Source organism: Bradyrhizobium genosp. SA-4 str. CB756 (assembly GCF_000473125.1).
Lineage (GTDB): Bacteria > Pseudomonadota > Alphaproteobacteria > Rhizobiales > Xanthobacteraceae > Bradyrhizobium > Bradyrhizobium arachidis.
The window spans coordinates 9325545-9553516 of record NZ_KI421499.1 but is presented as its reverse complement, the minus strand read 5'-3'; the positions used below and the strand labels follow the sequence as shown (position 1 = coordinate 9553516).

General features: G+C 62.1%; 211 protein-coding genes, 2 tRNA genes, 9 pseudogenes and 1 riboswitch (1 of these 223 only partly in view). Of the genes and pseudogenes, 121 read left to right on the top strand and 101 right to left on the bottom strand.

All coding sequences use genetic code 11. The annotated features are described in order from the left end of the window. The 3 genes from putA to BRAGE_RS0146275 all read left to right on the top strand — a co-directional run. Positions 1-1274, top strand: the end of a protein-coding gene (putA, locus tag BRAGE_RS0146285; RefSeq protein WP_027563827.1) for a bifunctional proline dehydrogenase/L-glutamate gamma-semialdehyde dehydrogenase PutA. Its footprint begins 1726 nt before the window's first position; the window shows 1274 of its 3000 coding nt (coding positions 1727-3000); the start codon falls outside the window, past its left edge; its stop codon occupies positions 1272-1274. Between the two features lie 256 nt (positions 1275-1530). After that, entirely contained in the window at positions 1531-2736 is a 1206-nt protein-coding gene (locus BRAGE_RS0146280; protein ID WP_027563826.1) for a CaiB/BaiF CoA transferase family protein, read from the top strand. 156 nt (positions 2737-2892) lie between these two features. Continuing rightward, on the top strand, positions 2893-3540 hold the full coding sequence (locus tag BRAGE_RS0146275) for a glutathione S-transferase family protein (protein ID WP_027563825.1): 648 nt from the start codon (positions 2893-2895) through the stop codon (positions 3538-3540). 198 nt (positions 3541-3738) lie between these two features. Here BRAGE_RS0146275 and BRAGE_RS56345 read toward each other — a convergent pair whose 3' ends face one another. The 3 genes from BRAGE_RS56345 to BRAGE_RS0146260 form a co-directional block, all read right to left on the bottom strand. After that, on the bottom strand, positions 3739-3903 hold the full coding sequence (locus BRAGE_RS56345) for a hypothetical protein (RefSeq protein ID WP_167336556.1): 165 nt from the start codon (positions 3901-3903) through the stop codon (positions 3739-3741). A 17-nt stretch (positions 3904-3920) separates the two neighbouring features. After that, positions 3921-5456, bottom strand: coding sequence for a hypothetical protein (locus BRAGE_RS0146265; RefSeq protein WP_027563824.1), 1536 nt, complete (start codon positions 5454-5456; stop codon positions 3921-3923). Positions 5457-5550: 94 nt separating this feature from the next. Next, positions 5551-6543: a hypothetical protein gene (locus BRAGE_RS0146260; RefSeq protein WP_027563823.1), complete on the bottom strand. Its 993-nt coding sequence runs from the start codon at positions 6541-6543 to the stop codon at positions 5551-5553. Positions 6544-6822: 279 nt separating this feature from the next. On the opposite strand from BRAGE_RS0146260, the gene BRAGE_RS0146255 reads away from it, so the two are divergent. Both BRAGE_RS0146255 and BRAGE_RS0146250 read left to right on the top strand, forming a co-directional pair. Then, entirely contained in the window at positions 6823-7194 is a 372-nt protein-coding gene (locus BRAGE_RS0146255; RefSeq protein WP_027563822.1) for a Crp/Fnr family transcriptional regulator, read from the top strand. Then, positions 7191-8003 carry an MBL fold metallo-hydrolase gene (locus BRAGE_RS0146250; RefSeq protein WP_027563821.1) on the top strand — a complete coding sequence of 271 codons (813 nt, stop codon included), beginning with the start codon at positions 7191-7193 and terminating at the stop codon, positions 8001-8003. The genes BRAGE_RS0146255 and BRAGE_RS0146250 overlap by 4 nt, the downstream gene beginning before the upstream one ends. Before the next feature lie 131 nt (positions 8004-8134). Here BRAGE_RS0146250 and BRAGE_RS0146245 read toward each other — a convergent pair whose 3' ends face one another. The 3 genes from BRAGE_RS0146245 to BRAGE_RS0146235 form a co-directional block, all read right to left on the bottom strand. Further along, positions 8135-8632, bottom strand: coding sequence for a TPM domain-containing protein (locus tag BRAGE_RS0146245; protein ID WP_027563820.1), 498 nt, complete (start codon positions 8630-8632; stop codon positions 8135-8137). Positions 8633-8635: 3 nt separating this feature from the next. Further along, positions 8636-9523: a TPM domain-containing protein gene (locus BRAGE_RS0146240; protein WP_027563819.1), complete on the bottom strand. Its 888-nt coding sequence runs from the start codon at positions 9521-9523 to the stop codon at positions 8636-8638. A 165-nt stretch (positions 9524-9688) separates the two neighbouring features. Beyond that, positions 9689-10291 (bottom strand): LemA family protein, encoded by a 603-nt coding sequence (locus BRAGE_RS0146235; protein ID WP_027563818.1) that lies wholly within the window; start codon positions 10289-10291, stop codon positions 9689-9691. Between the two features lie 145 nt (positions 10292-10436). Here BRAGE_RS0146235 and BRAGE_RS0146230 point away from each other — a divergent pair, with 145 nt between their 5' ends. Genes BRAGE_RS0146230 through BRAGE_RS0146220 form a run of 3 tightly spaced genes read left to right on the top strand, consistent with a single transcriptional unit; the run spans position 10437 to position 13644 of the window. Next, complete coding sequence (locus BRAGE_RS0146230; RefSeq protein WP_027563817.1) at positions 10437-11288, top strand: enoyl-CoA hydratase; 852 nt, start codon at positions 10437-10439, stop codon at positions 11286-11288. Positions 11289-11292: 4 nt separating this feature from the next. Beyond that, on the top strand, positions 11293-12432 hold the full coding sequence (locus BRAGE_RS0146225) for an acyl-CoA dehydrogenase family protein (RefSeq protein ID WP_027563816.1): 1140 nt from the start codon (positions 11293-11295) through the stop codon (positions 12430-12432). Positions 12433-12447: 15 nt separating this feature from the next. Continuing rightward, a complete protein-coding gene (locus tag BRAGE_RS0146220) occupies positions 12448-13644 on the top strand; it encodes an acyl-CoA dehydrogenase family protein (RefSeq protein WP_027563815.1) in 1197 nt (398 codons plus the stop codon). A gap of 202 nt (positions 13645-13846) precedes the next feature. Here the strand turns inward: BRAGE_RS0146220 and BRAGE_RS0146215 are convergent, their stop codons facing one another. From BRAGE_RS0146215 to BRAGE_RS0146205, 3 genes are all read right to left on the bottom strand, one after another. Continuing rightward, positions 13847-16168, bottom strand: a complete 2322-nt coding sequence (locus tag BRAGE_RS0146215; RefSeq protein WP_027563814.1) for a xanthine dehydrogenase family protein molybdopterin-binding subunit — start codon at positions 16166-16168, stop codon at positions 13847-13849. Between the two features lie 208 nt (positions 16169-16376). Beyond that, on the bottom strand, positions 16377-17252 hold the full coding sequence (locus BRAGE_RS0146210) for a dihydrodipicolinate synthase family protein (RefSeq protein ID WP_027563813.1): 876 nt from the start codon (positions 17250-17252) through the stop codon (positions 16377-16379). 61 nt (positions 17253-17313) lie between these two features. Next, entirely contained in the window at positions 17314-18279 is a 966-nt protein-coding gene (locus BRAGE_RS0146205; RefSeq protein ID WP_027563812.1) for a VOC family protein, read from the bottom strand. A gap of 233 nt (positions 18280-18512) precedes the next feature. Here BRAGE_RS0146205 and BRAGE_RS0146200 point away from each other — a divergent pair, with 233 nt between their 5' ends. Then, positions 18513-19379 carry a S1C family serine protease gene (locus BRAGE_RS0146200; RefSeq protein WP_027563811.1) on the top strand — a complete coding sequence of 289 codons (867 nt, stop codon included), beginning with the start codon at positions 18513-18515 and terminating at the stop codon, positions 19377-19379. Then, the gene (locus tag BRAGE_RS0146195; protein ID WP_027563810.1) at positions 19376-19747 is read left to right on the top strand and encodes a response regulator transcription factor; all 372 of its coding nucleotides are present in this window, start codon (positions 19376-19378) and stop codon (positions 19745-19747) included. The genes BRAGE_RS0146200 and BRAGE_RS0146195 overlap by 4 nt, the downstream gene beginning before the upstream one ends. On the opposite strand, the gene BRAGE_RS0146190 is transcribed toward BRAGE_RS0146195, so the two are convergent. From BRAGE_RS0146190 to BRAGE_RS0146175, 4 genes are all read right to left on the bottom strand, one after another. Beyond that, positions 19742-20809 carry a sensor histidine kinase gene (locus tag BRAGE_RS0146190; protein WP_027563809.1) on the bottom strand — a complete coding sequence of 356 codons (1068 nt, stop codon included), beginning with the start codon at positions 20807-20809 and terminating at the stop codon, positions 19742-19744. The genes BRAGE_RS0146195 and BRAGE_RS0146190 overlap by 6 nt on opposite strands. Further along, on the bottom strand, positions 20796-21488 hold the full coding sequence (locus BRAGE_RS0146185) for a response regulator transcription factor (protein ID WP_027563808.1): 693 nt from the start codon (positions 21486-21488) through the stop codon (positions 20796-20798). Before BRAGE_RS0146185 ends, BRAGE_RS0146190 begins: the two co-directional genes overlap by 14 nt. 100 nt (positions 21489-21588) lie before the next feature. Continuing rightward, the gene (locus BRAGE_RS0146180; RefSeq protein ID WP_027563807.1) at positions 21589-22125 is read right to left on the bottom strand and encodes a hypothetical protein; all 537 of its coding nucleotides are present in this window, start codon (positions 22123-22125) and stop codon (positions 21589-21591) included. A gap of 331 nt (positions 22126-22456) precedes the next feature. Next, on the bottom strand, positions 22457-24787 hold the full coding sequence (locus BRAGE_RS0146175; protein ID WP_027563806.1) for a Tex family protein: 2331 nt from the start codon (positions 24785-24787) through the stop codon (positions 22457-22459). A 416-nt stretch (positions 24788-25203) separates the two neighbouring features. Between BRAGE_RS0146175 and BRAGE_RS0146170 the strand changes: the two genes are divergently transcribed. Next, entirely contained in the window at positions 25204-26304 is a 1101-nt protein-coding gene (locus tag BRAGE_RS0146170; protein ID WP_027563805.1) for a ring-opening amidohydrolase, read from the top strand. Positions 26305-26415: 111 nt separating this feature from the next. Next, positions 26416-27885 (top strand): amidase, encoded by a 1470-nt coding sequence (locus BRAGE_RS0146165; RefSeq protein WP_027563804.1) that lies wholly within the window; start codon positions 26416-26418, stop codon positions 27883-27885. A 170-nt stretch (positions 27886-28055) separates the two neighbouring features. Here the strand turns inward: BRAGE_RS0146165 and BRAGE_RS56340 are convergent, their stop codons facing one another. After that, entirely contained in the window at positions 28056-28367 is a 312-nt protein-coding gene (locus BRAGE_RS56340) for a hypothetical protein (protein ID WP_027563803.1), read from the bottom strand. Between the two features lie 134 nt (positions 28368-28501). On the opposite strand from BRAGE_RS56340, the gene BRAGE_RS0146155 reads away from it, so the two are divergent. After that, entirely contained in the window at positions 28502-29410 is a 909-nt protein-coding gene (locus BRAGE_RS0146155; RefSeq protein WP_027563802.1) for a PaaI family thioesterase, read from the top strand. Positions 29411-29478: 68 nt separating this feature from the next. Beyond that, positions 29479-29844 carry a hypothetical protein gene (locus BRAGE_RS0146150; RefSeq protein ID WP_027563801.1) on the top strand — a complete coding sequence of 122 codons (366 nt, stop codon included), beginning with the start codon at positions 29479-29481 and terminating at the stop codon, positions 29842-29844. Here the strand turns inward: BRAGE_RS0146150 and poxB are convergent. From poxB to BRAGE_RS0146135, 3 genes are all read right to left on the bottom strand, one after another. After that, complete coding sequence (gene poxB / locus BRAGE_RS0146145) at positions 29841-31577, bottom strand: ubiquinone-dependent pyruvate dehydrogenase (RefSeq protein ID WP_027563800.1); 1737 nt, start codon at positions 31575-31577, stop codon at positions 29841-29843. The genes BRAGE_RS0146150 and poxB overlap by 4 nt on opposite strands. 80 nt (positions 31578-31657) lie before the next feature. Continuing rightward, positions 31658-32290, bottom strand: a complete 633-nt coding sequence (locus BRAGE_RS0146140; RefSeq protein ID WP_027563799.1) for a 2-dehydro-3-deoxy-6-phosphogalactonate aldolase — start codon at positions 32288-32290, stop codon at positions 31658-31660. Between the two features lie 13 nt (positions 32291-32303). Further along, entirely contained in the window at positions 32304-33218 is a 915-nt protein-coding gene (locus BRAGE_RS0146135) for a 2-dehydro-3-deoxygalactonokinase (protein ID WP_027563798.1), read from the bottom strand. A gap of 210 nt (positions 33219-33428) precedes the next feature. Between BRAGE_RS0146135 and BRAGE_RS0146130 the strand changes: the two genes are divergently transcribed. Further along, the gene (locus tag BRAGE_RS0146130; protein WP_027563797.1) at positions 33429-34526 is read left to right on the top strand and encodes an LLM class flavin-dependent oxidoreductase; all 1098 of its coding nucleotides are present in this window, start codon (positions 33429-33431) and stop codon (positions 34524-34526) included. Positions 34527-34583: 57 nt separating this feature from the next. Further along, entirely contained in the window at positions 34584-35138 is a 555-nt protein-coding gene (locus tag BRAGE_RS0146125; RefSeq protein ID WP_027563796.1) for a flavin reductase family protein, read from the top strand. A gap of 1 nt (position 35139) precedes the next feature. Here BRAGE_RS0146125 and BRAGE_RS51440 read toward each other — a convergent pair whose 3' ends face one another. From BRAGE_RS51440 to BRAGE_RS0146100, 5 genes are all read right to left on the bottom strand, one after another. Beyond that, positions 35140-36561 (bottom strand): FAD-binding protein, encoded by a 1422-nt coding sequence (locus BRAGE_RS51440; protein WP_084334920.1) that lies wholly within the window; start codon positions 36559-36561, stop codon positions 35140-35142. Positions 36562-36695: 134 nt separating this feature from the next. Continuing rightward, complete coding sequence (locus tag BRAGE_RS0146115) at positions 36696-37583, bottom strand: LysR family transcriptional regulator (RefSeq protein ID WP_027563795.1); 888 nt, start codon at positions 37581-37583, stop codon at positions 36696-36698. A gap of 124 nt (positions 37584-37707) precedes the next feature. Further along, positions 37708-39552 (bottom strand): sigma-54-dependent Fis family transcriptional regulator, encoded by a 1845-nt coding sequence (locus BRAGE_RS0146110; RefSeq protein ID WP_027563794.1) that lies wholly within the window; start codon positions 39550-39552, stop codon positions 37708-37710. A gap of 236 nt (positions 39553-39788) precedes the next feature. Next, complete coding sequence (locus tag BRAGE_RS0146105; RefSeq protein WP_027563793.1) at positions 39789-43091, bottom strand: acetyl-CoA carboxylase family protein; 3303 nt, start codon at positions 43089-43091, stop codon at positions 39789-39791. 190 nt (positions 43092-43281) lie between these two features. After that, positions 43282-44964, bottom strand: a complete 1683-nt coding sequence (locus tag BRAGE_RS0146100; RefSeq protein WP_027563792.1) for a methyl-accepting chemotaxis protein — start codon at positions 44962-44964, stop codon at positions 43282-43284. Between the two features lie 206 nt (positions 44965-45170). On the opposite strand from BRAGE_RS0146100, the gene BRAGE_RS51435 reads away from it, so the two are divergent. Both BRAGE_RS51435 and BRAGE_RS0146090 read left to right on the top strand, forming a co-directional pair. Beyond that, complete coding sequence (locus BRAGE_RS51435; protein WP_231164129.1) at positions 45171-45698, top strand: hypothetical protein; 528 nt, start codon at positions 45171-45173, stop codon at positions 45696-45698. A 10-nt stretch (positions 45699-45708) separates the two neighbouring features. Then, complete coding sequence (locus BRAGE_RS0146090) at positions 45709-46179, top strand: hypothetical protein (protein ID WP_027563791.1); 471 nt, start codon at positions 45709-45711, stop codon at positions 46177-46179. Between the two features lie 238 nt (positions 46180-46417). Here BRAGE_RS0146090 and BRAGE_RS0146085 read toward each other — a convergent pair whose 3' ends face one another. After that, positions 46418-47017 carry a TetR/AcrR family transcriptional regulator gene (locus BRAGE_RS0146085; protein ID WP_027563790.1) on the bottom strand — a complete coding sequence of 200 codons (600 nt, stop codon included), beginning with the start codon at positions 47015-47017 and terminating at the stop codon, positions 46418-46420. Positions 47018-47186: 169 nt separating this feature from the next. On the opposite strand from BRAGE_RS0146085, the gene BRAGE_RS0146080 reads away from it, so the two are divergent. Continuing rightward, the gene (locus tag BRAGE_RS0146080) at positions 47187-47564 is read left to right on the top strand and encodes a tautomerase family protein (protein WP_027563789.1); all 378 of its coding nucleotides are present in this window, start codon (positions 47187-47189) and stop codon (positions 47562-47564) included. Positions 47565-47577: 13 nt separating this feature from the next. Here the strand turns inward: BRAGE_RS0146080 and BRAGE_RS0146075 are convergent, their stop codons facing one another. The 4 genes from BRAGE_RS0146075 to BRAGE_RS0146055 all read right to left on the bottom strand — a co-directional run bounded on the left by BRAGE_RS0146075 (position 47578) and on the right by BRAGE_RS0146055 (position 51748). Then, on the bottom strand, positions 47578-48504 hold the full coding sequence (locus tag BRAGE_RS0146075) for a CobW family GTP-binding protein (RefSeq protein ID WP_027563788.1): 927 nt from the start codon (positions 48502-48504) through the stop codon (positions 47578-47580). A gap of 3 nt (positions 48505-48507) precedes the next feature. Further along, a complete protein-coding gene (locus tag BRAGE_RS0146070) occupies positions 48508-49998 on the bottom strand; it encodes an amidohydrolase family protein (RefSeq protein ID WP_027563787.1) in 1491 nt (496 codons plus the stop codon). A 238-nt stretch (positions 49999-50236) separates the two neighbouring features. Further along, positions 50237-50521 carry a hypothetical protein gene (locus BRAGE_RS0146065; protein ID WP_027563786.1) on the bottom strand — a complete coding sequence of 95 codons (285 nt, stop codon included), beginning with the start codon at positions 50519-50521 and terminating at the stop codon, positions 50237-50239. A gap of 1011 nt (positions 50522-51532) precedes the next feature. Further along, the gene (locus BRAGE_RS0146055; RefSeq protein WP_416207767.1) at positions 51533-51748 is read right to left on the bottom strand and encodes a hypothetical protein; all 216 of its coding nucleotides are present in this window, start codon (positions 51746-51748) and stop codon (positions 51533-51535) included. A gap of 237 nt (positions 51749-51985) precedes the next feature. Here BRAGE_RS0146055 and BRAGE_RS0146050 point away from each other — a divergent pair, with 237 nt between their 5' ends. The 3 genes from BRAGE_RS0146050 (at position 51986) to BRAGE_RS0146040 (ending at position 54280) form a co-directional block, all read left to right on the top strand. After that, entirely contained in the window at positions 51986-53011 is a 1026-nt protein-coding gene (locus BRAGE_RS0146050) for an alpha/beta hydrolase (protein WP_027563784.1), read from the top strand. 196 nt (positions 53012-53207) lie between these two features. After that, on the top strand, positions 53208-53678 hold the full coding sequence (locus tag BRAGE_RS0146045) for an aminoacyl-tRNA deacylase (RefSeq protein WP_027563783.1): 471 nt from the start codon (positions 53208-53210) through the stop codon (positions 53676-53678). A 182-nt stretch (positions 53679-53860) separates the two neighbouring features. Further along, a complete protein-coding gene (locus BRAGE_RS0146040) occupies positions 53861-54280 on the top strand; it encodes a CBS domain-containing protein (RefSeq protein WP_027563782.1) in 420 nt (139 codons plus the stop codon). 281 nt (positions 54281-54561) lie between these two features. On the opposite strand, the gene BRAGE_RS0146035 is transcribed toward BRAGE_RS0146040, so the two are convergent. Together BRAGE_RS0146035 and BRAGE_RS0146030 are read right to left on the bottom strand one after the other, a co-directional pair. Continuing rightward, positions 54562-54636 (bottom strand) — tRNA-Glu (locus BRAGE_RS0146035). Positions 54637-54693: 57 nt separating this feature from the next. After that, a complete protein-coding gene (locus BRAGE_RS0146030) occupies positions 54694-55038 on the bottom strand; it encodes a hypothetical protein (RefSeq protein ID WP_027563781.1) in 345 nt (114 codons plus the stop codon). Here BRAGE_RS0146030 and BRAGE_RS0146025 point away from each other — a divergent pair. Together BRAGE_RS0146025 and rpoH are read left to right on the top strand one after the other, a co-directional pair. Further along, on the top strand, positions 55037-56044 hold the full coding sequence (locus BRAGE_RS0146025; protein ID WP_027563780.1) for an RluA family pseudouridine synthase: 1008 nt from the start codon (positions 55037-55039) through the stop codon (positions 56042-56044). The genes BRAGE_RS0146030 and BRAGE_RS0146025 overlap by 2 nt on opposite strands. Positions 56045-56261: 217 nt before the next feature. Beyond that, complete coding sequence (rpoH, locus tag BRAGE_RS0146020; RefSeq protein WP_027563779.1) at positions 56262-57161, top strand: RNA polymerase sigma factor RpoH; 900 nt, start codon at positions 56262-56264, stop codon at positions 57159-57161. 139 nt (positions 57162-57300) lie between these two features. Here rpoH and BRAGE_RS0146015 read toward each other — a convergent pair whose 3' ends face one another. Further along, entirely contained in the window at positions 57301-57810 is a 510-nt protein-coding gene (locus BRAGE_RS0146015; protein ID WP_051378363.1) for a hypothetical protein, read from the bottom strand. Positions 57811-57913: 103 nt separating this feature from the next. On the opposite strand from BRAGE_RS0146015, the gene BRAGE_RS0146010 reads away from it, so the two are divergent. Continuing rightward, positions 57914-58255 (top strand): hypothetical protein, encoded by a 342-nt coding sequence (locus tag BRAGE_RS0146010; RefSeq protein ID WP_027563777.1) that lies wholly within the window; start codon positions 57914-57916, stop codon positions 58253-58255. A gap of 117 nt (positions 58256-58372) precedes the next feature. On the opposite strand, the gene BRAGE_RS0146005 is transcribed toward BRAGE_RS0146010, so the two are convergent. From BRAGE_RS0146005 to BRAGE_RS0145990, 4 genes are all read right to left on the bottom strand, one after another. Then, a complete protein-coding gene (locus BRAGE_RS0146005; protein ID WP_027563776.1) occupies positions 58373-58999 on the bottom strand; it encodes a peptidoglycan recognition protein family protein in 627 nt (208 codons plus the stop codon). A 34-nt stretch (positions 59000-59033) separates the two neighbouring features. Next, positions 59034-60236 (bottom strand): GGDEF domain-containing protein, encoded by a 1203-nt coding sequence (locus BRAGE_RS0146000; protein WP_027563775.1) that lies wholly within the window; start codon positions 60234-60236, stop codon positions 59034-59036. A 750-nt stretch (positions 60237-60986) separates the two neighbouring features. Further along, complete coding sequence (locus tag BRAGE_RS0145995; RefSeq protein ID WP_027563774.1) at positions 60987-61598, bottom strand: LysE family translocator; 612 nt, start codon at positions 61596-61598, stop codon at positions 60987-60989. 66 nt (positions 61599-61664) lie between these two features. Beyond that, positions 61665-62039 (bottom strand): response regulator, encoded by a 375-nt coding sequence (locus BRAGE_RS0145990; protein WP_027563773.1) that lies wholly within the window; start codon positions 62037-62039, stop codon positions 61665-61667. Between the two features lie 121 nt (positions 62040-62160). Here BRAGE_RS0145990 and BRAGE_RS0145985 point away from each other — a divergent pair, with 121 nt between their 5' ends. Beyond that, on the top strand, positions 62161-62991 hold the full coding sequence (locus BRAGE_RS0145985) for an SDR family NAD(P)-dependent oxidoreductase (protein ID WP_027563772.1): 831 nt from the start codon (positions 62161-62163) through the stop codon (positions 62989-62991). Between the two features lie 102 nt (positions 62992-63093). Here BRAGE_RS0145985 and BRAGE_RS0145980 read toward each other — a convergent pair whose 3' ends face one another. Further along, complete coding sequence (locus tag BRAGE_RS0145980; protein ID WP_027563771.1) at positions 63094-63900, bottom strand: lytic murein transglycosylase; 807 nt, start codon at positions 63898-63900, stop codon at positions 63094-63096. 151 nt (positions 63901-64051) lie between these two features. On the opposite strand from BRAGE_RS0145980, the gene BRAGE_RS0145975 reads away from it, so the two are divergent. The 3 genes and pseudogenes from BRAGE_RS0145975 (at position 64052) to BRAGE_RS0145965 (ending at position 66228) form a co-directional block, all read left to right on the top strand. Continuing rightward, positions 64052-64981, top strand: a complete 930-nt coding sequence (locus tag BRAGE_RS0145975; RefSeq protein WP_027563770.1) for an OmpA family protein — start codon at positions 64052-64054, stop codon at positions 64979-64981. Between the two features lie 171 nt (positions 64982-65152). Beyond that, positions 65153-65478: pseudogene (locus BRAGE_RS51430) on the top strand (hypothetical protein). 513 nt (positions 65479-65991) lie between these two features. Then, positions 65992-66228 (top strand): hypothetical protein, encoded by a 237-nt coding sequence (locus BRAGE_RS0145965; protein ID WP_027563769.1) that lies wholly within the window; start codon positions 65992-65994, stop codon positions 66226-66228. A gap of 106 nt (positions 66229-66334) precedes the next feature. On the opposite strand, the gene rpoD is transcribed toward BRAGE_RS0145965, so the two are convergent. After that, complete coding sequence (gene rpoD / locus BRAGE_RS0145960; protein WP_027563768.1) at positions 66335-68476, bottom strand: RNA polymerase sigma factor RpoD; 2142 nt, start codon at positions 68474-68476, stop codon at positions 66335-66337. A 376-nt stretch (positions 68477-68852) separates the two neighbouring features. Continuing rightward, positions 68853-70865, bottom strand: coding sequence for a DNA primase (dnaG, locus tag BRAGE_RS0145955; protein ID WP_027563767.1), 2013 nt, complete (start codon positions 70863-70865; stop codon positions 68853-68855). 248 nt (positions 70866-71113) lie between these two features. On the opposite strand from dnaG, the gene BRAGE_RS0145950 reads away from it, so the two are divergent. Beyond that, entirely contained in the window at positions 71114-71677 is a 564-nt protein-coding gene (locus BRAGE_RS0145950; RefSeq protein ID WP_027563766.1) for a chlorite dismutase family protein, read from the top strand. Positions 71678-71854: 177 nt separating this feature from the next. On the opposite strand, the gene BRAGE_RS0145945 is transcribed toward BRAGE_RS0145950, so the two are convergent. Continuing rightward, on the bottom strand, positions 71855-72253 hold the full coding sequence (locus tag BRAGE_RS0145945; protein ID WP_027563765.1) for a gamma-glutamylcyclotransferase family protein: 399 nt from the start codon (positions 72251-72253) through the stop codon (positions 71855-71857). Positions 72254-72454: 201 nt separating this feature from the next. Here BRAGE_RS0145945 and BRAGE_RS0145940 point away from each other — a divergent pair, with 201 nt between their 5' ends. Beyond that, positions 72455-73258, top strand: coding sequence for an N-formylglutamate amidohydrolase (locus BRAGE_RS0145940; RefSeq protein WP_027563764.1), 804 nt, complete (start codon positions 72455-72457; stop codon positions 73256-73258). A gap of 91 nt (positions 73259-73349) precedes the next feature. Here the strand turns inward: BRAGE_RS0145940 and BRAGE_RS0145935 are convergent, their stop codons facing one another. The 4 genes from BRAGE_RS0145935 to BRAGE_RS0145920 all read right to left on the bottom strand — a co-directional run bounded on the left by BRAGE_RS0145935 (position 73350) and on the right by BRAGE_RS0145920 (position 77222). Beyond that, positions 73350-74333 (bottom strand): DUF3592 domain-containing protein, encoded by a 984-nt coding sequence (locus BRAGE_RS0145935; protein WP_027563763.1) that lies wholly within the window; start codon positions 74331-74333, stop codon positions 73350-73352. 68 nt (positions 74334-74401) lie between these two features. Next, a complete protein-coding gene (locus tag BRAGE_RS0145930) occupies positions 74402-75022 on the bottom strand; it encodes a LysE family translocator (RefSeq protein ID WP_084334917.1) in 621 nt (206 codons plus the stop codon). Positions 75023-75240: 218 nt separating this feature from the next. Continuing rightward, positions 75241-75756: a hypothetical protein gene (locus BRAGE_RS0145925; RefSeq protein WP_231164130.1), complete on the bottom strand. Its 516-nt coding sequence runs from the start codon at positions 75754-75756 to the stop codon at positions 75241-75243. Positions 75757-75776: 20 nt separating this feature from the next. After that, positions 75777-77222, bottom strand: coding sequence for an LVIVD repeat-containing protein (locus BRAGE_RS0145920; RefSeq protein ID WP_027563760.1), 1446 nt, complete (start codon positions 77220-77222; stop codon positions 75777-75779). 227 nt (positions 77223-77449) lie between these two features. On the opposite strand from BRAGE_RS0145920, the gene BRAGE_RS0145915 reads away from it, so the two are divergent. Genes BRAGE_RS0145915 through BRAGE_RS0145900 form a run of 4 tightly spaced genes read left to right on the top strand, consistent with a single transcriptional unit; the run spans position 77450 to position 79200 of the window. Then, positions 77450-77764 carry an ArsR/SmtB family transcription factor gene (locus tag BRAGE_RS0145915; protein ID WP_027563759.1) on the top strand — a complete coding sequence of 105 codons (315 nt, stop codon included), beginning with the start codon at positions 77450-77452 and terminating at the stop codon, positions 77762-77764. Beyond that, complete coding sequence (locus tag BRAGE_RS0145910; protein WP_027563758.1) at positions 77757-78221, top strand: SRPBCC family protein; 465 nt, start codon at positions 77757-77759, stop codon at positions 78219-78221. Before BRAGE_RS0145915 ends, BRAGE_RS0145910 begins: the two co-directional genes overlap by 8 nt. Beyond that, positions 78221-78688, top strand: coding sequence for an SRPBCC family protein (locus BRAGE_RS0145905; protein ID WP_027563757.1), 468 nt, complete (start codon positions 78221-78223; stop codon positions 78686-78688). Before BRAGE_RS0145910 ends, BRAGE_RS0145905 begins: the two co-directional genes overlap by 1 nt. Continuing rightward, positions 78688-79200 carry an SRPBCC family protein gene (locus BRAGE_RS0145900; protein ID WP_027563756.1) on the top strand — a complete coding sequence of 171 codons (513 nt, stop codon included), beginning with the start codon at positions 78688-78690 and terminating at the stop codon, positions 79198-79200. The genes BRAGE_RS0145905 and BRAGE_RS0145900 overlap by 1 nt, the downstream gene beginning before the upstream one ends. Positions 79201-79333: 133 nt before the next feature. On the opposite strand, the gene BRAGE_RS0145895 is transcribed toward BRAGE_RS0145900, so the two are convergent. Further along, positions 79334-80110 carry a DUF2189 domain-containing protein gene (locus tag BRAGE_RS0145895; RefSeq protein WP_027563755.1) on the bottom strand — a complete coding sequence of 259 codons (777 nt, stop codon included), beginning with the start codon at positions 80108-80110 and terminating at the stop codon, positions 79334-79336. A 245-nt stretch (positions 80111-80355) separates the two neighbouring features. On the opposite strand from BRAGE_RS0145895, the gene BRAGE_RS0145890 reads away from it, so the two are divergent. Continuing rightward, positions 80356-82575, top strand: a complete 2220-nt coding sequence (locus BRAGE_RS0145890; RefSeq protein ID WP_027563754.1) for an ATP-binding protein — start codon at positions 80356-80358, stop codon at positions 82573-82575. A gap of 71 nt (positions 82576-82646) precedes the next feature. On the opposite strand, the gene BRAGE_RS0145885 is transcribed toward BRAGE_RS0145890, so the two are convergent. The 6 genes from BRAGE_RS0145885 to BRAGE_RS0145860 all read right to left on the bottom strand — a co-directional run bounded on the left by BRAGE_RS0145885 (position 82647) and on the right by BRAGE_RS0145860 (position 87591). After that, positions 82647-83087, bottom strand: coding sequence for a hypothetical protein (locus BRAGE_RS0145885; RefSeq protein WP_027563753.1), 441 nt, complete (start codon positions 83085-83087; stop codon positions 82647-82649). Between the two features lie 2 nt (positions 83088-83089). Further along, positions 83090-83458, bottom strand: a complete 369-nt coding sequence (locus BRAGE_RS0145880) for a YybH family protein (RefSeq protein ID WP_027563752.1) — start codon at positions 83456-83458, stop codon at positions 83090-83092. 79 nt (positions 83459-83537) lie between these two features. After that, positions 83538-84005 (bottom strand): MarR family transcriptional regulator, encoded by a 468-nt coding sequence (locus BRAGE_RS0145875; RefSeq protein ID WP_027563751.1) that lies wholly within the window; start codon positions 84003-84005, stop codon positions 83538-83540. 9 nt (positions 84006-84014) lie between these two features. Beyond that, complete coding sequence (locus tag BRAGE_RS0145870) at positions 84015-85625, bottom strand: acyl-CoA synthetase (protein ID WP_027563750.1); 1611 nt, start codon at positions 85623-85625, stop codon at positions 84015-84017. 246 nt (positions 85626-85871) lie between these two features. Next, complete coding sequence (locus tag BRAGE_RS0145865) at positions 85872-87011, bottom strand: epoxide hydrolase family protein (protein WP_027563749.1); 1140 nt, start codon at positions 87009-87011, stop codon at positions 85872-85874. A gap of 124 nt (positions 87012-87135) precedes the next feature. Beyond that, positions 87136-87591 carry a GatB/YqeY domain-containing protein gene (locus BRAGE_RS0145860; RefSeq protein ID WP_027563748.1) on the bottom strand — a complete coding sequence of 152 codons (456 nt, stop codon included), beginning with the start codon at positions 87589-87591 and terminating at the stop codon, positions 87136-87138. Positions 87592-87818: 227 nt separating this feature from the next. Here BRAGE_RS0145860 and carA point away from each other — a divergent pair, with 227 nt between their 5' ends. Together carA and BRAGE_RS0145850 are read left to right on the top strand one after the other, a co-directional pair. Beyond that, the gene (gene carA / locus BRAGE_RS0145855) at positions 87819-89009 is read left to right on the top strand and encodes a glutamine-hydrolyzing carbamoyl-phosphate synthase small subunit (protein ID WP_027563747.1); all 1191 of its coding nucleotides are present in this window, start codon (positions 87819-87821) and stop codon (positions 89007-89009) included. 120 nt (positions 89010-89129) lie between these two features. Further along, positions 89130-89651, top strand: a complete 522-nt coding sequence (locus BRAGE_RS0145850; protein WP_027563746.1) for a cupin domain-containing protein — start codon at positions 89130-89132, stop codon at positions 89649-89651. Between the two features lie 130 nt (positions 89652-89781). Here BRAGE_RS0145850 and BRAGE_RS0145845 read toward each other — a convergent pair whose 3' ends face one another. Then, on the bottom strand, positions 89782-90306 hold the full coding sequence (locus BRAGE_RS0145845; RefSeq protein ID WP_027563745.1) for a Dps family protein: 525 nt from the start codon (positions 90304-90306) through the stop codon (positions 89782-89784). A gap of 114 nt (positions 90307-90420) precedes the next feature. Here BRAGE_RS0145845 and BRAGE_RS0145840 point away from each other — a divergent pair, with 114 nt between their 5' ends. Beyond that, a complete protein-coding gene (locus BRAGE_RS0145840) occupies positions 90421-91122 on the top strand; it encodes a class I SAM-dependent methyltransferase (protein ID WP_027563744.1) in 702 nt (233 codons plus the stop codon). A 54-nt stretch (positions 91123-91176) separates the two neighbouring features. Beyond that, positions 91177-91252, top strand: a tRNA-OTHER gene (locus BRAGE_RS55605). Between the two features lie 132 nt (positions 91253-91384). On the opposite strand, the gene BRAGE_RS0145835 is transcribed toward BRAGE_RS55605, so the two are convergent. Further along, a complete protein-coding gene (locus BRAGE_RS0145835; protein ID WP_027563743.1) occupies positions 91385-91756 on the bottom strand; it encodes an ArsR/SmtB family transcription factor in 372 nt (123 codons plus the stop codon). Positions 91757-91869: 113 nt separating this feature from the next. On the opposite strand from BRAGE_RS0145835, the gene BRAGE_RS0145830 reads away from it, so the two are divergent. The 3 genes from BRAGE_RS0145830 (at position 91870) to greA (ending at position 97334) form a co-directional block, all read left to right on the top strand. Further along, positions 91870-93039 carry an MFS transporter gene (locus BRAGE_RS0145830; RefSeq protein ID WP_027563742.1) on the top strand — a complete coding sequence of 390 codons (1170 nt, stop codon included), beginning with the start codon at positions 91870-91872 and terminating at the stop codon, positions 93037-93039. A gap of 143 nt (positions 93040-93182) precedes the next feature. Continuing rightward, a complete protein-coding gene (carB, locus tag BRAGE_RS0145825) occupies positions 93183-96647 on the top strand; it encodes a carbamoyl-phosphate synthase large subunit (protein ID WP_027563741.1) in 3465 nt (1154 codons plus the stop codon). Positions 96648-96860: 213 nt separating this feature from the next. Beyond that, entirely contained in the window at positions 96861-97334 is a 474-nt protein-coding gene (gene greA, locus BRAGE_RS0145820) for a transcription elongation factor GreA (RefSeq protein WP_027563740.1), read from the top strand. Positions 97335-97712: 378 nt separating this feature from the next. On the opposite strand, the gene BRAGE_RS0145815 is transcribed toward greA, so the two are convergent. Continuing rightward, positions 97713-98192, bottom strand: coding sequence for an Lrp/AsnC family transcriptional regulator (locus tag BRAGE_RS0145815; protein ID WP_027563739.1), 480 nt, complete (start codon positions 98190-98192; stop codon positions 97713-97715). A 265-nt stretch (positions 98193-98457) separates the two neighbouring features. Here BRAGE_RS0145815 and trxB point away from each other — a divergent pair, with 265 nt between their 5' ends. From trxB to BRAGE_RS55600, 5 genes are all read left to right on the top strand, one after another. Beyond that, positions 98458-99423, top strand: coding sequence for a thioredoxin-disulfide reductase (trxB, locus tag BRAGE_RS0145810; protein ID WP_027563738.1), 966 nt, complete (start codon positions 98458-98460; stop codon positions 99421-99423). Positions 99424-99428: 5 nt separating this feature from the next. Further along, positions 99429-100352 (top strand): LysR family transcriptional regulator, encoded by a 924-nt coding sequence (locus BRAGE_RS0145805; protein WP_027563737.1) that lies wholly within the window; start codon positions 99429-99431, stop codon positions 100350-100352. Positions 100353-100797: 445 nt separating this feature from the next. After that, positions 100798-101706, top strand: coding sequence for a 4-hydroxy-tetrahydrodipicolinate synthase family protein (locus BRAGE_RS0145800; RefSeq protein WP_028146528.1), 909 nt, complete (start codon positions 100798-100800; stop codon positions 101704-101706). A 195-nt stretch (positions 101707-101901) separates the two neighbouring features. After that, positions 101902-102048, top strand: coding sequence for a hypothetical protein (locus BRAGE_RS56335; protein ID WP_167336555.1), 147 nt, complete (start codon positions 101902-101904; stop codon positions 102046-102048). Positions 102049-102183: 135 nt separating this feature from the next. Continuing rightward, positions 102184-102330 carry a hypothetical protein gene (locus BRAGE_RS55600; protein WP_167336554.1) on the top strand — a complete coding sequence of 49 codons (147 nt, stop codon included), beginning with the start codon at positions 102184-102186 and terminating at the stop codon, positions 102328-102330. Between the two features lie 120 nt (positions 102331-102450). Here BRAGE_RS55600 and BRAGE_RS0145785 read toward each other — a convergent pair whose 3' ends face one another. Together BRAGE_RS0145785 and BRAGE_RS0145780 are read right to left on the bottom strand one after the other, a co-directional pair. Next, positions 102451-103128, bottom strand: coding sequence for a ParA family protein (locus tag BRAGE_RS0145785; RefSeq protein WP_027563735.1), 678 nt, complete (start codon positions 103126-103128; stop codon positions 102451-102453). 480 nt (positions 103129-103608) lie between these two features. Continuing rightward, positions 103609-103977: a hypothetical protein gene (locus BRAGE_RS0145780; protein ID WP_027563734.1), complete on the bottom strand. Its 369-nt coding sequence runs from the start codon at positions 103975-103977 to the stop codon at positions 103609-103611. Positions 103978-104434: 457 nt separating this feature from the next. Between BRAGE_RS0145780 and BRAGE_RS0145775 the strand changes: the two genes are divergently transcribed. Further along, positions 104435-105379, top strand: coding sequence for an AEC family transporter (locus BRAGE_RS0145775; RefSeq protein WP_027563733.1), 945 nt, complete (start codon positions 104435-104437; stop codon positions 105377-105379). A 25-nt stretch (positions 105380-105404) separates the two neighbouring features. On the opposite strand, the gene tenA is transcribed toward BRAGE_RS0145775, so the two are convergent. Then, positions 105405-106079, bottom strand: a complete 675-nt coding sequence (gene tenA / locus BRAGE_RS0145770; RefSeq protein ID WP_027563732.1) for a thiaminase II — start codon at positions 106077-106079, stop codon at positions 105405-105407. 150 nt (positions 106080-106229) lie between these two features. On the opposite strand from tenA, the gene BRAGE_RS0145760 reads away from it, so the two are divergent. Together BRAGE_RS0145760 and BRAGE_RS0145755 are read left to right on the top strand one after the other, a co-directional pair. After that, positions 106230-106523 (top strand): AEC family transporter, encoded by a 294-nt coding sequence (locus tag BRAGE_RS0145760; RefSeq protein WP_231164131.1) that lies wholly within the window; start codon positions 106230-106232, stop codon positions 106521-106523. A 432-nt stretch (positions 106524-106955) separates the two neighbouring features. Then, positions 106956-108764: a heparin lyase I family protein gene (locus tag BRAGE_RS0145755; RefSeq protein WP_028146527.1), complete on the top strand. Its 1809-nt coding sequence runs from the start codon at positions 106956-106958 to the stop codon at positions 108762-108764. Positions 108765-109218: 454 nt separating this feature from the next. On the opposite strand, the gene BRAGE_RS51420 is transcribed toward BRAGE_RS0145755, so the two are convergent. After that, on the bottom strand, positions 109219-109497 hold the full coding sequence (locus BRAGE_RS51420; protein WP_051378361.1) for a ribbon-helix-helix domain-containing protein: 279 nt from the start codon (positions 109495-109497) through the stop codon (positions 109219-109221). A 928-nt stretch (positions 109498-110425) separates the two neighbouring features. On the opposite strand from BRAGE_RS51420, the gene BRAGE_RS51415 reads away from it, so the two are divergent. Continuing rightward, positions 110426-111718: a tyrosine-type recombinase/integrase gene (locus BRAGE_RS51415; RefSeq protein WP_084335040.1), complete on the top strand. Its 1293-nt coding sequence runs from the start codon at positions 110426-110428 to the stop codon at positions 111716-111718. A gap of 96 nt (positions 111719-111814) precedes the next feature. On the opposite strand, the pseudogene BRAGE_RS55595 reads toward BRAGE_RS51415, so the two are convergent. The 8 genes and pseudogenes from BRAGE_RS55595 to BRAGE_RS0145695 form a co-directional block, all read right to left on the bottom strand. Next, a pseudogene (locus BRAGE_RS55595) lies at positions 111815-112001 on the bottom strand (IS3 family transposase); the annotation flags it as partial. 352 nt (positions 112002-112353) lie between these two features. Continuing rightward, on the bottom strand, positions 112354-115893 hold the full coding sequence (uca, locus tag BRAGE_RS0145730) for an urea carboxylase (RefSeq protein WP_027564638.1): 3540 nt from the start codon (positions 115891-115893) through the stop codon (positions 112354-112356). A gap of 3 nt (positions 115894-115896) precedes the next feature. Continuing rightward, positions 115897-116535 carry an urea amidolyase associated protein UAAP2 gene (locus tag BRAGE_RS0145725; RefSeq protein WP_027564639.1) on the bottom strand — a complete coding sequence of 213 codons (639 nt, stop codon included), beginning with the start codon at positions 116533-116535 and terminating at the stop codon, positions 115897-115899. Further along, positions 116532-117377, bottom strand: coding sequence for an urea amidolyase associated protein UAAP1 (locus BRAGE_RS0145720; protein ID WP_027564640.1), 846 nt, complete (start codon positions 117375-117377; stop codon positions 116532-116534). The genes BRAGE_RS0145725 and BRAGE_RS0145720 overlap by 4 nt, the downstream gene beginning before the upstream one ends. Beyond that, on the bottom strand, positions 117374-118207 hold the full coding sequence (locus tag BRAGE_RS0145715; RefSeq protein ID WP_027564641.1) for an ATP-binding cassette domain-containing protein: 834 nt from the start codon (positions 118205-118207) through the stop codon (positions 117374-117376). The genes BRAGE_RS0145720 and BRAGE_RS0145715 overlap by 4 nt, the downstream gene beginning before the upstream one ends. Beyond that, the gene (locus BRAGE_RS0145710; RefSeq protein ID WP_027564642.1) at positions 118204-119016 is read right to left on the bottom strand and encodes an ABC transporter permease; all 813 of its coding nucleotides are present in this window, start codon (positions 119014-119016) and stop codon (positions 118204-118206) included. Before BRAGE_RS0145710 ends, BRAGE_RS0145715 begins: the two co-directional genes overlap by 4 nt. Before the next feature lie 40 nt (positions 119017-119056). Then, positions 119057-120130: a putative urea ABC transporter substrate-binding protein gene (locus BRAGE_RS0145705; protein WP_027564643.1), complete on the bottom strand. Its 1074-nt coding sequence runs from the start codon at positions 120128-120130 to the stop codon at positions 119057-119059. A gap of 76 nt (positions 120131-120206) precedes the next feature. Beyond that, a riboswitch (guanidine-I (ykkC/yxkD leader) is annotated at positions 120207-120318 on the bottom strand. 322 nt (positions 120319-120640) lie between these two features. Then, positions 120641-121081, bottom strand: coding sequence for an organic hydroperoxide resistance protein (locus BRAGE_RS0145695; protein WP_027564644.1), 441 nt, complete (start codon positions 121079-121081; stop codon positions 120641-120643). Between the two features lie 144 nt (positions 121082-121225). On the opposite strand from BRAGE_RS0145695, the gene BRAGE_RS56330 reads away from it, so the two are divergent. From BRAGE_RS56330 to BRAGE_RS55590, 3 genes are all read left to right on the top strand, one after another. Then, positions 121226-121390: a hypothetical protein gene (locus tag BRAGE_RS56330; protein WP_167336475.1), complete on the top strand. Its 165-nt coding sequence runs from the start codon at positions 121226-121228 to the stop codon at positions 121388-121390. After that, a complete protein-coding gene (locus BRAGE_RS0145685) occupies positions 121390-121953 on the top strand; it encodes an MOSC domain-containing protein (protein ID WP_027564645.1) in 564 nt (187 codons plus the stop codon). Before BRAGE_RS56330 ends, BRAGE_RS0145685 begins: the two co-directional genes overlap by 1 nt. A 1725-nt stretch (positions 121954-123678) precedes the next feature. Continuing rightward, positions 123679-123903, top strand: coding sequence for a hypothetical protein (locus tag BRAGE_RS55590; protein WP_028146525.1), 225 nt, complete (start codon positions 123679-123681; stop codon positions 123901-123903). Positions 123904-124686: 783 nt separating this feature from the next. Here BRAGE_RS55590 and BRAGE_RS55585 read toward each other — a convergent pair. After that, positions 124687-125552, bottom strand: a pseudogene (locus BRAGE_RS55585) (IS3 family transposase); the annotation flags it as partial. A gap of 450 nt (positions 125553-126002) precedes the next feature. Between BRAGE_RS55585 and BRAGE_RS52295 the strand changes: the two are divergent. After that, positions 126003-128021, top strand: a complete 2019-nt coding sequence (locus BRAGE_RS52295) for a carbohydrate-binding domain-containing protein (RefSeq protein WP_063631295.1) — start codon at positions 126003-126005, stop codon at positions 128019-128021. Positions 128022-128851: 830 nt separating this feature from the next. On the opposite strand, the gene BRAGE_RS0145630 is transcribed toward BRAGE_RS52295, so the two are convergent. Then, positions 128852-129979 carry a glycosyltransferase family 2 protein gene (locus BRAGE_RS0145630; RefSeq protein WP_245161743.1) on the bottom strand — a complete coding sequence of 376 codons (1128 nt, stop codon included), beginning with the start codon at positions 129977-129979 and terminating at the stop codon, positions 128852-128854. Continuing rightward, positions 129924-130994 (bottom strand): glycosyltransferase family 4 protein, encoded by a 1071-nt coding sequence (locus BRAGE_RS51400; protein WP_027564650.1) that lies wholly within the window; start codon positions 130992-130994, stop codon positions 129924-129926. The genes BRAGE_RS0145630 and BRAGE_RS51400 overlap by 56 nt, the downstream gene beginning before the upstream one ends. A 452-nt stretch (positions 130995-131446) precedes the next feature. Between BRAGE_RS51400 and BRAGE_RS0145620 the strand changes: the two genes are divergently transcribed. Then, positions 131447-131725, top strand: a complete 279-nt coding sequence (locus tag BRAGE_RS0145620) for a hypothetical protein (RefSeq protein WP_027564651.1) — start codon at positions 131447-131449, stop codon at positions 131723-131725. Between the two features lie 81 nt (positions 131726-131806). Here the strand turns inward: BRAGE_RS0145620 and BRAGE_RS0145615 are convergent, their stop codons facing one another. The 3 genes from BRAGE_RS0145615 to BRAGE_RS0145605 all read right to left on the bottom strand — a co-directional run bounded on the left by BRAGE_RS0145615 (position 131807) and on the right by BRAGE_RS0145605 (position 134734). Further along, on the bottom strand, positions 131807-132499 hold the full coding sequence (locus tag BRAGE_RS0145615) for a class I SAM-dependent methyltransferase (RefSeq protein WP_027564652.1): 693 nt from the start codon (positions 132497-132499) through the stop codon (positions 131807-131809). 80 nt (positions 132500-132579) lie between these two features. Continuing rightward, positions 132580-133800: a glycosyltransferase family 4 protein gene (locus BRAGE_RS52040; RefSeq protein ID WP_159073981.1), complete on the bottom strand. Its 1221-nt coding sequence runs from the start codon at positions 133798-133800 to the stop codon at positions 132580-132582. A gap of 97 nt (positions 133801-133897) precedes the next feature. Beyond that, positions 133898-134734 (bottom strand): FkbM family methyltransferase, encoded by an 837-nt coding sequence (locus tag BRAGE_RS0145605; protein WP_027564653.1) that lies wholly within the window; start codon positions 134732-134734, stop codon positions 133898-133900. 237 nt (positions 134735-134971) lie between these two features. On the opposite strand from BRAGE_RS0145605, the gene BRAGE_RS0145600 reads away from it, so the two are divergent. From BRAGE_RS0145600 to BRAGE_RS54060, 8 genes are all read left to right on the top strand, one after another. Further along, the gene (locus BRAGE_RS0145600) at positions 134972-136936 is read left to right on the top strand and encodes a hypothetical protein (RefSeq protein ID WP_035732120.1); all 1965 of its coding nucleotides are present in this window, start codon (positions 134972-134974) and stop codon (positions 136934-136936) included. A 120-nt stretch (positions 136937-137056) separates the two neighbouring features. Next, on the top strand, positions 137057-138463 hold the full coding sequence (locus BRAGE_RS0145595) for a hypothetical protein (RefSeq protein ID WP_027564655.1): 1407 nt from the start codon (positions 137057-137059) through the stop codon (positions 138461-138463). Then, positions 138460-140517, top strand: coding sequence for a glycosyltransferase (locus BRAGE_RS51390; RefSeq protein ID WP_063617241.1), 2058 nt, complete (start codon positions 138460-138462; stop codon positions 140515-140517). The genes BRAGE_RS0145595 and BRAGE_RS51390 overlap by 4 nt, the downstream gene beginning before the upstream one ends. Positions 140518-140632: 115 nt before the next feature. Continuing rightward, entirely contained in the window at positions 140633-142036 is a 1404-nt protein-coding gene (locus tag BRAGE_RS0145585) for a lipopolysaccharide biosynthesis protein (RefSeq protein WP_231164415.1), read from the top strand. A 170-nt stretch (positions 142037-142206) separates the two neighbouring features. Next, positions 142207-142953 (top strand): glycoside hydrolase family 16 protein, encoded by a 747-nt coding sequence (locus BRAGE_RS51385; protein WP_231164133.1) that lies wholly within the window; start codon positions 142207-142209, stop codon positions 142951-142953. Between the two features lie 61 nt (positions 142954-143014). Continuing rightward, positions 143015-144157, top strand: a complete 1143-nt coding sequence (locus BRAGE_RS0145575; RefSeq protein WP_028146522.1) for a glycosyltransferase — start codon at positions 143015-143017, stop codon at positions 144155-144157. 295 nt (positions 144158-144452) lie between these two features. Then, positions 144453-146672 (top strand): AAA family ATPase, encoded by a 2220-nt coding sequence (locus BRAGE_RS0145565; protein ID WP_027564658.1) that lies wholly within the window; start codon positions 144453-144455, stop codon positions 146670-146672. Between the two features lie 181 nt (positions 146673-146853). Then, positions 146854-147543, top strand: coding sequence for a sugar transferase (locus BRAGE_RS54060; RefSeq protein ID WP_084335048.1), 690 nt, complete (start codon positions 146854-146856; stop codon positions 147541-147543). A gap of 275 nt (positions 147544-147818) precedes the next feature. Here the strand turns inward: BRAGE_RS54060 and BRAGE_RS0145560 are convergent, their stop codons facing one another. Then, on the bottom strand, positions 147819-149141 hold the full coding sequence (locus BRAGE_RS0145560) for an NAD(P)-binding protein (protein ID WP_027564659.1): 1323 nt from the start codon (positions 149139-149141) through the stop codon (positions 147819-147821). A gap of 601 nt (positions 149142-149742) precedes the next feature. On the opposite strand from BRAGE_RS0145560, the gene BRAGE_RS0145550 reads away from it, so the two are divergent. After that, a complete protein-coding gene (locus BRAGE_RS0145550; protein WP_028146521.1) occupies positions 149743-150789 on the top strand; it encodes an acyltransferase family protein in 1047 nt (348 codons plus the stop codon). 509 nt (positions 150790-151298) lie between these two features. Here the strand turns inward: BRAGE_RS0145550 and BRAGE_RS51380 are convergent. Beyond that, positions 151299-152452: pseudogene (locus BRAGE_RS51380) on the bottom strand (IS3 family transposase). A gap of 243 nt (positions 152453-152695) precedes the next feature. Here BRAGE_RS51380 and BRAGE_RS54055 point away from each other — a divergent pair. The 5 genes from BRAGE_RS54055 to BRAGE_RS0145515 all read left to right on the top strand — a co-directional run bounded on the left by BRAGE_RS54055 (position 152696) and on the right by BRAGE_RS0145515 (position 154442). Continuing rightward, the gene (locus BRAGE_RS54055) at positions 152696-152896 is read left to right on the top strand and encodes a hypothetical protein (RefSeq protein WP_231164135.1); all 201 of its coding nucleotides are present in this window, start codon (positions 152696-152698) and stop codon (positions 152894-152896) included. Between the two features lie 170 nt (positions 152897-153066). Continuing rightward, complete coding sequence (locus tag BRAGE_RS57705) at positions 153067-153192, top strand: hypothetical protein (RefSeq protein ID WP_265441384.1); 126 nt, start codon at positions 153067-153069, stop codon at positions 153190-153192. Between the two features lie 521 nt (positions 153193-153713). Then, positions 153714-153965 carry a hypothetical protein gene (locus BRAGE_RS57520; RefSeq protein WP_231164136.1) on the top strand — a complete coding sequence of 84 codons (252 nt, stop codon included), beginning with the start codon at positions 153714-153716 and terminating at the stop codon, positions 153963-153965. Continuing rightward, a complete protein-coding gene (locus BRAGE_RS57515; RefSeq protein ID WP_231164137.1) occupies positions 153910-154173 on the top strand; it encodes a hypothetical protein in 264 nt (87 codons plus the stop codon). The genes BRAGE_RS57520 and BRAGE_RS57515 overlap by 56 nt, the downstream gene beginning before the upstream one ends. Next, complete coding sequence (locus BRAGE_RS0145515) at positions 154173-154442, top strand: hypothetical protein (RefSeq protein WP_028146520.1); 270 nt, start codon at positions 154173-154175, stop codon at positions 154440-154442. The genes BRAGE_RS57515 and BRAGE_RS0145515 overlap by 1 nt, the downstream gene beginning before the upstream one ends. A gap of 474 nt (positions 154443-154916) precedes the next feature. Here BRAGE_RS0145515 and BRAGE_RS0145510 read toward each other — a convergent pair whose 3' ends face one another. Next, on the bottom strand, positions 154917-155096 hold the full coding sequence (locus BRAGE_RS0145510) for a hypothetical protein (RefSeq protein ID WP_027564663.1): 180 nt from the start codon (positions 155094-155096) through the stop codon (positions 154917-154919). A 240-nt stretch (positions 155097-155336) separates the two neighbouring features. Beyond that, a complete protein-coding gene (locus BRAGE_RS55580) occupies positions 155337-155498 on the bottom strand; it encodes a hypothetical protein (RefSeq protein WP_156950912.1) in 162 nt (53 codons plus the stop codon). A gap of 1013 nt (positions 155499-156511) precedes the next feature. Between BRAGE_RS55580 and BRAGE_RS54050 the strand changes: the two genes are divergently transcribed. Both BRAGE_RS54050 and BRAGE_RS51365 read left to right on the top strand, forming a co-directional pair. After that, positions 156512-156733 (top strand): hypothetical protein, encoded by a 222-nt coding sequence (locus tag BRAGE_RS54050; protein WP_231164138.1) that lies wholly within the window; start codon positions 156512-156514, stop codon positions 156731-156733. 457 nt (positions 156734-157190) lie between these two features. Beyond that, on the top strand, positions 157191-157667 hold the full coding sequence (locus BRAGE_RS51365) for a DNA ligase (RefSeq protein ID WP_322596939.1): 477 nt from the start codon (positions 157191-157193) through the stop codon (positions 157665-157667). A gap of 167 nt (positions 157668-157834) precedes the next feature. On the opposite strand, the gene BRAGE_RS0145490 is transcribed toward BRAGE_RS51365, so the two are convergent. Beyond that, entirely contained in the window at positions 157835-158176 is a 342-nt protein-coding gene (locus BRAGE_RS0145490) for a nuclear transport factor 2 family protein (protein WP_027564665.1), read from the bottom strand. Positions 158177-158449: 273 nt separating this feature from the next. Between BRAGE_RS0145490 and BRAGE_RS0145485 the strand changes: the two genes are divergently transcribed. After that, entirely contained in the window at positions 158450-158740 is a 291-nt protein-coding gene (locus BRAGE_RS0145485; protein WP_027564666.1) for a DUF1330 domain-containing protein, read from the top strand. A 1159-nt stretch (positions 158741-159899) separates the two neighbouring features. Here the strand turns inward: BRAGE_RS0145485 and BRAGE_RS51360 are convergent. From BRAGE_RS51360 to BRAGE_RS0145460, 3 genes and pseudogenes are all read right to left on the bottom strand, one after another. After that, positions 159900-162280: pseudogene (locus BRAGE_RS51360) on the bottom strand (TonB-dependent receptor). Positions 162281-162379: 99 nt separating this feature from the next. Continuing rightward, positions 162380-162802 carry a DUF2946 family protein gene (locus tag BRAGE_RS0145465; protein WP_027564669.1) on the bottom strand — a complete coding sequence of 141 codons (423 nt, stop codon included), beginning with the start codon at positions 162800-162802 and terminating at the stop codon, positions 162380-162382. Positions 162803-163156: 354 nt separating this feature from the next. Then, a complete protein-coding gene (locus BRAGE_RS0145460; protein WP_027564670.1) occupies positions 163157-165370 on the bottom strand; it encodes an ATP-binding protein in 2214 nt (737 codons plus the stop codon). A gap of 512 nt (positions 165371-165882) precedes the next feature. Here BRAGE_RS0145460 and BRAGE_RS52035 point away from each other — a divergent pair. The 7 genes from BRAGE_RS52035 to BRAGE_RS54035 all read left to right on the top strand — a co-directional run bounded on the left by BRAGE_RS52035 (position 165883) and on the right by BRAGE_RS54035 (position 172313). Beyond that, positions 165883-166959, top strand: a complete 1077-nt coding sequence (locus tag BRAGE_RS52035; RefSeq protein WP_141263402.1) for a GGDEF domain-containing protein — start codon at positions 165883-165885, stop codon at positions 166957-166959. Positions 166960-167406: 447 nt separating this feature from the next. Further along, positions 167407-168966 carry a winged helix-turn-helix domain-containing tetratricopeptide repeat protein gene (locus tag BRAGE_RS0145450; protein WP_027564671.1) on the top strand — a complete coding sequence of 520 codons (1560 nt, stop codon included), beginning with the start codon at positions 167407-167409 and terminating at the stop codon, positions 168964-168966. A 358-nt stretch (positions 168967-169324) separates the two neighbouring features. Beyond that, a complete protein-coding gene (locus BRAGE_RS0145445) occupies positions 169325-169777 on the top strand; it encodes an Hsp20 family protein (RefSeq protein WP_027564672.1) in 453 nt (150 codons plus the stop codon). Positions 169778-169862: 85 nt separating this feature from the next. Continuing rightward, positions 169863-170186: a hypothetical protein gene (locus BRAGE_RS54045; protein WP_084335052.1), complete on the top strand. Its 324-nt coding sequence runs from the start codon at positions 169863-169865 to the stop codon at positions 170184-170186. Positions 170187-170207: 21 nt separating this feature from the next. After that, positions 170208-170426 (top strand): hypothetical protein, encoded by a 219-nt coding sequence (locus BRAGE_RS0145440; protein WP_027564673.1) that lies wholly within the window; start codon positions 170208-170210, stop codon positions 170424-170426. Position 170427: 1 nt separating this feature from the next. Then, positions 170428-170652, top strand: coding sequence for a Lar family restriction alleviation protein (locus BRAGE_RS58155; protein ID WP_084335054.1), 225 nt, complete (start codon positions 170428-170430; stop codon positions 170650-170652). Between the two features lie 695 nt (positions 170653-171347). Further along, a complete protein-coding gene (locus BRAGE_RS54035; RefSeq protein WP_084335056.1) occupies positions 171348-172313 on the top strand; it encodes a polysaccharide deacetylase family protein in 966 nt (321 codons plus the stop codon). A 547-nt stretch (positions 172314-172860) separates the two neighbouring features. On the opposite strand, the gene BRAGE_RS0145430 is transcribed toward BRAGE_RS54035, so the two are convergent. The 3 genes from BRAGE_RS0145430 to BRAGE_RS0145420 all read right to left on the bottom strand — a co-directional run bounded on the left by BRAGE_RS0145430 (position 172861) and on the right by BRAGE_RS0145420 (position 174033). Then, positions 172861-173169 carry a hypothetical protein gene (locus BRAGE_RS0145430; protein WP_027564675.1) on the bottom strand — a complete coding sequence of 103 codons (309 nt, stop codon included), beginning with the start codon at positions 173167-173169 and terminating at the stop codon, positions 172861-172863. Positions 173170-173272: 103 nt separating this feature from the next. Next, complete coding sequence (locus BRAGE_RS0145425; RefSeq protein ID WP_027564676.1) at positions 173273-173731, bottom strand: hypothetical protein; 459 nt, start codon at positions 173729-173731, stop codon at positions 173273-173275. Beyond that, positions 173728-174033 (bottom strand): hypothetical protein, encoded by a 306-nt coding sequence (locus tag BRAGE_RS0145420; RefSeq protein ID WP_141263400.1) that lies wholly within the window; start codon positions 174031-174033, stop codon positions 173728-173730. The genes BRAGE_RS0145425 and BRAGE_RS0145420 overlap by 4 nt, the downstream gene beginning before the upstream one ends. A gap of 376 nt (positions 174034-174409) precedes the next feature. On the opposite strand from BRAGE_RS0145420, the gene BRAGE_RS0145410 reads away from it, so the two are divergent. From BRAGE_RS0145410 to BRAGE_RS57510, 6 genes are all read left to right on the top strand, one after another. Next, entirely contained in the window at positions 174410-174751 is a 342-nt protein-coding gene (locus tag BRAGE_RS0145410; RefSeq protein ID WP_141263398.1) for a hypothetical protein, read from the top strand. Further along, positions 174723-174953 carry a hypothetical protein gene (locus tag BRAGE_RS55575; protein WP_141263396.1) on the top strand — a complete coding sequence of 77 codons (231 nt, stop codon included), beginning with the start codon at positions 174723-174725 and terminating at the stop codon, positions 174951-174953. The genes BRAGE_RS0145410 and BRAGE_RS55575 overlap by 29 nt, the downstream gene beginning before the upstream one ends. 154 nt (positions 174954-175107) lie before the next feature. Then, the gene (locus BRAGE_RS56550; RefSeq protein ID WP_035730746.1) at positions 175108-175317 is read left to right on the top strand and encodes a hypothetical protein; all 210 of its coding nucleotides are present in this window, start codon (positions 175108-175110) and stop codon (positions 175315-175317) included. Positions 175318-175319: 2 nt separating this feature from the next. Next, positions 175320-175649: a hypothetical protein gene (locus BRAGE_RS0145400; RefSeq protein WP_027564679.1), complete on the top strand. Its 330-nt coding sequence runs from the start codon at positions 175320-175322 to the stop codon at positions 175647-175649. A gap of 1 nt (position 175650) precedes the next feature. Next, on the top strand, positions 175651-175839 hold the full coding sequence (locus BRAGE_RS0145395) for a hypothetical protein (protein ID WP_027564680.1): 189 nt from the start codon (positions 175651-175653) through the stop codon (positions 175837-175839). 274 nt (positions 175840-176113) lie between these two features. Then, a complete protein-coding gene (locus BRAGE_RS57510; protein ID WP_035732111.1) occupies positions 176114-176548 on the top strand; it encodes a hypothetical protein in 435 nt (144 codons plus the stop codon). A gap of 11 nt (positions 176549-176559) precedes the next feature. On the opposite strand, the gene BRAGE_RS58150 is transcribed toward BRAGE_RS57510, so the two are convergent. Next, positions 176560-176847: a response regulator transcription factor gene (locus BRAGE_RS58150; protein WP_084335058.1), complete on the bottom strand. Its 288-nt coding sequence runs from the start codon at positions 176845-176847 to the stop codon at positions 176560-176562. A 142-nt stretch (positions 176848-176989) separates the two neighbouring features. Here BRAGE_RS58150 and BRAGE_RS0145390 point away from each other — a divergent pair, with 142 nt between their 5' ends. Next, complete coding sequence (locus tag BRAGE_RS0145390; protein ID WP_027564681.1) at positions 176990-177181, top strand: CsbD family protein; 192 nt, start codon at positions 176990-176992, stop codon at positions 177179-177181. Positions 177182-177307: 126 nt separating this feature from the next. On the opposite strand, the gene BRAGE_RS0145385 is transcribed toward BRAGE_RS0145390, so the two are convergent. The 4 genes from BRAGE_RS0145385 to BRAGE_RS51335 form a co-directional block, all read right to left on the bottom strand. Further along, positions 177308-177796, bottom strand: coding sequence for a hypothetical protein (locus tag BRAGE_RS0145385; protein ID WP_027564682.1), 489 nt, complete (start codon positions 177794-177796; stop codon positions 177308-177310). 286 nt (positions 177797-178082) lie between these two features. Further along, the gene (locus tag BRAGE_RS57505; protein ID WP_231164139.1) at positions 178083-178415 is read right to left on the bottom strand and encodes a hypothetical protein; all 333 of its coding nucleotides are present in this window, start codon (positions 178413-178415) and stop codon (positions 178083-178085) included. A 274-nt stretch (positions 178416-178689) separates the two neighbouring features. Further along, complete coding sequence (locus BRAGE_RS0145375; protein WP_027564683.1) at positions 178690-178896, bottom strand: hypothetical protein; 207 nt, start codon at positions 178894-178896, stop codon at positions 178690-178692. Between the two features lie 33 nt (positions 178897-178929). Then, positions 178930-179139: a hypothetical protein gene (locus BRAGE_RS51335; RefSeq protein ID WP_141263394.1), complete on the bottom strand. Its 210-nt coding sequence runs from the start codon at positions 179137-179139 to the stop codon at positions 178930-178932. Between the two features lie 38 nt (positions 179140-179177). On the opposite strand from BRAGE_RS51335, the gene BRAGE_RS52025 reads away from it, so the two are divergent. From BRAGE_RS52025 to BRAGE_RS57845, 3 genes are all read left to right on the top strand, one after another. Next, positions 179178-179378, top strand: coding sequence for a hypothetical protein (locus BRAGE_RS52025; RefSeq protein ID WP_051378349.1), 201 nt, complete (start codon positions 179178-179180; stop codon positions 179376-179378). A 571-nt stretch (positions 179379-179949) separates the two neighbouring features. Further along, positions 179950-180162 (top strand): hypothetical protein, encoded by a 213-nt coding sequence (locus tag BRAGE_RS55565; protein ID WP_141263392.1) that lies wholly within the window; start codon positions 179950-179952, stop codon positions 180160-180162. A 474-nt stretch (positions 180163-180636) separates the two neighbouring features. Continuing rightward, positions 180637-180780 (top strand): ABC transporter substrate binding protein, encoded by a 144-nt coding sequence (locus tag BRAGE_RS57845; RefSeq protein ID WP_084335068.1) that lies wholly within the window; start codon positions 180637-180639, stop codon positions 180778-180780. Positions 180781-181040: 260 nt separating this feature from the next. On the opposite strand, the gene BRAGE_RS0145365 is transcribed toward BRAGE_RS57845, so the two are convergent. After that, entirely contained in the window at positions 181041-182210 is a 1170-nt protein-coding gene (locus tag BRAGE_RS0145365; RefSeq protein ID WP_035730744.1) for a lactonase family protein, read from the bottom strand. A 240-nt stretch (positions 182211-182450) separates the two neighbouring features. Here BRAGE_RS0145365 and BRAGE_RS57495 point away from each other — a divergent pair, with 240 nt between their 5' ends. Together BRAGE_RS57495 and BRAGE_RS57490 are read left to right on the top strand one after the other, a co-directional pair. Beyond that, on the top strand, positions 182451-182795 hold the full coding sequence (locus BRAGE_RS57495) for an autoinducer binding domain-containing protein (RefSeq protein WP_027564685.1): 345 nt from the start codon (positions 182451-182453) through the stop codon (positions 182793-182795). Then, positions 182780-183148: a helix-turn-helix domain-containing protein gene (locus BRAGE_RS57490; protein ID WP_027564686.1), complete on the top strand. Its 369-nt coding sequence runs from the start codon at positions 182780-182782 to the stop codon at positions 183146-183148. Before BRAGE_RS57495 ends, BRAGE_RS57490 begins: the two co-directional genes overlap by 16 nt. A gap of 430 nt (positions 183149-183578) precedes the next feature. Here the strand turns inward: BRAGE_RS57490 and BRAGE_RS0145350 are convergent, their stop codons facing one another. Beyond that, positions 183579-184016, bottom strand: a complete 438-nt coding sequence (locus BRAGE_RS0145350) for a YybH family protein (RefSeq protein WP_027564687.1) — start codon at positions 184014-184016, stop codon at positions 183579-183581. A gap of 680 nt (positions 184017-184696) precedes the next feature. Between BRAGE_RS0145350 and BRAGE_RS54010 the strand changes: the two genes are divergently transcribed. Beyond that, the gene (locus BRAGE_RS54010) at positions 184697-184897 is read left to right on the top strand and encodes a hypothetical protein (protein WP_084335062.1); all 201 of its coding nucleotides are present in this window, start codon (positions 184697-184699) and stop codon (positions 184895-184897) included. 1295 nt (positions 184898-186192) lie between these two features. On the opposite strand, the gene BRAGE_RS58145 is transcribed toward BRAGE_RS54010, so the two are convergent. Beyond that, a complete protein-coding gene (locus tag BRAGE_RS58145; RefSeq protein ID WP_416207766.1) occupies positions 186193-186411 on the bottom strand; it encodes a DUF6894 family protein in 219 nt (72 codons plus the stop codon). Continuing rightward, a pseudogene (locus tag BRAGE_RS51325) lies at positions 186321-187001 on the bottom strand (transglutaminase-like domain-containing protein); the annotation flags it as partial. The gene BRAGE_RS58145 and the pseudogene BRAGE_RS51325, both read right to left, overlap by 91 nt. Before the next feature lie 122 nt (positions 187002-187123). Here BRAGE_RS51325 and BRAGE_RS54005 point away from each other — a divergent pair. Beyond that, positions 187124-187987: pseudogene (locus BRAGE_RS54005) on the top strand (transglutaminase family protein); the annotation flags it as partial. Between the two features lie 265 nt (positions 187988-188252). Here BRAGE_RS54005 and BRAGE_RS0145330 read toward each other — a convergent pair. Both BRAGE_RS0145330 and BRAGE_RS0145325 read right to left on the bottom strand, forming a co-directional pair. After that, on the bottom strand, positions 188253-188795 hold the full coding sequence (locus BRAGE_RS0145330; RefSeq protein WP_167336582.1) for a hypothetical protein: 543 nt from the start codon (positions 188793-188795) through the stop codon (positions 188253-188255). A gap of 23 nt (positions 188796-188818) precedes the next feature. Continuing rightward, positions 188819-189994 carry a zinc-dependent alcohol dehydrogenase gene (locus tag BRAGE_RS0145325; protein ID WP_027564689.1) on the bottom strand — a complete coding sequence of 392 codons (1176 nt, stop codon included), beginning with the start codon at positions 189992-189994 and terminating at the stop codon, positions 188819-188821. 231 nt (positions 189995-190225) lie between these two features. Here BRAGE_RS0145325 and BRAGE_RS51315 point away from each other — a divergent pair, with 231 nt between their 5' ends. The 3 genes from BRAGE_RS51315 to BRAGE_RS57480 all read left to right on the top strand — a co-directional run bounded on the left by BRAGE_RS51315 (position 190226) and on the right by BRAGE_RS57480 (position 192552). Further along, the gene (locus BRAGE_RS51315) at positions 190226-191419 is read left to right on the top strand and encodes an L-dopachrome tautomerase-related protein (protein ID WP_051378346.1); all 1194 of its coding nucleotides are present in this window, start codon (positions 190226-190228) and stop codon (positions 191417-191419) included. Between the two features lie 62 nt (positions 191420-191481). Beyond that, a complete protein-coding gene (locus tag BRAGE_RS57485; protein ID WP_231164140.1) occupies positions 191482-191874 on the top strand; it encodes a hypothetical protein in 393 nt (130 codons plus the stop codon). Positions 191875-191916: 42 nt separating this feature from the next. After that, entirely contained in the window at positions 191917-192552 is a 636-nt protein-coding gene (locus tag BRAGE_RS57480; protein WP_231164141.1) for a hypothetical protein, read from the top strand. Between the two features lie 178 nt (positions 192553-192730). Here BRAGE_RS57480 and BRAGE_RS0145310 read toward each other — a convergent pair whose 3' ends face one another. Further along, entirely contained in the window at positions 192731-193363 is a 633-nt protein-coding gene (locus BRAGE_RS0145310) for a tyrosine-type recombinase/integrase (protein WP_035730738.1), read from the bottom strand. A gap of 392 nt (positions 193364-193755) precedes the next feature. Between BRAGE_RS0145310 and BRAGE_RS0145305 the strand changes: the two genes are divergently transcribed. Beyond that, positions 193756-195465: an arylsulfatase gene (locus BRAGE_RS0145305; protein WP_108914726.1), complete on the top strand. Its 1710-nt coding sequence runs from the start codon at positions 193756-193758 to the stop codon at positions 195463-195465. 606 nt (positions 195466-196071) lie between these two features. Here the strand turns inward: BRAGE_RS0145305 and BRAGE_RS0145300 are convergent. Next, positions 196072-197136 (bottom strand): IS110 family transposase, encoded by a 1065-nt coding sequence (locus tag BRAGE_RS0145300; protein ID WP_028146518.1) that lies wholly within the window; start codon positions 197134-197136, stop codon positions 196072-196074. 337 nt (positions 197137-197473) lie between these two features. Here BRAGE_RS0145300 and BRAGE_RS0145295 point away from each other — a divergent pair, with 337 nt between their 5' ends. From BRAGE_RS0145295 to BRAGE_RS55550, 5 genes are all read left to right on the top strand, one after another. Beyond that, entirely contained in the window at positions 197474-198706 is a 1233-nt protein-coding gene (locus BRAGE_RS0145295; RefSeq protein WP_027565159.1) for a dienelactone hydrolase family protein, read from the top strand. Between the two features lie 347 nt (positions 198707-199053). Continuing rightward, on the top strand, positions 199054-199239 hold the full coding sequence (locus tag BRAGE_RS0145290) for a hypothetical protein (RefSeq protein ID WP_035730736.1): 186 nt from the start codon (positions 199054-199056) through the stop codon (positions 199237-199239). 139 nt (positions 199240-199378) lie between these two features. Next, positions 199379-199549, top strand: a complete 171-nt coding sequence (locus BRAGE_RS56320; RefSeq protein ID WP_167336553.1) for a hypothetical protein — start codon at positions 199379-199381, stop codon at positions 199547-199549. Positions 199550-199593: 44 nt separating this feature from the next. Beyond that, a complete protein-coding gene (locus tag BRAGE_RS53995; RefSeq protein ID WP_084335169.1) occupies positions 199594-199773 on the top strand; it encodes a hypothetical protein in 180 nt (59 codons plus the stop codon). Further along, positions 199774-199947 (top strand): hypothetical protein, encoded by a 174-nt coding sequence (locus tag BRAGE_RS55550; RefSeq protein ID WP_156950911.1) that lies wholly within the window; start codon positions 199774-199776, stop codon positions 199945-199947. Positions 199948-200141: 194 nt separating this feature from the next. Here the strand turns inward: BRAGE_RS55550 and BRAGE_RS0145270 are convergent, their stop codons facing one another. Next, positions 200142-200549: a hypothetical protein gene (locus BRAGE_RS0145270; protein ID WP_027565162.1), complete on the bottom strand. Its 408-nt coding sequence runs from the start codon at positions 200547-200549 to the stop codon at positions 200142-200144. Between the two features lie 1913 nt (positions 200550-202462). Here BRAGE_RS0145270 and BRAGE_RS0145250 point away from each other — a divergent pair. The 8 genes from BRAGE_RS0145250 to BRAGE_RS0145200 all read left to right on the top strand — a co-directional run bounded on the left by BRAGE_RS0145250 (position 202463) and on the right by BRAGE_RS0145200 (position 210981). Next, positions 202463-202813 (top strand): response regulator, encoded by a 351-nt coding sequence (locus BRAGE_RS0145250; RefSeq protein WP_027565166.1) that lies wholly within the window; start codon positions 202463-202465, stop codon positions 202811-202813. Between the two features lie 68 nt (positions 202814-202881). After that, a complete protein-coding gene (locus BRAGE_RS51295; protein WP_035730730.1) occupies positions 202882-203142 on the top strand; it encodes a DUF6894 family protein in 261 nt (86 codons plus the stop codon). Between the two features lie 543 nt (positions 203143-203685). Beyond that, positions 203686-205209 carry an ATPase domain-containing protein gene (locus BRAGE_RS0145240; protein ID WP_035730728.1) on the top strand — a complete coding sequence of 508 codons (1524 nt, stop codon included), beginning with the start codon at positions 203686-203688 and terminating at the stop codon, positions 205207-205209. Next, complete coding sequence (locus BRAGE_RS0145235; RefSeq protein ID WP_027565168.1) at positions 205199-206899, top strand: ATP-binding protein; 1701 nt, start codon at positions 205199-205201, stop codon at positions 206897-206899. Before BRAGE_RS0145240 ends, BRAGE_RS0145235 begins: the two co-directional genes overlap by 11 nt. 2220 nt (positions 206900-209119) lie before the next feature. Next, positions 209120-209422 (top strand): ribbon-helix-helix domain-containing protein, encoded by a 303-nt coding sequence (locus BRAGE_RS0145220; protein WP_027565104.1) that lies wholly within the window; start codon positions 209120-209122, stop codon positions 209420-209422. 858 nt (positions 209423-210280) lie between these two features. Then, a complete protein-coding gene (locus BRAGE_RS53990) occupies positions 210281-210496 on the top strand; it encodes a hypothetical protein (protein ID WP_028146516.1) in 216 nt (71 codons plus the stop codon). Further along, positions 210493-210732, top strand: a complete 240-nt coding sequence (locus BRAGE_RS53985; protein ID WP_028146515.1) for a hypothetical protein — start codon at positions 210493-210495, stop codon at positions 210730-210732. Before BRAGE_RS53990 ends, BRAGE_RS53985 begins: the two co-directional genes overlap by 4 nt. Before the next feature lie 15 nt (positions 210733-210747). Next, on the top strand, positions 210748-210981 hold the full coding sequence (locus BRAGE_RS0145200; protein WP_027565102.1) for a hypothetical protein: 234 nt from the start codon (positions 210748-210750) through the stop codon (positions 210979-210981). Positions 210982-211332: 351 nt separating this feature from the next. Here BRAGE_RS0145200 and BRAGE_RS55545 read toward each other — a convergent pair whose 3' ends face one another. From BRAGE_RS55545 to BRAGE_RS51285, 4 genes and pseudogenes are all read right to left on the bottom strand, one after another. Further along, positions 211333-211560, bottom strand: coding sequence for a twin-arginine translocation signal domain-containing protein (locus BRAGE_RS55545; RefSeq protein WP_141263476.1), 228 nt, complete (start codon positions 211558-211560; stop codon positions 211333-211335). 250 nt (positions 211561-211810) lie between these two features. Beyond that, entirely contained in the window at positions 211811-212200 is a 390-nt protein-coding gene (locus BRAGE_RS57840) for a PepSY domain-containing protein (protein ID WP_084335150.1), read from the bottom strand. Between the two features lie 191 nt (positions 212201-212391). Beyond that, positions 212392-212769 carry an NUDIX hydrolase gene (locus BRAGE_RS0145180; RefSeq protein WP_027565100.1) on the bottom strand — a complete coding sequence of 126 codons (378 nt, stop codon included), beginning with the start codon at positions 212767-212769 and terminating at the stop codon, positions 212392-212394. A gap of 174 nt (positions 212770-212943) precedes the next feature. Then, positions 212944-214382 (bottom strand): annotated as a pseudogene (locus BRAGE_RS51285) (IS1182 family transposase). A gap of 213 nt (positions 214383-214595) precedes the next feature. Between BRAGE_RS51285 and BRAGE_RS0145170 the strand changes: the two are divergent. The 5 genes from BRAGE_RS0145170 to BRAGE_RS52020 all read left to right on the top strand — a co-directional run bounded on the left by BRAGE_RS0145170 (position 214596) and on the right by BRAGE_RS52020 (position 219581). Then, positions 214596-215537: a hypothetical protein gene (locus BRAGE_RS0145170; protein WP_199820267.1), complete on the top strand. Its 942-nt coding sequence runs from the start codon at positions 214596-214598 to the stop codon at positions 215535-215537. Positions 215538-215693: 156 nt separating this feature from the next. Beyond that, positions 215694-216227, top strand: a complete 534-nt coding sequence (locus tag BRAGE_RS0145165; RefSeq protein ID WP_035730722.1) for a hypothetical protein — start codon at positions 215694-215696, stop codon at positions 216225-216227. A gap of 128 nt (positions 216228-216355) precedes the next feature. Then, entirely contained in the window at positions 216356-217354 is a 999-nt protein-coding gene (locus BRAGE_RS0145160) for an MBL fold metallo-hydrolase (RefSeq protein ID WP_084335148.1), read from the top strand. Next, positions 217351-218598 (top strand): WD40/YVTN/BNR-like repeat-containing protein, encoded by a 1248-nt coding sequence (locus BRAGE_RS0145155; protein ID WP_141263474.1) that lies wholly within the window; start codon positions 217351-217353, stop codon positions 218596-218598. The genes BRAGE_RS0145160 and BRAGE_RS0145155 overlap by 4 nt, the downstream gene beginning before the upstream one ends. Before the next feature lie 77 nt (positions 218599-218675). Continuing rightward, a complete protein-coding gene (locus BRAGE_RS52020) occupies positions 218676-219581 on the top strand; it encodes a Vgb family protein (RefSeq protein ID WP_051378342.1) in 906 nt (301 codons plus the stop codon). Positions 219582-219666: 85 nt separating this feature from the next. On the opposite strand, the gene BRAGE_RS0145140 is transcribed toward BRAGE_RS52020, so the two are convergent. Beyond that, entirely contained in the window at positions 219667-220497 is an 831-nt protein-coding gene (locus BRAGE_RS0145140; RefSeq protein ID WP_159073991.1) for an urease accessory protein UreH domain-containing protein, read from the bottom strand. Positions 220498-221265: 768 nt separating this feature from the next. Here BRAGE_RS0145140 and BRAGE_RS51275 point away from each other — a divergent pair. The 4 genes and pseudogenes from BRAGE_RS51275 to BRAGE_RS0145120 all read left to right on the top strand — a co-directional run bounded on the left by BRAGE_RS51275 (position 221266) and on the right by BRAGE_RS0145120 (position 224666). Next, positions 221266-222033, top strand: a complete 768-nt coding sequence (locus BRAGE_RS51275) for an MBL fold metallo-hydrolase (RefSeq protein WP_430642193.1) — start codon at positions 221266-221268, stop codon at positions 222031-222033. Between the two features lie 361 nt (positions 222034-222394). Further along, positions 222395-223197 (top strand): annotated as a pseudogene (locus BRAGE_RS51270) (IS110 family transposase); the annotation flags it as partial. A 12-nt stretch (positions 223198-223209) separates the two neighbouring features. Further along, positions 223210-223371, top strand: a complete 162-nt coding sequence (locus BRAGE_RS58140; protein ID WP_430644516.1) for a hypothetical protein — start codon at positions 223210-223212, stop codon at positions 223369-223371. 1019 nt (positions 223372-224390) lie between these two features. Continuing rightward, positions 224391-224666, top strand: a complete 276-nt coding sequence (locus BRAGE_RS0145120) for a hypothetical protein (protein ID WP_027565093.1) — start codon at positions 224391-224393, stop codon at positions 224664-224666. A gap of 1757 nt (positions 224667-226423) precedes the next feature. Here BRAGE_RS0145120 and BRAGE_RS57700 read toward each other — a convergent pair. After that, positions 226424-226591 (bottom strand): DUF6894 family protein, encoded by a 168-nt coding sequence (locus BRAGE_RS57700; protein WP_416207715.1) that lies wholly within the window; start codon positions 226589-226591, stop codon positions 226424-226426. Between the last annotated feature and the right edge of the window lie 1381 nt (positions 226592-227972).

Sequence of the window (227972 nt, the reverse complement as noted above, 5' to 3'; positions counted from 1 at the left end):
TGGAGCAGGCTGCGCATCTCCTGGAGAGCCGCAGCACGCATTTCATCGCGCTTTTGCAGCGCGAGGGCGGCAAGACGCTCGACGATGCGCTGTCGGAGCTGCGCGAGGCTGCCGATTTCTGCCGTTACTACGCTGCGCAGGGCCGAAAGCTGTTCGGTGCTGATGCCGCCATGCCGGGCCCGACCGGCGAGAGCAATGCGCTCGCCATGCGCGGCCGCGGCGTGTTCGTCGCGATCTCGCCGTGGAATTTCCCGCTGGCGATTTTCCTCGGCCAGGTCACGGCGGCGCTGGTGGCCGGCAACTGCGTGGTGGCAAAGCCGGCCGAGCAGACGCCGCGCATCGCGCGCGAGGCGGTCGCCCTGCTGCACGAGGCCGGCATTCCCAAGGGCGCACTGCATCTCGTCACCGGCGACGGCCGCATCGGCGCAGTGCTCACCGCGCATCAAGACATCGCAGGCGTCGTCTTCACCGGCTCGACCGAGGTCGCGCGGGCGATCAACCGGACGCTCGCCGCCAAGGATGGGCCGATCGTGCCGCTGATCGCGGAGACCGGCGGCATCAATGCGATGATCGCCGATGCGACCGCGCTGCCCGAGCAGGTCGCCGACGACGTCGTCACCTCCGCGTTCCGCTCCGCCGGCCAGCGCTGCTCGGCGCTGCGGCTCTTGTTCGTGCAGGAGGACGTCGCCGACCGCATGATCGAGATGATCGCGGGCGCTGCGCGTGAATTGAGGATCGGAGATCCCGCAGATGTCGCGACCCATGTCGGACCGGTGATCGACCTTGAGGCCAAGCAGCGGCTCGATGCGCACGTCGCGCGGATGAAGAGCGAGGCGAAGTTGCACTTTGCCGGCAAGGCGCCCGAAGGCTGCTTCGTCGCGCCGCACATCTTCGAGCTCAAGGACGCCGGCCAGCTCAAAGAGGAGGTGTTCGGCCCGATTCTCCATGTCGTGCGCTACCGCGCCGAGAACCTCGAGCGCGTGCTGCAGGCGATCGCGCGCACCGGTTACGGGCTGACGCTCGGCGTCCACTCGCGCATCGACGACACCATCGAGGCGATCATCGACCGCGTCCAGGTCGGCAACATCTACGTCAACCGCAACATGATCGGCGCCGTGGTCGGCGTGCAGCCGTTCGGCGGCAATGGCCTTTCCGGAACCGGCCCCAAGGCCGGCGGCCCGCATTATCTCGCGCGGTTTGCGACCGAGCAGACCGTGACGATCAACACCGCGGCAGCGGGCGGCAATGCGGCGCTGCTCGCGGGGGAGGAGTGAGGACGCTTCTGAATTCACGGCTCGCATCGGCGCGCAATCGCAGCTCCGTCATCCTGAGGTGCGAGGGCCGCTGAAGAAGCGGCCACCTCAGGGTGACGGAGATGGTTTCGGGTCGGTGGCGGACGCGCGCTGGACACAGCAAGCCCTGCGCCTGGCGCCGTTGCATCCCGGCGAAACATCGGTCTAATGCTCCCATGATCCGCCCGCGCCAATTCCAGCGCGCGGGAAACGACAAGAACGAGGGAGCAACGCCGCGATGGAAAAGGGCATTTTTGCGGGCCTGAAGGTTCTGGACTGCGCGAGCTTCATCGCAGCGCCCGCGGCCGCGACCGTGCTGTCGGATTTCGGCGCCGACGTCATCAAGATCGAGCCGCCCGGCGCCGGCGACCCCTATCGCAATCTGCCCAACATTCCGGGCTATCCAAGCAGCGAGCACAATTACGCCTGGCTGCTGGAGGCCCGCAACAAGAAGAGCATCGCACTCGACCTTTCCAAGCCCGAAGCGCAGGCCGTGCTCTACAAGCTGGTGGAGGAGGCCGACGTCTTCATCACCAACATGCCGCCGCCGGTGCGCGCCAAGCTCGGCATCACCTATGACCATCTCGCCCATCTCAACGACCGGCTGATCTACGCCTCCTTCACCGGCTATGGCGAAAAGGGCGAAGAGGCCAACAAGCCCGGCTTCGACAGCAACGCTTATTGGGCGCGCTCCGGCCTGATGGACCTCGTCCGCGCCGACACTGAGACCACTCCGGCGCGCTCGGTCGCCGGCATGGGCGACCACCCCTGCGCCATGGCGCTCTACAGCGCGATCGTCACGGCGCTCTATCAGCGCGAGAAGACCGGCAAGGGCTCGCATGTCGCCTCCAATCTGATGGCAAACGGCATTTGGGCGGCGAGCGTGCTGGCACAGGCAAAGCTGAGCGGCGCCAAATTCGCCGAGCGACGGCCACGCGAGCGAGCGCTCAACGCGGTCGCCAATCACTATCAATGCAAGGACGGCCGCTGGCTGATCCTGTCGCTGCTGAGCGAGGAGAGGCAGTTTCCAACCTTGGCCAAATGCCTGGGACGCGAAGACCTCATCACCGATCCGCGCTTCGCCACCAAGCCCGACCGCCACGCCCGCTCGGTGGAGTTGATCAAGATATTTGATGAGACCTTTGCCACCAAGGATCTCGCCGAATGGCGAAAAATTCTCGACGGCAACGGGCTCGTGTTCGGCATCGTCGGCATTCTCGATGACATCCCCAACGACAAGCAGATGCTCGACAACGAGGTGCTGGTGCCGTTCGAGAACGACACCATGCTCACCATCTCCAGCCCGATCTGGATCGACGGCGCCAAGAAGGTCCAGCCGCGCAAGCCGCCAGCCGTCGGCGAGCACAGTGACGAGATTTTGCGCGGGGCGGGATACGACGAGCAGGCGATCAAAGAGCTGCGAGGTTCGGGGGCGGTGGGTTAGCCCCATCGTCTCCGCAAACTCCGTCATTGCGAGCGCAACGAAGCAATCCAGAGTCTTTCCGCGGATGCATTGCTGGATTGCTTCGCTGCGCTCGCAATGACGATGTGGAGCGATCTCGCTATATACTCACGACAACACCGCTCGTCGTGAGGTCCCATGCCCAACTACCGCCTGCACTACTTCCCGGAATCCGGCAACAGCTACAAGCTGGCGCTGATGCTGACGCTGTGTGGCGAGACGTTCGAGCCGGTGTGGACCGATTTCGGCGGCGGCGTCACGCGCACGGCGGAGTGGCGCAAGGCCATCAACGAGATGGGCGAGATTCCCGTGCTCGAGATCGACGGCGTGAAGATGACGCAGACCGCGCCGCTGCTGCTCATGCTCGCCGAACAATATGGCCGCTTCGGCGCCGAGACCGAGGACGAGAAGTTCGAGCTGCTGCGATGGCTGTTCTGGGACAACCACAAGCTCACCGGCTACATGGCGACCTATCGCTTCATGCGGGCCTTCACCGAGAAGAACGATCCGCAGGTGCTGAAGCATTTCCGCCGGCGGCTCGACGATTTTCTCGGCATTCTCGACGGCCATCTCCAGCACAACGCCTTCGCGATCGGCGCGAAGCCGACGGTCGCCGATATCTCCATGATGGCCTATCTGCACTATCCGAGCGACGAGCACGGCTTTGATTTCGCGGCGAGCCATCCCGCCATCCATGCCTGGCTCGGCCGCATGGCCGCCCTGCCCGGCTGGAAATCGGCGTATGAGCTGCTGCCGGGACGGCGGATGACGAATTACGCGAAGTGAGCTGGGCTCTTTCTTTCCCCTCTCCCCGTTCTTACGGGGAGAGGATCAGGGTGAGGGGCCTCTCTCCACACGTGAGATCGCCGAGGGACCCGTACCCCCTCACCCGGATCGCAAGAGCGATCCGACCTCTCCCCGCAAGCGGGGAGAGGTGGACCCGCAGCTCGCTCCGTGCGCTTCCAATCGACAGAGTTATCGCAGCTACCTCAGCGCCAGCCAGCCGAGCGTGAACAGGATGCCGCCGACGATCACCACCACCGCAACTGCCCAGGTGCTGACGCGGACGCTGCCGGTGACCTGCTTGGCTTCCTCATTGCGCGCGATCTCGCGATTGCGCTCCTTGTCGGCTTCGCTGGTATCAGTCATGGGTGATCCAAATCGGTTTAGCGCGTCTTGATGAAGCACATGCCGATGCGGCGCGAGGCCGCGGCAGCCTGACAGGTCAAACCTTTAGCACAGCTCCATGACGTAAAACTCTCATCCCGCGCTCCCGATCCCGCATTTTGCAGGGAACAATGCGCGCCCCAGCCGTCCTGATATTCGGTGCCGGCCAGCTCGCCGCTGCCGCGGGTCTGCGGCCGGCTGGCAAATCCGCGTGAGAAATCAGGACGTTTGCCGGCGGCGAACGCGGTCAGGATGTCGCGACGGCGGAGCTGGTCACCGACAAAATGCGGCGAGGCCGGCACAATGGTGGAATTGGACGGCTTGTCCGCGAGCCAGTCGACGCCCGGGAAATGGAAGCCGCCGATGCCTCGGGTCTGATGGCAGCCGGCGCAGGTGACGTCGTTGAGACGGCGCTGGAAGCCCGCGACCGAGCGGATGTTCTGCAGGTCCCCGCGCGCGGCCGCCTGCTTCAGCGCGCCGACCACGTCGTTGTTGGTGAAGACCGGATTGTCCTTGCCCTCACCTTCCATCATGCCGAATTCCGGCTGCAACGCGGAGGCATCGAGCCCGGCCGGTGTCGGCACCACCGCGACCTTGGCCAAAAACTTCTCGGGGATCAGCACCGTGCCGCGATCGAACTCGCGCAAATTCTCCGGCGCGAGCAGCCAGTCTTTAAAGTCGCGCCGCAGATCATCGTCTGCAAGGATGCGGTCGCGGTCGATCTGGTTCTCCAGCGTCGATTCCTCGAACGTCTTCGTCGCGGCATCGTACTTGAACACCTTGAGCAGATAGTCGGAGCGGAAATCGTGCAGTGCCGATTTCGGCGCGACGGAGACCTGGATGTTGGTCTCGATGCGGTCGAGCATCGCGTCGGAAGGATGAACGCCGCCGCCGATCAGCCCCTGCCAGTCGCCATTGTCGAGCCAGCGCAGCGCGACCTCGGCACAGGTCACCGGGTTGCCGCTCGCATCCGCCTGGCGCGGGTCCCTCGCCTTCAGCACCAGATTGAACGTCATCGGCAGACGCGTTGCGGTCTTGCCGCCGTCCGGCTTGTTGTCGAACCGCGCAAGACGATAGATCAGCCGGATCTCGCCGCAGGATTGTTCCGAGACATAGGCGCGGTCCATGCGGTTGACGATGCCGGCCAGCACGAAACGCGTGTCGGGCGACTTCAGATTGGCCCGGTCGAACAGCTGGACGTCAAAGCCTTCGCCGACGCCGATGGTCTCGCTCGGAAAGGCCGCCTTCTGCTGCGCGACGTAGCGCTCGAGCTCCGCGTCGATCGCGGGTGGAATTTGCTCGAGCTGCGACAGCTGCGAAAACATCTGCTCGGTCGTCAGCGGAAAGTTCGCGTTCCGCTCCGGCCAGAGCAGCCGCGAGATCGTCAGCACGTCGCTCTGGTCGAGCTTTTTCAGCAGATCAGGATCGGTGATCGCCGTGCCATGCGTCAGCGATGTAGTTCCCGCCGCGAAAAGCGGAACGGCGCCGCCGACCAATGCGGCAACAACAACCAGAATTCGCAATGCACGGCTCATGCCTGAGGTAACACCGCGCGGGGACGCCTATTCAAGCAAAAAGGCGCTTCACACGGTGGTGAAGCGCCTCTTTGAAAACAAGATATCGGCGTGCTCAGCGCGCGACGATCAGGCCCTTGCTGGTGACGACCACCCAGCGGCCGTCCTGGCGACGGATCGCATCGACCCGGCCCACGCCGGGAATGGGGTCGCCGGCATAGACCTCATAGAGGCCGTCGCGGCCCTCGATCAGTGCGCCGCCATTGGCGACGTCGCGCAGCCGCCAGCCTTCGAGCGTCGGCATGCGGCCGACCTCGGTCTTGGGCGCGGCGGGCGCGGGAGCCGGTCCGGCGGCGGCCGCAACCTGGGTCGGCGCGATCGAGCCGGTGGTTTCCTTGGCGGCCGCAGCCTGCGCGGGCGCGGCGGGCGGCGTCGCGCGGAGCTTGTCGACGGTCTCGGACAGCTTTGCGAGCTTGGCCATCGGCTCGGCCTGCGCCTTCTCCAGCTTGTCGAGCCGGTCATTGGCCCGGTTGAACTGGCTGAGGCCGGTCTTGGAGGTGTGCTCGACATTCGCCCTGAGGGCGACGAGATCGGCATCGATCCGGGCGACCGAGGATTCCAGCGCGCTGGTGTCGGCGACCTGCGCCGGCGCGGCGGCCGGGGGTGCGAAATGCATCATGCCGGCGGTCGCAAGCGCGCCGCTGATGGCGCCGACGCCGGCGGCGATCGCGACCACCGCGGCCATCGCCGACAGGCGACGCTTGTCGCCGGTCTCGCGCGGCGCTTCCGGCTTCACATGAGGGGCAAACTCCTCGCGCTCCCAGGAGCGGTCCGAGGGCGCCATCACGATCAGCTTGCCGGGCTTAGGCTCAGGCTTTGCCTCGGCTTTCGGCTCAACCTTGGCCTCGAACTTCGGCACCTCGATCCGGGGCGGTTCGATCCTGGGGGCATCCGCCTTCACCGGATCGGGCTTCGGCGGCGCCTCATGGTCGGGGGCAATCGAGGGGGCCTCGATGCTGGCGGCAGCCTCGACGGCCTGCGGCACGGTCGCGGCGGCTTCGACGACGTTCGTCTGTTCGCCGGTCTCCTGGGCAGCCTGCTCGGGCATTGGTTCGCTCACGGCTCAAATACTCCAGTCTGGATTGACCTTTTGGTAACTTTCATTGCTTGCGAAATCCTTACCTCCGGACCCGCTTACCGAAATTTTAGGAACTCATCCGGGGCCGAATTGGGTCGGGAAAATGGAACCGGCGTGGCGGCGTGCAACAAATCGTCAGCCGATGCTGCCCTGCGGCAGACGCTCGCCTTAGCCGAAGGGCTGCTTGCCCGTCATCGGCCTCTGGCTAACATGGGCGGTCCCGTCAGCCAGAAGGCGTTTGGGGGTGCCATGACGATCGAGAAATGCATCAACGCGTTTGGTGTCGATGACGTCATTTTCGAGGAAGGCTCGACCGGCCGCGAGCTGTTCGTCGTCCTCGACGGCGAGGTCGAGATCGCCAAGATGAACGGCGCCAGCAAGACCACCATCGTCAAGCTCGGCAAGGGCGAGTTCTTCGGCGAGATGGCCGTGATCGACGGCTCGGCACGCTCGGCGACCGCGATCGCGGCGGCGCCGAACACCAGGGTGATGCGGATCAATCACGCCCGCTTCGTCTATCTCGTCAGCCAGCAGCCGGCGTTCGCGCTGATGGTGATGGATGCGCTCTCAAAACGTCTGCGCGCCTCCAACGCGGTCACCTACCGGGCGGCGCAATCATGAGCGATCGCAAGCCGACCGCCTTCCCGGTCCTGATGAAGAACGACACCTGCTCGCTGATCCAGGCCGCCGACGACGTCTACCAGATCCGCTTCGCCAATCGCGCCGCCAATGCCTATCTGGTGCGCGGCTCGGCGCGTACCATTTTGATCGATGTCGGCCTGTCCTCGAACTATCCGTCGATGGTGGAGTGCCTGAACTTCGCCGGATGTCCGCCGGAGACAATCGATATGGTCGTGCTGAGCCACGAGCATCTCGACCATATCGGCGCCGCCTGGCACTTCAACGAGCGTCGCACCTTCATCGCTGCGCATCGGCTCGCCGCCAACAAGATCATGCTGCGCGACGACTTCTCGATGCTGCGCAAGATGTTCAACGAGCCGAACGTGCCGATCAATGTCGACATCTGGCTCGAGGAAGGCAATCTGATCGACCTCGGCAATTTCCGCCTCAACGTGATGCACACGCCGGGCCACACCTCGGCCTGCATCACGCTGTACGACCAGGACAAGGGCCTGTTGTTCGCCGCCGACACCTTGATGCCGGGCGGGGTGATGGGCGGCGTGTTCGGCTCCGGCAGCATCGCCGACTATATCCAGTCGCTGGAGCGGCTGAAGGGACTGGATTCGAAGATCCTGCTGTCGGGACACGGGCGGCTGTCGGATACGCCGCAGGACGATGTCCGCATCGCGATCGCGCGCTCGCATGGCCTCCTGGAAGACACCGCGCAATTGTTCGACGCGCTCGACGCGCGCTCGAACTTCGAGCCGATCATGCAGTCGGTGCGGGATCTGAACAAACTGGATGATTAGGTGGCGGGCGCTTCTGCCACCCCCGTCATTGCGAGCGTAGCGAAGCAATCCAGAATGTCTCTGCGGTGGCAGTCTGGATTGGTTCGTCGCACGGGCTCCTCGCAATGACGGGGTGTGGACTATCGTCCCCCTCACATCACCACGGGCGCATCCGGCAACTCGTTCGGATGCGGTCCGCCCGGTGGGAAGTGCCTGGCCAGCTCGCGCGACACCGCGGCGATGCCGCCGATCACGCCTGGCTCGAACCGGCCCGCGGCGAACTCCGCCTCCATCGCGCGACAAATCGTCTCCCAGCCCTCGGCACCCACCTTCGCGTCGATGCCGCGATCGGCGATGATCTCGACATCGCGGTCGGCGAGCAGCAGGTAGATCAGCACGCCGTTGTTATGCGCGGTGTCCCAGATCCGCAGATGCGAGAACACGTCGAGCGCACGCTCGCGGGCTGGCTGGTCGCGGAACAGCGGACGGCCGTCGAGCGCGCCTTCGACCACGAAGCGGACCTGGCCGGAATGGGTCGCCTCGCTGCTCCTGATCGCCTGCTCGATGCGATCGAGCACGGCTTGCGGAAAGACCTGCTTTGCCCGCCAATGATGCTGCACCAGGTGTCTGGCAATGCGCTTGATGCTCATGACCTACCAGCTCCCCGAGGCGCCGCCGCCGCCAAAGCTGCCGCCACCGCCGCTGAAGCTGCCGCTGTCGCTACTCGACGAGCCGCTGCTCCAGCCGCCTCCCGCGCTGCCGCTCGACCAGGAGCCGCCACGCGACGATCGCGTGCTTGGCGCCATCGCCGAGAACAGGTCGGCGATGAACCCGATGATGAAGCCGACGACACCGAGGGCCATGGCGAGTGCGAAAGAGCCGAGAATGAACCAGGCAAGCGCGGCGATGATGCCGCCGGTCACCAATGATCCGGCCAGCCGCCCCAGCATGGCGCGAAAGAACCCGCCCACCCCGATCGAGGCGAACAGCGTCACGATGAAGAGCGGTCCGAGGTCGTCGAGATTGCCGAAATTCACGCTTGGTGAGGGAACCGGCAGCGGCTCGCCGTCGATGACGCGGATCATGCGATCGACACCGTCCGAGATACCGCCGCCAAAATCGCCCGTTCTGAATTTCGGGGTGATGATCTCGTCGATGATGCGCCGCGAGGTGACGTCGGTGAGCGCGCCTTCGAGGCCGTAGCCGACCTCGATGCGCAAGTGCCGGTCGTTCTTGGCGACGATCAGGATCGCGCCATCGTCGACCTTCTTGCGGCCGATCTTCCAGGCGTCCGCGACGCGGATCGAGAATTGCTCGATCGTCTCCGGCTGCGTCGTCGGCACGATCAGGACGGCGATCTGGCTACCCTTGCGCGTCTCGAAATCGCGCAGCTTTTGCGTGAGCGTGGCGATGTCGCTGCCCGACAAGGACCCGGTCTGGTCGATCACACGGCCGGTGAGCTGGGGGACGGCGACGTCGGCCGCAGCAGCGAAGGCAAAGGTGAGAGCCAGCGCGACGGCGAGGGCAATCCGCGAGAGCATGCTCGAACAAGCCCGCCACACCCTCGCTGTCATCGCCCGGCTTGACCGGGCGATCCAGTATTCCAGAGACGCCGGCGAGATGCGGAGGGGCCGCGGCGGACTGGATTCCCCGCCTTCGCGGGGAATGACAGTGGTGAGTGGGGCGCGCATCTGTGCCGAACGCGGCTACTTCGACGGCGCCGGGTTGAAATCCACCTTCGGCGCGGTCGAGATCTCCTTCTCGTTCTCGACCGAGAAATTCGGCTTCTCCTTGTAGCCGAACGCCATCGCGGTGAAGTTGGTCGGGAACGAGCGGATGGTGACGTTATAATCCTGCACCGCCTTGATGTAGCGGTTGCGGGCGACCGTGATGCGGTTCTCGGTGCCCTCGAGCTGCGACATCAAATCCCTAAACAGCGCATCCGACTTGAGCTGCGGATAGTTCTCGGTGACGACCAGCAGCCGCGACAGCGCGCTGGAGAGCTCGCCCTGGGCGGCCTGGAATTTCTGGAAGGCGGCGGGATCGTTCAGCACCTCCGGCGTCGCCTGGATGCTGCCGACCTTGGCGCGCGCGTTGGTGACGCCGAGCAGCACGTCCTTCTCCTGCTGCGCAAAGCCCTTCACCGAGTTGACGAGGTTGGGCACGAGATCGGCGCGGCGCTGATACTGGTTCACGACCTCGGACCAGTTGCCCTTGATCTGCTCGTCCTCGGTCTGGATCGCGTTGTAGCCGCAGTTCGTCAGGCTCAGCGAGGCCAGCGCCGCCAGTACGGTGAGGATCTTGCGCATGGAATTTCTCCCGGTGGAATCTGGTGCAAACTACCAGATCGCGCGCGAAAAGCAGCCGATTTACGCAAGCCTCTTGCCTATCCCTGGCCGACATAGTCAACTCGACGAAACAATAAGACCAAATGGAAACGCCAGGGGGAACGCGATGTCTTCGTTCGAGACCATCCTCGTTGAGCGGCCGGAGCCGGCGATCACCCGGATCGTGATGAACCGGCCCGAGGCGCGCAATGCGCAGAATCTGCAAATGACCTACGACCTCAACGCCGCCTTCGACGAAGCGGTGCAGGACGATGCGGTCAAGGTCATCATCCTCGCCGGCAACGGGCCGCACTTCTCCTCAGGCCATGACCTCCGCCCCGGGGCTAAGAATGCCGCAGGCATCGATTTTCCGCCGGTAGGAAATTGGGGCGGCTTTGCCGAACCGAACGCACATGGCCGCTTCGCGCGCGAGCAGGAAATTTATCTCCAGATCACGCGGCGCTGGCGCAATCTGGCGAAACCGACCATTGCCGAGGTGCACGGCAAGTGCATCGCGGGCGGCCTGATGCTGGCCTGGGCTTGCGACCTCATCGTCGCCAGCGACGACGCGCAGTTCTGCGACCCCGTCGTCACCATGGGCGTCTGCGGCGTCGAATGGTTCGTGCATCCTTGGGAACTCGGCTCGCGCAAGGCCAAGGAGTTTCTGTTCACCGCCGACAGCTGGAGTGCGCAAGAGGCGCATCAACTCGGCATGGTCAATCAGGTCGTCCCGCGCGCCGAGCTGTCGTCGCGCGTGCTGGAGCTGGCGCGCCGGATCGCAGCAAAGCCGGCCTTTGCGCTCAAGTTGACCAAGGAGGCCGTGAACCGCTCGGTCGACGTGATGGGCCAGCCCGCCGCGATCGACCAGGCCTTCGCGCTGCATCAGCTCTGCCACGCCCACAATCTCCAGGAGTTCGGCATGATCGTCGATCCATCCGGACTGCATCCCTCCGTGCGCAAGCCGCCGGCCGCGGAGTAGCGACATGGACCTCAATCTCAGCGACGAGCAACGGCTGCTGCGCGAGAGCGCGGAGCGCTTTGTCGCCGAAAGCTACGATGCCGATCATCGCCGCAAGATGGCGAACGATCCGCTCGGATACAGCCCTGATGTCTGGAAACAGTTCGCCGAGCTCGGCTGGCTGGCGCTGCCGGTCCCTGAGGAGTTTGGCGGGCTCGGCGGCGGCGCGGTCGAGATCGGGATTCTGATGGAGGCGTTTGGCCGTGGGCTGGTGTCCGAGCCGTATATCGCGACGGTCGTGCTCGGAGCGGCGCTGATCGAGACGTGCGGCACCACCGCGCAGAAGCAGGAGCGGCTGCCGAAGGTCGCCGACGGATCGCTCAAGCTCGCCTTTGCGCATTCCGAGCGCGCAGCGCGGTTCGATCTCGCCAAGGTCGCGACCACCGCTCACAAGACAGCCGAGGGCTGGCGCCTTTCCGGCAGCAAGATCGCGGTGCTCGACGGCCACGCTGCCAACGAGATCATCGTCTCCGCGCATATCCATGATCATCGGGGACCGTCGGGACGCATCGGCCTGTTCCTGGTCCAGGCGAAAACGCCGAGCGTTGCCATGAGTGACTATCAACGTCTCGGCGGCGGACGGGCCTGCAACATCGAGCTGTCAGGCGTGGAGCTGCCGCAGGACGCTCTCCTCGGTGACGATAGCGACGTATTGCCGGTGATCGAATGGGCCGTCGACCGCGCCATGGCTGCGTTAGGTGCGGAGGCCGTCGGCATCATGCAGACGCTGCTCGACACCACGCTCGACTACACCAAGATCCGAAAGCAGTTCGGCCGGCCGCTCTCCGCCAACCAGGTGATCCGCCACCGCCTCGCCGACATGGCGATGCAGGTGGACGAGGCGCGCTCGATGGCGCTGCGGGCTGCGTTGAAGGTGGATGCTGCGCCGGTCGAGCGTGCTCGGGCGGCGTCAGGCGCGAAAGCGAAAATCGGCAAATGCGCACGCTTCGTCGGCGAGCAGTCGATCCAGCTTCACGGCGGCATGGGTGTCACCGAGGAGCTCGAGGTCGGAGCCTATTTCAAGCGGCTGGTCGCCTTCGACACACTGTTCGGCGGCAGCGCGCATCACTATGCCCGCCACGCCCAGCTTGGCCGCACCGCCTGACCCAAGGAGCGCATCATGGACCTCACGTTCAATGCCGAGGAGCGCGCCTTTCAAAGCGAGGTGCGCGGCTTCATCGCCAAAAACCTGACCGACGAGATGAAACGCGCGACCGCGCTGACACCGTCGGTGTTCTCCGATCCGCCGATCGGCATGGCCTGGCAACGGGCGCTGCACCGGCAGGGCTGGGGCGCGCCGGGCTGGCCGGTCGAATATGGCGGCCCCGACTGGACGCCGGCGCAGCGCTGGATCTTTGAAACCGAGTCCGCGCGCGCAGGCGTGCCGAATGTCAACGTGATGGGCGTGAAGATGGTCGGGCCCGTCATCATCGGCTTCGGCTCGCCCGAGCAGAAGAACTTTTATCTGCCGCGCATTCTCTCGGGCGAGGATTACTGGTGCCAGGGTTATTCCGAGCCCGGCTCCGGCTCCGACCTGTCGTCGCTGAAGACGCGCGCCGTGCGCGACGGTGACGACTACATCATCAACGGCACCAAGATCTGGACCACGCATGCGCATCACGCCAATCGCATGTTCGCGCTGGTACGCACCAGCGACGGGCCGCGGCAGCAGGACGGCATCAGCTTCATCCTGATCGACATGAAGACACCGGGCATCACGACGCGCCCCATTCTCACCATCGGCGGCGACCACGAGGTCAACCAGGTGTTCTTCGACGACGTCCGCGTGCCCGTCGCCAACCGCGTCGGCGAAGAAGGCAAGGGCTGGACCTACGGCAAGTACCTGCTCGAGTTCGAGCGCGGCTCGGGCATTGCGTCAGCGAAGCTCCGAGAGGGGCTGAAGGCGATCGCGGAGCTCGCCGAGTCTGATCTGACCGGGCGCGCGATCGACAGTCCCGATATCGCAACGCGCATCTCGGAGGTCGAGGTCGACATCGACGCGCTGGAGATGACCGAGCTGCGTGTGCTCTCGGCGCTGCAGACCGGGCAAAATCCCGGCGCGGTGTCGTCGATCCTGAAGCTGCGCAACAGCGAGATCCGCCAGGCCGTGACGCGCCTCGGCGTAGACGTGATCGGCCACGACGCCCTCGCCGTCGAGCCGATGCGTCCGCTGTACAAGCTCAATCACGAGCCCGCGACGCCCGAGGACATGCTGACGGTAGTGCCGGAATATCTCAACGGGAGAGCGTACACGATCTTCGGAGGCACGTCGGAGATTCAGCGCGATATCATTGCGAAGATGATGCTGGGGATTTGAGGCGAGCTGGCGCTGCACACCCCGCTGTCGTCCCGGACAAGCGAAGCGCAGATCCGGGACCCATAACCACAGGGAGAGGTTATGGCGCGAGCTGGTCACTACGAGTCTTCGCCAAACTCGACCCTGTGGTTATGGGTCCCGGGTTCGCGCTACGCGCGCCCCGGGACGACAGTTATGTTTGCGGCGACGGCGAAATCTTTACCTAGACAGCCCTCGCGTCCCTGATCGCCTGCCAGATCTTCTGCGGCGTCAGCGGCGTGTTCAGCTGGGCGATGCCGAGCTCGGCGAGCGCATCCATCACACCGTTGGTGACGCAAGGAGGGCCGCCGATGGCGCCGGATTCGCCGCAGCCCTTGGCGCCGAGCGGATTGGTGCGGCAGGGTGCGGAATCGTCCAGCGTCACCACGATCGGCGGCACGTCGTCGGCGCGCGGGATGCAATAGTCCTGGTAGCTCGCGGTGAGGAGTTGGCCGTCGGCGTCGTAGGAGACGCCTTCATACAGCGCCTGGCCGATGCCTTGCGCGACGCCGCCATGGATCTGGCCGGTGACCAGCATCGGGTTCACGGCGACGCCGACGTCGTCGACCGTGGTATAGCGCACGACCTTGGAGACGCCGGTCTCGGGGTCGATCTCGACCTCGCAGATATGCGTGCCGTTCGGCCAGCTCGGACCGTCGACCTCGCCCTCGGAATCGACGCTGAGCTTCGCGCCGCTCTCCTTCTCGGCGAGGTCGAACAGGCTGATGCGGCGGTCGGTGCCGACCACGGTGAGCATGCCGCCCTGATATTCGATGTCCTCGACCGACGTCTCCAGCACGTTCGCAGCCTTCTCGCGCGCCTTCTGGATCAGATCGCTGGAGGAAACCACGACCGCGGTGCCGCCGACGAACAGCGAGCGCGAGCCGACGCTGCCAAAACCCATGGCCAGATCCGTGTCGCCCTGAACGACGTCGATCTTGTCCATGGCGATGCCGAGCGTGTCGGAGATCATCTGGGTATAGGTGGTCTGCAGCCCCTGCCCCATCGCCATAGTGCCGGAATGCAGCACGACGCGTCCTTGCGAGGTCGCGTGCAGGCTGACCTTCTCGGTGTGGGCGCGGCCACCGGTCCATTCGATGTAGGAGGTGAGCCCGCGGCCGTAGAGCAGGCCCTTCTTCTTCGCGGCCTTCTTGCGCGCGGCGAAGCCGTCCCAGTCGGCGAGCTTCACTGCGCGGTCGAGCATGTGCGCGAAGGCGCCGGAATCGTAAACCTGGCCGGCCGCGTTGGTGTAGGGCAGCTGCGCCGGCTTGATGTAGTTGGCCTTGCGGATCGCACGCGGATCCATGCCGATCTTGCGGGCAGCAGCGTCGAAGAGACGCTCGACGATGAACACCGCCTCGGGCCGGCCCGCGCCGCGATAGGCGCCGACTGGTGCGGTATGGGTCATCACAGACTGCACCTCGAAATGCACCAGCGGCAGGTCGTAAACACCGGTCTGCACGAACGGCCCGAGCACCAGCGGGATGATGTTGGCCGCGCCCGAGGAATAGGCGCCTGTGCAGCCGATCGACTTGACGCGATAAGCCAGCACCTTGCCCTTCTCGTCGAGCGCAAAGGACGCCGTCGAGGTGAGATCGCGGCCATGGGTGCCGCCAACGAACTCGTCGGTGCGGTCGCCGCGCCAGCGGATCTTCTTGCTCAGCTTGGTCGCGGCATAGGCGACGATGCCGTCCTCGGGATAGAGGTTGGTCTTCTGGCCAAAGCCGCCGCCGATGTCGCCGACCAGCACGCGCACGCTGTCCTTGGGACGCTTGAGCACGGCTTCCGCCAGCACGTCGCGGGTCGAGGCCGGGGTCTGCGACTGCACGTGCAGGAGCAGACGGCCGGACTTCTTGTCGATCTCGGCAATGGTCGAGCGCGGCTCCATCGCGGAGGGCACGAGGCGCTGGCTGACGAGGTCGAGCTCGACGGTGTGCGCGGCCCTGGCGAAGGCTTCGTCCACCTTCGCGGCATCGCCGTAAGCCATCGCGCCGACGATGTTGTCGGGCGCATCTGGCCACACCACGGGCGCGCCGGGCTTCACCGCCTCGACCGGATCGACCACCGCGGGCTGCACGTCGTAATCGACCACGATCGCTTCGGCCGCACTCTGCGCCTCGGCACGAGAGGAAGCCACCACTGCCGCCACGGCCTCACCGGCATAGCGCACGATCTCATGGGCCAGCAGGCGGCGCGGCGGCACCGTCATCGGCTTGCCGTCGGGGCGCTTGAAGATGCTCAAGGTCGGGATGGCGCCGACGTCGTCCTTGACGAGGTCCGCACCGGTGTAGACCGCGGTGACGCCGGGCATCGCCGCCGCCGCGCTGGTGTCGATCGAGACGATCTTCGCATGCGCATGCGGCGAGCGCAGCACATGCAACCACAGCGCGCCATCTTCCGGCTTGTCGTCGATGAATTGCCCCTTCCCGGTGAGCAGCCGCTGGTCTTCCAAACGCTTGACGGGCTGCCCCGCTCCGAAACGCAAATTGCCGGGAAGAATGTTCATTCCGTGGGGTCCTCAGGGTCTTTTCGAAACTGCGGGCAGCCTTTTAGCGGATCGACCGGAGGCATGCCAGCCGCGCTTTTGGGCGGCGGGACCATGGATTCGTCATGCCCGGGCTTGTCTTAGAGACCGTCATTCCGGGGCGATGCGCAGCATCGAACCCGGAATCTCGAGATTCCGGGCTCGCCCTGCGGGCGCCCCGGAATGACGGCTAACTCAGCTCCCTCAACGCCGCTTCCACGACCTTGCGCGCCTCGGCGGTCAGCGGGGCCTGCGGCGGGACGGGATCGCCGACATCGTAGCCCTGGATCGCGAGGCCGGCCTTGATGCAGGCGGCGAGGTTGAAGCGGGCGAAGGCTTCGTTGATGCGCCACAGCCTGCGCTGGAGCGCCATGGCCTCGTCCCAACGGCCGGCCCTGCAGAGGTCGTAGAGCGCAACGCTCTGGCGCGGGATGATGCAGGCCGGGCCCGCCATCCAGCCGAGCCCGCCGATCAGCATCACCGCAGCCGGGATATGGGCGGAGGCCGAGAACACGCGCAAGCCATCGCCGCAGCGGTTCATGATGGAGAGCAGCCGGCCGGTGTTGGTCGAGGCGTCCTTGATGTAGCCGATGCGCGGATGCTCGGCGAGGCGCGCGATGACGTCGAGCGTCAGATCGGAACGCTGGAATTGCGGATTGGTGTAGATGACGACGGGAACGTCCACGGCGTCCGCAATGGCGCGGAAATAGGATTCGACCTGGGCATCGGCAAGCGGGAAGTACGCCTCCAGGATCGCCAGGATGCCGTTCGCACCACACTTCTGGTACGCCTTCGCCTGCGCTACCGCATCCGCCGTCGAGGTGGAGGCGACGCCGGCCAAGACCGGCACGCGGCCCTTGGCGGCCTCGATCGTGGTCTGCACGACCGCCATTCGCTGCGCGGAATTGAGATAGGCGAACTCGCCGGTGGACCCCAGCGGCGTCAGCCCGTGCACGCCGGCGCTGATCAGATCGTCGCAGAGCTTTGTCAGCACCTGCATGCGCACCGCGCCATCGGCATCGACGGGCGAGACGAGATAGGGGAAGACGCCGTGGAAGTCGGTCATGTCAGATGGCCCCGGAAAGCTGGCTACGCCTGACCGGTCTTACCAACGCCCGTCCCGGCGATCAAACCTTGATCAGCCGCACCCGCGTGCCCCAGGGATCGATCGCCTCCACGCCGTCAGCAAGCGCGGTGACCTTCGCACCGCCCTTGCGCAGGCGCTCCTCCTGCGCGGCGAGCAGCTCCTGCTTCGCCATCACCAGCGAGAACCAGGCGAGGCCCGTAGCGGTGTCGTCGCGCTGGCCGGCGCCCTGGCTCTGCCAGACGTTCATCGCGAGGTGATGGTGATAGCGGCCTGACGACAGGAACGCAGCTCCGTTGCGGCTGCGGGTCGGGTCGAGGCCGATCGTGCCGTGGTAGAAACTCTGCGCCTGCGCGAGATCGCCGACCCGCAGATGCATGTGGCCGATGCGCAGTCCGTCCGGCGCCTTGGCATAATCAGGCACGCGCGTGTTGGTGAGCGACAACAGGTCGGGGATGTTGAGCTCGTCGGTCGCCATCTTCACGCTGCCCTCGCTCCACTGCCATTGCGAGGGATCGCGGTCGGCATAGACCTCGATGCCGTTGCCTTCGGGGTCGTCGAGATAGACGGACTCGCTGACGAGATGATCGGCGAAGCCTGACAGCTTCACGCGGTGTGAGGCCGCGTGTACCAGCCAGCGCGCGAGGTCCTTGCGCGTCGGCATCAGGAAGGCGGTATGATAGAGGCCGGCGGCGCTGCGCGATTCAATCGCGGCCTCGGGACGGGCCTCCAGCACCAGCAGCGTGATGCCGGCCGTGCCGAGCTTTGCACCCGTCGCGGAGCGCTCCATCACGGTGAGCCCGATCACGTCGCGATAGTAGTCGGCGACCGTGTCGAGGTTCTTCACCCGCAGCGTCACCATGCCGACCCGCATCGGCGTGCGGCTGGCATAGGTCGGTCCGCCGCCTTGCGGCGTGCCTTCGGCACGCGCAGCCGCCGCGGCGGCCATCGCGAGCGAACTGGCGCCGGCGAGTTGAAGCAGGGTGCGGCGGGTGAGATCGATGGTCATCAGTCAGGGCTCGCGGAAAAGGCTTGAGGCCGGGCGGTGCAATTTGGCGATTGCTACACGTTCCCGTGAGCGCCTCCCAATCACATATTCGTCGGCCGTGGTCCTACGGAAGCCAGGTCCTGACGCGAAGTCCTGACGCGAAGTCCTGGCCACCCGGCCAGTTTCGCAAATGCCGGCGACATCCCAGATTGAGGACAGCTTACAGGAGCCTTGATTCCTTGCAGGAGCCTTGCATGACCGACCCAACTCCTCTGTCTTCACTCTCGTCCGCGCTTGCGGACGTCGTGGCGCGCACCGCGCCGTCCATCGTCTCCGTGCATTCGCATCGCTCGCGCTCGACCGGATTCGTCTGGAAGCCCGGCCTGATCGTCACCGCCGACGAGGCCCTGGCCGACGAGGGCGAGGTCCAGATCGGCCTGTCCGACGGCAGCACCGCCGTCGCCACGATCGCGGGCCGTGACCACACCACCGATATCGCGTTGCTGCGCGCTGACACCAATATCGCGCCGGTGAAACTGGCCGCAACGGTGCCCGCCCTCGGCTCGCTCTCGGTCGTCGTCGCCACCGATCGCGACGCCCCGAGCGCGGCGCTCGGAATGGTATCGGCCTCGGGCAAAGGCTGGCGCTCCCTGCGCGGCGGCGACATCGATGCGCGGATCGAGCTCGACGTGCGCTTGCGCGATAGCCATGAGGGCGGGCTCGCGCTCGATGCATCGGGCGAGGCCTTCGGCATGGCCGTGCTCGGGCCGCGGCGCGTGCTCGTCATTCCCACAGCGACGATCGAGCGCGTCGCGGCGCAGCTCGAGACGCGCGGCCGCATCGCCCGCGGCTATCTCGGCCTCGGGCTCCAGCCGGTGCGGCTCGACGATGGCGTCGGCGCGATGGTGATGAATGTCGACAAGGCCGGGCCGGCCGCCGCGGCCGGCATCCGCCAGGGCGACGTGATCGTCGCGGTCAACGACCAGAAGCTGTCAGGCGTCCGCGCGCTGTCCCGGACATTGGGGCCTGCGAGCGTCGGCACGGTGGTCGACGTCGCGGTGCGCCGCGGCGGCGAGCCGGCCAGCTTCAAGGTCACGATCGGCGAGAGGCCGGAGACGTGAGCGCGGACACGACGCCGGAGATCGTTCTGTCCCTCGAGATCGACGATCCCGTCCTTGCCAATCGCCTCGCAACGCTGCTCGGCAGCGTCGCGGGGCTTCGTCTTGCCGGGCCAGGTGAGCAGGCTGCGGTGACGGTCATCGCGCGCGATCCACGCCGCATGCCCGAGGATATCGCGCTGACGCAGCGCGAGCTCGACGTGCTGGCGCTGATGGCGGAAGGCGCGTCCAACAAGATGATCGCGCGCCAGCTCAACATCTCCGTGCACACGGTGAAATTCCATGTCGGCTCGCTGCTGGACAAGCTCGATGCCACCGGCCGCACCGATGCAGTCGCACATGCGGCACGCCGCGGCGTGATCGAGCTATGACGTGGGGAAGCTGAGCCGGACCGTAAGGCCCGGCGCATTGTCGTGTAGGGTTATCTCGGCGCCGTGGAGGCGCGCGACCGCAGCGACCAGGCTGAGGCCCAGCCCGTTGCCCGGCGTGTAGCGGCTCTGCTCGAGCCGGGTGAAGCGCTTGAAGACGTGATCGCGCTGCGCAGCGGCAATGCCGGGACCATCATCCGCGATCGCGATGTCCGCCCCGCCACCGGCGCTGCGGCAGGTCACGGTGACCTGCCCGCCTGCGCGGCCGTGCTTGATCGCATTGTCGACGAGATTGGCGATGGCGTCGAACAGCAGGTCGCGGTCGCCCGTCACGGAGACCTCACGGTCGCCACTGATGCTGAGACGGGTCGCGACCTCTTCGGCGGCGGCGTCGTAGAGTTCGACCACCTCGCCGGCAACCTCGACGAGATTGAGCCTGCGGAAGGCGCCCTTGCGGGCGCGGGTCTCGATCTCCGAGATCCGGGTGATGGAGGCGAACATGCCGAGCACGGCATCGAGATCGGCGATGGTGTCGCCGATCAACGCGGCATCGGCCTCGCTGTCGCGCGGGGTGTGGTAGGCCTTTTCCAGCCGGCCGCGCATGCGCGTCAGCGGCGTCCGCAGATCATGGGCGACGTTGTCGCTAACCTGCTTGACCTCGCCCATCAGCGTCTCGATGCGGTCGAGCATCAGGTTGAGGTTTTCCGCGACGCGATCCCATTCGTCGTGGCTGCCACGCAAGGGAATGCGCCGGTCGAGACCGGAGAGCATGATGGCGCGGCTGGTGGCATTGATCTCCTCGATCCGGCCGACCGTGCGCCGCGTCACCAGGACTGCCGCAAGGCCAGCCAGCATGGCCAGCAGCATGGCGACCGCGAACATCGCGAGCCCGATCATCGCGGTGAAATCACCGTGATCGCCGGCATCGCCGACCCGGCTACGCACATAGGCAAGCGTGCCGAAATAGACATAGGCCATGATCGCCGCGACGATCAGCCCGAACACCGCGATCGCGATCAGCGCCAGGCGAAAGGTCGAGGAGCGGAGCGTCTTAGCCAGGAGCACGGAGGCAATATCCGATGCCGCGGATGGTGTGGATCAGCGGATAGGCCTGGGCATCGTCGACCTTCCGGCGAACGCGGCCGACATAGACGTCGATGATGTTGGTGGAGGGATCGAAATGCAGGTCCCAGACGTGCTGGAGCAGCATCGCGCGCGAGACGACGCGGCCCTCGTTGCGGACGAGATATTCGAGCAGCTGGAATTCGCGCGGCAGCAGCGGAATCTTGCGGCCGCGGCGGCTGGCATTGCGCGCGATCAGGTCGACGGCGAGATCGCCGACGCGCAAGATGGTTTCCTTGGCGATGGTCTCGCTGCGACGGCCCAATGCTTCAAGGCGGGCGAGAAGCTCGACGAAGGAGAACGGCTTGACGAGATAATCGTCGCCGCCAGCACGCAAGCCCCGGACACGGTCGTCGACCTCGCCGAGCGCCGAGATGATCAGGAACGGCGCGGCGATGCCGTCGTCGCGCAACTGGCGCATCACGGTGATGCCGTCGATATCGGGCAGCATGCGGTCGATCGTGATCACGGCATAGTCGCGCGCCGCGCCGTGGCTGAGCGCCTCGCGTCCGGTTGCGGCGAGATCGACCTCATAGCCCGAGGTGGTCAATTCCTCGACGAGCTGGCCTGCGGTTTCCGGATCGTCCTCGACGACCAGGATGCGGCGGTGACCTCCGGTCATGCGAAACTCCGCGCGACGATCGCCACCAGACTATCCCGTTCCGGGGCTGAGCGGAACCGCCCGGTGGCGATCGCGACAATGGTGCGGTACGGCGATGCGACTACCAATAGTCTCCGCACACATTGACCCATTGCCAGCCGTAGGGCGTCAAGCTCCTGCGCCAGCAGCCGTCGTCGTAATAATTGTAATAGTCGGCGTAGAAGGGCCCGCCGATGAAAGCGAAACGACGGAAGTGATGATTCCGGAAGAAGGCGTGGCGGCCGATGAAGGTCCTGCCGTGCCAGCCGGCGCCGGCAAAGCGCGGTCCGATCGCCGCATGCGCGAAGCGTGGTCCGCCGAAGCCAGGTCGAGCAAAGCCTGGCCCGCCGACACGGGCAAAGCTGGCGCCGCCCATCCCGCCGACACGCATGCCGCCGAAACCTCCGCCATGCATGCCGCCGCCGAAGCCACCCGCATGCATTCCGCCGCCGCCGAAATGCCCGCCGCCGCCAAAGCCGCCATGGCCACCGCCACCAAAGCCGCCCCCGCCGTGTCCGCCACCACCACCACCGCCGCCACGCGCGAGCACTGGTGAAGCAACCGCCATCATCGCTGCGAGCGTCGCCGCGGTGAGGCCTTTGAGAAGCCTGTTGTTCATCGAAGCATCCTCCTTGCACTGCGGCGGTCACCGCGCCGCACGAGGATGATCAGATGAGAGGAAGGGACGGGCAGCTTCAACTTACAAACGCGCCAGATTCTGACGCGGGTGTTAGGGAGGGGGAGCCCAGCTCTATCGCTCCCTCTCCCCGCCCTTACGGGGAGAGGGTGGGGTGAGGGGCTGCTGCCGCGAATTCGATTTAAGTTGAGGGCGCGGCGCGTAGGAGTCGGATGGACCATTGACCCGGCCGACAGTCTGCCTGCCCCTCACCCGGAATCCGCGCTGCGCGCGAATTCCGACCTCTCCCCGCAAAGCGGGGAGAGGTCAAGAGTCACGCCCGCTTGCCGTTGTTCTTTTCAGCAGCCCTGCGCATGGCTTCGGCGAGGGCGCCGCCGCCGGAGGATTCCTGCTTGCGCGGCGCCGACGAGGTCATGCGGCTCGTGTTGCGCGAGTTGTCGCGCTGCATGCCCGGCGCGTCCTTCTTGGTGCCGACCTCGTCGTCGAGGCGCAGAGTGAGCGAGATGCGCTTGCGGGCGACCTCGAAGTCCAGCACCTTCACCTTGACGATGTCGCCGGGCTTCACGACCTCGCGCGGATCCTTGATGTAGTTCCTGGACATCGCCGAGATGTGCACGAGGCCGTCCTGGTGCACGCCGATGTCGACGAAGGCGCCGAAGGCGGCGACGTTGGTCACGGTGCCCTCGAGGATCATTCCCTTCTGGAGATGCTTGATCTCCTCGACGCCTTCCTTGAACACCGCGGCCTTGAACGCCGGACGCGGGTCGCGGCCGGGTTTCTCAAGCTCGCGCAGAATGTCGGTGACGGTCGGCAGACCAAAGGTCTCGTCGACGAAATCCTTCGGCTTCAGCGTGCGCACGATCTCGCTAGAACCGATCAGCGCCTTGATGTCGCTCTTGGTGGCCGCGAGGATGCGGCGCACCACCGGATAGGCTTCCGGATGCACGCCAGAGGCATCGAGCGGGTCCTCGCCGCCGAGGATGCGCAGGAAGCCGGCGCACTGCTCGAACGCCTTCGGCCCGAGCCGCGGCACGTCCTTGAGCGCCTTGCGCGACTTGAACGGTCCGTTGGCGTCGCGATGCGCCACGATGCTCTGGGCAAGGCCGGAGCCAACACCCGATACGCGGGCGAGCAGCGGCGCCGAAGCCGTGTTGACGTCGACGCCGACCGCGTTCACGCAGTCTTCGACCACGGCATCGAGCGATTTGGCGAGCTTGGCCTGGCCGAGGTCATGCTGATATTGGCCGACGCCGATCGCCTTGGGCTCGATCTTGACGAGCTCGGCGAGCGGATCCTGCAGGCGGCGGGCGATCGAGACCGCACCGCGCAGGGTGACGTCGAGGCCGGGCAGTTCTTCCGAGGCGAAGGCCGAGGCCGAATAGACCGACGCGCCGGCTTCCGACACCACGATCTTGGACATCTTCAGCTCGGCAAGGCCCTTGACCAGCTCGGTCGCGAGCTTGTCGGTCTCGCGCGAGGCGGTGCCGTTGCCGATCGCGATCAGCTCGACGCGATGCTTCATCGCGAGCCGGCCGAGCGTCGCGAGCGACTCGTTCCACTGCCGCTGCGGCTCGTGCGGATAGATCGCGGTGGTATCGACCACCTTGCCGGTCGCATCGATCACGGCGACCTTGACGCCGGTGCGGTAGCCGGGATCGAGACCCATGGTGACGCGGGTGCCGGCGGGCGCCGCCAGCAACAGGTCGCGCAGGTTGGAGGCGAACACGCGGACGGCCTCGGTCTCGGCCGCGTTCCACAGCCGCATGCGCAGATCGATGTTGAGATGCACCTGGATCTTGGTGCGCCAGGCCCAGCGCACGGTGTCGATCAGCCAGCGGTCGCCGGCGCGCTTGAGGTCGGCGATGCCGAACCGCTTCATGATCTTCAATTCATAGGAGCCCGGAACGCCAGCGGGCGGCGCTTCCTCGGACTGGATCTGGAGGTCGAGGATCTCTTCCTTCTCGCCGCGGAACATCGCGAGGATGCGGTGCGACGGCAGCTTGGTCAGCGGCTCGGAGAAATCGAAATAGTCGGCGAACTTCTCGCCCTCGGTCTTCTTGCCGTCGCGCACCTTGGACGCCATGCGGGCATTGGTCCACACGTCTTCGCGCAAGGCGCCGATCAGGTCAGCGTCCTCGTCGAAGCGTTCGACCAGAATGGCGCGCGCGCCGTCGAGCGCAGCGGCGGCATCGGCAACGCCCTTCTCGGCGTTGATGAAGCCTTCGGCCACCACCTTCGGATCGTTGCCGGGCTCGGCGATCAGCTGATTGGCGAGCGGCTCGAGGCCAGCCTCCTTGGCGACTTCCGCCTTGGTGCGGCGCTTCGGCTTGAACGGCAGATAGATGTCTTCGAGGCGGGCCTTGCTGTCGGCGGCCATGATCGATGCTTCGAGCGCGGCATCGAGCTTGCCCTGCTCGCGCACCGACTCCAGAATGGCCTTGCGGCGATCCTCGAGCTCGCGCAGGTAGACCAGGCGCTCCTCCAGGGTGCGCAATTGCGCGTCGTCGAGCGCGCCGGTCGCTTCCTTGCGGTAGCGGGCGATGAAGGGAACCGTGGCGCCGCCGTCGAGTAGCGTCACCGCCGCCTCGACCTGCTCGGCCCGAACCCCAAGCTCCTGCGCAATCTTCTGGTTGATATTGGCCACGCGAGAATTCCCTCCAAGCACGCGACGCGAACCGAACCCGGCCGCGGGACGCCGCTTATGGACCAACCGGGGTTGATTCATCAAGGTACTGCGACAGACCGTCGACAAGGGATTTTTTTGCCAGACCGATGCGATCTCGCCACAATCGTGGGGATGTCGGCGGCTTCTCTCTTGCGTCGCGGCAGACCGAGATAGCCACCTCGTCATCCTGAGGTGCGAGGCATGGGACGCATAGCGTCCCATGCGGAGCCTCGAAGGATGAGCGGCCTGGATGCAGCCGGGCCGTCGCCCTTCGAGGCTCCCTTCGCTCGCACCTCAGGGTGACGGTGAGAGATGAACGCTTGCGGCTTGACATCAGCCCCGTGTTCCGCGCCTGTTTGATCTGCCGGACCACCGAACTCCACACGGGGACTATCATGCGGACAACAGCGGTCGGCGTCTTCAAGATCGCCACCAGGGGCCCGGGCGACGTCTCCGGCCTGATGGCCATGATCGTTTCAGGCGCGATCGATCCCACATCCATCCTCGCCATTCTCGGCAAGACCGAGGGCAATGGTGGCGTCAACGATTTTACCCGGGAATATGCCGTCGCCGCGCTGTGCACGGCATTGGCGCCAAAGCTCGGGCTGTCGTCAGAGGCAGTCGAGCAGCGCATCGCCTTCGTGATGTCCGGAGGCACCGAGGGCGTGCTCAGCCCGCATATCACGGTGTTCACACGCCGCGAGGCCGAGCGGCCGGCCGGCATGTCGGGCAAGCGGCTCAGCATCGGCATGGCGCACACGCGGGATTTCCTGCCCGAGGAGCTTGGCCGCTCCGCGCAGATCACGGAGACGGCCACGGCCGTGAAAGCCGCCATGGAGGATGCCGGCATCACCGATCCCACTGACGTTCATTTCGTCCAGATCAAATGCCCGCTGCTCACCAGCGAACGGGTCGAGGCGGCAAAAGCGCGCGGCAACAAGACGGCGACGACGAGCTCCTACAGCTCGATGGCCTATTCGCGCGGCGCCTCCGCGCTCGGAGTTGCGGTGGCGCTCGGCGAGATCGCTTCCGATATTCGCGATGAGGACGTGCTGCGACGCGACGATCTGTTCTCGAACGTCGCCTCGACCTCGTCAGGCATCGAGCTGATGCATAACGTCGTCATCGTGCTCGGCAACTCCGCGTCATCGGCGAGCACGTTCGAGATCGGGCATGCCGTGATGGACGACGCCATCGATGCTGCGGCGGTGATGTCGGCGCTGACGAGTGTCGGGCTTGGCACGACGCCGCAGCCGGGCCGCGAGCTCGTCAATGTCTTCGCCAAGGCCGAGGCCTCGCCCGATGGCAGCGTGCGCGGCGACCGCCACACCATGCTGGAAGACACCGACATCAGCTCGACACGTCACGCCCGCGCCGCGGTCGGCGGCCTGATCGCCGGCCTTGCCGGCACCGGCGCGGTCTATGTTTCCGGCGGCGCCGAGCACCAGGGGCCTGCGGGCGGCGGCCCGGTTGCGGTCATCGCACGCCTGTCTTAATGACGCGCCGACCTCTCCGCCCGGCGCAACCCTGCCCTTCGCGCCGGCTCGGTTGATTCACGCGGGCCCTTGCGAAAAAGGTGGCGCCCGCATCTTAGGGGATCTGACTTCATGACTTTGCCTATGAGCTGGAATGAATGGGCGCAGCACGATGGCGTCGCGCTGGCGGCGCGCGTCCGCAATGGCGAGCTGACGGCCAAGGAACTGGCGCGGCAAGCGGTCGCTGGCGTTGCCAAGGTCAATCCGGCGCTGTCGGGCGTGGTCGAGCTGTTCGAGGACGTGATCGCCGATCCCGCCAGGGACGGCGCCAATCTGTCCGGCCCGTTCGCCGGCCTGCCGTTCCTGATGAAGGATCTGGGACCGACCATGAAGGGCCGGCTCCAGGAGATGGGCTCGGTGTTGATGCGCGGCAATCGCGCCGCCGCCGACACGTTCCTCACCGGCAAGTTTCGCCAGGCGGGATTGAACCTGATCGGGCGCACCACGACGCCGGAATTCGGCGTATGCAGCTCGGCCGACAATCCCGCCGTCTATGTCACACGCAATCCCTGGAATACCGATTACACCACCTGCGGCTCGTCGGCGGGCAGTGCGGCGATGGTCGCGGCCGGCGTGGTGCCGATCGCGCATGCGACCGACGGCGGCGGCTCGATCCGCATTCCCGCCGGCGTCAACGGCAATATCGGCCTGAAAGTCTCGCGCGGTGTGTTCTCGCTCGCCCCGCACATGTCCGACCTCACCGGCCTTGTCTCGATCCAGGGCTGCCAGTCGCGCTCGGTGCGCGACACCGCCGCTTTCGTCGATCATGCGCGGGGACCTGCGCCCGGCGAGTTCATGCCGTTCTGGACCACGGCGCAACCCTATTCGGAGATGATCAAGCGCGATCCGGGCAAGCTCCGTATCGCGCTGTCCCACACCTGGGGCGATTACACCGCGACGCCGGAGATCGCCGCCGAGCTGGAAAAGACCGGCCGTTTCCTCGAAGGCCTCGGCCATCACGTCGACTACGCGCTGCCCGAGCTCGACTTCCGCGCCGCCTTCGCGGCACAGACCACCTGCTACATCAGCAATTTTGCCGTGGTGATCTCCAACATGCTCGCCGCGCGCGGGCTTGAAAAGCCGCCGGAAGATCTGATCGAGCCCATGAACATCCGCATCTGGGAAGCCGGCCGTCACACCAGCTTCGCCGAGCGGGCGAAGATGCAGGGCGTGTTCAACACCACCTCGCGCGGCTTCGGCGCGTTCTTCGAGCAGTGGGACGTGATCCTGACGCCGATCACCGCGCTGCCGACGCCGAAGGTCGGCACGAAGGAATATCTCACCATCTCCGACAATCCCGATGTGCTCGACTGGTTCGGCAATCTCTGGCGCTTCTTCGCCTTCACGCCGCTCGCCAATCTCTGCGGCATGCCCGCGATCTCGATGCCGATGGCGGCGCAAGACCACGGCCTGCCGCTCGGCATCCAGGCGATCGCCAAGCAGGCCAATGACGGCCTCTTGCTACAACTCGCCGCCCAGATCGAGCGTGCGCTCGACGGCAAGTGGAACGGCGGCAGGAAGCCGAAGGTGCATGTCGGCTGAGGCAGGCCCGTTCGTTTCGTAAGCCCCGCGCTTGCGGCCATCCTTCGAGACGCCCGTCGATGGCGGGCCCTCAGGATGCGGTCTGATTTCGCGGCGATATCTCAGACCCTCATGGTGAGGAGCGCCGCCTGGCGGCGCGTCTCGAACCGTGCGGGCCCACACGGCTGCCTTCAGTTCTTCACCGCCGGAATGTCCTCCGTGGGCTGCTGCTGACCCTGCTTGAACATCGCCAGCGCCTTGTCGAGCGCTTCACGCAAGGCAAGCGCTGCGGCGACGCTGCAACGCAGGTGCGCGGTCTGGACCACGTCGACCCTGACCGCGGCGCCGACCGGCATCAAGAGGTTCGCGGCGAGCTCGATCTGGATCGCGCCGTTGTGATGGCCGAAGCAGGAGGCGCCGTCGAAATAGATGATCGGCGCGCGCTCCGAGCTCGAGCTCGAAATGGTGACGGGCCCCTGAGCGGGCGTTTCGGGGTCGGTCATGGGCGCTCCTTGCGGCTGGTCGAACAAACGAAGCGCCCACCATCGTTGCTTCCGTCCGCCCTGTCGAGGCCCAACTGCCTCCGGCGACCTGTTCGGGTTTTGCACCGCGCCCGGCACTGGTCTAGAACATCGCCATGTCCACTCCACCGACCACGCTCCCCTTCGAGGAACTCGCCGAGGCGATCAAGGGCCGCCGTTCCGATTACGGCCATATCAGCGGGCTTCAGCTCGACCGCTTTGCGCCGGGCGAGGCCTGGTCCAGCCTGCCCTACCGGCCGGTCTTCGTCGGCGACACCGAGACCGGCGTGCTGCATGGCGGCGTGGTCACCGCGATGCTGGACGAGAGCTGCGGCATGGCCGTGCAACTCGCGCTCGACGGCACCCGTGCGATCGCAACCCTGGACTTGCGCATCGACTACCAGAAGCCGGCAACGCCGGGCCTCGACATCAAGGCGCATTCGGTCTGCTACCGCACCACGCGCTCGATCGCCTTCGTGCGCTCCACCGCCTACCAGGAGTCCGAGGACGATCCGGTCGCGACCGCGACCGCCTGCTTCATGATCGGCGCCAACCGCACCAACATGCTCGCCGACCGCAGGATGGATGCGCGCAACATCCCGACGCTGGAGGCGCCGGATGATCCGGACGGCCCGTTCGCGAGCAGCCCGTTCGCACGCTGCCTCGGCATCCGCATCAATGACGACGGCACGCTGACCATGCCGTTCTCGCCGAAAATCATCGGCAACCCGATCCTGCCCGCGATCCATGGCGGGATGACCGGCGCTTTTCTCGAGACCACCGCGATCGTCGGCGTGACGCGCGAGCTCGGCATCGCCGCGCTGCCCAAGCCGATCGGGCTCACCGTCAACTATCTGCGTTCCGGCCGCGCGCTCGACAGCATTGCCAATGTCTCGATCGTGAAACAAGGCCGCCGCATCGTCGCCTTCGAGGCGCGGGCCTGGCAGGACGATGGGGACAAGCCGATCGCGACCGCTTTCGGCCATTTCATGCTGCGCCCGACGCCCGGAAGTGACGAGGAATAGGCGTATTTTCCCTTGACGGCAGGGGGCCGGGCCACAACGATAGCGCGTTCCCTGCGAGAGGTATTGGGTTGCGGCATCCGCTCGACATCATCGCCATGTTCGCCGCGCTCTGGCTGCTGGCGGCGATGGTGCTCGACGCGTTGACGCCGAAAGAGCTGACGGCGGTGATGATCGGGATTGCGATCGGGCCCGCCATCGTCATTACCGCCGTGTTCTATTATCTGCGCTGCCCACGCACCGATTTTGCGGTGATGTTCGCGGCGCTCTGGCTGATCTCCGACGTCGCCATGGCGTTCATCTCGCCGACGCAGCTGCCGCATTTCCTGATCGCGCTCGGCTTCCTGCCGGCCTTGCTGATCGGCATCGTGCTGCACTGGCAGCGCTTCCAGCGCCGCCACGAGCGGCTGCCGGTGCCGTCAGTGAAGCGCGGTTAGCGCGGCAAGAGGTTCGTCTTCGCGAGGTCGAGCACCTCGTCGCCGCGGCCGTTCATCACCGCGCGCAGCACCCACAGGCTGAAGCCCTTGACCTGCTCGGCTGTGATGGTCGGCGGCATCGACAGCTCCTGCTTGGCGGTGACGACGTCGAGCAGCGCCGGCCCGTTGTGGGCCAGCATCTCCTTCATCGCGCCCGGCAGCTCGCCGGGATCCTCGACGCGCTTGGCAAAGATGCCCATCGCGCGCGCCATCGCGGCGAAATCAGGATTTTCCAGATCGACATTGGTGTCGACAAAGCCGGCCGCCTTCATCTCCAGCGCGACGAAGCCGAGCACGCCATTGTTGAAGACGACGACCTTCACCGGCAGCTTCATCTGCGTCAGCGTGATGAGGTCGCCCATCAGCATGGTGAAGCCGCCGTCGCCGGAAAGCGAGATGACCTGGCGGCCGGGCTGCGCGGCCTGCGCGCCGATCGCCTGCGGCATGGCATTGGCCATCGAGCCGTGCACGAACGAGCCGATCAGCCGGCGGCGGCCGTTCATGTCGAGATAGCGCGCGGCCCACACCGTGGGCGTGCCGACATCGGCGGTGAACACGGCATCGTCGGACGCGTGGTCGCTGATGACCTTGGCCAGATACTGCGGATGGATCGGTTTGCTGCCGGGCGTGCCCTTGGCGAGCGAGTCGAGACCCTCACGCGCCTTCTTGTAGTGCGCGATGGCATCGTCGAGATGCCTGCGCTGCGTCTTGGACTTGAGCAGCGGCAGCAGCGCCTCGATGGTCAGCTTGACGTCGCCGACGAGGCCGAGATCGATCCTGCACCGCCGTCCCAGATTTTCCGGGCGGATGTCGATCTGCGCGACCTTCGCATCAACAGGGAAGAACTGCTTGTAGGGAAAGTCGGTGCCGAGCATCACCAGCGCGTCGCAGGCGTGCATGGCGGCATAGCCCGAGGAGAAGCCGATGAATCCGGTCATGCCGACATCGTAAGGGTTGTCGTATTCGACATGCTCCTTGCCGCCGAGCGCATGCACGATCGGGCTCTTCAGCGTTTCGGCCAGTTGCATCAGCGGTGCGTGCGCGCCGGCGCAGCCGCGGCCGCAGAACAGCGTGATGCGCTCGGCGCGGTTGAGGAGATCGGCGAGCGCCTTCAGCTCATCCGCCTGCGGCACGATCTTCGGTGCGGATAACGCGAGGCCACGTGTCGTCGACAGTGCGCGCTTCGGCGGCGAGCGGAAGGCGACGTCGCCGGGCATCGCCACGACGGCGACGCCGCGCAGACCGACCGCCGCGCGAATCGCGTTCTCCAGCACATAAGGAAGCTGGCTCGAATCAGAGACCAGCTCGCAGTAGTGACTGCATTCGCGAAAGAGGTTTTGCGGATGTGTCTCCTGGAAATAGCCGCCGCCGATCTCGGCGGTCGGGATCTGCGCCGCGATCGCCAGCACGGGAACGCGGCTGCGATGGGCATCGAACAGGCCGTTGATCAGATGCAGATTGCCCGGGCCGCAGGAACCCGCGCAGACCGCGAGGCTTCCCGTCATCTCGGCTTCGCCGGCAGCGGCGAAGGCTGCAACCTCCTCGTGCCGGACATGGATCCACTCGATGGTGCCGCGGCGGCGCAGCGCCTCGGTCAAGGCGTTCAGGCTGTCGCCGACGATGCCATAGATGCGTTTGACGCCGGCCTGCTCGAGCGTTCCCACGAACAGATCGGCCACGTTGTTGATCGCCATGTCGGTCTCCTGATCTCGCCGGTAGAGCAAGATAGGATAACGCGCGACCGTGACGGCATCACGGCTTGTTTATTGCGCGCTCAGTCTTTCGCAATCGCCCGATCATAGGCCACAATCGTCGCCTTCGCCCGCACCGCGACATCGGCGGCCGACATGCCGGGCTTGTAGAGGCTCGAACCCAGCCCGAACGCCGTCACGCCGCCCTTGATGTATTCGGCAAAATTCTGGTCGGAGACGCCGCCGACAGCGGCAATCATCACGCCCGCGGGCAACACGGCGCGGATCGCGGCGATCCCGGATGCGCCGAGCACGCTGGCCGGAAAGAATTTCAGGCCCGATGCGCCGGAGCGCGCCGCGAGCAGCGCTTCCGTCGGCGAGAACACGCCGGGCAGGGTCACCATGCCGTGCTGATGCGCGCGCGCAAGCACGTCAGTATCGACATTGGGCGAGACCATCAGCTTGCCGCCGGCATCGTTGAGGCGGTCGACATCTGCGGCGGTCAGCACCGTCCCGGCGCCGATCAGCACGCCAGCCGGCGCCTGCTTCACCGCAACGCCGATCGAACGGAACGGATCGGGCGAGTTCAAGGGAATCTCGATCGCGGTCATGCCGGCCTCGATCAGCACGCCGACGATGGCCTCGGTCTCCTCCCGCTTGACGCCGCGCAGGATCGCGACCAGCGGACGCTTCATCGATGGAAAAGGAACGCTCATCTCAAAAATCCCTCTATTTCGTCCAGATCGCCGCAGCGGCCATCGACAGACCGCGGCGGACCGCTTCGTCGGCATCGACCGGCTGCACGGCGACCGCCAGCGCATCGAAAGCGTGGCGATACAACGTCGCGAGCCGCCCCGAGGCAATCAGCGTAATGCCCGCTTTTGGCAACGCTCCGGAGAGCCCTGCCGCGAGCTCGGCGCCGATCAACGTGCCCGACAGCGTCTCGCGCGCCGCAGCCGGCGTACCGCCGAACAGCAACTGCCGCGACCGCGCGGTGAATAGCAAATTGGCGGCGAAGGCCGGCGCGTCGTACGCAGCCTTCACGGCCGCTTTGAAGCTCGCGATATCTTCGGCCTCATCGGCACCGGCCACCGCGAGCGACAAGATCGTCTCGCGCGAAATGACGCTGAAGAGCTCCCCGGTCATGAAGGTGGAAAAGCGAGCGACCGTACCGTCCTTCACCCGCACCCATTTCGAATGGGTGCCGGGCATGCAGACCAGCGCCTCGCTGGCGGCATCGAGGCCAAGCGCGCCAAGCAGCTGCGTCTCCTCGCCGCGCATCACGTCCGGCGCGCTGGCGTCGCGCTGCGCGATGCCCGGTAGAATGCGGATGTCGCGCGCCTCAGCCGGCACACGCGCGGCCTGCTTCAGGATGGCGGCGAGCGGCGCCGGCGTGTCGACGTAGCCGGCCTCGACCCAGCCGGTTTTTGCGCCGGCCATGCCGCAGACGAGAACGGGCAGAGGATCGGGCGCCTCGACTGCGCGGAGATGCGACTGCAGCACGGCGGAGAAGCCAGCCTTCGCCGCCGTCAGCATGCCCTCGCCGCTGCGGCGCTCGGCCAGAACCTGGCCGGTGCGATCAACCAGCCACAGGCGAAAACTGCTGGTGCCCCAGTCCACCGCGACAAAAGCGGGTTCGGTCATCGTGTCCTCGTCTCACAGGCAAGACGGCGTCTCGCGACAATGAGACGGCGCTTTGCAAATCTGCCTCGGGATATCGGCTATTGCGGCCGCAAACCAGCCTTTTCTCGCAAGTCCGAGGGCGAGCCGCGCTGGCACACGCCTTGCTGAAGCCTCTCCACTCACGTCCGTGAACCGCGCAGCAAGACGCGTCAACATCAGATGAGGAAACCCATGGAGATCGGCTATTTCACGATGCCTTCGCATCCGCCGGAGTGCGGTCTGAAGGAAGGGAACGACTGGGACCTGCAAGTCATGCGCTGGCTCGACGAGCTCGGCTATCAGGAGGCCTGGGTCGGCGAACACCACACCGCGCCCTGGGAACCCAATCCCACGCCGGACCTCCTGATCGCGCAGGCCTTGATGCAGACCAAGCGCCTGCGCATCGGGCCGGGCGGCTTCCTGCTGCCCTATCACCACCCGGCCGAGCTCGCCAACCGCGTCGCGATGCTCGACCATATGTCCGAGGGCCGGCTCAATTTCGGCGTCGCGGCGAGCGGCCTGCCGAGCGACTGGGCGATGTTCAACGTCGACGGCATGAGCGGTCAGAACCGCGACATGACGCGCGAGGCGTTGGAGATCATCCTGAAGCTCTGGAGTGAGCCGGCGCCGTTCACCCACAAGGGCAAATACTGGACGGTGACCAAGCCGGACACGATGTTCGACTTCCTCAAGCCCCACATCAAGCCGCTGCAGGCGCCGCATCCGCCGATCGGCGTTGCCGGGCTATCGAAGAACTCAGACACCTTGAAGCTCGCAGGTGAGCGCGGCTTCATCCCGATGAGCCTCAATCTCAACCCGGCCTATGTCGGCAGCCATTGGGACTCGGTCGAGATCGGCGCCGCCAAGACCGGCCGCAAGCCGAACCGGCAGGACTGGCGCCTGGTGCGTGAGGTGTTCGTTGCCGATACCGACGAGGAGGCCTGGAAGCTGTCGACCGGCGACATGATGGGCCGGATGATGCATGAGTACTTCCTGCCACTGCTCGGCCATTTCGGCTTCAAGGACTACCTCAAGCACGCGCCCGACGTGCCCGACAGCGACGTCACGGTCGAATATTGCGCCAAACGGAACTGGATCGTCGGCTCGCCCGCGACCGTCGCCGAGAAGATCGAGAAGATCTACGACGAGGTCGGCGGCTTCGGCGTGCTCTTGGTGTTCGGCTTCGACTACAAGCACAAGGCCGAAGCCTGGCACCATTCGCTCTCGCTGCTCAAGAACGAGGTGATGCCGCGCCTGACGCATCTCGGCTCCGCGAAGAAGGCAGCTTGACCCAATACGGGTGCGGCGCGATCCTGCCGCACCCGCTTTCATTTCGGAGATTTCCGCGTGAGCGTCGACGCGAAGGATTTCAAGCAGGCGATGCGCCAGTGCGCCGGCGCCGTGGCGCTGGTCACGGTCGGCGCCGAGCACGGCAAGCGCACGGGTTTGACGGTGACCTCGGCCTGCTCACTGTCCGACAATCCGCCCTCGCTGATCGTGTGCGTCAACCGCAATGCCAGTGCGCATACGCGCATCCGCGAGGAAGGCGCCTTCGCGATCAACTTCCTGCACGAGGATCACGCGATGCTGGCGCTGACCTTCAGCGGCCAGAAGGGCGTCAACGGCGACGACCGGTTTGCGTTCGGGCAGTGGACGCGCGGCGCAACCGGCGCGCCGGTATTGACCGACGCGGTCGCAGCCTTCGACTGCGTGCTGGCGCAGGAATTCGAAACCAGGACGCATTCGATCTTCGTCGGCGAGGTGCGCGGCGTGTCCCATTCGGATGCCGCGAAGCCACTGGTGTATCTGCGCGGCCATTTTCATACGCCGCAGGAGATGCGCGAGACGGTCGCGCTCGGCGACCTCGATGCGCGGCATCTCAGCTGGACGGATTTCTCCTGATCTAGAACAGATCATAGCCGGGCGTGAGGATGCCGTCCGGGTCGTGACGACGCCTAGCCTCGCGCAGCAGCGGCCATCTCGCGCCGAAATGGTCGGCCCAGTCCTGCGACGACATGGCGAGTGCGCTCACCGGATACAGCATGCCGCCTGCCTCGCGAATGCGATCGTACAGTGTGCGGTTGCGGACGACCTGCCGGTCCGCATTCGCCTTGTCGGCCGTTACAGGGATGCGGATGAGATTGAACGGGACGACGACGCGCTCGTCAGGCAATCGAAGCAAGGGTGTCCGGCATGCATCCTTGAACATCGGATAGTAAGTGATCCGTCCGAACGGGCCGAGATCATCGCTGTTCAGTTCAGCAATGACCTCGCTTGCGACCTCCAGCGCGTTGCTGCCGCGCAAGTATGTCAGCAGCCAGGGGTGCGGATTGAACCATTGGCCGTTCGACCGCAGCAGCTTCTCGAGCTTGGCGAATACGTTGGCGTCCTCCCCGAAGCCAAGGTCCGAGACGGTCTCGCGCTTGTCGGCGAGGCCCGCGAGCAAAACCTTGTCGTCGGGGGGCGTGCTGTTGTCGTAGAAGACGCCCGCTTCGAGTTGATAGCGCCAGCCGCCGGCGCTATCAGGCACGACAGCGCCCTGCAACTGATCGAAACGTCGCTCGTCCAGAGCGCGCCGCTGATCGGCGGTCAGCGAGGCAAGATCGGGATAGGACAGCAGATAACGCCTGACACGTTCGGGCGCACGCATCAATCGAAGCGTCGCCCGCGTGATGATCGCGCACTGCGACAGCCCGGCCCGAACGGCGTCGAACAGCTCGGCATGCGCAGTCGGCGAGCAGGTCAGCTCCACGCCTTCGCCGGTGACGACATCGAGCTCCAGAACCTGATCGGTCTGGAGACCATGCCGGGACGATGATCCGCCGATTCCACCGACGGCAAGCGTGCCGCCGACGGACAGGCCGAGATAGTTTGTCAACACCGGAGGTGTGAGCCCCTTGGCCAGCGTCGTATCCAGCACATCGTGCCAGGTCGCGCCGGCATCGACCACGACGCGATCGGGCTCGATCCGGTGGATCGCGGCCAGCGCTCCAAGGTCCATCACGATGCCGTCCTCGGCCATGGCCCTGCCGTAGGTCGCGTGGCCCTGCCCGCGCGCCGCGACCTTCAGGCCCTGCTCGCGCGCCCAGCGCAGAATGTCGACGACCTCGCCGCTGGTCGCGGGTTTGCAGATGGCCCGCGGCCGCCTCTGAACGATGTGGCCGAAATCCTGCGCGGCCGCCGCGCAGGATTCCGAATCGTCCGCGAGCAGGAACTTCGGCGGCTGCGGGTCGCGTGCGCCAGACTGTCCGGCGAGGGTGGCGGAAGCCAGCGTCGCGGTGACGCTGACGCCGGCGTGCAAGAGTGTCCGTCGATTGGGAGCCATGGAGCAGTCCTTTGCGCCTCGCGGGGCGGATATGCGCCCCGCTTCAAGCTGCGATCGACGGCAGGTCAGGACAACCGGCGCCTCGCGGGATAGACATTCCCGCCAAATGGTAGAAATGCGTTCCCGGACGCGGCTCAAAGCCGCTCGTGCTTCAGCCTTTCCACCAGCAGATCGACGAAGAGATGCGTCTTGGCCGGCGGTATCGCGCTCGGAGGGAACACGGCGCGCACGGGCGTTCGCGCGGCCTCGAACGCCTCCAGCACGATTTCGAGCGCGCCCTGATCGACGAGATCGCGGATCTGCCAGAACGGGCCATATCCGACACCGAGGCCATGACGGGCGGCCGCATGCGCAGCCGTCATATTGTCGGTGTGAAAGCGGCCGTTCACCTGCACGATCGCCGCGCTGCCGTCGATCTGAAACCGCCATGCATCCGCTTCGCCGCGATTGATCTTGCGCAGGATGCATTGATGCCTGGCGAGATCGTTCGGATGATGCGGGCGGCCATGGCGCGCAAAATAATCGGGCGCGCCGTAGACGACCGTGCGCAGCTCGCCCAGCCGCCGGGTCTTCAGCGAGGAGTCCGGCAATTCCCTGATCCGCACGGCGAGATCAAAGCCATCGCCGACGACATCGACAGGCCGGTCGGACATGTTGACGTCGACTTCGATCTGCGGGAAGCGCGCCATGAACTCGGCGATCACGGGCACCACATGGGTCGATCCGAACAGGACCGGTGCTGCGACCTTGAGCAGTCCCGACGGCTCGACGCGCCGGTTCGCGGCTTCGAGCCGCGCTTCGGTGATTTCCGCAAAGGCCGGCTTGACGCGGCGATAGAACGCCAGACCCGCTTCGGTCGCCACCGATTGCCGCGTGGTTCGCCGAACCAGTTCCACACCGACACTGCGTTCCAGCGCGGCGAGTACGCGGTTCACCGATTGCAACGACCGACCCAATTGCCGCGCGGCGGCCGTCTGGCTTCCCGCCTCGATGACCGCCAGGAAGACCTCGATCTCCTCCATCGAATGCGCTCCTCTCTCGAACTCTCGGGAATGTATGTTCGCGGCGGCGCGTTTGCCGCCTGATCCGGGAGAGCAGATCAAGGGCCGGGCGGCGTCAGGGTTCCGGCAGGAGCCCCCTTGCTCGTTAGATCTTCAATTGCTTGATCTTGCGATAGAGCGTGGCGCGGCTGAGTTTGAGCGCGCGCGCTGCTTCAGTGACGCGGCCACCGTGCTGCCGCAGGGCCTCGACGATGGTGGCGCGCTCGGCCACTTCGAGAGCAGGCTCCGCGGTCCTTCCACCGAACGGCGGCAGATCGAGATCGGCATCCGTGATGATGCCGTCCTCCGCCGTGCAGCCCGCAAGCCGTAGCACATGGCGGAGCTGACGCATGTTGCCGGGGTAGGAATACGCTGTGAGCAACAACCAGGCTTCGTCCGACAGGCGGCAATTCGGCGCTTCCTCGCGCGCGATCTGGCGAATGATGTCGTCCCGGTCGGCGCGATCACGTAAGGCCGGCAGCCGCACCTCCATGCCGCGCAGGCGGAAATAAAGATCGGGACGGAAGGCCCCCTCTTCCGCCATGCGGCCGAGATCGCGATGGGTGGCGCTGATCAGGCGGATGTCGACCGGCACCGGCCTGCGCGCGCCGAGCGGCCAGACCTCGCGATTCTCCAACACGCGCAGCAGGCGCGTCTGCAGCGCGATCGGCATGTCGCCGATCTCGTCGAGGAAGAGCGTGCCGCCGTCGGCTTGCACGATCAGGCCCTTCGACCCCTCGCGCCGCGCGCCGGTGAAGGCGCCGGCCTCGTAGCCGAACAGCTCGGCGTCGATCAGGCTCTCCGGCATCGCCGCGCAGTTCAGCGCAACGTAATTGTTGCGCGCGCGGTTGCTGGCGGCGTGAATGGCGCGCGCGAACACGTCCTTGCCGACGCCGGTCTCGCCATGCAACAGCACCGGCAGATTGTGATCGCCGATGCTCCTCAAGCGCTTGACGCTCTTGACGAGGCCTGGATCCCGGCCGGCGAGCCGGTGCAGCGCGTCGAAGCGATCCGCGGGCGCATCGCGGCGCGGAACGGGCGACCTTGCACGCAGCGGCGGCGCGATGTGGCCCTGGCCCAATGCACGGCCGTCGGCGCGGCGCAGCTCGACGAGTTCGTCCTTGTTACGCGCGGCGTGATGATCGAACTTGACGTAGCGCGACAGATCGATGCCGGATGCGATCATGCCGTCGGTGAGGCCGAGCAGCGCACGCGCCGAGCGGCAGGCGCCGACGACGCGGCGGTCGTCGTCATAGGCGATGAGACCGCTGCCGCCATCACCCGGCACGGTCGCGATCCACGCGTTGCGGAAATGACCGCGGAAGATCGCGCCCTCCATCCGCCGCGTCGCCTCCATCGTCACCGCCAGCGCCAGCTGATGCGCGGCGCGCTCGAGGTCCTCGCGGCAGGAGGTGATGTTGATGGCGCCGGCGAGACGGCCGGCCTGGTCGAACAGCGGCGCCACCGCGCAGGAGAACATGTGCCATTGCGCACGGAAATGTTCGTCGCGATGCACCAGGATCGGCTTCTGTTCCGCAAGCGCGGTGCCGAGCCCGTTGGTGCCCTCGAACGTCTCGGCGAAGTTCGAACCGGTGTAGATCTTCCAGTCCAGGAACATCTTCGCGTCGGCCTCGCCGGGCAGGCGGCTGAACAGCATGGTCGCATTCGCGTCAGCCAGGTTGACGCAGTAGCCGGCGTCGCGCAGCACGCGGGCGAGATCGTCGAGCTCGGGCGTTGCGAGCCTGATCACCTCTTCCATGGGTTCTGCGACGTGACGGATCTCTGCCTCGGTCAGCGTCTGCGGCGGGCCTTGGCGGGCGGGATCGAGCTTGTGGCTGATCAGACAGCGCCGCCAGGAATTGGCGATGCGCGAGGAGGCATCGACGTCGGCCACATGATTGGCGACGGACAGAACACGGGCGACATGGTTCGAGGCCGACAGGCTGGCCATCGCGGACGTCTCCACCCTGTATTATTGTGCAAAGTCTGGCAGCACGGGCGGGGATGTCAATCGGTCAATCGGGAACCGGGAACACAAGCACGGCGCGCTGTCTCCAGTTGTCATTCCGGGGCGATGCGAAGCATCGAACCCGGGATCTCGAGATTCTCAGGTGCGCAATTGCGCACCGGAGTTCGGCTCTCCGGGCCGCCCCGAAATGACCCCGCATTGCAATTGCTGCACCGCGCTCACCACGTGTCGATGCAGGGCCGCTTCTTCTCCGTCCTCGCCGGCGGCTTCGGCACGGAGCGCAGGCCGGCCATGATCCAGCGCCGCGTCTCCGCGGGGTCGATGACGTTGTCGATCTCGAACACCGAAGCGATCGAGACCGCCTTGCCGTTGGCATAGAGCTCGGCGACCTTGTTCCGATAATAGGTCTCGCGCTCCTCGGGGTCGGCGATCGCCTCCATCTCCTTTCGGAAGCCGAGGCGGACATAGCCTTCGAGGCCCATGCCGCCGAACTCGCCGGTCGGCCAGGCCGCGGTGAAGAAGGAGGCGTGGAAGCCGCCGCCGATCATCGACTGCGCCCCTAAGCCATAGCCCTTGCGCAGCACGATGCCGAACAAGGGCACGGTGAGGCTCGCGCCGGTCACGAACATGCGCGAGACGTGACGGACGATCGCGGTCTTCTCGGCCTCGGGCCCGACCATGAATCCGGGCGTGTCGCAGAGCGACACGATCGGCAGGTCGAAGGCATCGCAGAGCTGGAGGAAGCGGGCGGCCTTGTCGCCGGCATCGGCATCGATGGCGCCACCGAGATGGCGCGGATTGTTGGCGATCAGGCCGAACGGCTCGCCTTCGATCCGGATCAGCGCGGTGATCATGCCGACGCCGTAGTCGCGGCGCAGCTCCAGCACGGAATCTTTGTCGGCGACGAGATCGATCACGTTGCGGATGTCGTAGACGCGCAGGCGGTTCTCAGGAATCGCGCGACGGAGCAGGCGCTGGTCGGCGGCTTCCCAGTCCTGCACCGCACCCTGGAAATAGGACAGATACTTTTGCGCAACCCGCGTCGCCTCCTCCTCGTCCTCGACCAGGATGTCGATGACGCCGTTCGGCGACTGGAATGAAACCGGGCCGACCTCGGCCGGGTGATAGACACCGAGCCCGCCGCCCTCGATCATCGCCGGGCCGCCCATGCCAATTGACGCATTCTTGGTAGCGATGATGACATCGCAGCAGCCGAGCATCGCCGCGTTGCCGGCGAAGCAATAGCCGGAGACGACGCCGATGACGGGCACAAGGCCGGAGAGCCTTGCAAACTGCACGAAGGACGGGCCGTCGAGGCCGGTCATGCCGAGCCGGTCGGTGTCGCCGGGCCGACCACCGCCGCCTTCCGCGTAAAACACCAGCGGCACGCGCCAGTCTTCCGCCAGCGTCAGCATGCGGTCGATCTTCTTGTGGTTCATGTGGCCCTGCGTGCCCGCAAGCACGGTGTAGTCATAGGCCACGACGATACAGCGCGCACCGTCGGGTCCGAACTTCTCGGCATTCACCGTGGCAACGCCCATCACGAGGCCGTCCGCCGGCGTGTTCTTGATGAGATCGTCGAGCTTGCGACGGCGGCGCTGGGCGGCGATCGCAAGGCTGCCATATTCCATGAACGAGCCTTCGTCCACGAGCTGGGCAACATTCTCGCGCGCGGTGCGCTGGTTGGTGTTGCGGCGGCGCTCGACCGAGGCCGGGCGGTTGGCATCGAGCGTGTTGGCCTGGCGCGCGATCAGCTCGGCGAGGTCAGGACGGATGTGGTCGAGATCGATGTCGGCTTCCGCCGCCGTGCTGTCAGCCGCGACGTCGAGCGGCTCCAGATACATGATCGGTTCGCCATGCATCAGCGTGACGCCGTCGCCGGCGACGAGTTTTGTCACCCGCCCGCCCTGTTCGGCCATGACCAGATGCTCCATCTTCATGGACTCGATCACGGCGAGCTGCTGACCGGGCCGCACGATCTCGCCTTCTTTCACTTGGATGGTGACGATGGTGCCCTGCAAGGGCGCTGCGACCATCACCGCGCCTTCGGGCACGACTTGCGCGATATGCGCTTCCGCGCAGTGATCGCCGCGCTCCGTCGCCGTGAAGTAGAGCGGCTTGGCCGCCCCGTCCGCTGCCTCGACCAGCTTCGCAACGTTGCGGTCGATGAAATCGGTCGCGATGCGGTTGGTCCTGAAATCAGGATGGGCCAGCACGGCCTGAAGGAAGGCGATGTTGGTGACGACGCCGTCGATCCGGAACTCGCGCAGGGTGCGCGAGGCTTTGGCCACCACGTCATGCCAGGCTTCGCCCGGCGTATGCACGATGACTTTTGCAAGCAGCGAGTCGAAGGCCGCGCTGGTCTTGTAGCCGGCGTAACCAAAGCTATCGACGCGAACACCGGGCCCCGACGGCGGCTCGAACACCGCGAGCACGCCGCCGGTCGGATGCGTCGCGCCGGTCTCGTCCAGCGTCTCCATGTTGATACGGAGCTGCATCGCATAGCCGCGCGGCTTCGGGATCGAACCCTGCGCCATACCGAGCGAGGCCAGCGTTGCGCCTGCCGCGACCGCGAGCTGGGCGCGGACGAGATCGAGGCCGAGCACCTCTTCCGTCACGGTGTGCTCGACCTGGAGACGTGGATTGGCTTCGATGAAGGCAAAGCTGTCCTCGGCGGTGTCGTCGACCAGGAACTCGAACGTACCGAGATTGTCATACGAGGCCGCAGCCGCAAGCTGCTTCGCCGCCTCGATGATACGGCCGCGCAAGCCGTCGCTGAGCGACGGGCTCGGCGCCACCTCGATCAGCTTCTGGTGCCGGCGCTGGATGGTGCATTCGCGCTCCCAGAGATGGGAGATCGCGCCGTGCTTGTCGCCGATGATCTGCACCTCGATATGGCGCGCCTGCCGGATCAGCCGCTCGGCATAGACGCCGTCGAAACCGAACGCGGCCTTGGCCTCGGACTGGCAGCGCGCATAGGCCTCCGCCAGATCAGCAGCCTTCTCCACCACGCGCATGCCGCGGCCACCGCCGCCGGCCATCGCCTTGATCACGATCGCGGCGCCCTTGCCGAGCGATTCGAAGAAGGCCGTGATCTCCTCCAGCGACGACGGGCCACTGGTGCCGGCGATGATCGGCACGCCGCAGCGTTTTGCCAGTTGCCGCGCCGCGACCTTGTCGCCGAAAAGCTCCAGCGCGGCCGGCTTGGGTCCGACAAAGGCAATGCCCGCGTCAGCGCAGGCTTTTGCGAACGCCGCATTCTCGCTGAGGAAGCCGTAGCCGGGATGAACGGCATCGCAGCCCGCGCTCTTCGCCGCCTTCACGACAGCGTCGATATCGAGATAGGCCCTTGCGCCGCGGCCGGGAATTTCGACCGCCTCGTCGGCGACGCGCACATGCAGCGACAGCGCATCGTCAGCGGGGTGGATCGCAACCGTCGTGATGCCGGCATCGGCCGCCGCGCGCGCGATGCGGATGGCGATCTCGCCGCGGTTGGCGACCAGGAGTTTCTTGAACGACATGCGGCGTCTCCATGCCCGCACAGGCTGCGGGTCGGCAGGTTCGATGATCCTGCTTCTTCACTTTAGCCGCAGCCGTCAAGGGTGGGAAAGCCGGTCGCGATGACCGGTCCCGCGGGCCGGAATATCAATGGCCCGCATGCGCCGCGACGCGGCGAATTATCCGCACCACGGCAGAGCTATTGGCGCTGTATCAAGCCGCGCGTACGCCCGCCACGAAGGTGCTGACCTCGTTCTCCAGCGATTGCAGCTTCTGGGTCAGCCGGCCGCTCGATTGCAGCACGAGGCCCGCGGCCTGGCCGGTCTCTGCCGTCGCATCGGTGACGCCGGAGATGTTTTGCGAGACCTGGTCGGTGCCGGAGGCCGCCTCCTGCACGCTGTGGGCGATCGCTTGCGTCGCGGCGCCCTGCTCCTCCACGGCGGCCGCGATCGAGGAGGAGATCTCGTTGACCTCCATGATGGTCTTGCGAATGCTGTCGATGTTGCCGACGACCTGGTTGGTCTCGGCCTGGATCGCGGTGATCTGCGCGCCGATCTCGTCGGTCGCCTTCGCGGTCTGGCTCGCCAGCGACTTCACTTCGCTCGCGACCACGGCAAATCCCTTGCCAGCCTCGCCTGCGCGCGCGGCCTCGATGGTGGCGTTGAGCGCGAGCAGATTGGTCTGCGAGGCGATCTGGTTGATGAGGTCGATGACCTCGCCGATCTTGTGCGCGGCGGCGGCGAGCCCCTGCACGGTGTCGTTGGTGCGCTGGCCGTCGGCGGCGGCCTTGTCGGCGACGCTCGCCGCCTGGGCGACGCGCTGGCTGATCTCGGTGATCGAGGACGACAGCTGGCCGGCGGCGGAGGCCACCGTCTGCACGTTGCTGGAGGCCTGCTGGCAGGCGGTGGCGACGAAGCTCGCGCGATCGGTGGCTTTGTTCGCGGTTTCCGACATGCCTTGCGCGGCCTGCTGCATCGCGCGCGCCTCGTTGAAGACATCGCGGACCACGGCCTGCACGCTCGCCTCGAACTTGCCGGCGAGATCGGCCATGGTCTTGCGCTTCTCGTCGTCGGCCCGTTGCTTCGCTTCCTGCTGCTCGGTATGCATCCGGCCCACCGCCGACGCATTGTCCTTGAACACGGCAAGCGCCTTGGCGAGCCCGCCGACCTCGTCGCGGCGCTCGGTGTAGGGCACATCGAACGCGCTGTCGCCGGCCGCGAGACGCTCGGTCAGCGCGGTGATCTTTGCCAGCGGCTTGGTGACGCTGCGGCCGATCACGAAGGAGGCGCCCAGCACGAGCACGAGCACCGCAAGGCACACCAGCGCGAAGGTCATCGCGTCCTGGCGGAACACGGCGTCGACGTCGTCGAGATAGATGCCGGTGCCAATGATCCAGCCCCAGGGCGCAAAGCCCTTCACATAGGAGATTTTCCCGACCGGCTGGTCGAAGCCGGGCTTGGGCCAGAGATAGCCATAGAAGCCGGCGCCCTGTTTCTTGACAACATCAACGAAGCCGACGAACAGCGCGTTGCCGGCGGGGTCCTTCATTGCGGAGAGATCCTTGCCGTCGAGCTCGGGCTTGATCGGGTGCATGACCATCCTGGGGGTCATGTCGTTGATCCAGAAATACTCGACCTTGTCGTAGCGCAGGCTCTTGATCTCGGCCATTGCGCCGGCCTGAGCCTGCTCGCGCGAGAGCTTTCCGTCGCTCTCGAGCTTCTGGTAATGCGCGAGGATCCCGTAGCCGACATCCACCATGTGCTGCGTCTTGGCCTGGCGGTCGGCGATCATCTGGCTGCGCAGGGTCGACAGCGCGATCGGCGCCAGCGCGATCATGCCGAGGAGGCTGATGCCGACAATCAGGACCAGCTTGAAACTGATGCGGGAGAAAATCATCGGTGCTCGCGTGAATGAAAGGGCTGATATGCCATTTTATCCTGCCTCCCTTAGCAAAGCTTTAAGCATTCCGGTTCCCGCCGGCGGCATCCGAGATGCAAGCTCTTCCAATCTAGAACATTTCGATATCGCCCCTCCGCGCGTTGACTTGCAGACCGCCCTGGCCGAACCATCGGCACAGATCGTCAGCGCATATTATGGCATGCGTGCATGCCAAGGGCCGGAGGCTCAATGCATCAATCGACATATCGCAGGCCGCTCGACCTGCCCGCGCTGTGCGCGGCAGAGCGGCTCTTCATCTGGGGCTTTCGGGCAAAGGCGCGCAGCGGCAGCGCCGTGCCGACCGCGGCCGACATCCAGCAAGTGGGTACGACCATTTCCGCGTCGGCGATGCCGTGCCCTCTCTGGAGGCCATCATCGAGATCTTTGCCTGCACCGCGCATACGGCGATCGAGGTGCACTGCCCGACTTGTCCACGCATGAGCGAAAGCGAGCACGGAATTTTGCACGCCATCGCCGCCGCGCAGCAGGAACGCATCGACGTCGCGCGCGAGCAGTTCGAATCCTGGCTGCCGCCGGTGGGTGCGGATTGGGCGCTCGCGCCCGTGCGGGGGCTTGCGACGATCTTCCGCATGGCTGGCCTGATCCTGCCCAACCGACATGTTCAGTCCTTCGACCACGACCGGACGATGGCGATGAAGAGCTGGCTGGTTGGAAGCCACACGCTGCATTGACGGGATGTTCATGATGCAGGATGCGTGTCGTTCTTTACCGGCCCCGGATGCACAGTCGCCGCGCTGTCCGCTTCAGGCTGTGCTTTCGACGCCGCGAAGCGTCGAAAGCTACGATCAGTTTTCCCGCGTCGCCCTGTCGCTATTCCGGTTCATCGGCGCGGCCTATGCGACCGGCGCGTCCGATTGCTGGGAAGCGGCGTATCGCTATGCCGACGAGGCGCCTGACATCGCCGACAGTCCGCTGCTGGTGGCGCGCGCTGCCGCGCTGGTCAGGATCCTGCGCAACGGCCGGCCCTGCGAATTGTGCTTCATGCCGCCGTCCTGCCGGCGTCTGTCGAAAGACGAGGCGGAGTTGATGCGGCTGCTCGCGGTTGCGCGACGCAAGCAGCCTGGCGAGCTCGGGGCCATCATGTGCCAGTTCGTGCCATCAGGGACAGAGGCTGCCGCGACGCGTGCCGTCAATGCGCTTGCCTTGTGCTGATGCTTTGACGGGTTCTATTCGCCAGGCGAGCCGTCTTGCGCTATCAACATTGTCATGGAGACGCAGAGTTCGATGCCCTCCATGAAACCTCCAGACGGCCCCAGGGGATCACCACCGCTGGGGTCGTCGCTCTCGTGCCTGCGGCTAAAGCGCGATGAGATGAATCGTCATCGCGCTTTGGTCGTTGTTTGAGCATGATCTTTTCGGAAAACCGCTGCGCACTTTTCCGGATCATGCTCTAGCCGCCCTTCTTGCCGAGCACGAGATCGATCGTGTGGGCCGCAATCTTGCGCAGCTGCGGCTCGTCATCGAAGGCGCGTTCGAGCACGGCAAGGCCCCGCGTCACCGTGACGATGTGCAGCGCTGCGGCCGTGGGGTTGCCGCTGAACTCGCCGCGCTCCGCACCCGCCGCCAAAATGTCCTGAACCAGAGCGGTGATACGCGACACGAGGCTCGCAAAAGCCTGGCGCGCCTCTTCATCCAGTCCTTCGCCCTCAACCGCGCCGAGCTCCATCAAGCCGCGCGTGGTCGGACATCCGCGCGGCGGCGAGCCCGAACGGAAGTTGGTGATGGTCAGGTCGAAGAACGCGGTGAGGCGCTTTCTTAGAGTACCGGTGCCGAGCGCCTTTTGCAGGGCGAGGAGGTAATCGCCCGCGTAACGTTCATAGACTTGCAGGAACAGCGCCTCCTTGCTGCCGAAAGCGTTGTAGAGGCTGCCGCGCTGAACGCCGGCATCGCGCGCGATGTCCGACAGCGAGGTGCCGCGCACGCCCTTGCGCCAGAACTGGTCGAACGCGATGCGCAGGACGTCGTCGTGGTCGAACTCGCGCGGCCTCAAATCCTGCTCCTCTTGCCCGCAATAATATTTGACAGGGTGTCAACAACATGGTTTCTCGACATCGTGTCAAAAACCAATTGCGATTGATAGCCCGTTTCGTCAACGGGCCGGACGGCCGGCGCTTGCATGCGTCCCGGCCGATCGGCCCCGCATGCAAAAGGACCAGCTGATGCCTCTCCTCCACATCTCGATGCGCGCCGGAAAGCCGGACGCCTACCGGCAGGCGATCCTCGACGGCCTCTATCGCGCCATGCGCGAGGCGCTGAACGTGCCCGAGGGCGACGAGTTCATGACCATCAGCGAGCTCTCGCCCGCAAACTTCCGCTGCGGCAACGCCTACGGCGTCAAGCGCGGCGACGATGCCGTGCTGATCCAGATTACCGTATTCGCCTCGCGCACGGCGGAGCAAAAGAAGGCGCTGTACCGGCGCATCGCGGAGCTGCTCGGCGAAAACCCCGGCATCCGCCCCGAGGACGTGTTCGTCAACGTGCTGGATGCCCCCGCGGAGAATTGGTCGGTCGGGAACGGCATCGCGCAATTTGCGTGAGGCTGCGACAGCTTCAGCTCGCAACGCACGTCTCCATGATCCCGTCGAGCTCAGCCTTCGAGAGCACGCCGAGCTCGGCGATGAAGACGATCCGCGCGCGCGGCACGGCTTCCGCCGGAGCTTCGCCCGGCGCGAGCGTGGCGCGGCCGCCGGCGAACTGAAACACCATCATGCGGCCGGGCTGCTCGATCGTCTCGAACAGGCCCTTTGCGCGCGCAAGCTTTGGCGCGAGCCGGCCGATCGCCTGCTGCAAGCGCGGCAGCGAGAGCGGCTGCTCGGAGGTCCAGCTCAGCGTCTCGAAGCGCTCTTCTGCCGGGCGTTTCGGCCCAGGATCGCGCGGCGCGGACGCGCGATCCTGGGTCGCGGGGAATAGCAGCGCGGACGGGATCTCGCCGTGCCTGGCATCGACCACCACGGCGGGGACGCGCTGCGCGCGGATGGCCTCACGCATGCGCGCGCCCGCGCCTTCGTCCGCCAGATCGAGCTTGCTCAGCGCCACGATATCGGCGACCCGCAACTGCGAGCGCTGAAGGGCATCATCCAGCGCGGCCGGCGGCGTCGCGGCGTCCATCACACAAAGCACGGTTTCCAGCGGCGCCTCGCGCAGGATCACGGGGTCCATCAGATTGCGGACGATGTCGGCGGGGTCGGCGACGCCGCTGGTCTCGATCACGATGTAGTCCGGCTTTGGATCGCGCCGCAGCAGCGTCGAGAGCGTACGGAGCAGATCGCCTTCGAGCGAGCAGCAGATGCAGCCATTGGCAAGGCTCACCACGCCGTCGCTGGCGCCCGCGATCAGCTCCGCATCGATGTTGATCGCACCGAAATCGTTGACCACGGCGGCAATCCGCCGCCCCTCCGCATTCGCCAGCAGATGGTTGACGACAGTGGTCTTGCCCGCCCCCAGAAAGCCCGTCACCAGGAGAATGGGGACCGGCATGCGTCAGCCCTCGGCGATGGGGCGGCGCACGGGCTTTCCGGGCCGCGCCGCGACATCGAGCACGCCGTCGCTGATCAGCACCTGGCCGCTGACGATCAGATGCCGCACGCCTTCCGACGGACGGTTCATTGCCGTGAAGGTCGCGCGGTCCGAGAGCTTCTCGTAATCGAACACCACGATGTCGGCATCGGCGTCCGTCGCAAGCCTGCCCTTGGCGCGCATTGCGGGCGTGCTTTGCGACAGGATCTCCGCCGGGATCAGCGCGCATTTGCGCACACCTTCGAGCAGCGACACGGTCTTGCGCTCGCGCACCCATTCGCGGATGAATTTCGTGAAGCAGCCGGCCGAGCGCGGATGCGAGGTGGCATCGTCGGGCAGCGGCCAGGCATCGCCGGTATAGGTCTTGCCATCCGACGTCGTCCACGGCATCGCATCCGACGCGATCGCGCCACCGGGATACAGCACCGACATGTCGAGCAGGTCGCGGTGATGCGCATTGTTCTCGGTGTCGAGGATGTGCCAGAGCACCAGCGAGGACGGCTCCTCGGCCTGCGCCCTCAGGAGCTCTTCGCGATCATGGAAGCGATAGCCATCGGTCACGCGCTGCACCGAGTCATAGCCGGTGCCGTTGCGCTCGACGAATTGCGGATCGCTGAAGAACGCTGCGGCTAGCACGGTCGAGCCGGTGCCGTAAGGATAGGCCTCGACCGTGATCGGCAGGCCCTGCGCCTGCGCCTTCTCGACCAGCACGCGGCAGCGCTCGATGTCGGTCTTGCTGGACGAGTTGAAATGGCAGATGTGCATGTGCGCGCCGGTGGCGCCGGCATAGCCGATCAGGCGGATATAGGCCTCCGCCGCGCTTTCGGGGTCGATGCGCGACATGTAGGCGACGTGGGTGAAGGTCGGCACGTCCTGCTTGGCGGCGAGCTGGCAGACCGCGGTCAGCTCCTGCACGCCGGCGCCCGGCGCATAGGCGTTCAAAATGCCGATGCCGATGCCGCCTTCGTTGAGGCCGCGCGAAAGGCGCTCGATGATGCCGGCGACCTCGGCATCGGTTGCAACATTGTCCATCCAGCGGCGGTCGCGCATCGCGTTGCCGAACGCCTCCAGCGAGCTCTCGGCATTGGAGCCCGTCATCGCGCCGATGCGGGCAAAGGCCCAGTTGGTGGCGGCGCCATAGTTCAGCACACGGCCCTTCCGCGCCTGGCGCTCGTACCAGGACCCGACCGGCAGCACGCCGGCCTCCAGATCAAGCGTCGTCGTCACGCCGTCGAACGCCTGCATACGATCTGCCGGGATCGACTGGCCATGGGCGTGCAGATCGATGAAGCCGGGCGCGACCACGAGGCCGGTCGCGTCGATCACCCGCTCGGCACCGCCGAAGTCAGTACCGACCGCGGCTATCTTGCCGTCCACCACCGCTACATCGCCAATGGCATCCATCCCGCTCGCGGGATCCACCACCCGGCCGCCAGAGATCACCAAACCACTCATTCAAAACTCCTCTGCGCTGAAATCGCATCAAGGCAGATTCCGGGAACAACGACCACCCTCGCTGATGCCGATGCATCATGCTCGGATGGGAGATCATTTGGCAGGCAGGTGGGGTCTCGACATCGCCCTCGTCCTGAGGGCGGCGGGCGAAGCTGATCCCGTCGCGAACCGGTGATACCCCCTACAAGTACGAAGCCTACCGGCTGTGGGTCCGCAAGCAGCAGACCAAAGGGTCCGTTCAGCGCCCCTCGACCACGACGCTGCTTATCGGCCCGGTGCATCCTTCACCTGAAAAGTCGCCGTCGTTTGGCTGACCGTACCGGATGGTCAGTTCGCCGTGCGGACAATTGAAATCCCAAATATCTTGAAACCAGTCGCCGTCATACCAGTATCCGCGCCCTTTGAATTCGACACGATCTCCGCGAGCAATGCGATCCCACTGGTCCTTGCTAACTTCTAGCTCGACCATCACCTCGCCATTGCCCCAAGTCGCAGCAAACACTTTGTAGGATGCCTGGGACATATGATGTGATGCCCTGGTTAGGTCGAGATGCCCGGATTGATCGATTGTCGCCTTTGTGCCTCGGCCTCAACCCAGACCGCGCTGAGTTGGGGCCGTCTTTTGAGACGAGGCGGTGCGTCATGTTCGAAACGCCCGTTCTAAGTTCCGACGCAGCGATGCAAACGCGGGTGCCAAGTCGATCCAGATCAAATGTTGGCGTCGCGACGCAGAGATGAAGACGCGGGTGCAGTGTCGCTCCTTCAGCGCAGGTCGGCGCAGTGACGCAGAGATTGAGCCGTGGATGCATAGTGTATCCGGCCGGGCATGTTGCAGTGACCGGCGCGGCGTGGGCGCCGAACGTGACCAACGATGTCAGCGCGACAGCAGCCAGAGAAACGCATTGGGATGATCCCGGCATTCGCTGGCTCCTTTTTGATTAAAGTTCGCCTGAAGGCCGCTAGGTCTCGCGCCTCCAAGGCTGCTCCATCGCCGGAAATAAAACTTTGGGGTGATATGGATCAACGTCTGCGCCGCCAGCCGTTCCGTGACCAGTCGTGGGCTTCAAGGTCGGCCGACCTGATTATTTGAAGTCCCGCCGTTGGGCGCGATCAGAACAAAAGTGATCGCGAAGCGTTTATGTCGCGCAACGCAAACCGGAGGTTGTCATGATCAAGAAGGCGTTTTTCGCTCTCAGTGTCGCAGCGGTGCTTGCTCTGGTGCCTAGTGCAGCGTCCGCCCAACGCGGCTTTCATGGAGGATGGCACGGCGGCGGTTGGCATGGCGGCGGTTGGGGAGGCGGTTGGCGCGGCGGCGGTTGGGGAGCACCAGCTGTGGGCATAGGTCTCGGCCTTGGGCTCGCCAGCGCGGCAGCTTGGGGACCCGGCTGGGGGTGGGGAGGACCTGCTTGGGGACCCGGCTGGGGAGCGCCGGGTTGGAGTTACGCAGCGTATGGCGGTTGCACGCGATGGCGTCGCGTCTGGACTGGCTGGGGTTGGAGGCTCAGGCCAGTGAACGTGTGTTGGTGAGAACTCGCTATTCGAGCAGGTCTTGGCCCGGAGACAGCAGCCGGACATAGGTTCCGCTCTCGTGCATTTCGAGCCAGCCCTGCTCGATGGCGTACTTGATGCCCGCGCCGAACTCCGGGCCGCTGGCCTTGAGCGTGAAGAGGAACGGCGCGTTGATTTTCTCGATGTGGATGCGGCCGTCTTGGACCGGCGGAATCCTTTGGTGGGCTGGGATGGCTGACACATACGACAAATCCGAATTTCGGTAAAATGGAATATTTTTGGCGTGGCGACTTGACGGCGGATCTGGCTGTTTTGCCCGACAGGCAACTTGGTCCGATGTCAGACTGATCTTGCGCTCGCGCGGAGGCCATCACCATGCAACCGACCGCGAAGCCGCTCCGCCGTCTTCTCGCCCCCATTGTCATTCAGGGAGACAGGCGGGGCGGCTTACGGTGGGCAAAGTTCCCTGGGGTTCCGTGTGATCGTCCGACGCCTTCTGCAACGCGACTCTCATATTTCTGTTTCGCGCCGCGCTCTGCTCGGCGGGCTTGTGTCTGCCGGCAGTGCGCTCGCCCTCGGCGGATGCGCCGGTCTCGGTGCGACCGGCGCGCGCTTCGACGCGTCGTCCCTCTCCGTTGACCCAACTCTGCTTGTCACCACCACGCGCAAGCCCGTCAACGGCGGCCGCACCAAACCCTGGTTTGGGCCGGAGCGTGCGACGAGCATGACGGTCGCGCGGGCGAAGCTTGTGGCCCCGGACGAGAGCCGTCTGTCGCTTGCCTCGGTCGGACTTGGCGATTGGCGCCTTGATCGGATCGAACCAGTGTCGGCCGCCGCGGGCGATCTCGCTGCGCAGACCGGCGGAGGGGACGTGCTGATCTATGTGCACGGCTTCAAGCAGACATTCGAGACGGCGGTGCTGGATGCCGCCCATCTCTCCGATGGGATCAAGTTCCGCGGACGGACCATGGCATTCTCCTGGCCCTCCAAGGCAGGACTGTTCGACTATGCCTATGATCGCGACAGCGCGATGTGGTCTCGCGACGATTTCGAGCGCGTGCTCTCTGCGCTCGTGTCGGCTCCAGGCAGCGGCCGCGTGCATATCGTTGCGCACAGCATGGGAACCATGCTGACTCTCGAGAGCCTGCGTCAGCTCTATGCGCGGTACGGCGACACTGTGACGGGCAAGATCGGCGCGGTCGTGTTTGCCGCGCCCGATATCGACATGGACGTGTTCTCATCGGCGATCCACCGCATCGGTCCGCTCGCCGGCAAGATCACCGTGATCGCCGCGACGAACGATCGCGCACTCGCGCTGTCGGGACAGATCGCAGGTGGAATGACCAGGGTCGGCGCCGCCGAGAAGGATGTGATTCAGCGGCTCGGCGTGCGCGTGGTCGATGCGTCCCAGGAAGGCTGGGGCATCATCAACCACGATCTGTTTCTGTCGAATGCGGAAGTGCAGCGGGTGATCCGCCGCTCGATCGACGGAACGACCGCATAGGAGAGCGCCCGCGCCGAGCCATGCGCAAAGCTTGCTCCCGCGCACGCTCGCTGCGGCTCCAAGGGGAAATGAATTGCAGCTTGCGGATGGAAGACCTATGTTGGGTCTCTAGTCAGGCAGCCGCTCATCGTATGGCGAGAATCTGCAGGGTCGACCTCACGGTGGATGGTTTCCATTCAGCATCGGAGGTGATGCCATGGCCATTGCTCCCACGCTCCAGAAATACCTAGCCGCTGAGAACATCCAGTACGAGGTGATTCCGCACGAACTCAGCATGACGTCCGCTCGAACGGCCGAGGCATGCCATATCTCGGGCGACCGCCTCGCCAAGGGCATCGTGTTGCGGCGCGACGGCGGATTCATGCTGGCCATCTTGCCCGCATCGCATCATCTCCGCCTGTCGGACCTGAGGACAAGCCTCGGCGACAATGTCCATATGGCCGATGAAACCGAGATCAATCGGCTGTTCAGCGACTGTACTCGCGGTGCAGTTCCTGCCGTCGGCAAATGCTACGGACTGGATATCATCGTCGACGACAGCATCGGGGCGCAGCCGGACATCTATATGGAAGCCGGCGATCATGAGACGCTGCTTCATATGGGTCACGCGCAGTTTGCGCGCCTGACGGCCAACGCACCGCACGGGCGCTTCAGCGCGCATGACTGAGGATTTTGTACACCGCCCATTGCCCTTGCGATCTTGGGCGGGAACTCTGGCCGCGAGCTCGCCGTCATACTGTTCAACAGGGTGGCGGCGAGAGCGTCTGCGCCTGTCTGGTCGGAGTTCGGAAGATGGGGGTGCCGCTGCATTTCATTAACGCACTCGAAACCCACGAACGGAGGCTCGCCATGAAAGTCAAAGACGTGATGCACAAGGGTGTCGACTGGGTCAGCCCCGACACCCCAATCACCGAGCTTGCCAAACTGATGCGGGCGCATGACATCGGCTGCATTCCGATCGGCGAGGACGACAAGCTGGTCGGAATGGTGACCGATCGCGATATCGTCTGCAAAGGGCTCGCGAGCCACAGCTTCGATGCCGGCCGCGCGACGGCGCGTGACGTGATGACCGAGGGCATCCATTGCTGCCGCGAGGACGATGACCTCGCCAAGGCGATGCATCATATGGAGAAGCTGCAGGTCCGCAGACTGCCGGTGATCAACAAGAGCAAGCGGATGGTCGGCATCATCAGCCTGGGCGACGTCGGCCATTCCACCTCGGGTGACATGCTCACCGAGACCGTCAGGAGCGTTTCGGCCCATCACTGAACTTGCGGCCAGGACTTACGGCCAAGGCTCCTCTCGCGATCGCCGTTCGAACGGGCGTTGAGGGGAGCCCGAGCCATGCGCTCATCATGCAACCATCGCGCGGCTCAGAAGCGACGGCGCGATGTGGCTTATTTTGCGCCGGAGTGAATGCAAAGCGGGTTCGCTCGATCACTCCAGCTGCGGCGACGCTTCGGCGCGCAACCTACGACCGAGCGCCGTCGCGCGGCCGGGAAGGAACGCCGTCGAATGGTATCGCAGAAAGTCGAGGAATATCGCAGGCTTGGCGCTCCCTAGGGGAATCGAACCCCTGTTTCAGCCTTGAGAGGGCCGCGTCCTAACCGCTAGACGAAGGGAGCGTGAGGGCTAGCCAATAGCCTCGAAATTTGTTCGCCGCAAGGACCCGAACCGCCCTTTTACGGCTCATTGGCAAATTTCAGCTTTCCGGCGGGCTTCAGGGTGTGGGCGTCGAAGGTGCGGATCTCGGTCACTCCGCCGATATCGAGCGTGACCACCAGCCGGTCGCCGGCGACGCCGGTTGCGACGATTTTGGCGCCCTTGGGCAGGGTGGCAATGACGTCGCCGGCGGTCTCAACCGCCCTTCCCTCCGACTTGAAAAGGCGGTAGCCCACCGCGATCAGGACGGCGCAGATCGCCAGCGCCGTGGTCAACCCCGCGATCAGCATCATCCGCCGCACCCGCGCGAACAGCGCGGCCTGCTCGGGGGTCGGTTCGGGAACAGCGGTATCAGACGTCGTCATGGAAAGCTCGGGGTCAGCGCAAAGGTTGGAGGTCGTGGTCGAAGGCTCCGAGGGCTCGCCCCGGCTCGACCGCGTGCTGGCGGCGCGTCTGCCGGAGCTGTCGCGATCGAGGCTCAAAACCCTGATCCTGGCGGGCGCGGTGAGCCTGAAGGCCGCCGCCATCCGGGACCCCGCTTATCACGTCACATCCGGCGATACGATCATAATCGACGTGCCGGAAGCGGCGCCCGCAGAGCCCAAGGGCGAGGAGATCGCCCTCGATATCGTGTTCGAGGACGACGACATCATCGTCATCAACAAGCCCAAGGGCCTCGTCGTGCACCCCGCAGCCGGCCATGAGACCGGCACGCTGGTGAACGCGCTGATCGCCCATTGCGGCGCTTCGCTGTCGGGCATCGGCGGGGTGCGCCGGCCCGGCATCGTCCATCGGCTCGACAAGGACACGACGGGGCTGATGGTGGTCGCCAAGAACGACATGGCGCATGCCTCGCTGTCGGCGCAGTTCGCTGATCACGGCCGCACCGGCGAGATGCGGCGCGGCTATATGGCCTTCGCCTGGGGGCTTCCCGGCCGGCATCGCGGCACGGTGGACGCGCCGATCGACCGCCATCCGCATGCGCGCGAGAAGATGGCGGTGCGCCAGGGCGGCCGCGAGGCCGTGACGCATTGGGAGATCATCGAGAGCTTTGCCGGGCGCGACGGCAAGGGCGTCGCCGCCCTGCTCGCCTGCGAGCTCGAGACCGGCCGCACCCACCAGATCCGCGTCCACCTCGCCCATATGGGCCATCCCCTGATGGGCGATGCCGTCTATGGCCCGCATTTCAAGACTAAGGCGAACCAGCTCGGCCCCGAGTCGCAGGCAGCTTTGGCTGCCCTTGGACGGCAGGCCCTGCATGCCTATCTGCTGGTATTGGAGCACCCCAGGACGGGAGAATTACTCCACTGGGAGGCGCCTCTGCCGGAGGATTTGCTTCTCCTTCAGAGCGTGCTGAAAGCGGCGCTATGACGCAGGCGGTTTCAGAAAAGCGTTACCTTACAAAAAGTTATAGCTGCCACACGGGGACGTGACGTCAGCAATCCTTCCCTTTTCGACCCCCCATGGGGTATATTGCCCCTGCGTTGAAATTCACCAACGCGGAACATCGCAGCCCGGCCGGCTTTGACACAGCGGTCGTCTGCCTGGCCCGCCGCTATCGGGGGCCTGAACCTTTGGAGGGCGCACTATGGCCCGTACCGCTGCTTTGCCGATTCTCAATGGAGAATCCGGCCTTTCTCGCTACCTCGCCGAGATCCGCAAGTTCCCGATGCTGGAGCCCCAGCAGGAATACATGCTCGCCAAGCGTTGGCGTGAGCATGACGATCGCGACGCGGCGCACCAACTCGTCACCAGCCACCTCCGGCTCGTCGCCAAGATCGCCATGGGCTATCGCGGCTACGGCCTGCCGATCTCCGAGGTCGTCTCGGAAGGCAATGTCGGCCTGATGCAGGCGGTGAAGCGTTTCGAACCCGAGAAGGGGTTCCGTCTCGCCACCTACGCGATGTGGTGGATCAAGGCGTCGATTCAAGAGTACATCCTGCGTTCCTGGTCGCTCGTGAAGATGGGCACCACCGCGAACCAGAAGAAGCTGTTCTTCAACCTGCGCAAGGCGAAGAGCAAGATCAACGCGCTGGACGAAGGCGATCTCCGCCCCGACCAGGTCGCGACCATTGCCAAGCGCCTCGGCGTGACGGACCAGGACGTGATCGACATGAACCGCCGCCTCGGTGGCGACGCCTCGCTCAACGCCCCGATCCGCGACGACGGCGAAGCCGGCGAATGGCAGGACTGGCTGGTCGACAATACGCCCAACCAGGAAGCCATGATGGCGGAGCACGAGGAGTATGATCACCGCCGTGACGCCCTGAACGGCGCCATGGGCGTGCTCAACCCGCGCGAACGCCGCATCTTCGAGGCCCGCCGCCTCGCCGATGAGCCGATGACGCTGGAAGATCTTGCCGCCGAGTTCGGCGTGTCGCGCGAGCGCGTCCGCCAGATCGAGGTCCGCGCCTTCGAGAAGGTGCAGTCCGCGGTCAAGGGCACGATCGCAAGGCAGGAACAGGCTGCGCTGGAAGCCGCGCTGTAAAGCGAGGTTTTAGCGCCTACGAATTGGCGGATCGAGAACACGAAAAAGCCGGCGGCAACGCCGGCTTTTTTGTTTGGGGCAACCATGAGTGTTTCCGCGCTCGTCCTTCCTTCTCCCCTTGTGGGAGAGCGCCCGCCGCTCAATAAAACGCGCGAAAATAATCCGCGAGCGATTCCGGCTCGACCTGATCTTCCAACTGCGCCGGCGTCTCGTCGAGCAGCGCGCTCGCCTGCGTCTTGTAGTCGGCGGAGACCACGTCCGGCTGATCAGCGCCGCGGCTGAGCATGCCGCGATAGGCCTCGTAAGCTGCCTGCGTGCCGATGAAGATGCAGACGCAATGAAGCGGCTCGGCGTAGAGATAGCGAATGTTCCCGCCGTTCCGGTGCGTCACGAAGCGGTGCGGCGGCAGCGCGCGCAGCGCCTTCTGGCCCGCTGCGTCGTTGGCGACCTGCACACGAAAACCGGCAGAGGCGAGATAAAAGCTGTTCTTGTCGAGGAACGGCTTGCTCGGCGTCTCCAGCGCCACCAACAGCGAGGCGCACAGTGACAGCACGATCGCCGGCATCACGCCGACCGCACGCAAGGCCCGGCGAGACGGCGTCGCCACGCGAAAATCGGCACGTACCGCACTGTCCAGCGAAACCGCCATCACACACCCCCTTGCAACGCCTAGCGCAGAACCGAGCTTGCCTTGAACCCGCGCGACCGGTCAACCGACCCAAAATGACCGACAGCATCCATGGACGGACACTGTGTCGATCATCCTGCAATCCACCGTCGGCGGCTTCTCTGCCCAGTTCATGCGCAAGCTGCCGCTGGTCGAGCAAGCCATGCGCGAGCACGGGCTCGAGCCGTCCGAGTTCGTGATCTCCAAGGATTATGCTTCGACTGCGACGGTGCCGTTCGTCGGCCCGTTCTTCTACGACTACAGCGTATTCTTCGGCGACGAGAAGTTCACCGTCACCGAGCCGAACGACATGGTCTTCCTGGACTACTTCTTCAAACGCGTGCTGGCGGCGGACGGCCCGCCCGAGGTGCCGCGGCGGCCGGGATTGATCCGGCGGCTGTTCGGCTGGATGGCGGAGGCGGTTTAGCTGCTCGTCATTCCGGGGCGCGCGCAGCGCGAGCCCGGAATCCATCGAACCGCAGCATCAGTGGATGAATAGATTCCGGGCTCGCGACTTCGTCGCGCCCCGGAATGACGGCGACGGCTACTCGCCCCACACCCGCGCCAGCGTCGCGAGCCAGCAGCCTTCGCAATAGCGCGCGTCCTTGTAGTCGATCCAGTTGTGGGCGTAGACGTGGTCGAGCGGGATGTCGTAGCGCGCGCGCAGGACCTTGACGAGGATCTTCCAGGCCGCGACCTGCGCTTCGGTCGGACCTGTGGTGACATCCGGATAGTTGCCGGCGAACTCGACGCCGATCGAATTGTCGCGGACCACCTGGCGATAGGTCGACCTGTTGTCGATGTACTTGTTGTCGTTGCGGTTGGCGCCGTCGCCATGGGTCGGCACCAGGTTTTCCGCCACCGCCCAATACACCGTGCCGTCGGTCTCGACCCACACCGTGACGCCGCGGCGGGTCGGATTCTTCGCCTGCTCCGCCGCGCCGCCGCGCGCCGAGCCTGATGGCCCCTCGGTCTGGTGCACGATGATGTTGCGCCAGGCATGGGCACTCTGGGCATCGCCCCACGGCGCCAGCCAGACGATCTTCAGGCCGGGAATGTCGGGCGTGCCGGAGGCGCGCGCGAGCTTTGCGAGCTCGGCGTCGGTTGCGGCAGCTGGTGCGGTCAGGAGGAGTGCGGCGAAAATCGCCACGAACAGCCGAGACATCATCATGCGGGTCCAGTAACGAACCCGATCGTAGCAGGCTTTACGCGAATGTGCGCTTGCTCTCGACGGGCTCGGGTGCGAGCGGCGGGGCCGGATCGTAAACCGCAAAATCGTTCTTGCCGTTCTTCTTGGCGGCATAGAGCGCGTGGTCGGCATACGCGATCAGCCTATCCGGGAATTGGCCGACGCTGCGGTCCCACTCGGCAACGCCGATCGAGATCGCGATCGGGATGTCGGCGCCGGTGCAGCTCGCGGCATCCTGCCGGCACACCTCGAGCACGCGGCGGGCGATCATCGCTCCTTCGCGCAAGGAGGAGGACGGCAGCACGACGCAGAACTCGTCGCCGCCGGTGCGGGCGAGCATGTCGCCGCGCCGCAGGCGCGTCTGCGCCATCAGGGTGAAGTGCCGCAGGCAGGCATCGCCGGCGGCATGGCCATGGGTATCGTTGATGGTCTTGAAGCCGTCGAGGTCGATCACCAGCAGCGAGAACGGCTCGCCGCTGCGCTCCGAGCGGGCGCATTCCTCGGACAGGCGCTGCAACAAATGCCGCCGGTTGGCGACGCCGGTGAGATCGTCGAGCAGCGCGAGGTCGGCGACCTCGCCCCGCAGGCGGTCCATCGCCATCAGGAGGAAGCCGAAATTGAGCGTCATCGACAGGAACAGCAGCACCAGCACCATGACGGCATGGGCCTGGCCGCCAGCCCTCGCCGAGAAATCGTAGCCGAGCAGATTGCCGCCGGCGCGGACGAGGAAGATCGCGATGATGGCGAAAATGACGATGGCGGACAGACGCGCGCCCGGACTGACGCGGCCCTCCGGCGGCGACAACAGCAGATGCAGGGCGAGCACAAGCGGCAGGGCCTGGCCCAGCGTGTAGCTGAGCATCCGCAGCTGCATGTGCTCGAAGCCGACCATGAAGACCACGACGCCGGTGAGGCTCAACGCGCCCACCCCACCCATGGCGCGCCAGGAGACCGGCCGGTCGTAGAAGCGCTGGATGCCCATCGCAGCGAGGCAGCTCGCTGCGATGACCCCGGCAGCGCCGAGCAGAAGCGGCAAGGGCGAGGCGACGAACAGGCGGGCCAGGGCCGTCGTGGCGCCGGCGGCGCCGACGAAGGCTGATGCCATCCAGAACCGTGCGGCGGCGAATTTCGGATAGGAGCGCGCCACATAGGCCCAGATCAGGCCGAGCGCCAGGAAGTTGACGACGAAGACGGTCCAGAGTGTCGGAACGTTCAGCATGGCGCGTGCGGCGCGTGCAGCGTCCCGCCCCCCGTCCGTGGCAGCCGTCCGTCCATGACCCATCCCCGTTTTCTTGCGGAGAAGAATGCGCGCCTGCACTTAACGGAGTCTCACCGCGATCCGTCAAAGCGCGCCTTTGGTTTTGGATTCATGAACGGCGCGCGCCCGTTGCCGGATCGTTAGCCATGCCGCCGGCGCCGCTTCGATGCGGATTCGCGGGCCAAAATCACCCCAAAATGCATCTGAGCTGTGGATAACGCGATGACACCGATGTGACAGCGCGGGGCAGAAAGCTGCGAATCTGCTGAGTTTGTCATCGAGGATGTTGCGAGGCTGGCCCTCCGCCGAGCATCCCTCGTGTCGCGTTTAACCATGAACCCTTTGAGAGGATACTATGGCTAAGAAAGCGAAGAAGGCGGCGAAGAAGAAGGCGAAGAAGGCCAAGAAGGCGAAGAAGAAGTAACGAGGCTTCTTTTTCTTTGCCCGGGTGGAGCCTCGCTCCGCCCGGGTATCGGGTCAGGCTGGTTTGAAGGTGGCGGGCAACAGGCCCGCTTTTTTATTTGGCGCGTTCCGCTGCTGTTTCTCCCTCTCCCCGTTCTTACGGGGAGAGGGTTGGGCTGAGGGGCTTCTCTCAACACGCGAGATCGTCGATGGACCTGTCCCCCTCACCCGCATCCCATCTGCGATCGGATGCGACCTCTCCCCGCAGGCGGGGAGAGGTGAAGAAGGCAGTGGGGAGAGGTGAAGAGCCTACCGCTCCGCAAATGCCAGCTTGGCACCGAGCGCGGCAAAGCCGGCCGCAAAGCTGCGGCGCAGCCAGGTCATCACGGCGGGGCGGGAGATCACGCGCTCGCGCACGGAGGCGGCGCAGAGGCCGTAGATGACGAACACGGCAAAGGTCATCGCCATGAAGGCGCCGCTCAATTCCAGCATCCGCGCCAGCACATGCGCCTCGTCCGCGGCGATGAACTGCGGCAGGAAGGCGAGGAAGAAGATCGACAGTTTTGGATTGAGGATGTTGATCAGAAAGCCGGTGACGATGACGCGGCCGGCTGACCGCTCCTTGATCCTGCCCTCGACCGCGAGCGCTCCCGTCTCACGCAGCGCCTGCCAGGACATGTAGAGCAGATAGAGCACGCCGCACCATTTCAGCGCGGCGAAAGCGAGCGCGCTGGTGTGCAGCACGGCGGCAAGCCCGAGCATCGCCGCCATCATGTGCGGCACGATCCCGAGCGTGCAGCCGAAGGCGGCCGCGACGCTGGCGCGCGAGCCACGCGTCAACGCCGCCGCCAATGTGTAGAGCACGCCGGTGCCGGGCGAGGCGACGACGATCAGCGAGGTGAGCAGGAAGGACCAGGTCATGGGCGGACCTTATCAGTCCGCCTCGCGGCACGAAAGCCGGACCCTCGCTCCCAGAACATTGGCCCCTCAGGACAGCTGCGCGAGCTCGGCCTCGCGTAACACATCGAGCGGCGCCCAGGGCTTGGCCCAGAATTTCGCGCCATCAGGCAGGGGCTGTTTCAGGGGACGGCCGGAGGTGACGACCACGTCGAGCCGGGGGTTGCGATCCTTGGCGACGTGCGCGAGCTCGACCCCGTTCATGCGGCCGGCGAGCTGCACGTCGGTCATCATCAGGCAAAGCGCGCCCGCGCTCTTGTCGAGGATGCGCTCGGCGGCCTCGGCGCTTTCGCACTGGATCACCCGGTAGCCGCTCTCTTCCAATAGGACACACAGCATCTCCCGCTGCATGACGTCGTCTTCAACGATCAGCGCTGTCGCGCGAAATGGTTTTGCTTGTCCCATCAGCGTCTCCAATGCTTGGTCTCGTAACGTATGTTAAAAACCGGGGGAGGCTACGGTTCGGTTTCGTTTCAAAAAAATGTAAATCATGGTTCCATCAGCAGGGGCTTGACGGGGGAACATCATGACTGCGATTCGCGGCGCTGCCGCCATCACGGGAGCCGCCAGCGGCATCGGCCGCGCGCTCGCAATCGAACTCGCCGGGCGCGGCTGCGATCTTGCGCTCGCCGATCGCGACGAGGCCGGGCTGAAGTCGCTCGCTGCGGAGATCGGAGGAGAGCGCAAGGTGAGCGTGCACCGCGTCGATGTCGGCGAAGCGAGCGACATCGCGCAGTTCGCGACCGATGCGATCGCGGCGCATCCTGTGCTCAGCATCGTCGTCAACAACGCCGGCGTGGCGCTGCTGGGAACGTTCGAAGAGATCGACCAGGCGCAGATGAAGTGGCTGTTCGACATCAATTTCTGGGGCGTGGTGCACGGCACGCGCGCCTTCCTGCCGCATCTGAAGACGCAGGCAGAGGCGCATATCGTCAACCTCTCCTCGATCTTCGGCATCATCGCCCCGCCCGGGCAATCGGCCTATGCGGCCGCGAAATTCGCGGTGCGCGGCTTTTCCGAGAGCGTGCGGCACGAGCTGGCGGTGGCAGGCAGTCCCGTCAAGCTGTCGGTCGTCCATCCCGGCGGGGTCGCCACCGCGATTGCGCGCTCTTCACGCACAGGCGTCGGCCTGACCGACAATGCCCGCCGCTCGCAGATGATCGAGCGGTTCGAGACCGCGGCGAAGACCACGCCGAAGGACGCGGCGCTGCGCATCATCAGGGGCATCGAAAGGAACGAGCCGCGCATCCTGATCGGCAACGACGCCCGCTTCATGGACCTGCTCCAGCGCTTCCGCCCGGGGACCTATTGGGCGCCGTTGCAGCGGCGGTTGGAGAAGATGGCGAAGGGGAATTGAATTCGTAGGATGGGTAGAGCGCAGCGAAACCCATCCTGCTTCCGCGAGGAGGGTGCGCGGTGGGTTTCGCTTCGCTCTACCCATCCTACAAGCAATGCGCCCCTACTGCCCCATCAGCCGGTCCGCGAAATAGCCGATCGTCTTCCGGTACACCACCGCCCTGTTCCACTCGCGCATCGCCTCGAAATTGGCGGTGCCCTCCCCATAGGGCTGGCCCATCTTGAAGCCGTTGGTGTGCAAGAGGTTCGCGGTCGAGGCGAGCACGTCGGGGACGCTATGGCGAAGATCGACATGGCCGTCGCCGTCGAAGTCGACGCCGTATTTAATGTAGGACGACGGCAGGAACTGGGTCTGGCCGATCTCGCCGGCATAGGCGCCGATGAGGTCGCGCAGCGGCAGGTCGCCGCGCTGTACGATCTTGAGCGCAGCGAGCAGCTCGCCCTGGAACAGATCGGTGCGGCGGCAATCATGCGCGAGCGTCGCCAGCGTGCGGATCACCGGCAGCTTGCCGATGTCGCCCTTGCCGAAATCGCTCTCCAGCCCCCAGATCGCGACCAGGATCTGCCGGGGCACGCCGAACTGCTGCTCGATGCGCGAGAGCAGCGCGGCATGACGCTGGAGCAGCGCGCGGCCGCCATTGATGCGGCCGGCGCCGACGCGGGTCGAGACATACTGCTCGAAGCTCTTGTTGAACGTGTAGCGCTGGCGCCGGTCGAAGGCGAGCACCGCGCCGTCCTGGGTGATGCCGCTGAAGGCCGCGCTGGTCACGCTCGCCGAGACGCCGGCTCCTTGCGCCTCCGCAGCCATGCTGGCGACGAAGCTGTTGAAGTCGCCGCCGCAGCGCGCAGCCTGCGCCGACCCGCCGGCCAGCAAGAGGATGGAGGCGGCGGCAAGAAGCGGTCTCAACATATGGGAAAATCCTTAGGGACAATGCGTGGAAGCGGCGCGATCATGCCCGGGAACCGGATTCGCGTCAAAGCGGCAAACCCGCCAGAACCGATCCCGCCGCGGGCGCGACTAAGGAGCAGCGCTCCACCTGCCCCAACCGATCGAAATGACCATGCCCATTCCCTGCCGGATGCTCGCCGTCCTCGCTCTGCTCTCGCTCCACACCGCCGCCTCCGCGCAGACGCGCGATATCGCAGGAGGGCGCGACTATCCTGGCATCGGCCGCTTCGCCGGCAGCGTCATCACCGGCTATGTCGTGAAGGATTTTGACGCGGCGCGGATGCAGGCGGCGCCCTTCAAAGACGGCCAGCCGACCGATGCGCGGCGGCTCGAGGGCCGCATTGTCCGCATCGCCTATCGCACCAATCCCGGTCCCTCGATCCTGGAAGTGTCACGCAATTTCGAGACGCAGCTGGCCAAAGCCGGCTTCGAGAATTTGCTTGCCTGCGACACCGACGCCTGCGGTGCCATCCCCTTCACCGAAAGCGTCGACACGCTCCCGGTGCCGCAGATGTGGGTCGACGGCTTCAACTACCGCTACTTCGCCGGCCGCAAGAGCGAAGGCGGCCGCGAGACTTTTGCGAGCGTCCTCGTCAGCCAGAACAACCAGGACATCTATGCGCAGGTCACCGTCGCGGAGTTGGGTGCGATCGCGAACAAGATGGTGGATGCCGCCGCGATGGCCAAAGGTCTTGGCGAGACCGGCCACATCGCGCTCTATGGCATCTACTTCGACACCGACAAGGCGGTGCTTAAACCCGAAAGCCGCCCAACGCTGGAGCAGATCGCAAAGCTGCTGACGAGCCAGCCGCAGCTGAGCGTCTTCATCGTCGGCCACACCGACAGCCAGGGCGCGTACGAATACAATCTCGACCTGTCGAAGCGCCGCGCGGAGGCGGTCGCGGCGGAGCTGGTGAAGAGCTTTCGCATCGCGCAGACGCGGCTGCGCACCGCCGGCGTCGGCCTTCTGGCGCCGGTCGGCTCGAACGCAACGGACGCCGGCCGCGCGCTGAACCGGCGGGTCGAGCTGGTGGCGCCGTAACTCCTCTCGTCATTCCGGGGCGCCCGAAGGGCGTGCCCGGTTGGTGGGCACGTTGATCCGGGCTCGCGCTACGCGCGCCCTGGAATGACGGCGGTGAGAGCCTTCGCTATGATGTCGATGCTTGTGCGGCGCTGTCAGCCGATGCGTCGATCCAGCATGAGGCAATCAGTCATGCCGACTCGCCCCTCCCTGCTCCGCATCCCGCTCTTCCGCCTGCTCGCCATCAACCTCGCGATCGGCGCCTGCGCCGCAGTGCTGCTCGTGGGCGGACTGCTCTGGCTCAACCCCGGACATCTGCGCGAGCTGATCTTCGCCGACCGCGCCGGCGGCATCGCGCTCGGGCTGCGCTAGCGTCCTTCCTCATCACCTTCGGTTCTGCGGCGATGGGCAGCGCGATCATGGCGCAGGGACGCAAGGACGATGATGGAAGACGTGGCGGCGGTCGCAGATCGCAACTCCTACTTCAGGAGCCGGCGCAGCGCGCCCGGACAAGGTGAACGCACGCCGCGTGGCGCCGCTGCCATTAACATATGTTAGTACGCGATCCGCACGCAGACGGAAGGACGTGCAAATCATTGCGCATTCCTGCAAAGGCGCATCGCTCTCGTTGCATTGCAAGAGCCGCGAACCTGAACAAACTGCGTTGATGATTCAAACAATTGCTTCGATGCTGCATTGGAACTCGACGCCACGACCAGCGCATATCTGCTTCGCTCGTTGACATCGGCGTTCCCACGATTTGTCTTGCCACCGCCTGACGCAAGCTATAGTCTTCTATTTTAGGTTGTCGCCCTGCCAGCCCCGGGCGACGCTGAAGACCAAAAATAAACGGCGGGCTTTCGCGGCCCGCCGTTTATTGAGGGCGCGCATCGAACCTCGCGAAGCGCCGGGCGCTTCAATCTCACGAACGGATGTTGTCGGTCGGCGGCGAGAGCGGCACCCGCTCACTTTCGCGTTTGACAAGTCGCGAAGTCATTTGACTGCGGCGCGCTGATCGACGACAAGCCGCCATGGCCAAGAAACCCGGAACCAATCCCAAAGGCGAATTCGCCTTCTTCAACGTCGTCTATGAGGACGATTCCCAACGCTCCAACCGCCGCGTCCCCGCCGAGCTGCTCGGCGGCCTCGACGGCGACGAACCCGCGCGCGGCTTCATCATGGAGCAGGACCGCGAGATCGCGGAAAAGAGCGGCAGGCCGGCGCTCGAGATCAAGCGGATCGAGCGGGTGGGGGCGAAGAAGAAATAGGCGCAGCCCGCGCGAGGCGACAGCGCAAAAGAAAAACGGCGGGCTTTTGGCCCGCCGTTTTCGTTTGAATGAATGCCCGGGGCAACCCCGGGCATGACGATCCGGATTAGTTGTCGAGGAACGATCGCAGCTTCCGCGACCGCGACGGATGCTTCAGCTTGCGCAGCGCCTTCGCTTCGATCTGACGAATACGTTCGCGCGTCACCGAGAACTGCTGGCCGACTTCTTCCAGCGTGTGGTCGGTGTTCATGCCGATGCCGAAGCGCATGCGCAGGACGCGCTCTTCGCGCGGGGTCAGCGAAGCCAGCACGCGCGTGGTGGTCTCGCGCAGGTTGGACTGGATCGCGGCGTCGATCGGCAGGATCGCGTTCTTGTCCTCGATGAAATCGCCGAGATGTGAATCCTCTTCGTCACCGACGGGCGTCTCCAGCGAGAGCGGCTCCTTGGCGATCTTGAGGACCTTGCGGACCTTCTCCAAGGGCATGCCGAGCTTCTCGGCGAGCTCTTCCGGGGTCGGCTCGCGGCCGATCTCGTTGAGCATCTGGCGCGACGTGCGCACGATCTTGTTGATCGTCTCGATCATGTGCACGGGGATGCGGATGGTGCGCGCCTGGTCGGCGATCGAGCGAGTGATCGCCTGCCGAATCCACCACGTGGCGTAGGTCGAGAACTTGTAGCCGCGGCGGTACTCGAACTTATCAACGGCCTTCATCAGGCCGATGTTGCCTTCCTGGATCAGGTCGAGGAATTGCAGGCCGCGGTTGGTGTACTTCTTGGCGATCGAGATCACGAGACGGAGGTTGGCTTCCACCATCTCCTTCTTGGCCTGGCGTGCTTCGCGCTCGCCCTTCTGCACGGAGTGCACGATCTTGCGGAACTCGACGATCTCGAGGCCGGTCAGCGCGGCGAGCTGATGCACCTCGTGACGGAGATCCTTGATGCGGTCCTTCTCGTGGTGAACGAAGTTCTTCCAGCCCTTGGCCGAAAGCTTCGAGACACGGTTGAGCCAGCGCGGATCGAGCTCCGAGCCGGTGTAGTTGCGCAGGAAGTCGTCGCGCGCGACGCCATGGCTGTCGGCGAGGCGCATCAGGCGGCCCTCATGCGAGACGAGGCGCTTGTTGATGTCGTAGAGCTGCTCGACGAGACTGTCGATGCGGGCCTGGTTGAGGCGCAGCGACTTCACCTCGACGATGATCTCGTCCTTCAGCTTCTTGTACTTGCGCTCCTGGTGCGGCGAGAGCGACTCGTTCTGGAGCTGGTTCTGGATGTCCTGCTCCTGAAGCTTGCGCAGCTTCTTGTAGCTGTCGGCGATCTTGTCGAAGATCTCGACGACCTTCGGCTTGAGCTCGGCCTCGATGGCGGCAAGCGACATCTGGTTCTCGAACTCGTCGTCGTCCATGTCGGCTTCGGCCGCGGCCTCGCCCGGATCCTTCTCCTCGCCGCCTTCTTCACCGGCGGCGGGCGCGGCGCGGAACGGGGTCGGCGACGGGGGCGCCGCGGGCGGGGCGACATGCGCGGGCGCAGCAGCGGTCGCGGCGACAGCCTCGCCGCCTTCAGCCGGCGCTTCGCCGTTCTCGCCTGTGGGGGCGCCGATCATCGCGGTGTTCATGCCGCCCTTGGCGTCGGGGCCGGCATAGGTCGCTTCGAGATCGATGATGTCGCGGAGGAAGATCTTGCCCTCGTTGAGCTCGTCGCGCCAAATGATGATGGCCTGGAAGGTCAGCGGGCTTTCGCACAGACCCGCGATCATCGCCTCGCGGCCGGCCTCGATGCGCTTGGCGATCGCGATTTCGCCTTCGCGGGAGAGCAGCTCGACCGTGCCCATCTCGCGCAGATACATGCGCACCGGATCGTCGGTGCGCTCGCCCGGCTCGCTCTTCTTGACCTCGGTGACGGCCTTCTGGGTGACCTCGACGAGCTCGTTATCGGTCTCGTCGTCACCCTCGTCCTTCTCTTCTTCGCCCTCGCTGTCGTCGGCTTCGGTGACGTTGATGCCCATGTCCGAGAGCATGGACATGATGTCCTCGATCTGCTCGGGCGAGGTCTGGTCGGACGGCAAAACTTCATTGAGCTGATCGAAGGTCACGAAGCCGCGCTTCTTGGCCTGCTTGATCATCTTTTTCACTGCCGCGTCGGACAGATCGAGCAACGGCGAGGGCGCGTCCTGGGAATCCTTCTCGGGAGCATCCGCTGCCTTGTCGTCTTTTTCCTTGTCCTTCGCCTGCAGCGTCTTTGCCTTGGTGGCCATCCATTGCTCCTAAACGCGCTTCATGCGAGACGATCGCCGCGCCCCGCGTGAATCCACTTGAACCTGTTGCTCGACGCTCTCGCTTCGGCAGCTCTCGACACGGAAAAGGCGGCGCACGTGTCTCTCGCCACCCCCAACTCTCTCTCGCCGGATTTGCCTAACGCTTCGTGAGCCTCTTTGTCGCAGCGGATGCAGGTGTAGTGCCAACAGCGATTGCGCGGATTCATTCCTGACGCGTCTGTTCTGCCTGCGGCCGCCTGGTGGCCAAAGTGCTACAAGACCGTTAAGCCTCGATTAACCCTGTTTTTGCCGCCAAACCTTGGATTTGGCGAGTCTTTTAGCGGTTCCGGCCCCAGCCGTCCGCATGATTCTTTCATCACACGCTCTTCTGGAACCGGCCCGACAGCTCGCCAAAACCCTCGATCAGGGCCTCGGTACCGTCGACCTCGGCCAGCCGAGCCTTCACGTCACGCAGCCACGCCAAATTGGCCTCGCTGGGGTCTTCCCCCAAGGCCAGCTCGGCATCTTTCAGCTCTCTAAGTAGTGAATGGTATTGCCGATGCAAGGCAACGAGCTGGTGCCAGGTGGCAAGAACGTCGTCACGCGCCGCGCCCTCGCGGGCGCCAAACACCGCCGCGGTGGTGATGGCGTTCTCAACCCTTTGAAGGACCTGCGAAAAACCGCTCTTTTCGAGGTCGCCGCGCATCTTCTCGGCCTGCTCCTCGGGGTCCGGGGAGTGGTGATGGTCGTTGGCGAAAGCGGCGATGATGCCGGCCCTCAGCTTGTGGGCCTCGGGGTGGGCCAGCTCCAGGGCGGCGACCTCCTCGAGATGCTCATGCAGCAGCCAGGGATGGTTGATCAGGCATTGCAGGATCAGGGCCTCCCGGCGGGAGATGGCGCTGCGCTGGCCCTTCATGATCGGGCTGGCCGCCAGCTGCGGGCTCGCCGCCTGGTAGGGGCCGGAGGGCAGCAGGGTCGGACCGGGCGGGCCGCGGCGGCCTTGGCCGCCGAATCCCTGGCCGCCGAATCGATTCGCACCGCCCCCGCCCCTAGGCTGGAACGGCCGGCCGCCCTGACCGGGCCGGAAATTGCCCCGGCCGCCAAAGCCGCGCCCGCCCTCGGGGGCGAAGGTGCGCTGAAGCCGCTCGACGAAATCGTCGCGATAATAGCGCCGCACCACCTCGTCGCGGATGCCGTTCGTGAGCTCCTTGATGCGGGCCTCCAGCGCGGCACGGCGCTCGGGGGTGGCAAAATTGCCGCCTTCGAGCTCGCGCGACCAGATCATGTCGGCGAGCGGACGGGCCGCTGAGATCACCTCCTCGATCGCGCCGCGCCCACCCGAGCGCACGAGATCGTCGGGGTCCTGCCCTTCCGGCAGCAGCGCAAAGCGCAGGCTTTTTCCCGGCGCGAGAAACGGCAGCGCGAGATCGGCAGCACGATAAGCCGCCTTCTGCCCGGCGCGGTCGCCGTCGAAGCAGAGGATCGGCTCGTCCGCCATCTTCCAGAGCAGCGCGAGCTGGCTCTCGGTCAGTGCGGTGCCGAGCGGCGCGACGCTGCCGGCAAAGCCCGCGGTGACCATGGCGATGACGTCGACATAGCCTTCGACCACGATCAGCGCGCTACCATCATGCGTGGCCTTGCGCGCGGTCTGGTGATTGTAGAGATTGTCGCCCTTGTGAAAGAGCGGCGTCTCCGGCGAATTCAGGTATTTTGCCGGAACGTCCTTCTCCAGCGCGCGCCCGCCGAAGGCGATGACGCGTCCGCGCAAATCCGTGATCGGAAACATCACGCGATCGCGGAAGCGGTCGTAAGGCACGGGAATGTCGTTGCCTGCCACGAGCAGACCGGTCTCGACCATGTCGTCGACGGAGATTCCGAGCTTGCCGAGATGCTCCTTCAGCGCGAAGCGATCAGGCGGCGCATAGCCGAGGCGAAACTGCAACTGCGTCGCCGGCGAGATCGCGCGGTCGGCGAGATAGCCGCGCGCCTTGGCACCGACCCGCGAAGCCAGCGTCTCCGCAAAGAATTTTGCGGCGAGATCCATGACGTCATGCAGCGACTTGCGCCGCTGCTCGAACCGCGCCGCATCCGGCGTCACCGCCGGCAGCGGCAGGCCCGCCATGCCCGCGAGCCGCTCGACGGCTTCCGCGAACGGCAGCCCGTCGGTCTCCATCACGAAGGTGATGATGTCGCCGTGCTTGCCGGAGGAGAAGTCGTGGTAAAATCCCTTCTGGTCGTTGACGTAGAAGGACGGCGTCTTCTCCTGCTGGAACGGCGACAGCCCCTTCCACTCCCGCCCGGCCTTCTTCAGCTTGACGCGCTTGCCCACGACCTCGGAGACCGAAAGCCGGGCACGAAGCTCGTCGAGGAACTGGGGCGTGAAGCGCATGGCGTGGGTGTAGCGCAAACCGGGGTGAGTCGGGCGAAGGATCAGGGATATAGGTGCGGGCCGGCCAGAAGTCAGGTTTAGGCGGGTTATCCGGCTTATTCGACCTATTCACAGGGCGTTTCCGTCATTCCCTGGGCGCCCTCCGCCTTGAGGCTCACACCGTTATGCAACGTGAGTACCTCAGGATGATGGGACCAATGACGGTACCAAGGCTTGAACCCCGCCCGGTTCCACGCTTCCATACGCCCATGTTCAGGACCTTTCGAGGCGGTCACAGCGGGGGCTGGCGCGTCACCTCGATTTCACCGGTGACGGGCGAGCCCCTGCCCTTCATGCCGGCGCTGTCGGTCACCGACAGCGAGGCCGTCTCGTTGCCGCTGGTGCCCTCGCGCAATGCCTGGCGACTGGCCGGGGTGCCCTCCAGCTTGCGCTACACCGAGCGGGCCGAAAAGGATCAGCTCGTGGCCGTGCAGGCCGGGCTCGGCCGTCCCGAGGCAACCAGCGCGGCGCTGATCCCGATCCGCAAATCGGACGCCTGGTGGGAGCTGACGCAGGAAGAGCGCCGCAAGATTTTTGAGGACAAGTCGCACCACATCGCGAGTAGCCTTCGCTTCCTGCCCGCGATCGCTCGCCAGCTCTATCATTGCCGCGACCTCGGCGGCCCCTTCGATTTCCTGACCTGGTTCGAATTCGCGCCGGCGGACGCCGCGCTGTTCGAGGAGCTGGTGGGAATGCTCAGGCAGACCGAGGAATGGACTTACGTCGAGCACGAGGTCGACGTGCGCGTGGTGAAGGAAGTGCTGTCTGCCTGATGATCGAACTGGCCGCCCCGACGGCGGCGCGCCCCCTCGCCCCGTTCTTACGGGGAGAGGGTTGGGGTGAGGGGCTTCTCTCCACACGCGAGATCGGCGATGGACCTGTACCCCCTCACCCGGATCGCAAGAGCGATCCGACGCGCAGGCGGGGAGAGGTGAAGCAAGCATCCGCTGTCAGTGTTCGAGAAACCGCCCGGACTCGATGCGCGGCAGATCAGTGACGGGCCAGTTGTAGATGTAGGTCCAGGCCTTGCCTGTGCTGCCATCCGCGCCTGTCACGTCGATCAGCTGGCGCAGATATTCCGTCGGCTCCGGAAAGCCCTCACCGCAGGCCTCGTACATGTCGAGCTCGGCCAGCAGCTCGTCGGGCACGCGCAGGTGAAACAGCTCGCCATGAACGATGTCGGAGGCCGCATCCGACAGCAGCAGGCCAGGATAATGCTTCACCAGGACGAGCCGGCCGCGGCAGGTTGCTTCACCCAGGAAATCCGCATGGCCCGCGAGCAGCCGCGCCATCGGATGGTCGAAGCCGCGCATCAGGGTGCCGTAGACGAAGAGACGATCGGAGGTCATCGGGTGTCTATAACCGCCAATCACGCGAAGCGACAGCGTCGCGCCTCGTAAATGTCGCCGTGGTCAAGAGCGGGAGTGCGCGATATTCGGTCTTGAGATGAATCGCGGGTGACGGCATCGTCCGGCAAGCCGGATCAATTTCGGACAGGCGATTCCTGCCTGATTTCGAGGGGCAATTGCATTTTCCGTAGGCAATCAGGAATGACGCTGGACGCAGTCGACACGGCCGATCAACTTCTTGGCGAGGGGGACATTCCACCAGTGCATGAGGTGAATGCGGGAGGCGCATCGCCGTTCCTGCTCACCTCCGATCATTACGGACGGGTGCTGCCGCGCGCGCTGGGCGATCTCGGCGTCGCCGAGAGCGAGCTGACGAGGCACATCGCCTGGGACATCGGCATTGCCGGCGTCGCCGAGCGGCTGGCAAAAATGCTCGACGCGCATCTGATCGCGCAGCGCTATTCGCGGCTCGTGATCGACTGCAACCGCTCGCCCGGCGTTGCGAGCTCGATCCCCGTGATCTCCGAAGCCACCAGAATCCCGCGCAACGAAGGCATCTCCGAGAGCGAGCGGGCGGCACGGCGGCGCGAGATTTTTGAGCCCTATCATCATCGCATCGATGCCGCGATCGACCGCCGCTTGCGTGACAAGCGGCCGACCGTGCTGGTGTCGTTGCACAGCTTCACGCCGGTTTATGCCGGCGTCGCGCGGCCCTGGCACATCGGCGCGCTGTACAACCGCGACACCGTGCTGCCGCAGCTCTTGCTGAAACATCTGCGCAGCGAAGGCGATCTCGTCGTCGGCGACAACGAGCCCTATGCTGTGAGCGATCTCAGCGACTACACCATCCCCGTCCACGGCGAAGCCCGCGGCCTCGTCAACACCGGCATCGAGATCCGCCAGGACCTCATCGCCGATCAATCCGGCCAGCAGCAATGGGCCGAGCGGCTGGGAAGGATTTTTGCGGCGATCGAGGTGGAATTGCGGGCGGAGCTGTTGGTGTAAAGCGAAGTGCCGCCACGACACGCAGTGCGTTCCCTTCCCCCCTTGCGGGGGAGGGAGAGCAGCGGAGCAAGACGATTCTGCAAGCTTCCAATCAACCACCCCGCGTCGCGACGAACACTGCCAGTGCGGCAAAGATCGCGGCGATGCCCCACAGCACGTAGGCGAAGCGGCCGTCGCCGCGGGCATCCAGCGTAGCCTCGGCAGGGTTGTCGGGATTGACGCGCACCTCGACGGTGGCGCCGTCCTGGTAGCGCGCCATCAGCCTCTCCAGCATCTTGCCCGATGCCGCCGGCGTTTCCGCAGCGACCCGCGCGCATTCATTGGTGTAGCGGACATTCTGATAGCTGTAGGTGTAGGACACGCGCCGCGCGAACATCTCGACGCCGCGCGCCTCGCCCGGCTCGCTCGCCTCGTGATACTCTTCCATCTCCGACAGCTTGATGGTGCCCGGCACGACCGGCCAGCGCGTCGCCATCGACGCCTGCCGCTGCACCACCCACGCCATCAGCGCGATGACGAGGCCGAACGCGCCGAAGCCGATGACGAGGCCGGCAAGATCGGGCCGCCCGATGTGGTGCGCGAGATATTGGTAGCTCTGGTTGAGGCCGAAGGCCGAGCCGAAGATGATGGCGATCACGATCGCTGAACCGATGCCAAGGCAGCCCCACAGACCCTTGGGCAGGTCGCGCTCCAGCACCGCCTGATCGGGATGCTTCGGATTGTAGTAGACGGTGACGATGCTGCCGGCGGGATATTTCGCCAGCTTCTCGGCGACCTGGAAATTGCCGAGGTCCTCGCCGATCGAGATGCGGTTGCAGCTCAGCTTGCGCCCGCCGACCGCATACTCGTAAGTCACATTCGCAAAATTGCGGCTCTCGGTGCGAAAGCCGTCTTCGCGCTCGTCGTCGGAGACCTTGACCTCGCGAACTTCGGCAACGGATGTGATCACCTTGCCGGCGACTTGCGGCCAGCTCCGCGCCTCGCGCGCCTGCCAGGTCTTCACGATAGCGGCAATCAGGATCAGCGCGAGCGGCGCGAGCAGCATCGCGTAGACCAGCGGCGGTAAATTCGGCACGGCAATAATCCTTCGTCAGCGGCAATGCTCCCTTGGACGCACCGCCGCCTACGAAGGTTCAACGCGGCTCATTTGGCCCGGGTCAGCGCCAGCCAGATACCGCCGCCGATCATGAAGCCGCCGGAGACGCGCGACATCATCCGCGTGCGGCGGGCCGAGAAGAATTTCCGGGCGCGCCCGGCGGCGATGGCGTAGAGCGCATCGGTCATCACGGCGGTGACCATGAAGGTGGCGCCCAGCAATGCGACTTGCGGAAAGTGCGGCTGGCTCATGTCCATGAACTGCGGGATGAAGGCGCCGAAGAACACCAGCACTTTCGGGTTCGACAGCAGCACCAGGAAGCCCTGCAGGAAGAAGCCGCCGCGGGGCGGCGCCGGCGGCTCGTCGACATTGACGCCCTCGACCGGCGCCCAGATCAACTTGATGCCGAGCCAGACCAGATAGGCCGCGCCGGCAAAGCGCACCCAGTCGAACCAGTAGCCCATCGTCGACATCAGCGAGGTCAGGCCGATCGCGACGATGCCGATCACGATGGCGAGGCCGGCTTGCGCGCCGGCGACATTCGTCAGCGCCGCGCGCGTGCCATGGCGCAGGCCGTTGGCGATGACGAGGGTGACGATCGGCCCCGGTAGCAGCGCCAGCGCGATGCAGGCGGCGACGAAGGCGAGATAGGCTTGCATGGACATCATGGGCGGGACTCGGCTGAGGAGGGTTTGGGGATATTAATGCATGGGACGGGCGGGGAGGGAAGGCGTGACTGCGTGGTACCGAGGCCTCCCAATCACAGGTGTCATCACCCGCGAAGGCGGGTGATCCAGTACTCCGCGGCGCTCGTGGGATACGGAGAAGCCGCGGAGTACTGGATACCCCGCCTTCGCGGGGTATGACAGCGGAGGTGGTGGAGACCTCACCGGCCATCCAGCGCCGCCGTCATCCATCCCCTCATCTCCTGCGTCTCCAGAAACGTGAGCGCCGCGCGCTGCATCGCACCGGCCTCTCCACGCCCCTGCACCACCGCGACGAACAGATCGCACCGACGCGAGACGGCGACGCCGATCGCGGCGTGACGAACACCATCGGGCATGTCGAGATCATACCGCCTCGCGCGGCCACGCAGCTCGCCAAGCGCCACCTCCTCTCCCGTCGCGACAGGCGCAAAGCGCGGGCTGACCAAATCGATGTCGGTGACGCGGTCGACCTCGTCGTCATCGGCAACGCCGGTGTCGCAATTGCAGAAGCCGCGCTTGGCGCGGACGTAGAGCTCGGCTCCATTGCATTCGCCCGCGGTGCAGCGGAACGCGCGGCCCGTGGGCCAGCCATCGCGGGGAAACGGCCAGTTGATCTCCCGCCATTGTATGACGCGTTCCGTCTCATCTGCGCACAAGCGCGACGGCGCGCCGAGAGCGATCATGACCATCAGCATGATTGCCCCGCGCCGCATCGTCAGTTCTTCGGCAAGCCGGCCACAGTGCGGGCAGGTCCCGTCAGCTCGAGGATATGCAGGCCGGTATTGGCGCGGTCGACGATGTAGATGTAGCCGCGCTCGTCGGTCTCGACATTGTTGGTCTGGATCGCGACCTTGCAGCGCTCGCCGCCCTCGACCGGAATGCAGCGCTTGTCGGTCGCCGCGGTGATCGCGGGAATGAAGTAGCCGACTTCCTTCGGATGATAGGGATCGCGGATGTCGAGCGCGCGCACGCCGGCATTGAAGAAGGCGATGAAGGCCATCTTCTTGTAATAGACCGGCGCCATGCTCTCGTTCGACGAATGCGAGCCGAACCGGCCGCCGCGCTGGCAGAACCGCCCGCTCTCCTCCGGCACGGTGTAGCTCGAGATCATCATCGGCCGCGTCTCGGTGGTGACGTCGGCGAACCACACCATCTGCCGCGCCTCGCCGCATTCGTTGAGGATCGCCTCGTCGACGATCATGACGATGTCCCGCGTCTTGCCATCCTTGTCCTCGGCGAACTCGGCGACGGGCATGTCGAGCATCGGGAACGTCGTGTGCGCGCCGTTGAAGGCGGACATCGGCATCCGCGCGATCTCGGGATAGCGCAGATTGTCCGCCGTCGGCTCCTTCGGACCGTTCAACAGCTTCTCGCGATCGACGATCTGCAAGATGCCGCCCTTGTTGGTGCCGTAGCCGAAATAGACGCGGTTGCCGTTCGGCCCGGTCGAGATCGGCCCGTGCAGTTCGGTCGGCACCGCGCCGGTCGAACCAGGCTCCTGGCCGGGCAGGCCGAAGTCGCGGATCTTCTGCGGATGCGCGGGATCGCTCAGATCATAGACCTGTGTCATGCGCCGCGTGCGCCAGTCCGGCGCGCCCGAGACGAGAAAGGCGACGCCGGTGTCGCATTCCCACCAGCTCTTGTGAGTGTCCTTCAATCCCCCGATGCGCGTGAGGAGCACGGGATTGGCGGGATCGGCGACATTCCAGATCTCATGCGCCTCGCTGCCGAAGGTGCGCAGCATGTAGACCGCGTTGGGATCGGCTTTCGGCAACGATTTGCCGTCGCAGACCCGCACCATTTGCGCGCCGCCGGATTCGTACTTGCCTTCCTGCCCCGGCAGATGCCGCAAATATTTGGGATGCGCGGGATCGGTGACGTCGACGATCGAGGTCCCGTTCGGCTCCGCCTGCCCCGTCATCGGATTGACGGGCGCCGGCACATCGTCGGTGCCGCCATGATGGCCGATATAGGCGATCCAGCGATCGCCCTGGTGATGGATGGTGGGCTGATAGGCGCTACGCGCCTGGAGGTCGTTGGTACCGACCAGCTTCATGTTGGAAGCTTCCGGCGGCGCGCCGATGGCCTGTTTTTGCGCATGGACAACAGTGCTGCCGGCAAAAAGGACGAGGCAGGCAGCAGTCAGGACGCAACGGAACATCAAAGTCCTCCCGGAACCAATCTGTGTTGGCTGAGCTTCAACGCTAGCACGGCAATTTACACGCGCCAAAGACACGTTCTTTTGCACGTCATTTTCCGGAAACCACGCAGCGGTTATCCGGAATCTCGAGATTCTCCGGTGCGCAATTGCGCACCGGAGTTCGCGCTCCGCGCGCCCCGGAATGAGGTGCTTGACATGCAACCATTTGGTTGCCTATTATCACCGCCATGGATGAGGTCTTCAAAGCGCTCGCCGACGCGTCACGACGCTCGCTCCTGGACAGGCTTCACGCCAAAAACGGCCAGACGCTGAACGAACTTTGCGAAGGCCTCGCGATGACGCGCCAGGCCGTCACAAAACACCTTGTCATTCTCGAAGAGGCCAACCTGGTCACGCCCCTCAGACATGGCCGCGAGAAGCTGCACTACCTCAATCCGGTGCCGATCCATCAGATCGGCGAACGCTGGATCAAGAAGTTCGAGCGCGGCAAGCTCGCCGCGCTCAGCGAGTTGAAACGCCAGTTGGAGAAACGCGATGAGTAATCCGAATTACGTCTACGTGACCTACATCGAGACGACACCCGAGGCGCTGTGGCAGGCGTTGACCGACGGCGATTTCACCGAGCGCTACTGGTTCGGCCATCGCATCACGTCCGACTGGAAGCAAGGCGCGCCTTATCGCTTCACCAACAACGGCAACCCGACGGTCGAGGGCGAGATCATCACCTTCGATCCAACGCGACGGCTCGCCTATAGCTGGTACAATCGCAAACCCGAAGGGGCCGGCGAAGGAACCTCGCGCGTCACCTTCGATCTCGAGCCGCGCGGCAAGGTCGTCAAGCTGACGGTCACGCATGACGAGCTCGGCGAGGACGGCAAGACCCTGCGCGACATCTCCGGCGGCTGGCCGATGGTCCTGTCGAACCTGAAGAGCCTGCTCGAGACCGGCCACACGATCGGGATCGTTCCGCCGACCTATCCGACCAAGGATGCCGCCTGATGTCCCGCCCCGAATTCGTCTACGTCACCTATATCGAGACCACGCCGGAAAAGCTGTGGGAGGCGCTGACCGACAGCGCGTTCACGCGGCGATACTGGTTCGACACCGAAGTCAGGTCTGACTGGAAGGTGGGCTCGTCCATTGCGCTTGTGATGAGCGGCAGGACCACCGACACCGGCGAGATCCTGGAGGTCGTTCCGCCGCGGCGCCTGTCCTACACCTTCAAGCACGAAGTGGACGAGGACATGCGGAACGAAGGGCCGACCAAGGTCGTTTTCACGCTCGAGCCCTGGGGCGCGCTCGTGAAGCTGACCGTGACCCACGAAGGCTTCGCCGACGGCAGCAAGCTGCTCGACGGCATCTCGAGGGGCTGGCCGGCGATCCTGTCTGGGCTCAAGAGCCTACTGGAAACCGGGAAGGTGCCAGCGATCCCGCCAGCCGCACTCGGCATCGAAGGATTTGAATGATGAACCTCGATCAGTTCAAGCCCCTGACGACCTACACCATCTACATCGCCTCGACGCCGGAGAAAGTCTGGGAGGCGCTGACCTCAGCCGAGTTCAGCAAGCTCTATTTCTTCGGCAATAGCGTGGAGGTCGAGCCGCGACTTGGCGGCGCGTTCATCGTGCGCACGCCTGATGGAGCCCTGCACATCAGCGGCGAGGTTCTCGCCTACGACCCGCCGCGAAAGCTCTCGGTCACGTTCAACGTGAACTGGCCCGAGCTGATGGAGAAGCTTGGGCCGACGCTCGTCACCTACGACATCGAACAGGTCGGCGATGCGGTGCGTCTCACTATGAGCGAAGGCCACGACCGGCCGCTCAGCGACGACATCCTCGCCGGCGGCCGCTCCGGCTGGCCCGCGATTCTCTCCAGTCTCAAGAGCGTGCTCGAGACCGGCAAGCCGCTGGTGGTGAAAATGGGCCCGCCGCAGCGCATGCTCGATGCGCTGAAGGCGATGGGGATCAAGACGCCGTAGGCGCATTGGTCATTCCGGGTCCGCGCAAGGCGCGGCCCGATGACAGGCTCCGCGCGAACCCGGAATCCATCAGCGGCGGAGTTGGTGGCTGTATGGATTCCGGGTTCGCCCTTCGGGCGCCCCGGAATGACGACTAGGCAGACACCGGCACCACCAGCCGCCGATACAGATGCCATGTCGCGTGCCCAAGCACCGGCAGCGTCACCACCAGCCCGAGAAAGTAAGGCAGCGCCGAGACGATCAGCAGCATCACGATCACGGCGGCCCATCCGATCATCGGCAGCGGGCTCGTCACCACCGCGCGCACGCTCGTCACCATCGCCGTGACGAAATCGACCTCGCGGTCGAGCAGCAGCGGAAACGACACCACGGTCAGCGAAAACAGAATCAGCGACAGCGCGGCGCCGACCGCATTGCCGATTGCGAGGAAGAGCAGGCCCTCGTTCGTCGTCAGCACCACCGTCATGAATTCCTGCAGGCTGGAGAACGAGGCGTGCAGTCCGAGCAGCAGCGCGATCAGGAGTCGCACCTGGTACATCCAGATCACGAACACGAACAGCGTGACGAAGGCCATCCAGCCGATCTCGCTGCGCGAACGTATCGCCGACCAGATCGCGCCGAACGACACCGGCTCGCCGTGCTCGCGGCGCCGGCTGACCTCGTAAAGGCCGATCGCCACGAATGGCCCGATCAGCGCGAAGCCGGCGGCAAGGGGATAGACGAGATAGACCATGCCGAAGGCGGTGAGGCAGAGCATGATGACGATGCCGCCGGCGGCATAGAGCGCGCCGAAGGCAAGGCCGTAAAGCGGCAGCGCCTGGAAGTCGCGCAGGCCCTCGACCAGCGCCTCGGCGATGTCGGTCGCCGCGACGGCACGCACCACCGGATCGACCTTGCCCGAGATGGACATCGGCTTCCTCCCCGTCTGCGGGCGCGATCTTTCGTCGCGCGGATAGTAATATTAGCGCTGCCGCGCGCACGCGCAACTTGATGGCGGATGACGCGAAGATTGCAATTTCACCGCAATACCCGCAGCGCGAGATGCTCGTCTCTTCCGTGCGATTTTCGAGCCTTATCCCTATGGACTGAGCGGACGATCGTGCCGCAAATTGTACCTCCGAACAAACACGCGCGAAGAGCGGATCCGCCCCACCGATGAGCCTGCGTACCCGGTTACTGATCCTCGTCATCGCGGCCATGCTCGTGCCGGCGATCCTCGTCGGCCTGCGCTTCGTGCAGAACCGGACCAGCGAGATCAACGCGGCCCTGGCTAATCTCGCCGCATCCGCCGACGACATCGCGAGCGATCTGGACGAGAAGATCCAGGGCACCGCCCAGCTTCACTATGGCCTCGCCCGCGCCCGAGACGTCGACACGCGCGACAAGGCGGCATGCTCGGCGTTTCTCTCCGATGTGCGCGAAGAATATCCGCAGTTCACGGGAATATTGACCATCGATCCCGACGGCAGCCTGTTCTGCGACTCGCTGCGGACCAACCGCACGCTCGATCTGAACGATCGCGCCTATTTCAGGCAGGCGAAGGTCTCGCAAGGTATCGTCGCGGTGGAGCCGGTTTTCGGCCGCCTCACCGGAATATCGGTGCTCCAGATCGCCTATCCCGTGCGCTCGGACGCCGGCGCGCTGAAATTCGTCCTGCTCGCTTCGTTCAATTTGAACAAATTCGCGGAGTTTCACGACAAGCGTCTGCTCGCCGAGAAGGAGATCCTGCTCGTCGACAGCAAGGGCACGGTGCTGGTCGCGCCCAAATTAGGTGGCTGGCGCGAGCCCGTCGGCGCGTCGATCGCGGGATCAGACCTGTTCCGCTTCGCGGCCTCACCCGATGGCGAGGCGTCGCGCAAGTTGACCGATCGCGAAGGCCGCGCGCAGGTCTGGGCCGTCGCCCGCTCACCGTCGATGCGCAAGGCTGGCCTCTATATCATCGTCGGACGATCCAAGGACGGGCTGGTCGCGGCGGCGAACCGCCGGCTCTACGAGGACATGGCGATTCTCGCGGTGGCCTCGCTGCTGCTGCTGGCCGGCGTCTGGATCCTCGCGACCGTCAGCCTCGGGCGCCAGGTGGGGCGGCTTGCCGCGATGGCGAAACGGCTCGGGCTCGGCGATCTCAGCGCGCGCATTCCGCCGCCTTATCCGGGCGGCGAGCTCGGCGGACTGATGATGCTGCTCAACGGCACGGCCGAGTCGCTCGAGCAGCAACGCGCCGCCATCGCCGACCTCAGCCACAAGCTCAGCCAGTCCCAGAAGATGGAAGCCATGGGACAGCTCACCGGCGGCGTGGCGCACGATTTCAACAACCTCCTGACCGTCATTCTCGGCAACTCCGAGCATCTGGCCGACAGGCTGGCGGGCAACAAGGAATTACAAGGGATCGCCAGCGACATCGCGACCGCGGCCGAGCGCGGCGCCGACCTGACACGCAGCCTGCTCGCCTTCGCGCGCAAGCAGCCCTTACGGCCGCGCGAGATCGACATAGCCGAACGAATCCTCGGCATGGAGCAGTTGCTGCGTCGGACACTGGGCGAGCACATCGAGTGCAGCTTCGCGTTCGGACCGGGTTTGTGGCTGACCAGCGTCGACCCCGGCCAACTGGCAACCGCCCTGCTCAACCTCGTCCTCAACGCGCGCGACGCGATGCCTGACGGCGGCAAGCTGACCGTCGAGGTGCGCAACAACTCGCTCAGCGAATCCGATCTCGACGTCAACGGCGAGCCGCGGCCGGGCGACTATGTCATGGTGGCCGTGACCGATACTGGCTGCGGCATGGAGGCGGACACCGCGAGCCGCGCGTTCGAGCCGTTCTTCACCACCAAGGAGGTCGGCAAGGGGACTGGCCTCGGCCTCAGCATGGTCTACGGATTTGCGCAGCAATCCGGCGGTCTCGTGCAATTGCAGTCAGAGCCGGGACAGGGCAGCGTCGTCAGGCTGTTCTTTCCCCGCATCGCGACGGCGCTGAACGAGGAGCCGCCACCGCCGGAGCCGATCGTTGCCCCCGACGGACACGAGACTATTCTCGTCGTCGAGGACGACGACATGGTGCGAGCCTATGTCGAGAGCGAGCTGAGAGCCCTCGGCTACCGCGTCGTCGCCACGTCGAACGGGCCCGCAGCACTGGAGCTGCTACGCCAGCCCGGGGACGTCCATCTGCTGTTCACCGACGTCGTGATGCCCGGCGGCATGTTCGGGCCGGAGCTTGCGAGGCAGGCAACCCAGTTGCGGCCGGGGCTCAAGGTGCTCTTCACCTCCGGCTACAGCCAAAATCCGGTCAAGACGCCCGACGGGGTCGACGCGCGCATTCTGACAAAGCCATTCCGACGGCAGGATCTCGCCGCGACGCTGCGATCGGCGCTGTCGCGCTAAAGCATGATCCGGACCCGGAGGGCCGCGTTAGCGCAAAGTGCCTAGCGGTTTTCCGAAAGATCATGCTCAAGTCAGCGAGATACGAGCAGCAGCGCCACGCCGAGATTGGCCGCGAACAGCGCCGCGTCGATGACGAAGATCCTCAGCATCGGACCTTTGAGCACCGGCCAGTATGCCACCCCGACGCGCCCTCCGCGCATCAGGACCGGCAGATTGTAGGCGAACTGGCTGAAGTGGCAGGCGGCGAAGAACAGGAACAGCGCGAGCTGCGCCTCGACCGGCTGGAAGAACGAGGGGCGCGCCGCCAGAAGATAGAGCGACAACAGCCCGATCGGCAGGTTCATCCCGCCGAGAAACGCCACGCTCGCCGCGAGCGTCGGCGCAATCGGATTGCTGCGCTCTTCGCGCGGCAGCAAGATCTTCAGCGTGTTGGCTTGCGCGATGCTGAACTGAACGAAGGCGCCGCCGAACCAGAGCGCGTTGAGCAGCAGGACGAAATCCGAAAGGTGCATGGTCATTTTCCGTAAAAGGCTTCGCTGCGCACCACCCGGCCCGCATCATCGAAATCCATGAACTCGCTGGCGCGGGTGTCACCGAGCTGCCACCACACCGTCAGGCGCGCGATGACCTCGTCCCAGCTCCAGCTCAGGATCTTCAGGTCGGCGCTTTCGATGTGGCCATAGGCCTCTCGCCAATAGGCGCGGATGTTCTCGGCGCCCCTGACGACAGCAGAACCGGTCAGCGACAGCGCCAGGGGGCTGCGCATCTGCGCATCGTCGGCAAAATGCGCGACGACCGCGTCGATGTCGACCCTGCACCAGCTCGCGCACCAAGCCGCGACGAAGCGTTCGGCAGCCGCGCGATCCATATCCCCTGCGCTCATGACGCAGCCCTCCCCGGCCCGTTGCCGGGAAGGTGGCAAAGCGCGCGTCTCATGTCAACTATGTTGACTTCAGGATTGGTCAATTGTTGTCGGCGATCGATCCCATCACGGCCATCCATGCCGCCGCCCCCGCCGCCCCGACGCGGTCGAACGCCTCGCGCAGGACCTTGCGCTCGTGGTCCGACGCTTTCTGCTCGATGCGCTGGCCCGCGGCGGTCAGGCGCAGCAGTTTTGATCGATGCTGCTCGGGCGCCCGCTTCGACGTCAGGAGCTTGCGCTCCAGCAGGAGATTGAGCGGCCGGTTCAGCGCCTGCTTGGAAATGCCGAGAATCTCGATCAGCGCGCCGATCGCGATGTCGGGCCGGCGCGCCACTACGTAAAGGATACGATGATGCGGACGCGACAGGCCCTGCTTCGCAAGATATTCGTCGGCCTCCAGCGTCATGCCGCGCCAGCCGTAATACATCAGCTCCAGCGCCGCATCGAGATCGTGCAGCTTGTCGAGCGATGCGCGATGAAGCCCCGCGACTTGGGCGGACTTTGCCATTGTCGGAAGCTAACCCCTCGCCCGCAGCTCGCGCCGCAGCACCTTGCCCGTCGCCGTCATCGGCAAGGTCTCGGCGAATTCCACGAAGCGCGGATATTCATGGGCGGCAAGCTGCACCTTCACGAATTCCTGGATCTCGCGCGCGAGCGCATCGCTGCCGGTAAAGCCCGGACGCAGCACGATCCATGCCTTGATCGACTCGGTGCGGATCGGATCGGGAATGCCGACCACGGCGGCCATAGCCACCGACGGATGCTTCATCAAGGTGTGCTCGATCTCGGAAGGGCCGACGCGATAGCCGGCGGTGGTGATGACGTCGTCCTCGCGGCTGACATACCAGAAATAGCCGTCCTCATCCTGCACGCCGAGATCGCCGGTCAAGAGAAACTCACCGGCATATTTCTTCGCCGTCGCCTCCGGATTGCGCCAGTATTCGAGCATCGTGCACGGGCACGGCTGGCGCACGCCGATGATGCCGCGCTGGCCGCGCGGCTGCTCCTCGCCCTGGTCGTTGACGATGCGGACGTCGAAGCCCGGCGTCGCCTTGCCCATCGAACCGGGGCGGATCGGAAACAGGTTGGAGTTGCTGCCGATCACGAGATTGCACTCGGTCTGGCCGAATACTTCATGGGCGTCGATGCCAAAGGTCTCGCGCACCCAGCCGAGCAGCTCGCCGCCGAGCGATTCACCGCCGGTGAAGATGCTGCGCAGCTTGACGCCGGGATGCTTCACGCCCGCCTGCCGCATCAGCTTGAGCGCCGTCGGCGGCAGGAAGACGTTGCGCACGCCGAGGTCGGCCATCATCTGCATCGCCGCCTGCGGCTCGAACTTTCGCGCACGATGTCCCACCAACGGGATGCCGTGGTACCAGAATGCGAACAGTCCGTTGATGAGACCGCCGATCCAGGCCCAGTCCGCCGGCGTCCACATCAGATCGCCGGGCCTCGGCAAGAAGTTGTGGCACATCTCGACATTGGGCAGATGGCCGAGCACGACGCGATGCGCATGCAGCGCGCCCTTCGGGTTGCCCGTGGTGCCTGAGGTGTAGATGATCAGCGCGGGATCGTCGGCGGAAGTATCGACGGTCGCAAAGTCCTCGGACGCGGTTTCGATCGCTGACCAGAACGGTTTTGCGCCGGCGTGAACCGCGCCGCTCGTGATATAGATGTCCTGCAAATAGGGCAGCCGTTCGCGGATCTTCGTCAGCTTCTCCCAGCCCGCTTCGTCGGTGATGATGGCTCTCGCTTGCGAATTCGACAGGCGGAACTCCAGCGCGTCCTCGCCGAACAGAGCGAACAGCGGAATCGAGATCAGGCCGGCGCGGAATGCCGCCACATGCGCGATCGGCAATTCCAGCGACTGCGACAGGAACACCGCGACGCGGTCGCCGCGCACAAGGCCGTCGGCCTTCAGTACATTGGCGAAACGCCGCGACATCTCCGCGACCTCGTCGAACGAGGTACGCGTGGTCGCGCCGTTCTCGTCGACATAGACCAGCGCGAGGCGGCCGGTGCCGTCGGCATGCCGGTCGCAGCACGCCTCCGCCATGTTGAAGCGGGCCGGGATGTCCCAGCGGAAGTTGCGATAGAGCTCGTCGTAGGTTGCGGCTTCGGTCAGCATGGGCTTGGGTCGCTTCCGTACTCTCGGCGTCATGGCCGGGCTTGTTCCGGCCATCCACGAGGCCACTTGTTTTGGCGCCAGTTTAAGGCCGTGGATGCCCGGGACAAGCCCGGCATGACGGTGCTTCTCAGGCGTCATTCCGGGGCGACGCGCCAGCGTCGAGCCCGGAATCCATTGCGCGGCATTTGCTGCGGCCCGATGGATTCCGGGTTCGCCCTGCGGGCGCCCCGGAATGACAGCGGGGTCTTACCGCACCGTCGCGAAAAACGTCCTGACATCGCGCACGAACAGGTCCGGCTGCTCGAACGCAGCGAAATGGCCGCCCTTTTCCATCTCACTCCAATGGGTGATGTTGTGGAAGTTCGGCTCCATCCAGCGCCGCACCGGCGTGATGATCTCCTTCGGGAACACTGCGACGCCGGTCGGCACCTTGACCACCGGCATGGTGCGGCGCTTGCCAAAGCTCTCCCAGTAGAGCCGCGCCGACGAGGTCGCCGTCTCGGTCGCCCAATAGAGCATGACGTTGTCGAGCAGCTCGTCCTTGTCAAAGATGTTCTCGGGATGGCCGTCGCAATCGGTCCAGGCCCAGAACTTTTCGAGGATCCAGGCCGCCTGCCCGCTCGGCGAATCCGTCAGGCCATAGCCGAGCGTCTGCGGCCGCGTCGACTGTTGCTTGGAATAGCCGGAGTCGAGATCGACGTAATGCTTGAGGCCGGCGAGCGCGCGCTTCTCCTCCGCCGTCGGGTCACCCTCGACCTTCGGCGCTGCATTGAAAGCGAGCGTGATGTGGATGCCGGCGCAGTGCTCGGCGTCCTGCGCGCCGAGCGAGGTCGTCACCGCCGAGCCCCAGTCGCCGCCTTGCGCGCCGTAACTGATATAGCCGAGCCGGTCCATCAGCTTGGCCCAGGTCGCGGCGATGCGGTCGACACCCCAGCCGGTGCTCTTCGGCTTGGCCGAGAAGCCGAAGCCCGGCAGCGACGGACACACCACATGAAACGCGTCGGCGGGATTGCCGCCATGCGCGGCGGGATCGGTGAGCGGCGCGATCACCTTCTGGAATTCCACGATCGAGCCCGGCCAGCCATGGGTGATGATCAGCGGCAGAGCGGACGGTTCTTTCGAGCGCGCATGGATGAAGTGGATGTCGAGCCCGTCGATCTCGGTGGTGAACTGATCGAAGCGATTGAGCTTTGCCTCACGCGCGCGCCAGTCGTAACCGCTCGCCCAATAGCCACAGATCTCCTGAATCCATTTCAGCGGCGCGCCCTGGCTCCAGTCGTCCACCAGCTCCGCCTCCGGCCAGCGCGTGCGGGCGAGGCGCGATTTGAGGTCGGCGAGGATGTCGTCGCTGATGGCGATGCGGAACGGTCTGATCGCGCCGGTCATCGGTTGGCTCTCTCTTCTTGTCATTCCGGGGCGCGCGGAGCGCGAGCCCGGAATCCATTGCGCAACAGAGTCGGCGGCCCGATGGATTGCGGGCTCGACGCTTCGCGTCGCCCCGGAATGACGGCTAGCCCGTCAGCGCGGCCTTCACGAGGCCGGACGCCTTACCAAAATCCATCTGTCCAGCATATTTCGCGCGCAATACCGCGATCACTTTGCCCATGTCCTTCATACCGGCAGCACCGGTCTCGCCGATGGCGTCCGCGATCGCCTTCTTGACCTCGTCGTCCGACATCTGCTTCGGCAAATAGGCCGAGATCACTGCGATCTCCTCGCGCTCCTGCGCGGCGAGCTCGGCGCGGCCGCCCTTGTCGTAGAGCTCGACCGATTCCTGGCGCTGCTTGATCATCTTCTGGAGCACGGCGAGCAGGTCGGCGTCGGTCAGCGGCGGCTTGCCCTGCCCGCGCGCGTCGATGTCGGCGTTCTTGATGGTCGAGTTGACCATGCGCAGCGTGGACAGCTTGCGCTCGTCCTTGGCCTTCATGGCCTCCTTGACCGCATTGTTGATGTCGTCGCGCAGCATGGCCGGGGTCCTCTCAATCTGTCGCACCTGATCTAAGCCGTTCGCGGCCAAGAGGCCAGACTGGACCGCTTGCCGGTGCTTTGTTTCCCCACCGGCCGCGGAAATGGCTCAAAATTGCCAGTTCCAGCTTAAGTGGCCGAGGCCGCCCGTCAATTATGCAAAAACGCATGTGAATCGGCCCTCTCCCGCTTTGACGCCAGCGCCGGCCCAGACTATGAAACGCGCTCATGACCCAACATGAAAACGATACCGCTTGGCCGGACCACAAACCGACCGCGCTCCTCGTGCTCGCCGATGGCACGGTGCTCGAAGGCTTCGGTCTCGGCGCCGAAGGCCACGCCGTCGGTGAAGTCTGCTTCAACACCGCGATGACCGGCTATGAGGAGATCCTCACCGATCCCTCCTATGCCGGCCAGCTCATCACCTTCACCTTCCCGCATATCGGCAATGTCGGTACCAACGAGGAAGACATCGAGACGGTGAACATGGCCGCGACGCCAGGCGCGCGCGGCGTCATCCTGCGCACCGCGATCACCGATCCCTCGAACTACCGCGCCACCAAGCATCTCGACGCCTGGCTCAGGGCGCGCGGCATCATCGGCCTCTCCGGCATCGACACCCGGGCGCTGACCGCGCTGATCCGCAGCAAGGGCATGCCAAACGCCGTGATCGCGCATTCCAGGACCGGCGAATTCGATTTGCATGGCCTCAAGGAGGAAGCGCGCGAATGGCCGGGCCTCGAGGGCATGGACCTCGTGCCGATGGTCACCAGCGGCCAGCGCTTCACCTGGGACGAGACGCCGTGGGCCTGGGACAAGGGCTTTGGCCGGCAGGACAAGCCGGAGTTCAACGTCGTCGCCATCGACTATGGCATCAAGCGCAACATCCTGCGCCTGCTCGCCGGCGTCGGCTGCAAGGTGACGGTGGTGCCGGCGACGACCTCGTCCGAGGACATCCTGGCGATGAAGCCGGACGGCGTGTTCCTGTCGAATGGCCCGGGCGATCCGGCAGCCACAGGCAAATATGCCGTGCCTGTGATCCAGGACGTCATCAAGTCGGGCACCCCGACCTTCGGCATCTGCCTCGGCCACCAAATGCTCGGCCTCGCCGTCGGCGCGAAGACGAAGAAAATGCATCAGGGCCATCACGGCGCCAATCATCCCGTGAAGGACGAGACCACCGGCAAGGTCGAGATCACCTCGATGAACCATGGCTTTGCCGTGGACGAGACGACGCTGCCGAAGGGCGCGACGCAGACCCACATCTCGCTGTTCGACGGATCCAATTGCGGTATCCAGCTCGACGGCAAGCCGGTGTTCTCGGTGCAGTACCACCCCGAGGCCTCACCCGGTCCGCGCGACTCGCACTATCTGTTCCAGCGCTTTGCCGATCTGATGCGGCAGAAGAAGAGCGCGTAAGGCGCGCTCGCAAAGCTGTGTCACGTATCGAGCCCGGGCCTGGTCCCGGGCTTCTTCGTCAGAGGAACGTCGTCTCCCGCCCCCCGTTGATCCCTGCTACGCTCACGCAGGAGCCCCACCATGTCCATCGTCCGCGACCATGCCGAGCCGCTCGCCATCGTGTTCGAGGATGACGGGCTCGTGCCGAACAACATCCTTCCCTTCCTGGTCTACCAGGGCGCGGTGAAGCTCGATCCCAAGCATCCGGAAGAGACTATCGAAAACCTGTTCGAGGCGAATGACTGGGGCGGCACGTGGCGCAATGGCGTCTACGATTATCTCCACTATCATTCGACCGTGCATGAGGTGCTCGGCATCGCGCGCGGCCATGCGCGGGTCCGCTTCGGCGGCGATCACGGCCAGGAGCTGGAGATCAAGGCTGGCGACGTCGCGATCCTGCCCGCCGGCACCGGGCATCAATGCATCAAGGCGAGCGACGATTTCTGCGTGATCGGCGCCTATCCGCCCGGCAGCAAGATGGAGATCACGCGACCCTCGCCGGAGAACCACGCCAGGGCGTTGAAGACGATTCCGAAAGTGGCGTTGCCGCCAGCCGATCCGGTCACGGGCAAGGATGGCGCGTTGATGCGGCTGTGGAGATAGCTACAGGCGCGGTCCCGTAGGGTGGGCAAAGCGAAGCGTGCCCACCAATATTAGCCGCATGGATAGAAGGTGGGCACGGCGCGCGAAGAGCGCGCTTTGCCCACCCTACGGGAGCTACGGCATCCGAGCCTCACGCCTCGTTGCCGCCTTCCTGCCGCGTGGCCTCGAACAAAAACCACGTTCGCCGCTCGGTCTCGTCGATGAAGACTTCGAGGATGCTGGCGCTGGCGACATCGCCGGCCTCGTCACAGACCTCATGCGCCTTCCGCATGGCAGCCGCGACATGCTTGTTGTCCTGCATCAATTCGCGCAGCATCTCGCGCGGCGGGACGTAATCCTCGTTGTTGTCCTTGATGGTCTGGAGTTTTGCGACCTGGCCGATCGATTTGAGCGTGGTGCCGCCGATCTTGCGGACGCGCTCGGCGAGCTGGTCGGTGGTGGCGAAGATCTGATCGGACTGCTCGTCGAGCAGCAGATGATAGTCGCGGAAATGCCGGCCGCTGATGTGCCAGTGGAAATTCTTGGTCTTCAGATACAGCGCGAAAGCATCGGCCAGAAGCACGTTGAGCGCCTCCGAAACCTTGTTGACCGCCTGGGACGACAGATCGGTGGGGGTGTCGAGGTCGGGCGAGACCTTGCTGGGGGCTTTGCTCACGATGAACCTTCCTGTTAGGACGCGGACATTGACGGCGCGCCGTCGCACCCCTAACGCAAGGCGGGCAGCGCCGGTTCCTTCCCAGGAACCACTCGGCCGGGACCCTCGGATATCATGGACGATTGGATCGATTATTACGACTCGACGCATACGATCTATGTCAGCAAGCTGCATCGCGATTTGCACTTCCAGATCATCGCGCGGGACATCATTGGTTACATCCCCTCGCCCGACGCGAGCGTGCTGGACTATGCCTGCGGCGAGGCGCTGTCGGCGAGCCAGGTGGCATCGGCCTGCGGCAAGCTGATCCTGGCCGAGCCGGCGCCCGGCGTGCGCGGTCGGCTGATCGCGCGCTTTGCCCCGAACACGAAAATCCGCGTCCGCTCGCTCGACGACGTCCGCAAGATGCAGGACCAGTCGATCGATCTCGCGGTGATGAACTCGGTCGCGCAATACATGACATCGGAGGAGCTCGACGGTGCGTTGCTCAACATCCGCCGCATCCTGAAGCCCTCCGGCAAGCTGGTGCTCGGCGATATCTTGCAGCCTAATGTGGGCATGGGCCGCGACGTGATGGCGTTGCTCAGCTTCGGCCTGCGGCACGGTTTTCTGAAGGACGCACTGATCGGGCTGATCAGCACCGCGCTGTCAGATTACCGTCACTTACGCTCGCGCATCGGGCTCCAGCGCTACAGCGAGGACGAGATCACCGCCAAGCTGAGGGCCGCGGGCTTCGCGGTCCAGCGCGCTCACACCAATATCGGCCACAATCGCTGGCGTATGAGCTTCATCGCGCGGCCGCCGCTAGTTCGTTAAGCATAATAATTAGCTGAGGTGGCCTGCGGTATCCTGATCAGGCATGATCGCGACGGCCCGGTGGCGGAAGCGTCTACGCGAGGGCGGTGCAACGCCCTTCATCCTGGTTCAAATCCAGGCCGGGTCTCCACGCTTCGCCCCTTCGGGGCTACGCGTGGCGCAGCCACGCAAGCCCCGAAGGGGCGCAGCGTGTCCGGCGTAGCTGGAGCGAAGCGCAAGCGAAGACGGACTGCCGGCCAAACCGCACGCAATCGTCTCAACTTCAATCCGCCTCGACCACCTCGCACTCCGGCAGCAGCTGAAGCCGGTCCGCGTCCTTGGCCGCCGAGCTGATCACGGCATCGAGCAATCCCGGAAAACGCGCATCCAGATCCTCACGGCGCAGCCGCATGAAGCGGTTGGTGCCGGCGACGCGCGTCAGCATCAGGCCGCATTCGCGCAGCTTGGCGAAGTGATAGGCGAGGTTGGATTTGCCGGCGAGCCCGGAGAAGTCGCCGCAGCAGAGCTCGTTGCTGACACGTTCCTGCTGGGCGAGCTGGTAGACGATCGCCAGTCGGATCGGATCGCTCAGGCAATCCAGAACCATCGGCAGCTCGATCTGCTCGCGGGTGGGATGGAGGGGCGTGCGGCTCATGGTCCCGAATCATAGCAAAGCGGCCGCGATGTTCAATAGTTCTTGAACCAATTGACACTGAAACCGTTGCGTTCGATAGTTCAATAAACATTGAACATAGGGATTGTCTTCACATGAGCGTATTCTGGCTGGCCCTCGGGGCCTTCGCGATCGGCACCGAAGGCTTTGTGATTGCTGGTCTTTTGCCAGCGATCGCCAATGATCTCTCAATATCCGTCTCAGCGGCCGGCCAACTGGTGACCGCCTATGCCCTCACCTATGCCGTGGGATCGCCCATCCTGGCCGTGGCACTGAACAATATCGACCGCCGCACGGTGCTGGCGCTGGCGCTGACGACCTTCATCGCTGGCAATCTCGCGGCCATGGTGGCGAGCAACTATGCCCTGCTGCTGGCCTCGCGGATGCTGATGGCGCTGGGTTCGGGCCTATGCATGCCGACGGCGCTCGCGGTGTCGGTGGCCGTCGCCTCCCCCGAAAGGCCCGGCCGCGCGGTAGCGCTGGTCACCTCGGGCCTCACGGTCGCGACCGTGATCGGCGTTCCTCTCGGCAACCTCGTCGGCAGCCTGCTCGGCTGGCGCGCGACCTTTGCGATGGTTGCCCTGATCGGCGCTGTTGCGCTTGCAGGCCTCCTGCTCGGCCTGCCCCGCGGCCTGCCGCGCAACACGGCTTCGCTCGGCGAACGGCTCGCGGTCGCGCGTCACAGCAATGTCGTGATCGCGCTGCTGATCACCATTCTCTGGGCGCTCGGCGGCTTCACCGTGTTCACCTATTTCGCGGTCCCGCTGCATGGCCTCGGCTTCGATGCCTCGCAGATCAGCCTCGCGCTACTGGTGTTCGGCGGCGCCGCCGCGATCGGGAACATGCTCGGCGGCATCCTCGCCGACCGGCTCGGCACGCTCGCGACCGCAGCCCTTGGCCTCGCCGGCATGGCGGGCGCGCTGATCCTGCATTCGCTGGTCCTGAAGCTGATGCCCGGCCAGGCGCATTACGCGGTGCTGGGCGCGATCTTCCTCTGGGGCCTCTCGGGGTGGGCGTTCTATCCGGCCCAGATCGCCAGCATCATCCGGATCGAGCCGCAGGCCTCGATGATCGCGCTCTCGCTCAATGCCTCCGCGATGTATCTCGGCTTCGCCATCGGCGGAGTGCTCGGCGGCGCGGTGCTGGCCACCCTGTCGGCAACCGACCTCGGTTGGATCGGCGGATCGAGCGTTGCGGCCTCGCTTCTGGTGCACCTCGCTCGTGGCTGGCAGGCACGACCAAAACCCGTCAAAATTGCCGGTTGATGGGCGTTTTTCGGGGTTTCGCCGCCCCGAAAACTGGTCTAAGACCCACCCGCGCGCGAGGGAAGACCCCGCGCTCTCGCACAAGGGGACGCGCGGCAAGCGCGCCCTTTTTTTGTGCCTAAATTCCAGTCCGGCGAGAGTTGATGCCCAAACGTACAGACATCACCACCATCCTGATCATCGGCGCCGGTCCCATCGTGATCGGCCAGGCCTGCGAGTTCGACTATTCGGGCACGCAGGCGGTGAAGACGCTGAAGGAAGAGGGCTATCGCATCGTCCTCGTCAATTCCAACCCGGCCACCATCATGACCGACCCGGAATTGGCCGATGCGACCTATATCGAGCCGATCACGCCCGAGATCGTCGCCAAGATCATCGAGAAGGAACGCCACGTCATTCCCGGCGGCTTCGCGCTGCTGCCGACCATGGGCGGCCAGACCGCGCTGAACTGCGCGCTATCGCTGCGCCGGCAGGGCACGCTGGAGAAGTTCGACGTCGAGATGATTGGCGCCACCGCGGATGCGATCGACAAGGCCGAGGACCGCCAGCTTTTCCGCGAGGCCATGACCAAGATCGGGCTCGAGACGCCGAAGTCGCGTCTCGCCAACGCCTCCGAGCTGAAGAAGTCGTTCCGCGACAAGTACCACGCCGAACGCGAGAAGCTGTCGGGGGCAGCGCTCGAAGAGCTCGACCGGCAATGGACCCTCGGCGAAAGCGACCGCCGCAAGCGCTATCAGGAATATGCGCTGGGACAGGCGATGATGGCGCTGTCCGAGATCGGCCTGCCCGCGATCATCCGCCCCTCCTTCACCATGGGCGGCACCGGCGGCGGCATTGCCTACAACAAGGAAGAATTCCTCGACATCATCGAGCGCGGCCTCGACGCGTCTCCGACCAACGAAGTGCTGATCGAAGAATCCGTGCTCGGCTGGAAAGAGTACGAGATGGAGGTGGTGCGCGACAAGAAAGACAATTGCATCATCGTCTGCTCGATCGAGAACCTCGATCCGATGGGCGTGCACACCGGCGATTCCATCACGGTCGCGCCGGCACTGACGCTGACCGACAAGGAATACCAGATCATGCGCGACGCCTCGCTGGCGGTGCTGCGCGAAATCGGCGTCGAGACTGGCGGCTCCAACGTGCAGTTCGGCGTCAACCCCGAGGACGGCCGCATGGTCGTGATCGAGATGAACCCGCGCGTGTCGCGCTCGTCGGCGCTGGCCTCGAAGGCCACCGGCTTTCCGATTGCCAAGGTCGCAGCAAAACTCGCGATCGGCTACACGCTCGACGAGATCGCCAACGACATCACCGGCGGCGCGACGCCCGCCTCGTTCGAGCCGACCATCGACTACGTCGTCACCAAGGTGCCGCGTTTCGCCTTCGAGAAATTCCCCGGCGCCTCTACCACGCTGACCACGTCGATGAAGTCGGTCGGCGAAGTCATGGCGATCGGCCGCACCTTCCAGGAAAGCCTGCAGAAGGCCTTGCGCGGGCTCGAGACCGGATTGACCGGCCTCGACGAGATCGAGATCGAAGGTTTGGGCCGCGACGACGACAAGAACGCGATCCGCGCCGCGCTCGGCACGCCGACGCCGAACCGGCTGCTTCAGGTCGCCCAGGCGATGCGGCTCGGCTGGACAAATGAGGAGATCTTCAAGTCCTGCAAGATCGACCCGTGGTTCCTCGGCGAGATGCGCGGCATCGTCGACATGGAGGAGAAGGTCCGGAAGAGCGGCCTGCCAGGCAACGCCTTCGGCATGCGCACGCTCAAGGCCATGGGTTTCTCCGACGCGCGGCTCGCGGTGCTCGCCCAGATGACGGAAGCCGAGGTGACGGCGAAGCGCCACGCGCTTGGCGTCCGCCCCGTCTACAAGCGCATCGACACCTGCGCCGCCGAATTCGCTTCGCCCACCGCCTACATGTACTCGACCTATGAGGCGCTGTTTGCCGGCGCGCCAGCGGACGAGAGCACCCCGTCCGACAAGAAGAAGGTCATCATCCTCGGCGGCGGCCCCAACCGCATCGGCCAGGGCATCGAGTTCGACTATTGCTGCTGTCACGCCTGCTTCGCGCTGCATGACGCCGGCTACGAATCCATCATGGTCAACTGCAACCCGGAGACGGTATCGACGGACTACGACACCGCCGACCGTCTTTATTTCGAGCCGCTCACCGCCGAGGACGTGCTGGAGATCATCGCGAAGGAGCGCAGCAACGGCACGCTGCACGGCGTGATCGTGCAGTTCGGCGGCCAGACGCCGCTGAAGCTTGCGCGCGCGCTGGAAGCCGCCGAAGTGCCGATCCTCGGCACCTCGCCCGACGCGATCGATCTCGCCGAAGACCGCGACCGCTTCAAGCGCGTGCTCGACAAGCTGCGGCTGAAGCAGCCGAAGAACGGCATCGCCTATTCGGTCGAGCAGGCCCGCCTCGTCTCCGCCGATCTCGGCCTGCCGCTGGTGGTGCGCCCGTCCTACGTGCTCGGCGGCCGCGCCATGCAGATCATCCGCGAGGAGAACCAGCTCAACGACTATCTGCTCGGCACGCTGCCGGAACTGGTGCCGGCCGACGTCAAGGCGCGCTATCCGAACGACAAGACCGGGCAGATCAACACCGTGCTCGGCAAGAACCCGCTGCTGTTTGACCGTTACTTGTCCGACGCCACCGAGGTCGACGTCGACTGCCTCTGCGACGGCAAGGACGTCTTCATCGTCGGCATCATGGAGCACATCGAGGAGGCCGGCATCCATTCCGGCGACAGCGCCTGCTCGCTGCCGCCGCACTCGCTCGACGAGGAGATGATCGACGAGCTGGAGCGGCAGACCCGCGAGCTTGCGCTCGGCCTCGACGTCGTCGGCCTGATGAACGTGCAATACGCCATCAAGGACGGCGAGATTTACGTGCTCGAGGTCAACCCGCGCGCCTCACGCACGGTGCCCTTCGTCGCCAAGGTGGTCGGCACGCCGGTCGCGAAGATCGCCGCGCGCATCATGGCCGGCGAGAAGCTGGCCGACTTCAAATTGAAGAAGGGCGAGTTCAAGCACGTCGGCGTCAAGGAATCGGTGTTTCCGTTCGCGCGCTTCCCCGGCGTCGACACCGTGCTGGGCCCGGAGATGCGCTCGACCGGCGAGGTCATGGGCATCGACCGCAATTTCGAGGTCGCCTTTGCCAAGAGCCAGCTCGGCGGCGGCACGCGGGTGCCGCGCAAGGGCACGGTGTTCGTCTCGGTGCGCGAGAGCGACAAGACGCGCATCGCGGAGGCCGTGCGCGAACTGCATTCGCTCGGCTTCAAGGTGCTGGCGACGTCGGGCACGGCGCGCTTCCTCACCGACGAGGGCATCCCGGCCGAGAAGGTGAACAAGGTGCTGGAGGGGCGGCCGCACATCGTCGACGCCATCACCAATGGCGATGTCCAGCTCGTCTTCAACACCACCGAAGGCCCGCAGGCGCTGGCCGACAGCCGTTCGCTGCGGCGCGCGGCCCTCTTGCATAAAGTGCCGTATTACACCACTCTTTCCGGGGCCGTGGCGGCCGCGCAGGGCATCCGCGCCTATCTGGGCGGGGACCTTGAGGTTCGTACCCTGCAGAGCTACTTTTCGGAAACCTGATCGCGGGCGCGGAAAGCTGGCCTTTCCGCTAAGTGATTGGCAATGAAGCCACAATGGCCGGAGGAACTGTCCGGCCATATGGTTGTTCTGTTCCGGCGCCAGACCCACATAACCCACCGGTGGCCGCGTGCTCAGCCCCGGACATAGTGACGAATCAAGGTTGCCGCGCCTTCTGTTGTTGCGGGGGCGCGGGGCCGAAGGACGAGAGAAGAGATGGAAAAGGTTCCGATGACCCAGGCCGGCTTTGTCGCGCTCGGGGAAGAATTGAAGCAGCGCCAGTCCGTGGACCGTCCGCGGATCATCGAGCATATCGCCGAGGCGCGCTCGCACGGAGACCTGTCGGAGAACGCGGAATATCATGCCGCGAAGGAAGAGCAGTCGCACAACGAGGGCCGCATCGCCGAGCTCGAGGACAAGCTCGCGCGCGCCGACATCATCGACATCTCGAAGCTCTCCGGCGACACCATCAAGTTCGGCGCCACCGTGACGCTGGTCGATGAGGACACCGAAAAGAAGACGGTGTGGCAGATCGTCGGCGAGGTCGAGGCCGACGCCAAGAAGGGCCGCATCTCCATCACCTCCCCGCTCGCCCGCGCGCTGATCGGCAAGAAGAAGGGCGCCTCCGTGGAGGTGAATACGCCCGGCGGCGCCAAGGCCTATGAGATCACCAAGGTGGAGTGGCGGTAGGGATTTGCCGCTGCGCTGATGTTCGAAAGGCCGCGCGTTGCGCGGCCTTTTTGTTTCGACGCGGTGCTTGCGTGAGAGAGCCCGCGCTCTCTCCACGCGTCATTGCGAAGAGCGAAGCGACGAAGCAATCCAGACTGCCTCCGCGAAACGATTCTGGATTGCTTCGCTGCGCTCGTAACGACGGTGTGGAGAGCCGCGCGCCCAACTCTTTCACCGTCACCCTGAGGTGCTCGCCTCTTCGGCGAGCCTCGAAGGGCGACGGCCCAACTGTTGCCGCGCGCTGCTGCATGCGGGCCGTGCATCCTTCGAGGCTCCCGATGGGGCGCCCTGCGCCCCATCACTCGCACCTCAGGATGACGGATCGAACAGGCTCGCGCCCTACCTCCGTCCTTTCACGTCCAGCGGCACCGCCGCCTCGTATTTCGAATTGTGCAGCACCAGGGACGTGCGCACATTGCGCACGTGCGGGGCCGCCGTCAGGTGCGTCACGAAATCCTGGAACGTCGCCATGTCAGGGGCGACGCATTTCAGGATGAAATCGACCTCGCCCGACAGCATCCAGCATTCACGCACCAGGGGCTCGGCGCGGACGAAGTCCTCGAAGGCGCGCAAATCAGCCTCGGCCTGGCTGGAGAGGTGCACGGCGGCGAACACGGTGACGTCGAAGCCGAGCTTGCGGGCGTCGAGGAGGCCGCGATAGCCGTGGATATAGCCCTCCTCCTCCAGCGTCCGGACCCGGCGCAGGCACGGCGGCGGCGAGATGCCGACCCGCTTGGCCAGCTCGACATTCGTGATTCGACCGTCGGCCTGGATCTCGGTCAGAATTTTCAGGTCGATCTCGTCTAGGTTCCGCGACACGTGATTGGAACTCCTGGCCTTTGCGGCGGTATTGGGTGGTTTGTCGCAATCCTCATACCCAGTCCGCGCGGCCAGCGCAATTTTATTGCGCGTGCAGCGCAATCGACTTTTGTTCCGTGTTGGAAAAATCCGCTGACAGGGAATGCAATTCTTGCATGGCTCACCAGAAGGCTTAGATTAGCTCTGATATTTCAGCGCCTCCGCGAGGCCTCCCGGCACGTTCCGCGCCCGCGCTGCAAATCCCCCGTGAAAGGCGTCCATCGAAATGTCCGCTCCTGTTCATGCAAAGGTCGTCATCATTGGCTCCGGCCCCGCCGGCTACACCGCGGCGATCTACGCCGCGCGGGCGATGCTCGAGCCGATCCTGATCCAGGGCATCCAGCCGGGCGGCCAGCTCACCATCACCACCGACGTCGAGAACTATCCGGGCTTCGCCGACGTGATCCAGGGCCCCTGGCTGATGGAACAGATGGAGAAGCAGGCGGTCCATGTCGGCACCAAGATCGTCTCCGACTTGGTGACCAAGCTCGACACCCACCAGCGGCCGTTCCGGCTCACCTGCGACAGTGGCGATGTCTATCTCGCCGACACCGTGATTCTCGCCACCGGCGCGCAGGCGCGCTGGCTCGGGCTGCCGTCCGAGGTAAAGTTCCAGGGCGGCGGCGTCTCGGCCTGCGCCACCTGCGACGGCTTTTTCTACCGCAACAAGGACGTCATGGTGGTCGGCGGCGGCAATACCGCGGTCGAGGAAGCCCTGTACCTCACCAACCACGCCTCGCAGGTCACCATCGTGCATCGCCGCGATCACTTCCGCGCCGAGCGCATCCTGCAGGAGCGCCTGTTCAAGCACCCGAAGATCAAGGTGATCTGGGACTCCGCCGTCGACGAGATCTGCGGCACCGAGAACCCCAACAAGGTCACCCATGTGCGCCTCAAGAACGTCAAGACCGGCGCGCTCACGGACGTGAAGACCGACGGCATCTTCATCGCCATCGGCCATGCGCCGGCGACCGAGCTCGTGAAAGACCAGGTCAAGCTGAAACCGTCGGGCTATGTCGAGGTCGCCCCGAACTCGACCGCGACCTCGGTGCCCGGCCTGTTCGCCGCCGGCGACGTCGCCGACGAGACCTACCGCCAGGCGGTCACGGCCGCAGGCCTCGGCTGCATGGCAGCTCTCGAAGCCGAACGATTCCTGTCCCTGCGCGCCAGCGAGCGCGCTGCAGCGGAATAACGATCATGCCTCGAACACGCGACGGATTTACAGACATGGACTGGGACAAGCTGAAGGTGTTTCACGCAGCGGCGGAAGCAGGCAGCTTCACGCATGCAGGCGAGCAGCTCGGCCTGTCGCAATCGGCGGTGTCACGCCAGGTCTCGGCGCTGGAGCAGGAGCTCTCGGTCTCGCTGTTCCACCGCCACGCCCGCGGCCTGATCCTCACCGAGCAGGGCGACCTCTTGTTCCGCACCGCGCATGACGTGTTCATGCAGCTCCAGGCGGCGCGCGCCAAGCTGACCGACAGCCGGGAGCGGCCGAGCGGCGACCTCAAGATCACCACCACGCCCGGCGTCGGCATCAACTGGCTGATCCCGCGGCTCGGCGAGTTCACTGCACTCTATCCGGAGATCCGGATCTCGCTGATCGTCACCGACGAGGAGCTGGATCTTTCCATGCGCGAGGCGGACGTCGCGATCCGCACCCGCAAGCCGACGCAGCCCGATCTCATCCAGCGCAAGCTGTTCGCGATGGGCTTCCACGCCTATTGCTCGCCGGAATACATCAAGCGCTTCGGCACGCCGCGCACGCTCGAGGAGCTCGACTCCCACCGCATCATCACGCTCTCCGACGGCAACTTCGCGCCGCATCTTCAGAACCGCAACTGGCTGGTCGAAGCTGCGCGCAACGGCTCGGGTCCGCGCGAGGCCTATTTCAAGGTCAACAACATCCTTGGCCTGGTGCGCGCCTGCCAGCAGGGCCTCGGCATCGCCGCGCTGCCGGATTATCTCGTCGAGGAGCAGAGCCGCCTCGTGCAACTGTTCGGCGAGTCCGATTCGATCCAGCTCGACACCTATTTCGTCTATCCCGAGGAGTTGAAGACGGTCGCGCGCGTGCAGGTGTTCCGCGACTTCGTGGTGAGCAAGGCGCAGCGTTGGCCGTCCTGATTTCCGCATGTCTGACATGCGGCCTCGGCTGTTGCTGCATGGCGCTGGAGAAGCCCATACTGCTTGCACGCTGAGCCTTCGCGTTGCGCATTTGTCCCCCTCCTCCAGTGGCGCGGGAGTTCAGTAATCCCTCTTGGAAGGTGATTGTGTCGGCCTCACGTGGCCAATACCTAAGCCGGGCCCTTCGGGTCCGGCTTTTTTTCTTGCGATTCCGTTTTCGCCTTCCGCGTGTATTGACAGTTCCAGGTGTACCCCGCATCATTTGCCCATGATCACGAAGTCGTGCGCCATCGTTTCGAAAAAAGGCCCCCATCCGGGGACCTCGGAATCTTGCGCGCGCTAGGCTGACTTCGTCATCGCGACAAATCCCGAAAACCCCGCCACCTGGACGGGGTTTTTTCATGTGCCCTCCGTCTCAGGTTTTTTCCCGAGAAGGAGATGGAACATGACCGGACTACGCGATCAATTGCACGGGCTGTGGCTGCCGCTGGTGACGCCGTTTCAGGGCGGCAAGCTCGACGAGACCTCGCTGCGGCGACTGACCCGGCACTATTGCGGACAGGCTATCGACGGCTTCATCCTGGGGGCGACCTCCGGTGAAGGCATGACCTTGCGCGAGGCCGAGCTCGAGCGCCTCGTCGCCGTCGTGCGCGAGGAGATGGCGGCGGGCCGCCGCAACATCCCGATCTGCCTCGGCCTGTCGGGCGCAGACACGGCGCGAATGAAGGATCGCCTCGACGAGACCGCGGACTGGCCGATCGACGGCTATTTGATCGCGAGCCCCTATTACGTGCGGCCCTCGCAGCGCGGGTTGCTCGCCCATTTCGAGGCGCTGGCCGATCACGCCGCCTGGCCGCTCGCGCTCTACAACATTCCCTATCGCTGCGCGGTCAACATCACCAACCAGACCATGCTACGGCTCGCCGAGCATCAGAACATCGTCGGCCTCAAGGATTGCGGCGGGAGCCGCGAGCAATCGATTGCGCTGCTGCGCGACCGTCCCAAGGATTTTCGCGTGCTGACCGGCGAGGACGCGAACTATCTCGAGGCACTCACCGACGGTGCCGACGGCGGCATCGTGTTGTCGGCACATGTCGAAACCGCGACGTTCGCTGCGATCTATAGCGAGCTCAAGCGCGGCAACCACGATGCTGCGCTGGCGCGCTGGAATGAGGTCGCCGAGCTAACGCGGCTGCTGTTCGCCGAGCCGAGCCCTGCGCCGGCAAAGTACTGGCTGTGGCGCAGCGGCCTGATCGACAGCCCCGAAGTGCGCCTGCCGATGGTGGAGGTGAGCAGCGAGCTCGCCGCCACGATCGATCGCGAGATCGCGCGGCGGATGAAGGTCGCGGCGTAGCGCTTCTTTCGTGTTTGCCGAGCCAGCCCCTCACCCCACCCTCTCCCCGCAAGAGCGGGGAGAGGGAGTGAGAGAGCGCTGCCGTGGTTAACCGTGCGCGAACTCCCCTCGCTACTGCCGCAAGGCGCATCCACGTCTCGTTTACGCAATGGCGCCTATCGTTTCCCTCAAAGTCTACCAAAGGGGGAATATCCAATGGGGAATCGCACCCGGCCTACGGCCGCGAGCCAGTTCGCGCCCGCCGATCTCTTGCAGGGAATTCTCGTGGTGTCGTCGTTCGGGTTCTGGGCTGTCGTGCTCGGCCTGATGCCGGTGCTGCTGTTCCGGATCTGGCTCGCCTGACGGCGGCGCGCCGCACTCGCATAGTTAATCCGTGCTGGCAAATGCGCTGGAAAAGCGCAGGAGCCTGCGGGACGGAATCTTAAAGCATCCCGCCTATCGTCCACGCCCATAAGCGAAGAAATCGCGGGGGCGTTTGTGAATAGTCATAACGAGGCGGCGTCGCATTACGACGCAGCAGAGCAGAACTTTACCACCGGCGACATTCTCTGGGCCGTCGGCATCTGGTCGGTGATCCTGACCCTGTCACCGGTCATCGTGTTCTACATGCTGATGGTGGCGTGAGCTTCAGTTCGAGATTCCGGGTCTGGCGCTGATGCGCCATCCCGGAATGAGGAGTGAAGCCCGGAAACGCAAAACGCGCGGGCATCCGCGCGTTTGTCGTCCGGGGAATGAATTGTGAAATTATGCTGCCTGCTTGTGCATTGCGCCGGACGCCGACGCCGTGCCGCGAATAGCCTTCACTGAACGCTCGATCGCCGCCCACAGCCTTGCGATCTCCTGCGCCGCGCGGCTCTCGGCCTGATACTCGCGCGCGCCTTCGCCGTGGCTCAGCGCCATCAGCAAATCCGAACGGTTGGTGATCTGGCCGCCCCACACCGGAGCGCGGAATTTCGCCAGCGCCTCGCGGGCGATGGTGACGATCGGGCTTTCGGACTCGTCGCGCTTGGCCGGCGCACCGTTGAGCACGACCGCATAGGGCTTGCGCGCCGCTCGGCACATCTGGATGGTTTCCTGCACCGCGTTGACGTCGAACACGCCGGGACGGGCGGGAATGACGACCATGGTGGCATTCTTGATCGCGTCATCGACGACGGCCGAGAGGTTCGGCGGCGTGTCGATCAACACCCATTCATAGCCGTCGCGCTTGGCAGCGGAGACGATGCCGCTAACGGAGTTCACCGCTGCCTTGATCGGCGGCTCGTTGGTGCCACGCAGCTTGTGCCACAGCGTGAGCGAGCCTTGCGGATCCGCATCGACGAGCAGGATGGGCTTGGTCGCCTTGATCTGCGCGGCGAGATGTGCAGCCAGGGTGCTCTTCCCCGAGCCGCCTTTACGCGATGCAAAAACAATAACGTTCATACCTTCGGCCTCCAGATTGACCCCAGGCTATGAAAATGAATCACGACGCTGATTCGTGAAAGAAAAATTTATCAGGAGTTGCGTCGCCGCCACGAAATAACAGTGGGTGTTGGCTTTTGAGTCACACTGCTGCGAGCGACGAGACACGCACTGCAATGAAACGCCTGTCATCCAAGCGTCTGTGCGCTTTTTGAGCAGCGCGGCGGGAAAAACCGAATGCAACCTGCCCGCGTAAACCTTCTCCCGACTCTTTTCCATCGCGCCCGTCCGTAATACCCGCAAGTCCGCGCGGGGCCCGCGCGAACAAAAGGAGTCCGGAAGCTGTCGCGAGGCTGAGGGCCGGAGTCGTTCCGACCCGGGAACGGCAAGCTTGCGTGACACAAGCTTGCGTGACATCGGTCACAAGCGGAGCACGGAATGCAAATGCCCGGGCAGGCGCCCGGGCATCGCGAGGTTTCAAAACGGGAACGCTGGCCGCGCTCAGCCCTCGTCGGTTTTCTTCTTCTTGCTCGCCTTCGCCGCCGGCTTCTTCTTCGAGGTAGTCGAAGCACTTCTCGGCGCGATGTTGGTCGGCCTGCTGGCGCGCCGGGAGGCCGCCTCACCTGGCTCCGGCCCGCGACGGAAGAACACCGCGCATTGCGGCGAGAGCTGCGACTTCCTCTGGATCATGCAGGCGGTGATGGCGTCGACGTTGGGAACGAACTCGCCGCAGAGCCGCATCGCATCCGGCGTGCAGGCCTGCTGCTGCTCCGGCGTGTAGGCAAAGCCAGAGCCCGGCTGCACCAGGACGGCCAGCGCAAGCGCGAGGCCTGCGGCGGCCACGGATTGTCTGAAGCGAAACACCGGCATGGATCCCCCCAAATGTCGAACAGGAGGGAATAGTGGGTGAACGGCGGTTGGTTGGCAACCGAGGGCAGATGCGAAAACGCGCCGCTGTGCGGTCTCGGCAACAGCGGCGGCCGTGGCGAAGGCGCCGTGGTTGACGGAGCCCACCATCTCTTACGCTGTCGTCGCCCGGCCTGACCGGGCGACCCAGTACTCCGAGACGGCGATGGTTCAATCGAGAAGCCGCGGCGTACTGGATCCCCCGCTTTCGCGGGGGATGACGGCGGTGGGTGGGGTCCGTTAAAAAGATTCGAAAACAACCCCATGCACAGTAGCCGTGGCCCCGGGCCGGCTTGCGAATCTCCGCACGTCTGCGGATTTTACGAAATCCATTTGACTCGTCGGGCAAAACAGGGGCATGATGGCACCATTGAGGGTGCGTGGGGTGGTGAGGCCATATCCCCGTGAGGTTGAGGGGCGCATGGCCACCGTATTGATCGTCGCGCCGGTGTTCGCCCTGATCGCTGCGGGCTATGCCTCGGTGCTGTTCCGCTTCGTCTCGGAGACCGCGCACAAGGGCATTAGCGAATTCGCCTTCAGCATCGCGATTCCCGCCCTGCTGTTCCGCACCATCGTCGTGTCGGAATTCCCCGACGTCAGCCCGTGGCGCATGTGGGGCGCCTATTACGGCGCGCTCGCGCTGACCTGGATCGCGGCGCTGATCCTCTCGGCCCTGCTGCGCGCGCGGCGCGAGGACCGCGAGGACGGTGTCGTGTTCGCGATCGGCTCGGTCTACGGCAACATCGTGATGCTCGGCATTCCGCTGGTGCTCTCGGCGCTCGGCAACGAGGCGGCGGGGCCGATGGCGCTGATCCTGTCGGTGAACACGCCGCTGCTCTGGCTCTGCGGCATCCTGCAGATGGAGCTCGTCAGCCGCAAGCGCACCGGCTCTGCCCTCTCGGTGATCCGCCCCGTGCTCACCGATCTCTCCCGCAACCCCTTGATGCTGGCGATCGGCTTCGGCGTGGTGTGGCGCTTCACCGGCCTCGGCCTCAATCCCGTCGTCGACAGGACGATCGAGCTGCTCGCGCAGGCGGGATCGCCGGCCGCCTTGATCGCGCTCGGCATCAACCTGTTTCGGTTCGAGGTGAAAGGCGAGATGACAAGCGTCGTCGTGATGAGCGCGCTCAAACTGCTGGCGATGCCGGCGGTCGCGTACGCGCTGGCGACACTGCTCGGCCTGCCACCGGTCGTGACAGGCGTCGTCGTGTTGTTCGCGGCGATGCCGACCGGCGCGAACGCGTATATCTTCGCGGTTCAGTATCAGCGGCTGGTGAATCCGGTGTCCGGCGCGGTGGCGCTGGGGACGCTGCTGGCGGCGATGACGTTGCCGGTGGTGGTGATCGTGGTGGCGGGGGTGAGATAGGGACCCCCGACGATTGCCGAAACCGCTATTCGACCCGCGAGCCCGCGCGCCAGGCCATCTCCCAAAAATCTGCCTCGAGCCTGGTGGCCTCCTTGAAGATCGCGATCAGCTCTGCCTCGCGGGCCGGCGTGGCATAGAGTTCGGCGAGTTGCTCCATGTGCGCCCGCGCTCTGGCAGCGACCTCCTGGTACGGCACGCCGGCGTATTCGGCGATCCAGGCGCGATAGGGGTTCGTCGCAGCGTCCGCTTGGGGTCGCGAGGCGAGCCGCGTTGCGATCTCCGCGTACCCGATCACGCAGGGGGCAAGCGCCACCTTGAGTGCCAGCAGGTCGCCGCGCATTCCAGCGTCGAGCACGTAGCGTGTATAGGCCAGCATCTCTGCGGCCGGAGGAGCCTGTTCAAGATCGGACGGGGATAGACCCCAGCCGGCACAGAGCTTCACGTGCAGGTTCATCTCGACATCGAGGATGGCCGAAAGGCCGGCCGCGGCCTCGCGCATGTCGGCAAGCCTGGGCGATTTGTAGACCGCGAGCGCGTACGCGCGAGCAAACTCGATGAGGAACAGGTAGTCCTGAACGAGGTAGTGACGAAACGCCGCTTCGGGGAGCGAGCCGTCTGCCAATCCGTTCGTGAAGGGATGTTCGGTGTAGGCCCGCCACTCAACGGATGCTTCTGTCTTGAGACGCTCGAAGAAACTCACGATCTTTTCCGCCTGGCTTGCTTTTCCATGAACGCCCTTGGCTCGCTACCGATATCGCATTGCGACCTAGGGAGCTACGGTGACAGCGCACAAAATTGGCCTTGAGCAGCATTGCGGATAGGGCCCTCCCCGCGTCGAAAGTTTGGTCCAGTGTCACCGCAATTCCGTCGTCGACAGGACGATCGAGCTGCTCGCGCAGGCGGGATCGCCGGCCGCCTTGATCGCGCTCGGCATCACCTGTTCCGCTTCGAGGTGAAGGGCGAGAAGCTCAGCATTTTGGTGATGTGCGCGCTCAAGCTGGTGGCGATGCCGGCGGCCGCATTCGTGCTGGCAAAACTGCTGGGCCTGCCGCCGAATGCTGCCGGCGTCATCGTGCTGTTCGCGGCGATGCCGACCGGCGCCAACGCCTACATCTTCGCGGCGCAGAGTATTAGCGGTTGGTGAACCCGGTGTCAGGCGCGGTGGCGCTGGGCACGCTGCTGGCGGCGGCGGCGTGGATGGATAACGCACATTCGCGGCCATACCGCTCCGACCACGGAGCATCATTCCACCTACGGCGTGACGTCTATAGGACTACGATAATGCAAATTATCGCCATGCTCGCCTATTTTTTTCGCCACACTTCCTAATTAACCGACTGGCCCAGCAGTTGGGGGGGCACCTCGAAATTCCCACTGCTTTGAAATCAGTTCGCGGCGCTTCGCGCTGCGGGCGTGCGCTGTGTCTCGCGCCTTCGCGAGGCGCGGCACGTGAAGGTGTTCGCGGTGCGCAGCACTGCGAGCATGCAATAGGTCGCGGGCCATCACGGCGTGCGGCAGCGAATTCCCTTGTCAACGTCAAAGAGAATCATCTCTGCAACGCGATGGAGCCTGAATTTTGGATACTACCGGCACGATTACGTCGTTTTCGTCTACACCGAAAAATCGCTTTGACATCGGTGGCGACGGCTACGAAGTCCAGACGGCTGGCAACAGCTATAGCCTGAGCAATCCTGACTCCAACACACTGCGCTTCGAAGTCCACTCGGGCGATCGTGCCTGGTACGACAGCTCTTATCCTGATCGCTCCGAAATTGAAGGCGACGCGCGTATTGCGGCCGGCACCCCAATCGCCATCGACTATCAGGTCAAGCTTGAGCCCAACGGCCCCAACAACACGTTCGTCAATACGACGTCGTCGTATTTCATCCTGGGCCAAATGCACAACGATGACAGCGCGAGCGGCGTGTCCACCTCGCCTCCATTTTACGTCAACATGGTCGGCGATAAGATGGAGTTTGATGCGCTGTATGCCCTGCCCGGCGGCAATCCCAGCAACGGATCCTCTGATCTGAAGCACCTTACCTGGGACGGTCCCACTATCGTGCCGGGACAGTATTACGACATCAACGTCCAGGCCAATTTCTCCAACACCAGCGCGGGCTATCTGAAGGTGTCGGTCAATGGCCAGGAGGTCGTGAACTATAAGGGTCCCTTGGGTTTTGGCGATCCGACCTATTGGGAATATGGGATCTACCGGTCGCCAGCATCCGAATCGGCGGCTGTCGATTATCGCAACATGACGCTCGTCACCGGCTCGGCCGCAAGCGGCTGGCAGGGCGTGGGCGGCACGACCTCATCGGGCAGCACCTCGGGTAGCACGACCGGTAATTCCTCGTCTGGCACGACATCGGGCGGCACCACCGTGACCAATCCGACTGGCACCGCTTCCTCCGGCAGCACGTCCTCGGGTGGCACGACCAGTGATTCCTCGTCCGGCACGACATCGGGCGGCACCACCGTGACCAATCCGACTGGCACCGCTTCCTCCGGCAGCACGTCCTCGGGTAGCACGACCGGCAATTCCTCGTCCGGCACGACATCGGGCGGCACCACCGTGACCGATCCGACTGGCAACACTTCCTCCGGCAGCGCGTCCTCGGGTAGCACGGGCGGAACGGACACGACGACGCCGGCGAAGCCGACGACGCCGGTTGCGCCTACTCTCACCGTCGCCGATAACACACTGTCGGTCAGCCCGGGCGGCAGCATCCCGCTGGGCCTGGGGGTGAGCGTGCCGCATGTCGGCGACAACGTGACGGTCAACATCTCCGGATTGCCGAAATACGAAACCATCACGGACAAACTCGACGGCAAGACCTTCAGCGGAAATTCGATCACGCTGACCGCGGCCGAGGTCAACAGCGGTCTCTCGCTGAGCTCCTCCTACCGCGGTCACGGTCATCCGACCGCGACGCTGACGGTCACCGCGACCGACTCGACCGGCACCCCGATCACGAGCGCGGCCCAGACCATCACGGTGAAGGATCCTCCGGCGACCACCACGAGCTCGAGCACATCGACGACGACGTCGGTGACGAGTTCGGGCACGTCCACGACAACGACCTCAGGGGATGGCAGGTCTTGGGCGCAATCGCACCTCAACGCTGCTCAGTCGTTCAACAATCATCCCGACTTCGCACGGGCGGCGACAACGCTCAGCGACACCGGAGCATCGAGCGTCCCATCCACTCCCGCCACGACGACGACCGATACCGCCGCGGGCGCCGGCGCGAAGGCATACGCCCTCCTCAATCAGATGATGGCGGGCGATTTCGGTAGCGACTCGCATTTCGCGCAGGCAGGGGTGGCATCGTCAGCATCATCTCAGCAACAGGCCAACTTCCTCACGAGGCCTTTGCACTAGCCCCCAACCAAGGTCACGCGCATCGGGCCGCCCCGCCGGGGCGGCTCCGGTGTCGCGCGGCCGGCGTCTCAAGGCAGTGCACGCAGGCCTGCTCGTTTGTGGGCAGCCGGCATTGCATAATTTTCCCGGTCGCTTATACCTGACAGGGCCGCTCAAAATCGGCCGTAAGGTTGGTGTAAGCTGAGCGACGGCAACAAGCCTTCGAACGAAGAATATTCGATCTACCTGCGCGGACCATCGACGGGTCGGATTGTGCGGCGTGTGAACCTCGTATGCCCAAATGAAGAGAGGGCAAAAGAACGCGCCCAGTCACTAGCAGGAGAATGCGCAGTCGAGCTCTGGAAGGGAGATCGGAAGATCGCGGAATATCCGGCACGAGAGCCCGGCCTGATTGCCAAGCTTCTGCGGTCGCTCCGCGACCTCACGTTTCCTTGGTAGTTTGACCACAGCCGCATCAGTCGGGGCTGACTTTGCGGACTACCGATGTCCCATGGTCCTTCTGTGTGATCACACCAGCCGCGTAGTTCTTGAAGTAGGCGAGGACGTAGAGTCGAATCGCAGAAGACAGATTGGCCTGCTGCCGGTTGTGGTCGATCTCACTAACCAGATCCGAAAGCGACATGTTGCGCTCGCCGGAAATCTCTTTCGTGGCCGTCCAGAATGCCTCTTCCAGGCTGACGCTGGTCTTGTGGTCGCCGACCATGATGGATCGTTTCACGACGGACGATTTCATGGCTATTCCTGGCGCTCGATGGCAAGCACGCACCAGCGTACCGGCAATGGGCAGCCAAGCGAGCGGTGCTCTCGGAGTAGCCCAGAAGCGCCGTCGGTACTTGACGGAAGAGGCGTCGCCGGAGTCTGATCGGCTATGGACTCTTGTTGCGGGTCTGTTTCTAAGTTGGCTCGCCTTCATGATGCCAGTGTTGATCGCAAGTGCTGTGTATCGAGCATCGCTGGGTTGATCGGATGAACAAAGCTCTCGGCGAGTTGCCGTCGTTGTTCGCACGAGCCACTCTCCGTCGACATCGCGACCAGGGCAACTCGCAAACAATGACTCAGTGATCAAACGGCCGAAGTTTGCGGAGTTCTCGCCGCGCGTTCAGCTTTGCGTGTTGTCCCCGCGTTCAGGCTGGATGCCGGTCGAAATGGAAGTCGGCTAACGCGGCGTATAGAAACGTAAAGCCGATTGAAACTGCACCAACGTGCTCACCGCGCGTTCGCCGTTCGGAGATAGACCGCCAGTAAATAATGGGTCCAAGGACCGGCGCGCACAGCAATCTAGCATAGCCTCGAACGAAAGCAGCGGCGGCTCCCGGCAACCTGGGTGCCGTGTCGCGCACACAGTCCCGAGCCGCAAGCGACGACGATGAGCTGGAGCGGCACTCACATCCTCCGGCTGGGGCTGCGACCGAACCAAGCCTGGTGATCGGGGATTGCTGCTTTACAGCCAAAATCCCTGCCCTCGCTGGTACAGTTGGGTGGGCTCGAACCACCGACCTCCTGTTCCACAGACAAAACGAAGCCTCCGCCGATAGTACGCTCCCCCCGCCCTTCTTACGAAAAATCGAGCATTATCAAATAATAAGACCGCCCTCCGTCGCCTTACGTGCGCTGCAATTGGCACTATGGTGGTAGCTACGTGGTAGCTACAGAGGCGATCGATGGCGGTCTCGAGTATAACGATTCGCGCAGTACAAGCGCTCAAGCCGGGCGAGACTATCTGGGACGCAGACCACCGCGAAGCGGTGCGGGGCTTTGGCGTTCGGCGTCAACGTGACCAAGCGACCTACGTCCTCAAGTACCGCGTGTTCGGCCGGCAGCGCTTCGTCACCATCGGTCCTCATGGCGCCCCCTGGACACCCGAACTTGCGCGCAGAGAGGCCAAGCGGCTGTTGGGCCTGGTTGCCGACGGCAAGGATCCGGCAGACGAGAAAGCCAAGGCGCGCCTGCAGGCGGCCGACACCCTCCGGGTGATCGCGGATCAGTATCTCCAGAACGCCGAAAAAAGGCTAAAGCCCCGGACGTTTTCTGAAATTGAACGCTACTTATTAGTCAGTTGGAAACCCCTGCATCCGGTCTCGGTCTTCCAGATCAACCGACGCCATATCTCGGCTCGTATTGCTGACATCGCTTCGGGTCATGGCACCGTCTCGGCAGCCCGCGCCCGTACAGCCCTGTCCTCAATGTTCAACTGGGCAATACGGGAAGGCCTCGACATTCCCGCGAACCCGGTTCTCGGCACTAATCGACCCGCGCAGCCGGGAAGCCGCGAACGGGTCCTCACCGAGACAGAGTTGTCAGCCATCTGGCGGGCTTGCGGTGATGACGATTACGGACGCATCGTACGTTTGTTGCTGCTCACAGCCCAACGCCGCGATGAGGTAGGCAGTATGCAATGGACCGAACTTGATAAGAATTCGGGGCAGTGGACGCTGCCGGGTGCCCGGACCAAGAATCATCGCGAACACTTAGTCCCGTTGGCTCCCGCCGCCTTGGCCCTGCTACCTTCGCGCCGAGAAGGCCGAGACTTTCTCTTTGGTGAGGGACCCCGACGCGGCGGTGACCTGCATCGTGGGTTCTCCGGCTGGTCAAAGTCGAAAGTGGCGCTTGATGCACGCATCGCGGAGGCCCTAGGCGAGCCCCTGGCCCATTGGACGATTCACGACCTACGGAGATCGGCATCCACGGTGATGGCCGACCGGCTTGGCGTTTTGCCGCACATCGTGGAAGCCATCCTAAACCACGTCAGCGGCCACCGCGCCGGCGTTGCAGGCGTATATAACCGAGCACGGTACGCAGCCGAAATGCGCGAAGCTCTCGAACGCTGGGCAGAGCACGTTACAGCCGTGCCAGCCCCAAAGCCGGCGCATGTTAACACAGTGATAGCGGCGCCGCCCGCGAGCGGGCATCAAGTTCAAAAGAGCACATCCCTTCTGCACACCAGCACGCCGTAGGTTTAACAGAGCAAGGTGTTTAGGGCGACACGCCGACTGAATTCAATCCTGTGCGACGCAATTGATCGCGTCGGCGACCTTTTCTGTTGCATGAGCGGCCTTCAACTTGGTGACCTCACCGCGGAGCCGCTCGATTTCCTGCTCCGGCTTCATCTGCCCCTGGCCGGGAAAGGCCTGTAACCGGATCGGCGCCGAGCTCTTTCGCCCATTTGCGCAGAACACTGGTCTCGCCCGACCTGCGCCACCGACACTCCACGCCCCCTAATCAGCTTGACGCCTCGATCTTGAACTCGCGATTGAACCAGACCGCGCGGAGGAAGGGGGCGTTCGCGTAACCTTTTGACCAGCATGCAGCTTGTTCCCGTATTGGGGTTCCGGGATGACGATGGTCGACGAGCCAAGCAAAGGTCTGGCACCGCTGATCGTGCGCAGGGTGGCAACCTCGTAACGCGATGCCAAGGTGGGGTCGCCACCCTGCTGGTAGAGCAGCGGCTGTCGATTAAGATGAAGATCTCCGACCGCCTTACATCATGGGTCACGGCAACGTCGTGTTCAAAGGTGCTCTTGACCACATGAAGGCCAACGCCGCCCCTCGCGAGGAATGGTTTGAGGTGTAGGGCATAGTGCTGTGCGGACTAGGCTGGTTCGATCAACGCAACCAGATCGCCCGCGCGCAGGGTCTGGCCTGGCCGGGCTGGCACCGACGACACGCGGCCCGCGACGGGGGCGTGCACGTTGATCTCCATCTTCATGGATTCGATGATGGCGATCACATCGCCTGCAGCAACCTCGGCGCCGTCCTCGACCAGGATCTTCCAGATGCTGCCGGGCACTTCCGAGAAGGCGCCGACATGGCCATCGGGAATGCCGGTGACCACGGCCGACGCATCGGTCGTCTCCGCGGGCGCATCGTCGAGCTTCATCTCGCGCCAGCGCTGACGCTCGGCATCGAACGCTGCCTGCTGCGTCGCCTTGAAGGCGGCGATCGACGGCTGTGCTTCGGCCAATCCTTCCGCGTAATTGGCGAAGGAGAATGTGTCCTCCTCGATCGGGATGTCGTACAGCCCGTATGGGAATGCGGCGCGGGCCTCCGTGAGCTCATCGGCATCGACCGGGAAGAACCGGATCTTGTCGAAGAAGCGCAGCAGCCAGGGATGACCTGGCTTGAACACGCTGGTCGTGCGCCAGCTGTTCCACATTTGAATGGTGCGGCCGAAAAGCTGGTAGCCGCCCGGCCCTTCCATGCCGTAGATGCACATATAGGCGCCGCCGATGCCGACCGCATTCTCCGGCGTCCAAGTGCGCGCCGGATTGTACTTGGTCGTCACCAGCCGATGGCGCGGGTCGAGCGGCGTCGCCACCGGTGCGCCGAGATAGACGTCGCCGAGGCCGAGCACGAGATATTCAGCGTCGAACACGATGCGGCGGACATCGTCTTCGCCGGCGAGCCCGTTGATGCGCCGGATGAACTCGACATTCGACGGACACCACGGCGCATCCGGCCGCACCAGTTCCTGATACTTCTGCATCGCAAGCTCGGCCTGCGGATCGCGCCACGACAGCGGCAGATGCACGGTGCGGCTCGGCACCCGCATCGCATCGACCGGCGGCAAGTCGCGTTCGATCTGGGCAAGCCCGTCGAGCAGCTTCTGCCGCGACAGCGCGGTGCCATCGTAGTGGATCTGCAGCGAGCGGATGCCGGGCGTGAGATCGATCAGGCCCGCAAGCTTCGCCTCTTCCAGCGCCTGCGCCAGCACATGCACGCGCAGCCGCAACGCGATGTCGAGCTCCATCGGCCCATATTCGACCAGGAGATTGTCGTCGCCGGCGCGGCGATAGACGACCGGGATCGGGCCGTCATCGTTGCGGCCCACGATGGCCGCGCCGAGTTCGGTTGCCTTCAGGATCGTAGGACCGGCAACCGGATCGTCGCGCCTCGCTGGGACGAAGCGCACGGTGTCGCCAGGCTTCAGCTGCCCGACCTTCCAGAGCTCGTCGCGCGCCACAACGGCCGGGCAGACGAAGCCGCCGAGGCTCGGTCCGTCCGGGCCGAGGATGATCGGCATGTCGCCAGTGAAATCGATCGAGCCGACCGCATAGGCGTTGTCGTGGATGTTCGACGGATGCAGCCCGGCCTCGCCGCCATCGGGGCGGGCCCAGCGCGGTTTCGGGCCGACCAGCCGCACGCCGGTGCGTGCGCTGTTGAAATGCACCTCATAGCTCGCTGCGAACAGCGTGTCGATATCCTCATCGGTGAAGAAATCCGGCGCGCCGTGCGGGCCGTAGATCACGCCGATCTCCCACGCCGATGTCAGCTCGGGCCGCTCGCTTTCCGGCGCGCGCCGCGCCGCGAGATCGGGCGGCTCGGCGCCGATATGCAGCACATCGCCGGCCTTGAGCAATCCCGTCGCGTGACCGCCGAAGGCACCGAGCGCGAACACGGCGCGCGAGCCAAGCATCTCGGGCACATCGAAGCCGCCGCGCACGGCGAGGTATGCGCGCTGGCCTGCGCCCTGAATGCTGCCGATCGCGAGCGTCTGCCCCGCGCGCACCGTGACCGGTTCGTGATACGCGAATTCAGTACCATCGAGCGACGCCTTCATCCTCGCGCCGGAGAGCGCCACAGTCGCGTCGGTGTTGAAACGCAGCGTCGGCCCATTGACGGTCAGCTCCAGCGCGGTGGTCGTCTCCGGATTTCCCACAACGCGGTTGGCGAGACGGAACGAGCGCTCGTCCATCGGTCCGCTCGGCGGCACGCCGACGTGCCAGAGGTGCAGCCGGCCCGGCAATTCCTGGATGCCGCTCTGCGCGCCTGGCGCGACGACGTCGATGGTGCGCGGACAATAGGCGAAGCCACCGAGCACGCTGGTAGCGACCTCGCCGCTGCGGAACACGTCGGAGGCCGCGATGGCGCTGAGATAACCGAGATTGGTCTCGATGCCGGCAACGACCGTCTCATCGAGTGCCCTGCTCAGCTTTGCGATCGCGGCCTCGCGGGTCTCGGCCGAGACGATGATCTTGGCCAGCATCGGATCGTAGAACGGCGTCACCTCGGTTCCGGTCTCGATCCAGCCGTCGATCCGCGCATCCGGCGAGAACGCAACCGAAGTCAGGCGGCCCGCACTCGGGCGAAACGCGGCAGCCGGGTTCTCGGCGTACAGCCGCACCTCGATCGCCGCGCCCTTCGGCGCGAGCGCGCCGGTCATGCCCGGCACCTCCTCGCCTGCCGCCTGCCGGATCATCCATTCGACGAGATCGACGCCGTAAACCTGCTCGGTGACGGGATGCTCGACCTGCAGGCGGGTATTGACCTCGAGGAAGTAGAAGTCCTCGCGTGCGACATCGTAGATGAACTCCACCGTCCCCGCGGATTCGTAAGACACCGCCTTGCCGAGCGACACCGCGGCGGCGTGCAGGCGGCGCCTGATGTCGGCTGACAGCCCCGGCGCCGGCGTCTCCTCAAAGACCTTCTGGTTGCGCCGCTGCAGCGAGCAGTCGCGCTCGCCGAGCGCTACCACGCCGCCCTTGCCGTTGCCGAAGATCTGCACCTCGATGTGACGCGCCCGGGCAACGAACCGCTCGAGATAGACCCGCGCATCGCCGAAGCTGGCGCGCGCCGTGCGCTGCACGGACTCGAAGCGCTCGCGCAGCGTCGCCGCATCGTGGCAGAGCTGCATGCCGATGCCGCCGCCGCCCGCGGTGCTCTTCAGCATTACGGGGTAGCCGATCGCTGCTGCCTGCGCGATCGTTTCGTCGATAGTCTCCAGCAGACCCGAGCCCGGCGGCAGCGGCACGCCGCTTTTCTCGGCGATGGCGCGGGCCTTGTGCTTCAGCCCGAAGGCGTCGAGATGCTCGGGCCGCGGGCCGATGAACTTGATGCCATGCTCCGCCAGCCGCTCCGCAAAGCGGCGGTTCTCCGACAGGAAGCCATAGCCAGGGTGCACCGCCTCGGCGCCTGTCCGAAGACAGGCTTCCATGATCGCATCGACGTTGAGATAGCTCTCGGCGGCCGGCGCCGGGCCGATCCGCACCGCCTCATCGGCTTCGAGCACCGGCCGGGAGAAACGGTCCGCGTCGGAATAGACCGCGACCGAGGCGATGCCCATGCGCCGCAATGTTCTGCCGATCCGCCCGGCGATCTCGCCGCGGTTGGCAGTCAGGACCTTGCTGAACATGCTTCAAGCCTCCGGCTCGAAGACCGTGACCTGCACCGGCGTCGGGAAGAAGCCGTTGCAAGGATTGTTGATCTGCGGGCAGTTCGAGATCAGGCACAGCACGTCCATCTCGGCGACCAGCTCGATGGCGTCGCCGGGCTTGGAGACGCCGTCAACCACGGTGAAATTGCCGTCGGGATCGAGCGGCACGTTCATGAAGAAGTTGAGGTTCGGCACGATGTCGCGCTTCGACAGGCCGTGCTTCGCCCCCTCCATCACGAAATTCTCGCGGCAGGCGTGCTGGTAGCGCGTCTGGTGCCCGAAACGCACCGTGTTGTTCTCGCAGGAGCAGGCACCGGCCGAGGTGTCGTGCAGGCCACAGCTGTCGGCGGTGACGCGCAGCATCACGCGGCCTTCGCTCGACATGATCCTGGTGCCGAGCCCGACATAGGCCGAGCCCTGCGCGCGCAGCGTATCCTGGCCGCTGTAGCGCTCGCCGATATCGTCGGCGCAATAGAACAGCGTATCGACCGCCTGCTGGCCGTGGCTATCTGTGATCCGCAATGTCTGCCCCTTGCGGATGATGGCCGACCAGGATTTGCGCGCGGGAAGTTCGGCGTCGAGCACGATGCGTGAGCCGGGGCGACGGGCTTGCGTGTTCATTGCGCGGCTCCTTCGCTGGTCTTGCCGAAATACAGAGCATTGTTGTCGAAGGCTCGGACCGCCTCAGCGGTCGCAGTGCAGCAGAGATCGTCGGCGGACGGCGCGGCAGCGCGGTAGCGCACGACCTCGACGCTCGCTTGCGGATACGATGCCGCGGGATCGAGCGGATGCGGACAGGTCGACAGCGCGATCACGAGATCCATCTCGGCGCGCAGATCGACGAAGTCGCCCTTGCGCCGCCGCTCTTCCGACCAGAGGAATATTCCTTCGGCATCGACCGCGACCGGCGCGAAGAAGCTGACGCAGGGATGCACGTCGCGGCGGTCGAGTCCGAGCTTGGCCGCGGCGAGGATGAAATTGTCGCGTGTGTTGCGGAAATTGCCTTCGCCGTATTTCGCCTGGTTGGTCGCTGCCGTCGAGCCGCCGGCCAGCGTGTCATGCGCGGCGCTGGTGTCCTCGGTAATGGCGAGCAGCGCCCGCCCCATGTCGGAGAGCAGGACGCGGCCCTTCTGCAGCCGTGCCGCCCATTGCACCTTGATCGTGTCGGCGTGGTTGAGCCGCTCGGTGGGATCGGCGCTGTTCCACGCCAGCAGGCTGACAGTGGACAGGCCTGAACTGTTGACAATGCGCAGCGTCTCGCCGCGGTTCAGCCGCGTCGTCCAGTACCAGCCGGGCGGAATGACCTCCCGATTAATAACCATCGCAGCATCGATCGGCGCGGCATCGCGGGATGTCGGTGCCGGCAGCGCACGCGGGGCATGCTCCTGCCCCGCCGCCTTCAGCTCATTGTATTGCCGGGTATGCGCCGCGATCTCGGCCTTCTGTTCCTCTGTGAGGATCATGAGTGCTCCTTCAAGACGAGAGCGCCGGGCCGTCCCGGCTGATGCTCCTTGCTTGACCGGGTCGTCCCGGCCGGAGCTGGATCGATGATGTTCCGCACCTCGGCGGTGCGACGCGGAAAGATTTCGAGATCGCGCGACACGGTAGCGCCGTAGCGCTCGCGCTCTTCCAGCCGATTGCGCTGCCGCTCCAACGCGATCACGCGTGTCGCCAGCCCGAACGCCTCGCTGAGATCGTGCGTGACCATCACGACGGTCAGATGGGTCTCGTTCCAAAGCCGCTTCATCAGGACATGGATGTCGGCGCGGATGCCCGGATCGAGTGCGCCGAACGGCTCGTCTAGCAGCAGGATCTTCGGGTCGCGCATGATCGCCTGGGCGAGCGCGAGGCGCTGCTGCATGCCCCCCGACAGGGCGGACGGATATTTGTTCTCCTGGCCGGCGAGCCCGACCTCGGCGAGCAGCTTCATGGCATCGTCCGCAGCGGCACGCCGCGCCGCGCCGAACAGGCGGCCGAGCAGTTTGGCGTCGCGCAGTTCGCGGCCGAGCATGACGTTCTGCAGCACCGTCAGATGCGGAAACACCGAGTAGCGCTGGAACACGACGCCGCGGCCGGCATCGGGCTCCGCCGGCAGCACTTTGCCGTCGACCAGGATCTTCCCGCGCGTCGGTTGCTCCTCGCCGAGCAGCATCCGCAGCAGCGTGGTCTTTCCGCAGCCGGACGGGCCGACTAGCGCGATGAACGCACGCGGCTCGACTTCCATCGTGACGCGCTCGAGCACGATGTGATCGCCGTATTCCTTCCAGACGTCGTCGAAGCGGATCGCGCTCATTCCGCCCTCACCGACGCGAACCAGGGGAACGCCTTCCGTTGCAGGATGCGCAGGCCGACGTCGATTAGGAACGCCAGCATCGTGATCCAGACGACGTAGGGAATGATGATCGCGAGATAGCGCCGCACCAGGAAGATCCGATAGCCGAGCCCGGAGTCGGACGCGATCGCCTCGGCTGCGATCAGGAACAGCCAGGCCGGCCCAAGTTGCAGCCGCAGCACATCGATCAGCCGCGGCAGCGTTTGCGGCATCGCGACGCGCAGCGCGATCTGCCAAGTCGAGGCGCCCATGGTCTGCGCCTTGACGATCTGCTCGCGCGGCAACTCCAGCACCTTCATGGCGAGGTCGCGGATCATGCAGGGCAGCGTCCCGATCACGATCAGCGCGATCCTCGAGTTCTCCCCCAGCCCCATCACGATGAACAGGATCGGCAGCAGCGCCAACGGCGGCACCATCGAGGTGACAGACACGAACGGCCCGAGCAGGGCATTGGCGCCTGGCAGCAGGCCGATCACGATGCCGAGGATCAGCGCCGCCACTGTCGAGATCGCCAGCGCCGAGCCCAGCCGCTCGAGGCTGGCGACCGTATCGGAGGCCATCAGGTAGCTTCCGGAGCGCGGATCGACCTCGAACGCCATCTGCTTGACGGCCTGCACCATGCTGGGCAGCGCCGGCAGCAGCTTGTCGTTCGGGTTCTGCGCGAGCCTCGCGCTGGAGCCGGCGAAATACGCGATTGCAACCAGCAGAAACGGCAGCGCGAGGAGATAGAATCGCGTCTGCCGGCCGGGCCGTATGTTCACAAGTCGCATAAAGCAGCTCCTGCGTGAGGCGATGCGTCAGAATCTGGCCCTAGAGCTTGCCCTTGGCGGCTTCGTCCATGTAGGTCGGGTCGAAGCGCAGCTTGACGTTCGACTTGTCACCCAGCACCGACTTGTCGGCGAGTTCGATGCCGACGGCGTCGGCCGATTTCGCGCCCTTGCCTAAGAGATCCTTCTCAAACAGGAACTTGCGCACGCGATCCATCGTCGCCCCAACCGTTTTGCTGCGCGTAAAAGCTTCGGCATCCGCCGCTTTGTCGAACAGCTTTGTGGAGGCGAGTTGGCTGTCGAAACCGGCGAGATCGGTGCCCGAGGCCTTGGCCATCGCCTCCTTGGCAGCTTTCGCCGCGGGATCGTTCCCCGTCATCTTCGATATGGTCTCGTACCAGATGCCGGCCAGCGCCTTGGCGAAGGCAGGGTTGTCCTTCGCTACCTCGGTGTTCACGACCATCAGGTCCATGATCTCGCCGGGAATCTGCGAGGAGTCGAAAACCTTTTTGGCGTCCGGCGAGCCGAGAATCTCCGTCACGATCGGATTCCAGGTCACGACCGCGCTGACATCGGCCGTCTTATAGGCGGCCGCCAGGTCGGCATCCGAGGTGTTGACGACCTTGACGTCCTTCTCGCTGAGCTTGCTGCTCTCGAGCGCGCGCGCCAAGAGGTAATGCGAAACCGAGAATTCGACCAAATTGACGCTCTGCCCCTTGATGGCGGCGAGATCGGCCTTGTTCTTCAGGATCACGGCGTCATTGCCATTGGAGAAATCGCCCATCACGATAGCGGTGGTGTCGACGCTGCCAGCTGCCGGGATCGACAGCGCATCCATGTTGGTGATGGTCACGGCATCGAAGCCGCCGGCGGTGTACTGATTGATCGACTCGACGTAGTCGTTGAACTGCTTGACCTCGATCGTGATACCGTATTTGTCCGCCCACTTCTTGACGATGCCGGTGTCGGCCGCATAGCCCCACGGCATCCACCCGACATAGATCGACCAGGCGACCTTGAAGTTTTTCTTCGTCGCGGCGTCGGCGGCCGAAACCGCTGCGAGGACAACCACGCAGCCGATGACAACAGAGCGAAGGAAGAAAACGAGTTTGTTCATTGCCGATCCCTCTTGAAAAATTCACAAAAGGGATTGGCGAAAAGACCATCGCTCCGCCAATCCCTTGGCTAACGAGGTCTCCCGGGTTTTTGTCCCGCCGTGCACCTGCGGGGATGTCTCTCCCGCAAGCGGCTGCTCTCGGACCAGCACCTTGCCTGTGCAAGGTCGGAACCCTAGCGGCCAACTCGGCCCCTTCAATGCACGAGCCGTGCCACAGCACCAGTATTTGAATCTCATAGGATTTCTCAGCGCCGGCCGTTCAGGCCCACGAACGATCTGCTGAAAAACTACGCAGGCCTGCTCAGAATTGGCTCTGTCCTTTCATCGCTTCGACCCGCAGAATCACTCAAGCACTGACACCAACGTGGGAAGTTCGATGCGCAAGCTTCTGAGTGTCCTGTTTGGCGGGCTCTGGCGCGGACTGCACGGCCGTTATGGCCTGGTGCCGAGCTGCGATCGGCGGCCGACCGGCGCACGACGGTCCGACTAAACGCGCGCATGCAGCTTTATTCAAATTCGTCTTATAGTCAGCTCGACATTAATGTTCCCGCGCGTCGCCTTCGAATACGGACAGGTCTGATGCGCCTCCTGGACGATCGCCTGTGCCAACTCTTGCTCCAGACTTGGTAGGCTGACTTTCAGGCGAGCCTGAAGGAAATAGGCTTCATCGGCATTCGCCAGATCGACCTCTGCATAGACCGCCGTATCTGCAGGGAGCTTAATCTTACGCCTACCAGCGGCGAGCCCCATCGCGCCGATAAAGCAGGCCGACCAGCCGGCCGCGAAAAGCTGCTCGGGGTTGGTGCCGGCGCGGTCGCTGCCAGGGGGTGACAGCATGATTTCCAACCGCCCGTCGCTGCTTCGGGATGACCCGTCACGTCCGCCTCGCGTATACGTCTTCCCTGTGTAGAGAGTCTTATGATCGATGCTGGTCCTGGAACGCTCCTCTATTGTGTCGCTGACCGCGACGTCCGTTGACGAAGCCCGTTTGCGCCGAACTGTCTGATTTGTTTCAGGGAACAGCGAGGACCTGACCGAGCCTCCGATCATGGCCGCCAGTTGCTGCGCGCTCGCGGGGCGGATGCGAGCTTCACCATGACCGCGATCGATGGTCAGCGCAGCGGCCTGAACGCGAGGCTGGGGCGTCGAGATGGCCCGCAAGGCGGCGTCCCTGCCGACCGGGTCCTGAATGCAATGGCATTGCCGGAAATCACGCGCTACCTGCGCCAGAAGCGGCGCTCGCTCGCCCGCGCTTCCTGATGTCGCACGCGCACGACCTCTCGCTCGAGGGAAGGGTGATCGCTGTAGCCGCCGATTGCGCCCACCACTTCAGCAAGCCCCTAAGGGATCAGATCGTTCTGATGGAAGGCCACGGCGTCGAAGGCGATGCCCACGCCGGCCCGTTTGTCCGGCACCGATACCTCGCCCGTCGCAAGCCCCGACTTCCCAATCTGCGGCAGGTTCACCTGATCCCATCAGAGCGATTTGCGCAGCTCCGAGAAGCCGGCTTTGCGGTCGCAGCGGGAGACCTCGGCGAGAACATCACCACGGCTGGACTGGACCTCGAACTGATGCCGCTCGGGACGCTGATCGAGTTCGGGCCCACCGCAATCATCGAATTGACTGGCCTCCGGACGGCCTGTGTCCTGATCGACCGCTTCCGAGCCGGCCTGAAGCGGCACGTGCTCTCGTCGGCGGAAACGGGTCCTCCATTCATATGCGGCGTGCTAGGCGTGGGTCGGGCCGGTGGAGCGGTAGCGGCCGGCGACACCGCGCGGGTGCGGCTCCCGTCCTCGTCGTTTGAGGCTTTGCCGGCACTTTAAGAGCCCGGTGTACAACTCGGCCGCCTGATGGCCGTTCGAAAAGTGGTCAATAGATGGAGCTGGCACGGCCGCAAACAAGATAACGGCGGTACGCTTGGGGCTGGGTCAATCGACGGTCCGGGACTATCAAGCTGCCCAGCTTTCCGCGAGAACAAACCGCTCCGGCTTATCGGGAACGGTCTTAAAACACCGTTAAATAGTCGTGTCCATGGCGATGCGGCTTGCTCCCCGATGCCGATCGTCAATTGCGTTTGCGCGAGGGCGCAGCCCGCCGACTTCAAGCCGTCAAATGGTCCCGCGACCGCCCGAATTCGTTAGCGGGTCGTTAATCGGACGTCGTCAAGCTTGCTGTCAACGCTGCCCGGCGCCCCCCAACCTAAGGCAGCGAACGCGATGGCCGGCGGCGGTGATGCCCGCCGGCCATTTCATCAAGCGCCCGACGGTCCTAATCTGTGATCCCCAAGTCGTCACCTACGCCCCCTTGAACTGGGATGCGAGCGGCTTCCCGCCCGAACAGAATTGGTTCGCGCTCATTGAGCAGGCAGGAAGCGCGGTCACAGGCGCCGACCTGAAGAAGTTGGAAACGGCGGCGCCATCGAGCCGCGGCTCAAGGAACCGGGTGAACAAGCTACCGTCGTTATCTCCAATGCAACGGTCGGATGTCAGGCGTTCACAATGGATGGGGCCGGCGTCATCGTGGATTTCTCGAAGCGTGGACAGAGGGATTTGAGAGATATGGGTCAGCAGGCTCATCATCGCTGTTCTTTTGTGCAGTGGCTCATCCGAGCTTGGTTAGGTGCGAGCCGTAAGCCACTATAAGTTCTTCGATGGCGAGCTTAAGCGAGGGAAGGGTCACGCTGTGTTGGAAGTTTTTTGGAGCGCAGTCCGCAACAACCTGGACATTTTTGGCGGTATCTGCACTGTTTTAGCGAGTGCGGTATACTCAAGAGAGCATAACCGCGATCGACTACAGGTCGGCATAGCATGGCTCCCCGTTTAAATCTCTGGAAGGTTTCTACACAGCTCGAACATGGTCTTTTCCGGCGGGGAGCAACCAATTTTCCTGTAGACCGCTGCGACTTCTTCGTACGAAGCTAGACCATCAACGTAAATTATTTTCCGAAAGAGGCCTGGCTTCGCGCGTCGCCGATCTGCATTGACAACTTCTGTCAGCCTCCAAGAAAGAGCCGCAGTGTTTGGGCTAGATAGTTGAGCTGCACGCGGGCTGGTTCGCAACATCAAATCGCTCTGTTTCTTCATGGTAAGCAGCAAACCATCTGCGCGCGTTGAACATGAATTGCGAATTGACATTCAAGTCAAAGTCGAGGCTTCCGAGCAAATCGCCCTTGTAGGGCTTGTACGCGCCCGTGGCGACCCTTAAGTCGGACTCATCAGCATCGGCGACCAACGTTGCTCGTCCCAAAAGTCGCTTTAGCGAAGACACCGCCAATACGTATTCCAACTTGATGTGATCGATATAACGCTGTGCAGAAGACCTGCGCGCAGGTCGCGCCGGCGAAAGCTGCCCCAACCGTGACGATCGCAGACAAGGTCTCTTTTTCCATCGTGGCCTCGTTCCATCGCGAATGATTGCTGCTACTCATCAACTATACAACCAAAGGATGATATGAGGCATATGGACCATGCAATCAGCGCATTGACCACCTTGCACCCAACGGCCGATCACGGTTCGATACCCTCGTAAGTACCAAGGAGAAAAGGTCAATGAACCGGCTTCAGAAATTCGTTGAGCAAGGCGGCTACGGCGAGCGGACCGGCCGAACAGCTTACGCCTTCAACGTCTCGAATTTACCCGAGGCGACTAAAGGGCTCGATTGGCGACCGATCACTGGTTTTAGCCCCGCCGATGAAGTTTTAGGGGACCCCAGCCTAAAGCGAGTCTTTGAGGCGGCGTTGAAGCACGGTTACGCATTGGTCACGCCTACTTAGATGGTCCGCCAGAATAGAAGCGCCTGGATGGAAAGCGAAGGTGTCGAAGGCCATGGAACTTATTGTCGCTGGCTACGTGATGGTATGCGACCGACGCGCCTTGACAAATTTGCTGGCTCATCGCCGTAAAGTCCTTGGTCAGCTGCAAGGCGTGTCAGGCATCAACCCGCAAAACGCGGTCAAAGCGATCCAAGAAGAATTGGTGATGATTGAAGCGGGCCTCGAAGACTCAAGCCACCGCCCGGCTCACCGCCTGACAACGAGTGGGCCCAGTGAGATTGCCGGTTTGGCCGGCTCATCTCGCGTAGTAACTGGTTGGAAACCAATCTCAGCTACGCTGCTTGTTAGCGCCCTACCTACCGGACGGGGCGATACGCATGGGCAGGAGGAGCCCGCTCCCGAAAGGTGAGCGGGTTTCTTTTTGGGTTGATCAAAAATGCGCGTAAATAAGATCACGTGGGATAAAATCGGCGGAGCGACAGAGCCGGGCCGGTACAAGTGCTTCTTCGGGTACCTGACCGTAACCTCCGAAGACATTGAGGTTTGGAGGCGATACCCCGACGCAACGTTCACGTTGATGGCGCGGCCGGCGACGCAACAGTCCGTTGCTGAGGACTACTACCTAGGCGCGTTCGATATCGGCAACCCTGAGCCGTAGGTTACAGGATTAACTGTTTTCACGGACACAAGCTTACTTCGTAAGCGTCGTTCTCAGGCCACGGCTTTGAAGGCTTGAGCTCGGTAGGCCCAGGGCAGTAGCTGGTCGATGTCGCGGTTTGGATGACTGCCCTGGTCGGAGTGTGCAACAGGGCGTCCGGTTGCCGCGTCGCCAGACGGCCATCAGCAGGGCATCGGTCACCAACTGAGCTGTCATGGCGGCGCTCATCGACCAACCCACTACCCGGCGTGAGAACAGGTCGATCACTGCTGCGACGTAGAGCCAGCCCTCGGCCGTCCAGAGATACGTAAAGTCGGCAATCCACTTCTGGTTCGGCCGCTCGGCAATGAACTGCCGGTCAAGGAGGTTCGCCGGCACGCCTCGAGCTGTCGATCGCCGCTGTCCTTCGGCAAGCGCCGGCGCCGCGGCCGCGCCCGCAAGCCTTGCAGGCGCATCAGCCGTTCGATTTGATGGAGGCCACAGTCCGCCCCATCGGCGAGCAGATCACGCCACACCCGGCGCGCACTAGCACTCGCCATGAAGCTTGCCTTCACCTCGCCGCCGAGGCTCTTCGTCGCTGCGGGATCTGGCGCTGGGCGAACGATTCAGCCAGGCATGGAAGCCCGACCGCGACACCCCCAGCGCATCGCATAGCCATGCCACCGGCCAGGTCGCCCGGTGCTTCGCGATGAAGACGAACTTCATGTCGCTTCCTTCGCGAAGAAGGCTGCGGCCTTTTTTAGGATATCCCGCTCGGCCTTTAACTTGGCGACCTCACAGCGCAACCGCTCGATCTCCTGCTGCTCCGGCTTCATCTGCCCGTGGCCGGGAAAGGCCTGCACCGGAGCAGAGCCGAACTCTTTCACCCATTTGCGCAGAACGTTCTCAGGACAGCCATGTCGCGCCCGGCCTGCGCCACCGACACCCCACGCTCCCTAACCAGCTTGACCGCCTCGATCTTGAACTCGCGACTGAATTTCCGTCTCTTCATCGCCCACCTCCGGCTTCATGAAACACCAATCTCGGTGTCCATCAAACCGGCAGCAGCTCACTGAAGCGGGTCAACGTTACTCGGCCGCGGATGCGATAATCACATAACGCTCCGCCAGGAGGGGTCGCCATACGAAGCTCTTCGACGCCCTGGTCGAGAAGCGCCCACCTCGGCGCACGATGGCGCCGTGCCACGGCGCGCTCCTCGTAGCAATCGAGCTTAACGAGCTCCGGCAACGCGCCGCATAGCTTCAATGTGCGTGCTGCGTCGTAGGTGTGCATTGCCGTGGATTACCGTCCCAACCTTGCGCCTCTGATTAGAAATTAGTCAGGAAGGTATGGCCCATCGGCATCCGGTCGAATTACACCGTGTACCCCTTGTGCAGCCAAGATCAGATACGCATAATTTGCTCGGCCGCTTCAATCGACGCTTTCCCAAGGGAGGAGCCCGATGATCGACTTGACAGGCTACAAGCTTACATTCGATGACGAGTTCAACGCGCGGAGCATCTCGCTGACGGGCGCTGGCACAACCTGGCGTGATACGCGAGCGCAATGGCTCGGCGACGCCTTTTCAGACGTCGGGTTCGGCACCAGCTCGTTTGTCGATCCCGGCTCGGGCTATGACCCCTTCTCTGTCTCTCAGGGTGTGCTTTCGATCACCGCCGTTCCCGATCGAACGCCTTTTGGAGTTCCCGGAGCCTGGGAATCCGGTTTGATCACCACGCAGGGACATTTCTCCCAGATCTACGGCTACTTTGAGATCCGTGCGGATTTCTCCAACCTGCCGGGCGCATGGGAAGCGTTTTGGCTTTTGCCCGACCACCCGATCCCGGATCCAGCTGGAGCCGGACACTGGCAGGAGCTCGATGTCGTCGAGAACTATGGCGTCAATGACACGGCCATCTTTAGCGGCATCCACACCACGGACCCGGCGCCGAACCAGAACTGGCAAGCGCTGCTCCAGGTGGCGAGCCTGATACCGAACCCGGCCGGCTACCATACCTACGGCATGAATTGGGGGCCCAACCAGATCAGCTTCTACATCGATGGCCAGTTGATCGGGACGCGCGCGACTCCGAGCGACATGCATGGCCCGATGTATCTGATTGCGGACCTCGCTACGCAGCCGCCCGCTTCAGTCGGCGGCGTGCCGATCACCGCCTATATTGACTACATCCGCGTCTATTCTTCGGATCCAAACGCGCTCGCCGTTGTGCACGATACCGTCTCCTCGCCCGATGGATATGATCCCGGCCTGTACGGCGCCCAGGCGGCTTCGCAGACGTCTCCGCCGCCGACTGGCTCCTCGACCGTGATCGGCACCGGACCGGACCGACTGGTGTTGAAGATCAGCGAGGACGCTTATCTCGGTGATGCGCTATATACTGTCTCGGTCGATGGCGTGCAGATCGGAGGCACGCTCACCGCGCACGCCTCCCACGCGGCGGGGCAGGACGAACTCATCATGGTGCAAGGCGACTGGGCTCAGGGCGACCACACCGTGCTGGTTCGCTTCCTCAACGACCGCTGGGACGGTACGTCACAGAGCGACCGCAACCTCTATGTCGACGGCGCGACTTACAACGGCGTCAACGATGCAGCCGGCGCGATCGGAAACGCCGTAGGACAGAGCTTCCTGTTCACGGACAAGTCAGGCGGAACGACAACCCCGCCGCCCACAACGCCCTCTCCACCGCCGCCGACGGGCTCCTCGACCATGATCGGCACCGGACCGGACCAGTTGGTGTTGAAGATCAGCGAGGACGCTTATCTCGGTGATGCGCTATATACTGTCTCGGTCGATGGCGTGCAGATCGGAGGCACGCTCACCGCGCACGCCTCCCACACGGCGGGGCAGGACGAACTCATGACGGTGCAAGGCGATTGGGCTCAGGGCGACCACACCGTGCTGGTTCGCTTCCTCAACGATCGCTGGGACGGTACGCCACAGAGCGACCGCAACCTCTATGTCGACGGCGCGACTTACAACGGCGTCAACGATGCAGCCGGCGCGATCGGAAACGCCGTAGGACAGAGCTTCCTGTTCACGGACAAGTCAGGCGGAACGACAACCCCGCCGCCCACCACGCCCTCGCCACCGCCGCCGACGGGCTCCTCGACCGTGATCGGAACCGGACCGGACCAGTTGGTGTTGAAGATCAGTGAGGACGTTTATCTCGGTGATGCGCTATATACTGTCTCGGTCGATGGCGTGCAGATCGGAGGCACGCTCACCGCGCACGCCTCCCACGCGGCGGGGCAGGACGAACTCATCACGGTGCACGGCGATTGGGTTCCGGGCGACCACACCGTGCTGGTTCACTTCGTCAACGACCGCTGGGACGGCACGCCCCAAACGGATCGTAACCTGTATGTCGATCAGGCGACCTACAACGAAGCGGTCGTTCGGGGCGGAGCGATCGGAAGCGCGGTTGGACAGACCTTCATCTTCCACGACTTGCTGTGATGTCTTGGCGGAACGAACCGACCACACTTTCCGTATTCCAGCGCTTGGGGTCAAGGCTGCCGAGCCCTGAGTGTGCCAGTGCCGGTTAGGCCAATTGAGCGTCAGCACTCATCATGCGACCGGTGCATGGCCGTAGAGCGCAGTATAGCTATGCCTGCCGCGGCAAATACGTCTCTTACGAAACGACGGAGAGGCTCGAAATCATCCGTCGTTATATATCAAGCCACAACTGCGTATCCCGATTGCGCGATATCCTGCACGAGCGAATCGATCTCAGCCTCGGTCAAAGCGACTAACGCTGCAAATTGCGACATGTCAGCTCGTCGTAAAGTAAAGGCTGTATGATGTTGCTCTAACTTGATCCGATCCGGCACTGGTCATCAGACTTTCTCGAGCAAGTTTCTTAATGGTCGACCAGCTCTTCCGAGCGAGAGCCGCCGCTCCGGATTTGCGCTTGCCGAATGATCACCCTGCAGCTACCCCCGGCGGCTATGACTTAGCCCAAATACGAGAGCCCCACGACCTTGAATGTTTGAGCACAAGCGGGCCGCCGGAGGATACGCTCTCTCATTATCCAGACCTCTACAATCACCAGAAGTTATCCATCACAGGGCCTCCAGCCTGCCTATTGCCGACCTTCGCATCGCCGCCCGCTCTCAGATCAGCTTCTGAACGGACGGCTTCTCAACGTCGCCAGCGTCCACTCCGATACATCGGTTTTTTGCGCGGCAAATTCAAACGCGCCGAATGGAATGATGCCTTCTCTTCGCACTCCTAGGTCACATGCCACAGCCCTGCCGTTGAGAGGAGGCCTCGCGGCTATTCTCGCGTTAGCTCCGGAAAGCAACTGAGATCGCGCGAACATAGGTTTTGGCCGATCGATGTCCGCTTTGGGACCGAATGGCGAGCAATGCTTTGGCTGCCCTGGTCGGCAAAAAAGCCCCGAACACGAAGAACGCGGCCATCGCAAGCTTTCGAGCGGGCGCATAGGGTTCCACTAAAAGCCCCACGAGTAGCGCCGCAACGGTGGTGGATCTTCGGGCTCTTCCCGTCACGATCTCAAGGCAATATTCGCGTTCACGATAGTAGAAGGCTTGTTGAGGCTGGATCAGCTCACGCCCGGGCGCGAGCCGCCTTACAATGTCACGGAGGTGCTCTGTGCGAAGCGCGAATCGCCTCATATCACGCTCGAGCACGGGTGCCGTGGGAAGCTGCCCGAGCCGGGAGTCATTTCGGCCATGCACGCGATAGTGCCCCAGGTCTTCGGAAAGGCTTACGACATCGCCAAACAGGGGGGCAGCAAACAGAATCACCCCGTCAACTGCTTTGTCGTAGTTAACTTCCCGCAGCAGTTCGCACACGTCACGGCGAAATACATTGCCGGAGGTTGGCGGCGTCTTATACACACCGCGCCTGAGCACTTCGTCCAGCACGCGGTCTCGCTCTCGAAACGAATCCAGTGAGCAAAATGGACCCAAAGGATTGCCGTCAGCGTCGATCAGTGTAAGCCCGAATTGTACCTTCGCAACGCGCTCGTCCAACTCGTTTAGGAGCTTCGTCAGTGAACCAGGCTTCAATTCGTCATCGGCATCGAGGAACAATATAAAGGGTGCTTGCGTGCTTGCCAGACCGTACAGGCAGGCCCCCAGCTGCCCCCGATTTTCGATCTTGAAAGCTTTGACACCGGAGCGGGAAATAGCCTCCCACGAATGGTCAGTTGAGCCGTCGTCTATGACCACAAGTTCGCAGGCATCGCACTTCTGAGCCAAAACGCTTCTGATCGCGCGCTCGACGAACGATTCATAATTGAAGCAGGTAATGATAACGGCCAGCTTGGGAGCAGGAATAGCACCCGTCCGCGTGAGGGCAGTGCTCTCGAATGCATTGCCCAATGTGTTTGTTTCAAGCGCGCCCATGAACGTGCCGGGAAGCTTCTTCATAAATCTGAAGCGTTTCACGGGCCACCCGATCTATTGTAAGAAAACCGAGATTGATTTGACTGTTTTTCTTCCACTCGAGCATGGCTTCTTTATCCTCCAGCAAGGAGCGCAGCACTATGGCAAGCCCCGCCGGATCGCCCGTCGGAACGAGGATCCCCGCTCTGCCGCCATCAAGCATTTCAGGAATTCCATCCACGTTACTCGCGACAATAGCGCAACCAGCTTCGCGCGCCTCCGATAATACCAGAGGGGCGGGATCAGCATGCGACGGAAGCACAAAAACATCTGCCCCGAGCAGAAATGGAAAAGGATTGTCTTGAGCACCCATGAAGGTGACTGCCTCCGCACACGCCATCAAGCTAACTTGCGCCAAATACTCGGCCCGGTGCGGACCATCGCCAACGATATACAAATGCGCGGTATGAATGACCCTGTGCACCGCCTCGAACGCGGAAAAGAGGTCAGCGAGACCCTTTCTCGGATGAAGCCCGCCGACAAAAACCACTGCGGGCGATTGAAGTGAGGCGGGACTACGATCCTGTTTTTCGAGCCGTGCCGCACCGATTGTTCCATTAAGCACAACGCGGATCCGTGATTGTGGGACACCGCGTTTTCGCATTGAAGTCCCGACGGCAGCGCTTACGGCGATTACTCGTGCGCCAAGCCCCATGAGAATTGCGCTTCTCTCGAATTCGTTGTGCACGGTTGTGACCAGTGGAATCTTGAGCAGTTTGCAAATTGGCCAGGCAAGGACGGCACTCGTCATCATGTGGGCGTGTACGATGTCCGCTCGCCAATCACGCACGAGCCGATACAGCAGTGATGCGCCGTCGACGAGCTTCCTCGGTCGACGCTCAATGCTCACCTGCATTGTTTCCACGTTGTTCGAGGCGAGCAGCGGATCAAAATCGCCTCCGCTGCTCGCAACAGCAACCTGATGGCCCAATTTGGCCTGGGCACACGCTAAGTCCACGGCGGCATGAACATGGCCATTCAGGCGGCGCGTATGGTTGAGCAATTGCAGAATGCGCATCGAAACCTGCTTGAATCCACGTCCCGATCGAGATGACCCTAATGTTCGGCTTGGCAATGGCAAAGCACTGTTTATAGGCTGAGAGTGCGACGTTCATTTGCATGGCCACTCGACGCGCAAATGTGCAGCAGCCCGCAAGACGCCGGTTGGCTGCAAGCGAACAGCTCAACCGAGAGAAGAAAGATACGAGCTCTGTTGCGAGCTACGTAGCTTTGAGGTATCAATATACCTCATAGTGGAGCGGTATGAGATGCTGAGGCACTGGAGTACATCCACAGAATCTCGATTTTCGCCCTAAGTTTAGGCTGTTTTGTGTGCGGCAGGTGTGATCTTGTCGTGTGGATCAGGTTTCGTAGACGATCGATCACCGCCGAGCAAGTTTGCTCGCGGCCCGTGACACACAACCCACCTCAATTCTTCTGAAGAGGCTTCGCACGCCTCGAAGGCACAGCATGGAATACGCTGCAATTGGGCTGGCTATTTTCGGAGCGCTCTTGGGACTCCGCTTCCGATTCCGCGTATTGCTGCCCTTCCTTTTGCTCTTGTTGTTTCTCTCGCTCTTTGTTGCGTTCGAGGAGCGGCTCGGTACAGGTGAAACTGTGCTGCTGATCGCAGCCGTCCAGGTCATTTTGCAAGCCGGCTATGTCATTGGACTCGCAGTCCGCCGCATTTTTCGCGCGACGCGTCACAAGTTGCCTGCGACGGACAAGCTTCCAGTAACGGAAAAGTAGTTAACTCCCGATAACGGCGGCCAGTTGAGCCAGCCCGTGGTGTGATAGCCATGTCTGCGATGGATGCGGCGGCGCATATCCTCACCTCGCAACGACCAGCAGCGAGTAGCCGCCAAGCAACCGGACTGCAAGATCGGGTTCAGCCGCAAAGAGCAACCGGCGCGGCAAGCGCATCAGACGACTAGTCAAGGCTTGATTCGGCAATTCCAGGCGGCTGGCCGTATAGCAATGGTCTACAATCGTGTAACCGCAATCCTCAAGAGTCGCCAGCGCAGACTGTTTGAAGAAATAATGAATGTGGCCCACGTTTCTTCTGAGTTCAGCAATCGGCCACGCTCGCAGAATGGATTGCGCGGATAAATCCAAAGGGATGTGAAAGACCTTGAACGTGCCAAAAGGTCGCAATCGCTTGATGAACGAAATGTAGTCTTCCACATGCTCTATAACATCAATGATAAGCACAACGTCGAATTGCAAGTTGGCTTCGTCCAGCAGGTCCTTTAGGTAAAACTGCGTGTGATGCGTCGCTTTCGGTGCTGCCCGCCGGTATGCATCAGGTGAGACTTCGTAGCCTGACAAGCGCGCTGTAGGGAACGTTCTTTCTAGATTCAACAGAATCTCACCGGTCCCGCACCCGATTTCGCATATATGGTCGTGCGGCAGGTTGTTTCTTCTCATTATGCGTTCGATTTGACCGGCCTTCCAAGGCGCATCTTCCTCGTGCCACGTAGGGTTGTTTTTGCCATAACTGTCCCCTTCGTATAGCTCTTTCATTGTGAAGATCCCTTCTTGCTTAAACTGTCGCGCATCAAGTTCGGCAGATGAAGCAGGGCCGCATCTTAAAAGACAAAAGCTTAATCAACGCGAAGCCGATATCGATCGACCGAGCTGCGCAAACTGTCCGCCAGCTGAGTATACAGTACATTGGCGTCGTAGTGCGTTCGTACGGTCTCGATAGCGGCCCGACCAAGGAATTGACGATTTTTCCAGGCGTCAAGGATGGCTGCTGCCAATGCCTTCACGTCGCCAACAGGGAACAGAAGACCATCGACACCAGGCGTCACAAGCTGCTCGAATGCTCTGATCCGGCTGAGAACCACCGCCGCGCCACAAGCCATCGCTTCTAGCACTGCGAGAGCGACCGCCTCGTTAGCCGAGGGCATCGCATAAACTCCGCAATTGCGAAGAAACTCGCGCACGTCAGATCGACCGAGAAACCCGCGAAATCGAACTCTGTCGGACAATCCGAGACCTACAACAAGCCTATCCAAAACGTCTCTATCCGGCCCTGTGCCCACGATATCCAAGGTCCATTCGTCTGGCAGTTCGGCTAAAGCCCGAATGAGATCGCTGGTTCGCTTTTGCCTGTTCGTCAACCGTGCAATTGTCAGGATAGTCTTCCCCCGCGTTGCGGCGGTGTCGGGAAAGAATTGGGCGACGTCACACCCGTTCGGCTGCAGTCGGGATCGACCACCATAATGCCGAACGACGTCACATTCGCGTTCGGTCTGGCTATAGCAAAGCGCCGCACTCGAAAAGGCCCCGCGCTTGAAGAGCTTTACAACACGGTCCGGCAGCCCGCCGTGATCTGCACCGACTACCGGCACATCGACTCGACCTACCAGATGATCGAACCTTCCACTCCAGTACTCTTGAACGTACAGAAGATCGATCTCGTCCTCTCTCAAGGCTTGGTTAAGGGATTGCATAAAGGCGATCGTGTTCAGCCGTTCCTCGGCATAAAGAGACCAACGCGTCCGGCGGATCAGCCGCTTCACCCATATGCGCTCGATCAGATTGTACCAATCGTCAAGCGGCAAAAACCGGACGGCAATGCCGAGATCCGTGTCATATCTCCCGGCCTCGCGGAGTGACGGAATGTAGAGCAACGGAGTGATGCCATTTTGCTTCAAACCGCGCGCGTAGTACCATGCCCAGTCGTTTCGGTAGCTCGCGAGATAGCTCGATCGCGTCTGATGCAGGACCCAACCGAAAAACCCTTCGAACGAGCTGCAGCTGAGCAGCATTGCAACGTTGATGGAATTTCCCTCACCCATGGGTTCAAGCGCCGACATGGCGAATACACCGCACATGCGTCGCTTGCGCCTGGTTCATCGCAATACGCCCCAGCTCATCGACTGCCGCGCATTGCCGAACAAGGCGAACAAGCGATCAACGGGAGGCCATTGTTCGCGATCCATTTCGGTCGCTCCCCGCACTCGAGCGTACGTACCAGCCATCCCATTGAGAAAACTCTTTGAAAACCCGTGTGTATCCATGCCTTGTCAAAATCGCATCAATTGCCGCCTCGGTCTTCCTGTTCTGCTCGACCGAGATAAGCTCTATTGCGTACCGCGAGAAGTCGAAGGCACGCAGAATGTCGTATTCGCTGCCTTCGGTATCGATGGACATGTAGTCGATCTTCGCAGGCGCGTCGTGATCGACAAGCAGCTGATTGAGGGTCACAGTCTCGACTTGTATTTCCTGGCCCGCCGATCGCACCTCTGCAAAATGATCGCCACCAGCGAACTCGGCGACGCCGCTCAGCTCCGGATCAACAGAGTCCGTTATCAAGAAGCGTACCTTCGTACCCGAGCTTGAGCTGACACAGCGTCGATCGATGCTCGAACTGCGATTTTGCCTAAGCGCCGAATGCCAGAGCGGATTGGGCTCAGCTACAATGCCTTTCCAGCCGTATTTTTTCTCCAATAGCCAGGTGTTACTATTCAAAATTCCATTGGTCGCTCCAAACTCGACAAAAAAGCCTCCGCGCCTCTCGCCAAGCTCATACCCTACCCAGAGGTCCTGGAGTATCTGTGATCGGGATTGATGGCGGTTCAAGAAGCAATACGCCAAAAACCGAACCTCTTCCATTCGGCTAAAGCGCTCGATCTCAACACGTTGCAGGCGGATTGCATTGAACATCATCCTACGGAGCGAAGGACTTTTCGCCGCCCGACTAGCCAGCGACGCAAGCGCCGAAAGACCGCGCTTTGCAAAAACTGTCATCGTCTTGCTCTTAAAATAATTTGCCCAAACAACTCGTCTTCACATCGACCAAGGACATTAGCGCAACTCTCATCAACGCCACTCAGCGTGGTCGATCTTGAATTGGCACGCAAAATGCTACAAGGGATCAGTTCATATGGGCAACAGCTAATTTTGGAACTTTGTAGTGCAGATCATAACTGCAGGCATTCGGTGTTTTAAAGCGGGGTAGTCGTCACCAGTTTGGAGTTTTCGATTATGAGTCCACAGGAACTTGCTGCGTCCATCAGCTCTTCCGGTGCGATCGATCTGATTTCGACTGATGTTTTCGATACGCTTCTCTTGCGAACAACGAGATCCGCTCGCTCACGCATTAGGCAAGGTGAGCATTTGTTCAGCAGATCTCTTGCCGCGCGCGGGTGGCAGATTGAGCCATCGTTGCTGATGACCGCGCGAGCTGCAGCGGAGCGGCTGGCATTTAGGGCCCTCGAAGTCGGCAGATCCGGCGAGGTGCGATTGACGGACGTCATCGGACGGCAACTCAAACTGTTGGGCCTTCCAACCTCAGAGATCCCGGCGAGATTGGCGATCGAGCTGGACGTCGAAAAACGGTCGCTTATCCTAAACCGCCATTTGGCCAACGCTCTGCTCGCGCACCGTCATGCAGGTCGCCGTATCGTTGCCGTCAGCGACACCATGCTGTCGTCTGAAGATGTGCGCGAACTAATTCGTCACTTTTACGTCAGGGATCTCATCGATCAGATCTACACCAGCGCCGATTGTGCACGTACGAAGCGGCAGGGCGATCTATTTCCTCATGTTGCGGAAACAGAAGGCGTCTCGCTGGGCCGCATCCTGCATATCGGCGACGACGTCCGCGCCGATGTCAGGAACGCGTCAGCACACGGCATCACCGCCGTTCATACACCTCGCCCGATTTGGCTTGGCCATCTTCGCAAGGCAAACGGCGCCTTGGCCATGATGAGGGTCGCTCTCTCTTCCAAGACCCGATTTGCAAGACGGCCGCCGGCGACGCTGGAAAACGCCTATGCCTTTGGACATTTCGTCCTTGGGCCGATCGTTACGCAATTTTGCTTGCGCATTTGGCTTTATGCCGCCGAAGTTGAGGCGCACGACAGATCTGCGTTGTTGTTTTGTGCCAGAGGGGGCGTCGGAATTAGGGAAGCCTTCGAGCGGGTGCTCGCAAGACTTTCGCTTCCCTTGGGAATGCGGCGGGACAATATCATGGTTTCGCGACTGGTCGCCGCGCGAGCCGCAATTCTAACGCGCAGTTCTTCAGCGGTTGAGGAAATTTCCCGTGAATTCCGCAGTCGCTCGTTTTCGGACGTAGCGAGCGCGCTTGGCGGACGCCGGTACAGCCTTCCAGACCAGTGGAATAGGCCATTTGCCGCGAGTGACTTTCTCAAAATGCTTTTTGACAATTCCGCCAAAGAGGTGTTGTCCGACATACGGCAGCAGAATGCACTGTTCGAGCGCCACTTTTCAACGCTTCGTAACGATTCCTCACGGATACTACTTTGTGACACAGGCCTTTACGGCAGCACTCAGCGCCTGTTGGCGAGCGCATTTCCCGCACTTAATATCGAAACTATTCAATTCGCGCGGGCGAACTACAAAGAACATGGCGAGGAGCATTTCCAAAAGGTCGCTGGCCTAGTGGTAGAGCGGAATTGCTATAGCCCTCTCGACGTTCACTCATGCGTCCTGCGGTATTGGCATCTCATCGAGAGCCTGTTTGAGCCGGCAATTCCGTCAGTTCGCTTGTTCATGGAAGGCGCAGGGGACGAAGTTGCGGCCAACTGCGGGGACGTCCGGTACGGGTTCATTGATCCGAGCCACAGAAACGATCTCCTCTCGGGAGCACTGAGTTACATCGATGAGCTTTCGATCGAAGGCGCAGCCAAAGCATCGATCGATGCCGAGTTGGCTTGGGTTTGCCTGAAGAAGGCCATCACGCGCCCCACCGCGGGGGTGTTGCGTTGCCTCGACCTTCCTGGCCGATCGGTGGACTTTGGCCGGCCGGATGTCCTGAACGTGTTTGGCCCGCGTCAAGCTCAACCTACGTTTAGCAGATTGGCATCGCTCCGAGATGAACTTTGGCGCGAAGGTGCGATTGCGCGGGAATTCCCCGTACTGAAGCATGCTCTCCTCCCTGTGCTCGATTCCATGCACTCAGTGCGAGCCGTGATAGCGCGCCAATAGTAAAGGCTGCCACCCAACTGGGGAACGATCCCGCGAGTCTGCAGCATCGATTTGGCCAAAACAGTATCTGGTGACGAAGGACGTCATGGGAGCTTCCGGTACAATCAAGGTTAGCGCGCAATGAGTGTGGAACCGATCGGAGTGCTAACTGTCCTGCTCGGTTTGCTTTGCCTGCCTCTCGGCCAGCGCGTCACATTCAGCGTGCTCATCTGCACAACTCTGTTCGGAGCTGCGGCCGCTATTCTGGTCGGCGGTGCGAACATCCAACCAGGCCATCTGTTTCTGGCCTTTGTGTTTGCAATGGCGCTTGCCAGCCGGCGCGAGACCGCGGCGGCAGTCAGAGCCGTTAGCTTCGGCCAGCCCGGCTTTTGGCTGTTGTGCTTGGTCGTTTACGGCATTGGCTCGGCCTTCCTGCTTCCGCGGCTGCTGGCTGGCGGAACGCAGATCGTTCCATTGGGAGCGTCGGAATATGCCAACACCGGGACAACTGTCCCTCTTGGCCCGGTATCGAGCAATTTCACGCAGTCCATTTACATGATAGCCAATCTCACCTGTTTTGGAATGACAGTTGCGATCGGTTCGAGCCACGGCGGCTTTCGGACCATTGTCACCGCGCTATTATGCTATTCTGCGGGCAATGTTCTGCTGGCGATGCTGGACGTCGCCACATACGCGACCGGGACGCAGGCACTTCTCAGTTTCATGCGCAATGCTCAGTACGCCATGCACTTCGACGATGAGGTGAATGGCGCAAAGCGCATCGTCGGTTCCTACCCGGAAGCATCCGCCTTTGCCCGCGCAACACTGGGTGCCGTCGCGTTCACAGGTACGCTCTTTCTTTTCGGCAGGAACGCCACGTTGACCGGCCTTTTGGCTGCCGCCTCGCTCGCTCTCGTCATTCTATCTACGTCTTCTACCGGGCTGGCGGGCGCTCCGTTGGTGCTCTTGATCCTATATATCTCAATGCTGCGGCGTACTGGCTTTGACTCCGCTCGCCCTTTCAGTTCAGCAGCAGCACTATGCGCCCCTGTCCTTCTGATCACATTGATTCTTGCTGTACTTCTCGATGAGAGAGCCTCGGAAATCGTGCAGCGCTACGCGGACACGGTCATCCTCAACAAGTCGTCTTCGACTTCGGCCATCGAGCGCAGCTCCTGGAACACCTATGCGATGCAGAACTTTTTTGATTCTCTTGGATTGGGTGTCGGGTTGGGGACCGTACGCACCTCGAGCCTTCCGATCGCACTCCTCTCAAACGTCGGAATCCCCGGGACGATGTTCTACTGGCTTTTCGTAATGTCGGCGCTGTTCGGGCAACGGAATGCCCCCCATACGTTTGAGGCGGATGCCTGCATTGCAGCCCGGACCGGCTGCCTGGCGCTTATGATAGGAGACACTTTAGCCGCTCCCACGGTAGAGCAAGGCCTACTGTTTTACGCTCTCGCCGGACTTGCGTGCTCCGCCCCTCGTGACCAGCTTGCACCCATCCTGCTCGCGCCCTCCCCTGCATCAGGAGCGAACGTATGAGCTCGTCTGCCAACTTCGGCATAAATGGTCGGTTCTTGACTCAACCGCTGACGGGTGTTCAGCGGTACGCCCATAATGTCAGTGCCGCCATGAATAGATCACTCGCGGCGCGGGGCAAAGAAGCCGCGATCATTGCTCCAGCTGATGCCGCCGATCCGGGATTCCAGTCTATCCCCCTCGTAACCGCCGGGCCGTTTGCTGGGCATCTCTGGGAGCAGATAGTGCTTCCGACGCGATGGCCGGACCGGCTCCTCAATCTTTGCAACACCGCGCCAGTGATCAAGTCCGATCAGGTGCTATGTATTCACGACGCGAACGTCTTTGTAGCGCCGGAGAGCTATCGCTCGCTGTTCCGCACGACGTACCGAACCCTGCAACCGTTGCTGGCCAAGCGTGCTGCCAGGATTGCGACTGTCTCGGCCGCCTCGGCCCGCCAAATTGCTTGTCACCTTCCTGTGCGCGCCGCCGACATTGCGGTCCTTCCAAACGGCCACGAACACGCACTGACTTGGGAGCCAAGTCGCGCCCACATCGCCCCCTCAGCCGTGCCCAATGGACGTTTTGTATTGGCGCTGGGATCGCGCGCTTCTCACAAGAATCTGCAGCTCGTTCTCAAAATTGCACCGGAACTTGCGACGATGAATCTCAGCGTGATTGTTGCAGGGGGAGGCGCGGATATTTACACCCCCGAGAGCCTGACCGGCGCGCAAGGGCTAAAACTGCTTGGCTATGTTACGGATGACGATCTCGCGTACCTGATGGAGCGAGCGTTGTGCTTGCTCTTTCCGTCGTGGACCGAGGGGTTTGGGCTTCCCATCATTGAAGCGATGGCCCGTGGGTGTCCGGTCATTTCGTCCAACCGCGCTAGCATGCCTGAAGTGTGTGGTGACGCGGCCCTGCTTGCCGCGCCCGACGATCCTGCCGAATGGGTTCGACAGGTTCGACAGCTCGCAAGTTCGACGGAGCAAAGAACTGAACTTGTCGGAAAGGGACGCGACCGGCTCCGACATTTCTCATGGGAGAGTACCGCCTCCGGCTATCTCGAACTCATGCACGAACCCAGACGCGCCTCGAGCACACCTACAGTGAAAGCCCAGCCCCTACCGAGCATAGCCGTCGCAGTCGCAACGCGAGGCCGCCCTGAAATCGTCACCGCCACCCTCACGCACCTGCTCCGGAATCAGACCCTGCAGCCCAAGTCCGTTGTCGTCTCCGGCGTCCTGCCGGAGGACGCCGGCGAAGCGGCGGATCTACCGGGCGTTCGAGTTGTCCTCGGTCCTCCTGGATTGCCGGCTCAGCGAAATACCGCCCTCGCCGCCCTGGGTAATGCGGCCGAGGTCGTGGCTTTCTTTGATGATGATTTTGTTGCGGATCCGGACTGGTTAGCGGCCGCCGCCATGATTTTTCGCGACGAGCCAGATGTCATCGGGCTTACGGGCCATCTCCTTGCCGATGGCATTCACGGGCCGGGATTAAGCTTTGACGAAGCGCTGAGCATCCTTGCAGAAAAAAGCGGCCCGCAAGGCTCGATACGGATCGAACCATTTAGCCCATATGGCTGCAATATGGCTTTTCGTGCTTCGGCGATCGGCAATACGAGGTTTGACGAGCGCCTTGTGCTCTACGGTTGGCAGGAAGACAGGGACTTTAGTGCGGCGCTCGTGAAGCGGGGAGGACGCCTGATCAAATCAGCGCGTGCGCGCGGTGTTCATATGGGTGTCAAGGGCGGGCGGGTTGCGGGAGACAAGCTTGGCTATTCCCAGGTGGTCAATCCAATTTACTTGGTGTGTAAAGGTACAATGACCACTCGTCAGGCTGCGAGCCATATCTTTGGGAATGTCGCCAGCAATCTTGCACACTCCGCGAAGCCCGAACCCTTCATCGATCGGCGGGGCCGGTTGCGAGGAAATATTCGTGGCCTCTCTGATGTACTGCGAGGATGCATCGAGCCAGAACGTGCGGCAAAGATCATGGGCGCAGGCGACAAAATGACGTCAGCCACGCAAGTACCTCTCTCAGCGAAAGTCAATAGCGATGGGACTGCAGATTCGTAGTGCGGTTCAGTCCGCAACCTTCCGTAAGGCGGCTTCGTTTGCGATAAGCGCGCAACGTCCGCAACATGCCACGTTGTTGAAAGACTAGGCGGCACTCGTGCTGACTCGCAAGACCATGTTGGGGGCTGCGTGGACGGTCTCGTCCAGGTTGTCTGGCCGACTAATCGACTTCTTTACTCTTCTTGTGCTCGCTCGGCTTCTGACACCTGGTGATTTCGGACTTACGGCTCTCGCAGCTACGTTGATTACGATCGCGGATATGGTGCTCGAGGTACCAACGCTCCAAGCCCTTACACGATTGCCCCGTGTGACGAGAGGTCACCTGGATACAGCATTTACGTTGAGCGCGATCAGGGGCATTGCACTGAGCTCGGTGCTGTTGCTCGCCGCATGGCCGTTTGCACACATCTACAACGACCCCCGACTAATCGCTCTAATTCTAGCAAGCGGGATCGGACCATTAGCGCGCAGCTTCTACAGCCCGGGCATGGTTGAATACGTCCGCAGCATGAGCTTCAAGCAAGTGTTCCTTGCTGAGACCGCCGGCAAGCTCATCGCTACTGCAACCGCATTCGCCTTGGTGTCACTCGGAGCCGGCTATTGGGCAATTGTGGCCGGTGGCATATCTGCGGCCATTGGCGCAACATCGGTGTCGTACCTGTTGGCCCCCTATAGACCGCGCCTGTCGCTCTCCGAACTTCGGGAATTCTCGGCTTTTCTCGGCTGGCTCAGCGGAGCGCAGATCCTAATTGCCTTGAGCTGGCAATTTGATCGCATCCTCCTCGGGTTCTCTTTAAGCAAAGCCGCACTCGGTCAATACACGATCGCCAGCGACCTCTCAGTCATGCCCACGCAAAGCCTGATTGGCCCGGCCATGCAACCTCTCATGGCGGCATTGGCTCAAATCAATCCAAGCACGGACCGACTGCGCAATGCGTATTCGAAGGCATCCCGCTTCACCATGCTCCTTGCGGCGCCAACCTGCATCGGTATGTCTCTGACATCTGATCTGATTGCCGAAGTCTTGTTGGGTCCGCAATGGCACGATGCCGGCCTCTATCTGCGGTGGCTTGCTCTCTCGACCGTCCTTAGTGCCTTCTATCAGCCTCTCCATTCTCTGGCGCTCGCGACCAACCAGACCAGTTTGGTTTTTCGGCTGACCTTCGTTGAACTGTGTTCAAAGGTCATTCTAATGTCTCTCGGTCTGTATTTTTACTCGCTGATCGGGGTCATCGCCGCGCGCGGCCTAGTCTCCTTCATCTTGTTTGTTCTCTCACTCCTTGCCGCCCGGCAACTTGTCGGTACTAGTGCTGCTTCGGAACTAGCCAAACTATGGCAGGTGGCCGCCGCATGCGCAGTCATGACCGTATTCGTTATCGTTTTGAGACATACGCTCACCGAGACACGCATTCCTGCTCTGCTGGAGCTGGGCGCAGTCTCGTTGTTTGGCGGCGCAGTCTATGTCGCTTCGCTGTACGGCTGTGGAATTCGACTCACAAACAGTTTGAAGGCCGTGTGATTCATGACCGGAATGAGCGCAGTTGCTGGTGAGATCCGTGGCTATCATCAATCGGAGCCTGTCCTATGAATGGCCGTATGTTTGCAGGCGGAGGCGCACTCCTCGCCCTGAGTGTTTCGCTCTGTTGTGTATTCGCAGCCGGGTCGCCGCAGTCATGCGAACTCCGCCCCGTGTTGCTCGAAGAGTTCGACGAGCTCCGTGCGTCGGCCAGCCGCATCGGCCCCGCACGATGGACGGCGCATACGCCGTGGGCTGGCGATTTTGGCGATGCTGCATTCGCAAATCCCGGACCAAACGGGCCGTTCAAAGTTGAAAATGGACTTCTTTCCATCACCGCTTCGAAGGATCAAAACGGCCGGTGGACGTCAGGACTCCTGGCTGCAGCCGATGCATCTGGCGCAGGGACCGGAACACGCTACGGCTATTTCGAAGCGCGGATGAAGATGCCTCCCGGCGACGGCAACTGGCCGGCATTCTGGCTTGCTGCCCTGAAGCCGGCGGCGATCACAGACGGCAATGTCGAGATCGACGTCATCGAATACTACGGCCAATTTTCATCTGCCTATCAGGCCGCGACGCACATCTGGTACAAGGATCGGCAGAAGATACGCGGCGAGGCTCAGAAGATCGACATCCCTGCCGATACTCTCATAAACGAGTTCCACACCTTCGGCGTCGATATTTCGCCGAAGGCTATTGTGTTCTTCCTAGATCGTAAGCCCGTATGGACGCAGCCAACTCCTCCCGAACTCGACGGCCCGCTCTATCCTCTTGTGAATCTTGCGCTCGGTGGAGGGTGGCCGATCGACCGCACCCCCAATCCATCCACGCTTCTCATCGACTACGTTCACGTATTCGCACGCGATGCAGGCCCTCCCGAGGGCTGCCCTCGGGGTCCCGCCGTGCTGCCTCCCTGAGTCCCGCGCGTCGTCTCCAATGGGAACGAACCGACTTATCTTGCTTGGTGAAATGATGCCATTGAAAGTCGCCATCATCCACTATTGGCTCGTTGGAATGCGCGGCGGCGAGAAGGTCGTTGAAGCGCTATGCGAAATGTATCCAGGCGCAGACATCTACACACACGTCTATGTCCCGGAGATGGTCTCTGAGACTATTCGCAAGCATCGCGTCGTTCCGACATTTATAAACAGGCTTCCTCGCGCGCGGCACTTGTACAAGGCCTACCTTCCTTTGATGCCGATGGCGCTCGAGCAGCTTGATCTGCGGGCGTATGACTTGATCATCAGCAGCGAGTCGGGGCCTGCGAAGGGCGTCATGGCCGCGCCCGGCGCATTACACGTCTGCTATTGTCACACACCCATGCGCTACATCTGGAACATGTTTCACGACTATCGGCAGAGCGCAGGCTTGCTCACCCGTTTGGCGATGCCGCCACTTGCGCACTATTTGAGGCTTTGGGACGTCTCCTCAGCCGTCCGAGTTGACAGCTTCGTTGCAAATTCCGCAACGGTTGCGGCGCGCATCCGCCGCTACTATGGCAACGATGCCACCATCATCCACCCGCCCGTTGACACCAAGGCATTCTCGCCGGTGCCATACTCCGAGGTGGCGGACTACTACTTGATGGCCGGCGAGCTCGTCTCCTATAAACGGCCCGACCTTGCGGTACGCGCCTTCAATGAATTGAAGCTGAACCTGGTCGTAATAGGCGGCGGCGAAATGCTTGCTGAAGTCCGCCGCCTTGCCGGACCGACAGTCTCAGTACTCGGACCGCAGCCGTTTGCGATCCTTAAACACCGGTACGCGCGCTGCCGCGCATTGATTTTTCCCGGTGAGGAGGATTTCGGAATGGTTCCCGTCGAAGCCATGGCGAGCGGCCGTCCCGTTGTTGCGTTTGGACGCGGAGGCGCGACGGAAACTATCGCAAGAGATCTGACCGGCGTTTTCTTCGATGAGCAAACCGTCGATGCGATCGCGGATGCCGTTAGTCGACTTTCTGCCATGGAATTCGACTCCGACGCCATCACTGCTCACGCCGAGCATTTCAACCAAGAGCAATTCGTCCGGAAGATGCGAGCCCATATCGATACCCTCCTCTCGCAGCGCGATCCACAAAACCTGCGGTATCAATCCTCGTTTCGCCAGTGGGCCGCCACCTGAGGGACAGCCGCACCATCGTAAACGTCATCGGCCTGTGTGGACCCGCCTTAGACTGCAACCGCGTTTTGCTAGGACTCATTGGGCGGCATGGGTTCTCGGCAACCGGCGCCGCGTTGATCAAGCAGCAGGCAACGCTGCACTTTCTTTGTGCTCCGAACGCGCGAGTTGATCAGCAATACTGGCTTGTACAGAGCTGCCCCCAGATGGGCTTGTATTCGGCCTTATTTCAGGACGCAGATCTCATTTGAAGACGTGATCTAGAAGACTGATTTGATTAAGTGAGGGCAGCAGCGCGATGAACATTGCCGGCGACCTTCGGCCCCTCGTTGGCTTGGCAGACAGTGGCTTGGATGCCCAGACGAAGTCGTTGCTCCAATTGCGGGACTTCCTTCGTCGCGAGTGGCGTCTCATCGCTTTCGTGACAATTTTTTCATCGGCGCTTGGAGCCACTTATGTCGGATTCGCCCCGCGCAAATTCACTGCGCAGACGGACATGTTCGTAGACACCAAAGGTATCACGGCGCCCCAGTCTGAAACCTCACAGGAGACCCGTGGTGTCGACGACTCGATCGTCGAAAGCGAGATTGAAACCACAAAATCGGAAAAGGTCGGCAAGTCCGTCATACGCCGGTTGCATCTCACCGAGGACCCCGAATTTGTTGGACCTGCCCACGGCCTCCTCGGCCGCGCTGCCGGACTATTTGGACTGGCTACGAAGTCTGATGAGCGTCTCTCCCCTGCCGAGCTGGAGCGTCGAGCACTTGCAAACCTCAATGACAATCTACGTGTTACGAGATTGGGCCGCAGTTATGTCGAACAGATAGCCTATACTTCCTTGGACCCTGACAAGGCTGCGCGAATTGCAAACGCATTCGCCGATGCTTACATCGAATACCGGCTGCAGGCCAAGTATGAGGCCACGCGCCGCGCGAGCGCTTGGCTGGAAGAACGGATCAGCGAACTTCGCCAGCAGGCAAGCAACGCTTACAAGGCGGTTCAAGATTTCAAGGCCGAGAATGGCATCATCATCGGAGTAGAAGGGAAGCTCGCGAGCGAGGTTGAGCTCGACCAACTGGGCGTGGCGCTCGCAAAAGCCCGCGCCGATACAAGCCAAGCGCGGGCAAAGCTGGATCGGATACAGCTCATACTTGAACAGCGCCCGGAGAAAGAAAACTTCGCCATTCCCGATCCGGTTGTTACGGACGCTCTTAACAGCCAAGTCATCACCAAGCTTCGGCAGAAATTCCTTGAGAATCAAAATCGGCAAGCTGAATGGAGTGTCCGGTACGGACCCGATCACGAGGCAGTGAAGAATCTGCGTTCGGAAATGGCAGCGCTGCAACGTTCGATTTGGGACGAAATTTCGCGTATCGCGGAGAGCTATAAAAGCGAGCTGCAGATCGCCAAGTCCCAGGAAGACGCCATCGATAAGCGAATGCTCGAGATCTTCCAACAGTCTGGATCAACACGGCAGGCGCAGGTCAGGCTCCGCGAACTGGAGACTGGAGCAAATACCTATCGCGGAATTTACGAAGCTTTCTTGTCACGGTTTACGCAGTCGGTTCAACAGCAATCATTCCCGTCAACGGAGGCTCGCGTAGTTACCGAGGCCTCGGCTCCGAGTAAGCCGAGCTCGCCAAAGGTAGGAATCACTTTGGCTTTCGCCATGATGTGCGGATTGGGGCTTGGCGCGCTGAGCGCAATAGCCCGCGAGCAGTTCATGCATCGTCGGGTGCATACGCGTGATCAGCTTGAAACGCTGTTGGGGACGAGCTGCCTCGCCGCTTTTCCTCAATTATCCAGACTCAAAGCTAGATTACGCGGAAGGTCCTCAGCGTTTCGCCAAATCAACGAGGCGCCTCCTTTCTCAGCTACCGCTGAGGCGCTACGCTATATCAAAGTTGCGATTGACCTTTATCCCGGCGAGGCCAAGGTCATTGGCATCACCTCGGCGCTCCCCGGCGAGGGCAAAACAACGGTCGCGGCTGCGGTTGCAGCTTTCCTGGCAAAGACCGGGGCGCGCACGCTCGTCATTGACTCCGACTTGCGCAGTCCCGCTCTGTCCCAAACGCTCGGTTATATCGATGAACGCGGGTTGCAGAAGATGGCTGCTGAGGGTTTGGCAGTGGCCGACGTCGTCATCCCTGATCCCAACTTCAGATTCGATGTCATACCGTCCCCCGCTACTGCGAGGCCCTCGAACAGCTCCGACGTTCTCAGTGCGCCTTCGATCAGGAAAGAACTGGAAAGGGCCCGCCAAGACTACGACTATATCCTATGCGATCTGCCGCCGATCCTACCGATCGTTGACGTAAAGGCCGTCGCGGGGCTGTTCGACGCGTTTATCATGGTGGTGGAATGGGGCAACTCGACCGATGAGGTTCTCAAAGCCGTTCGTTCATCTCCACTGCTTTCGGAGCGACTAATTGGAGCGGTCCTGAACAAGACTGATGAGACCTTTATGCGTCGCTTTGAGGGATATTCCGATCGGCGCTACGCCTACTACACGAAATAGCTCACAGCGCCGAAAACGTTGATCACAACCTCAAGCTAAAAAAGACGCTGCTGCTGCTAAAACTTTAACCTTGCGTTAACCGATCGGCAGCCGCAAGCTTCGCACTGCAAAACACGAGGAAGAAAATCTCGAGCTGTCTATTTTCAAGAGTAACATAAGTTCTGCTTGATGGAGTACCGCAATGGCCGATTTGGTCGATACTCGCGGCAAGCTGTCTTTTATCGTCGAGACGCCTCATCCGGCGCAAACGGTGAAGTGCCCCACAGGTTCAGCAACGAAGAGAGTGCTGGACGTTCTGATAGCAATTTTCGGTGTGCTGCTGTTATCTCCCCTATTCTTAATCTGCTACACGGCCACAGTACTTTCTTCGCCAGGGCCAGCACTTTTCCGCCACCGGCGGGTCGGTTTCAATGGCGAGACTTTCGCTTGCTTGAAATTTCGCACTATGGTCCCGGACGCGGCCGAACGACTGCAGCGATTATTGGACTCTGATGCTGCCGCCGCTGCTGAATGGAACGCCGCTCGCAAACTGCGTTGCGATCCCCGGGTAACGGCCATCGGCTCTTTGATGCGGAAATCCAGCCTCGACGAATTACCCCAATTGCTTAACGTTTTACGCGGCGATATGAGCATCGTCGGACCGCGGCCAGTAACCGAAGAAGAACTGGTTCGCTATGGGCACAATGTCGATGCCTATCTTGCATGCCGGCCAGGTATTACTGGACTCTGGCAAGTGAGCGGTCGTAGTACCACCACGTATGGCAGGCGTGTGGCGTGTGACACCTATTACGCCCGAAACTGGTCCATAGTACTCGACACCAAGATCATGCTCGCAACAATACCGGCCGTGTTCGAGGATGGAGCTTACTGACTCACCGCTTCGAACGGTATTCGATGGGAACTGGATGAGGATCGGAGAACAGAGTTGAGCGCAGATCCTCCAACCTCTATAGATCCAGCGATCTTCGAAGCCGTTTGCGCTAAATGCGAAACTCTGGCCGTCACATTTCAACGCGCCGAGGGTGCGCTCGACAGCACGCCGGTCTTTTGCAGCAACTGCGGTCGTTTGCGCGGCTTAATGGGAAGCATCAGAAAAATGGCGCATGAATCTGCGGCTCCCCACTCTTCTGGCCTTCTGAACCAGCCCTAGCTGGAGCTCTCAGGAGATCGACGCCGAAGTGCGGCTTCCGCCTTCAAGGTCGAATCCCGAGCCGTTGGTTGATAGTCAAAGCTGCCTTGGCGTCCGATGGACTCAATTCCGAGTTTAGCGAGGACAGCCATCGCGTGCTTAGCGTTCTCATCAGCGTTCTCAGTGTAAATCGGATATGCATTAGAAAGCAGGTGAGAGCCCTCCAGGCGAAGGTCACCCAAAAACAGTCGATTGGCTTTTGTATGCTCTCTGAAATCGCGGTCAGCCGCGCCAGCGTCCCGAGCAACATGCTCAGCATTGAGTTCTACTGAGAAAAATTCGCGCCCGCCGCACTTGCCGTAGAAATCGGAGTGCATCGTGAGGCGTTTCCACGCGCCCTTGCTCGAAAAGTTATACAAGATCGATTGCTTGAATCCGCGTTGACCCGAGTAGCTGTAAAAGAGGCTCAGTAATGTAACCGTTTTAAGCTCTCGTTGCGCCTCTAGACCGCATAGGGCCTGAACCTGAAATAGAGGGATGGTCGACACCAGACGCTCCCCGACTATCCGGCGGTCGCCCACGGCTATCGAAAACCTTCCATCATGGCTCTCAAGGCGGCCCATCTTCACGCCCAAGAGAAAGCGTGCGCCCTGAGCCTCGAGCCGCTCCCTTGCCTTGTGATAGAGGTATGAAAACCCCTCCCGCGGTCGAGCGAGTTGTTGATTGGCCGGCGACGAGGGGGCAGGCGAAACGCAGCGCCGAAGGAGGTTGCGGAGACGTGCGTGCTCCTGGATCCAGAGCATCCTCTTCTCCGCAAACTTGGCGTCTACTTTGTCGGCTGGAAAACCATAAAACCGATCCAAATAGTAGCCGAGTCCTGAGCGCATCAACATCCGCGCGCCAATCCAGAAGGTCGCAAAGTCTTCTGCACTGCGAATGTGGCGACGAGACAGACGAGCCACGATAATGGAGCCTAAAATCAGAATCCATTCGATCGGACCAGCTCGCAACAGATCATCCGCGATGGACAGCGGGTAGTGAGTCACAAATCCTTGTGGCGTCAGACGGCCCCACGATGGACTAATCGGGATATAGAGCGGCAGCAGTTCCGGAAAGTGCACCAACAGAGGAGAGTCGTCCTGGAAGATGTAGCTGCCCACATCGAAGGTATAGTCTCCGACTTTGCAGTCGATGTGATTGCCGCCGAGCCAAGAATATTCATCGATGACGAGCACGCTCCGCGCGCCTTGCCGCTGTGAAATTGAGGCAGCAACCAGGCCGCTAATTCCAGCTCCCAGAACGACCGCGTCAAACCGCTCACAGTCAATGCTATCAGCCATCAGAGCGACATGTTCAAAAAAGTCATCCCTTAAATCAAGGTAGTGAACCGCACCTCGAGAAAAACAACCAGCATAGTCGATGTAATTCCCAAAAGACGCGGCAGAGAACTGACAGCCATCGAACGACGAGTAAAACTAGTTTCGCCGTCAGCGTAGGTTGGACCGTTCAAGGCAACTCGGACTTCTCCGTTCATGAAAGTCTGGAGGCCTCTGCCAATCAGCAAGCCTACCAATCCGACTGTTTCGTGGGCGGCCGATTCGACAAGCTCCGAGTACATCAATTCCGACAGCTAGAATAGCTCCGCAAGATGCCGACGGAAATCCCTACCGATGCGCAATCATTATGCGGTCCGGCGAAAGAAGAAGGCTATTCGTTATGGGTGGCGGCGGGGTGACTGGACCACCGCCAAGGAGTGGCTCAATTTTGTGCATTGAGCGCCTATGATATCGCCTAGCCTCTTCGAGAGAGCGAATGCATTCTATCCGCATTTGAAAGATGCGGTCTCGACGCCGACGTTGGCCATCACGCCGCGTCGATCTAATCGCTTGATGCGGGTAATTTTTCACGGGTACGTAGTCGGCCAGAATATCGAGGTATTGATTGACAGAAGAGAGGTTTGAAGTGCTAGACGCGCTTCGGGGCTTCGCCGCCATTGGCGTCCTGCTCTTTCACCTTTCGATTGTCGGTGCACCGCAGTTGGCACCTCATGGCTATCTGGCGGTGGATTTCTTCTTCATGTTAAGCGGGTTTGTGCTTTCGCACTCCTATGCGAAGCGTCTTCAGTCTCGCAGGCTAACCGTCGCCAAATTCCTTCAAATTCGCTTGAAGAGGTTATTGCCGCTTAGCCTGTTAGGGCTCTTGTTGGGAACTGGGTATTTCTTGCTTCGATTGGCGATGCAGAAATATTCGCAATACGCACTTTCTGACATTCTCGCTGGGACAGCCTTCAATGCGGCTTTGCTGCCAAAGCCCTGGGTAAGTCAGGCTCCTACAGATACGACATTTCCCACCAACACTCCGATGTGGTCATTGTCATTTGAAATCGCCGTAAACGTACTTTGGGCGGCGCTGATATCCCGGGTCGATACAAGGTGCGCCTGGGCAATCGCTGCTGTCACGGGCGGACTGCTTACCCTGATGATCTTCAAAAACGGCACCGCCGATCTCGGCGCCACATGGACGACGTTTTTCGGAGGTGCCGTACGCACCCTGTTCGGCTTCTTTGTCGGCGTCCTGGTCTGGTATTATCGGCCCAGACCATTCCTATCAACATTCCTGCTCTTGCCGATGATCCTTCTGCTTGCGACGGTCTTTTGCTTTCCGATCAGTAGTTCTGTGCTCGATGCTGTTTCGATCGTCCTTATCTTTCCACTTCTTATGTGTCTGTCCGTCGCGTGCCATCTCCGGCGAAAGCAGCGTCTCCTGAGCGAGCTAGGCCGCCTTTCTTATCCACTCTACGTCATTCACGTTCCAATTCTCATGTCGGCGGTCGGATTGCTCAAGGCCACTCATCTTGAGCAGACGGCTTCTTGTTACCTCTTCGCGCTAGTCCCAATTTGCATTCTGGTGGCGATCGGTTTGGACAAGTATTACGATCGCCCGATCGCCTCGGTTCTTGGAAAACAACGAATCCGATCCGCAATGTAGCTTCAGAGCTGCCACGCCTGCGGTCGCAGGTGCCTCCGATGAAAATCCGTCGCTTCAAAATGACGCGTTTGAAAAATCATATACTCAAACGGTTTTGCCGGCTAAGTCAGTGAAAATGGTGGGTGCACCAGGGCTCTAAGCTGGGCCCCCCTGATTAAGAGCCGATTGGTCCCATCCCAAGAGGTCGCATTTTGGAACGAATACAGCGTAGGTAGCTGCGCGAGTGCACGGAAGCTGCGCTTCCCGACCAATCCGCCTGCTTCAAAAGGTCTGTTCACGTTGACCTGCGCAGGATTTCCCTTGATCTCCTGGTGCACACGTCGCGCACACGCCGCCCTTTAACTGATTGAAAAACTTGAACTCTCGCTCTAATCCATCATGCGCAAGTTTGAGCTAACAGCACCAGTTAGCTCGAAGCCAATGAAGAGTGGTCCGTTTTGCCGCAACAAGAGGACTCCCCCGCACAGGCCGCTGTAGTATGAGCTGCTGCCGGTTTGATGGACACCAGGTTAAGCTAATCCCACCTTACGCTCGAACTCAACCGGGCTGAGATAGCCGATGGTCGAGTGCCTGCGGATCGTGTTGTAAAATCGTTCGATGTAGTCGAACACATCGGCTCGTGCCTCGTCTCTAGTCCTGTAGGTTTTGCCTTCCGTCCGTTCGGTCTTGAGCGACGAGAAGAAGCTCTCCATCGCCGCGTTGTCCCAGACATTACCGGAACGGCTCATGCTGCAGATAATGCCGTGGTCGGCCGTCAAACGCTGGAACTGCTCGCTGGTGTACTGGCTGGCTTGGTCGGAGTGGTGCAACAGTGCTTCCGGCTTGCCGCGTCGCCAGACGGCCATCAGCAGGGCATCGGTCACCAACTGAGCTGTCATGGCGGCGCTCATCGACCAACCCACCACCCGGCGTGAGAACAGGTCGATCACTGCTGCGACGTAGAGCCAGCCCTCGGCCGTCCAGAGATACGTAAAGTCGGCGATCCACTTCTGGTTCGGCCGCTCAGTAATGAACTGCCGGTCAAGGAGGTTCGCCGGCACGGCCTCGAGCTGTCGATCGCCGCTGTCCTTCGGCAAGCGCCGGCTTCGCGGCCGCGCCCGCAAGCCTTGCAGGCGCATCAGTCGTTCGATTTGATGGAGGCCACAGTCCGCCCCATCGGCAAGCAGATCACGCCACACCCAGCGCGCACCATAGGTGCGGTCGCTCGCCATGAAGCTTGCCTTCACCTTGCCGCCGAGCTCTTCGTCGCTGCGGGATTTGGCGCTGGGCGAACGATCAGCCAGGCATGGAAGCCCGACCGCGACACCCCCAGCGCATCGCATAGCCATGCCACCGGCCAGATCGCCCGGTGCTTCGCGATGAAGACGAACTTCATGTCGCTTCCTTCGCGAAGAAGGCTGCGGCCTTTTTTAGGATATCCCGCTCGGCCTTTAACTTGGCGACCTCACGGCGCAACCGCTCGATCTCCTGCTGCTCCGGCTTCATCTGCCCGTGGCCGGGAAAGGCCTGCACCGGATCAGAGCCGAACTCTTTCACCCTTTTGCGCAGAACGTTCTCATGGACATCCAGGTCGCGCCCGGCCTGCGCCACCGACATCCCCACGCTCCCTAACCAGCTTGACCGCCTCGATCTTGAACTCGCGACTGAATTTCCGTCTCTTCATCGCCCACCTCCGGCTTCATGAAACACCAATCTCGGAGTCCATCAAACCGGCAGCAGCTCAAGCCTCGTCAGGACAAGGTTGTAGGCATCGAGGAGTGGCTTCGCTCTCCGGCAGTTCAGCCGTCAACTTCGTCAATGCGCTCATGGCCCGCCCCTGCAAAGATGATAGCGTGTTGCGAGCGCCACCACAGTATCCTGTGTTAACGAGTTGAGCGGCGTGCTACGAAGCTTGATGGACAGGGCAATGCTGCTGCGCCACCTATACGAAGCGGAACGCCACGTTGCAGAAGTCGAGCGGCACCTTGCAAGGCGGGAAGAGTTGGTCGCTGAGCTTCATCGCGATGGTCAAGACACGAAAGCGGCTAACGAGATTCTTTCCACCATGCGGCAATCACAGGCGCTTCATCTTGAGCATCGCGACCACATCATTCGTGAAACTGAATGAGCCGCGTTAGGTCGAGTGCCAAGGGGCGGCTGCTCCCGCTGTCCCAATGCAGATAGAGCCCTTCGTTTCGTAAATATCGAAGCCCCCCTACGTCGCAGTTGCAAAACAACGAATTCGCGTGTGGCCTACTTCACAACGAACGCCGCACCCATTTGTCTAGACTTGGCCCCATGTGGAGCATCGTCTTTCGTGCGCTGATCGTTGTCGTGGTCGTGCTGGTCGCGATAGCCGCCATGCATGGCGGTCCGTTTACACCGCTTGCCACCGCAGAGATGCCAGCTGTCAACGTGCCGTGACGGACAGGAGTCAAGCGCTACCGAACGCGTGAATCGTGTGGCACTCCATATCTTTCAAGGCGCTCAACGCCCGCCTGTCGCTCAGTTCTCCCAGCCACAGGACCAGCAAAACATAGGCGAAGATCGTAGCCGCGAGGCCAAATAGAGCCGTCGCATACTTCAAAACTGCGGCGGCGACACCACCGTTCCTGTCGCCCCAGACAGACTCGCTCGCAATCTTAAGCAGTTGCAGTAGGCGGCCCGCCTAGCCGGGGGTTACCTTGAACGGCACGACCACCCGGGCCGTCGTTTCGTTGCCGTCTTCATCCCAGCGGCACAGAATCCGTGCCCAGCGGCACAGATTCCAGCCTGAAGCCAGCGATGACACCTTTCGCCATCGTTGGCCCCGGTGCACTCCAACGTGAATGATTTGCTCTCTCCCTTTCCGGAAACACTCACGCCGAAGGACACGTCTATGGCGCCGTCCAAATCGATCGCCCCTTACCGCGGTCTCCCTCCCAGCCGGAATGATGGATAAGGCCATGAACACCCTCACCTGCGGCCGCAGCGACAACCCGCATGGGGAGACCTGGCACATCTATTTCAACGACGTCCGCATCGGGACGATCGGTGAGCGCGCCGGCGTGCCCGTTCACGCCGATCAATGGGCATGGTCCGTCGGCTTCTATCCGGGCATGGAGCCGGGCACGCAGCGGAGCGGAATCGCCTCGAGCTTCAATGCCGCCCGCGAGGCCCGAGGCGGCATGGTCCGCCCTGCTCCCCGCCATCCCTGAAACCGCCTTTGCCGAATGGCGCAGCGATCGCGACTGGCGCGCCGAGATGGCGGAGAAACGCGCCCGCGGCGAGAAGCTCGACAGCGAGATCCGGAGCACGCTGATGCGCTGCGTCTGCGGTACGACGTTCGACAGCTGGAAGCCGACCGAGAGCTATGCGCACCGCGCCCACATCTATGCCGCGCAGGCGGCCGGCAGGATCCATTGATGAAGCAAGCCGAAGGTCGCCCCTACGCCGATCCGGAAACCGCCGCGCGCAAGCTGGTGGAGATCGCCGCCGCCACGCCGGCCGTGCAGGACGGCCGGATCTACATCGAGCGGATCAACGCGCAGTTCGTGGCCCTCTTGAAAGGCAGCCGCGGCCATCCGGAGTTCGGCGCCGGTATCAGGTACGCCGTCGAGCACGGCTGGCTCGAGCTGCACGAGAGCGGAACTTACGTCAGGCTGCTCAACAAAGACGGAGCGCGGCCCTTCTGAAAGCGAGCCATGGGGTGCTGTTTGACACCCGCAGATTAAATTCTGGACACTCTATCATTTGAGACTCCGGGAGTGAATCCCGGGCGGGACGCGATCAACCGGCGTGCCGCATTGAGTATGGTGCGTCGGGCGGTCTCGGTGCGTCTCGGTACAGCCCGGAGGTGCCCGGGGCCGTCCGTACCCGCACAGGGGAATTAGGACACCAGATGTCGCCGGACTTCGCCGGGCAGCATGTTCAATGAAAGCTGTCAAGTCCGCATCCAACTCCCGTTCAACTAGGCTCGCTGCCCAGCCTTCGGGGATGGCGTCGAGCACTCGATCCACAGCGGCGCCTCGCTCTGTCGCTGCTACCCAGAGCTGGCGCTGTCGGTTGTGACCCGAACCAAATAAACCCGTTGCATCATAACTACCAAAACGGGCTTAGGTTTCTAGAATACCTGTAGAAGGGAAACGAGGCCGCAAACTGAGGCGGCCTTACTGCCTTGTGTGGCGCTTCAGCCGAACGACGTGTCGTTCTCGCTGCCAAACATCAAGGTCGTGCCCATCACGTAATTGGGCCGCCTTCTCTTCGGCTTCTTCGTCGTTGGCGCAATCCAGCTCATGCACGCCGGTAATGCGCCCGTCATCATCAAGGATGTACGCGCGGTAGTCCATGGCAGTCGTTCCCCGAGCGGAACAATTATAGCACCGTGCAAATGACTGAAAAGCGAATTTAGGGCCCCTTTTCGAAACCTTTGCGCCGTTGCGGGATTACACGCTCAGCTCGGGCTATCCGAGCCGAACGATGGGTAACTTTGCCCCGGCCGCGTGGTCCCCCGCTGCCGGGGTTTTTACTTTAGGGCGGGTTGCGGAAATCCTACTGCCGGCCAATCTTTCGACCGGCCAGCCCCTCGCTTACTGCTCGTGAGAGGTCTGCCTTTGTGCTTTCTCCGCCATCGCCATCCACTCCTCGGCCAGCTTTAGCCATGCCTGCTTGTCGTCAGCGCGGTTGGCCTTCTCTGCCTCATCAAAGCAGGTCTCCGCTTCGCGGAGATATCTGGCAGCGACATCTTCCATAAGCGGCAAAATGCGTAGGCTGGCCGAAAGTGCCCACGTGGCCGAGAATCGTCTGAGTTACTTCCTAATCGTCCCAAGTCAGCCTTTGACAGCCGCTGCACTTGAAGATCCGTACTTGCTTCTCAGTACGTGCATACAGAAAGCTCTGCATCTGAATGAGCCGACCATCGCAATGAACGCAGGTGATGAATTGCGCAGGCTGAACCGGCTTGGAACCTGTGAGTAGCATGGTGATGCTCCACATGCGCTTCTGAGCCCACGAAGCTAGCGTACCACCGAGCCGTCCTTCTTGAATTAAAGTAGGATAGCCATTCACATATGTAGTGGTCGGAAACCGGATATTCGGGAAAAATTGGAAGACCGGGGCTGGCCGCATATTGCACGTAGACTTTTCACCCGGTTCATTTGACCTTGCGCGGGCCGCAGCGATTAAGTTCGCTGCGGCCTTCGCCATCGACAAGGGCTGGCGCGAACTGCACGAGAGCGGAACTTACATCCGCTCGCTGCCGCAAAGCGAAGCCTGCTTGCACGCAAGTAGGTGCAGGAACATCTGGCAACACTCAAATTTGTCCTCCTGCCGGGACTGCCACGAACCCGGTGGAGCTACATAACTGGAGTGGCTCTTGGAATGCGGGCCCCGGTCATATCCCCATTTGGCCGGGGTCCGGTCGTACAAGGTCCGCCGCCGATTTGAGGCTGCGGCAGTTCAGCGGCTCCGGATGCCAGACCTTCGGCACCGGGAGAGCTAAGACCTCATAAGCCTGAGCCAGCGTTTCGCGCGAGCGCCGAACCAACTGTCGCGTGAACTCATCTTGTTTGTATATGCAAGGTCGAACCTGATCCTGTGGCCGCATGGACCATGCGCCGACTATGTACCAAAGTGCACTTAGCGTCCTTCATCTAGGAACGAAATTGGGAACACGACACTGCACGCAGCAGCGTAGACCGGAACGTTTGAAGTGTCGGCGCGATTGATCAGACAGAGCACAACGGCTCCCCTAGGGAGGGGCCAGATGATGGACAACAACAGCTCGATCTTCGATGAGCTGAGGCAAGTCGAACGCGACGTGGTCGAGGGAGAGCGCCGCCTCGCAGAACAGGAACGTTTGATCGTTGAGCTGAAGCGTGGCGGACAAGACACCGAGCCCGCCGAACAGGAACTGGAGAGGCTGCGCAAGGATCAGCGCCTTCGCAATCAGGGTCGGCAACGGCTTCTATCGAGGCTTCAGCCCTGAATCATTGTACAGCTCGGGGCCCCTGCCAAGGTAATAGGAACGACGCGGGGCGGTGAAGGGGGAGGTCCGACATGACTTTGCGGGCGTTGCGCCGGCACGCATTGTGAACCACCCCGAGCGTCCGTGGGAAGGGCCGAAGGCCTGCGGCTGCGGCGGCGCGGGCGCGCCTTGCCCGGTCTGCAACAGGGTCGGCCCCGACGAGATGCCATTGCTGCCAAACGGGTTCGAGACCAGCTTTACGACCACCGAGATCATGCGGCCGTTCCTGCGTAAGCCGGGACGAGGACCTAAGAAATAGCTGCAAGGACTCCCGCTCGACGATTCCCCGCCTATCTGACGAGCATGCTTAAAGTGTTTGAGTTCTGCCTGCCCACGGCCGCCAAGACCGTGCCTGACGGCCCCGATTGGATCCACGAAGTCAGGCTATCGCCTGCGCGTCGCGCGACAGGGCAAGACGGTGCGGCTGATTACCCGTAATGGCCACGACTGGACCAGACGCTTCCCATGGATCGTCGCGGCCGCGCTGAAGAACCGAGAGCAGCAATTCGTCATCGACGGCGAGGCCGTGGTGCTGGGTCTCAACGGCATCTCTGATTTCAACGCGCTGCACTCGCGCCGGCACGATGAGGAGGTGCAACTCTACGCCTTCGACGTCCTCGCCCTCGGTGGGAAGGATCTACAGCAGCTGCCGCTCTCAATGCGCAAAACCAATCTCGCGCGGTTGCTCCGCGGCGGCCCGGACGGCATGTTCATTGCTCCGTGGGAGCCTGGCGCGATCGGCCCCGACCTGTTTCGGCATGCCTGCCACATGGGCCTCGAGGGCATCGTCTCCAAGCGCCGAGACCGGCGATTTATCGCCGGCCGCCCGCGGGAATGGATCAAGGTCAAGAACCGGCAGCATCCGGCTTTCGCGCGGGTGATGGATTCGTTCTAGGGCGGGAGCGTCTGCTTCATGTGTAGACTCGAGCGTCAGCGGTTCTTGTCGACTGCTGCCCTTCTGCGAAGTTGGGCGGGTCTGACGGAGGTTCGCTCATTGCGGCAGGCGGACCAGATTTGCTCAATCTGAGTTATTCGCATTTTGACCCTTAGCAGACTCCGCCTTCAGGAGGTGAACGAGGCCTGACGTGTCGGCCTGCAGCTCAGTGTCCTGATTTTCCCGGCATCATCAAAGTCTAAGACCGCCTGCACTGCAGTTTCCCCACTGACGTAGGAGATTATTGCGCCACCCTGCGAGGGCTGAAGATTGTCCAGCTCGGCAGCTGGGTGTTCCTGCAGATGGGCAGCCCAGTAGCCTCGCAGGTTTTCTCTGCCGGAGATCGCCAATTGGTCACAATCGCAGTAGACCACAGCATCTTCGGCGTACATTTCGAGTAGCGTTTCGATATCGCCGGCGCGGTAGGCATCGAGCCAGTCGACGGCGGCGGCCATCGGGTCAAAAGACATACAAGCACCTCCTGCGCCAGAAAAAGAAATTGGCCGGGGTACCCAGCTCAGTCTCTTCGCGAGTCGACGCGAAGTTTTTGGTCTTCAGTCGGCCAAGGCCATATGCCGAGTGCCATAGGGCGGATACTTATCCGCAGAGCGGTCCAGATTTGCTCAACCTGAGTTCTTCGCATTTTGACCCTTCGGACATTTGATTTGACGCGAGTGGATGCAGCCCCCGATGCTGCCTCAGTGGGGAGCGGCGTTCGATACAACTGGATCGGGAGACCGCAAATGGCGGCTTACGTGATTTTTGACGTCGATATTCGTGACTCAAAGCAATACCAGGAATTCATGTCGGGTGTGAAGCCTGCCCTGGAGATGGCCGGCGGCAAATATCTGGCTAGAGGCGGAGCTCACAAGGTCTACGAAGGAGATTGGGAACCTCGAAGGATTGTCTTGTTGGAATTCCCGTCGATCGCGGCATTTGAGGCGTTTTACAATGGCGCAATGTACCAGGGACTCAAAAGCATAAGAGACGCTTGCAGCTCAGCGCGGTTGGTCGGGGTGGAGGGCCTCGCCTGACGGCTCGCTGGGCCGCACGTTTGGTGTCCCGCTTTTTGCCCATCAGCGAAGTGGCGGGTCACCGCTTTGAGGTCTGCTTCGCGGAGTCTAGCGGACGCGAATTGCTCGCGTTGAGCTTTCGCATGTTGACCCAGAACTGACCTCGAACGCAATGATCAAATTGATGCGCCGCACCTACTTTGGACAACTCAAACCGCTGGCGCTCATTGGCATTCCTGATACTCTTCGTTTCGCGACTGCATTTGCCAAATCTTCCACGTCCTGATGGGGTGCTGGCATGTGGATGTGTTACACACGGCTTTCACCAACCGCGGCCGGAGTTCTGGTGCTTTTAGTAGCCAATCACCCCCCTGCATTCGCTCTCGGCAGTCACGTAGGGCACGACGATCCCTGGAATTCCGAACGTATCGATCGTTTACCGCCCGAGGTTCGAAGTGCCATCACCCGCATGTGCGGGAACGCGACGGCGGCTCATTACTTTGCAACCTTTCTCGACAATTCACGGCTGATCAAGCTGCACTTCGAATATCTGCATTGCGATGAGCAGGCAACGTTTTGCAGGGGCACCAGTTGCCTGCGACAGGAGTACATCTCTACGGGTAGGCGTTACCGGCTCCAGAAAAGCTATTACGGCCGCGACAACGACTGATCGCCAATCGTCATGGCGTCACCTCAGGCTTGTCATTTCCCGGAAATCTGTTGAGTAGCGGACTTCGACTCACCGCTCGATGCGTGGGTCCCGAAGCCGGCTCTGGCAACATCGATCCAGAACTTGCTTCGGTGATCATTCCAGACCGGGTCCTAGAATATACGGCCTCACCCCATCCGCTCTCAGTCCGAGACGCGCGATCTCCTTGTCGGAAAGCCGTCGCCGCGCGATCCTTTTGTCTTCGCGAACGAGACCCGGATACCGCAGGATTTCCTCTTCCGCCTCACGAGCCTCACGTATTCCAACGGCGAAGAACCGGGGATCAGATGCGCGGCCCCCGATCAAGTGAACCTCGACGAGCCAACCGCAGGTCGCGAGTTCGATCGCATTCCCGGGCCCGGTCTCGGCGCCGACACCGTGCAACCCACCAGCCATTGCCGCGCTACCTCTGCCACTCATCTTGAGACCTCTTTCGACCGTCAGCGGCAGTTCTCCTTTCGGCCGTTCGGCTCAAAACTTCAGGTTTGCAAATGCCCGCACGCCGATGCCGGGCAGCAGCACCTGGTCCTTGGTGTAGGACACCGAGTTGCGGATGCTCTCGTTCAAGAGATTGTTGCCGACGAGGCCGACCGTCATCTCGCGCGCGCCGAACCAGGACGGATCGAGCTTGGTCTTGTAGCTGACGTCGGCCTTCAGCAGATTGTAGCCTGGCGTCGGCGTCTCCGCGATCGGGGCGATGTCGTTCTGCGCGAACGCATGCAAGAGGTTGATGCGCATGAACCAGTTGTCATCGCGCCAGTAGACGCCGCCGCCGACGCGTGCGGGAGGAATCCGCGGCACATTGGTGCCGTCGGTGAAGGTGGCGCGGACGACGTCGAACTGGTTCTCGATGCCCCAGATACCGCCATTGAGCGGTCCGACGTCGAGCTGGCTCTGGAACTCGCCGCCGCGGAAGACGGCGTCGCTTGCGAATATCTCGCTTGCTGCAGCTCAAGTTGGTCCGGATTGGCGATGTCCACGCAAGCCGCCTCGTCGCATGTGTTGCCGGTCAACCGGCGGAATATGAAGCCGTTGAACTTCGTGTAGTACCCGGTGAGTTCGAATCGGAACGGCCCTGTCGCCCGCCGCAGCCCAACCTCGATCGATTTTGCCGTTTCGATGCCGAGGTCTGGGTTGCCGATGTCGAAGGTAGCAGTCGCGTCATGCGCGCCGCGCGAAAAGAGCTCTGCCGGTTTCGGCGCTCGTTCGACGTATTGACCGGTAATGCTGGCCACCAGATTCCACGGCAGATTCTGGAGCAGGCCAATGCTCGCGCTCTTTGGCGTGAAGTCCAGATTGCGCGGCGTGGCGGGACCAATACTGGCGGGGTCGACGTTGACGTCGAACACGGGAGGTATGAATGCCGGCGTTGTCCCGGCGAGGTTGACGTGCTCAATGCGTCCGGCAATCTGCGCCTTGGTGGTCTCGCTGAATTTCAGCTCGTTGAAGACGTAACCGGCGACCCTGTTGTTGTTGTTGGGGTTCCAAAGTCCGTTCAGCGGGCTGCCTGGATCGTCAGGACTCGGTGCGGTGAGCTCCTGATGGCCTCCCTGCATGCCGAACGCGGTGGTTACCTGCGCGAAGCGGGCGTTGAACGGCATCATCTGCACTTCAACGCGCGCCTCTTGCTCCTTGTTGGTGAAGGTCTGGCGTACGCCGTCGCTGAACGGATCGGCTGGGTCGGCCAGCCCGAGCTCATTGTGCCGGTAGTCGGTTGCGCCGGCCCAGAGACGGATCGCATCGATGGCCGCTGCATCCGGCCGGTATTCGCCCTTCATGGTGATTTTGGTCTGATGCGCGTCAATGCGGGTGTTGTGGTCGGCTCCATCGATGCCAGGGATGTGATAGAGCGAATCGTTTTGCGTAATGGCGGCGCCAATAAAGCCGCCATTGAAGATGTAGGAGCCGCCGATCGAGGCACCATCTGCCTGCACGGCCGAATTCGGCTGCTGTCCACCGACTGGCCGGGTGTGGTCGAACAGGTAGGGATAGCTGGGAATGTTATAATCGCTGGCCGTGCGACCAAAGGCGTCGGCGTGAAACGCGAAATTGCCTCCGCCGGTATCGAGCAGGATGCCGCCATCGACACCACGATCGACGGAACTCACCGCCGTTCGCGTCTCGACGTTCACGCAAGGTGACGTTGGCGCGGCAGCCAACGGCGCTTTCGCCGGTAGTCCGTAGGTCTGGAACGGAGGGGCCGGGCATGTGGGCAGGGCATCCGGAATGCGGTTGTTGGTCGCACTTACCACGCCGCCGATCGAAGTCGAGCCGTAACGCATCGCAGCCGGACCACGAATGACCTCGACCTGGTTGGTGGCGAGCGGATCGACCGGCACGAAGTGATCTTCCCCCAGATCCGAGGCGCCGCCAGCGTTGTTGCCGTTCTCGATGATTCCAACGCGATTGACGTCGAGACCTCGGATAATCGGCCGGCTCGAGGCGCCTGGTGCGAAGGTCGAGCCGGTGATGCCGGGCTTGGAGAACAAGAGGTCGCCGAGCTGGGCGGTGCCCTCCCGGCGAATTTCCTCGTTCGGCACCACGGTCACCGTTGCGAACTGGTCGGTCACGACTTGCAGCACGCCCTGTTGCGCTGCTGCCGGGGCCGCAGACGCAGGTTGGGCTTGCGGCGCGCGCTCGCGAGTGCGTCCGGGTGCGCTGCGGGCGACGCGCACGGGGGCGCGCGTGGGAGTAACGACGCGCCGCCGCACGATCGGACTGGGCGCAGTTACGGTGACGGACGGCAGTTCGGTTGCCGGCTTCTCCTGTGCCGTCGTCGGTGTCGCCACTGCGGCAAGCAGGAGCCAGCTCGCTCCGCCGATATGGAATGCTCGAGTGGGCCTGGAAGCCATGATCCCGATCCTGCTGCCGTCGAGTGGAGTGACGGCTCGATATCGATCGTTCCATTGCTGTCGCTTTGCGTGACGCGGGCGACAGCGATGATCACATCATCAATCGGTGGACAGGGGAGGCGCGCGGGACTGGAACGCCGAGCGTGCTGATTGCACGCGGGGGAAACCGGCGTCGGTCGCAAGATACGGGAGATCGATGGTCTGCGGCAGCAAGAGCACCGGTGGTGCCGCCAAAAGCGCGCTGTCTACGAGCGAAATGACTGCACAGATCGCGCAAGCGCCGGCCGGGTGGTCACGATCATCGTTGGAAGGTGGCTGTTTCCGAGAGGCCTCTGTGGGAGTAGCTTGGGTAAGGACGGCCACGCTGCTAGGCGGAGCCACTTTCGTCAGCGATGTCCAGGTCGCTGGCACCGCCTTGGCGGCCAAGGCATGGAAATGCCCGAACGACAGCGCGAACTCGACGACAAGCGCCAACAGCGCCAGCCGCGAACCAAGTTTCAGGTGCTTCCGAAACCAATTCATGCCGCATCACGCTTGCCGGGAGCCACTCAGGGACCCAGCTGTCCCAAGCGTTACTTTATAACATGGAAGCCGGATTGCAATGTGAACTCTTGGCATCGGCAAGACGCAATTGCTGCTACGCATGAGTCCGGAAGTGGCCCATCGCTGACCTCCCCTATTGGCCTCGCACGGTCCGCTTCCGAGGCCTAAGCGGAAAGCCATCGTGGAGACGCCGAGGGGAGCCTTTGACCCGTTCCGGACATCCTGCCGACGCTTGACCCCGATCTCTTTACCCAGTCAGAATGAGGCCTGGTTTGAATAATTCGGATTCTCCCGGTTTCGGGGTGGATCGTCGCTCATTGGCAGAAGGCTTAACTAAGGCAGAGCCTGCTCCCCCTGGATCGCCTCGACGATCGAACCGTCCAGCGCCCCAACTTCCTCCGGCTTTAGTTGGGATGAGATGGCCGAAAGGGCCGATCCCAGAGCATGGCGTCGCTTGGGATCGCCTTCGCCCTTGATCGCCTGGCGGACCGGCTCAGCGAGTGCCCTCGCGTTGTCCGGCCTTAGGAGAATTGAAATCGCCGCAAATGCCTGCGTCAGGGTGCTCATGTGAGCCGTGTCCGCCGTGTTCTGGATCTTCTGGATGACGGAACTAGCGAGGGTCTGCACCTCCTCCGGCCTTAGGTCCGATGCGACGGCAACAAGTGCGCCTTGCAATGCAATCATCTGATCCGCATTCGTGGTGCTGTTCATGGTGTCAATCATCCGGCCCGCAATTGCCTGCACCTCTCCGTGCTTGAACAATTGAAGGGCTCTTACATTCTGCATAAACATTTCCGTCCGAGCATGAATTAGATCACGGTCTGTTGTGCTATGGATTTCTTTAAAGAAGGAGGCGGTGGCTTCCCGCGCTCTACTTTCCATATTCCAAAAGATCAAACCGCTCAGAAGACCTAGAACTAGAACAAATGACCCGCCTACGCTTAACAGCCGAGCTGGGAGGCGGGCGAGACTCAAGGCGGCATAACCTCGGCTGTTGCCATAGCGGAACCGGCCTTTCATCCGCGCCCATGCTAATCGGAATTGCATCCCGACAGGCAGGAGGGCCTTCCACTTTTTCCAAAGCGTGCCGGCATCCTGAAACGCCTTTGCGCTGTCCTCAAGAAGATAGTGCCAGCGGTTGGCCCGCCGCTCGGCAGCCAACACACCGCGAACCAGATAATCGTGGTCAAGCCGGTAGACAGTGTGACCACTGCCCGGCTCGCTAGGGCTACGAAGCACTTCCCCCCGCTCCAGTTCGTCCAGGGCCTTGTCGAGCTCGGCGCGAGCGACGGGCTGCCCGCTCGATTTCGCAAGGACAGCTAGAAGATCCTGGCTGCCGCGAGACCGCGTTTTGGTCCTGTTTAAGGGATCAATCAGGTCCACAAGCACTGCCCGGACCTGACTGGGTGCCATCCTGACTTTCCGCGCGGCTCCGTTGACTTGCTGCTCGATATAAAACGCCTCGATTCCCGCTACGCCACCAACCCGCTCATATTGCTTAACGTTGAGTGGTTTTAGGCTTTGGATGCCGCCGAGCATGATCTTGAGCTGCTGGGGCAGTATGACGTCTTGTTCGGAGACGTCGCCTATGATGCGGTCGCGCAGTTTGGTCCAGCCTGCGTCCGGATCGGCAATCACCGGCGCCGCAGGAGTCCCTTCCGTGAGGCGAGTGAGCAGTTCGGCAATATACGGAGACCGCACGCGATCTAGGCGCAAAGCCTGCACAGATCCGAAAAACTCAACAGAGCTGAGGCCAGCGGCAGTATCGCTCCGCGTGACGAACAGGCAACGCAGCTTGTCCTGTTCTAAGAGTCCTGCGACCATGCCCCAGAAGGGATTGCTCTGTCGCAATGTAGCAGGATCGAGCCATACGTTATTAGGCAGAAAGCGCTCCCTGTTACGCGCTTGATAGTCGTCGAACTGGTCGAAGATAATGAGTGGGGTGCGCATTTCCTTGTCATTGAGTCGGACAAGCTCCTGTTCCAAGTCCGCGAGCGCGGGCAACCGTCGTCCGCACGATGCTGACGGACCGTCAGTTGGTTTGGCCTTGGCATCGGAGCCGACGGTGCCACTTGCAATCAAGGCGCTCTTCAGGGCCTTAGACGGACTCCACTCCCAATCATCGACCCACCAATCGTCGAGCAGAAGCGGTTGGATAGATCTGTGATCCTTGAGTTTCGGCAGGAGTCCAGCCCGCACGAGTGCTGATTTGCCAGAGCCCGACTCGCCTTCCAGAAAGGTGATCTGCTTGGCGAGGCATCGCTGGAGAAGATTTTTGATGTCATCTGCACGGCCGACAAGATGCTCGGAGCTGTCGCGATCAAGCATAAGCGCATCGGGCTTTAGAAGGCGAGAATGGCGTGTGCGCCATTTAGCTAGCATCCATATGCCAAGAAGAAAAATTGCGACGTACAGGGTGACAGCCGCCCAAAGCGGCAGCCCGATCGTCTTTTTGATGATCTCAGCTGCCGCGCCAATGAGGCCGCCCGCGGCAGTGAGGATCCCGGACATGAGCAGAAGTTGCTTTTGGGTGTTCTCTGAGATCATGCTTTTCAACTCTCGAAGATTTTCTGCTTGAGTTTGAAAAAAGCAAAGCCGTCGCTGAGAGCCAGACCGACATCCCATGGAAGGCAACATTCCGAGCCTGATCTTGCTCGGACGCCATTATCGCTGCTGGGGAGCGCGTGAAACTATCGCGGTCTTATCGAAGATCGAGTCATCATCTGCTCCTCAACGGAACGACTCGGTCTAATGTTAATATGACTCTGCTGGAAGGTGTGTGAAGAGGGTCACACTTGATGATGGCAAGTCAACAGCATTTCCGGTTGTGGCCCATCGGCGACGTTGCGCCGCGTCTGACGGAGGTCCGCCTATCGCGGCAGAGCGGACCAGATTTGCTCCACCTGAGTTCTTAAGCATTTTGACCCGTTGCAGACCTCGAGCACGTTCGGCGAAGATATCTCCAATTTTACCTATTGAGAGAACCGGGCGTTCAGCGCAATTGTGAACTTGGTAGCAATCGAGACGTGCTCAAAGGTCAATGCCTAGGGAGCTATCAAGTGTTGCCCAACATACAGTTTATTGATCCAAAATTGCCGCATTCAGCGGCCCGCAGCCTTCAATCGATGCTCGCGGATGAGCGCTTTCTGCTCCCTTACCTGCTAGCGCTAGCACTGTTTTCGACTGCGTTGGGGCTGACGGCAGGGGATGTGGTGATAACTTCCTTGGCGATGACAAACGTCACGTTGGCTCTATTTCGCATCGGGTTCGTAAAACTATGCAGGTCAAGCCCCGCTTATTTGCCGACCTTGCTAGCGATTGGCGTCACTTATTCCGCGTTACTCGCTGCTCTCGTTGTGCGAGCATTCTCGCTCGGGAATGAAGTTGCTATCGCTCTTGTGGTGCTGGCCGCTTCGGGGCACATTCCCGCCGTGACCATCAGAGGCGCTGCAGTACCGGCGCTCGCAATTCCGAACGTCTCCACGCTGTTTGCGTTGCTTACTACAGCGGCGCTGGCGCACGGCACCGATTATTGGGCAGTTGCAGCGATACTAATATGCTTTTGGATTGGGACTCTTCAGCAGATAAATTCATTGCACAGCCGAGTTCGTGATCAGCTCCTTGCAAAGGAATACATGTCACGGGCAGCTCTAACAGACGCATTGACGGGACTTGCAAACCGTGCAGCGCTCGACGATGCGCTTGAGCGACAGTTAGCATCTGGCGTCACGGTAGTCGCCCTGATTGATCTAGATCGATTTAAGGCTGTCAATGATACGTATGGGCATGACACGGGCGACGAACTGCTCAAGTCAGTTGCTACACGGATCCTCGATGAGCTCGAAGGCCATCATCTCGTTGTGCGTCTCGGCGGCGACGAGTTCGCCATACTTTTTGAAACAGGATTCGGAGCGGCGAATGCTACACGCGAGGCAGAGCGCATTGTATTGGCACTTGAAAGACCTTTTGTCATTGGCCCCAACATGGTCACTATAGGCGCGAGCATCGGCATAGCTGCAGCGGTTCACGGAGATACTGCCCGCTCACTCAAGCGGCGCGCAGACGACCGTCTCTACGATGTAAAGCGCGGAGGGCGTGGATACGTCGCCCATGACAGTGCTATCGCCGCTGCTTGACCAGGGACATCTTAGTACGACGACTGCTTCTGGCCCATCTGCGAAGTGGCGCCTCGTCTGCCCAAGGTCCGCTAATTGCGCCCGAGCGGACCAGATTTGCTCAATCTGAGTTCTTCGCAGTTTGACCCATACCGGAAGTCGGCATCTGTGCCACGATGCGGCTGGCCGAGTCCAATTCCGACCGGCCACCACTGCCAGTTTCGACATCGCAGTCGCTCCCATTTCCGCCATTCTTGAAACGCGCCCGACAAATTCTTGAGGGTGCTGGGATCGCGTCGCTGCGACACGGTCGTCTGAGCTAATTTATTTCCACTCAGACAAGGCGCCAAGTCCCCGGTGAGCACGCTTGACGTGCTGCTTACATTTTCTTTACCGGCAGCTTATTCTTTGTGTTCCAAGTGTCGCTAGAGCCCCGATGACCGGAGACCCCCTAAAGGGATTGGCAGCTTGCGCTATCTTTTCGAGAAGTACGCATTCGACACCGACCGGCGCGAACTGCATCGCGGGGCAGACGTCGTCTCCGTTGCGCCCCAGGTATTCGACCTGATCGATTACCTGATCCGCAACAGGGAGCGAGTTGTCAGCAAGGACGACCTCATCAAAGCTATTTGGAATGGGCGCAGCGTATCCGACGCGGCGCTGACAACCCGTCTGAATGCCGCCCGGACTGCAATCGGCGATTCCGGCGAGGAACAGCGCTTCATCAAGACACTACCGCGCAAGGGCTTCCGTTTCGTCGGAGCAGTCCGGGAAGCGAAGGAACCAGCAGGCGCAGCAGTTGCCGACGACCAGCTAGAACTTCAAAAGCCCGACCTTGCGCTCCCCGACAAACCTTCCATCGCCGTGCTGCCGTTTGAGAACATGAGCGGCGATCCCGAGCAGGAATATTTCGCCGACGGCATGGTGGAGGAAATCATCACTGCGCTGTCGCGCTTTAAGTCTCTGTTCGTTATCGCACGTCACTCGAGCTTTACCTTCAAAGGCAAAGCTGTCGATTTCAAGGAGGTCCGACGCGGGCTTGGCGTGCGCTATGTGCTTGAGGGATCTGTGCGCAAGGCATCTGGGAAAGTTCGCATCACAGGGCAATTGATTGATGCGGTGACAGGTGCCTATCTATGGGCGGACAGATTCGAGCGCGATCTGACGGATATTTTCGCTCTCCAGGACGAAGTAACGCTCGCCGTCGTCTCGGCTGTTCAGCCAAAGATGCTTCAAACAGAAATCGAAATGGCGACGCGGCGGCGACCAGAGAACCTCACTGCCTATGACTTTTTTCTCCGATCCATACAACAGTATTACCTGACGACCCGCGAAAGTTTGGCCGAGGCGATCAGGCTCGCTCATCGCGCTTTGGAGCTAGACCCGAAGTTCGGCTCTGCGGCGGCTCTGGCAGGTGACTGTCATGCGAGCAACGTCGCTTTAGGCTATGCCAACGATCCCCAGTTCGACTGCAAGGAAGCAGTTCGGCTTGCTCGTTTGGCATTGAGGATCGATGATGGTGATCCGGACACGTTGTCAAGGGTTGCCGTAATCTTGGCGGGCATGGTCGGCGATAGTGAAGCCGAGATCGAAATGGCTGACCGGGCGGTCGCGCTCAACCCAAACTCATGGCGCACTTGGAACAACAGAGGCTGGGTCTATATAATGGCGGGGCTGCCGGAGGAAGCGATCCGAAGCTTTGAACGCGCCATTCGCATGAGCCCGGTAGACCCGCTGCTGCACATGACGTTTCTTGGCATTGGGCATGCCCTTATGGGGCTTCGCCGCTTTGACGAGGCGATCGTCGTATTGAAGAAAGCCCTTCGTCAGAATCCCTTCTTTGTGCCAGCTTGCCGCGGCCTCGCGTCCGCCTTCGCCCATCTCGGACGCGACGCTGAGGCGCACGCCGCGGCGGCGCGCGTGCTTGAGATCGATCCCGCCTTTACAATATCGGCGCATATCGCCCGGGTCCCCAAAAACTCGAAGCTGTTTATTGAGGGTCTTCGGAAAGCGGGGTTGCCCGAATAAGCTTCCTGCGCTGTGCGGACGATGTGATCGAATGACCGCTTCTGGCCCTTAGCCGACCCGAGCTGAGGCATGACCATGTCGGCTATTTGGACGCAGACCGCCGCTTGTGCCCCCGAGCGGCCATAGAGCGCAGCGAAGCGGTTGAGACCTTCCACGACAAACAACAACGCTTAGCCAGACCGCCCGTTAAGGCCCTAAAATTTTTCGTTACCCTCTTGAAACTTTTTTGCCCGTGGCAGATTTTTTGGTCGCCGCAGACATGGCGGCCGGGGCGCCTTCGGGGCCCCGAAAACAAGGCGGGCGCCGGACGGTGTCCGGTGCCAGCTCGTACCCAACTTGCTCTTTGGAGGATTTGGCTATGAGGTATGATTGGACTCCCCTGTGGAGGTCGACGATTGGGTTCGACCACCTGTTTGACGTTCTCGACGAGGTCCAGCGGACCGCCGAAGAGAGCTATCCCCCCTATAACATCGAGCGGCTCGACGAGAACCGGTTCCAAATCTCGGTGGCGCTCGCCGGATTCTCACCGGACGAGGTGGGCCTTACGGTGGAGCAGAATGTCCTGACGTTGGAAGGCCATAAGGCCGAGAAGGACGAGAAGACCTTTCTGCATCGCGGAATGTCGACACGCTCGTTCAAGCGCCAGTTCACCTTGGCTGACCACGTCGAGGTCAAGGGCGCGCACTTCGAGAATGGTCTGTTGGTCATCGAGCTTCAACGCGAGATTCCCGAGGCCATGAAGCCGCGGCGCATCGCCATCGCGGGCGCAAGCGCCGGGCAGGTCAAGCAGATCGAGGGCAAGGCCGCCTGACCAACGCGGCTTGGTTCCGATCGCCGCCGCGCGGGATTGCTCCCGCGCGGCCACCTTAATGCGACTTATGATGGGAGGTTGAGCCATGCGGACGACGCCCGCACACGATAACGTCTTCGATTTAAATGCCCTTCTTCATCCCGGCACGGTGTTCTCGCATCCGCGCGACGTCGTCGCTGACCCGACTTTGAGTCTGGCCGAGAAGCGGGCCATCCTCGCGTCATGGGCTTCTGACGCCTCGGCGATCGCGTCCTGTCCAGCGTTGCGCTCACCGGTGGGACTAAAGGCGTCTGTTCGTATCGACGAAATTCTGGAAGCGCTACGCGCGCTGAATGGGAACGGTCCGCGCAACCCGCCGCGCGGCAAGCCCATGCGTCTGCGCTCGACTGAGCGTTGCGCTGCGGCGTGAGCGAGGGTCTCAAATGATTCCATGACTGACGTCACACAGCTGATTCCAGGTCGCTTCTATTGGGTCCTTGTGCGCTCAAGCACGAAACATCCCGAGTGGCAGCCGGCACGTTTCACCGGCACTACTTGCCAAGAGGACGGCGCGAAGTGGGACTTCATCGGCTTCAACAGCGACGTCGGTCATCATTTCGTCGAGGTCGTCGACATCGGCCCAGAACTACTGCCTAAACGCTCGTGTTAAGATGCCTAGGAAGCCTAGCGACAGCCCAGCTATCGATCCACTGCGCGGACTCCCCATTTCTGTACAACCGCTGCGGCCCTGTCCTTTCTGCGGCAGTTCGGAAGTTTGGATCAACAGCGACATCGATCCAAAATTTGCAGTATGTAAGGAATGTTCAGCTTTCGGCCCCAATGCGCCGACCGTTAGGCAGGCGGCCGAGCATTGGAACAAACGAACCAGCTCCTAAGGCGCACGCGATACATGCCTGCTCCGCGCCGCTCGATCTCGCATACGGGATTTTTTGCCGCAGCGATGTCCGCTCGTGGCCCTTAGCGGACCAATCGCGGTTTGTGTGCCACGGCAGCTTTTGACCCAAGTCCGACATGCGGGGAGCGATCCCTCGCGATGGCATCCCGGGACATTGTCGCTATCACCGGCTTAGCGAACGGAATCCGCCGGCAGGCCCTCGTAGCCACAATTGGGTAATCACTATTGCCCTCGGCTGTACCCTAATTCTCAACTCTCTTCCTACATTTGCGTCGAAGTTTACGAGCAGAGTGCGATTTTGGGGGGACAGATGGCTGCATTTGATGCCCCAGTAGCTGTCATTGGTGTTGGTCCATTCGACGCATCGACCGCCACGCGTTTGCGGTCTTGGGGCGTAAACCTTCTTATCTTTAGCCCACCCGTCAACTGCCGGCGCAAGTCTGAGCGCTTTGCTTCCAGTTTGGCGGATCCGGCCGAGTACTACTCTCTACAGAAGTCCCGCAAAAGGGCAGCGCGGACGTTTTCTGAAGCTGACCGTCCTGACCGAACGGATTTCTTCCGTGGAGGTAGCCTCAAGTGAAGCAGCTGTTAAAACATAGCCTGTTTTATGGAGTTAAGGGTCTCGGACTTCTCCCGGTTTGTCGCAGATTTTTCGCTGGCAGAGCGGTCATCTTGATGTTCCACGAGATTCAGCGAGATTGTCGGTCGGAATTGATGACCGGCGCTTCGGTTGAGCTTTTCGAGTTTTTGGTAGATTGGCTGCAACGAGAAGGATGGGCGATCGTTAGTCTCCAAGAGTGCCTTAAGCGCTTGGCCGAAGATGACCGATCTCGCCGCTATGCGGTCGTCACTTTCGATGACGGGTACCGGGACAATGTCTCGGTAGCGCTTCCGATCCTCGAGCACCACAACGCTCCATTCACAATGTATGTGCCGACAGATGCGTTAAAGCGGACCATGCAGTGCTGGTGGCTGGGAGTGCGCGAACTAATTCGCTCGAGAGAAGCGGTAACGATCGACGCAATGGGTGCGCGGTTTCGTTGCCCTGATGAGCGGAGCAAGCGAGCTGCCCTCGGCAAAGTAAGAGACTGGGTGCACCAGGATTATAAACGTGCCGCGTCGCTCACGGCGACATTCGAAAACGCCGGCATTTCCACGGCGGCGCTGAATGATCGGTATTTCCTGGATCCGGGCGAGCTCCAAAGTCTGGCGCGTCATCCTCTCGCGTCGATTGGCGGGCACACGACCTCACATCGAGCGCTCTCAGACCTGGATGAGACCTCAGCGCGAGCCGAACTGATCGATAATCGGAACTATCTGGAGAATCTACTTCAGTTGCCTGTCAGGCACCTCGCTTATCCTTATGGAACCCCCGGCGCGTGCGGTCTGCGAGAGGAGTATCTCGCCAACGAAGCGGGATACGCGAGCGCCGTAACAACACGACACGATCAGCTAACCGGCGATCGTCTCGACCCATTCGCGCTTCCCCGCATTGGGGTGGACAGTACGTATGACACAGAAGCTTCCGTTGCTGCTCGATTAAGCGGGGTACAGTTGGCAGTGCAAGCGCTTCTCGCGAAACGACCACATCGTCATTCGTCGAAAGAAGCTTCGCACCTGACTCGGCCGACAGCGGGTTGACACCGCCGCAATCTTCGGAGGGCCCCTCGCTTCTGTTGAGGCGCTTACCATACCACCATCGCTGTTCGTGACCGCAGACGAAGCGACGGAATAGCGTCAGATGTCCGCGTCTGGCCCGAAGCGGACTTGGGCCGCCCTGATTTGAGCCTCAACTCTAGCTCCAACCTCTCTGCGTCAAGAGCCGGCCCAATCCTAACCAGTTTGCAATCAGAAACAGGAGGATCACCGCCATGACAACGAAGAACACGCATCCGCCCGCAAATGAAGGACGATCAGAAGGCTCGGGTGGGGGCGGAACATTAGTCATGCTAAATCCCAATCTAAAAAACGCCTTGAATCAAATCGCATTTAACACGCTCTGGTTGCAGTTCTTCTCACGGCGCAGCCCCCTTTTTGTTGACTGTTATCAGATCGTGAATTCTAGCGTCGCAAGGACCGCTCATGGCCCATCGCGACATATTGCGTGGCCGCACGAACTCGGTCGCTTTTGGGGGCAAAGCAGACACTGCGTTCGTCGCATCACGCCGCCGGGTTTACGGGGCACGGCCTAGGTCACGACCGAGATGCTTGCCCGACGGCGCCGGAGCCTGTCCTGGGCCTTGCGCGCTCGCTCCTCGTTCCAGGCCGCGATCATCATCTCGTTCGCACGACGTTTCTCCGCTTGCTCTGCGTAGTAGAGCGCGAGCCTGTCGGTCTTATGCCCGGTCTGCGACTTGATCCCCTTCACCCCGACGCCGGGGAGAAGCGAGATCTCGCTTGCGCCGGTATGCCGCAAGCCATGCATGGTGAAGCCCTTCTTCTGTCGCTTCTTTCGGACCCCGATCCGCACCAGATGTGCCTTGATCGCAATGCTCAATTACCGAGCCCTAGTCCAAGAACACCTCCATTTGTTGATGAGGATGTACTCCGATTTGAAATCGCCGCGGCTGAGATCTTCTTCGCCGCCTCAAGCTCCTGGATCAATTCGTCCGGCAGCAGGTGATAATTGGGCTCCGCGAGACGCCCTTCTTCGTGGTCTTCTCGGGCCAGACGTAGATGCCCTTCCCGTCGTAATGCGACCACTTGATCCGAATCGCATCGCCGCCACGCTGCGTCGTGAAGTGAAGCAGTCGGCGCGCGAGCCGCAGATTGTCTGTCGCCGTCGCGTCGAATTTATCTTGAACGTCCTCTGGCCAGATCAGGTGAGGCACGCTGTCAGATGCGCTGTGCTTCCGTTCGATCTCGATGGTCGGGTTCGGCAGGTCGCTGATCCCGTACGCTTCATCCTCCCGCACCGCGATCCAAATGTTTGAGATCATGGTGAGGTACAGATCAGACATCGAGGCCCTGCCGTCCTCCTCAAAGATGCCATTGACGAAACGCTGCGCGGCTTTTCTGGTCATCTCGCGCAGCGGCTCATTGCCGATCTTGGCCTTCACATCTCTTCGAGCAGCGGGATGTAAACCTCGTGCGTCGCTTTCTTCTTTCTCTTGAAGGCTTGCGAGTTGCGGTAGATCCCAATCGCCTGACCGATGGTGCCGGTCTTTGCCTTAGCAAACTTCTCAGGCGTGGGCTTGGGCGGCTCGGGAAGACCGGCATCGATCTGCATCCTGCGCAACTTGTGAGTGCAGGCGTCATATTGCCGCTTGAACTCTGCCGACGCCTCATCGATGGGCAGCGGCAACAATTTGCCGCCGAACTCCTTCGGCATCCGGAAATACAGATAAGGCCGCCCCTTCACGACCTTCCTGTAAAGGTAGTCAGTCCTTTTACTCCGACCTTTTGCACTGGCCTCTTCCTCAAGCTCACGCAGGCGTCGCAGCAGCGAACTCTCACTTCCCGGTTCGTCCTTCAGATTGTCGAAGGCCGCGTCGAGTTCGAGCCGATCCCAAAGCGAGGCGTTATAGGTGCTCCACTGCCGACACGTTCAGCGGCGCGCAGGATTGCGCAAAACACGCCAGCGACAACCGGCGAGACGATGAAGGCGATCACGAACCAGCCGAAGCTCGACCGATTACGCCTCACGCTGGTGAATGTGCCAATGGCGACCGAGAATGCAGTCCAAGTTAGAAAGTAACTCATCCTATTAGACCGTTTGTGCTGCTATGATGGCGATCATGAAGCTGATCGCCGTCACTGGGATTGACCGTCGGCCGATTACCCATGTCGTTGCCGACGGGGCGCAGTACAACGTCGTCACCATCCCCGGCTACACGGGCGGGACGTGGCCCAAGGACAACACGACCGGCACCGTCATCATGTGGACGATGGCGTGCGGACCGACCTACACCGTGCCGTCGCTCAACAATTGGGTCAATGGCAACTACGTCGCGGGTCCGGGACAGGTGAACGCCACCGCCGCGACGGATGACTACTTCCGCCTTGGCGGCGTGCTCGCACTGCCGAGGAGCTACGCGCCAGCAGCCGCCTATGCGGCAAACATCCTGCCCGTTCGATGAGGAGCTGGCGATCTGTCAGCGGTACTACGAAAAGAGCTTCGCCTATGTGACCGCGCCAGCTTCCAAACTTGGTACGTACAATCGGTTGCTTCGGGTTCTTTCAGGCGACGGCTGGCGCTGGCTCGCAAATGTGCGGCTCCATCGATTGGAAACGCTCGAAGCGCGTGCAGCCGACCCCGAGTTTTTTTCAACCCGGCTGTAGCGAACTCTCAGATCAGGAACGGGAGCCAGGGTCTCGACTGGTCAGGCACCGCCGCAACAGCAAGCGAAAGCGGCGCTATCGTTTTCGGGAACGGCGCCGTTGGGTCAGGTGCAGGCTCATCGAACTATGTGCATTGGGTCGCAGACGCGAGGCTATGATCGCTGAATATCAGCTCACCGAGACCGATGTCGTGATCCGCACCGCTGACGGGGCCAGCATCCCGAACGATCAGGCCAACCGCGACCGCATCGAATACGAGGCTTGGCTTGCGGCGGGCGGCGTGCCCGATCCGGCCAAGCCACCGATCAATCCCGCCCTCGACACCAAGCCCGCACGAACGGCGGCGCAAATTCTCGGAGCCTAGCCATGTCCGCGCTTGATCTAATCGCCACCGCGTCCGATCCGACCTTCGCGGGTCGCGTCATGATGATCATGTTCAAGGTGGCGCAGAATGTCGCCGGTGAAGACCCAGCGACGGCAAACCACGCAGAGCGCATCGCCTACGCCAATCTGGTGATCCGGGGCGAGGAGAAGCCGCAGCTCGTCTCCGCGCACGTCATCTCATCGAACCCGACCATCGCGGCGGCCATCGAAAGCGACCCGGACGCGCTCGGCTCCAACGTGCCCGATGGCGACATCGAATTTGCGCTGGCCTCGATCTGGGATGGGCGCTCGCTGGCATTTGCGGCGGCGTGACATGGACGCGCTGCGGGCGGCAGCTACGAGCGCGGTCGAGGCCTTAAAGGGTCAGCCATTGCTGCTCGCGCTCGTGATGATCAATCTGCTGTTTCTGATGGGCTTCGCGTTCATGCACCGCGAGATAGCGCAAGCCGTTGCACGAAAGGATGCTCTGCTCGCCGAAATCGCGAGCCATTGCCTGAGATAAGCGCGCGCCGAAACAGACGGCTCTCCTTGAGCTTGGCCCCGCTTCGGCGGGGCTTTTTTGTTGGCTATGCACGTTGGCTTGAGAACTGGGGCAGGCGTGTACTCTTAATTCCCACGCTGCTCTGTTCCGCTCCTAGAAGCAGACATCACAGGGTCGAAGATCGAGGACCGGTAAGGGCTATTACCGAAGTGATTGCCTGCGCGTTGACCTACATCAACATCGCAACTAGGGGAGCCGACCAATTTTGCTCGCTCTCGAACTTCGGAGGAGCATGATGTTCAAATACATTCTCGCAGCTCTAGCAGCTTTTGTTCTGCTCACCGCAACTCTGATCCCTGACGATGCGTATGCGCGCCGTGGCGGCGGTGGCGGCTTCCGTGGTGGAGGGGGCTTTCACGGCGGCGGCATGCGGGCCGGAGGCTTCCGAGGCGGGGGCATGCACGCCGGACGTATCGCACGGCCAGCGCATCCGATAGCAGGTCGACCGATAGCGGGGCGGCCTGGCCGCCCGATCGCAGGTCGCCCCGGCCGTCCCATCGCGGGTTACCCCGGCTATGGCCGTGGCTACTATCGGCCAGGTTTGGGATATGGCGCTGCGGCGGTCGGCGCAGCCGCTGCGGCGGGTGCCTACGGCTACTACAACTCTGGTTGCTACTATGACAGCTACGGACAATACATTTGTCCGGGGCGTTATCCGTACCAGTATTGATCAGCCAATGTTTAGGACGGCGGTTCGCAGCCGCCGTCCTCGTGCTTCGGCCAGAGCGACGCTTCGTCAGCTCCTTCGAGACTGTAAGATGGCCAAGATGCCCATCGCGCGGCGGCATCTACAATCTGAGACCGGGACGTGAGTTGCAGTTTTTGCAACAGCCGCTCCCGCTGTTCGCCAACTTGATCAACTCTTCCGCCGATCTGAGCTGCAATGGTTTGGTCAGAGCAGCCCCTAGCTAAGCGCCGCAACAGGCGCTTCTCCCGCGGGCTCAAGATGGGAGCACCACCCTCGATCACTGCGTGAGCCCTGCATTGCTACAGAACCCGCATAGCACAGACCGGTCGAAAGAGACTGTTCACTTTTGGCCACAATGATCTCTAGGAACCTCTCTGATACGCTTTCGTTGTGCCGTCTTAAGGACGGCAAAGGAGCAGGATCATGGACCGTGAACATGTAAAAGGCGCTGCCGACAAGGCAAAAGGCGCGATCAAAGAGGGTGCTGGCAAGCTTACGGGCGACAAGGATATGGAAGCCGAAGGCAAGATGGATAAGGCTAAGGGGTCGGCCCACAACGCTGCGGGAGATGTGAAGGACGCAGCGCGGGATGCTGCGGACGCCCTCAAGAAATAAGTAGAAGAAGGAAGATCGATCTGGAACTAGCCGCCGCGAGGCGGCCTTTTCTTTCCAAACACGTCCCAGATCAGAACTGGTCCTGCACCCGGCGGAAGGCCGAATACCCTGCACCTCGGCGATTTCTCAAGCCTGTCGACCCGCGAGCTTTCGGGACGCCTCGGTGCGCCAGAACGGGTATCCAGCCAAATCTTTCGCGTGCTTGCCGAACATGTCGATCCGTCTGGTCGCAAATTCCGACATAACTGCGAAAAACTCGATTGGCGACTTGATCGTCGCAAGCGACAGGCAGAGGTCGCAACTAAGTTGCAGATTGTCCTGCGCCATTTGAATGAGCTTAGCGGAATACTCCGGCCCGTTAGCCGTGGCTAAAACAAACCATTGCTTTGGGTCGTCATCCTTCTTCTGACTGAGATCGGTTAGCGCCCCCGCAGGAGGCACAACGGCGGTAGTCTCGGGTTTAGGATCGTGTTGAAGAGGCGTCTCCATCGAGAGTGCGGCAACGGAGCGCAGAAAATTGTCTTTCGGACTTTTAACGATGTCCTGCTTGTTCCGTTGGGCCCGCATTGATTTCGGGACGCGCTTTGACGCTTTTGCCAGTTTATGTTTGCTCATCTGACGCTCCGAGAAAAAAGTCATTTTTGCAAAGACAACTGACGGCGCGGAGCGTTCCAAGGACTGAGCATTAACTTGCGTACGGTCCACTTTTACACACAACTTATCCTCCTTTTTCGTGCTCGCTCAGAATTGGTCCTGCACGCGACGATAGGCCGGGTGCTTCGGGTTCTTTACTTTGATCCAGTGCGTGCAACGGCCAGCGCCATAAGCGCGCTCGCGGTGCTTCGAGATGAGCCCTTCGAGACCCATGATGCAGGCGTGACGGAATAGATCGGCCCCGATCTCACCTTGCTCGAACGGGGCGGCTTGGATGCCTTCGGCTCGGCCCCGCAAGGTTCGTCTTGCGGAGCGAGAGCGGCAAGCGGCAAAGGTCGTCGCCGTCGGCGCACAGAATGTCGAAGGCGTAGAACTGGACCTCGTGATCGTGCTTGCGGGAGTACAAGGCATCGAAATCGGATCTTCCATCGACGTTCAGGACCACAGCCTCGCCATCGAGGATGAACTGCGTGGTCCTGATCTTCAGCGCTGTCTCGACGATCCACGGATAGCGCTTGGTCCAGTCGTGGCCGCCTTTGGTGATCAGACGCACCCGGTCGTTCTCCCGCACCAATTTCATGCGGTAGCCGTCATTGCTTGATCTCGTGGAGCCATTCGGGGCCGGATGGAACCTTCGTGCCCTTAACCGGGATGGCGAACTCAGTACGCGATGCCATACGCCGCATCTATGCACGGTGCGGTAAATCGCAAGGAACGGCCCCGGCCAGCGGGCGATTGGAGGGGATTGCGAGGCCGGGGCCGCCGACTTGGCGCATTGCCAGTGCCAAGCACCAACGAGGCTACTCGACCGGCAGGCCGGGCTTCTGTCCGCTTCAGCACCTTGGCGGAGAAAATTACGACGCCGCCGCAACGAAGCTGCTCGTCGACTTCTTCCCGTGCTCGTCGCGGCCCTGCTCGCTGCCCGGCACCATCCAATGGCACTCTGACGGCGAATGCACCCTGTAGTCGCCCTTGCGCATTGGGAGATAGACCACGAAGTCAGCGTAGTCGCCAATGCAGTCCATTTCCACGTAGGTGATGGCGAAGAAGTTCTTCCGCATTGCTCTGCCCTCAAATACGGGGGAGAGGCCGCGCTAGAGGAGCGTCAACTGAATATCCGCCTGCCGCCCATGGGTTTGAAGAACTTCCTCAAGAGATGGCGGAACGTCGGTGCGGTCGGCGCAGCGCTGTTGCAGTTCCTCGGCGATGTCCTCGGAGGCGTCCCTCGACCATCCCTCGCCAGTGTTGAAACAGACGATGCGAACCGGGCTGCTGTATTGCCCCTCCATCAGATGGCGGAGCAATGTTTCCCGGTCGGTGTGCTCCTCGTCGGTCTCCGCCGATGACCGCGCTGTTGACCCTGCTGCTCGGCGAGATTGGGGACGCCGCCGAAGGCGATGCGTGCGCAAGGATCAGCGCCTTCGCGAACAGGATCGGCAACGGCTTCTATCGAGGCTTCAGCCCTGAACCGTTGGACAGCTCGGGGCCCCTGCCAAAGGTAATAGGAACGACACGGGGCATCGAAACCTTTTCTGCCTGTTAGCCTTTCACTAGGGCTGGAGGAAGGGTTGGCGGGACGGCTCTCGTGCGCTCCACTGGAGCCGTCTCCCTATTCCATCGGGGTAGCCTCAAATTTAATCCGCGATCAGGGTCATTTCGTACATACGAAGAGAAAGCGAAGGCCGAGATTGCTGCCAGTGCATGCGTTGGTTAGCGTGCGCTGGCGGCCCCGGCTCGTCCCCCACCAGCCCCGGAGATGGGCTGGGGGCCGTTCTGACCCAATGCCCAGCATCGAAGGGGGTCCGACATGACTTGCGTGCGCTGCGACGGCACGCATTGGGTTTGCGAGAACCACCCCGACCGTCCGTGGGAAGGGCCGAAGGCCTGCGGATGCGGCGGCGCGGGTGCGCCCTGCCCGGTCTGCAATAGGGTCGGCCCTGACGAGATGCCATTGCTGCCAAAGCGGTTCGAGACCAGCTTTACGACCATCGACATCATGCGTCCAATTCTTCGCAAGCCAAAGAAACAATAGCGAGCCACCGGACCCTGCATAGATCGCGGGTCATCGACTGACCTTGACGCCCCCGGCCCGACCCGTTTGGATTACGGGTCTGTTGGAGCAAGCGTCATGCGTATCTCGCCGCCAATTCGAGGCTGCGGCGCCGAAGCTGGCGGTCACATTGCAACTCGTGCCCGCCAGAACGGCCGAGGAGTTTGATACCGCGTTCGTTAGCGCTGCCGTTCCCGCTCTATCTGGTATCTTTGCCCTTGCCGTTGAATACGCTGCTGCTCTTGATGCCGCAGGTATTCAAGGTATTGATTCCTGATCAGTCCCTTCTGTGAGTCTGATACGAAAGGATTGGAAGGGTCTAAGGAACGTTCAACTTGCTCACGGTAGGCGTTCTCGTCGCGGTAAGCGATTCCGGACCAGGATTGCCGGCGGATAGACCTGTTCCAATCCGAAGATTGGGCATGAACAGGCGATAGTGTGATCAGGACAAAGACTAGGGCTATCGTAACACGGTTCATTACTATTCCTCTGCTCTGCTTTCACTACCAGTGCCCCACCCGCAACCACAGGCAATAGTGACGTATCTGCCATTCCGCGATGGATAGGGCGCACGCCGAAGCCGTAGTGGCGCTTGGCTCGTCGCTTACTTACAGCCATCGGGCGCGTTTGGGCGACCTTGCGCGCGAGCACCGTCTGCCGAGCGTGCTTCTTAGCGATGCAGGCGGTCTCTTGAGTTACATGCCTAACATCAAAGCCATGTTCGGCCAATGCGCCGGTTACGTCGACAAGAATCCTCAAGGGCGCCAAGGCTTCCGATCTGCCCGTCCAGGAGCCGACCAAAATTGATCTGATTGTCAATCTAAAGATCGCCAAGGCGCTGGGTATCACAATCCCGCCTTCGATCCTCGCCCGCGCCGACGAGGTGATCGAGTGAACCTTGTATTTCCGGTTATGCCCATCTGCGAAGTTGTGCGGCGTCTGTCGCTAGTCCGATCATCGCGACAGAGTGGACCAGATTTGCTCAACCTGAGTTCTTCGCAGTGTGACCCATAGCGGTCCTGGTGCAAGCATATGGCGCCGTTCGCGGTCTCGGCCCGGCCACTGAAAGAGAATTACCAATCTTCTGATTACAGAATGAAGGCCCGATTTGAAGCGGGCCTTCGACTTCTCAGCGCTCGACAATTGGTATAAGCGCTACGGCCCCATCCTGGCCGAGGCGGGATGCCCCGGCACCTGGAAGCGCTTGCCCGTATCCGTTACGTTCGTGCCGTCTACCTTCAGTATCGAGAAGTCCTGTGTCAGATAGTTGCCGACAAGAAGGTATTTGCCGTCAGGAGTGAATACCGCGGCCTCCGGCAACCCACCGACTTCGATATCTTGGATCTTGCTCACTTTCTTTCCGTCAATCTTCAGCACCGTGATGCTGCCGTTCTTTTCGTAGAAGTATGCGTTCTTCATGTTGGAGCCGCGCAGAATCACGGCAACCGCGACGTCGCCCTTGGGACTGATTGCAAGACCCTCGGGACCGTCGCCCACCACTACGCGATCAATGATGCGCGGCGGATTGGTCTCCAGGTCGATGACGCTAGTGGTATCCACGCTTCCATCGGAGGCACCTGCGTTGCCGTTGTCCGAGGTCAGGGCGATTTTCCCGCCGGGTGCGGCCGCAACATTGTAGGGCCACTGGCCGGCCGGCAAGTCAATCTTGTTGTACGTCACCTTGTCACCTGCGATGTCCAGCATTGAGATCTTGTGAGCAGGGAAGCGGGCGACCAGGGCTCTCTTGCCATCCGGGGTGAACGTCGCGTGCGACGGACTGTCGGGCATCGCAACGTTGTCCGTGATCTTCACGTCAGTGCCGTTCACGGACAGGACGCTGATCGAATTGTCTCCGCGATTGGCGACGAGCGCCATCTTGCCGTCTGGACTGAAGCTGAGCCCGGATGGCTGCTTCCCGCCAGTGAGCGTCGCGGCCAGCTTGGGCGGATCGGCCTGCAAATCCACGACGTAGATTTTATTGTCGAGCACCTGTTTCAGCACCTCTCCGTCCTTGACGACATCGACGGAGTCGGCGACCAGCGCCATCGTTCCGCTGGGATCGATCGCGACGTTCACGGGCGGTCCGACCACCGAGTTCTTCAGCAGCAGGGCAGCAACGATCTTGGGGGTTTCAGGAGAGGCTAGATCGACGATGAGAACCTGGTCCTTGCCGGGTGCAGAGAGAACGGGCTTGCCGCTTACGTCCCACAGAAGCTTCTCATCAAGCCCCACGATCATCAATGGCTTCGCGTGCCCAGTGCTAAAGCTCGTGCTGAGCAGCATGGCGGCCGCAAAAGATAATCCTATCGCATTGTTACGGGACATCTTCGCGTTCTCCCTTAATTTTTTGTCCAGCCTCCGGAGGACTGGTGTTGGCAGCTTACGCTGCGGAACATTCGTTCGCTAGTGGTCTCTCGTCTGCTCGTGGCCGCTTTCTCGCCTAGTTTTATGGGGGCTGCGTCTGACCCAGAGTAGGCACGTTCGTTGCTTCCACGATGCGATCTGATCGATTACGATACTGCTTAAGAGGACCTATGAACCTGATCCCCAGCCGCGCCTTCGAGTTTGTCGAAAAAGTCGGGGCGCTGCACCACCGCGCGCGTTCTCGATGCGATGGACCACGCGGTCCGGCAGTATGGGTTCGACTGTTTCTGCTGCTCCTATATCGCCCCGCTGGCGACCGAGAAGCCTGCGCGCAAGGCCGTGCTCGCGGAACGGCTGCCGCGCGGCTTTCTCGACATGTATTCCGAAGCGAAGTTCGTCTGGGACGATCCGGCGCTGCGCTATCGCCGGATGACGGTCCGGCCGTTCCGCTGGCTCAAGGAAGCGCCTTACGATCCGGTGCGCGAGCCGCGCGCCGTCGAGCTGGTGCAGCGCGCCCGCGACTTCGGAATATGGACGGCGTTGTGATCCCGGTGAACGATGTCACCGGCCGCATCGGCCAGGTCTATTTCGGTGGGGCGGAGATCGACCTGCCGAGCGGGGCCCTGCTCGCGCTGCATCTCATGGCGCTTTATGCGTTCGATCGGGCGCTGCAGTTGCGCGGCCGGTCTGATGCGCCGCAGCTCGCACTGACATTGCGCGAGCGCGAGGTGCTGACGCTGGTGGCCGTTGGCTGGTCCTACGAGGAGATCGCCGGCTCCCTGATCAACACGGCGCGCACGGTGAAGGCGCATATCAAGAGCTGCTGCGAAAAGCCCAACGCCGCGACCCGCACGCAGGCCGTGATGATCGCCCTGCGCGACCGCCTCATCTCGCCATAAATACTGCTTCGGTCTGGGGACATCATGAGGCGGCGGGATTTCAATCGCAGGCACAGCATTATCGGTCGGCGTGGCTAAGGCGCGCGCTCAATCTTCGGCCTCGCTAAACGACGGAAGCCCTGAAGATCCTCACCACTCTACGGGACACACAGCGGCTTCACGAACAGGATGTCGAGCGGCTGCTACTGGAGCTCTCCAAGCCGCCTCCCTGAGAGGAGTGAAGGCGAGTGGACGTCGGCTACTGGCCCGTCGCGGCCAAGCAGAATGCCCGTTGAGGCGTCGGCTGTCGGGCGTAGAGCGGAAGCTGATCGCAGCAGTCTGGACCGCCGATTTTGACCCAATCCGGACATATCCTTCACCAGTGGCAAGTAGCCGTTTTGGGTGTCCGGTAAGGCCGCCGCCCCACCGGACAGATTGAGCCTCAATCGCTTTAGTTGAATGTTTGCAGCCTTAATTTGAGTGATCCGTCGGCTTGCCGTTCGAAGACGTGCGTCGCCAAACCACTGAAGGGAGACGGCTTGCCCTCCTTGTCCTTACCCGTGGCGCTCCACTTGGCTGTGCCGAAGACAACCTTGTCGTCTCCGCCGGCGTCGATCATCTCCAACTTGTGATCAGTCACACCGCTCGCGAAGAGTCCGGCAAAGAACTTCTCGATCTCGGCCGGACCCGAAGCGACCTGATGTGTCGGCGGCATCAATTTTGCCGTCGCGACATAGGAGGCGCCGATGGCCTTCTCGTCGTGCTTGTTGAATGCGGCATCCCACGCTGCGTAAGCCTTCTCCACGTCCCCCTTGACGTCTGCGGCCAACGAAATTCCCGGCGCGCAGAGCAGACAAATGACTAGTGCTGATGTTTGAGCCAACTTCATAGGATACTCCTCTACTGGATAACGCCTTTCCCGATTCATCATCAGTCGCCGGCCGCTACGCTCCGCCAGCAGACGACACCGTCGCCGGTCGCGCTGTGGCCGGCCATTGGTTCATTAGGGAAGAGGTGCAGGCGATGCTAACTTCAAGGCGCCGGTCACCTCGGGAGTCCATATCGCCGTCATGACACCGCCATTGCAGCCGGTGACATATGCGCCGAACTTCAACCACCACGACCAATTCTACAAGGCAACATGATCATGCTGGACTCCATCCAATAGTTCGCGGAACAGCAATTCCGGGCGATTACCGTCAACCACGTTGACAAATGGGAGCGACGGCACACGGATTGCCTAGGCCGGAATTCTCGGCGCTGCGCACGGTAATTCGCTTTTTTGCCCTGTGCTGACTGTCAACCGAGAAGGGGCAATGGTTCGCTTCAAACCAGGTGACCGAGACCGCGGTGAACCCCGACTTCCGATTTTGCCCCCGAATGGACGGCCTCTTCTGATTTCAGGGCGCACGAAATGAAGGATGAGAGCAGCGGCAATGACCGAGTGGCGATTAGCCCCGTGACCACTCGTTCCAATAGACGGAACCATCGGATCCTTCAAAAAAACGCGAAACAATTTCCAACCCTGTTGCTTGAGATAAATCGTGGGGCTAATCGGGATGTCGCGAAATGGCCACCCCCAACCGAATATCCGACCACATCGACCATAAGATTGCCCGGTCGATCTGTGACAAGGTGGGTGACAGGTTGCAACAAGACTTAGCTCTCGAAGTCTCGCCGCTGCCACCCTACCTCGCACGTCTAGTTGATGAATTGCGTAACCAAGAGCGTCATCTAATTGATGACGTCGAAAACTGGCGCTACCGCTGACTGTTTCTTCCCCATGCGGCGATAGTCGCGGCCATGTGAGTGCGTAAAAGAAAAGCCGCCGCTCTCAGCCCGGCGCCGGCTTGTTTCTACTAACATCGTCGCTGAGTACGGTTCTTGGTTGCGCGGGCAAATCTGTTCGTAAGACCGATTGATTGCCTGGCCCTGAGCCGAACAATGCTCCAACCGATGTCGGTGGTCCGCAGTAGAGCCGACCTCGGCCCGCGTGCACGCCCGCCGCCGCTTTTGACCCACAGCGGACTCGCGAGACGTTCTCAAGTTGGGCTGTCTGTGGCGAACGGAGATCGGTGTGGCCTGTTTCCGGCCACTAGCATCGGGTCTATAAACGGATCACCCATCATTCACACTTGGTACCTTTTTGGAACCCTCGGTCATAACACTCGCGCTGGTTATCGGCATTTGCATCGGATCGGCGCTACTTGCCCTTGTTATTTGGAGCAACGGGCGCCGGAAGCCGAAGGGCTAAGCAAAGCCCGGCGCTCAGTTAGCGAGCGCTGTCCGTTTGAGGTGTCCTAATTAGGACAGCACCCTGCGACGGTGCTGTTATTTCACCCTGGGTTCTGCGCGGTGTCCTAATTCGCTGTACGGTGTGGGATGGACCGCGCCATGCTGCATAGGCATCTAGCGATAGCCGAACGCCACATATCGGAGGGTCTAGGCTTGCTCGCGAAGCAAGAGGCGTTGATCGCTGAACTGGATCGGCACAACCACGACACTAAGGTGCAAGAGCCGTGCTGGCGACGATGAGGGAAACCCAAGCCCTGCATATCGACGGCCGCGACCGCATCTTGACGGAGCTGGAACCCCCCGGTCCAAGCCTCAGGCATGGACGAGCCCGCTTCAGAGAAACGCCCGGAGCCCAAACCGACGCGCTTGGAGGAGGCGCGGCGCCTGATCGAAGAGTACGCCGCCGAGCTGAGGGAGATCATCCATAGACTCCGCCGCAAGATGAACTACAGTTCGCGGGCCTCTTTCAATCCCGCCAACGCTGACTTCCGTTTTGGCCCATTGCTGCCACGTCCCACGGCCGAGGATATGTCGGCTGTCAGGGGCAGACCGGACTTAACCTAAACCGAGCCAAACCGTCGATTGACCCAGAGCCGAACTACCATTTGATCGCCACACGTCAGCTGTCGAGTTAGTTAGATCGGGCTACCTTCGGCGTTTGCAAGCGGGCTTTCTCGCCGCGACGGAGGACAGGCTTTGCGCTTGCTTATGACCTAGGGCGCGGCTCGATCGGACTGTTTCAGTATTGAAGCTGTCCGCGAGATAGTCGGCTACATTGCGTCATCGATGGGAATCCTGCAGACTGGCTCCCCCGTGCAGGTTGTGACGGACACTGAGCAGTTTCTGCCGGCCAGCTCGGGTCTGGCCTCACGGATCGAGCGGGCCAGCCTGATTGCTTCTATCCGGGCGGCTGTCGCACCGGCGAGCTCGTGGGTGCCATGATCCGCGACAATGCGGGTATCGCAGAGTTTGAAGTGAAATCTCGGCATCGCTGATTGCTCTCCGGGATCTCCTCGGTGACGACCGTGAAGCGCACCAGTTGCGCGGGGCCGAATGTCGTGGAGATCGCGACGTCGGCGGCGTCTCTGCCGCGTGCGATCAAGATGCGACCAATCCTGGGATGATTATGTCGCGCGTCGAACGTGTACCAGCGTCCACCAAGATAGACCTCCAACCAAGCACTGAAGTCGATAGGCGCCAGATCGGGCGGCACCCCGATGTCGCCGAGATAACCCGTACAATATCTGGCCGGGATATTCACGCATCGGCACAGAGTCACCGCCAGATGGGCGAAGTCGCGGCAGACCCCAATGCGTTCCTCATGAGCTTCCAGGGCCGTCCGGTCGTTGCGCGCGAAGTGATAACCGAATTGGATGCGGTTGTGGACGTAATCGCAGATCGCCTCAACACGCGCGCAGCCGCCTTCGATGGCACCGAACATCGTCCAGGCAAGATCGGTGAGCTTTTGGGTATCGCAATAGCGGCTGCCCAGCAGATAGACCAGCGTCTCGTCGGGAAGCTCCTGAAGCGCCACCTGTGGCGCGTCGAGGGCCGCGGCGTCCGGCCGCCCACTATCCTTCCGTCGGGTTCCTCAGAGAACCCCTCGGAAAGTGCTGAAATAGCAGGCAGTTGGGGGTTCACTTGCGGAAGTGGAACTATCGGTGAAAAGAGGCCATATTGGGTGGGGCCCGAGCGCGCGCGATGACCATCTACGCCGTCCACCACAGCACCGTCTATCGCTACCACCGGCCGGTCAAACTGGGGCGCCACCACCTCCTCTTCCGTCCGCGTGACAGCTTCGATCAGCGCTTGCTCGACTGCCAACTTACAGTGCGGCCGGAGCCAGCAGAGATCCGGTGGATCCACGACGTGTTCGGCAACTGCCAGACCTTGGTCGATTTCAATGCGTCGAGTGACCTCCTGGAATCGACACGATAATTCGCCTCGAACACACGCCGGAGAACGCGCCGGACTTTCGGATCGAGGAATACGCCCGCCAGCATCCGTTCTCGTATGGTGACGACGAGTTGCCGGATCTCCTGCCCTACATGCGGCGCCATCATCCGAACGACCACGCGGTCGATGATTGGTTGTCGAAGTTCGTTGTGCGTGACGCGAGCCGGCCGACGGGCCACTTGTTGATGACGCTCAACGAGGCGATCGCCCAAGGCTTCTCCTATCTGCGCAGGACATCGCCGGGCACGCAGCCCTGCCGAGACGCTCGCGCTGCAGCAGGGAACGTGTCGCGATTTCGCCTTGCTGATGATGGAGGGGGCGCGCTCGCTTGGTTTCGCTGCGCGTTTCGTTACAGGCTACGTATATGTGTCCGACCGAGACGGACCGGAGCGACTTGGCGGCGGATCGACGCACGCGTGGTGCTCGATCTACATTCCCGGCTCAGGCTGGGTCGAGTTCGACCCGACCAACGGTATCGTTGGAAATCGTGATCTGATCAGGGTCGGCGTTGCCCGGACGCCGCAGCAGGCCATTCCACTGTGGGGGACATATTGGGGCGAACCCGATGACGAAGTCGGAATGGAAGTTGCCGTGAATGTGAAGTCAGAAACAGGTGTGGCTAACCACGGCGCCGAGGACACCTATACGGATCCGCCACAAAGACTTGAGGAGAGATGGCTGCTTGTGGACCATCTGCGAAGTTGCGCCGCGTCTGACGGAGGTCCGCTCATCGCGGCAGAGCGGACCAGATTTGCTCAAGCTGAGTTCTTCGCATTTTGACCCACAGCGGACCATCTCCTCGTCCAACTCTTGAACTCCACGTGGGGCAGCATCCCGGCAACGGCAGCATGCCACCGCGCGGGACGCGCCTAAGCTAGGTCGCAGCGAGTTGCTTCCTGAGCTTCTTGGGACCGCTAATCCCGCGCGAGGCGGCCATTCCTTTCGGATAGCCGGTGCGGTCGTAGTAGTTCCGGCGAGAGCCGGACCCCGGTGCGTGGCGCGCGCCGACCTCCTTCGCGGTTGCGAAGTCGAGCAGAGTGATGCCCCCAACCATCAGCAAGGCAAGCGCCACGTTTCCTCTCTTGGGATTATCGGCGTGCAAGCCTCCCATCAATGTTACGATGTCGAGCCCGTCGCCGGCAACGCGGCTCCACAGTCCTGCATTCTTGTCGGCCGAGAGCGATAGCACGCCAGAGGCTATTTCCCTGGCGCCGTAGGCGCGAACGAGCCTTTCCTGGCCTTGCATGCCGAGCGCACGTGTGACGCGCTCGGGAGCCAGCATCTCCAGTGCGCCTAGACCTAGGCTGAACCAGCCGAGATTGCGCGCCATCCGGTCGGAAGCGCCGAACGAACTCGGGCCCGTGCTGACGACTTTCGGATCACCCTTCGAGCGTACAAAGTTTGCGATTTGTCCAATAGCCACGACTATGTCCTTTCTTGTCAGTTCTTGAGCACGACCTTCACACAGCTGTCCTGCTTGTTTCGAAACACCTTGTACATTTCCGGCCCCTGTTCGAGGCTCACCTTGTGCGTGACGACAAAGGAAGGATCGATGTGACCTTCCTGGATGTAGCGGAGCAACTCGTCGGTCCAGCGGTTGACGTGCGTTTGTCCGGTGCGAACACTCAGCCCCTTGTTCATGAGCTGGCCCATCGGAAACTTGTCGACCAAGCCCCCATAAACCCCCGGAATCGAGAGAATGCCGCCTGGGCGGCAGACGTAGATCATTTCACGCAGCACGTGGGGACGGTCGCTCTCCACCAGCATCAGCTGCTTCGCGCGATCGACGATCGTATCGGGCTGGCCAAACGAAACGTGAGACTCCATGCCTATGGCATCGATGCACTTTTCAGGCCCCTTGCCGTCGGTCAGCTCGTTGAGCCGCTCGACAACACTTTCCTTCTCGAAATTGATCGTGGTCGCGCCGCCTGCTTCCGCCATGCTTAGCCGTTCCGGAATGCGATCGATTGCGATGATCTGGTTCGCCCCGAGCAGCATGGCGCTACGGATCGCCATCTGTCCGACTGGCCCGCAGCCCCAGATCGCGACGGTGTCGGTCGGCTCGATGTCGCATTGGACCGCCGCCTGCCATCCCGTGGGCAATATATCTCCAAGGAAGAGCACCTGCTCGTCGGTCAGTCCGTCAGGTACCTTGATATGGGTGGCGTCGGCAAACGGCACGCGAAGATACTCTGCCTGGCCGCCGGGATAGCCACCGGTCAAATGCGTGTAGCCAAATAGGCCTGCAGTCGTATGGCCAAATACCTTGTCCGCAATGTGCTTGTTGCGGTTGGTGCGCTCGCAAACGGAGAAGTTGCCGCGCTTGCACTGATCGCATTCACCGCAGATGATCGTGAAAGGCACAACGATCCGGTCGCCCTTCTTCAATTTCCCATTGACGCCTGAGCCGACCTCGACGACCTCGCCCATCATTTCATGGCCCATGATATCGCCGGGCAGCATGGCCGGAATGAAATTGTGAAAGAGATGCAGGTCCGAGCCGCAGATCGCGCAGCTCGTCACTTTGATGATTGCGTCTCTGGCGTCCTGGATCTCCGGATCTGTGACAGTGTCACACCTGATATCTTCTTTGCCGTGCCAAACGAGTGCCTTCATGCCGACCGCTCCAGGTTTACGCCCCACCTGAGCGCGAACTCGTGGATTGGTGAGCGGTTTCTATTCCAAATAAATAGATTGCGGCTTCGTTTGCAATTGAGAACCGGCAGATGCGCGATCCTTAACCTGGGTTTACTCCTGACGACTTGCAGCTCGGTTTCACTCGGCAGCGGGAACGATGTCGACAAGCGAGGATTGTGTCCTGAATTTCCCCAAGCGAGAGGCCACGCAATGCGTCCAAACCTGTTCGGCTACGGCGCGGCAGTGCTCCTGTCGATATCATCCGCGGTTCACGCGCAAACCACGACACAAGACATCAAGGCCAGGGCGGAACGACTTCTGTCTCCTTTGGTGGACACGCGCGACGGCCGCTTGCAAGTGGTCGCTACGTTTGACCACCAGGTAACCGGTGTTACGGTTGCGCCGGACGGCCGCATCTTCGTGAACTTTCCGCGCTGGACAGAGGACACGCCCGTCTCGGTCGCTGAACTCATGCCGGACGGGTCGATCAAGCCTTATCCCGATCAGGAGTGGAACAGCTGGCGCAACGCTCGGATGTCCGAGGTCTCGCCCAGCGATCACTTCGTTTGCGTTCAAAGCGTTGTCGCAGACCAGCGCGGGTCTCTCTGGGTCGTCGATCCGGCAGCTCCAAATGCCGAGAAGACGATCAAGGGCGGCCCCAAGGTGGTCGAGATAGATCTGAAGTCAAACAACGTGAAACGATCCTTCCCGATCCCTTCGGAGGTCGCTGGTCCGGGTAGCTATCTGAACGATATTCGCATCGCGCCCGATAGAAAATTCGCCTACCTGACGGACTCCGGCTCACCTGGCGGTCTGGTCGTTCTCAAGATCGAGTCAGGAGAGGCGTGGCGTGTGCTGAGCGACGATCCTTCAACCCAATTCGATCCCAGCGTCAATGTGATGAGCGATGGCCGCCCGGTGCGGCGGCCTGATGGACGGCAACCGCTGTTCAATGCCGATAGCCTGGCGCTATCTAAAGACGGCAATACGCTGTATTGGCAAGCTCTGACAGGGAAGACCCTCTACAAGATCCGCACACCCGATATCCAGAACCCCGACGCGGCAAGTCGTGCCCGTCCGGAGACGGTGGCGACAACGGAGCCGGTAGATGGACTTTGGACAGGCGAGAACGACGAGATCTACCTGAGCTCGATCGCTGACAACGCAGTTAAGGCCCTCAACCCGCAGGACGGCAGCATACGGCAGCTGTTGACAGATTCGCGCCTGCGCTGGCCGGATACGTTTTCCCAAGGTCCCGATGGCGCCGTCTATGTGACGGCATCGCATATTCAGGATTCGCCCTGGTTCCACATGACATGGACGGACAAGAACTTTACCTTGTTCAAGTTCATGCCGCGCGAGGCCAATGCGGCCGCGTCAGACGGCGCTTTCAAACAGAAATAATCGACGAAGCAGGGCCGGCGACACAGCCACGGAGGTCGATGGTGCGTTGGGTGGAGCCTGCATTGGGCACGTTGTTGATGGGCATCGTCCTTGCCGACGTCTTCCTGACGGTGCTCTACGCCCGCGCTGGCACCGGGATCATGAGCGACCGCCTGGCAAGACTGGTGTGGCGAGCAATGCGCGGGGTTGCTTCGAGCCGCAACAATCATCTGCTTTCGTTCTGCGGGCCTATCATTGTAGTCGCATTGCTACTGACCTGGTCGGTCCTGCTCGCGCTGGGGGCCGCACTGATCGTCCACCCTCTGCTCGGGACGAGCATCACGAGCAGTAGCCAAGAGACGCCAACGGATTTCGTGACGGCGCTTTACGTGGCTGGAAGCAGCCTCTCGATCGTTGGCGGCAGCAATTTCGGCCCGCAAAGCGCTGGAGCAAAGCTGTTGTTTCTTCTTAACTAGGTGATTGGAACGTCCGTCATATCGCTCACCATCACTTACCTGATGCAGATCTATGGCGCGCTCAGGAGCAGAAACTCGCTCTGTCTCAAAATCCACGCGCTCTCCGGCGAGAACGGCGATGCGGCCGAGTTGCTCGCGCACCTATTTGCAAAGAACCAGCTCAGCGCGGGTTACAACAACCTCTCATCGCTGGCGGCAGAGCTCACGGAAGCAAAGGAAGCCCACCATTTCTATCCTATCCTGTTCTACTTCCGCTTCCCTGAGCCGATCTACGCCGTGTCGAGGTCGTGGCTCGTCGCGCTTGATGCTGTTTCGCTGATCCGAAGTGCCTTGCCGGACGATGCGGATTGGCTGAAACAATCGGGCGCGGTCACACAAATGTGGTCCTCCGCGCTACTACTCCTCTCCACTCTCAGCGACGTCTTCCTGCAAGAGAACCCGCGGCATGAAGCGGACGATGCCGATCAGCTACTCTGGCGAGCCCGGTTCGATAATGCGCGACAGCGACTACAGAGCGCCGGTATTTGCGCAACGGACGATTTTCGCAATGCGGCCAACTTTTACGTGGATTGTAGAAGAAGGTGGGACGGTCTTGTTCACCTAGTCGGCAATTCCATTGCTTACCAAGCGTTTGACATCGATCCAGCAATACGGAAGGCTCAAACTCCATCAACCTGATGCGGCCCGTGTACAGAAACCGCGTTGCAGAGTCCAAAAAGGGTGGCAGCTTGGATACCTAAGCATTGCAGACGTCGGGACAATGTGAAGAGCTTCAAGACAATTCGGGCGTTCTTCCGCTTTTGGCCCGGAGGCGTCCGTAAGGGCAGAGCAGAGCACGTCTGATCTGCCCCCGAAGTCAGACGTCGACTTGTTCTGCTATCGCGAGGGCGTCGTCGACCTCGATGCCGAGATATCGCACGGTGCTCTCAATCTTAGTATGCCCCAGAAGGACCTGTACGGCTCGCAGGTTGCCGGTTCGGCGATAGATCAAGGTCGCCTTGGTCCGGCGAAGGGAATGCGTCCCGAAAAAGTGCGGCTCCAGTCCAATGTCGGCAAGCCAGCGGGATAAGAGACGGGCATACTGGCGGGTCGTCATATGCCCGCTCGGCCGCCGGCCCGTGAACAGGTATTCTCCTGACTTCTTGCCCGTGAGCCGCAGGTAATCGTCGATAGCTTGCCGCGCCGATTCCGTCAGCTCAAATTTAACTGGCCGGCCAGTCTTCTTCTGTCGGACGGTCGCGCGGTCGGCCGCATACCCGCCGGGCGCAAGGTCTTCAACTTTCAAGGCGACGACGTCGCAGCCGCGCAGCTTGCTATCGATGGCGACGTTGAACATTGCCAAATCGCGCGTTCGCCCCTCGACTTGGAGCTTGGTTCGGATTGACCAGACGTGCTTCGGACGGAGCGGCGGCTTTGCGCCGACGATCTTCCCCTTATTCCAAGGAGCGTGCTTCGGGGAAGCGGGGACGGTGCTTTCCGTAATGGTCATGTTGACCTCCTCAGCTAGTGAAGCTGGTCATGTTCCACTGGGAGCCCTTCCAATCCGGCGTCCGCTTCTAGACGATTGGAGACGTACTTGCGTCCAATTCGAACGATCGCAAGGCTAATTTTGACCTTAGCGGACCTGCTCTCCCCCTCGCGTAGCCAGAACCGAGCTCGGATATCCTTTGATCTATATCAACCGGCGCGGGAATCGCTTGGCTTTGATCGCCGGAGCCTAAAGATCCGATCCAAAAAAATGCGCGAGGTGCTTTACGGCGGCCGACATCCTTGCGCTCGCGACTCTTGCCGCCGTCATCGATCGGCGCGGATAGCTCGAGCTGATCGAAACCGCCTAAGCCATCCCGGCTTCAGGCGCATCGCCAGGAAAAGGATCATGTAATGAGTAACGATAGGATTCCAGCCCAGCCAAACAAGGAGACTGGACCCAGCAGCGCAGGATTGAAACGCCGCGATCTCCTTTTGAGCGGCAGCTCCATCGTCGCAGCTTCAGCGCTCTCTGCGGTCGGCGCGACAGGTTTCGCGCAAGCACAGCAGCCGGCACCCACTCCCGCGCCAGCCGGACAAAGACCCAATATCGTCGTCATCATGGGGGACGATATCGGAATCTGGAATATCGGTGCTTACCATCGAGGCATGATGGCCGGCCGGACGCCGAACCTCGACAAGATCGCGGCGGAGGGCATGCTGTTTACCGACTATTACGCCGAGGCGAGCTGCACCGCGGGTCGCGCCAATTTCATCACCGGAGAGCTGCCGATCCGCACCGGCATGACCACGGTCGGCCAGGCCGGCGCGCCCACAGGCTTGCCGGCGGAGGCCGTGACCATCGCCACCGCGCTCAAAGGCATGGGATATGCCACCGGCCAGTTCGGCAAGAATCACCTTGGCGACAAGAATGAATTTTTGCCGACGGTACATGGCTTCGACGAATTCTTCGGCTACTTGTATCACCTCGACGCGATGGAAGATCCGGCTCACCCCGGCTATCCGCAAGACCTGTTGAACGTCGTCGGTCCGCGCAACATGCTGCATACGTGGGCGACCGATGTCGACGATGCCACCGTGGACCCGCGCTGGGGCAAGGTGGGCAAGCAAAGGATCGAGGACGCCGGCACGCTCTATCCGAAGCGGATGGAAACGGTGGACGACGAAATCCGGGACCTTGCCCTGAAGTTCATTGAGAAGGCCAAGGCCGACAACAAGCCGTTCTTCCTGTGGCTCAATCCAACCCGCATGCACATCGTCACGCACTTGTCGCCAAGATATCAGGCGATGCGCAATTCCAAGAACGGCTGGACGATTCATGAAGCCGGCATGGCGCAGCTCGACGACGATGTCGGCATCGTCATGCAAAAGCTCAAGGACATGGGCGTGGATGATAACACCATTGTCATCTTCACTACCGACAACGGCACAGAGGTCTTCACTTGGCCGGACGGCGGACAGACGCCTTTCGCGCAGAGCAAAGGCACCGTCATGGAAGGCGGTTTCCGTGCGCCGGCGATGATCCGCTGGCCTGGCAAGGTGCCGGCCGGCAAGGTCGAGAACGGTATCATCTCCGGGCTGGACTGGTTCCCGACCTTGCTAGCCGCAGCCGGCAACCCGAACATTGTCGAGGAGCTGAAGAAGGGCAAACACATTGGGGACCGCACCTACAAGTGCCATCTGGACGGTTACAATCAGATGGACATGATCACCGGCAAAGGGCCCTCGAACCGGCACGAAATCTGGTACTTCGGCGAGAGCGAGCTGGGAGCCGTGCGCATCGACGACTTCAAGTATCGCTTCATCGACCAGCCCGGGGGATGGCTAGGCGAGAAGACCAAGGTTGACGTTCCCTACCTGATCAACCTTCGCCTCGATCCGTTCGAGCGGACGGGTTGGCCCGATAGCGGGACCAAATTTGGCGCGCAGCAATACTTCGACTGGTTCAAATACGAATTCTGGCGCTTCGTGTTCGTCCAGCAGGAGGTCGAGAAACTGGCCATGACCGCGATCGAGTTTCCGCCGATGCAGAAGGGCGCAAGCTTCAACCTCGATGCTGTGAAGGCCAAGATCGAGGCCGCCAGGACGGCGATGGCGAAATAGAAATTTATGTCGTCAAGGCGGGGCGGCCGCCTCTCGGCCGCCCCACGCTGCACCAAAAATGTCTCCTTCTGGCCCGTGGCTGACCTCCGCTCTTGGCCTCGCACCGTCCGCTTCCGAGGGCGGAGCGGAAAGCCATCGTGGAGACGCCGAGAGCGGCCTTTGACCCAAATGTATGGTCCGGCCGTGCGGTGCAAGAAGATTTCGACGATGCGGTAGATACGGTCTTGCATCAATGTATCCGGCCTCTGCTTGGAGCGGAGTGCTCCGGGCCATCATGGATATCAGCGCGCACGTGATCTGGTTAGCGGACAGGCCTTGACCGGGCCATTTGGGTCACCAGGGTTCGCATGCGTCGGGAAGACCGATTCTCCATCGTCGTGTCATCCTCTCGCAGACCTCGGCAGGTAAGGGTGTTGTTACGTCATCGATAGCTCCTCACTTCGCGCTGTTCCTTTGTTCGTGCCTGGCGGTCGTTCCTTCGTCCCGGCCTGCGCGCGCAGACGCGCCGCGCGCAAGGCGCCGTCAAGGCCGGCCGTCGTGCTGTCCTGACGGCTTGCTCTCCTGCGGCCAGGCTGCGCCTTGACGGCGCCGCGCACGGCGCGAGGATCAAGCAGATCCAGACGCCGTCTCCTCCGTCTTGACGCACGTGAAGGCGCGTCCCTTATTGAGGACCGCCCAGGCGATCCGGGCGAGCTTGTTAGCGAGCGCAATCGCCAGCACGTTGTGATGCAGTCGTTTCTTGGCGCCTTCGATCCAGGAGTTGAGGCCATAGCGCTCCCAACACCTGACCTTGACCAGCACAACCCACGCGGCTTGCACGAACAGCGCGCGCAGGTAGCGATTGCCGCGCCTTGAGATACTGCCGAGGATCGTGCGGTCGCCGGTCGATATCTGCTTCGGCACCAGTCCTAGCCAGGCGCCGAAGTCGCGGCCTTTCGAGAACACGTCTCCCGTGCCGATCGCGGCCACCATTGCGCTCGAGATGATCGGGCCAATGCCAGGCACCGTCATCAGTCGCTGGCAGGCCTGATCTTGACGGGCCAGTGTTTCGATCTCGTTCGATAGCCCCTCGATACGCTCATCCAGCCGGCGCCAGTCTTCCGCCAGACCCTCGATGATGCGCAACATGCGAGGCGAGAGCACATCGGCGCGTGTCGCCAAGATACCCNGCAACTCGAACCGCAGGGCATGCAGGCCCTGCCGCACGGCGATGCCCCGCTCCAGCAGGAACGCACGGATCTGATTGATGGCGCCGGTACGCTGACCGACCAATCGATCGCGGACGCGGTGCAGCGCCTGAAGGTCGAGCTGATCGGCGGTCTTGGTTGCGACGAACTTCATGGTCGGGCGTTGCACCGCCTCGGCGATGGCTTCCGCATCTCGGAAGTCATTCTTCTGTCCCTTCGAATACGGGCGCACGTATTTCGCCGGCATCAGGCGGGCGTCGTGGCCAAGCATGTGGAGTTTGCGGCTGAGATGATGGGCGCCAACGCAGGCCTCCATACCGATCACGCACGGCGGCAGGTTGGCGAGCCGCGTTTCCAGCTGGCCGCGTGACCACTTCTGCCGCAGCACGATGGCACCGCGGTGATCATGACCCACGATGTGGAACGAGTTCTTGCCGATATCGATGCCGATCACGGCGATCGCTGCGTTGAGTTTCCGAGACATGGCGTGCTCCTTGTCTTGAGCGCCCCTTGCCAGCTTCTCGTGCTGGCAGGGCCGGAGCACGGCCGGACCATCCCATTAGCAGACTCCCTCTGTCATGGAAAATTGAGCATTCATCGTGATCTCGGTTGACGGACTACGTTTGCGCTCGGACGAGAGACGGCGTGTTACACCGGCAACGATTTTCGAGTAGCAATCTTCCACGTTTCTAGTATTGGCTCATCGGCCGACATCGCCTTGCGAAGTAAAATCCGACCTGGACGTAGGCACAGACGTCGGCGACGACGTTGGCAAGATGTCGTCTTTCGCTGACACATTTCATAGGTCGTGGAGGGTTGAAATGGCGGGACAGTGGATCGACATCAAAGCCGCCGATGGCGGTACATTCAAGGGCTATCTCGCTATTCCCGCGTCTGGGTCAGGTCCCGCCATCCTGTTGTTGCACGATATCTTTGGCGTCGCCCCCTCCATGCGCATCGCTGACTACTATGCCGAGGAAGGCTATGTCGTGCTCGTGCCGGACCTATTTTGGCGCATGGACCCGCGCGTTGATCTCGGCTGCGCCGAGGCCGATTTTAGCAAGGCGATGCAGTATTCCCTGCGCTTCGACGCCGATCTTTCAGTCAAGGATTGCACTGATGCATTACAGTCGCTGCGGGCGCGGCCGGAAACGATTGGCAAGGTTGGCGCACTCGGTTTCGGCCTCGGCGGTAAAATCGCTTATCTCGTTACTGTGCACACCGACGTCGATTGTGCCGTGTCCTATTATGGCATTGGCATCGAGGCCTATCTCAGCGAGGCCTCGAAGATCAAGCGGCCCATAGTCTTTCACTACGCCGAACTCGATCCTCTTGCCCCCGCGGAGGCGCGGACGCAAACTAGATCGGCCTTTGCAAATCGTCCGGATGTCGAGTTCTATTTTTACCCGGGCTGCAATCATGCTTTCGCAGCGCCGGAGCGCGCGAGTTTCAACAGACCGGCGAGTTTGATGGCGCACTCGCGTTCGATCGCGCTGTTCCGTAAAGCCCTCGGCCCTCATTACGATCTCTCGTCACTGTGGGACAAGCACACCGAGCTGGAATTTGCCACACGCTCGGCCGAAGCGACTATGGGCACGATGGTGGCCGAACCCTACGTCAACCATATCCCAATCATGACTGGCGGCGTTGGCCACAGTGACCTTCTGCGCTTCTACAAAAACCATTTTATCCCGAAGACGCCGAAGGACACTAAACTGATCCCGATCTCGCGCACCATTGGCTCCGACCGGGTGGTCGATGAGATGTTGTTCTGCTTCACTCATGACACCGAGATCGACTGGATGTTACCGGGCATATTTCCGACCGGCAGATACGTCGAGATCCCGCTAGTCGCGATCGTCTGCTTTCGCGGCGACAAGCTTTACAATGAGCATATCTATTGGGATCAGGCCTCGGTACTGGTCCAGATCGGGCTTCTAGATCCCAATAAATTGCCGGTGGCCGGTATTGAGACCGCGAAAAAACTTGTTGACGAGTCCTTGCCTTCCAACGCAAGGATGGCCCGTTGGGCTGAGAGCGCTCCCAAAATCTAGAGCAGCTTGCCAGAGTGGACCGAGCAAACACCATGCTGAACGCTCTGGTCGGCGGACTTGGTTCATTGAAGGCCTTCGGATTTTTGTTGTGCAGGTCTGACGAAGTACGGATGTCGGCGTCGAGCTTGGCCGATGTCGGCTTCTGGGCCGAATGCGAAGTTCGGGCGGCGCCCTCAGTTGTCGGCTTATCGAGGTAGACCGGAAGCAACCGGCCGATCTTCCAAACGGCGCTCATGACCCGGTGAAGACGTTTGCCAGCGGCCCGGAAGCATTGTTGCTGGTTGAACAACACTTCAGTTTCAGACTTAGCGGGTGCACGTCACCGATTTCTCATTCTGGAGCCGAACATGATTACGGCGGCAAAATGCGTTGAACTCGCAACTCATTTCAAAGGTCTTTCTCAAGTATCGGGCACGTCCATCGACGGCGCTTCCCTCATGAAGAACATCGCGCGGAACTTCACCGGGTTGGCAGGTCAATTGGATCGGCTGAACGCGCTTACGAGAGCCGAGCAGCAAAGCCCGCTGAGGTGATCGCTCACAACCGTAACTCCCCTAGGAACCTCCGCTTTGTGGTGGTATTGTCGTTACATCATCGGCCGAGGCTCTGCCGTAGGCGTCGATGGCTGAGAGACACTGCCGTGCTCCCGCCTGCAAAACAGGGAGCGCCGCCATGCCGGTCATCCGTCACTTTCATCAACTCTCACCAAAAGATGCCGCACACGTCGAAATGGTGCGGCAGACCATTCGAGAAGCCCTGGAGGTACTCAAGCTGCCTCAGCCCGATACCTTTCTCGGTCGTCAGACCTACGAGCCGTTTCCGAAAGAAGATCCCGAAAGTTAACATAGGCAATAGGAACGAGGCTTCTCCGCGTCCATGATCGCCGGATGATTGATCCCCTTCTCGCTCGCGCTCAGCTTGCCATTGAAGAGAGCAAAGCTCTTCAAAAGGAAAAGCTCGCCTTGCAAGCCGAACAACTGCATAGTCGCGGCGCCCTTCGTCTCACCGTGATGGAGAGCGCGATGTATCGCACCGAAAGCAAGGCGCATCGGGATAATCGTGAATAGATGGATCATTCGGCGAACGCAAAGCGTTACCGCAACCAAGCCGAAGAATGTCGTGCCAAGAGTGATCTGATGCGAGATTCGGAAACGAAGGCTCAATACAGCCGGATGGCAGATGCCTATGACAAGCTCGCGCAGGGGCAGGACGACATGGCTCAAAGCCTGAGAGCCAAATAGAACCCAGCGGCTACGTCAGCGGTTCTGGTCGGCTGCTGCCCATCTGCGAAGCGGGTCTGACGGAGTCCGCTCATTGCGGCGCAGCGGGCTCAACCTGAGTTATTCGAACTTTGACCCAAACCGTACCTGCACGCGGATGGCGCGTCGTCGCGTGCGCCATCCGCTCTACAATCGATCTCTTGCGAAAACCAGTGTTAAGCCTTTAGGTCCGTAATTCGCATAATCGCGACCACACTCCCATCGTTGAACGCCTGTTCTTTTGTCTCCTTGTTGCAGGTCCAGACAAAATTCTTCTTGCCCGTGAAGGTCTTTCCCTCCTGGTCAAGCCGAAGCTCCCCTTCGGTGATATGGCAGACCATAGCATTCATCATAGGGGGACCCATGGTCTTCGACCCCGGCTGCATAATGACATCGCGCATTGAGACGGTCTTAAAACCTGGGATTAGGGATGGTGTCTCGCCTTCATATTCACGCACCACGACGCCTGGCCAAGGCGTCGTATCCTTGTAGCTTGTGGCCTGTGCGGCGGCTGGCTTGATCATGGCAGCCGAAGCCACTGCCAATCCGATACCCAGTGCGGATCTTCGATCGACCCTGCTCATGGCTTTTCTCCCGACATTACTGAACCTGCGGCCGTAGATGCGACACGCAAAGTTCGTTGAGACTGGTGGTGCGAAACCGAAAAAGAACGGTCTCCAGAGAGCGTGCCTGCCGATAGCACTGCTCGTTTGCCCTGGCGGTGATTTTCGGCACGTCCCGCTTCAAGGGGCAGTAACATTCTACGCCACCTGACGCAGCCGGGAAATAGATGGCGTCGTTCGAAGATTACGCGGCCGGTTAGGAAAGTCCGGAATTGACCGTGGCCGCCACCTGGCGCCGAGCGCCGCGAGGTCTGCTTCCTAGCGGTGACCCGAAGAGGGTCATGCAAGGCAGCCGCGGCAGCCTTTGACCCTGAGCGGACCTCGCCATCAAATCAGTGGTGTCGTTCAAGGACAATCAATGGAAGTCCATCAGCAAGCAGCCATTTCGAAGCGAAATAGCAGTGCTCCCCAGGGAAGTCTTCAAGCGAGATCGGCTTATCGGCAAGTCGTGACTTCACTTCCGTCTTCCAAAATTCGAACCTTTCCGCGGGATCGATCCAACGGGCTGCATTCCAATGTCAGCGACTACGAAAGTCGCCCCTTCTTTAATTGCCTCCATTACTGCCGATGCGTTCAGCCCAGTGGAGATACGGTGCGCGTTTACGACCTGTTTTTGGTCCCACAACTCCTCAGGCGCACTCTGCGCGTTCTGCGGGATGTTGCTGAAAAGTTGTGAGTCAACATTCGCACCGCCGGCCGTAAGCTGCAGCGTGCCGCTCATGGAATTCAGCGCTTCGCTGCCTTGCCTGCGAACCTCCGTGCCTTCCAGTTCTAGAAGATCGAAGGCGACAAGCGATGCCTCGCGGTCCTAGTCGTGAGAGTGGAGAAGCGCGAAGTTCGGCATGCCTTTGCCGTCGTAAACGATGCCCTCACCGTAACAGGAAGGACGTAGCTTTGATCGCGGGGCGGCCTGCACAACGCGGCGGAAGCGCTCCCAATCCGCTCCGCGCCGAGTGTATACGCGCACGCGGCCATCGTGCTTTTGCGTCATGAGCCGGTAGCCGTCGTGCTTGATTGCGTACACCCAATCCGGCCCCACCGGAGCCGTCTTCGCTACGGTTGGAAGGCAGCGCTCAATGAAGCCGGAAGCGGGGCGTACTCTAAAACTAGAGCGCCATCGCATAGGCACTCAAATAGAGACAATTTTATCTTTTTCCAGTCGGAGCGCGCCCTGCGTTCCGCACGTTAGCAAAGTTGAAGTTGCCATCCGAGATAAGTGCATTCTATAGTAGTTTTCGTTTTTGGAACAAAGCCAGAGGTTAAGAGTTTTCATCGTTTTTTGTGGCCCTCGGAGGCAAGATGATTTCCGCTGCGCAATGCTTAGAGTTTGCACGCCAGTATAAAGTCCTCTGCAAAAACCCGAACACCTCCCCCGACCGCGCCTTCCTGATGAAGAACATCGCCCGGAGCCTTGCCGGGCTGGCGGGCCAGTTGGATCGGCTCGATGCGCTAACAAGGGAGGAGCAGCACAGAGGCTCCGCGCTCAGGGATAAGGATGCCTTCTTGGCCGTAAAACGCAACAGCCTTCCCCAAAAGAATCCGAATGGTAGGACGTGGCTAACCCGAAGCGCAAAGTCATATTGACTAAGAAGGCCCTTCGCTTCCATATTTCCGGAACTCGCCGACATTGAAGCCGGAGAAGCTGGGATGGCTCTGTCTGACCGGGTGAAAACGAATATGGAAGTTGTGCTGGAGGAGACCTGCCGGGAGCTTCCGCACGGCGGGGATCATGAGAGCCGACGCGTGATCGCCGAACAGCTATTGCTAGCGGCCGAAGCAGGCCAAGGCAGTTTGGGTGAGCTTCGAGGCGTAGCGCTTCGGGCATTCGCGAGCGCAACGAAGATCACACGACAGTAGGTTTTTGGGGGAGGGCCGTGGCTTCGGTATTGTTGGTCGAGGATGAAACGCTCATCCGGATGATGGTTGAAGATATGGTGACGGAGCTTGGCCACACGGTGGCGGCGGAGGTTGGGGATTTGCCTTCGGCACTGGAGCAGGCGAACAACGCTGTCTTTGACATCGCTCTGCTAGACGTGCAGCTGGGGCGTGACGGCATTGAGCCGGTTGCGAGGGCTCTGGCCAAGCGCAATATCCCATTCGCGTTTGCGACCGGCTTTGGTGAGTCTGGAGTGCCCGAAGAATTCCGGGGACGGCCGTGGTTGCAAAAGCCGTTTACGGTCGAACAACTTGAACGCTGCTTTGCTGAACTTCTCCGGCGCGATTAAGGGGCGGGAACGGATCAAAGAGCCGCAGCGTTACGAAAATACCTTTCGATAGGAAGCTGAAATGTACAATGCCACGCTACTTTTTCAACGTTACGCATGAGCGTTCGACCACGGACCACGTTGGTGAAGAGTTGGCGGATCATCGCGCGGCGTGGAAAGAAGCCACAGTCACGGCCGGGCAGATTCTGCAGGGGCTCGATGGCGACCTAAAGCCCGGCCGCGAATGGCGCATGGAAGTCACGGACCAATTCCGGAATCCGCTATTCGTTCTTCGCATCATCGCTGAGGAGTCGCTTGCGGAAGGAAAGAATCAACCAAGCAAGCAGTAGCGCTCCGGGAAAAATAGGGAGTCCGGGAGCGCCAAAAAATTTCATTTCGTGTCAGTGGAAACCCGGAAGGGCCGCTGGACCAGACCAGCGGTCCCTTTGGTTTTCGCGGGCTTCGGGAATTTACGGTTGAGCCTACTACCTACAAGTGTGCCACCGATGGCAATCATGATTAGGATCATGGACAGCATGGAATCACCCCGCGCTGATCTTGCGACCCTATGTACCAAAGTGAACATGAATTTTCGGCAACGGGACGTTTGCTCAGTCTTCCGGGTGGGGACACTTGGCGAGTCAGGCCGCGTTGGGAGGACTTGGTGCGGGGAGCCCATAATCCCTGGCCCTTTGCGCGGCCATTTTCCGGTAGGCTTGGGCCTGCGCTAAAAGCTGGCTTTTGAAGGCGGCTTCCTTTTCGCTCGCCGCCAGCGATAGCAGGCCGGGAACCGGAACCGGCTTTATTTCGTTCTCTCATGATTATCGCGGAGTTGGCTACCGTCCAAGCTTCCGTGCGGGAACATTCTTGAAGGTTGGTCGGGGGAAACGGTCATGGTGAAGCAGGTTGTGCCAGGTGAAAACGGCGCGATCGCTGATTTGCAGCGCATCTCCACGGGGAGCGGGGGCCTCGACGACATTCTTGGCGGTGGCTTCGACGCTAACCGCATGTACCTCTACGAAGGCCGGCCGGGCACCGGCAAGACCACCATCGCGCTGCAGTTTCTGCTAAAAGGGGCGGCGAATGGCGAACGCGCGCTCTACATCACTCTTTCCGAAACCAGGCGGGAGCTTGAGCTCGTCGCCCGGCGGCATGGCTGGTCGCTCGCCGGGGTGGACATCTTCGAGCTCGTTCCCCCGGAGACGACGCTCGATCCCGAACGCGAACTCACGGTATTTCACCCCGCCGAAATGGAGCTGAGCGAGACCACGAACCTCGTATTCAAGGAGGTCGAACAAATAAATCCAACACGCGTGGTGATCGACAGCCTTTCCGAGCTTCGCCTTCTGGCTCAGAATGCGCTGCGTTATCGTCGCCAGGTTCTGGCCTTGAAGCATTTCTTTGCGCAACGCAACTGCACCGTTATCCTACTCGATGACCTGACTGCTTCGCACGAGGATCTGCAGCTCCATTCCATAGCCCATGGCGTTGTGATGCTGGAGCAGCTCGCGCTCGAATACGGCGCCGAACGCCGCCGCCTGCGCGTCATTAAAATGAGAGGCATTCCGTTTCGAGGAGGCTTCCACGATTTCGTCATTGCGCCCGGCGGCCTCAAGATCTTCCCGCGCTTGATTGCTTCTGAGCATCATAAATCGTTTCCGGGCGACTTCACTCCGAGCGGCAATGCCGAGCTCGATGAACTTCTTGGCGGGGGCCTTGAGCGAGGCACCAACGCGCTTTTCATCGGCGCAGCCGGCGTCGGCAAGTCTTCGCTGGCACTGACCTATGCAATAGCGGCCGCGGAACGCGGCGAGCATGCCGTGTTTTTTGCCTTCGACGAAGGCCGCGGCACTGTTGAGGCTCGTGCGCGAACGCTCGGCCTCCCGCTTCAGAAACATGTGGATTCCGGGCTCATCCGATTCCAGCAGATTGACCCCGCCGAGCTGTCGCCAGGCGAGTTTGCGGCAAACGTTCGGCATAGCGTTGAGGTCGAAAATGCCCGTATTGTTATCATCGACAGCCTCAATGGCTATCTCAACGCGATGCCGGACGAGCGTTTTCTCGTCCTTCAGATGCACGAGCTCTTGACCTATCTCGGCCAGCAAGGGGTGCTGACCATCCTCGTGCTTGCGCAGCATGGGCTGGTTGGCCCGATGGATACGCCGCTGGACATCAGTTATCTTAGCGACGCCGTTTTGATGCTGCGCTATTTCGAACTCGCCGGTACGGTTCGACGCGCCTTGTCGGTCGTGAAGAAGCGAAGCGGCAATCATGAACACAGTATCCGTGAATTTCGTTTGAGTGGCGCAGGCATCAGCCTGGGGCCCCCCCTCAGCAATTTCAGCGGCATCTTCTCAGGCAATCCACGGTTTCTGGGGACGGACATTCCCGAGGTGGACACGTCAGATGGAGACTGAGCGAGAGCACCGCGTGCTGATCTTCGCGCCGATCGGGCGCGATGCGCTCGCGTCCGCAGAGTTGCTCCGCAGCTCGAGACTCGCGACCGCCATTTGTGCTGACGTCGAGGCATTGGTGAGCGAGATGGAGACGGGAGCAGGAGTGGTTTTTCTTGCCGAAGAAGGACTGTTCTCGAAGGATACGCCGCTGAGCCAATGGGTCCAGCGGCAACCCGCCTGGTCGGACCTGCCTTTCATTGTGCTCACGAGTCATCACCACCAGCCGCAAGTAGTCGCTTGGCGGCGCCACCTTGTGAACGTGCTGCGCAACGTGTCCTTACTCGAACGTCCTATCCAGCCGATCACGCTCACCAGCGCGGTTCAGTCGGCCCTTCGCGCCAGACGGCGCCAGTACGAAGTACGAGCGCTGATCCAGGCGCGTGACCAAGCGGCTCAGCAACTCGAAAGCCTGGTTATCGAGAGGACGCACGCTCTTGCAGAGGCCAACGACCATCTCCGTCGCGAGATGGCGGAGCGTGCTCGCGTGGAGGAAACGCTCCGACAAGCACAGAAGATCGAGGCGATCGGACGCCTCACCGGCGGCGTGGCTCACGATTTCAACAATTTGCTGATGGTCATCTCGGGCGGGCTCGACATGCTGGATCGCCAGGCCGACCCGGCGCGGCGCCGCCGGTTGATGGACGGAATGATCCAGGCGGCGCAGCGCGGAGCTAGCCTGACCCGCCAGCTTCTCGCGTTCTCTCGGCGGCAGGAGCTCAAGCCGGAATCCGTGGATATAGCGCGCCAGATTGGCGGGATGCGCGAATTGCTCGATCGGAGCTTGCGGGGCGACGTGCACGTGAAGTTCGAGTTTCCTGCGACTCTCTGGCCCGTCGAGGTCGACCCAGGTGAACTCGAATTGGTCGTGCTGAATCTTGCCGTCAACGCGCGTGACGCAATGCCCGCCGGCGGCACGATCATCGTCCGTGCAGAGAATGTACCTGATCTCACGGAGAACGAACTCGCGGGCGATTATGTCCGGCTCTCAGTGATCGACACGGGGACTGGCATGACCGAAGAGGTCCGAACCAAGGTGTTCGAGCCATTCTTTACCACAAAAGACGTCGGCAAAGGATCGGGACTAGGTCTCGCTCAAGTCTACGGGTTTGCCACCCAGTCAGGAGGGACCGTCCGTATCGATTCAGAGCTCGGTTCTGGCACCACGATCTCTCTATACCTTCCGAAATCCGGACACGCGCCGTCTCACGATCAACGCCGGCTTGTGGAGTTTCACAAACCAAATGGACGGCTTCGAGATGAAGGTCGGATTCTTCTGGTCGAAGACGACGATGAGGTCGCTACCCTGGTCAGCGAGATGCTCGACGACTTGGGGTATGAGGTGACCCGCGCGGCCAGTGCCGCGGCGGCACTTGGCGCTCTGGCTGATGGACGACCTGTCGATATCGTCTTTTCGGACGTCATGATGCCAGGCGGGATGAACGGAGTTGAGCTTGCCCGCGAAATCCAAAAAAGGCGAAGCGACATCCCGATCCTGCTGACAAGCGGTTACAGCGGAGCGGCCATTCACGAAGCCAAGGAGACCGGAGTTAATATTTTATCAAAGCCGTATCGGATCGAGGAACTGGCTGTGGCCCTCAATGCTGTGAAGTCCCAGAGAACGCTGTCGCCGCGGTATCTGCGCAAGGGCTGACCGATTTCTGCTGGAGACGCGCTGGACGGCGGGTTCCGCCAATCTAACCTACAGCGACCCATGCCGTCCGATGCTTGAATCAGAATGCTCAATAATAAGGGCTCCTGCAGGGTTGATATCGTCGCGGAGACGAGCGGTAGCCGCGGAGATCACTGGCTTCCGTGAGGAGCCACGTCTCTTGTAGTCATTCTAGCAACGTCAGCTTCTGGCCCCTCTCGGACGTCGTGCAATATCAGCTCCTATGTCGCTGTTGGGGGGTAAGCTGACATGGCGGATTTATGATGGGGTGGACGCCCCGCCCCGGGGATGCCCGGGACCGTTCGTACCCGCAGAGGGGGAATTAGGACACCAGATGTCGCCGGACCTCGCCGGCCTGCATGTTCAATGAAGCTGTCAGGTCCTCATCTAACTCGCGTTCAACTAGACTCGCTGCCCAGCCTTCGGGAATCGCGTCGAGCACTCGATCCACAGCGGCGCTTCGCTCCGTCGCTGCCAGCCAGAGCTGGCGTTCGCCGCTGTCGGTTGTGACCCGAACCAAATAAACACGTTGCATCCCGTATAAGTACCAAAACGGGCCTAGGTTTCTGTGAGGCCGCCTTAGTTCATCTTGCAGCGTAGCTTCTTGATGATCTCCCGCAGCTCAGCTGCATATTCCTCAATAGTGCGCTGCGCCTCCTCTGGCGCCCCCTACCAGACAAGCCCTCCACAGAGTTTTCCTTTGCAGTCCAATCCTGCTTCCAGCGCGCCAATTTTCCGACCTCAACCTGGCTCCAGCAACTATGGCCAAGTCCGCGACGGTTTTCGCCGGTTCCGGTGAATTCACCATCGGCACACGGCTTGCCGTGTGTGGCACATCGCTTGGCACGAACTGCACTTGCACAGGAGAGCGCAATATCTGCACAATCAGTGAGCTTTCCGCCCAGGATGTTCTACCTCCAATCGAACGATTCGACGGCGGGCAGCGAGGGCCCCGGCGCTTAACCAGCCCCCTATCCCCGGCGTCGGGGCCACGTTCCGCGAGCAAGATTTCGCTGGTGTCCCGCCATGTCGGAAAAGTTGAGGCTTCGGCGGAGTGAGAACATGAGAGAGGTTCCGATATTCACCTGTGCCCACTGTCAAGTGCAAGACCGGGATGTGATCAGCGTTACTGTCTCCTACAAGAAGGGAGATTCTGTCCATGGCAAGTGGCACCCAGCGTGCTTCGAGCAGGACAGGCCGACGCTGAAACGCATGGGCGACCCCATAGTCGGCATCTGCAGCAGCGCACCCCCGAGCGACCCACGTAGCATCGATCATCTACGCCACCACGAACAATGGGTAGAGCTGGCGAGGGCAATCGGGCGGCAGATCGCGAGAGATGAACGTGACGACGCCTCGCCAAGTGTGTCGTCGAGTAATGGAAGAAGGCCAACAGGCTGACCTACCCTGCCGCCGCCCGCAGGCCGCTCGAGCTCGCTGCCCAGGTTGAGCCAGTCCAGGACGGCCGAATCCATATCGAGAAGATCAACGCGCTCAATTCTCTTCACCATGAAGGCCACCGGCGCCGAATTTTGCGCCGGCATGGTATGCGGTTGAACGCGGCTGGCTCGAACTGCACGAGAGCGGGAACTTACGTGCCGCTAAACAAGACAGCTGATCAGATGTAATCGAAAACGGCCTCGCGCATCCCCTGGCTGGCACCTAATGCTGAGGCCGGCGCGTGCGAATCAGAACGCGCGCACTGCCAGATTCTCCCAAACTAAAGCGGCCGGGACACTAACAAACGTTGGTTGAAGTCTCTTTGCCGCATCAGTCGAAGGCAATGCCTGGATGGCGTTCTTTTCGCAAGACGATGTGACATGATCGCCTGAAAATTAGGACACTCAGATTGCCATATTTTCCCGATATGTAACGCCCTGGTGAACGAAGCCGTTTTTTGGGGTCTCGAAACGCTCCGGAAACAAACCGCGCTCACTCTGAAGTTTGGAATTAAGAGGGGAGTCCAAAATGATTACTCCCAAAGTGATTGCATCCGCGATTAGTGCCGGAATTCTGTTTTCGATCTTTTCGGGAGAGTTCGGCGCAGATCTCGTTCTGGCCGTGGTCGCGTGCCTGACATAAGGCTCCCGGCCTGCGGCGGAAAGGACCTTGGCTCGTCGCCCGCTAGCGCGCAGGCTCCACGCAAAATGATGATCGTCACAAGGGCAGCGAGCGCAAAGCCATCGAGCGCCAGGAACAGCCATGAAATCGCACGTCGCGAAACGATCCATCATCGTCGGCGGCCATAAGACCAGCATCAGCCTGGAAGAGGCATTCTGGACGGCTGTGAAAGAGATTTCCCACCAGCGCGACATGTCGCTGTCGGATCTAGCCAGCGAGATCGAGCGCAACCTGCAGCATGGCAATCTGTCGTCTGCCATACGCGTCTACGTCCTTGGCTACTTCAAGAACCGCGCGGCTGACGCGATCACCCAGAAGGACCATGGGATACCGACAGCCGCAAAGTCGGCCTCGGGCTGTGGCCCAACTACCAAGGAAACGTGAGGTCGCGGAGCGCCCGCCGAAGTCGGGCAGCAGATCGGCCCCGGTCTGGAGGCTTCGACCCGGGGGTCACAGGGGCTGGGGCCGATCGTCCATTATCACCGGCAGGAAGTCCAATCTTGCATCGATGGCGACAGCTCGCATTAGACCAGGTTGAAAAGGCTGCCAGTGTGAAACGGCGGTTGTCCCCACGCACGACCGCCGTGGCTCGCGCGCGTTCCGCGGTCCAAGGCGTTAATAGTTTGCGAGGTGGGTGGGCCGGTCGATGCGGGAACCAAGCTAGTCTTGCTATGTTGCAACCCGCCGGGATCACTGAGACCAGCATTAGGAATTCACATGTCAGCCCAGATCATCAAGTTGTCCGACCGCAGGACGCGTCCTACACCATCTTTGAGCTTGATAGACCTGCAGCTTTCGTTTTTCATTGCGTACGTTGACGTAAGCCTCGCGGCCTATCAGTCGGTGGTTAATGCTGCCGAGCAAGGTTGGAGGACGCTCGTCGGTCACAATGATTGATTTTGATTGTAAAGTTGAACTCCGCATAGGGTCGCCGCAAGCTGAAGAGTGATCAATAAGAGGCCGCCAACAGAGGCGGCCTTTGGGGGAACAGATGCTTCAGGCTGACTTAGCAAACGAGATTGGACGTTGGTGGCGATATCATGGGTCCTGATGGTGCTGGTTGGGGCCGCCTGGGTCTATTGGATCGTGCATTGACGGCTTCGGTCGGGTTGGCAGCGACCCTCGAACTTGATCCGGTTCATCGTTCTTGACATCAATTTCCGGCTGCCTATTTTCGCACCGGGAACGCCAATCCCGATTTAGAAAATCAAGGACCACACGCGACCGTCTGGAGAGACGACGATGCTCGACGTACAATCGGCCCGCATGCGCGCACATAGAAACACCGTTTATCGCTACCGGCGACTGCTCAAGACGAACCTGTCGGATCTGGAGCGTCAATTTATTGAGCGGCGGCTCGCAGAAGAGCTCTCGAAAATGGATGAGCTTGTCGCCTCGGGCTTTCCGATCAACGTCCCACCAAAGAGCTCGCCGAGTGATAGGGAGGTCCGAGCATGACCTCTCCCACCGCACCGTCAAGTGATGCGCCGCCGGCTGAAGTCATAAACGCCTATTTCGAGGCAATGACGGCCGCTTTTCAGGTTCTCGTTCTGACTCTGCAGTCAAATGGCTCTCTCAAGCAGGGCGAATACCAGGAAGCGCTGCGCGTCTACATGGAAGTCTTCAAGCACAAGCCTAATTGCGAGATCACATTGGCGCTCCTGAATGAGCTTCGACAGGGAATGCTGAATTAGCAAGCGTGTGCTCGTATGTCCAAAGCAATGGAATTAATCGTCGCCGGTTATGTAAAGGCGAAGGACCGGCGGGCTTTATCAGATCTTCTCTCACACCGTCGCAAAGTGGTCGCACAGCTTGAGGCCGTGACAGGTATCAATCCTGCTAGGGCGTTGGAGGCGGTGCGCGACGAGTTGTTGATCATTGAAGCGGGAATTGAGGAGCTAAAGCCGCCCGCCGGCTCCATGCCGGAGAACGAGTACAACTAAGATGCGCCGCTCGGACGGGCAGCGTAGCGACGTGCCACGCCAGCCGACGCTGCTCCCCAGATCGAGACGTCGTACCGCTCGTGCACCAGGGCTGGACTTCTCCTTTTTCTTCTGCGTTTCGGCGCATGCCACAACGGCTTACTCGTCTGGGTGGTTGGCTTTCTTCTTGTCGTGCAGTTCGGCGATCAATCGTTTGATGCCGTCTAGCGCTTTCTGGTCGTTGATGCGACCCTCCAGGAAGCGGTAGCGCGCAATCTGCTTGTCGAGAACGCCTCACCCGCGTTCTGCTGGAGCACCGCGTTGCTGAGCGGCAGGAAGTTGTCGGTAAGCTGCTTGTCCATCTCGGCAGCGCTAAGACCATTGAAGTTCTTGTGGGGGTCGCCGAGGCGGCAGCGGCCCGTCGGTCACGATCGTTGCTTCAAAATCGCCAATCTTGAAGCGATAGAACGGGGCAACCTGGGTGCCGAGCTTCAGGGCCTTGGCGAATGCTGGGCTGAGCGAGCCGAGAGCGCCCATCGCTCCAACTGCAGAGGCTCCGATCAGCAAGTTACGGCGTGATACCGCATGGTATCCGGCCATGTGCTTCCTCCTTTTCGTCGCATCATTGGCGCTTATGCGCGAGCGAACGTTACCGCAGCCTGGGCCGCGCTTCGAGCAGAAAGTCGCAAAATCCGGATGAGGTCCGGTCGCCCCGAGCATGTTGCCGATGCCTGTCGTCGCAAAAGCCGTTCCGAAGGGAGAAGTGCCTCGACCTATTCATGAACGGATTGCAGGGGGCCTGTGATCGACTACAACGACCTTTCGTGCCCCAAGGTCGTTCCTTCATAGATTAATCGTCCGGCTTCTCACGGGTTATCTCCCCGGTCTTGGGGTCTGCATGGAATTCCATCTTCTGTCCGTTCTTGATGACTTTGCCCTCCCACCGGCCATCGTCGGCTTCAATTCGGGTGACCACCGTGTAGCCGGACTCTATGACCTTCGCCTTCACCTGTTCAATCGGCATCCAGTCGGGACCAGGTTGGTCGGCATTTGCCAACGAGCTGACGGCGAGGAATCCGATTACCGTGATTGCGGCTGACGACGACTGACGGAAGGGAAATGGATTCCGAAACACCTCGGTCGAACGGTTAGCTGCCGGCGGTGAGTTCCCGACGTTACATTCGCGAACGTCTGGGCCGGAAGGAGCTGCAATGGGCAAAAAGACGACGACTGATACCATTAAGGCGGCCGCGCTTTATATGCTGAGAAACGGGTTAGCCAACTATCAAGAGATAGCTCAACTGTCTGGTAGATCCCGGCAAGTCATCCGCGTTTGGGGTAAAAAGGTCGACGCTCCAGCAGCCCGAAAGCGCTACCTTCGAAAAATCTGGATCGATGTCCATCGATCGCTTCGCTGACGTGACGTCTGGCCTACTTGGGAAACAGCTTGTCGCGAATATAACGCGAGGTCGCGGTCAGCCGGATGCCGCTCGGCTTCCGCCATACGGCCCGGTCGATCTCCTTCGGATCGCCGATGACCAGCTTGCCTCTGGCGTTCTTGGCGACGAAGATCGCATCGCTCATCTTCCGCCCCGATCGCTTGTTTTTCGCCGTGACCTCCTTCCAGAGGCTTACGCGTCCAAGCTTGAGTTTTGGCAGCTCCTCTTTGATTTCTCGGCGCAAGCATTCCTTTTCGGATTCGTTCGGGCGACGGCGGCCGCCCGGAAACATCCAGCGGCCGTCCGACCGACGCCTCACGAGGAGCACCTTGCCACGCTTCGCAGCAACTAGTTTCGATGATTTCGTCATAGCCAGCCGCAACGACCAAGAATCAGCGAAATGGTAACTTATCTCTTCGGCTAGACAAGTTTGGCGGCCGCTCGCCTAATGCCGCCAGGGTGGCTGCTTCACGTCTGCTTTGGGTCTTGGCCGTGTAAAAACGGCCTTACAGGCGTCAGTCTTAAAGCCAAAACTGAGCCGACCTCAGGCCACGATCGCGGCGATCAGCGGCCTGATCCCAAGGATATTCATTGCTCGGGTCAGATTATAGGCCAAAGCCGAGAGGGCCATCTCAGCGGCTAACCTTTGGAAGGGTTTTGGTCAGGAAGTGCGTCGCTCCCATGCGTGCCTTCATCGTGCCGAACGGATGCTCAACAGTCTCGCGACGAAGGCGCATAGCGAGCGGGTTCGCATCGAGCCGCTGCTGTACGGCGTCGAGCAGATCCTCGTGCTCCCATCGCGTGATCCGTCGCTCTGACCCGGGCGTGCACTGGGCCTTGATCGAACAATTCTTGCAGGCATTGGTCCAGTAGCGCCGCAGCATCTTGTCGGCTTCTTCGTTTGTATAGCGATACGGCAATCGCTCTCCGGCGGGACAACGATAGGCGTCTTCCTCCGGCAAATAGACAAAGTCCTGCTTACCGAAGCGTCCGTCTGACTTGGCGCCCGAAGTCATCGGCTTGGGCAGAGTTACCGTGATGCCGACCTCGTGACAGGCGAGGATCTCTGGACTGCTGAAGTAGCCACGATCGGCAACGGCCTCGAGCGTCTAGTCTTCAGAACAGCCTTCGCCTGCTTGGCCATGTTGGCAAGTTGTGCTCGATCTGAGCCGCTGTTCGTCACCTCATGCGCGATGATCAGGTGATGGTCGGTATCGACAGCAACTTGGACATTGTAGCCGACAACGCCGGATCCGCGGCCACTGGTTGCCATCAAACGGCTATCCGGATCGGTCAGCGAGATTTGCTGATCCGGCGAAGCAAGCATCTGCTTCTCGGAGGCAGCAAGCTTGCCATTTCCTCCTTCAGCTTTGTCAGCTTCTCGGTAAGCCTCGTCACCTTCGCCGCCAGCGCCTCGCTCGGCTCCTGTCGGTCGGCCGTGTCAAGTTGGCTCAAGTAGCGCGCGACGCTCTCCTCCAACTGAGCACGTCGCCGTTCCACCTTCGCGCGCGTGAAGTTCCTGTCCCGGTTGTTAACGGTCTTGAACTTGCTGCCATCGATGGCGACGCTCGCTGTCGCGAGCAGGCCCATCTCGCGGCAAAGTTCGACGAAGCGCGCGCATACCTTGCGCAGCGCCAGGCCGTTGTCCTTGCGGAAGTCCGCAATCGTCTTGTGATCGGGAGCGAGCCGACCCAGCAGCCACATCACCTCGACATTGCGCCCGGCCTCTCGTTCCAGCCGCCGGCTCGATTGCACTCGGTTCAGATAGCCGTAAATGTAAAGGCTAAGGAGCACCGAGGGATGGTACGACGGCCGACCGGTGGCCGCCGGCTCCGCACCCTCAAAGCCCATCTCAGCCAAACCGAGCGCATCGACAAATACGTCGATCACGCGAACTAGGTTACTCTCGTCAATGAAGTCATCGAGGCATTCAGGCAACAGCGTCCGCTGCCCACGATCCGCCTCTTCAACGAAGCGCCTCATCGATCCCCCCAAAAGAATCACAGGAGAATCATAACAGCAGCCCGCCGTTTTCACACAGCCAGGGTCAAAAGCTGCCGTTAGCGGGCTGCTTCACCTTGGTCGGCTCATCTCCTGCAAGCAGATGTTTCGGGTCTTCGAGCGCAAGTCGGCAACGGGCCAGGACGAGACATAGCTCGGGACATCCTGTTCCAAGGGCACGCGGGGCCGGCTGCCATGCCCCGCACCGCGGCCATGTCACGGGCGCACGCGATAGGGGAATTTGGTGTTGGGTCTAAATGCTGTTTAATAATGGACGGGGGTCGCCATTTTGGTACGTGCGTAATGACCGGAACTGCCCACGTTGTGTCCTTCCTGTTTCTCGGTTTTTTCCTCGGGATGCGGCATGCGACCGACGCCGACCACGTGGTCGCCATTGCCACGATCGTCAGTCGCGAGCGCAGCATGGCCGGCTCGGCGCTGATCGGCGCCGCCTGGGGCATCGGGCACACCATGACGGTGATGGCGGTCGGCGCGGCGATCATAGTGTTCGGGGTCGTGATCCCGCCAAAGCTCGGTTTGTCGATGGAATTCGCCGTCGGCATCATGCTGGTCTTACTCGGCATTCTCACCTTGACCGGGATGGGGCGGGCAGTCGGCGCAGCCCATGCCCATGCGAGTATCCCAGGCGGACATTCGCACGATCTTCACGATCACCTGCATGCGCATGGCGACTACGTGCACACGCACCCACACGGTCATGACTCGGATGCGCATGGGCACGCCGAAGACCAGACGCCGCTGGCGCAGCTCGACCGCAGTGCGTTTGGGCGAATGGCGTTCTATCAGTGGCTGCGACCGTTCGTGGTCGGTCTCGTGCACGGTCTTGCAGGATCGGCCGCCGCAGCCCTGATGGTGCTGTCCGTCATCCGCGAACCGGTCGCAGCGCTTGGCTATTTGCTGCTGTTCGGGCTCGGCACTGTGGTCGGTATGATGCTGATCACGCTGATCTTGTCAGCGCCGTTCGCGTTCACCGCCGTCAATTTGCCGAAATTCAATTGGTGGCTCCGTGTGGCGTCGGGCCTGATCAGCTTCGTCTTCGGAGTGATCCTGATCTATGCCATCGGCTTTGCCGAAGGCGGCCTGTTCACCGACGCGCCGAGTTGGGAACCGCGCTGACGGCTGCCGCACGACTGGCGATCAACGGCAACATGCGTTTCCGCAAGACCTGTTTCGGTTGACCGTCGGGGAAACCGAGAGATACAGTGTCGCAACGACAGATTGAATGGAGGATACGCCATTCGGACGATCGGCATGCCCGGTAGGCGGCCGTTGTTGCTGGTCGGCGTCGTTGGGGCGCTCGCCGCAACCACCGGTGCCGCGTGGCTGCACGAGATCCGGCCGCGGTCGGTGGCGGAACCCACGGCGCAAACCAGCGGAGCACGAGCCGAGAAAACCCAGCCGCCGGCATTGACCGCGGACGAGGAACGCTTCGCGACAGAATTGTGGGCCCTCCACCGGGAGGCAACCCGGTCGGCGGTAGCGATGAGCTTTGCTGGCATCTCCTATCAGACCGACGATCGGGACCCACGCGCGTTCGCACGAAAGATCGAGCCGCTGGCGAAATTCTTCCATGCCGCCGAAACGCAGGTCCGCACCATGAATGCGCCGCCGTCGCTGTCCGGGACGCAAGCGCAATATGTCAGCGCCATGGCGCTCTACGCTAACGCCGCCGCCGAAATACAGAAATTCACCGAGGATGGCGACGCGCAACATCTCGGCGAGGCCCACCGCATGGATGTGAAGGCTTCCGAAGACATGCTGCGCGTCGGCGAAGTGCTGTGGCCGGGACAATACAAGCCGCATTGAAGCGTTTTCGACTGAAGTGGAGACCGGTTCGCACCGAGACAAGATAAGGCCATCGAATCGCAGGTGAAGAGACAAGCGCAGTCCAATCTCGATCAGGAAGGCTCAAAGAAGCTGCAGGGAGAAAGACAATGAGAAAGCGTGCGTTACGAAACCGTCCGTTCGCGTGGGCCGCAATGATGGCGGGGCTGGCGTGCCTGTTCAGCGCGGCTGCACAGGCCCAGCAACCGGTCTGTTCGGCATGGCTGATCGAGAGCAGCCGTTTCATGAACGTCCCATTCGGATCGTTCATGCCGGATCGCGCTTTCGTGCCCGGCAGCACCAAGCCGGAGAGCAACATTCCGAGCGTCGATCTCCCGGTCAACATCGGCGTGATCAAGTGCGGCAACGAGTTGATCCTGTATGATACCGGCTGGAAGCAGCAGGACTATCTGAAGATGACCGGGTCGGAGCACTGGGCTCCGCTGCCGGACCAGTTGAAGGTTCTCGGCTTGAATGCCGCCGACGTCACCAAGGTGGTGATCGGCCACGCCCACTGGGATCACGCCGGCCAATTATCCGACCTGCCTAATGCCGTACTCTACGTCCAGCGCGAGGAACTCAAGGCGATCGAGTGGGCGCTCAACTATCCAGAGCCGCACATCCGAGCGGTCAACTCCGATCCCGGCGGCTGCAATCGTACGCCTGCCTGCGGCTACATGCCGCTCACCATCGAGGAAGTCTACGGCAAGGTGCTGAAGGGCAAGGCGGTGATCGTCGACGGCGAGATGGAGATCCTGCCGGGCGTGCGGATTCATCCGGCGTTCCGCGCCCATACCGCCGGCTCGCAGCTGCTCGAGGTGCCGACCAGCATCGGCAAGCTGGTGTTCGGCTCGGATGCGTTCTCGTCCTACGAGGGCATCCGCGACTGGATGACGGCGAACGTGCAGCAGACCGACACGGTCCAGCAGTTTCTCTCCTACGAGAAGTGCTACAAGATCACCGGCGGATACAACAACTGCGTCGCCGCTCACGAGCCGCTGAGCTACACCGACAAATATCCGCTGACGAAGAATTCCTGGGTCGCGTTGAACGGCGGACGGATGGCCGAAATTGCGCTGGCGCCGGGTGAGAAATCGCGCAAGCCATGAATGGTGTGCTCGGGGTGGGACCAGCCTTCCCAGCCCGACCGCTTCTTATTGAAGCTGGAAAAAAGCAGATCGGGTTGCGCCAGGTGGCCCTATCGGTGCGCCAGTTGGCGTTCGCGCTCGCCTGCATGTTGCTGTCCGGCAGTGCGTCGTCGCATGATGCGAGCAGCTATGGTGGCGTGTTTCGTTCCCGCGATCTCGGCGCGGCTTGGCTCAATGCGGATGTCGGTCTGTTTCTCAATGCTGCGCTCGTCATTGCTGTCGATCCACGCGATTCATTGCACCTGCTGGTCGGCACCGACCTCGGTATCATGAGTTCGCGCAATGGCGGGCGCAGCTGGGTGCCGGAGGGGCCCGACGTCATCATCGGCGCGGTATTTGCGCTCGCCTTCTCGGCGGACGGTGAACTGGCCATGTGTGCGGCCACCAGCGGCGTCTTTCTTCGTAACCAGAACGGCTGGCGGCGCGTCGAAGCGCCTTCTTCCGCGATCCCTGCGCGGGCGCTGGTCGCGGGGGCAGGGAAGGATCGCTTCTATCTGCTCGGCCGCAGCCGGCTGTTCGCGAGCCAGGATGGCGGCCGCAGCTTTGCCGTCGTGCCCGGATTGTCGCAAACGAGCGAGATGACGGCGCTAGTGGCGATCCCGGGATCGGCCGAACTTCTGGCGGCAGTGATCGACAGCCGGGCGATGGTCAGCGACGATGGAGGGCGCAACTGGCGCAATACCGGTCTTGGCGGCGCGGATGCGCCGGTCGACATGATCGCGGCCGATGCGACGCGGCCGCAACGCATTTGGGCGGCGGCAGGCGGCCGGATCGTCGTCAGCGATAACCTCGGCGCCGATTGGCATTCCGTCGGACGTTCGCTGCCTCTGGCGGGAGCGAGGGTGCGCGGAATCGCGGCGAGCGCCGACGCAACCACGCTCGTGGTCTCCTCCGATCGTGGCGTCTATCGCAGCGAGGACGGCGGTCAAACCTGGGCGCCAAAAGAAGACAACCTTCCGATCCATATCGAGGCCGGGCCGCTCGCCCGCGATCCGAACGATGCGGGTGTGATCTACGCGGTGTTCTCGCTGATGCCCTATGCCGAAGTCTGGCGAACTGCCGTCGAAGGCGGCAACCTGCTGGCGCGCATCGACCCGATCAGCCTCGCCGGCGGGCTCTCGTTCTGTGTGCTGATGCTGATCGGCGGCGTTCTTGCGGTGCGGTACCTGTCGCGCCGGCGCGCCACCACACATTCGCCGCGATGATCCGCGCATGGCCGCTGATGCTGCGAATATCAGCCGGGGTACTCGGCATCGCTGTGTTGGCTGGAGTCGCATTTCTGATGATGCGCGCCGTGCTGGTGCAAAAATTTGTCGAGTACCGCATGAGCGAGCCGCAGGATTCGCCGATCGCGATTGCGGCGGGCGCCGACGGCAGCATTTGGTTCACCATCGACCATGCCGATGCGATCGGCCGTCTGCGCGACGGCCGCCTCGAGCGGCTGCCGACGACAAACCGCAACGTCGAGCCCCTTGGCCTGGCGGTCGCCGCCGACGGCAGCGCCTGGTACACCGACCTCGCCGGACGCGCCATCGCGCGCGTCAGCAGCGCCGGCCAGATCGCACGGTTTGCGTTGGATACCCCGATTGCGCGCCCCGGGCGGCTGACGCTCGCGCCCGACGGCGCGGCCTGGTTCGCCGAGCCGACCGGCTATGGCGTGACCCGGCTGAAGGATGGCGTCTTTACCCGCCACCAGATCGATTCCTCACGCGGCGGACCCTATGGGATCGCCGCGACGGCCGACGGCGCCATATGGGCGACGCTGCAGAACGGCAACCAGCTGCTCAACCTCGCCGCCGACGGGACCAGCCGGACAATCGATCTTCCGCGCCGCGGCGCCGTACCGACAGATGTTGCCGTCGGCTCCGACGGCTCGGTGTGGTTTCTGCAGTTCCGCGCCAATCGCATCGGACGCTTCAAGGATGGACAATTCTGGGATGTCGAGGCGGCTCGCGAAAATTCAGGCCTCAGTGGCATTGCCGTAGCTCCCAACGATGACGTCTGGTTCGGCATGATGCGCAGTGCAAGCCTCGGGCGGTTGCGCGACGGCCGCATCACGGCCTTTGCGCTTCCCCGCGACAACGCCCGCCCGTTCAGTGTTGCGGTCGATCGCGACGGCAATGTCTGGTACGCCGACATTAGCGGATATGTCGGCATGCTGCCGGCCAGGTATGCGGGTGCGCGGTAACAGTGGATTTCAAGTGGATTTGGATTTTCTATGGTACTCGCGGCAAACCCAGTAGGATGTGCCGCTAGGTGGTGCGAACTACGCATCAGCCCGCCGGCAGCGCTGCCAGCTCGGACACCGCGCGGATGGTCAGCACCACGCCCATGCCGACGATCAGCAGGCTGGTCGCGATCTGGAGGCGGATCATCCAGATGCTGGCCAGCCAGTCGAGCACCTTCTCGCCGACCTTCGCGGCAACGATGCCCACCACCACGAGCGTTGCCGCGAAGCCGAGGCTGAACACCAAGACGGTCATTAGGCCTAGGAGGACTTTTCCGCTCGACAGCGCGCCGAGCAGCAGCGCGAGCGCGGCTGGATCGGGGAGTAGGCCGCCCGCAACACCCAGCGCCAGCAGCACTGGGAGTTTCGGACGGTTTTCGGCCACGACGTCCAGCCGGTGGGCGTGGACCTTACCGAAGCCGTGGCTGTGCCAGACCACAGGCTCGCCGTGCCCATGGTCAGGCGGGTGGTCGTGAGCCGCGTCATGCGCGTGATCGTGAGCATGGTCCTGCGCATGAGCATCCGCTCGATTGGCGACATCGCCAGGCTCGCCCATCGCGAGCGCCACCAGATCGCGCTGCGTCCACAGCATCCATAGGCCGAGCACGATCACCAGGATGCCGACCCCGGCCGCCAAGTAGGCTTCGGTGCGCTGCGGCCGGAGCCAGGTCGAGCCGAGTGAGGCGAGCACGCCGACCAGCACGATTCCGCTGGTGTGGGACAGCGTGACGAAAATTCCCAGGATCACCGCGTCGATCGGCTTGCCGCGCGCGCCAACGATGTAGGCGGCCGCGATCGTCTTGCCGTGACCCGGCGTCGCCGCATGCGCGGTGCCCGCCCAGAAGCTCGACAGGACGAAGAACAGGAGTTCCCGCATTGAGGCAACCATCAGTTGGCCGGCTACGGCCGTGGAATTTGCCACTTTAACTCGGTCAAGAATCCCATCAAGGCGGCAAGAGACGACGGGTTGAATTCGTCACTTGCTCTTTGTCCAACAACAGCCCGTTTCGGTCGTTGCCCCTCCAGCAAACTGGCCCCGGCAAGTTATGCCGGAAGGACATTCCTGCATTCGCAGGACCGAGCCAACTTCAGCTCTGGGTCACAATGCGAAGAACTCAGGTTGAGAAAATCTGGTCCGCTCTGCCGCGATGAGCGGACCACGTCGGACCCGGCGCAACTTCGCAGATGGGCCACAATCCGAGATCGCGTTCACCCCAAACCGGAACCCACGATGCCGTTTTCAGCACGTGACCGCCCCCGTGTGACAAATCTATTGAATCATCATACTCGTGCTGTTAGCATTCGGAGCGGGGGTTGGAATGCAGCTCGCGTTAACTGCGACTATGATCGTTTGGGGACGTATCGGTGCACAGGGTTTGGTGCGGATATTTTTCGCCACGGCTTCATCAGCCATTTTGGTGCTTCCCGCTGAAGCGCAGGAGCGTTCTGCCCAGCAGCCGGACCAACTCCCACCAGTCACCGTAACCGCGCCCGATGCAAAGCCACCAAGACGAATTGTACGACAAAAGCCTCTGCCAAATCGGGCGCGCGCACAAGAAACGTAGCTCGGCCTGGGCAACAACGTGAAGCGCCCATTGTGGGCTCAAGCGGGGTGACGCCTGCGTCTTCCGATGATGCTACAGGCTTGCGCCCCACAGCTGCCAGCTCGATCCGCTTCACCGGAGCCGAGGTCAATGCGGTGCCCTTCACGCGGCCCGTGGTGGTCAATACCGGCGACAAGCTCGTCGTGTTCGATTCTGGGATGGGAAGCCTGACGCTGTTTGGTCCGACGACTGGCCGGCTGATGAGCAGCATCAAGCTGGCGGGAATCGATCCGAAAGACGTTGACGCGGTGGTGATGACGCACGCGCACATCGACCATTGCGGCGGCTGCATGGGGGACGACGGATCGCGTCACTTCCCGAACGCCGAATATTTCATCACGCAGGCGGACTACGATTTCTGGACTGACGAGACCAAGGTGCCGTCCGAGTTCAAGGTCTTTCTCGATACGGCGCGCAAGAATCTGCAGCCGAACAAGGACCGGATGCATTTCATCAAGGACGGCGAGGAAATCCTGCCCGGTGTTCATGCGATCTTGGCGCCGGGCCACACGGTCGGTCACACGGTCTTCATGATCAATTCCGGCACGGACTCGCTGTGCTACATCGGCGACCTCGCTCACCACCCGGTCCTGCTACTGGAGAAACCGCTGACCGAGTTCATGTACGATACCGACGCCAAACAGTCGGCGAAGAGCCGGGTGCGTGTGCTCAACATACTGGCGGAGGGCAGGACGCGCCTGCTCGCCTATCATTTCGCTTGGCCGGGGATCGGCCACGCGGCGAAGCAGGGCGATGGCTTCCGCTATTATCCGGAGGAAATGACGCTGATCCCATTGAGCCCAACCTGATGGTCGGGATTTTGCCAGACAGCGAGGGGTCCCGCGCAGCCGGGACCCTGGCGTTGCAGGCAGAACGGCCGCGGTTTATCGATTGCGCACCGTGCTCTCCCTCAAGCCATCTACCCGCGTCTTGCTTCCCCTGAGTACGTTATCCGGAACGCCACCGGCGGCTTGTTTTTGGGACCTTTGTCCGTTGGCGCATCGACGTCTGTTGTTAGCTGCGGTGCATGAGTCCGGTCGTGGCCCGTAGCGACCTTCGCGGGATATCCGCTGAGGTCCGCTTGTGATGCTGTGGACGGCTCCTCCACGGGCACGAGAGTGCCAAGGAGTGGGCGCCGTTTGAGGCTCCCACGATTCGGAGGAGCAGCCTATGCAGTCAATTTCGACGATTGGTCTGGATATCGCGAAGTCGGTCTTTCAAGTGCATGGTGTCGATGCAGCCGGTCAGGTGGCGATCCGCCGCCAGCTCAAGCGCCGTTTCGTGCTTTCCTTCTTCGAGAAGTTGCCGCCGTGCCTGGTGGGGATCGAGGCTTGCGCGTCATCCCATTACTGGTCCCGCGAACTGCAGGCGTTGGGGCATACGGTGCGGTTGATGCCTCCGGCCTATGTGAAGCCCTACGTCAAGCGGCAGAAGAACGACACCACCGATGCGGAGGCGATTTGCGAGGGGGTCACGAGACCCAACATGCAGTTCGTGCCGACCAAGACGGTCGAGCAACAGAGCGGCTTGATGCTTCATCGCGCGCGCCATCTCTTCATCCGCCAGCAGACTGCGGTCATCAATTCAATCCGCGCCTATCTTGCCGAGTTCGGGATTGTCGCTCCCGTCGGGCGCCGGGGTGTCGAGCAATTGCTGGAAGTCGTCGCCGATACAGCCGACCGCCGGCTCCCGGAGGTGGCCCGCGCATGTCTTGCGGCTCTCGGCAGTCAATTGCGGGTGCTGAAGGCCCACATCCTGGAGTTCGACCGGCGCATCATCGCCTGGCATCGATCAAGCGCGACGAGCAAACGGCTGGACGTGATCCCTGGCGTCGGGCCGGCGCTGGCGACAGCGCTGGTCGCGAGCGTTGCCAAGGCCTTCCGATCGGGTCGAGATTTCTCGGCCTGGGTTGGACCGTGCCGAAGCAGAATTCGAGCGGGGGCAAGGATAAGCTTGGCAGTATCAGCAAACAAGGTGATCGCTATTTGCGCAGCTTGTTCACGGCTGGCGCGCTCGCGGTGATCCGCTATGCCAAGATCCATGGCACGGGGCATCGGCCTTGGCTTACGGGACTGCTGACGCGTCGACCGACCAAGGTTGCTGCGATCGCGCTCGCCAACAAGATCGCCCGCATGGCACTGCGTTGAGCAAATCGACGACGAAATCACCGTTTCCGTCGCGAGCGTTGTCGGCGTTCATTTCCAAGTGACGGCGGATCAAGCGCTTGAGCTGTCGCGGGCCTTGGCCGTTGCCGCAGACAATGCGGTGAAATCGCGCGTGTCGGTCGAGGCGTAGTGGGCTGAGTAGCCGCTAGACGGCGGAAGTGGCGACCTTACCGTACTCCTGCAATCACACGGAAACGAGGAGCCGCCAGTTTGTCAGGCGGGACGCGAGCTGGCGTGAACGTTGTATCGGTCCGCTGAGCGCGTTTGCAGTTCGGGCAGAGAAAGAGGTGGGCGATTAACGGATCCGGAGTGTCTCGCACCAACTCCGAGCGAAACCATCTCATGGTGATCCGGCAATTCGGACGGTCCGGGGCTCCGAGCTGCCCCAGCGCATTCTTCAGCCGATCCATCGCCGCCCCCCCCCTGATCGGGAAATAGTAGCAGGTCCCTTTGGATCGCAACGCGTCAAATGATACACAAGGGCAAACTAGGGGACGGAAAAAAGTAGCTACCACGGCGCCGAATGATGAGCAGCAACATTAAGACCGCCTGATGCCCGGCCGGCGTGGCATTTGGGAGTGTAGGCTGGAGCCGCTGCGCTCGGGTTGCACGAAGCAGACGCGAGCCTAGGCAGAGGCCGAAGGCGGCTCTGTTCGCTTTCGCACAGTTCTGTTGCCTATTTTCCCGAATTGACTCACATGGGTCAATTGCAATCCGGGAACGAGCGGCGCCCACTCACCAAGTCTCCAGGTGATTAGAGGTTATGGTGACTGAAAGTGTGCCGCCGAACAGATTTCTCATTCGCATGGGAGGCATTGGTTGGATGGTTTACGATCGAGAGCGCCGAGGTCCAGCACTGATCGGCGCCGACTGGGCAGCCAATTTGACGAGGGAGCAGGCGGAGCGAGCGTACGAAATCCTCGTTGGCTCAGCAGAAGACTCTGAATAGGTTCTTGCCGGCCAGCTTGTGCTGCTAGGTTAGTGCGGAGAGGAGCGCTGAGTTGAAATTGACTGATGAACGTGCCTTCGCCGACCCGGAAATCGCCGCCCGCAAGCTAGTCGAACTGGCCTCGATCATCGAGACCGACCAGGACGGCCGCATCCATGTTGAGAAGATCAACGCGCCCTTTCTCTACACCCTGAAAGGGACTGGCGCAGAATTTGGTGCCGGCATCCGATACGCGGTGGAACAAGGATGGCTGGAGCTGCATGAGGGAACTTACGTGCGGCTTCTAAAGGGGGGCGCCCCTGATTTGCAGCAAAGGCCCAACCACTGAGGCGGCCTTAGTCTGGATCGATCCTGTAAACGTCGCCCGGATTGAGGCTTAGCTTCTCGAATGTCCTTTGCTGCCTTTCCGTAAGGACCGCTGGAATAACTTCCGCCGTCCAACCTTCGGGAACGGCGGCCAGGACCAGCGTCAACGCCTGCCTAGGTTTAGCTAAAGCAAGCCACATCTGCTTCGTTGGCGGCGCGTCGTCTGAGGCCACCTCAACGATAGTGAATGAATTGCCGAACGACTCCGCCATCGCGGCTAATGCAATAGAGTGTCGCTAGTTGCTGTTTGTGGGTAGTCGAACTGGGCCAGCTATCAACCGATATGTGGGCACCCAAGCGGTGTTCCACGTTTCCATCGTCGCGCCACAAACCGAGCAGTCGAAGCTGGCTATTTCCCGCGAAGGGGTCATCGCCTCAGTGCGGCTGTAAACAGCACCGCACAGACAGGACCGATGATGAGATTCTGGCATGCGCCTTTATGCGCCAGAAAAACAAAACAGGCTACCAGCCAATTCTAACTAGGCCATCGGGGGCGGCCCGCCAGCGCGACCCGGCAGCAATGTTGCACAGTTGGTCCAACTATTCCTTGCGAATCATCGGCCACGATCCGGAAAAATTGGCAACGCGCACCTGTTTGAAGGGCTGTGCCGAGCGGCCTCACGGGTCCGAGCCAGTTCCGGAACTGCTTGAGTGTTCCGTCTGTGAATACACGCCAGAGCAGGAGTGATTTATCTGTTCTGGGGCCTGGGGAACAACGCCCCCCCCAGAGGCCGCGGTGGCACCCGCCGCCCCTACACTCGATAACGGGTTGGTGAATGAAACATCTTTCTCCCCGATCGAAGCAATCCGGAAACAGACGGGGGCCACTCTCCCCATGAGGAGCTTTCACGGAGAGACCTCAGATGATTGCACTTCAAGGAATTGCGGCCGTCCTCGGTGCCGGATTGTTCTGCTGGATTTATTCACCCGAACTCGGCGCCGATGTGGTGCTTGCCATCGTTGCCTGCCTCGCCTGAATGGAGCTCCGCTGGACAACTGCAGCAGGTCGATGGCCGGATGTTCGAATGGCCAGCCTAGCTTGCGATTGTTCCGAGCCGCAAGCAATCGATAATTTGCAAGCTACTTACGACGCAGCTTTGATGGCGGCATGCCGCGCCCGATCCGACGCCACGCTCCTACGCACGCCAACGGCCGGCCGCTCAAGATCACGTTCGGCGAGATGCGCGAGATAGGCTTGGGCGGCGTCCTGGTCTACTGCCGTTGCGGGCACCACGTTGCGCTGCAGATCGCTGGCCGGACGAGATGCGACCGTCCGATCTCGAGCCGTGGTTCGTCTGTCAGGGGTGCGGCAGCCGCGGCGCCGACGTACGGCCGGACTTCGAGCGCAGTGACGGGCGGCGCGCAATCATGGGGGTACCGTGCGGAGCATGGAGGAACAAACGGCGCGACATGAGCTTGAGTCTCGCCGGCTCGCCACGGGCTGGCGAAGCGGCCCCGGCCTTTACCGCCCCAAGCCCCCTGAAGCCGGGGCCGCGTTTCCATCCTGTGGGATGCCGCCAAGCCAACCGAGGCAACCTTACTTCGACACGATGATCTTCCTGGACCGCCGTAGCGCCGCCTCGCTCTCGCCCAGCGTTTAAAAGCTGCGTTCCATAGTTTCAGGGTGGTGCCGGGGGAATGAGTCCGTGGCCTGCTCCCTGAGTTCTCGATACCGTTCGGCCTCAGCCCTCTTCAGGCGTCATGAACATTGAGAGGAGTCTATTGGCTCCTCAGGCGCTCTATCTCAACTGTGAACCGCACCTGCATGAGCGGCCCGGCATCGTCGCGCACCTCGATTGAAGCCTCGGAAGGCTTGATTGGCAATTGGAAATTCTCCGCTGCTGCATCGGCCATGGTCCGCGCAGCCTCTCGCTCCACAGCGTCCATGTTAAACAACTCTGGGATCCAGAACGATCGGCCGCAGGCGCCGCTCTGGAACAGCTCCTGCGGCCGGGGCCGCGACGTTCCGCACGATCGGCGCGACAGGCCAATTTGCCAGCACAGAGGTCCACCAGCGTGAACCGGCGAGGTGCGGCAATGAGCACCCCGCAGTGTCTCGCCNTTCTTAGGAACACTCCCTCAAACCGATGCTTGAGCGATTATCATGTTGGTNCTATCGCCAGAGGTACGTAGGATTCTGCGGCGGGCCCGGCTCTACGGCTACCTGATCGAGCGAAACGGCCAGATCTATCAGTTGGCCGCCTTTCATCCNGTTTGCACGAAAGCGTTTGCACTCAGGTTGGTCGAGGGCGGCTGGCTGACGAAGAACGGCGATCGATACGAGCTGACTACCCAGGGGCGTGAAGCGCCGGACTGAATTCCGGCGGCAGCCAGCAGGCAGGGAACTCAGGCGTCTATTCTTTTCGGTACGGGTGATTAACGGAGTACAGGCGCGCGAGCGTGAACCCGCGGCTAAGGAGTAGAGATATTGGCGGAGACTGCATGGCTATCGCNGGTCGCAATGCTGAAGTTGCCCCACTGGCTGATGATCGCAGGGGCGTTNCTTGTGGTCGCCGGCTTTATTGGTGTTCTCGTCGGCGCAAAGAAAACAAAGAACACGGTCTACGTGAATACACATCCCGACGCTGCTGCCGACACGCCGCGCCGGCAGATGGCGCCTTTGCCAAAGCTTCTCGATTCTAAAAGAAGCCCCCGCAAGGACGACGACGGCAGGACATTAAGAGAGCAAGGCCCTAGCGTGAAGCGGCGCAGCAGAGGCACATAAAAACGGCTCCAGTCTTGGGGGGCCGGAGCCGCTATTTCCAGTCTTCTGACCACGGAGTCGGGGACGGGCGGCCAGAAGCGAACGGTAAACCCTTGGACCTGGAGATTGGTTCCTCGGCCGCTCAACAGGGAAGCGAAGGCCCGCCCAGGCCGTCAATTGAGGCGGCTCAACGCGCGCGTCGTTCTTCATCCTCGATACTGCTTGGCCAGTCCTATGAGGCTCTTCGCGATGTTCCTAAGTACGGTGGCGGTTCGTGGAGTGACGCCCGCCACCTCCGCCTTGCTCCGATAATCCATCGCTAGCGTCAGACATTCTTCGGCAGTCCGCATTCCAAGCCCCGTGCGCATCGAACTGAGATTGGCGATGTACTGCAACGGATGACTCAGGAAAGTTCACAAATGAACTTAGGGCATCTCAGTTCAAGGCTCACCAGCGTGAACCGGCGGCCCTGCTCTCGTCACCGGCCAGCCGGCGGGCGTGCGCCCTACTTTGAAGCTTGCTGAAATCAAGGGGCCGCAGCGATCGAGTTCGCAGCCTTCTTCG

Bases quoted from the DNA above. Each gene is read 5' to 3' on its own strand.
- BRAGE_RS0145880 (WP_027563752.1), bottom strand. From the start codon at position 83,458: ATGAGCGCAGGGGATATGGATCGCGCGGCTGCCGAACGCTTCGTCGCG.
- BRAGE_RS56330 (WP_167336475.1), top strand. From the start codon at position 121,226: ATGACCGCGATCGATGGTCAGCGCAGCGGCCTGAACGCGAGGCTGGGG.
- BRAGE_RS0145720 (WP_027564640.1), bottom strand. From the start codon at position 117,377: ATGATCCTCACAGAGGAACAGAAGGCCGAGATCGCGGCGCATACCCGG.
- BRAGE_RS0146040 (WP_027563782.1), top strand. From the start codon at position 53,861: ATGAAAGTCAAAGACGTGATGCACAAGGGTGTCGACTGGGTCAGCCCC.
- BRAGE_RS56345 (WP_167336556.1), bottom strand. From the start codon at position 3,903: ATGACTGATACCAGCGAAGCCGACAAGGAGCGCAATCGCGAGATCGCG.
- BRAGE_RS0145985 (WP_027563772.1), top strand. From the start codon at position 62,161: ATGACTGCGATTCGCGGCGCTGCCGCCATCACGGGAGCCGCCAGCGGC.
- BRAGE_RS0145835 (WP_027563743.1), bottom strand. From the start codon at position 91,756: ATGAGCCGCACGCCCCTCCATCCCACCCGCGAGCAGATCGAGCTGCCG.
- BRAGE_RS0146165 (WP_027563804.1), top strand. From the start codon at position 26,416: ATGACTTTGCCTATGAGCTGGAATGAATGGGCGCAGCACGATGGCGTC.
- BRAGE_RS0145890 (WP_027563754.1), top strand. From the start codon at position 80,356: ATGAGCCTGCGTACCCGGTTACTGATCCTCGTCATCGCGGCCATGCTC.
- BRAGE_RS51400 (WP_027564650.1), bottom strand. From the start codon at position 130,994: ATGCGCATTCTGCAATTGCTCAACCATACGCGCCGCCTGAATGGCCAT.
- BRAGE_RS0146005 (WP_027563776.1), bottom strand. From the start codon at position 58,999: ATGATGATGTCTCGGCTGTTCGTGGCGATTTTCGCCGCACTCCTCCTG.
- BRAGE_RS0145140 (WP_159073991.1), bottom strand. From the start codon at position 220,497: ATGCGGGAACTCCTGTTCTTCGTCCTGTCGAGCTTCTGGGCGGGCACC.
- BRAGE_RS0145485 (WP_027564666.1), top strand. From the start codon at position 158,450: ATGGCGGCTTACGTGATTTTTGACGTCGATATTCGTGACTCAAAGCAA.
- BRAGE_RS0145965 (WP_027563769.1), top strand. From the start codon at position 65,992: ATGGCCAAGAAACCCGGAACCAATCCCAAAGGCGAATTCGCCTTCTTC.
- BRAGE_RS0146280 (WP_027563826.1), top strand. From the start codon at position 1,531: ATGGAAAAGGGCATTTTTGCGGGCCTGAAGGTTCTGGACTGCGCGAGC.
- BRAGE_RS0145620 (WP_027564651.1), top strand. From the start codon at position 131,447: ATGGAATACGCTGCAATTGGGCTGGCTATTTTCGGAGCGCTCTTGGGA.
- BRAGE_RS0145240 (WP_035730728.1), top strand. From the start codon at position 203,686: ATGGTGAAGCAGGTTGTGCCAGGTGAAAACGGCGCGATCGCTGATTTG.
- BRAGE_RS0145975 (WP_027563770.1), top strand. From the start codon at position 64,052: ATGCCCATTCCCTGCCGGATGCTCGCCGTCCTCGCTCTGCTCTCGCTC.
- BRAGE_RS0145220 (WP_027565104.1), top strand. From the start codon at position 209,120: ATGAAATCGCACGTCGCGAAACGATCCATCATCGTCGGCGGCCATAAG.
- BRAGE_RS56320 (WP_167336553.1), top strand. From the start codon at position 199,379: ATGCCGGTCATCCGTCACTTTCATCAACTCTCACCAAAAGATGCCGCA.
- BRAGE_RS0146070 (WP_027563787.1), bottom strand. From the start codon at position 49,998: ATGAGTGGTTTGGTGATCTCTGGCGGCCGGGTGGTGGATCCCGCGAGC.
- BRAGE_RS55580 (WP_156950912.1), bottom strand. From the start codon at position 155,498: ATGGAAGATGTCGCTGCCAGATATCTCCGCGAAGCGGAGACCTGCTTT.
- BRAGE_RS0146220 (WP_027563815.1), top strand. From the start codon at position 12,448: ATGGACCTCACGTTCAATGCCGAGGAGCGCGCCTTTCAAAGCGAGGTG.
- BRAGE_RS52040 (WP_159073981.1), bottom strand. From the start codon at position 133,800: ATGTCGGCGCTTGAACCCATGGGTGAGGGAAATTCCATCAACGTTGCA.
- BRAGE_RS54045 (WP_084335052.1), top strand. From the start codon at position 169,863: ATGCGGACGACGCCCGCACACGATAACGTCTTCGATTTAAATGCCCTT.
- BRAGE_RS0146170 (WP_027563805.1), top strand. From the start codon at position 25,204: ATGCGGACAACAGCGGTCGGCGTCTTCAAGATCGCCACCAGGGGCCCG.
- BRAGE_RS58155 (WP_084335054.1), top strand. From the start codon at position 170,428: ATGCCTAGGAAGCCTAGCGACAGCCCAGCTATCGATCCACTGCGCGGA.
- dnaG (WP_027563767.1), bottom strand. From the start codon at position 70,865: ATGCGCTTCACGCCCCAGTTCCTCGACGAGCTTCGTGCCCGGCTTTCG.
- BRAGE_RS52295 (WP_063631295.1), top strand. From the start codon at position 126,003: ATGATCGACTTGACAGGCTACAAGCTTACATTCGATGACGAGTTCAAC.
- BRAGE_RS56340 (WP_027563803.1), bottom strand. From the start codon at position 28,367: ATGACCGACCCCGAAACGCCCGCTCAGGGGCCCGTCACCATTTCGAGC.
- BRAGE_RS0146130 (WP_027563797.1), top strand. From the start codon at position 33,429: ATGGAGATCGGCTATTTCACGATGCCTTCGCATCCGCCGGAGTGCGGT.
- BRAGE_RS0146025 (WP_027563780.1), top strand. From the start codon at position 55,037: ATGGAAAGCTCGGGGTCAGCGCAAAGGTTGGAGGTCGTGGTCGAAGGC.
- BRAGE_RS58145 (WP_416207766.1), bottom strand. From the start codon at position 186,411: ATGCCGAGATTTCACTTCAAACTCTGCGATACCCGCATTGTCGCGGAT.
- BRAGE_RS0145850 (WP_027563746.1), top strand. From the start codon at position 89,130: ATGTCCATCGTCCGCGACCATGCCGAGCCGCTCGCCATCGTGTTCGAG.
- BRAGE_RS0145715 (WP_027564641.1), bottom strand. From the start codon at position 118,207: ATGAGCGCGATCCGCTTCGACGACGTCTGGAAGGAATACGGCGATCAC.
- BRAGE_RS0146215 (WP_027563814.1), bottom strand. From the start codon at position 16,168: ATGAACATTCTTCCCGGCAATTTGCGTTTCGGAGCGGGGCAGCCCGTC.
- BRAGE_RS0145685 (WP_027564645.1), top strand. From the start codon at position 121,390: ATGTCGCACGCGCACGACCTCTCGCTCGAGGGAAGGGTGATCGCTGTA.
- BRAGE_RS0145945 (WP_027563765.1), bottom strand. From the start codon at position 72,253: ATGACCTCCGATCGTCTCTTCGTCTACGGCACCCTGATGCGCGGCTTC.
- BRAGE_RS0145235 (WP_027565168.1), top strand. From the start codon at position 205,199: ATGGAGACTGAGCGAGAGCACCGCGTGCTGATCTTCGCGCCGATCGGG.
- BRAGE_RS0145920 (WP_027563760.1), bottom strand. From the start codon at position 77,222: ATGTTCCGTTGCGTCCTGACTGCTGCCTGCCTCGTCCTTTTTGCCGGC.
- BRAGE_RS0145445 (WP_027564672.1), top strand. From the start codon at position 169,325: ATGAGGTATGATTGGACTCCCCTGTGGAGGTCGACGATTGGGTTCGAC.
- greA (WP_027563740.1), top strand. From the start codon at position 96,861: ATGGAAAAGGTTCCGATGACCCAGGCCGGCTTTGTCGCGCTCGGGGAA.
- BRAGE_RS0145900 (WP_027563756.1), top strand. From the start codon at position 78,688: ATGAACCTCGATCAGTTCAAGCCCCTGACGACCTACACCATCTACATC.
- rpoH (WP_027563779.1), top strand. From the start codon at position 56,262: ATGGCCCGTACCGCTGCTTTGCCGATTCTCAATGGAGAATCCGGCCTT.
- BRAGE_RS0146140 (WP_027563799.1), bottom strand. From the start codon at position 32,290: ATGAGCGTTCCTTTTCCATCGATGAAGCGTCCGCTGGTCGCGATCCTG.
- trxB (WP_027563738.1), top strand. From the start codon at position 98,458: ATGTCCGCTCCTGTTCATGCAAAGGTCGTCATCATTGGCTCCGGCCCC.
- BRAGE_RS0145375 (WP_027564683.1), bottom strand. From the start codon at position 178,896: ATGCGGAAGAACTTCTTCGCCATCACCTACGTGGAAATGGACTGCATT.
- BRAGE_RS57505 (WP_231164139.1), bottom strand. From the start codon at position 178,415: ATGAAATTGGTGCGGGAGAACGACCGGGTGCGTCTGATCACCAAAGGC.
- BRAGE_RS0145180 (WP_027565100.1), bottom strand. From the start codon at position 212,769: ATGACGAAATCATCGAAACTAGTTGCTGCGAAGCGTGGCAAGGTGCTC.
- uca (WP_027564638.1), bottom strand. From the start codon at position 115,893: ATGTTCAGCAAGGTCCTGACTGCCAACCGCGGCGAGATCGCCGGGCGG.
- BRAGE_RS0146205 (WP_027563812.1), bottom strand. From the start codon at position 18,279: ATGACCATCGATCTCACCCGCCGCACCCTGCTTCAACTCGCCGGCGCC.
- BRAGE_RS0145400 (WP_027564679.1), top strand. From the start codon at position 175,320: ATGTCCGCGCTTGATCTAATCGCCACCGCGTCCGATCCGACCTTCGCG.
- BRAGE_RS0146230 (WP_027563817.1), top strand. From the start codon at position 10,437: ATGTCTTCGTTCGAGACCATCCTCGTTGAGCGGCCGGAGCCGGCGATC.
- BRAGE_RS0145310 (WP_035730738.1), bottom strand. From the start codon at position 193,363: ATGACCATTACGGAAAGCACCGTCCCCGCTTCCCCGAAGCACGCTCCT.
- BRAGE_RS0145895 (WP_027563755.1), bottom strand. From the start codon at position 80,110: ATGTCCATCTCGGGCAAGGTCGATCCGGTGGTGCGTGCCGTCGCGGCG.
- BRAGE_RS0145270 (WP_027565162.1), bottom strand. From the start codon at position 200,549: ATGAGCAGGGTCGATCGAAGATCCGCACTGGGTATCGGATTGGCAGTG.
- BRAGE_RS0145605 (WP_027564653.1), bottom strand. From the start codon at position 134,734: ATGACAGTTTTTGCAAAGCGCGGTCTTTCGGCGCTTGCGTCGCTGGCT.
- BRAGE_RS0146065 (WP_027563786.1), bottom strand. From the start codon at position 50,521: ATGTCCCAGGCATCCTACAAAGTGTTTGCTGCGACTTGGGGCAATGGC.
- BRAGE_RS0145910 (WP_027563758.1), top strand. From the start codon at position 77,757: ATGAGTAATCCGAATTACGTCTACGTGACCTACATCGAGACGACACCC.
- carA (WP_027563747.1), top strand. From the start codon at position 87,819: ATGACCCAACATGAAAACGATACCGCTTGGCCGGACCACAAACCGACC.
- BRAGE_RS0146275 (WP_027563825.1), top strand. From the start codon at position 2,893: ATGCCCAACTACCGCCTGCACTACTTCCCGGAATCCGGCAACAGCTAC.
- BRAGE_RS0146250 (WP_027563821.1), top strand. From the start codon at position 7,191: ATGAGCGATCGCAAGCCGACCGCCTTCCCGGTCCTGATGAAGAACGAC.
- BRAGE_RS0146115 (WP_027563795.1), bottom strand. From the start codon at position 37,583: ATGGAGGAGATCGAGGTCTTCCTGGCGGTCATCGAGGCGGGAAGCCAG.
- BRAGE_RS0145725 (WP_027564639.1), bottom strand. From the start codon at position 116,535: ATGAACACGCAAGCCCGTCGCCCCGGCTCACGCATCGTGCTCGACGCC.
- BRAGE_RS0145925 (WP_231164130.1), bottom strand. From the start codon at position 75,756: ATGCTGATGGTCATGATCGCTCTCGGCGCGCCGTCGCGCTTGTGCGCA.
- BRAGE_RS57490 (WP_027564686.1), top strand. From the start codon at position 182,780: ATGGACGGCGTTGTGATCCCGGTGAACGATGTCACCGGCCGCATCGGC.
- BRAGE_RS0145160 (WP_084335148.1), top strand. From the start codon at position 216,356: ATGAGAAAGCGTGCGTTACGAAACCGTCCGTTCGCGTGGGCCGCAATG.
- BRAGE_RS0146000 (WP_027563775.1), bottom strand. From the start codon at position 60,236: ATGCTGAACGTTCCGACACTCTGGACCGTCTTCGTCGTCAACTTCCTG.
- BRAGE_RS0146200 (WP_027563811.1), top strand. From the start codon at position 18,513: ATGACCGACCCAACTCCTCTGTCTTCACTCTCGTCCGCGCTTGCGGAC.
- BRAGE_RS0145460 (WP_027564670.1), bottom strand. From the start codon at position 165,370: ATGATCTCAGAGAACACCCAAAAGCAACTTCTGCTCATGTCCGGGATC.
- BRAGE_RS54010 (WP_084335062.1), top strand. From the start codon at position 184,697: ATGGCCACCCCCAACCGAATATCCGACCACATCGACCATAAGATTGCC.
- BRAGE_RS55545 (WP_141263476.1), bottom strand. From the start codon at position 211,560: ATGGCCGGATACCATGCGGTATCACGCCGTAACTTGCTGATCGGAGCC.
- BRAGE_RS55590 (WP_028146525.1), top strand. From the start codon at position 123,679: ATGAACCGGCTTCAGAAATTCGTTGAGCAAGGCGGCTACGGCGAGCGG.
- BRAGE_RS0145905 (WP_027563757.1), top strand. From the start codon at position 78,221: ATGTCCCGCCCCGAATTCGTCTACGTCACCTATATCGAGACCACGCCG.
- BRAGE_RS51440 (WP_084334920.1), bottom strand. From the start codon at position 36,561: ATGGCTCCCAATCGACGGACACTCTTGCACGCCGGCGTCAGCGTCACC.
- BRAGE_RS0146235 (WP_027563818.1), bottom strand. From the start codon at position 10,291: ATGCGCAAGATCCTCACCGTACTGGCGGCGCTGGCCTCGCTGAGCCTG.
- BRAGE_RS51420 (WP_051378361.1), bottom strand. From the start codon at position 109,497: ATGAAATCGTCCGTCGTGAAACGATCCATCATGGTCGGCGACCACAAG.
- BRAGE_RS57515 (WP_231164137.1), top strand. From the start codon at position 153,910: ATGCCGCCCGCGAGGCCCGAGGCGGCATGGTCCGCCCTGCTCCCCGCC.
- BRAGE_RS57705 (WP_265441384.1), top strand. From the start codon at position 153,067: ATGTGGAGCATCGTCTTTCGTGCGCTGATCGTTGTCGTGGTCGTGCTG.
- BRAGE_RS0145385 (WP_027564682.1), bottom strand. From the start codon at position 177,796: ATGAGCAAACATAAACTGGCAAAAGCGTCAAAGCGCGTCCCGAAATCA.
- BRAGE_RS0145840 (WP_027563744.1), top strand. From the start codon at position 90,421: ATGGACGATTGGATCGATTATTACGACTCGACGCATACGATCTATGTC.
- BRAGE_RS57700 (WP_416207715.1), bottom strand. From the start codon at position 226,591: ATGGACGCTGTGGAGCGAGAGGCTGCGCGGACCATGGCCGATGCAGCA.
- BRAGE_RS54035 (WP_084335056.1), top strand. From the start codon at position 171,348: ATGTTCCACGAGATTCAGCGAGATTGTCGGTCGGAATTGATGACCGGC.
- BRAGE_RS52025 (WP_051378349.1), top strand. From the start codon at position 179,178: ATGACCGCGCTGTTGACCCTGCTGCTCGGCGAGATTGGGGACGCCGCC.
- BRAGE_RS0145980 (WP_027563771.1), bottom strand. From the start codon at position 63,900: ATGTTGAGACCGCTTCTTGCCGCCGCCTCCATCCTCTTGCTGGCCGGC.
- BRAGE_RS0145390 (WP_027564681.1), top strand. From the start codon at position 176,990: ATGGACCGTGAACATGTAAAAGGCGCTGCCGACAAGGCAAAAGGCGCG.
- BRAGE_RS0145860 (WP_027563748.1), bottom strand. From the start codon at position 87,591: ATGCTGCGCGACGACATCAACAATGCGGTCAAGGAGGCCATGAAGGCC.
- BRAGE_RS51315 (WP_051378346.1), top strand. From the start codon at position 190,226: ATGCGTCCAAACCTGTTCGGCTACGGCGCGGCAGTGCTCCTGTCGATA.
- BRAGE_RS0145830 (WP_027563742.1), top strand. From the start codon at position 91,870: ATGAGCGTATTCTGGCTGGCCCTCGGGGCCTTCGCGATCGGCACCGAA.
- BRAGE_RS55575 (WP_141263396.1), top strand. From the start codon at position 174,723: ATGCGGCAAACATCCTGCCCGTTCGATGAGGAGCTGGCGATCTGTCAG.
- BRAGE_RS0145170 (WP_199820267.1), top strand. From the start codon at position 214,596: ATGCCCCGCACCGCGGCCATGTCACGGGCGCACGCGATAGGGGAATTT.
- BRAGE_RS0146100 (WP_027563792.1), bottom strand. From the start codon at position 44,964: ATGATTTTCTCCCGCATCAGTTTCAAGCTGGTCCTGATTGTCGGCATC.
- BRAGE_RS0145915 (WP_027563759.1), top strand. From the start codon at position 77,450: ATGGATGAGGTCTTCAAAGCGCTCGCCGACGCGTCACGACGCTCGCTC.
- rpoD (WP_027563768.1), bottom strand. From the start codon at position 68,476: ATGGCCACCAAGGCAAAGACGCTGCAGGCGAAGGACAAGGAAAAAGAC.
- BRAGE_RS0145295 (WP_027565159.1), top strand. From the start codon at position 197,474: ATGGCGGGACAGTGGATCGACATCAAAGCCGCCGATGGCGGTACATTC.
- BRAGE_RS0146015 (WP_051378363.1), bottom strand. From the start codon at position 57,810: ATGGCGGTTTCGCTGGACAGTGCGGTACGTGCCGATTTTCGCGTGGCG.
- BRAGE_RS0145785 (WP_027563735.1), bottom strand. From the start codon at position 103,128: ATGAACGTTATTGTTTTTGCATCGCGTAAAGGCGGCTCGGGGAAGAGC.
- BRAGE_RS0145930 (WP_084334917.1), bottom strand. From the start codon at position 75,022: ATGATGTCCATGCAAGCCTATCTCGCCTTCGTCGCCGCCTGCATCGCG.
- BRAGE_RS51295 (WP_035730730.1), top strand. From the start codon at position 202,882: ATGCCACGCTACTTTTTCAACGTTACGCATGAGCGTTCGACCACGGAC.
- BRAGE_RS0146255 (WP_027563822.1), top strand. From the start codon at position 6,823: ATGACGATCGAGAAATGCATCAACGCGTTTGGTGTCGATGACGTCATT.
- BRAGE_RS0145875 (WP_027563751.1), bottom strand. From the start codon at position 84,005: ATGGCAAAGTCCGCCCAAGTCGCGGGGCTTCATCGCGCATCGCTCGAC.
- BRAGE_RS0145990 (WP_027563773.1), bottom strand. From the start codon at position 62,039: ATGGGACAAGCAAAACCATTTCGCGCGACAGCGCTGATCGTTGAAGAC.
- BRAGE_RS0146210 (WP_027563813.1), bottom strand. From the start codon at position 17,252: ATGACCGACTTCCACGGCGTCTTCCCCTATCTCGTCTCGCCCGTCGAT.
- BRAGE_RS0146180 (WP_027563807.1), bottom strand. From the start codon at position 22,125: ATGAACAACAGGCTTCTCAAAGGCCTCACCGCGGCGACGCTCGCAGCG.
- BRAGE_RS53985 (WP_028146515.1), top strand. From the start codon at position 210,493: ATGACCTCTCCCACCGCACCGTCAAGTGATGCGCCGCCGGCTGAAGTC.
- BRAGE_RS0145510 (WP_027564663.1), bottom strand. From the start codon at position 155,096: ATGGACTACCGCGCGTACATCCTTGATGATGACGGGCGCATTACCGGC.
- BRAGE_RS51390 (WP_063617241.1), top strand. From the start codon at position 138,460: ATGAGCTCGTCTGCCAACTTCGGCATAAATGGTCGGTTCTTGACTCAA.
- BRAGE_RS0145395 (WP_027564680.1), top strand. From the start codon at position 175,651: ATGGACGCGCTGCGGGCGGCAGCTACGAGCGCGGTCGAGGCCTTAAAG.
- BRAGE_RS0146245 (WP_027563820.1), bottom strand. From the start codon at position 8,632: ATGAGCATCAAGCGCATTGCCAGACACCTGGTGCAGCATCATTGGCGG.
- BRAGE_RS0145595 (WP_027564655.1), top strand. From the start codon at position 137,057: ATGAGTGTGGAACCGATCGGAGTGCTAACTGTCCTGCTCGGTTTGCTT.
- BRAGE_RS0146030 (WP_027563781.1), bottom strand. From the start codon at position 55,038: ATGACGACGTCTGATACCGCTGTTCCCGAACCGACCCCCGAGCAGGCC.
- BRAGE_RS0146240 (WP_027563819.1), bottom strand. From the start codon at position 9,523: ATGCTCTCGCGGATTGCCCTCGCCGTCGCGCTGGCTCTCACCTTTGCC.
- BRAGE_RS0145490 (WP_027564665.1), bottom strand. From the start codon at position 158,176: ATGTCTTTTGACCCGATGGCCGCCGCCGTCGACTGGCTCGATGCCTAC.
- BRAGE_RS0145940 (WP_027563764.1), top strand. From the start codon at position 72,455: ATGACGCTGGACGCAGTCGACACGGCCGATCAACTTCTTGGCGAGGGG.
- BRAGE_RS53995 (WP_084335169.1), top strand. From the start codon at position 199,594: ATGATTGATCCCCTTCTCGCTCGCGCTCAGCTTGCCATTGAAGAGAGC.
- BRAGE_RS0145885 (WP_027563753.1), bottom strand. From the start codon at position 83,087: ATGCACCTTTCGGATTTCGTCCTGCTGCTCAACGCGCTCTGGTTCGGC.
- BRAGE_RS56550 (WP_035730746.1), top strand. From the start codon at position 175,108: ATGATCGCTGAATATCAGCTCACCGAGACCGATGTCGTGATCCGCACC.
- BRAGE_RS0145780 (WP_027563734.1), bottom strand. From the start codon at position 103,977: ATGCCGGTGTTTCGCTTCAGACAATCCGTGGCCGCCGCAGGCCTCGCG.
- BRAGE_RS0145565 (WP_027564658.1), top strand. From the start codon at position 144,453: ATGAACATTGCCGGCGACCTTCGGCCCCTCGTTGGCTTGGCAGACAGT.
- BRAGE_RS0145600 (WP_035732120.1), top strand. From the start codon at position 134,972: ATGAGTCCACAGGAACTTGCTGCGTCCATCAGCTCTTCCGGTGCGATC.
- BRAGE_RS57480 (WP_231164141.1), top strand. From the start codon at position 191,917: ATGCAGATCTATGGCGCGCTCAGGAGCAGAAACTCGCTCTGTCTCAAA.
- BRAGE_RS0145305 (WP_108914726.1), top strand. From the start codon at position 193,756: ATGAGTAACGATAGGATTCCAGCCCAGCCAAACAAGGAGACTGGACCC.
- BRAGE_RS0145560 (WP_027564659.1), bottom strand. From the start codon at position 149,141: ATGGCTGATAGCATTGACTGTGAGCGGTTTGACGCGGTCGTTCTGGGA.
- carB (WP_027563741.1), top strand. From the start codon at position 93,183: ATGCCCAAACGTACAGACATCACCACCATCCTGATCATCGGCGCCGGT.
- BRAGE_RS0145705 (WP_027564643.1), bottom strand. From the start codon at position 120,130: ATGAACAAACTCGTTTTCTTCCTTCGCTCTGTTGTCATCGGCTGCGTG.
- BRAGE_RS0146155 (WP_027563802.1), top strand. From the start codon at position 28,502: ATGTCCACTCCACCGACCACGCTCCCCTTCGAGGAACTCGCCGAGGCG.
- BRAGE_RS0146090 (WP_027563791.1), top strand. From the start codon at position 45,709: ATGATGCAGGATGCGTGTCGTTCTTTACCGGCCCCGGATGCACAGTCG.
- BRAGE_RS52020 (WP_051378342.1), top strand. From the start codon at position 218,676: ATGATGCGCGCCGTGCTGGTGCAAAAATTTGTCGAGTACCGCATGAGC.
- BRAGE_RS54055 (WP_231164135.1), top strand. From the start codon at position 152,696: ATGCTGCTGCGCCACCTATACGAAGCGGAACGCCACGTTGCAGAAGTC.
- BRAGE_RS0145410 (WP_141263398.1), top strand. From the start codon at position 174,410: ATGAAGCTGATCGCCGTCACTGGGATTGACCGTCGGCCGATTACCCAT.
- BRAGE_RS0145775 (WP_027563733.1), top strand. From the start codon at position 104,435: ATGGCCACCGTATTGATCGTCGCGCCGGTGTTCGCCCTGATCGCTGCG.
- BRAGE_RS0145995 (WP_027563774.1), bottom strand. From the start codon at position 61,598: ATGACCTGGTCCTTCCTGCTCACCTCGCTGATCGTCGTCGCCTCGCCC.
- BRAGE_RS53990 (WP_028146516.1), top strand. From the start codon at position 210,281: ATGCTCGACGTACAATCGGCCCGCATGCGCGCACATAGAAACACCGTT.
- BRAGE_RS0146105 (WP_027563793.1), bottom strand. From the start codon at position 43,091: ATGTCGTTCAAGAAACTCCTGGTCGCCAACCGCGGCGAGATCGCCATC.
- BRAGE_RS0145155 (WP_141263474.1), top strand. From the start codon at position 217,351: ATGAATGGTGTGCTCGGGGTGGGACCAGCCTTCCCAGCCCGACCGCTT.
- BRAGE_RS0146185 (WP_027563808.1), bottom strand. From the start codon at position 21,488: ATGACCGGAGGTCACCGCCGCATCCTGGTCGTCGAGGACGATCCGGAA.
- BRAGE_RS0145440 (WP_027564673.1), top strand. From the start codon at position 170,208: ATGACTGACGTCACACAGCTGATTCCAGGTCGCTTCTATTGGGTCCTT.
- BRAGE_RS0145365 (WP_035730744.1), bottom strand. From the start codon at position 182,210: ATGTCCCGTAACAATGCGATAGGATTATCTTTTGCGGCCGCCATGCTG.
- BRAGE_RS0145615 (WP_027564652.1), bottom strand. From the start codon at position 132,499: ATGAAAGAGCTATACGAAGGGGACAGTTATGGCAAAAACAACCCTACG.
- BRAGE_RS0145870 (WP_027563750.1), bottom strand. From the start codon at position 85,625: ATGCTGACCGAAGCCGCAACCTACGACGAGCTCTATCGCAACTTCCGC.
- BRAGE_RS0145950 (WP_027563766.1), top strand. From the start codon at position 71,114: ATGTTCAGGACCTTTCGAGGCGGTCACAGCGGGGGCTGGCGCGTCACC.
- BRAGE_RS0145350 (WP_027564687.1), bottom strand. From the start codon at position 184,016: ATGAAGTTGGCTCAAACATCAGCACTAGTCATTTGTCTGCTCTGCGCG.
- BRAGE_RS57520 (WP_231164136.1), top strand. From the start codon at position 153,714: ATGAACACCCTCACCTGCGGCCGCAGCGACAACCCGCATGGGGAGACC.
- BRAGE_RS51415 (WP_084335040.1), top strand. From the start codon at position 110,426: ATGGCGGTCTCGAGTATAACGATTCGCGCAGTACAAGCGCTCAAGCCG.
- BRAGE_RS0145465 (WP_027564669.1), bottom strand. From the start codon at position 162,802: ATGAATTGGTTTCGGAAGCACCTGAAACTTGGTTCGCGGCTGGCGCTG.
- BRAGE_RS0146135 (WP_027563798.1), bottom strand. From the start codon at position 33,218: ATGACCGAACCCGCTTTTGTCGCGGTGGACTGGGGCACCAGCAGTTTT.
- BRAGE_RS0146075 (WP_027563788.1), bottom strand. From the start codon at position 48,504: ATGCCGGTCCCCATTCTCCTGGTGACGGGCTTTCTGGGGGCGGGCAAG.
- BRAGE_RS0145865 (WP_027563749.1), bottom strand. From the start codon at position 87,011: ATGACCGGCGCGATCAGACCGTTCCGCATCGCCATCAGCGACGACATC.
- BRAGE_RS0145585 (WP_231164415.1), top strand. From the start codon at position 140,633: ATGTTGGGGGCTGCGTGGACGGTCTCGTCCAGGTTGTCTGGCCGACTA.
- BRAGE_RS0145515 (WP_028146520.1), top strand. From the start codon at position 154,173: ATGAAGCAAGCCGAAGGTCGCCCCTACGCCGATCCGGAAACCGCCGCG.
- BRAGE_RS0146265 (WP_027563824.1), bottom strand. From the start codon at position 5,456: ATGAGCCGTGCATTGCGAATTCTGGTTGTTGTTGCCGCATTGGTCGGC.
- BRAGE_RS55550 (WP_156950911.1), top strand. From the start codon at position 199,774: ATGGATCATTCGGCGAACGCAAAGCGTTACCGCAACCAAGCCGAAGAA.
- BRAGE_RS54050 (WP_231164138.1), top strand. From the start codon at position 156,512: ATGATGGACAACAACAGCTCGATCTTCGATGAGCTGAGGCAAGTCGAA.
- BRAGE_RS0146045 (WP_027563783.1), top strand. From the start codon at position 53,208: ATGGCCATTGCTCCCACGCTCCAGAAATACCTAGCCGCTGAGAACATC.
- BRAGE_RS0145800 (WP_028146528.1), top strand. From the start codon at position 100,798: ATGACCGGACTACGCGATCAATTGCACGGGCTGTGGCTGCCGCTGGTG.
- BRAGE_RS0145710 (WP_027564642.1), bottom strand. From the start codon at position 119,016: ATGCGACTTGTGAACATACGGCCCGGCCGGCAGACGCGATTCTATCTC.
- BRAGE_RS0146110 (WP_027563794.1), bottom strand. From the start codon at position 39,552: ATGGCCAGCCTGTCGGCCTCGAACCATGTCGCCCGTGTTCTGTCCGTC.
- BRAGE_RS0146225 (WP_027563816.1), top strand. From the start codon at position 11,293: ATGGACCTCAATCTCAGCGACGAGCAACGGCTGCTGCGCGAGAGCGCG.
- BRAGE_RS56335 (WP_167336555.1), top strand. From the start codon at position 101,902: ATGGGGAATCGCACCCGGCCTACGGCCGCGAGCCAGTTCGCGCCCGCC.
- BRAGE_RS0146080 (WP_027563789.1), top strand. From the start codon at position 47,187: ATGCCTCTCCTCCACATCTCGATGCGCGCCGGAAAGCCGGACGCCTAC.
- BRAGE_RS57510 (WP_035732111.1), top strand. From the start codon at position 176,114: ATGTTCAAATACATTCTCGCAGCTCTAGCAGCTTTTGTTCTGCTCACC.
- BRAGE_RS0145805 (WP_027563737.1), top strand. From the start codon at position 99,429: ATGCCTCGAACACGCGACGGATTTACAGACATGGACTGGGACAAGCTG.
- BRAGE_RS0146260 (WP_027563823.1), bottom strand. From the start codon at position 6,543: ATGCCCGAGCAGGCTGCCCAGGAGACCGGCGAACAGACGAACGTCGTC.
- BRAGE_RS54060 (WP_084335048.1), top strand. From the start codon at position 146,854: ATGGCCGATTTGGTCGATACTCGCGGCAAGCTGTCTTTTATCGTCGAG.
- BRAGE_RS0145290 (WP_035730736.1), top strand. From the start codon at position 199,054: ATGATTACGGCGGCAAAATGCGTTGAACTCGCAACTCATTTCAAAGGT.
- poxB (WP_027563800.1), bottom strand. From the start codon at position 31,577: ATGGCGATCAACAACGTGGCCGATCTGTTCGTGGGAACGCTCGAGCAG.
- BRAGE_RS0145200 (WP_027565102.1), top strand. From the start codon at position 210,748: ATGTCCAAAGCAATGGAATTAATCGTCGCCGGTTATGTAAAGGCGAAG.
- BRAGE_RS57840 (WP_084335150.1), bottom strand. From the start codon at position 212,200: ATGGTATCAGTCGTCGTCTTTTTGCCCATTGCAGCTCCTTCCGGCCCA.
- BRAGE_RS0145325 (WP_027564689.1), bottom strand. From the start codon at position 189,994: ATGAAGGCACTCGTTTGGCACGGCAAAGAAGATATCAGGTGTGACACT.